General features: G+C 28.2%; 207 protein-coding genes and 1 other RNA gene (2 of these 208 only partly in view). 110 read left to right on the top strand and 98 right to left on the bottom strand.

The window, feature by feature from the left end:
• Together ACJJVY_RS04545 and ACJJVY_RS04540 are read left to right on the top strand one after the other, a co-directional pair.
• Window positions 1-509: the 3' portion of a Crp/Fnr family transcriptional regulator gene (locus tag ACJJVY_RS04545; RefSeq protein ID WP_405605626.1), read on the top strand. Its footprint begins 67 nt before the window's first position; the window shows 509 of its 576 coding nt (coding positions 68-576); its start codon lies off the left edge, out of view; it ends in the stop codon at window positions 507-509.
• 88 nt (window positions 510-597) lie between these two features.
• Complete coding sequence (locus ACJJVY_RS04540) at window positions 598-1,050, top strand: DUF1569 domain-containing protein (RefSeq protein WP_405605624.1); 453 nt, start codon at window positions 598-600, stop codon at window positions 1,048-1,050.
• Between the two features lie 19 nt (window positions 1,051-1,069).
• On the opposite strand, the gene ACJJVY_RS04535 is transcribed toward ACJJVY_RS04540, so the two are convergent.
• Entirely contained in the window at window positions 1,070-2,305 is a 1,236-nt protein-coding gene (locus tag ACJJVY_RS04535; protein ID WP_405605622.1) for a DEAD/DEAH box helicase, read from the bottom strand.
• A 156-nt stretch (window positions 2,306-2,461) separates the two neighbouring features.
• On the opposite strand from ACJJVY_RS04535, the gene ACJJVY_RS04530 reads away from it, so the two are divergent.
• Window positions 2,462-5,212, top strand: a complete 2,751-nt coding sequence (locus ACJJVY_RS04530; protein WP_405605620.1) for an outer membrane beta-barrel protein — start codon at window positions 2,462-2,464, stop codon at window positions 5,210-5,212.
• Between the two features lie 98 nt (window positions 5,213-5,310).
• Here the strand turns inward: ACJJVY_RS04530 and ACJJVY_RS04525 are convergent, their stop codons facing one another.
• The 10 genes from ACJJVY_RS04525 to ACJJVY_RS04480 form a co-directional block, all read right to left on the bottom strand.
• Window positions 5,311-5,949: an NAD(P)H-binding protein gene (locus tag ACJJVY_RS04525; protein WP_405605618.1), complete on the bottom strand. Its 639-nt coding sequence runs from the start codon at window positions 5,947-5,949 to the stop codon at window positions 5,311-5,313.
• A gap of 50 nt (window positions 5,950-5,999) precedes the next feature.
• Window positions 6,000-6,923: a septum formation inhibitor Maf gene (locus ACJJVY_RS04520; RefSeq protein ID WP_405605616.1), complete on the bottom strand. Its 924-nt coding sequence runs from the start codon at window positions 6,921-6,923 to the stop codon at window positions 6,000-6,002.
• A gap of 156 nt (window positions 6,924-7,079) precedes the next feature.
• Window positions 7,080-7,721, bottom strand: a complete 642-nt coding sequence (locus ACJJVY_RS04515; RefSeq protein WP_405605614.1) for an alpha/beta hydrolase — start codon at window positions 7,719-7,721, stop codon at window positions 7,080-7,082.
• Between the two features lie 22 nt (window positions 7,722-7,743).
• Window positions 7,744-8,070: a hypothetical protein gene (locus tag ACJJVY_RS04510; RefSeq protein ID WP_405605612.1), complete on the bottom strand. Its 327-nt coding sequence runs from the start codon at window positions 8,068-8,070 to the stop codon at window positions 7,744-7,746.
• A 7-nt stretch (window positions 8,071-8,077) separates the two neighbouring features.
• A complete protein-coding gene (locus ACJJVY_RS04505; protein WP_405605610.1) occupies window positions 8,078-9,334 on the bottom strand; it encodes a dihydroorotase in 1,257 nt (418 codons plus the stop codon).
• Window positions 9,331-11,280 (bottom strand): BatA domain-containing protein, encoded by a 1,950-nt coding sequence (locus tag ACJJVY_RS04500; RefSeq protein WP_405605608.1) that lies wholly within the window; start codon window positions 11,278-11,280, stop codon window positions 9,331-9,333. The genes ACJJVY_RS04505 and ACJJVY_RS04500 overlap by 4 nt, the downstream gene beginning before the upstream one ends.
• Window positions 11,281-11,356: 76 nt before the next feature.
• Window positions 11,357-12,121 (bottom strand): TIGR02757 family protein, encoded by a 765-nt coding sequence (locus ACJJVY_RS04495; RefSeq protein ID WP_405605606.1) that lies wholly within the window; start codon window positions 12,119-12,121, stop codon window positions 11,357-11,359.
• Window positions 12,122-12,127: 6 nt separating this feature from the next.
• On the bottom strand, window positions 12,128-12,673 hold the full coding sequence (locus tag ACJJVY_RS04490) for a CPBP family intramembrane glutamic endopeptidase (protein WP_405605604.1): 546 nt from the start codon (window positions 12,671-12,673) through the stop codon (window positions 12,128-12,130).
• Window positions 12,674-12,715: 42 nt separating this feature from the next.
• Entirely contained in the window at window positions 12,716-13,378 is a 663-nt protein-coding gene (locus ACJJVY_RS04485; protein WP_405605602.1) for an ABC transporter ATP-binding protein, read from the bottom strand.
• Window positions 13,379-13,469: 91 nt separating this feature from the next.
• Entirely contained in the window at window positions 13,470-15,893 is a 2,424-nt protein-coding gene (locus ACJJVY_RS04480) for a DUF5916 domain-containing protein (protein ID WP_405605600.1), read from the bottom strand.
• A 212-nt stretch (window positions 15,894-16,105) separates the two neighbouring features.
• Here ACJJVY_RS04480 and sucC point away from each other — a divergent pair, with 212 nt between their 5' ends.
• On the top strand, window positions 16,106-17,299 hold the full coding sequence (gene sucC, locus ACJJVY_RS04475) for an ADP-forming succinate--CoA ligase subunit beta (RefSeq protein ID WP_405605598.1): 1,194 nt from the start codon (window positions 16,106-16,108) through the stop codon (window positions 17,297-17,299).
• Between the two features lie 393 nt (window positions 17,300-17,692).
• Here sucC and ACJJVY_RS04470 read toward each other — a convergent pair whose 3' ends face one another.
• Window positions 17,693-18,403: a membrane or secreted protein gene (locus ACJJVY_RS04470; RefSeq protein ID WP_405605596.1), complete on the bottom strand. Its 711-nt coding sequence runs from the start codon at window positions 18,401-18,403 to the stop codon at window positions 17,693-17,695.
• 147 nt (window positions 18,404-18,550) lie between these two features.
• Between ACJJVY_RS04470 and ACJJVY_RS04465 the strand changes: the two genes are divergently transcribed.
• From ACJJVY_RS04465 to ACJJVY_RS04425, 9 genes are all read left to right on the top strand, one after another.
• Window positions 18,551-19,135, top strand: coding sequence for a TetR/AcrR family transcriptional regulator (locus ACJJVY_RS04465; RefSeq protein ID WP_405605594.1), 585 nt, complete (start codon window positions 18,551-18,553; stop codon window positions 19,133-19,135).
• Window positions 19,136-19,162: 27 nt separating this feature from the next.
• Complete coding sequence (locus tag ACJJVY_RS04460; RefSeq protein ID WP_405605591.1) at window positions 19,163-20,518, top strand: TolC family protein; 1,356 nt, start codon at window positions 19,163-19,165, stop codon at window positions 20,516-20,518.
• Window positions 20,519-20,525: 7 nt separating this feature from the next.
• Entirely contained in the window at window positions 20,526-21,518 is a 993-nt protein-coding gene (locus ACJJVY_RS04455; protein WP_405605589.1) for an HlyD family secretion protein, read from the top strand.
• Window positions 21,511-22,689: an ABC transporter permease gene (locus ACJJVY_RS04450; protein ID WP_405605587.1), complete on the top strand. Its 1,179-nt coding sequence runs from the start codon at window positions 21,511-21,513 to the stop codon at window positions 22,687-22,689. The genes ACJJVY_RS04455 and ACJJVY_RS04450 overlap by 8 nt, the downstream gene beginning before the upstream one ends.
• 3 nt (window positions 22,690-22,692) lie before the next feature.
• Window positions 22,693-23,901, top strand: coding sequence for an ABC transporter permease (locus ACJJVY_RS04445; RefSeq protein WP_405605585.1), 1,209 nt, complete (start codon window positions 22,693-22,695; stop codon window positions 23,899-23,901).
• Between the two features lie 132 nt (window positions 23,902-24,033).
• Window positions 24,034-24,957 carry a DUF368 domain-containing protein gene (locus ACJJVY_RS04440; RefSeq protein WP_405605583.1) on the top strand — a complete coding sequence of 308 codons (924 nt, stop codon included), beginning with the start codon at window positions 24,034-24,036 and terminating at the stop codon, window positions 24,955-24,957.
• Window positions 24,958-25,965 carry a DUF368 domain-containing protein gene (locus ACJJVY_RS04435; protein ID WP_405605581.1) on the top strand — a complete coding sequence of 336 codons (1,008 nt, stop codon included), beginning with the start codon at window positions 24,958-24,960 and terminating at the stop codon, window positions 25,963-25,965.
• Window positions 25,946-26,698, top strand: a complete 753-nt coding sequence (locus ACJJVY_RS04430) for a shikimate dehydrogenase family protein (RefSeq protein ID WP_405605579.1) — start codon at window positions 25,946-25,948, stop codon at window positions 26,696-26,698. Before ACJJVY_RS04435 ends, ACJJVY_RS04430 begins: the two co-directional genes overlap by 20 nt.
• Window positions 26,699-26,799: 101 nt before the next feature.
• Entirely contained in the window at window positions 26,800-28,686 is a 1,887-nt protein-coding gene (locus tag ACJJVY_RS04425) for a DUF349 domain-containing protein (RefSeq protein ID WP_405605577.1), read from the top strand.
• Between the two features lie 71 nt (window positions 28,687-28,757).
• Here ACJJVY_RS04425 and ACJJVY_RS04420 read toward each other — a convergent pair whose 3' ends face one another.
• A complete protein-coding gene (locus tag ACJJVY_RS04420; protein ID WP_405605575.1) occupies window positions 28,758-29,531 on the bottom strand; it encodes a zinc ribbon domain-containing protein in 774 nt (257 codons plus the stop codon).
• A gap of 2 nt (window positions 29,532-29,533) precedes the next feature.
• Window positions 29,534-30,631, bottom strand: coding sequence for a Nif3-like dinuclear metal center hexameric protein (locus ACJJVY_RS04415; RefSeq protein ID WP_405605573.1), 1,098 nt, complete (start codon window positions 30,629-30,631; stop codon window positions 29,534-29,536).
• 52 nt (window positions 30,632-30,683) lie between these two features.
• Between ACJJVY_RS04415 and lpxK the strand changes: the two genes are divergently transcribed.
• Together lpxK and ACJJVY_RS04405 are read left to right on the top strand one after the other, a co-directional pair.
• Window positions 30,684-31,715 carry a tetraacyldisaccharide 4'-kinase gene (gene lpxK / locus ACJJVY_RS04410; protein ID WP_405605571.1) on the top strand — a complete coding sequence of 344 codons (1,032 nt, stop codon included), beginning with the start codon at window positions 30,684-30,686 and terminating at the stop codon, window positions 31,713-31,715.
• Between the two features lie 142 nt (window positions 31,716-31,857).
• Complete coding sequence (locus ACJJVY_RS04405) at window positions 31,858-32,328, top strand: thioredoxin family protein (RefSeq protein WP_405605569.1); 471 nt, start codon at window positions 31,858-31,860, stop codon at window positions 32,326-32,328.
• Between the two features lie 68 nt (window positions 32,329-32,396).
• On the opposite strand, the gene ACJJVY_RS04400 is transcribed toward ACJJVY_RS04405, so the two are convergent.
• The 6 genes from ACJJVY_RS04400 to ACJJVY_RS04375 all read right to left on the bottom strand — a co-directional run bounded on the left by ACJJVY_RS04400 (window position 32,397) and on the right by ACJJVY_RS04375 (window position 40,994).
• On the bottom strand, window positions 32,397-33,494 hold the full coding sequence (locus tag ACJJVY_RS04400; RefSeq protein ID WP_405605567.1) for an OmpA family protein: 1,098 nt from the start codon (window positions 33,492-33,494) through the stop codon (window positions 32,397-32,399).
• Between the two features lie 122 nt (window positions 33,495-33,616).
• Window positions 33,617-34,516 (bottom strand): Ppx/GppA phosphatase family protein, encoded by a 900-nt coding sequence (locus ACJJVY_RS04395; protein WP_405605565.1) that lies wholly within the window; start codon window positions 34,514-34,516, stop codon window positions 33,617-33,619.
• Window positions 34,517-34,521: 5 nt separating this feature from the next.
• Window positions 34,522-35,010 (bottom strand): SixA phosphatase family protein, encoded by a 489-nt coding sequence (locus tag ACJJVY_RS04390; protein WP_405605563.1) that lies wholly within the window; start codon window positions 35,008-35,010, stop codon window positions 34,522-34,524.
• A gap of 34 nt (window positions 35,011-35,044) precedes the next feature.
• Window positions 35,045-35,692 (bottom strand): pyridoxamine 5'-phosphate oxidase, encoded by a 648-nt coding sequence (gene pdxH / locus ACJJVY_RS04385; RefSeq protein WP_405605561.1) that lies wholly within the window; start codon window positions 35,690-35,692, stop codon window positions 35,045-35,047.
• A gap of 104 nt (window positions 35,693-35,796) precedes the next feature.
• Window positions 35,797-39,369, bottom strand: coding sequence for a choice-of-anchor I family protein (locus tag ACJJVY_RS04380; RefSeq protein ID WP_405605559.1), 3,573 nt, complete (start codon window positions 39,367-39,369; stop codon window positions 35,797-35,799).
• A 191-nt stretch (window positions 39,370-39,560) separates the two neighbouring features.
• The gene (locus ACJJVY_RS04375) at window positions 39,561-40,994 is read right to left on the bottom strand and encodes a sodium:solute symporter (RefSeq protein ID WP_405605557.1); all 1,434 of its coding nucleotides are present in this window, start codon (window positions 40,992-40,994) and stop codon (window positions 39,561-39,563) included.
• Window positions 40,995-41,099: 105 nt separating this feature from the next.
• Between ACJJVY_RS04375 and recR the strand changes: the two genes are divergently transcribed.
• Window positions 41,100-41,717 (top strand): recombination mediator RecR, encoded by a 618-nt coding sequence (gene recR / locus ACJJVY_RS04370; protein WP_405605555.1) that lies wholly within the window; start codon window positions 41,100-41,102, stop codon window positions 41,715-41,717.
• A 62-nt stretch (window positions 41,718-41,779) separates the two neighbouring features.
• On the opposite strand, the gene ACJJVY_RS04365 is transcribed toward recR, so the two are convergent.
• From ACJJVY_RS04365 to ACJJVY_RS04350, 4 genes are all read right to left on the bottom strand, one after another.
• On the bottom strand, window positions 41,780-42,358 hold the full coding sequence (locus ACJJVY_RS04365) for a CopD family protein (RefSeq protein ID WP_405605553.1): 579 nt from the start codon (window positions 42,356-42,358) through the stop codon (window positions 41,780-41,782).
• Window positions 42,359-42,517: 159 nt separating this feature from the next.
• The gene (gene hemH, locus ACJJVY_RS04360) at window positions 42,518-43,534 is read right to left on the bottom strand and encodes a ferrochelatase (protein ID WP_405605551.1); all 1,017 of its coding nucleotides are present in this window, start codon (window positions 43,532-43,534) and stop codon (window positions 42,518-42,520) included.
• 61 nt (window positions 43,535-43,595) lie between these two features.
• Window positions 43,596-44,105: a TrmH family RNA methyltransferase gene (locus ACJJVY_RS04355; RefSeq protein WP_405605549.1), complete on the bottom strand. Its 510-nt coding sequence runs from the start codon at window positions 44,103-44,105 to the stop codon at window positions 43,596-43,598.
• Window positions 44,106-44,111: 6 nt separating this feature from the next.
• Window positions 44,112-44,996: a helix-turn-helix transcriptional regulator gene (locus tag ACJJVY_RS04350; RefSeq protein WP_405605547.1), complete on the bottom strand. Its 885-nt coding sequence runs from the start codon at window positions 44,994-44,996 to the stop codon at window positions 44,112-44,114.
• A 203-nt stretch (window positions 44,997-45,199) separates the two neighbouring features.
• Here ACJJVY_RS04350 and hemA point away from each other — a divergent pair, with 203 nt between their 5' ends.
• The 9 genes from hemA to ACJJVY_RS04305 all read left to right on the top strand — a co-directional run bounded on the left by hemA (window position 45,200) and on the right by ACJJVY_RS04305 (window position 55,343).
• Window positions 45,200-46,435 (top strand): glutamyl-tRNA reductase, encoded by a 1,236-nt coding sequence (gene hemA / locus ACJJVY_RS04345; RefSeq protein WP_405611584.1) that lies wholly within the window; start codon window positions 45,200-45,202, stop codon window positions 46,433-46,435.
• Between the two features lie 10 nt (window positions 46,436-46,445).
• Window positions 46,446-48,038, top strand: a complete 1,593-nt coding sequence (hemC, locus tag ACJJVY_RS04340; protein WP_405605545.1) for a hydroxymethylbilane synthase — start codon at window positions 46,446-46,448, stop codon at window positions 48,036-48,038.
• A gap of 36 nt (window positions 48,039-48,074) precedes the next feature.
• On the top strand, window positions 48,075-49,040 hold the full coding sequence (gene hemB / locus ACJJVY_RS04335) for a porphobilinogen synthase (protein ID WP_405605543.1): 966 nt from the start codon (window positions 48,075-48,077) through the stop codon (window positions 49,038-49,040).
• Between the two features lie 64 nt (window positions 49,041-49,104).
• Window positions 49,105-50,394: a glutamate-1-semialdehyde 2,1-aminomutase gene (gene hemL / locus ACJJVY_RS04330; RefSeq protein ID WP_405605541.1), complete on the top strand. Its 1,290-nt coding sequence runs from the start codon at window positions 49,105-49,107 to the stop codon at window positions 50,392-50,394.
• A gap of 3 nt (window positions 50,395-50,397) precedes the next feature.
• A complete protein-coding gene (locus ACJJVY_RS04325) occupies window positions 50,398-50,817 on the top strand; it encodes a hypothetical protein (RefSeq protein WP_405605539.1) in 420 nt (139 codons plus the stop codon).
• On the top strand, window positions 50,814-51,842 hold the full coding sequence (gene hemE / locus ACJJVY_RS04320) for a uroporphyrinogen decarboxylase (protein WP_405605537.1): 1,029 nt from the start codon (window positions 50,814-50,816) through the stop codon (window positions 51,840-51,842). Before ACJJVY_RS04325 ends, hemE begins: the two co-directional genes overlap by 4 nt.
• 102 nt (window positions 51,843-51,944) lie before the next feature.
• Complete coding sequence (locus ACJJVY_RS04315) at window positions 51,945-52,700, top strand: EI24 domain-containing protein (RefSeq protein WP_405605535.1); 756 nt, start codon at window positions 51,945-51,947, stop codon at window positions 52,698-52,700.
• Complete coding sequence (gene hemF, locus ACJJVY_RS04310) at window positions 52,681-53,583, top strand: oxygen-dependent coproporphyrinogen oxidase (protein ID WP_405605533.1); 903 nt, start codon at window positions 52,681-52,683, stop codon at window positions 53,581-53,583. Before ACJJVY_RS04315 ends, hemF begins: the two co-directional genes overlap by 20 nt.
• Before the next feature lie 125 nt (window positions 53,584-53,708).
• Window positions 53,709-55,343: a tetratricopeptide repeat protein gene (locus ACJJVY_RS04305; RefSeq protein WP_405605531.1), complete on the top strand. Its 1,635-nt coding sequence runs from the start codon at window positions 53,709-53,711 to the stop codon at window positions 55,341-55,343.
• 1,296 nt (window positions 55,344-56,639) lie between these two features.
• Here ACJJVY_RS04305 and ACJJVY_RS04300 read toward each other — a convergent pair.
• On the bottom strand, window positions 56,640-59,273 hold the full coding sequence (locus tag ACJJVY_RS04300) for a DEAD/DEAH box helicase family protein (protein ID WP_405605529.1): 2,634 nt from the start codon (window positions 59,271-59,273) through the stop codon (window positions 56,640-56,642).
• 310 nt (window positions 59,274-59,583) lie between these two features.
• Here ACJJVY_RS04300 and ACJJVY_RS04295 point away from each other — a divergent pair, with 310 nt between their 5' ends.
• Complete coding sequence (locus ACJJVY_RS04295; protein ID WP_405605527.1) at window positions 59,584-60,897, top strand: dihydrolipoamide acetyltransferase family protein; 1,314 nt, start codon at window positions 59,584-59,586, stop codon at window positions 60,895-60,897.
• Between the two features lie 96 nt (window positions 60,898-60,993).
• Window positions 60,994-61,728, top strand: coding sequence for a DUF6263 family protein (locus ACJJVY_RS04290; RefSeq protein WP_405605525.1), 735 nt, complete (start codon window positions 60,994-60,996; stop codon window positions 61,726-61,728).
• Window positions 61,729-61,826: 98 nt separating this feature from the next.
• Here the strand turns inward: ACJJVY_RS04290 and ACJJVY_RS04285 are convergent, their stop codons facing one another.
• From ACJJVY_RS04285 to ACJJVY_RS04265, 5 genes are all read right to left on the bottom strand, one after another.
• Window positions 61,827-62,675 (bottom strand): GIN domain-containing protein, encoded by an 849-nt coding sequence (locus tag ACJJVY_RS04285; RefSeq protein ID WP_405605523.1) that lies wholly within the window; start codon window positions 62,673-62,675, stop codon window positions 61,827-61,829.
• A gap of 93 nt (window positions 62,676-62,768) precedes the next feature.
• The gene (locus tag ACJJVY_RS04280; RefSeq protein WP_405605521.1) at window positions 62,769-64,391 is read right to left on the bottom strand and encodes a 2-oxo acid dehydrogenase subunit E2; all 1,623 of its coding nucleotides are present in this window, start codon (window positions 64,389-64,391) and stop codon (window positions 62,769-62,771) included.
• Between the two features lie 8 nt (window positions 64,392-64,399).
• Complete coding sequence (gene pdhA / locus ACJJVY_RS04275) at window positions 64,400-65,389, bottom strand: pyruvate dehydrogenase (acetyl-transferring) E1 component subunit alpha (protein WP_405605519.1); 990 nt, start codon at window positions 65,387-65,389, stop codon at window positions 64,400-64,402.
• A gap of 133 nt (window positions 65,390-65,522) precedes the next feature.
• On the bottom strand, window positions 65,523-66,197 hold the full coding sequence (locus ACJJVY_RS04270; protein WP_405605517.1) for a hypothetical protein: 675 nt from the start codon (window positions 66,195-66,197) through the stop codon (window positions 65,523-65,525).
• A gap of 83 nt (window positions 66,198-66,280) precedes the next feature.
• Complete coding sequence (locus ACJJVY_RS04265; RefSeq protein ID WP_405605515.1) at window positions 66,281-66,949, bottom strand: M15 family metallopeptidase; 669 nt, start codon at window positions 66,947-66,949, stop codon at window positions 66,281-66,283.
• A 51-nt stretch (window positions 66,950-67,000) separates the two neighbouring features.
• On the opposite strand from ACJJVY_RS04265, the gene ACJJVY_RS04260 reads away from it, so the two are divergent.
• On the top strand, window positions 67,001-67,408 hold the full coding sequence (locus ACJJVY_RS04260) for a DUF2721 domain-containing protein (protein WP_405605513.1): 408 nt from the start codon (window positions 67,001-67,003) through the stop codon (window positions 67,406-67,408).
• A 41-nt stretch (window positions 67,409-67,449) separates the two neighbouring features.
• Here the strand turns inward: ACJJVY_RS04260 and ACJJVY_RS04255 are convergent, their stop codons facing one another.
• The 5 genes from ACJJVY_RS04255 to htpG form a co-directional block, all read right to left on the bottom strand.
• Entirely contained in the window at window positions 67,450-68,343 is an 894-nt protein-coding gene (locus ACJJVY_RS04255; RefSeq protein WP_405605511.1) for a neutral zinc metallopeptidase, read from the bottom strand.
• Window positions 68,344-68,447: 104 nt separating this feature from the next.
• Window positions 68,448-68,957, bottom strand: a complete 510-nt coding sequence (locus ACJJVY_RS04250; RefSeq protein ID WP_405605509.1) for a DUF3124 domain-containing protein — start codon at window positions 68,955-68,957, stop codon at window positions 68,448-68,450.
• 99 nt (window positions 68,958-69,056) lie between these two features.
• Entirely contained in the window at window positions 69,057-69,398 is a 342-nt protein-coding gene (locus ACJJVY_RS04245; RefSeq protein ID WP_405605507.1) for a cupin domain-containing protein, read from the bottom strand.
• 336 nt (window positions 69,399-69,734) lie between these two features.
• Window positions 69,735-70,097, bottom strand: a complete 363-nt coding sequence (locus ACJJVY_RS04240) for a hypothetical protein (protein ID WP_405605505.1) — start codon at window positions 70,095-70,097, stop codon at window positions 69,735-69,737.
• A gap of 70 nt (window positions 70,098-70,167) precedes the next feature.
• Window positions 70,168-72,072 carry a molecular chaperone HtpG gene (gene htpG, locus ACJJVY_RS04235; RefSeq protein WP_405605503.1) on the bottom strand — a complete coding sequence of 635 codons (1,905 nt, stop codon included), beginning with the start codon at window positions 72,070-72,072 and terminating at the stop codon, window positions 70,168-70,170.
• Between the two features lie 177 nt (window positions 72,073-72,249).
• Between htpG and ACJJVY_RS04230 the strand changes: the two genes are divergently transcribed.
• The 3 genes from ACJJVY_RS04230 to ACJJVY_RS04220 all read left to right on the top strand — a co-directional run bounded on the left by ACJJVY_RS04230 (window position 72,250) and on the right by ACJJVY_RS04220 (window position 75,341).
• The gene (locus tag ACJJVY_RS04230; protein ID WP_405605501.1) at window positions 72,250-73,674 is read left to right on the top strand and encodes an aldehyde dehydrogenase family protein; all 1,425 of its coding nucleotides are present in this window, start codon (window positions 72,250-72,252) and stop codon (window positions 73,672-73,674) included.
• A gap of 140 nt (window positions 73,675-73,814) precedes the next feature.
• Window positions 73,815-74,822, top strand: coding sequence for a 3-oxoacyl-ACP synthase III family protein (locus ACJJVY_RS04225; RefSeq protein ID WP_405605499.1), 1,008 nt, complete (start codon window positions 73,815-73,817; stop codon window positions 74,820-74,822).
• Window positions 74,823-74,978: 156 nt separating this feature from the next.
• On the top strand, window positions 74,979-75,341 hold the full coding sequence (locus ACJJVY_RS04220) for a CoA-binding protein (protein WP_405605497.1): 363 nt from the start codon (window positions 74,979-74,981) through the stop codon (window positions 75,339-75,341).
• Window positions 75,342-75,515: 174 nt separating this feature from the next.
• Here the strand turns inward: ACJJVY_RS04220 and ACJJVY_RS04215 are convergent, their stop codons facing one another.
• Genes ACJJVY_RS04215 through pyrR form a run of 6 tightly spaced genes read right to left on the bottom strand, consistent with a single transcriptional unit; the run spans window position 75,516 to window position 79,360 of the window.
• On the bottom strand, window positions 75,516-76,286 hold the full coding sequence (locus ACJJVY_RS04215; RefSeq protein ID WP_405605495.1) for a LuxR C-terminal-related transcriptional regulator: 771 nt from the start codon (window positions 76,284-76,286) through the stop codon (window positions 75,516-75,518).
• 16 nt (window positions 76,287-76,302) lie between these two features.
• Window positions 76,303-77,217 carry a ribonuclease Z gene (locus ACJJVY_RS04210; RefSeq protein WP_405605493.1) on the bottom strand — a complete coding sequence of 305 codons (915 nt, stop codon included), beginning with the start codon at window positions 77,215-77,217 and terminating at the stop codon, window positions 76,303-76,305.
• 2 nt (window positions 77,218-77,219) lie between these two features.
• A complete protein-coding gene (locus ACJJVY_RS04205; RefSeq protein ID WP_405605491.1) occupies window positions 77,220-77,540 on the bottom strand; it encodes a T9SS type A sorting domain-containing protein in 321 nt (106 codons plus the stop codon).
• Window positions 77,541-77,553: 13 nt separating this feature from the next.
• Entirely contained in the window at window positions 77,554-77,886 is a 333-nt protein-coding gene (locus tag ACJJVY_RS04200; RefSeq protein ID WP_405605489.1) for a hypothetical protein, read from the bottom strand.
• Window positions 77,887-77,888: 2 nt separating this feature from the next.
• Window positions 77,889-78,818, bottom strand: a complete 930-nt coding sequence (locus ACJJVY_RS04195) for an aspartate carbamoyltransferase catalytic subunit (protein WP_405605487.1) — start codon at window positions 78,816-78,818, stop codon at window positions 77,889-77,891.
• Window positions 78,819-78,820: 2 nt separating this feature from the next.
• Window positions 78,821-79,360: a bifunctional pyr operon transcriptional regulator/uracil phosphoribosyltransferase PyrR gene (gene pyrR / locus ACJJVY_RS04190; protein WP_405605485.1), complete on the bottom strand. Its 540-nt coding sequence runs from the start codon at window positions 79,358-79,360 to the stop codon at window positions 78,821-78,823.
• Between the two features lie 193 nt (window positions 79,361-79,553).
• Between pyrR and ACJJVY_RS04185 the strand changes: the two genes are divergently transcribed.
• Complete coding sequence (locus ACJJVY_RS04185; protein ID WP_405605483.1) at window positions 79,554-80,924, top strand: tetratricopeptide repeat protein; 1,371 nt, start codon at window positions 79,554-79,556, stop codon at window positions 80,922-80,924.
• A gap of 75 nt (window positions 80,925-80,999) precedes the next feature.
• Here ACJJVY_RS04185 and ACJJVY_RS04180 read toward each other — a convergent pair whose 3' ends face one another.
• The 7 genes from ACJJVY_RS04180 to ACJJVY_RS04150 all read right to left on the bottom strand — a co-directional run bounded on the left by ACJJVY_RS04180 (window position 81,000) and on the right by ACJJVY_RS04150 (window position 93,882).
• Window positions 81,000-82,205 carry a glutamate-5-semialdehyde dehydrogenase gene (locus ACJJVY_RS04180; RefSeq protein WP_405605481.1) on the bottom strand — a complete coding sequence of 402 codons (1,206 nt, stop codon included), beginning with the start codon at window positions 82,203-82,205 and terminating at the stop codon, window positions 81,000-81,002.
• A 10-nt stretch (window positions 82,206-82,215) separates the two neighbouring features.
• A complete protein-coding gene (gene proB / locus ACJJVY_RS04175) occupies window positions 82,216-82,986 on the bottom strand; it encodes a glutamate 5-kinase (protein WP_405605479.1) in 771 nt (256 codons plus the stop codon).
• A gap of 1 nt (window position 82,987) precedes the next feature.
• Entirely contained in the window at window positions 82,988-83,794 is an 807-nt protein-coding gene (gene proC, locus ACJJVY_RS04170) for a pyrroline-5-carboxylate reductase (RefSeq protein ID WP_405605477.1), read from the bottom strand.
• Window positions 83,795-83,843: 49 nt separating this feature from the next.
• Entirely contained in the window at window positions 83,844-84,284 is a 441-nt protein-coding gene (locus tag ACJJVY_RS04165) for a GNAT family N-acetyltransferase (protein ID WP_405605475.1), read from the bottom strand.
• 265 nt (window positions 84,285-84,549) lie between these two features.
• Complete coding sequence (uvrB, locus tag ACJJVY_RS04160; RefSeq protein ID WP_405605473.1) at window positions 84,550-86,538, bottom strand: excinuclease ABC subunit UvrB; 1,989 nt, start codon at window positions 86,536-86,538, stop codon at window positions 84,550-84,552.
• Between the two features lie 30 nt (window positions 86,539-86,568).
• Window positions 86,569-89,274 (bottom strand): T9SS type B sorting domain-containing protein, encoded by a 2,706-nt coding sequence (locus tag ACJJVY_RS04155; protein WP_405605471.1) that lies wholly within the window; start codon window positions 89,272-89,274, stop codon window positions 86,569-86,571.
• A 3-nt stretch (window positions 89,275-89,277) separates the two neighbouring features.
• Entirely contained in the window at window positions 89,278-93,882 is a 4,605-nt protein-coding gene (locus ACJJVY_RS04150; RefSeq protein ID WP_405605469.1) for a T9SS type B sorting domain-containing protein, read from the bottom strand.
• A gap of 231 nt (window positions 93,883-94,113) precedes the next feature.
• Between ACJJVY_RS04150 and ACJJVY_RS04145 the strand changes: the two genes are divergently transcribed.
• The 9 genes from ACJJVY_RS04145 to ACJJVY_RS04105 all read left to right on the top strand — a co-directional run bounded on the left by ACJJVY_RS04145 (window position 94,114) and on the right by ACJJVY_RS04105 (window position 100,009).
• Window positions 94,114-94,707 carry an NUDIX domain-containing protein gene (locus ACJJVY_RS04145; RefSeq protein ID WP_405605467.1) on the top strand — a complete coding sequence of 198 codons (594 nt, stop codon included), beginning with the start codon at window positions 94,114-94,116 and terminating at the stop codon, window positions 94,705-94,707.
• Window positions 94,701-95,147, top strand: coding sequence for an RDD family protein (locus ACJJVY_RS04140; RefSeq protein WP_405605465.1), 447 nt, complete (start codon window positions 94,701-94,703; stop codon window positions 95,145-95,147). The genes ACJJVY_RS04145 and ACJJVY_RS04140 overlap by 7 nt, the downstream gene beginning before the upstream one ends.
• Window positions 95,148-95,187: 40 nt before the next feature.
• Window positions 95,188-96,879, top strand: coding sequence for a hypothetical protein (locus tag ACJJVY_RS04135; RefSeq protein WP_405605463.1), 1,692 nt, complete (start codon window positions 95,188-95,190; stop codon window positions 96,877-96,879).
• A gap of 171 nt (window positions 96,880-97,050) precedes the next feature.
• Window positions 97,051-97,416 (top strand): DoxX family protein, encoded by a 366-nt coding sequence (locus ACJJVY_RS04130; RefSeq protein ID WP_405605461.1) that lies wholly within the window; start codon window positions 97,051-97,053, stop codon window positions 97,414-97,416.
• Window positions 97,403-97,810, top strand: coding sequence for an OsmC family protein (locus ACJJVY_RS04125; protein WP_405605459.1), 408 nt, complete (start codon window positions 97,403-97,405; stop codon window positions 97,808-97,810). Before ACJJVY_RS04130 ends, ACJJVY_RS04125 begins: the two co-directional genes overlap by 14 nt.
• A gap of 53 nt (window positions 97,811-97,863) precedes the next feature.
• A complete protein-coding gene (locus ACJJVY_RS04120) occupies window positions 97,864-98,397 on the top strand; it encodes an NADPH-dependent FMN reductase (protein WP_405605457.1) in 534 nt (177 codons plus the stop codon).
• A gap of 3 nt (window positions 98,398-98,400) precedes the next feature.
• A complete protein-coding gene (locus tag ACJJVY_RS04115) occupies window positions 98,401-98,649 on the top strand; it encodes a glutaredoxin family protein (RefSeq protein ID WP_405605455.1) in 249 nt (82 codons plus the stop codon).
• A gap of 2 nt (window positions 98,650-98,651) precedes the next feature.
• The gene (locus ACJJVY_RS04110; protein ID WP_405605453.1) at window positions 98,652-99,089 is read left to right on the top strand and encodes a MarR family winged helix-turn-helix transcriptional regulator; all 438 of its coding nucleotides are present in this window, start codon (window positions 98,652-98,654) and stop codon (window positions 99,087-99,089) included.
• A gap of 50 nt (window positions 99,090-99,139) precedes the next feature.
• The gene (locus ACJJVY_RS04105) at window positions 99,140-100,009 is read left to right on the top strand and encodes a pirin family protein (RefSeq protein WP_405605451.1); all 870 of its coding nucleotides are present in this window, start codon (window positions 99,140-99,142) and stop codon (window positions 100,007-100,009) included.
• A 76-nt stretch (window positions 100,010-100,085) separates the two neighbouring features.
• Here the strand turns inward: ACJJVY_RS04105 and ACJJVY_RS04100 are convergent, their stop codons facing one another.
• Together ACJJVY_RS04100 and ACJJVY_RS04095 are read right to left on the bottom strand one after the other, a co-directional pair.
• Window positions 100,086-101,471, bottom strand: coding sequence for an NAD-dependent succinate-semialdehyde dehydrogenase (locus tag ACJJVY_RS04100; RefSeq protein ID WP_405605449.1), 1,386 nt, complete (start codon window positions 101,469-101,471; stop codon window positions 100,086-100,088).
• A gap of 10 nt (window positions 101,472-101,481) precedes the next feature.
• The gene (locus ACJJVY_RS04095; protein WP_405605447.1) at window positions 101,482-102,222 is read right to left on the bottom strand and encodes an SDR family oxidoreductase; all 741 of its coding nucleotides are present in this window, start codon (window positions 102,220-102,222) and stop codon (window positions 101,482-101,484) included.
• A gap of 206 nt (window positions 102,223-102,428) precedes the next feature.
• Between ACJJVY_RS04095 and ACJJVY_RS04090 the strand changes: the two genes are divergently transcribed.
• The 7 genes from ACJJVY_RS04090 to ACJJVY_RS04060 all read left to right on the top strand — a co-directional run bounded on the left by ACJJVY_RS04090 (window position 102,429) and on the right by ACJJVY_RS04060 (window position 111,378).
• A complete protein-coding gene (locus ACJJVY_RS04090) occupies window positions 102,429-104,453 on the top strand; it encodes an FAD-dependent oxidoreductase (protein WP_405605445.1) in 2,025 nt (674 codons plus the stop codon).
• Between the two features lie 82 nt (window positions 104,454-104,535).
• Window positions 104,536-105,099, top strand: a complete 564-nt coding sequence (locus ACJJVY_RS04085; protein ID WP_405605443.1) for a hypothetical protein — start codon at window positions 104,536-104,538, stop codon at window positions 105,097-105,099.
• Window positions 105,100-105,184: 85 nt separating this feature from the next.
• The gene (gene lpxD, locus ACJJVY_RS04080; RefSeq protein WP_405605441.1) at window positions 105,185-106,177 is read left to right on the top strand and encodes a UDP-3-O-(3-hydroxymyristoyl)glucosamine N-acyltransferase; all 993 of its coding nucleotides are present in this window, start codon (window positions 105,185-105,187) and stop codon (window positions 106,175-106,177) included.
• Window positions 106,178-106,217: 40 nt separating this feature from the next.
• Window positions 106,218-106,778, top strand: coding sequence for a hypothetical protein (locus ACJJVY_RS04075; RefSeq protein ID WP_405605439.1), 561 nt, complete (start codon window positions 106,218-106,220; stop codon window positions 106,776-106,778).
• Between the two features lie 95 nt (window positions 106,779-106,873).
• Window positions 106,874-107,056, top strand: coding sequence for a CAL67264 family membrane protein (locus ACJJVY_RS04070; RefSeq protein ID WP_405605437.1), 183 nt, complete (start codon window positions 106,874-106,876; stop codon window positions 107,054-107,056).
• Window positions 107,057-107,113: 57 nt separating this feature from the next.
• Entirely contained in the window at window positions 107,114-108,805 is a 1,692-nt protein-coding gene (gene ettA / locus ACJJVY_RS04065) for an energy-dependent translational throttle protein EttA (RefSeq protein ID WP_405605435.1), read from the top strand.
• 347 nt (window positions 108,806-109,152) lie between these two features.
• Complete coding sequence (locus tag ACJJVY_RS04060; RefSeq protein WP_405605433.1) at window positions 109,153-111,378, top strand: NADP-dependent isocitrate dehydrogenase; 2,226 nt, start codon at window positions 109,153-109,155, stop codon at window positions 111,376-111,378.
• Window positions 111,379-111,457: 79 nt separating this feature from the next.
• On the opposite strand, the gene nth is transcribed toward ACJJVY_RS04060, so the two are convergent.
• On the bottom strand, window positions 111,458-112,111 hold the full coding sequence (gene nth / locus ACJJVY_RS04055) for an endonuclease III domain-containing protein (RefSeq protein ID WP_405605431.1): 654 nt from the start codon (window positions 112,109-112,111) through the stop codon (window positions 111,458-111,460).
• Window positions 112,112-112,231: 120 nt separating this feature from the next.
• Between nth and bcp the strand changes: the two genes are divergently transcribed.
• Both bcp and ACJJVY_RS04045 read left to right on the top strand, forming a co-directional pair.
• Window positions 112,232-112,684, top strand: coding sequence for a thioredoxin-dependent thiol peroxidase (bcp, locus tag ACJJVY_RS04050; RefSeq protein ID WP_405605429.1), 453 nt, complete (start codon window positions 112,232-112,234; stop codon window positions 112,682-112,684).
• Between the two features lie 139 nt (window positions 112,685-112,823).
• A complete protein-coding gene (locus ACJJVY_RS04045) occupies window positions 112,824-115,604 on the top strand; it encodes a T9SS type A sorting domain-containing protein (RefSeq protein ID WP_405605427.1) in 2,781 nt (926 codons plus the stop codon).
• A 57-nt stretch (window positions 115,605-115,661) separates the two neighbouring features.
• On the opposite strand, the gene ACJJVY_RS04040 is transcribed toward ACJJVY_RS04045, so the two are convergent.
• Both ACJJVY_RS04040 and ACJJVY_RS04035 read right to left on the bottom strand, forming a co-directional pair.
• Complete coding sequence (locus tag ACJJVY_RS04040; protein WP_405605425.1) at window positions 115,662-118,109, bottom strand: TonB-dependent receptor; 2,448 nt, start codon at window positions 118,107-118,109, stop codon at window positions 115,662-115,664.
• A 5-nt stretch (window positions 118,110-118,114) separates the two neighbouring features.
• A complete protein-coding gene (locus ACJJVY_RS04035; RefSeq protein ID WP_405605423.1) occupies window positions 118,115-119,818 on the bottom strand; it encodes a M23 family metallopeptidase in 1,704 nt (567 codons plus the stop codon).
• 148 nt (window positions 119,819-119,966) lie between these two features.
• Between ACJJVY_RS04035 and ACJJVY_RS04030 the strand changes: the two genes are divergently transcribed.
• The 8 genes from ACJJVY_RS04030 (at window position 119,967) to ACJJVY_RS03995 (ending at window position 129,980) form a co-directional block, all read left to right on the top strand.
• Window positions 119,967-120,257 (top strand): hypothetical protein, encoded by a 291-nt coding sequence (locus ACJJVY_RS04030; protein ID WP_405605421.1) that lies wholly within the window; start codon window positions 119,967-119,969, stop codon window positions 120,255-120,257.
• A 13-nt stretch (window positions 120,258-120,270) separates the two neighbouring features.
• On the top strand, window positions 120,271-120,561 hold the full coding sequence (locus ACJJVY_RS04025; protein WP_405605419.1) for a cell division protein ZapA: 291 nt from the start codon (window positions 120,271-120,273) through the stop codon (window positions 120,559-120,561).
• Window positions 120,562-120,617: 56 nt separating this feature from the next.
• Window positions 120,618-120,726: non-coding RNA, 6S RNA (gene ssrS, locus ACJJVY_RS04020), on the top strand.
• Between the two features lie 47 nt (window positions 120,727-120,773).
• The gene (gene rny, locus ACJJVY_RS04015) at window positions 120,774-122,345 is read left to right on the top strand and encodes a ribonuclease Y (protein WP_405605417.1); all 1,572 of its coding nucleotides are present in this window, start codon (window positions 120,774-120,776) and stop codon (window positions 122,343-122,345) included.
• 228 nt (window positions 122,346-122,573) lie between these two features.
• Window positions 122,574-125,735 carry a SusC/RagA family TonB-linked outer membrane protein gene (locus ACJJVY_RS04010; RefSeq protein ID WP_405605415.1) on the top strand — a complete coding sequence of 1,054 codons (3,162 nt, stop codon included), beginning with the start codon at window positions 122,574-122,576 and terminating at the stop codon, window positions 125,733-125,735.
• Window positions 125,736-125,740: 5 nt separating this feature from the next.
• Window positions 125,741-127,213, top strand: a complete 1,473-nt coding sequence (locus ACJJVY_RS04005) for a SusD/RagB family nutrient-binding outer membrane lipoprotein (protein WP_405605413.1) — start codon at window positions 125,741-125,743, stop codon at window positions 127,211-127,213.
• A gap of 62 nt (window positions 127,214-127,275) precedes the next feature.
• Window positions 127,276-128,862: a fibronectin type III domain-containing protein gene (locus ACJJVY_RS04000; RefSeq protein WP_405605411.1), complete on the top strand. Its 1,587-nt coding sequence runs from the start codon at window positions 127,276-127,278 to the stop codon at window positions 128,860-128,862.
• Window positions 128,862-129,980: a phosphoglyceromutase gene (locus ACJJVY_RS03995; RefSeq protein WP_405605409.1), complete on the top strand. Its 1,119-nt coding sequence runs from the start codon at window positions 128,862-128,864 to the stop codon at window positions 129,978-129,980. The genes ACJJVY_RS04000 and ACJJVY_RS03995 overlap by 1 nt, the downstream gene beginning before the upstream one ends.
• A gap of 310 nt (window positions 129,981-130,290) precedes the next feature.
• Here the strand turns inward: ACJJVY_RS03995 and xerD are convergent, their stop codons facing one another.
• Window positions 130,291-131,187: a site-specific tyrosine recombinase XerD gene (gene xerD / locus ACJJVY_RS03990; protein WP_405605407.1), complete on the bottom strand. Its 897-nt coding sequence runs from the start codon at window positions 131,185-131,187 to the stop codon at window positions 130,291-130,293.
• Between the two features lie 154 nt (window positions 131,188-131,341).
• Between xerD and ACJJVY_RS03985 the strand changes: the two genes are divergently transcribed.
• The 24 genes from ACJJVY_RS03985 to ACJJVY_RS03870 all read left to right on the top strand — a co-directional run bounded on the left by ACJJVY_RS03985 (window position 131,342) and on the right by ACJJVY_RS03870 (window position 157,269).
• Window positions 131,342-131,842 carry a hypothetical protein gene (locus ACJJVY_RS03985; protein ID WP_405605406.1) on the top strand — a complete coding sequence of 167 codons (501 nt, stop codon included), beginning with the start codon at window positions 131,342-131,344 and terminating at the stop codon, window positions 131,840-131,842.
• Between the two features lie 81 nt (window positions 131,843-131,923).
• On the top strand, window positions 131,924-132,337 hold the full coding sequence (gene aroQ / locus ACJJVY_RS03980) for a type II 3-dehydroquinate dehydratase (RefSeq protein WP_405605404.1): 414 nt from the start codon (window positions 131,924-131,926) through the stop codon (window positions 132,335-132,337).
• 190 nt (window positions 132,338-132,527) lie between these two features.
• Window positions 132,528-133,400 (top strand): ABC transporter permease, encoded by an 873-nt coding sequence (locus ACJJVY_RS03975; protein WP_405605402.1) that lies wholly within the window; start codon window positions 132,528-132,530, stop codon window positions 133,398-133,400.
• Window positions 133,400-134,689 (top strand): polysaccharide ABC transporter ATP-binding protein, encoded by a 1,290-nt coding sequence (locus tag ACJJVY_RS03970; RefSeq protein WP_405605400.1) that lies wholly within the window; start codon window positions 133,400-133,402, stop codon window positions 134,687-134,689. Before ACJJVY_RS03975 ends, ACJJVY_RS03970 begins: the two co-directional genes overlap by 1 nt.
• 19 nt (window positions 134,690-134,708) lie before the next feature.
• Window positions 134,709-136,877 (top strand): polysaccharide pyruvyl transferase family protein, encoded by a 2,169-nt coding sequence (locus ACJJVY_RS03965; protein WP_405605398.1) that lies wholly within the window; start codon window positions 134,709-134,711, stop codon window positions 136,875-136,877.
• Window positions 136,878-136,882: 5 nt separating this feature from the next.
• Window positions 136,883-138,136, top strand: a complete 1,254-nt coding sequence (locus ACJJVY_RS03960) for a glycosyltransferase (protein ID WP_405605396.1) — start codon at window positions 136,883-136,885, stop codon at window positions 138,134-138,136.
• 15 nt (window positions 138,137-138,151) lie between these two features.
• Entirely contained in the window at window positions 138,152-138,943 is a 792-nt protein-coding gene (locus tag ACJJVY_RS03955) for a glycosyltransferase family 2 protein (RefSeq protein WP_405605394.1), read from the top strand.
• Between the two features lie 5 nt (window positions 138,944-138,948).
• Window positions 138,949-140,088 (top strand): glycosyltransferase family 4 protein, encoded by a 1,140-nt coding sequence (locus ACJJVY_RS03950; protein ID WP_405605392.1) that lies wholly within the window; start codon window positions 138,949-138,951, stop codon window positions 140,086-140,088.
• A gap of 20 nt (window positions 140,089-140,108) precedes the next feature.
• Window positions 140,109-141,035, top strand: a complete 927-nt coding sequence (locus ACJJVY_RS03945) for a glycosyltransferase family 2 protein (protein ID WP_405605390.1) — start codon at window positions 140,109-140,111, stop codon at window positions 141,033-141,035.
• A gap of 9 nt (window positions 141,036-141,044) precedes the next feature.
• Window positions 141,045-142,067 carry a glycosyltransferase family 2 protein gene (locus ACJJVY_RS03940; protein ID WP_405605388.1) on the top strand — a complete coding sequence of 341 codons (1,023 nt, stop codon included), beginning with the start codon at window positions 141,045-141,047 and terminating at the stop codon, window positions 142,065-142,067.
• Entirely contained in the window at window positions 142,054-143,205 is a 1,152-nt protein-coding gene (locus ACJJVY_RS03935; protein WP_405605386.1) for a glycosyltransferase family 4 protein, read from the top strand. The genes ACJJVY_RS03940 and ACJJVY_RS03935 overlap by 14 nt, the downstream gene beginning before the upstream one ends.
• Window positions 143,206-143,291: 86 nt before the next feature.
• The gene (gene neuB / locus ACJJVY_RS03930) at window positions 143,292-144,332 is read left to right on the top strand and encodes an N-acetylneuraminate synthase (RefSeq protein ID WP_405605384.1); all 1,041 of its coding nucleotides are present in this window, start codon (window positions 143,292-143,294) and stop codon (window positions 144,330-144,332) included.
• Between the two features lie 2 nt (window positions 144,333-144,334).
• Window positions 144,335-144,922, top strand: a complete 588-nt coding sequence (locus ACJJVY_RS03925; protein WP_405605382.1) for a hypothetical protein — start codon at window positions 144,335-144,337, stop codon at window positions 144,920-144,922.
• Window position 144,923: 1 nt separating this feature from the next.
• Window positions 144,924-146,054: a UDP-N-acetylglucosamine 2-epimerase gene (neuC, locus tag ACJJVY_RS03920; RefSeq protein WP_405605380.1), complete on the top strand. Its 1,131-nt coding sequence runs from the start codon at window positions 144,924-144,926 to the stop codon at window positions 146,052-146,054.
• Entirely contained in the window at window positions 146,055-146,711 is a 657-nt protein-coding gene (locus tag ACJJVY_RS03915; RefSeq protein ID WP_405605378.1) for a cytidylyltransferase domain-containing protein, read from the top strand.
• A 1-nt stretch (window position 146,712) separates the two neighbouring features.
• Window positions 146,713-148,110, top strand: a complete 1,398-nt coding sequence (locus ACJJVY_RS03910) for a hypothetical protein (RefSeq protein WP_405605376.1) — start codon at window positions 146,713-146,715, stop codon at window positions 148,108-148,110.
• Window positions 148,103-149,254, top strand: a complete 1,152-nt coding sequence (locus ACJJVY_RS03905) for a glycosyltransferase family 4 protein (protein WP_405605374.1) — start codon at window positions 148,103-148,105, stop codon at window positions 149,252-149,254. Before ACJJVY_RS03910 ends, ACJJVY_RS03905 begins: the two co-directional genes overlap by 8 nt.
• 53 nt (window positions 149,255-149,307) lie before the next feature.
• A complete protein-coding gene (locus ACJJVY_RS03900; RefSeq protein WP_405605372.1) occupies window positions 149,308-150,432 on the top strand; it encodes a glycosyltransferase in 1,125 nt (374 codons plus the stop codon).
• A complete protein-coding gene (locus ACJJVY_RS03895) occupies window positions 150,425-151,501 on the top strand; it encodes a glycosyltransferase (RefSeq protein WP_405605370.1) in 1,077 nt (358 codons plus the stop codon). The genes ACJJVY_RS03900 and ACJJVY_RS03895 overlap by 8 nt, the downstream gene beginning before the upstream one ends.
• Entirely contained in the window at window positions 151,498-152,832 is a 1,335-nt protein-coding gene (locus ACJJVY_RS03890) for an O-antigen ligase family protein (protein WP_405605368.1), read from the top strand. Before ACJJVY_RS03895 ends, ACJJVY_RS03890 begins: the two co-directional genes overlap by 4 nt.
• A complete protein-coding gene (locus tag ACJJVY_RS03885) occupies window positions 152,825-153,835 on the top strand; it encodes a glycosyltransferase family 4 protein (protein ID WP_405605366.1) in 1,011 nt (336 codons plus the stop codon). Before ACJJVY_RS03890 ends, ACJJVY_RS03885 begins: the two co-directional genes overlap by 8 nt.
• The gene (locus ACJJVY_RS03880; protein ID WP_405605364.1) at window positions 153,832-155,157 is read left to right on the top strand and encodes a hypothetical protein; all 1,326 of its coding nucleotides are present in this window, start codon (window positions 153,832-153,834) and stop codon (window positions 155,155-155,157) included. The genes ACJJVY_RS03885 and ACJJVY_RS03880 overlap by 4 nt, the downstream gene beginning before the upstream one ends.
• Window positions 155,150-155,893, top strand: a complete 744-nt coding sequence (locus ACJJVY_RS03875) for a glycosyltransferase family 2 protein (RefSeq protein WP_405605362.1) — start codon at window positions 155,150-155,152, stop codon at window positions 155,891-155,893. Before ACJJVY_RS03880 ends, ACJJVY_RS03875 begins: the two co-directional genes overlap by 8 nt.
• On the top strand, window positions 155,890-157,269 hold the full coding sequence (locus tag ACJJVY_RS03870; protein ID WP_405605360.1) for a sugar transferase: 1,380 nt from the start codon (window positions 155,890-155,892) through the stop codon (window positions 157,267-157,269). The genes ACJJVY_RS03875 and ACJJVY_RS03870 overlap by 4 nt, the downstream gene beginning before the upstream one ends.
• Here ACJJVY_RS03870 and ACJJVY_RS03865 read toward each other — a convergent pair.
• The 3 genes from ACJJVY_RS03865 to ACJJVY_RS03855 all read right to left on the bottom strand — a co-directional run bounded on the left by ACJJVY_RS03865 (window position 157,249) and on the right by ACJJVY_RS03855 (window position 160,562).
• Entirely contained in the window at window positions 157,249-158,430 is a 1,182-nt protein-coding gene (locus ACJJVY_RS03865) for a DUF4105 domain-containing protein (RefSeq protein ID WP_405605358.1), read from the bottom strand. The genes ACJJVY_RS03870 and ACJJVY_RS03865 overlap by 21 nt on opposite strands.
• Before the next feature lie 5 nt (window positions 158,431-158,435).
• A complete protein-coding gene (locus tag ACJJVY_RS03860; protein WP_405605356.1) occupies window positions 158,436-159,506 on the bottom strand; it encodes a PorV/PorQ family protein in 1,071 nt (356 codons plus the stop codon).
• Window positions 159,507-159,578: 72 nt separating this feature from the next.
• Entirely contained in the window at window positions 159,579-160,562 is a 984-nt protein-coding gene (locus ACJJVY_RS03855) for a YheT family hydrolase (RefSeq protein ID WP_405605354.1), read from the bottom strand.
• Between the two features lie 100 nt (window positions 160,563-160,662).
• Between ACJJVY_RS03855 and ACJJVY_RS03850 the strand changes: the two genes are divergently transcribed.
• On the top strand, window positions 160,663-161,376 hold the full coding sequence (locus ACJJVY_RS03850) for a CDP-alcohol phosphatidyltransferase family protein (RefSeq protein ID WP_405605352.1): 714 nt from the start codon (window positions 160,663-160,665) through the stop codon (window positions 161,374-161,376).
• 19 nt (window positions 161,377-161,395) lie between these two features.
• Entirely contained in the window at window positions 161,396-162,625 is a 1,230-nt protein-coding gene (locus ACJJVY_RS03845) for an ATP-binding protein (RefSeq protein WP_405605350.1), read from the top strand.
• Here ACJJVY_RS03845 and lptB read toward each other — a convergent pair.
• From lptB to ACJJVY_RS03825, 4 genes are all read right to left on the bottom strand, one after another.
• Window positions 162,622-163,359, bottom strand: a complete 738-nt coding sequence (lptB, locus tag ACJJVY_RS03840; protein ID WP_405605348.1) for an LPS export ABC transporter ATP-binding protein — start codon at window positions 163,357-163,359, stop codon at window positions 162,622-162,624. The genes ACJJVY_RS03845 and lptB overlap by 4 nt on opposite strands.
• A gap of 126 nt (window positions 163,360-163,485) precedes the next feature.
• A complete protein-coding gene (locus ACJJVY_RS03835; protein ID WP_405605346.1) occupies window positions 163,486-163,830 on the bottom strand; it encodes a carboxymuconolactone decarboxylase family protein in 345 nt (114 codons plus the stop codon).
• Window positions 163,814-164,632 (bottom strand): twin-arginine translocase subunit TatC, encoded by an 819-nt coding sequence (gene tatC / locus ACJJVY_RS03830; protein ID WP_405605344.1) that lies wholly within the window; start codon window positions 164,630-164,632, stop codon window positions 163,814-163,816. The genes ACJJVY_RS03835 and tatC overlap by 17 nt, the downstream gene beginning before the upstream one ends.
• Window positions 164,632-165,600, bottom strand: a complete 969-nt coding sequence (locus ACJJVY_RS03825) for an SIS domain-containing protein (RefSeq protein ID WP_405605342.1) — start codon at window positions 165,598-165,600, stop codon at window positions 164,632-164,634. The genes tatC and ACJJVY_RS03825 overlap by 1 nt, the downstream gene beginning before the upstream one ends.
• Window positions 165,601-165,740: 140 nt before the next feature.
• Between ACJJVY_RS03825 and ACJJVY_RS03820 the strand changes: the two genes are divergently transcribed.
• The gene (locus tag ACJJVY_RS03820) at window positions 165,741-167,924 is read left to right on the top strand and encodes a RecQ family ATP-dependent DNA helicase (RefSeq protein ID WP_405605340.1); all 2,184 of its coding nucleotides are present in this window, start codon (window positions 165,741-165,743) and stop codon (window positions 167,922-167,924) included.
• A gap of 76 nt (window positions 167,925-168,000) precedes the next feature.
• Here the strand turns inward: ACJJVY_RS03820 and ACJJVY_RS03815 are convergent, their stop codons facing one another.
• The 7 genes from ACJJVY_RS03815 to ACJJVY_RS03785 form a co-directional block, all read right to left on the bottom strand.
• The gene (locus tag ACJJVY_RS03815; protein ID WP_405605338.1) at window positions 168,001-168,642 is read right to left on the bottom strand and encodes a response regulator; all 642 of its coding nucleotides are present in this window, start codon (window positions 168,640-168,642) and stop codon (window positions 168,001-168,003) included.
• A 60-nt stretch (window positions 168,643-168,702) separates the two neighbouring features.
• A complete protein-coding gene (locus tag ACJJVY_RS03810) occupies window positions 168,703-170,637 on the bottom strand; it encodes a sensor histidine kinase (protein WP_405605336.1) in 1,935 nt (644 codons plus the stop codon).
• Between the two features lie 2 nt (window positions 170,638-170,639).
• Window positions 170,640-171,149 (bottom strand): hypothetical protein, encoded by a 510-nt coding sequence (locus ACJJVY_RS03805; protein WP_405605334.1) that lies wholly within the window; start codon window positions 171,147-171,149, stop codon window positions 170,640-170,642.
• Window positions 171,150-171,270: 121 nt separating this feature from the next.
• Complete coding sequence (locus tag ACJJVY_RS03800) at window positions 171,271-172,962, bottom strand: ATP-binding protein (RefSeq protein ID WP_405605332.1); 1,692 nt, start codon at window positions 172,960-172,962, stop codon at window positions 171,271-171,273.
• A 1-nt stretch (window position 172,963) separates the two neighbouring features.
• Window positions 172,964-173,428, bottom strand: a complete 465-nt coding sequence (locus ACJJVY_RS03795; protein ID WP_405605330.1) for a hypothetical protein — start codon at window positions 173,426-173,428, stop codon at window positions 172,964-172,966.
• Between the two features lie 111 nt (window positions 173,429-173,539).
• A complete protein-coding gene (locus tag ACJJVY_RS03790; RefSeq protein ID WP_405605328.1) occupies window positions 173,540-174,217 on the bottom strand; it encodes a ZIP family metal transporter in 678 nt (225 codons plus the stop codon).
• Window positions 174,214-174,939 carry a methyltransferase domain-containing protein gene (locus ACJJVY_RS03785; protein ID WP_405605326.1) on the bottom strand — a complete coding sequence of 242 codons (726 nt, stop codon included), beginning with the start codon at window positions 174,937-174,939 and terminating at the stop codon, window positions 174,214-174,216. Before ACJJVY_RS03785 ends, ACJJVY_RS03790 begins: the two co-directional genes overlap by 4 nt.
• Window positions 174,940-175,049: 110 nt before the next feature.
• Here ACJJVY_RS03785 and ACJJVY_RS03780 point away from each other — a divergent pair, with 110 nt between their 5' ends.
• From ACJJVY_RS03780 to ACJJVY_RS03770, 3 genes are all read left to right on the top strand, one after another.
• Window positions 175,050-176,237 carry a class I SAM-dependent RNA methyltransferase gene (locus ACJJVY_RS03780; RefSeq protein WP_405605323.1) on the top strand — a complete coding sequence of 396 codons (1,188 nt, stop codon included), beginning with the start codon at window positions 175,050-175,052 and terminating at the stop codon, window positions 176,235-176,237.
• A gap of 179 nt (window positions 176,238-176,416) precedes the next feature.
• Complete coding sequence (locus ACJJVY_RS03775) at window positions 176,417-176,887, top strand: nuclear transport factor 2 family protein (RefSeq protein ID WP_405605320.1); 471 nt, start codon at window positions 176,417-176,419, stop codon at window positions 176,885-176,887.
• Window positions 176,888-177,116: 229 nt separating this feature from the next.
• Entirely contained in the window at window positions 177,117-178,430 is a 1,314-nt protein-coding gene (locus ACJJVY_RS03770; protein WP_405605318.1) for a sugar MFS transporter, read from the top strand.
• A 4-nt stretch (window positions 178,431-178,434) separates the two neighbouring features.
• Here the strand turns inward: ACJJVY_RS03770 and ACJJVY_RS03765 are convergent, their stop codons facing one another.
• The 3 genes from ACJJVY_RS03765 to ACJJVY_RS03755 all read right to left on the bottom strand — a co-directional run bounded on the left by ACJJVY_RS03765 (window position 178,435) and on the right by ACJJVY_RS03755 (window position 182,501).
• Complete coding sequence (locus ACJJVY_RS03765; protein ID WP_405605315.1) at window positions 178,435-178,761, bottom strand: DMT family transporter; 327 nt, start codon at window positions 178,759-178,761, stop codon at window positions 178,435-178,437.
• Window positions 178,762-178,838: 77 nt separating this feature from the next.
• Complete coding sequence (gene yidC, locus ACJJVY_RS03760) at window positions 178,839-180,728, bottom strand: membrane protein insertase YidC (protein WP_405605313.1); 1,890 nt, start codon at window positions 180,726-180,728, stop codon at window positions 178,839-178,841.
• Window positions 180,729-180,887: 159 nt separating this feature from the next.
• Window positions 180,888-182,501: a CTP synthase gene (locus tag ACJJVY_RS03755; RefSeq protein ID WP_405605310.1), complete on the bottom strand. Its 1,614-nt coding sequence runs from the start codon at window positions 182,499-182,501 to the stop codon at window positions 180,888-180,890.
• A gap of 228 nt (window positions 182,502-182,729) precedes the next feature.
• Here ACJJVY_RS03755 and rpmH point away from each other — a divergent pair, with 228 nt between their 5' ends.
• Window positions 182,730-182,891, top strand: a complete 162-nt coding sequence (rpmH, locus tag ACJJVY_RS03750; RefSeq protein WP_026775082.1) for a 50S ribosomal protein L34 — start codon at window positions 182,730-182,732, stop codon at window positions 182,889-182,891.
• A gap of 117 nt (window positions 182,892-183,008) precedes the next feature.
• Window positions 183,009-185,864, top strand: coding sequence for a carbamoyl-phosphate synthase large subunit (carB, locus tag ACJJVY_RS03745; protein WP_405605307.1), 2,856 nt, complete (start codon window positions 183,009-183,011; stop codon window positions 185,862-185,864).
• Window positions 185,865-185,942: 78 nt separating this feature from the next.
• Here carB and ACJJVY_RS03740 read toward each other — a convergent pair whose 3' ends face one another.
• The 6 genes from ACJJVY_RS03740 to ACJJVY_RS03715 form a co-directional block, all read right to left on the bottom strand.
• Window positions 185,943-186,068 carry a hypothetical protein gene (locus tag ACJJVY_RS03740; RefSeq protein ID WP_405605305.1) on the bottom strand — a complete coding sequence of 42 codons (126 nt, stop codon included), beginning with the start codon at window positions 186,066-186,068 and terminating at the stop codon, window positions 185,943-185,945.
• Complete coding sequence (locus ACJJVY_RS03735; RefSeq protein ID WP_405605303.1) at window positions 186,065-186,229, bottom strand: hypothetical protein; 165 nt, start codon at window positions 186,227-186,229, stop codon at window positions 186,065-186,067. The genes ACJJVY_RS03740 and ACJJVY_RS03735 overlap by 4 nt, the downstream gene beginning before the upstream one ends.
• A gap of 171 nt (window positions 186,230-186,400) precedes the next feature.
• The gene (gene secA, locus ACJJVY_RS03730; protein WP_405605300.1) at window positions 186,401-189,742 is read right to left on the bottom strand and encodes a preprotein translocase subunit SecA; all 3,342 of its coding nucleotides are present in this window, start codon (window positions 189,740-189,742) and stop codon (window positions 186,401-186,403) included.
• Between the two features lie 148 nt (window positions 189,743-189,890).
• Entirely contained in the window at window positions 189,891-190,112 is a 222-nt protein-coding gene (locus ACJJVY_RS03725) for a DUF2795 domain-containing protein (protein ID WP_405605298.1), read from the bottom strand.
• Between the two features lie 170 nt (window positions 190,113-190,282).
• Complete coding sequence (locus ACJJVY_RS03720) at window positions 190,283-190,855, bottom strand: cob(I)yrinic acid a,c-diamide adenosyltransferase (protein WP_405605295.1); 573 nt, start codon at window positions 190,853-190,855, stop codon at window positions 190,283-190,285.
• A 54-nt stretch (window positions 190,856-190,909) separates the two neighbouring features.
• Entirely contained in the window at window positions 190,910-191,560 is a 651-nt protein-coding gene (locus ACJJVY_RS03715; protein ID WP_405605293.1) for an O-methyltransferase, read from the bottom strand.
• Between the two features lie 215 nt (window positions 191,561-191,775).
• On the opposite strand from ACJJVY_RS03715, the gene ACJJVY_RS03710 reads away from it, so the two are divergent.
• Together ACJJVY_RS03710 and ACJJVY_RS03705 are read left to right on the top strand one after the other, a co-directional pair.
• Window positions 191,776-192,570 (top strand): polysaccharide biosynthesis/export family protein, encoded by a 795-nt coding sequence (locus tag ACJJVY_RS03710; RefSeq protein WP_405605291.1) that lies wholly within the window; start codon window positions 191,776-191,778, stop codon window positions 192,568-192,570.
• Window positions 192,571-192,578: 8 nt separating this feature from the next.
• Window positions 192,579-195,038: a polysaccharide biosynthesis tyrosine autokinase gene (locus ACJJVY_RS03705; RefSeq protein WP_405605289.1), complete on the top strand. Its 2,460-nt coding sequence runs from the start codon at window positions 192,579-192,581 to the stop codon at window positions 195,036-195,038.
• A 62-nt stretch (window positions 195,039-195,100) separates the two neighbouring features.
• Here the strand turns inward: ACJJVY_RS03705 and ACJJVY_RS03700 are convergent, their stop codons facing one another.
• Together ACJJVY_RS03700 and fumC are read right to left on the bottom strand one after the other, a co-directional pair.
• Window positions 195,101-195,574: a nucleoside deaminase gene (locus ACJJVY_RS03700; protein WP_405611581.1), complete on the bottom strand. Its 474-nt coding sequence runs from the start codon at window positions 195,572-195,574 to the stop codon at window positions 195,101-195,103.
• 90 nt (window positions 195,575-195,664) lie between these two features.
• The gene (gene fumC, locus ACJJVY_RS03695) at window positions 195,665-197,062 is read right to left on the bottom strand and encodes a class II fumarate hydratase (RefSeq protein WP_405605287.1); all 1,398 of its coding nucleotides are present in this window, start codon (window positions 197,060-197,062) and stop codon (window positions 195,665-195,667) included.
• 157 nt (window positions 197,063-197,219) lie between these two features.
• Between fumC and ACJJVY_RS03690 the strand changes: the two genes are divergently transcribed.
• Window positions 197,220-197,393 carry a hypothetical protein gene (locus tag ACJJVY_RS03690; RefSeq protein WP_165733463.1) on the top strand — a complete coding sequence of 58 codons (174 nt, stop codon included), beginning with the start codon at window positions 197,220-197,222 and terminating at the stop codon, window positions 197,391-197,393.
• A gap of 201 nt (window positions 197,394-197,594) precedes the next feature.
• Here the strand turns inward: ACJJVY_RS03690 and ACJJVY_RS03685 are convergent, their stop codons facing one another.
• From ACJJVY_RS03685 to prfB, 3 genes are all read right to left on the bottom strand, one after another.
• Window positions 197,595-200,051: a TonB-dependent receptor domain-containing protein gene (locus ACJJVY_RS03685; protein WP_405605284.1), complete on the bottom strand. Its 2,457-nt coding sequence runs from the start codon at window positions 200,049-200,051 to the stop codon at window positions 197,595-197,597.
• Window positions 200,052-200,155: 104 nt separating this feature from the next.
• A complete protein-coding gene (gene arsC / locus ACJJVY_RS03680; protein ID WP_405605282.1) occupies window positions 200,156-200,497 on the bottom strand; it encodes an arsenate reductase (glutaredoxin) in 342 nt (113 codons plus the stop codon).
• Window positions 200,498-200,513: 16 nt separating this feature from the next.
• Entirely contained in the window at window positions 200,514-201,614 is a 1,101-nt protein-coding gene (prfB, locus tag ACJJVY_RS03675; protein WP_405605279.1) for a peptide chain release factor 2, read from the bottom strand.
• An 88-nt stretch (window positions 201,615-201,702) separates the two neighbouring features.
• On the opposite strand from prfB, the gene ACJJVY_RS03670 reads away from it, so the two are divergent.
• The 3 genes from ACJJVY_RS03670 (at window position 201,703) to ACJJVY_RS03660 (ending at window position 205,737) form a co-directional block, all read left to right on the top strand.
• Window positions 201,703-204,123 carry a zinc-dependent metalloprotease gene (locus ACJJVY_RS03670; RefSeq protein ID WP_405605276.1) on the top strand — a complete coding sequence of 807 codons (2,421 nt, stop codon included), beginning with the start codon at window positions 201,703-201,705 and terminating at the stop codon, window positions 204,121-204,123.
• A complete protein-coding gene (locus ACJJVY_RS03665) occupies window positions 204,123-204,656 on the top strand; it encodes an AAA family ATPase (protein WP_405605274.1) in 534 nt (177 codons plus the stop codon). The genes ACJJVY_RS03670 and ACJJVY_RS03665 overlap by 1 nt, the downstream gene beginning before the upstream one ends.
• A 61-nt stretch (window positions 204,657-204,717) precedes the next feature.
• Window positions 204,718-205,737 (top strand): threonine aldolase family protein, encoded by a 1,020-nt coding sequence (locus ACJJVY_RS03660; protein WP_405605272.1) that lies wholly within the window; start codon window positions 204,718-204,720, stop codon window positions 205,735-205,737.
• On the opposite strand, the gene ACJJVY_RS03655 is transcribed toward ACJJVY_RS03660, so the two are convergent.
• Genes ACJJVY_RS03655 through ACJJVY_RS03645 form a run of 3 tightly spaced genes read right to left on the bottom strand, consistent with a single transcriptional unit; the run spans window position 205,734 to window position 207,336 of the window.
• Complete coding sequence (locus ACJJVY_RS03655) at window positions 205,734-206,216, bottom strand: hypothetical protein (RefSeq protein WP_405605269.1); 483 nt, start codon at window positions 206,214-206,216, stop codon at window positions 205,734-205,736. The genes ACJJVY_RS03660 and ACJJVY_RS03655 overlap by 4 nt on opposite strands.
• Before the next feature lie 4 nt (window positions 206,217-206,220).
• A complete protein-coding gene (locus ACJJVY_RS03650) occupies window positions 206,221-206,838 on the bottom strand; it encodes a hypothetical protein (RefSeq protein WP_405605267.1) in 618 nt (205 codons plus the stop codon).
• Window positions 206,839-206,841: 3 nt separating this feature from the next.
• Window positions 206,842-207,336: an RNA polymerase sigma factor gene (locus ACJJVY_RS03645; RefSeq protein WP_405605264.1), complete on the bottom strand. Its 495-nt coding sequence runs from the start codon at window positions 207,334-207,336 to the stop codon at window positions 206,842-206,844.
• Between the two features lie 118 nt (window positions 207,337-207,454).
• Here ACJJVY_RS03645 and ACJJVY_RS03640 point away from each other — a divergent pair, with 118 nt between their 5' ends.
• The 5 genes from ACJJVY_RS03640 to ACJJVY_RS03620 are packed head-to-tail and all read left to right on the top strand — an operon-like array spanning window position 207,455 to window position 212,365.
• A complete protein-coding gene (locus ACJJVY_RS03640; RefSeq protein WP_405605262.1) occupies window positions 207,455-208,348 on the top strand; it encodes a MerR family transcriptional regulator in 894 nt (297 codons plus the stop codon).
• 59 nt (window positions 208,349-208,407) lie between these two features.
• On the top strand, window positions 208,408-209,871 hold the full coding sequence (locus ACJJVY_RS03635; protein WP_405605259.1) for a phytoene desaturase family protein: 1,464 nt from the start codon (window positions 208,408-208,410) through the stop codon (window positions 209,869-209,871).
• A 4-nt stretch (window positions 209,872-209,875) separates the two neighbouring features.
• The gene (locus ACJJVY_RS03630) at window positions 209,876-210,718 is read left to right on the top strand and encodes a phytoene/squalene synthase family protein (RefSeq protein WP_405605257.1); all 843 of its coding nucleotides are present in this window, start codon (window positions 209,876-209,878) and stop codon (window positions 210,716-210,718) included.
• A complete protein-coding gene (locus ACJJVY_RS03625; RefSeq protein WP_405605255.1) occupies window positions 210,718-211,167 on the top strand; it encodes a carotene hydroxylase in 450 nt (149 codons plus the stop codon). The genes ACJJVY_RS03630 and ACJJVY_RS03625 overlap by 1 nt, the downstream gene beginning before the upstream one ends.
• 58 nt (window positions 211,168-211,225) lie before the next feature.
• Complete coding sequence (locus tag ACJJVY_RS03620) at window positions 211,226-212,365, top strand: lycopene cyclase family protein (RefSeq protein WP_405605253.1); 1,140 nt, start codon at window positions 211,226-211,228, stop codon at window positions 212,363-212,365.
• Between the two features lie 2 nt (window positions 212,366-212,367).
• Here the strand turns inward: ACJJVY_RS03620 and ACJJVY_RS03615 are convergent, their stop codons facing one another.
• The 13 genes from ACJJVY_RS03615 to ACJJVY_RS03555 all read right to left on the bottom strand — a co-directional run bounded on the left by ACJJVY_RS03615 (window position 212,368) and on the right by ACJJVY_RS03555 (window position 225,069).
• A complete protein-coding gene (locus ACJJVY_RS03615; RefSeq protein WP_405605250.1) occupies window positions 212,368-213,096 on the bottom strand; it encodes an esterase family protein in 729 nt (242 codons plus the stop codon).
• Between the two features lie 32 nt (window positions 213,097-213,128).
• Window positions 213,129-213,746: a GDSL-type esterase/lipase family protein gene (locus ACJJVY_RS03610; protein ID WP_405605248.1), complete on the bottom strand. Its 618-nt coding sequence runs from the start codon at window positions 213,744-213,746 to the stop codon at window positions 213,129-213,131.
• Between the two features lie 78 nt (window positions 213,747-213,824).
• Window positions 213,825-215,099 carry an argininosuccinate lyase gene (gene argH, locus ACJJVY_RS03605; protein WP_405605246.1) on the bottom strand — a complete coding sequence of 425 codons (1,275 nt, stop codon included), beginning with the start codon at window positions 215,097-215,099 and terminating at the stop codon, window positions 213,825-213,827.
• Between the two features lie 90 nt (window positions 215,100-215,189).
• A complete protein-coding gene (locus ACJJVY_RS03600; RefSeq protein ID WP_405611578.1) occupies window positions 215,190-216,257 on the bottom strand; it encodes a M20 family metallo-hydrolase in 1,068 nt (355 codons plus the stop codon).
• A 2-nt stretch (window positions 216,258-216,259) separates the two neighbouring features.
• Entirely contained in the window at window positions 216,260-217,036 is a 777-nt protein-coding gene (argB, locus tag ACJJVY_RS03595; RefSeq protein ID WP_405605244.1) for an acetylglutamate kinase, read from the bottom strand.
• 96 nt (window positions 217,037-217,132) lie between these two features.
• Window positions 217,133-218,071, bottom strand: a complete 939-nt coding sequence (locus ACJJVY_RS03590) for an N-acetylornithine carbamoyltransferase (RefSeq protein ID WP_405605241.1) — start codon at window positions 218,069-218,071, stop codon at window positions 217,133-217,135.
• 51 nt (window positions 218,072-218,122) lie between these two features.
• Complete coding sequence (gene proB / locus ACJJVY_RS03585) at window positions 218,123-218,887, bottom strand: glutamate 5-kinase (protein ID WP_405605238.1); 765 nt, start codon at window positions 218,885-218,887, stop codon at window positions 218,123-218,125.
• A gap of 77 nt (window positions 218,888-218,964) precedes the next feature.
• Window positions 218,965-220,161 carry a glutamate-5-semialdehyde dehydrogenase gene (locus tag ACJJVY_RS03580; protein ID WP_405605236.1) on the bottom strand — a complete coding sequence of 399 codons (1,197 nt, stop codon included), beginning with the start codon at window positions 220,159-220,161 and terminating at the stop codon, window positions 218,965-218,967.
• Window positions 220,162-220,188: 27 nt separating this feature from the next.
• Complete coding sequence (locus ACJJVY_RS03575; protein ID WP_405605234.1) at window positions 220,189-221,325, bottom strand: aspartate aminotransferase family protein; 1,137 nt, start codon at window positions 221,323-221,325, stop codon at window positions 220,189-220,191.
• Window positions 221,326-221,329: 4 nt separating this feature from the next.
• Entirely contained in the window at window positions 221,330-222,121 is a 792-nt protein-coding gene (gene proC, locus ACJJVY_RS03570) for a pyrroline-5-carboxylate reductase (protein WP_405605232.1), read from the bottom strand.
• A 175-nt stretch (window positions 222,122-222,296) separates the two neighbouring features.
• A complete protein-coding gene (gene argC, locus ACJJVY_RS03565; RefSeq protein WP_405605230.1) occupies window positions 222,297-223,274 on the bottom strand; it encodes an N-acetyl-gamma-glutamyl-phosphate reductase in 978 nt (325 codons plus the stop codon).
• A 2-nt stretch (window positions 223,275-223,276) separates the two neighbouring features.
• A complete protein-coding gene (locus ACJJVY_RS03560; protein ID WP_405605228.1) occupies window positions 223,277-224,452 on the bottom strand; it encodes an argininosuccinate synthase in 1,176 nt (391 codons plus the stop codon).
• Entirely contained in the window at window positions 224,449-225,069 is a 621-nt protein-coding gene (locus ACJJVY_RS03555) for a GNAT family N-acetyltransferase (RefSeq protein ID WP_405605225.1), read from the bottom strand. The genes ACJJVY_RS03560 and ACJJVY_RS03555 overlap by 4 nt, the downstream gene beginning before the upstream one ends.
• Window positions 225,070-225,685: 616 nt before the next feature.
• Here ACJJVY_RS03555 and ACJJVY_RS03550 point away from each other — a divergent pair.
• The 9 genes from ACJJVY_RS03550 to ACJJVY_RS03510 form a co-directional block, all read left to right on the top strand.
• A complete protein-coding gene (locus ACJJVY_RS03550; RefSeq protein WP_405605222.1) occupies window positions 225,686-226,099 on the top strand; it encodes a DUF2141 domain-containing protein in 414 nt (137 codons plus the stop codon).
• A 30-nt stretch (window positions 226,100-226,129) separates the two neighbouring features.
• A complete protein-coding gene (locus tag ACJJVY_RS03545; protein ID WP_405605220.1) occupies window positions 226,130-227,491 on the top strand; it encodes a 2TM domain-containing protein in 1,362 nt (453 codons plus the stop codon).
• Window positions 227,491-227,799 (top strand): 2TM domain-containing protein, encoded by a 309-nt coding sequence (locus ACJJVY_RS03540; protein ID WP_405605217.1) that lies wholly within the window; start codon window positions 227,491-227,493, stop codon window positions 227,797-227,799. The genes ACJJVY_RS03545 and ACJJVY_RS03540 overlap by 1 nt, the downstream gene beginning before the upstream one ends.
• 5 nt (window positions 227,800-227,804) lie before the next feature.
• A complete protein-coding gene (locus ACJJVY_RS03535; RefSeq protein WP_405605214.1) occupies window positions 227,805-228,101 on the top strand; it encodes a 2TM domain-containing protein in 297 nt (98 codons plus the stop codon).
• A 1-nt stretch (window position 228,102) separates the two neighbouring features.
• A complete protein-coding gene (locus ACJJVY_RS03530; RefSeq protein WP_405605212.1) occupies window positions 228,103-228,387 on the top strand; it encodes a 2TM domain-containing protein in 285 nt (94 codons plus the stop codon).
• 7 nt (window positions 228,388-228,394) lie between these two features.
• Window positions 228,395-228,730: a 2TM domain-containing protein gene (locus tag ACJJVY_RS03525; protein ID WP_405605210.1), complete on the top strand. Its 336-nt coding sequence runs from the start codon at window positions 228,395-228,397 to the stop codon at window positions 228,728-228,730.
• A 4-nt stretch (window positions 228,731-228,734) separates the two neighbouring features.
• Window positions 228,735-229,052: a 2TM domain-containing protein gene (locus ACJJVY_RS03520; RefSeq protein WP_405605208.1), complete on the top strand. Its 318-nt coding sequence runs from the start codon at window positions 228,735-228,737 to the stop codon at window positions 229,050-229,052.
• 85 nt (window positions 229,053-229,137) lie between these two features.
• On the top strand, window positions 229,138-229,893 hold the full coding sequence (locus ACJJVY_RS03515; protein ID WP_405605206.1) for a LytR/AlgR family response regulator transcription factor: 756 nt from the start codon (window positions 229,138-229,140) through the stop codon (window positions 229,891-229,893).
• A 110-nt stretch (window positions 229,894-230,003) separates the two neighbouring features.
• A protein-coding gene (locus tag ACJJVY_RS03510) for a bifunctional metallophosphatase/5'-nucleotidase (protein ID WP_405605204.1) crosses the window boundary here: on the top strand, window positions 230,004-230,686 show its start. The gene runs 754 nt beyond the window's last position; only the first 683 of its 1,437 coding nucleotides appear in the window; it begins with the start codon at window positions 230,004-230,006; its stop codon lies beyond the right edge, outside the window.

The raw sequence follows: 230,686 nt of genomic DNA, 5'->3' as shown, positions 1-230,686 counted from the left end.
ACCTTGTTAAAGGATATGAAAAAATAACAATTAAAAAAGGAGATCTTCTAATAAAAAGCGGTTCTATAGTAAAAGGATATTATTTTGTGATTAGTGGTTTTCTGCGTTCTTATGTTATAGATTTTGATGGAAATGAAGTAACTACTAATTTTTATGGTAAAGATGCTTTAATCTTAGAAGGACGTTCTTTTTTTATGCAAATACCTACAAAAGAAGATGTACAAGCGGTAGAAGATTGTGTTTTATGGATAAAAAAAATAGAAACTTTTAACAAAGATTTTAATTTATATAAAGCATACAGAGATTGGGGAAGAGCACGTTTGGTAGGTGATTTTTTTAGTTTAAAAGAAAGAACTTTAAGTATGATTACCGATAAGGCGTCTTATAGATATAAAGAGTTGATTAAAAACCATCCAGAAATTATAAAGAAAGCATCTTTAAAACACATTGCTTCTTTTTTAGGAATAACAGATACTTCTTTAAGTAGAATTAGAAAAGAAATATTATAGTTATATTTCTTGTCATAAGGCAAGTTTAAGAAGATAAATGAATCGTATTTTTGACGAAAATAATTAATATTTAAAGCATTAGATTAAAATGAAAAATATTTTTGAAAAAGAAGTTACAGAAGAAGTAATAGCAAGAGTTAATAGTTTATCAGCAACATCACAACCTATTTGGGGTAAAATGTCTGTATCACAAATGCTGGCACATTGTTCGGTAACTTACGAGATGGTTTATACAGATAAACATGTAAAACCTAATGCTTTTACAAGGTGGATTTTAAAAACATTTGTTAAAAACATTGTTGTGTCAGAAAAACCATATGCTAAAAATGGTAAAACAGCTCCACAATTTATAATTACTGATGAAAGAGATTTTGAAAAAGAAAAGAAGCAATTAGTAGCTTACATTGTAAAAACGCAAGAATTAGGTGAGTCTTATTTTGATGGAAAAGAATCTCATTCTTTTGGTAAATTAACAACCCAAGAATGGAATAATTCTTTTTACAAGCATATAGATCATCACTTAACTCAATTTGGGGTTTAGTTTTATATTAGAAAAAACTTTAATACCAACGTTTTTTATTCTTTTTAGAAGCTTCAGATTTTCTTCCTTTACTATGTTTGCTAACGGTATTGGGTTGTTTCTTTTTATGTTTTGGTTTTGCAATAGGGTAAGGATGCTCTGTAATAACCTTAATTTGTTTTTCAATTAAAGTTTCAATTAACTTAATATAAGCGTTTTCATCAGGAGAACAGAAAGAAAATGCAATTCCAGATTTACCAGCTCTCCCCGTTCTACCAATTCTATGTACATACGTTTCTGGTACATTTGGTATGTCAAAATTAATAATTGCATCTACATTTGTGATGTCAATACCACGAGCAGCAACATCAGTAGCAATTAAAATATTGGCTTTTTTATCTTTAAAATCTTCAATAGCCTTATTTCTTATTGCTTGTGTTTTATCACCATGAATACTTGTTACTTTATATCCATTTTTATTTAAAGATTCTTCTAACTTATCAACACCAAATTTTGTACGTCTAAAAATAATTATTTTACCATTTATGGTATTTCTTAATAAATGCAGACATAAATCTGTTTTATTTTTCTTTGGAAGATAATACAATAACTGACCAATATTTTTAGCAGTTGTTTCTTCTGGATTTATTTCTACTTTAATCGGGTTTTTTAGAATCCTTTTTGCCAATTCATCTATCTTTTCTGGAATTGTAGCAGAAAAAAGTAATGTCTGTTTTTTCTTTGGGCAAAGCGCTTCTATTTTTTTTACATCAGCAATAAAACCCATATCTAACATTAAATCGGCTTCATCTAATACAAAAATCTCTACAGCACTTAAATCAATGTTTCCTTGTAATTGTAAATCAATTAATCTACCTGGTGTTGCAATTAAAACATCTACACCTCTTGCTAATATTTCTTTTTGTGGTTCTAAAGAAACGCCACCAAACACAGCAGTAGTAACTAAATCTGTATACTTGCTATAGTTTGTAAAGTTTTCTAAAACCTGTATAGCCAACTCTCTCGTAGGCGTAACAATTAATGATTTTATTTTTTTAGTTTTTTCTTCTTCATTTTGTTTATCCAACAAAAGTTGAATAATAGGCAATGCAAAAGCGGCTGTTTTACCAGTACCTGTTTGTGCAGAAACAATTACATTTTTTTTAGCCAAAACTAAAGGAATTGCTTTTTGTTGTACTAAAGTTGGTCTGTGAAATCTTTCTTCGGCAACTGCTTTTAAGATAGATTTATGTAAAGGTAATTCAGAAAACTGCATCTATATATTTTTATTGCAAAGGTAGTTTAAAAGACATTATAGTGTTTAATGAATTTTAGATTTAAAAATATGTTATTTAACTTTTATTTAACGTTTTTAAAATTAAACTATACAGTGCATTATCTGTCAAAAAAGTAACCTCTAAATAAAACCAAATTGAAAAAAATTCTACTATTACTTATATTATTTATTTCTACATCATTATTTTCTCAAACATTTACCGTAGAAGGTGTTCTTAAAGACCAAGACTCTATTTTATTAAATGGTGCAACTGTTTATTTACAGAGTGTAAAAGATAGTGTTCCTATAGCTTATGGTATAACAAACAATAGCGGAGAGTTCTCTTTAAGAGTAAATTCTGGTGATGATTCTAAAGTTATTTTTAACATTGCATCTTTGGGTTACGAACCTTATGTAAAAGATATTAATGTGCCATCTGGAGGTAAATTAAATATGGGATTAATCGTTCTAAAAAATCTTACAGAGCAATTAGATGTTGTTACAATTATTGCAAGAGCTCCGCCTGTTTTAATTAAAAAAGATACTGTAGAATATAATGCGGATAGTTTTAAAACACTGCCCAATGATAAAGCAGAAGATTTATTAAAAAAATTACCTGGTGTAGATATAGATATTGATGGAAATATAACCGTAAACGGAATAGAAGTAGAAGCAATAAATGTTGATGGAATGAAGTTTTTTGGTGAAAAAAGTGGTGACATTGCCTTAAAGAATTTACCAAGTAACGTAATTAGTAAAATACAGGTTACAGATTATAAAACAGATAATCAGAAATTTACAGGTGAGGAATCGGATTCTGGCACAAAAGAAATCAATTTAAAAATTAAAAAAGGGAAAAACAGAGCAAGTTTTGGTGATGTTAAATTAGGTTATGGTACTGATGATAAATACCAAGTAAATGCAAATATATTTAAACTAATTGATGGAAAACAAATAGGTCTTATTGCTGGAACTAACAATATAAATTTATCTAGAGGTTTTAATGCTTTACCAGATACAGATACAAGTAACGGTTATATTGAATCTGATTTTATTGGAGCAAATTATACAAAAGGTAAGTGGAATGAAACAAGAGTAAACGGTAATTATAGATATAGTTCTCAAAACAGAGATTTTGATCAACAAAGCCATAAAGAAACTTTTTTACCAGACTTTAATTACATTACAGATTCTGATAGTGATAGTTATACAGATTCTGAAAGCCATACAGCAGGTGCAGATTTAAAATTTATTATCAAACCTAAAAAGAATAAATCTAATAATAAAATACAGTTGTCTAACGAAACTGATTTTAAAAGTTCTAATGAGGATTCTGGTTCTGTGGTAGATAAAGAATCATATTACAGTAACGGAGATTTAGTTAGTGATTATAATTCTAAAAGTGAATCTACATCTTCTGATAGTGAGCTAAAAAATGTACTTGGAATGACTTCTGTTTTAAATAATAAAGGTGATTATTTAAGGGTAAGATTAAATACTAATTTTACAAAAGAAGAATCAGATAGCCAAAACTATTCAGAAAATACACTTGTTAATAGTAATGAAACCACTGTGCAAGATCAAATAAATATTGCAGATAGTAATAGTAGTAATATTAATTTAAATGCATTTTGGAGTAAAGAATTGTTCACTAATTTTAGATTAATGCCTAGTTATAGTGCTACTTTTTATTCTGAAAAAAATGATAAAGATATTTATGATTTTAATGAAGATACAGAAGAATATGATAGTTTTAATGATGTTTTAAGTTTAGAAAGTAAATATGTAACTACTACATTAAGACCAGCTTTAAAATTAAGATATCAATTTAAAGATATTCGTTTTGAGTTTGAAGGAGCTTATATAAATACCTCTAGAGATTATGAAGATAAACTGGTAACAGATCGTAATTTTAAAGCAGATTTTGATTATTTAACATATTCTGGTAGAATTCGTTATAGAGATGAAAACGGGTATAAAAACATTACTTTAAACTATGGTCAGAGCGTAGATTTACCATCTGTAAGTCAGTTGCAACCTGTAGAAGATCTTAGTGATATTACCCATGTAATAGTTGGTAATCCTCTTTTAGAGCCAGGAGTTACACATAATATACGTTTTCAATATCAAAATAATTTGGCTTATAATAACATCAATATTTCTGGAAATGTAAGGGCTCAGTTTGTTCAAGATAAAATTATCAATTCAACAATTACAGATGCAAATTTAAATAGATATACTACATATTCTAATATAGATGGCGATTATTCTTACACAGGTAATTTAGCAGTTTCTAAATCTTTTTTTAACAGAAAAACGAACATTAATTTAAATGCAAGTTTAAACGGAAGTTTTAGTAACAGTTTGTCTATCCAAAATGCTGTAACATTTACAGCTAAAACTACAATTATAAAGCCTTCGGTTTCTTTTAGATATTCTTATGATAATAAAATTGATGTAAGTACAGCGTATAGTTATTCTAAAAATAAGAGCGTTTATGATACAGATGCCTTTAATGATAATAACTATTTTGTACAGAATGTTAATGTAGATACCAACGTATTTTTTCTTAAAAATGCGTTTTTATCTAATAAGGTTGCTTACCGTTATAATAGTAGAGTAGGAGATGAGTTTGATGGAGATGCTGTTTTTTGGAATGCAGGTTTAGGTGTTGAGTTATGGAATAATCAAGCAACATTTTCTATCGTTGCTTATGATATGTTGGGTAAAAACAATGGCTATAGAAGATCTGTAACAGAAACTTACATTCAAGATGTTGAAAATAAAATTTTAGAACAATATTTTATGGCAACATTTGTGTATAAGTTTGGTAGTTTTGCAGGACAAAAAATGAATGTACAAGGAGGAAATAGAGGAAACGGCGGACGCTCTAGGAGAAATAGATAAAACTCATTTTCTTAATCCAATAAATATAAAAGATTCTTACTAGATAATATTTAAATTATTTAGTAAGAATTGTCTTTAAAAGATAAAAATAAGTTTATTTAGTATTCTAAGATTTCTTGTTGTTCTAGAATATGTGTTCCTGATTTTAGTTTTTTCAGAGCATTTATCATCGATTGTGCTAAAACTTCTGTAGAAATAGGTTTGTTCTTTTTAAGAATACCAAATTTATTAAAAAACTTAATTGCTTTTACAGTCCAAATTTCAGTTGTTCTTTTACTATCTTTTCTTTCTAAAATTGGTGGCTTAAAAATTATTGTATTTTCAAAATCGAGCTTTTTTATATCATCGTCTAATTGTCCTTTCATTTTTGAGTAAAAAAAAGAAGAATCAGCAGAAGCAAATGCAGAAGAGATTAAAACATAATTTTTTACTTGATTTTGTTTTGCTTCTTTAGCAAAATCATATTGATATTGATAATCAATTTTCCATTGTGCATCTTTGCTTCCTGCTGCTTTTAAGGTTGTGCCTAAGCAAGAAAACAAAACATCTCCTTTTACCAAGTTTTTCCATTGATCAGTTTTGTCAAAATCAATTACATTAACCTTTAGCTTATCGTTTGATATAGAAATATTTCTTCTAACAAAAATTTCAACTTTATCAAAATAATTGTCTTTAAGAATTAAGTCTAATAACTCTTTTCCTGTAGAGCCTGTTGCTCCAATAATTAATGCTTTCATCTTAGCTTGAGAATAATATTAATATCTTACTTTTTTATAAGGTAATCAATTTAGTTAATTAATTGTAACTCTTTTCTTTTAGCTTCATCAACAATCTTTTTTTGATTCCAATAAGGTTCTTTCAAACTTTTTTTCAACTTGGCTTCAGTTATTAATCCATCTCCATTATCTTCTGTCCAAGAAAGAATTTTATAAGGAAATTCTTTTTCTACGTCAATAGTAATCGTTCTATCGTACTTTAGGTACTCAATTTTATATTTTATAACACTTTCAGATTCTGTTTTACTAATTTTTGCTTTGGTAGCTTGTATGTCTTTATATGCAAAACGGCTATAAATTGTAGAAAAAATTAAATCGATTTCTCCAAGAGGTAATTGTCCTTTATTAATACGAATACGCGTCATCAACTCTTCCTCTAAAAGGGCAGTTGGTATCTCTTTTTCTGTATCTCCATCAGCTTCAAAGTAAGAAAATTGTTTAAATTGATAGTTCTTTTCTCTTAGATTTAACTGTGTAAAAGTGTGTCCGCACCATTCTTGAATACTCGTATTTAACTTTAAAGTATTAGGATGTCTTTGTGTATCAATAGGTGTAAAAGTAGAACTTACAATAGAATAGTCATAAATACCAGTAGTAAATTTTCTAATATTATTTAATTTCATAACAGAAACATTATCGTTTCCTGCTGCTTTAGGATTGTCTAATTTAACTTGCTTACTAAAAGAAAAAGGTTCTGTTACAAAGACTAATACAACTTCACCTTTACGGATTTCTCCATACCTAGATTGTTTTAATTCGTAACTATTTAATTCTGCTTTACCAGCATACCAATAATCATTAAATTGGTTTTTAGTATCCATAACTTCTGTTTTTGTAACAGAAATTGATTTTGTATTTTCAGGAGTTTTATCGGAGCTACAAGCAAAAAGTAGAGTAATGTATAGGAAAATAAATATTCTTAAAATTGAATTCATAATTTTTAAAATTGATTGAACAGATAAAACTTGTATATTTCTTTAGTTTTATGTCGTACCAAAAAGAGAATACTTACTATTTTATAATTAAAAATAGAAGAGAAGAATCAATATAAACTTATTCTTGAAAAATAAAAAAATAGAATATTGTCTGATTTACAAACGTTCTTCAATCCATTTTTTAAAACTGAAAAAATTCTGAGGAGCAACTCCATGACCAACAGGATATTCTGAGTATTCACTGTTAAAACCTAAGTTGTCTAAAAAAGGTTTGCTTTTTCTTGCCCATTCTATCGGTAATACTTGGTCTACAGTTCCATGAGAAGAATAATAGTTGGTTTTAATTTCTTTAGAAATAGATTCTGGTAATAATTCTGTATTAATATAACCGCTTAAAGCAATTACATTTTGTACTTTATTAGGGTAGAAAAAACTTAAAGAATAGCTTAAAATAGCTCCTTGGCTAAAACCTAATAAAAATGTTTTATCTGGATCTGTTTTGTGTTTTTCTTTTATTTCATCAATAAAAAGAGCAATTTTATCTAGAGATTCTCTAGCTTGGTCTAAGTCAGAAAATTTACCATTTATTTCATCAAAATTTATGGCAAACCAAGCATAACTTCCGTAACCTAAAGTGTAAGGAGCTTGTGCGCTAATAATTAAAAATTCATCTGGTAACTCTTCTGAAAAAGAAAATAAATCTTGTTCATTACTTCCGTATCCGTGTAATAGAATTAATAAAGGGGGATTTTCTGTTACTTTCTTAGGTTCTCTAATTAGATATTGTAAATCACTCATTTGTATGCTTTTTTAAGTTTTATTAAACGTTTTTAAACCATTCTTGAAATTGTTCCCCAACTACAGGTACTAGCTTTTTTTCTCCTTTAAAAGCACCAATTAAAGAAATAATCCATAAAACAAATATGATTACGCCTACTATGTAACCAGCTGTAGAACCTAAAAACTTATAAATAATCCATCCGTTTAAAAGTTGAAATAAATTTAAACCAATTGTCTGTCTAATATAAAAACTGGTAAAGTAATTTCTTTTATTATTATTCATAAAAAAAGCAATTATTAAACCAATTACCCATAAATGACTGATAATTGCAGCTGTTTTTCCTTCTTTAACAGTATAGTTTTCCATGGTTTTTTTATTTTAAAATAAGCTGATTGTTTGCATAAATACCATATGCTTTCCCTTTTAAATTTTTATCTAAAAAAGCGCTGTTTTTAGAAGTTGATAAAATATGTTCTTTGATAAAAACATAATTATCATTAGGGTTAAATAAAGTAATATCTACTGTATTATCTTCTTTAATCGAATAATTTTCTAAACCAAAAATAGTTTTTGGTTTACTTGTTATATTTTCTATAAAGTCTTCTAAACTTAAAACCGAATTAATTGCACCAAAAGCACTTTCTAAACCAATAGATCCGTCTTTAGCTTCGCTAAATTCTAGTTTTTTATTTTCTATATCAATAGGGTTGTGATCTGATGTAATAATGTCTATAACGCCCGATTTTATTCCTTCTTGTAAAGCAGTAATATCTGTTTTAGTTCTTAAAGGAGGATTTACTTTAAAGTTACTGTCAAAACCATGTAATTCGTCATCAGATAGCACTAAATGATGTACAGAAACGCTACAAGTTACGTTTAAACCTTTCTCTTTAGCATCTTTTATCAATGCAACAGATTTTGCAGTAGAAATTGTTGGTATGTGTAATTTTCCACCAGTATATTCTAATAAAAATAAATCTCTTGCTATTTGAATTTCTTCAGCCAAACTAGGTATTCCTTTTAAACCTAATTTAGTACTATTAATACCTTCGTTTGCAATTCCCTCTCCTGCAATTGCTTTGTTTTTTGGAAAACTAAATACCAAACCATCAAAGTTCTGTGCATACAAAAGTGCAATTTTCATCAAATTATCGTTGGCAATTGGTTTGTTATAATCAGCAAAAGCAATTGCACCAGATTGTTTCATATCATACAATTCTGCCATTTCTACTCCTTTACTATTTTGTGTTAAAGCAGCAATTGGGTATAAGTTAGTTGCAAATCCGTTTGCTTTATTTATTAAAAACTCTACAGCAGATTTGTTATCAATAACTGGGTTAGAATTTGCATTTACAGCAACAGAAGTAAAACCACTTTTAGCAGCAACTTCTAATCCTTTTTTTATAGTTTCTCTTTCTTCGTAACCTGGTTCTCCAAAAGAAACACTAGTATCAAACCAACCACAAGAAACGTGTAAATTATCTAGTTCTACAACTGTATAATTTTCTTTTGTTTCTATAGAATCTTCTATTTTATTAATGATTCCGTTGGTAATTAATATGTCTTTTTGCTGATTATTATAAGGACTTGAAGAGTCTATAATCGTTGCCGATTTTATAAGAATGGTCATTTTTTAAAGAATTTTAAAATCAAAATTTCTAAAAACAAAGATACAATTGCCAGCGCTAAAAACCATTTCCAAAGTGAATGAACTTCGTTTTTTTTGTTCATTTCTTTAAAAACATTTTTTACTGAAGTAGAAATTGTAATGTTTTTATTGATTTTTTTAAGTTCGTTTAAGTCTAAAAAGTTTAATAAACTTTCTTCTTTTGGATAATTGTAAGCTAATTTTTGTATTGTATCTGTATTTTTTAAGACGCTATAAAATCCAGATTTTAGAGGTTGATTATTTGTAGTAATGCTTACTTTATTTTGAAATTTTTGTTGCAGCGGAATAAATGAAATTTCATCATTCATAATTTTTAGAACATTGTCTTTTTTTAAGTTTGTTTCAACATCAATTTTATTTTCAGAATCTACTCTGTAAAATAATTCTGATTGTTTAAAACTCCATTTTCCGATATTGTAAAAAACAGGAACAATAAGAGGAGAGTTTGTAAAATTACTGTTCTCTTTTTGTAGTGAACCTGCTACCCAATAAACCTTATTTTTTTCGTTTTTAATTTCTGAAATAAAAGCAGAATTATTTTCGAAAGAAATAATTTTACTTGAATTTTTTAATGAAATAGAGAAGTGACTTTTTACAAACGGATATTGAAAATTTGTGATTTTTTTATAGAAAACATTTTTAAAAATTGGGTGTTCAAAATTGATATTTGTAATTTTTAAACTGTCTGTTTTTTTAGAAATAATTTTACCTAAATTCAATTTTTTTAAAAGCAAATTGTATGAACTTATTTTAGAGTTTTCATTCGGAATGATTACAACATTTCCTCCTTTATTAGAAAAGTCTATAATTTTATTTAACAAGATTTCTGGTATTTCTTCAAGCTCATTTAATACAATTAATTGCTGTTTTTCTATGTTGTTGTAGTTAATGTTTTTTACGGAGTATTCAGTAAAATTAAACTCGTTTTTAGTATAGATTTTTGATAAGAAATTAGACTTGTTTCCTATTGCTAAGATGTTTGTTTTTTTGTTGTTTTTTAGAGTGAAGTAAAAGGTGTTGTCAAAGCTAAAAGTATCGCTAAAATTGATGTCTATTTTTCCGTTAAATTTTTCTTGATTTTGGATTGTGACTTCAATTGTTTTTTCTGAATCTTTCTCGAAAGAGGAGGAGAGTTTACTAACTAATTTAGTTTGGTTGTAAATAGCTAAAGGAATGTTGTTTTTTGCTTTTCCTTGGTTTTTAATGGTAATGTTTAATGTAAAATTATCAGTGTTTTTGTTTGTGATGAAAATACTGTCTATAGAAATGTTGTTTTTTGTAGCGCTTTCTAATTTAATAACAGAAAAAGAGGGTGTTACATTTGTAAACTCACTTTTATAAGTGTTCTGAAAATCAGATATTAATATTATTCCATTTAAAGTGTTTGTTTTGTTTTTTTGTTCTGTGCTAAATTTGAGTAAAACATTAGATAAATTTATTTTTTTTGAAGTTTCTTTAATGTTTAACAACACATTTTTTAATTCAGGTTTTGTGATTTCTGAATAAAAATCTGAATTTGTTTGCAACGAATATACATCTTTTTCAGAAACATTTTCTATAATTTCTTGCGCTGCATTTTGTAGTAAATTTCCTTTTTCTCCTTTTGTATTTGCACTTAACGAATTGTCTAAATAAATAAAATTATGTTGTTTTATTTCTATGTTTTTATTACTAATATAAGGTTGTGAAAAAGCTAAAAGTATCGCTAAAAATAAAAGTAATCTTGTAGCTAAAATTAACCATTTTTTTATGTTAGAACTTTTACGAGTTTGCTGTGTTATTTTTTGTAAAAAAGCAACGTTTGTAAAAGGTGTTTTTACAAACTTTTGTAGCTGAAAAAGGTGCACTATAATCGGGATAATTAGTAGTGCTAAAAAGTATAGAATTTCAGGATTTTTAAATTGCATTTATTTTTTCGAATAATTTATAAAGCACTAATTTATCATAAATAAAAGAAACAGAAAAGAGGTTGTTAACTACTAATTAAAACTTTTCGAAAACCCCTAAACCAAACAATGCAAAATCATATTTTACAGGGTCATTTTTATCTAATTTTCTTAAATTTTTATCGAGTTCAGAAAGTGCTTTCCAATCGTTTTGTTTTCTTAAAAGAAGTTTTAATTTACGTGCAACATTGCCAGAATGTACATCTAATGGGCAAGATAGATTTGCAGGTTTATGTGTTTTCCAAAGACCAAAATCTACACCGGATTTATCATTTCTAACCATCCATCTTAAATACATATTTATCCTTTTTGCAGCCGAATTTTTTAACGGATCTGAGACGTGTTTCTGTGTTCTTTGTTGATGTGGAATTTCGAAAAAAACTTCTTTTAAATGATGAATAGCATTCTTATAATCGGTCTCTTTTTCATCAACAAGTAATACATTTTCTAACCCTTTATGATGTGTGTAAATGTGTTTTAAGGAAGTAATAAATTGCTGTAAATCGACAGAATTAAATGTTCGGTGAACAAAATTATCAAGCGATTTTAAGTCTTTTTTAGTATGATTCATTACAAAATCATGAGGAGAATTATCGAGTAAATCCATCATTTTAGATGCATTTTTAATAATCATTTTTCTGTTTCCCCAAGAAATTGTTGCTGCTAAAAAACCTGCAATTTCTATATCTTCTTTTTTAGAGAATAAATGCGGAATTTGTATCGGGTCAGATTCTATAAATTTAGGATTGTTGTACAAAATCACCTTTTCGTCTAAAAATTCTTTCAGCTCAGATTTTTTCATTTTTTGCTATTCGAAGATAAAACTCATTAAATATAAAGTGCCGTTATAAGCACCATGTAAAAATATAGACCAGATTAAACCAAATTTAATTCTAATGTATCCGAAATAAAAACCAACAAGCAATTGAGGTAAAATTAATATAGGTGATAGTAAGAGTACGTTTTTGGTAATTTGATAATTTGTAATATGTATAAAACCAAAAATTATAGAAAAAAGATAAAAACTTAATTTAAATAAAATGGGTTTCTTTAATAAAGTCATAGGTGCTCTAAATAGAAGTTCTTCTATGATGGGGCCAACTATTACGGTTATTAATATCGTTTGAAGAATACTCATGTCTTTAAACATTTCTTCTAACTTATGTGTATCAAAATCTACAAGTTGTAATTCTTCTAAAAAACCATATATAGGTGTTAAAACGATACTTGTTAAAATGGATATAATTAAGAGGTGAAAAAATATTTTAAGTCTGTAAGAAAACTTTCTATTAGTTTCTTTTTCTAAAACAGGATTCTTTAAATAAGTAATTAAATCGAAAAAAGTTTCTTTCATGTTAATTGTTATTTATTTGTTTTAGACGTTGATAAGACTAATTTATAAAGCGATAATTCCGTCTTTCATGGTTAATTTTCTGTCTGCCATATTTGCTAAATCTTCGTTGTGAGTAATAATTACAAATGTTTGCCCAAACTGATCACGAAGTTTAAAAAATAATTCGTGCAGATTTTTAGCAGATTCACTGTCTAGATTTCCACTAGGCTCATCAGCTAAAATAACAGAAGGATTATTTATTAAAGCTCTTGCTACAGCAACTCTCTGTTGTTCTCCTCCAGAAAGTTCATTAGGTTTATGGTTAATTCGATGAGATAAACCTAAAAATTCTAACAATTCTGTAGCTCTTTTTTCTGCTTCTTTTTTTGATTTTTTAGCGATAAAAGCAGGAATGCATACATTTTCTAAAGCTGTAAATTCTGGTAATAATTGATGAAACTGAAAAATAAAACCAATGTGTTTATTTCTAAAAGAAGAAAGTTCTTTATCTGCTAAGTTTTTTAAAGAAGTGTTGTTAAGCTTTAATTCGAAATTTTGTTCTTTTAAAGGTTTGTCTAAAGTACCTAAAATTTGAAGTAAAGTTGTTTTTCCTGCTCCAGAAGGACCAACAATGGCAACAATTTCTCCTTTTTTAATATGTAAATCAACTCCTTTTAAAACTTCTACATCACCATAATATTTGTGAATGTTTTTACCAATTATCATACTTAAAACTTTGTAACGAATGTATAAAAAAGAAATCAGAAAAACCGTTAAGCTTTTCTGATTTCTATTTAATTGATAAGAATGTATTTTACTAAAAAATACTTTTTAGTTTGTTATAATCTATAAAGTAAACCAATCTCATAGAAAAAGTATGATTTTGTGATTGGTCGAACAAATTATCTAGATTTTTATAAAAATTTAACTTAGAGTTATTATCCTCATTAAAAATAGAATTTCTATAAAATGCAATTAATTGACTACCTGGAGCAAATTGCCAGATATAGTTTAAATCTAGATTCCAACTATTAAAATTTAGATTGTCTCCTGTATAAGAATCGTTTTTAGCTAAATTTCCTTGGCTATTTAAGTTATAATAATCGTTATAATTTACAGCGCCCCAATAATGTCTAAAACTTAAAGATAGAGAAGATTTTGTACTAAAACTATATTTACCAGCAATAGTGTTTGTGTAATTTTTTCGATCTCTCATTCCAAAAACAATGTTATTATTAGTTTGATCTACATAACCTTGATCATCATTAAATTTATTAAAATTTAAACTATATTGTAAAGAGAATTGATTGGTAAAACGATAACGAGGAGCAACACTAAAACCATAACCTACTTTAGGGTTTTTAGAGTAACCAGTATACCAAGCATCTGCGTCTACTTGAAACTTTTTTTGTGAGTTTGTAGAAATCCACCCATTTACATTCTTTCTTTCTGGTTGTAAAAAATAAATACCGCTGGTTGTACCTTGTCTAGGTTCAAAAAAGTCTTTGTTTTCTGTTTCGTAATTTAAATTTCCACCAAAATAAAATCTTTTTCTTGTTTGTGCACTTGCGCCAAAACTAGCTTGATAACCTGTGTAAATACCAGAGTAGTGCTGAAATTCTGCATCGTTATAGAAGTAAAAATTATAACTATTAAAGTTTTTAGTTGGTTGTAAGGTTGTCCAACCAGCACTACCATAAATAGTTTGTTGGTTGTTGCTAAAAAGGATTCCTAAATCATTTGGGTTAAAGTCTTTATTCTCGAAACTATAACCTAATTCCCAGTTCCAATGCCCAGAATTGTATCCAAAGCTATTATCAAAAGTATAACCTGTATTTGGATTGTTTATATCATCGGAAATAGTACTCATTTTAACAGAACCATCAGCATTATATTTACTGTCTTTGGTTTCTATATGCCAATCTAAAGCTGTAACATTTGCATCTCTAAATTTACCATCTCTTGTTACATTAGTATTTATTAATGTTACAGTAGAGTTTTGGTTAAATTGCTGATCTAAAACCAAAATATTGTAATTTGTAAATGGACTTGTTACTTCTTTTCTGGTTTCATTGGTGCTATTATTTCTAATAGTAGCTTCTGTTTTTTCTGTAATAGCATTAAAAAAACCAATTCCTAAACCATTTTTTGTTCTACCAGAAATTTTTATTGCATTTAACATGGTCACTTTTTCTGGGTAGTCTGTAATTTCTTCATCATCACTAAGATTTTCATAAACATTAAATTGATCTATGGGAGCGTCTCCAATCCTTCTTGAATAAAACAAATTTGCTTTGTTAAAAAGTTCTGTTCCTTCTGTAAAAAATTGTCTTTGTTCTGTAAATTGTTGTTCAAACGGACCTAAGTTTAATTCTACATCATCAAAACCAACTTGACTAAAATCTGGAATTAAAGTGGCATCCAACGTAAAATTTTCTGTTAAACCGTATTTTACATCCATACCAACACTCCAATCAAATTCTGTTTTGTTTTCAAAAATATTGGTAGTTGTAGAAGCGTAAGGGTATAGGTTTAACCTTGTGGGAGGTTTAATATTTGTAAAGTCTGTAATTAAACCGTCATATTGTGTCCATCTTCCAACGGAGTTGTCAATATGCGTCCAAGTATGTTGTGCGTTTAGTTTTTCTAATCTTCTGTGAAAATTAAATCCCCAAGATTGCACAGGTCTGTTTGCAAAACGTAAAGCTCTGTACGGAATTTTCATTTCAACATTCCATCCTTTATCATCTGTAGAAACAGCGCTTTCCCAAACGGCACTCCAATCTAAATCTTCATCTCCGTTGGAAACTTTAGCATCTGCTTGGTTTCCGGTTGCTTGCACAATAAATTCAAAAGGATTTTGGCCATCATCATTAGGGTTTATGGTTACTAAAAAGAAATCTGCAATACTAAAATTATCTCTTGTAGAAAACTCTTTTGGTATTCCTTCAGGATCAGGATCATTCATTTGAGCGGAAATATAAATAGCATCATCATCGTAAATTACTTTTACGGTAGACTGATATTCGTTAGTAACAATTTTACCGTTAGAAGGTCTTAGTTCTACAAAATCGGTAATTAACTCTGCATTTTGCCAGGATTTATCATTTAAAATTCCATCAATTTTAGGAGCATTTGTAATTCTGGTAGTTTTAATTTTTTTTCTGTTTTTTTTGTCTTGAGCAGTTATTTGTTGCATTGATAAAAAGACAACAAATATTAAAAAGGCTTTTTTAAACATGTAATTTTGGTTGATTAATTATAGTGTTTTGGTTGATATAATTCTCATCATTACAAAAAAGACTTATGTAAATTTAAAATGTTACACTTTTTAAAAATTAAACTTTTTTTATTAATGTGATAAATAAAAAGCATTGATAAATTTTTAATGAAAACTATGCGAGGTTTTATATATGAATTTGTATTTTTGAATCCGTTAATAAAATTTTACAAATGAATCTACACGAATATCAAGGAAAAGAAATTTTAAACAGTTTTGGAGTTAGAATTCAACGAGGAATTGTTGCAAGTACTCCTGCTGAAGCAGTTGAGGCTGCAAAAAAGCTTACAGAAGAAACAGGTACAGGTTGGCATGTAATTAAAGCTCAAGTACACGCAGGTGGTCGTGGAAAAGGTGGTGGTGTTAAGTTGGCTAAAAACTTAGACGAAGTAAAATCAATTTCTGATGATATTTTAGGAATGATGTTAATTACTCCGCAAACATCTGCAGAAGGAAAATTGGTAAATCAAGTTTTAATTGCTGAAGATGTTTATTACCCTGGAGATTCTGAGCCAGATGAATATTATATGTCTGTTTTATTAAATAGAGCTACTGGTAAAAACATGATTATGTATTCTACAGAAGGTGGAATGGATATTGAAACTGTTGCAGAAGAAACTCCGCATTTAATTTTTACTGAAGAAGTAGATCCATTATTAGGGTTAATGCCTTTTCAAGCTCGTAAGGTTGCTTTTAACTTAGGATTATCTGGTGTTGCTTTTAAAGAAATGACAAAATTTGTTACAGCTCTTTATACTGCATACATTAAGTCTGATTCTTCTATGTTTGAAATTAACCCTGTGTTAAAAACATCTGATTCTAAAATTATGGCAGTTGATGCTAAAGTTTCTTTAGATGAAAATGCATTATATAGACATAAAGATTATGCAGCAATGCGTGATTTACGTGAAGAAAATGCAATTGAAGTAGAAGCTAAAGCTGCTGGTTTAAACTATGTTGATTTAGACGGAAATGTTGGTTGTATGGTTAACGGTGCAGGTTTAGCAATGGGAACAATGGATTTAATTAAAGAATCTGGAGGAGAGCCTGCTAACTTTTTAGATGTTGGAGGTACAGCAGATGCTGCAAGAGTAGAAACTGCTTTTGGTATTATTTTAAAAGACCCAGCAGTAAAAGCTATTTTAGTAAACATTTTTGGAGGTATTGTACGTTGTGATAGAGTTGCACAAGGTGTTGTAGATGCTTACAAAAATATGGGAGACAAAATTACTGTGCCAATTATTTGTAGATTACAAGGTACAAATGCAGTAGAAGCAAAAGAATTAATAGATAACTCTGGAATGGAAATTATTTCTGCTACAGAATTTCAAGAAGCTGCAGATAAAGTAAAAGAAGTATTAGCTTAAGCTACTACCTTTTTCTTTTAAAAATATAAAACGCCTCATTTTAATGAGGCGTTTTTTTTATTTTTTAGTTTAAGAATGATTTACAACTTATCGTGTTTATTGCATTCTATGTTACATAAATTTAGCAAATAAATACTGAATAGAAAACAGTGAAGATTTTTGTAAGTTGACTAAAAGAAAGCAATAAAATATACACGTTGTAGGTATTAGTTTTTATCTAGAAAACGTTGGAACATAATCAAAACAGTTTCCAAAAGTAAATGCTCTAGAAAACACTTTTAGGTCATTATGTTTTAACTACGTGTTTAATTTCATTATATCTAATCAATGCAATTATTTTTATAAGTTTAGTTATTGGTCTTTATTTTAAGGAGAATAATTTATAAACGTATTTTAATTTTTTCTGATGCTCCATATCTCATGTATTGGAGCTCCTTTACTAGAAAATCCAGTATGATTCCAGTTGCCATCAGTAAGCTCGTAATTAAAGTCTAAACTAAGGCCTACTTTTGTATTATCTTTAGAAAAGAATTCAATATTTTCTGTATATTTTCCATCTATTGTAGTGTAAGTTCCACCACCGGTTCCCATGAATTGTTTTGTTTCTGTATTATAAGCTATCCACTGAAATCGAGTTCCCGATAAAATTTTCATAGTCTTTCTTGGTCTGCTAGTATCTCGTAATTGCGTTTTACCATCTTTAATTCTACCAGACATTAACCAAGCTCCTTGTAGTTCACCAGGTTTGCCATTATCTATTCTATTAAGCTCTATATTTTGGGTAAGTACTTTAATTTTATTCTTGGTAATAATCACTTTAAAGCTTGTTTCAACTCCTATTAATTCAGAGTTATTTGAGTTAAACTCTAAGTTCTCAGTCATAATATCATTGTCTAATTTCCATTTACCTCCCTGAGTATGGATAAATTTACCTGTTTTAGCATTGTAAGTGGTTAATACTTGATAAGCTTCTGTAAAAATAACGACATTTTTAATTTCTTCTCCATTTTTAGAAGTTGTAAAAGTTTCCCACGCACCAATAATACTTTGTGCTTTAAAAGAAATTGTAGATAAGATGCAAATAAGAAAAATTATTTTTTTCATGACTTTTTTTATGAGTAATAATTCAACTAATTTAATAAATAAAAATTGAATTGATTTCTTTAATTGGTTGTTCTTTTTTTAATTTTTTTAAACAAATAATAAATGAATGAATATTTATTCATAAATTTGTGTTTTCAAAAAGGAAAGATGGCACGTAAAATAGATGAAGATAAAATAGCAAGAATTAAAGAGGCAACAATGCAAACAATTGTAGAAAGAGGTATAGAATCTACTACAATAGCAATGATTGCTAAAAACGCCAATGTAAGTGGCGGTTATTTGTACAGAACTTATGCTGGTAAGCAAGATTTAATAAATGAAATGTATCACGATAAAGTACATTCTCTTTATCAAGAATTAGAAACCTTATTGTCTTTAAATAAAACTAGTATAAAACCATTAATAGAAACATTTATAAAAAATAGAATTACTTATTTTTTAAATGAACCAAATGCTTCTAAGTTTTTCTATCAATTATTACATAATGAGAATTTTTTTGCATCAGAAGAAATCAAGATAAAAAGTGCAGAGTTAATGCAGAGTATTAAAAGTATTGGTGTAAAATCTGGTGAAATATCAAAAAACACAACAGTTTACCAATTACATTATCACATATTAGTATATGCTGTAGATTATATAAACTTTACAAGAAAAAATATTTTTGAAGAACAAGAAGTAACTATAAATGATGTTAAAAAGTTAACTGAAAATATTTTAAATATTTTAAAATAAATGAAAATTAATTTAAATTTTAATTAGATGAAATTAAATAAGAAAGATATAAAAATACTCTTGTTTTTATGTTTTATAACAACGTTTTCTAATGCGCAAAACATAACTTTAAAAGAAGCTTATAATTTGATGTTATCTAATAATGGAGAAGCTAAAGCTTCTAGTTTTGAGGTGAAAGCTATGGAAGAAGAACACAAAGCAACAAAAGGATTGCGTTTGCCAACGATTGGTGTTTCTGGTACCTATATGCATTTAGATAATGATATTGCAGTAGACTTAAATGAAGAAAGAAATATGGTTGGTAGTTTATTAGGAATTACAAATCCTGTGGATGTTTTAGGTGATTGGAATTTTGAATTACAAGAAAGAAATTTAGGATTTGCAACTGCAGATATATCGATGCCAATTTTTGCAGGAGGAAAAATTAATGCAGCTACAAAAGCATCAGAAATAAAGTTAGCATTAACAGAAACTAAGCATAAAATTAAAGAAGACGAATTAACTATAAATTTAATTAACTACTTTTTTAAATTAAAATTAGCAGAAGAAGCGGTTCTTTTAAGACAAGAAGTGTATGATGTTATTTTATTACACAACAACCAAGCAAATAAATTTTTTGAAAACGGAATGATTCCCGAAGTAGAAACTTTAAATGCAAAAGTGGCTTTGTCTAATGCAAAAAGAGAATTATTAGGAGCAGAAAAAGATGTTGAATTAGCAAAAACTGCTGTTAAAAACTTAATAGGTGCAAATTCTATAAAAGGTCTTAAAGGCAATTTTAATACACCAACAATTGTAAAACCTTTAGAAGAATTTAAAGAAGAAATGTTGGCAGAAAATAATCAGTTAAAAACAATTGAAAAAAATCAACAATTAGCTGGTGTAGGATTAAAAGTAGAAAAGAGTGATTATTTTCCTAAAGTAGGTTTTTCTGGAAAATATATATTGGGTACAGATAATTTGCCACTTGTAGATACAAAGTGGTTTGTTGGTCTTGGTGTTGAATGGGAGCTTTTTAACGGTTTTCAAAGAGAACATAAAGTAAAAGCATCAAAATATAAAATATCTCAGGTTCAACAATTTGAGAAACAAGCAAAGTTAAACTTAAGTACATATACAGAAAAGTTGTATAACACTATGCAAAAAGAATTAGAACAGTATGAGAGTTTAAATGCTGATGAAGAATTTGCGAAAAAATTAAAATTTATGAGAACGCGTGCTTTTGAAGAAGGTACCGGAACTTCTTTAGAAGTAGTTGATGCAACTCTTAAATTATCAGAAATTAAAATTCATAAAATAAAAGCTTTGTGTGAGTACAGTATAGCTTACGGAGAGTTAATGGTACTGACAGGTAAAACAAGATCTTTCTTAAATCAAAATTAATATAAAAATGAGAAATCCAAAATTTATAAAATCATTAATAGGTATTGTAATTATTGCAACTTTAGTACTTACAGGTATATGGTTTATAACAAAACCTAAAGTAATTATTTTACAAGGTAGAATAGAGGCAAAAGAAATTTATTTGTCTTCTAAGTTACCTACTCGTATTAATTCTTTTGAAGTAAAAGAAGGAGAAAGTGTAAAAAAAGGACAATTATTAGCAACGCTTTCTAGTCCAGAAATAATGGCTAAAGAGCAACAAGCTTTAGCTTTAAGAGAAGCTGCCAATGCTCAAAAAAATAAAGCCGAAAATGGTGCTAGAACAGAAGAAATTAGAGGTGCAAAAAGTGTTTATGAAAAAGCAACGGCAGCAGTAAATGTAATGAACAAGACTTACACTAGAATAGAAAATTTATACAAAGATGGTGTAGTTTCTGAACAAAAAAGAGATGAGGTTTTTGCAAAAAGAGAAGTTGCTTTAAAAGACCAAGAGGCAGCATTAAGTGTTTATCAAATGGCCAAGAAAGGAGCAAGAAATGAAGATATACAAGCTGCAACGGCTATGGTTAAGCAAGCAGATGGAGCTTTAGTGGAATTAGAAGGTTATAAAAATGAAAGAAATATTATTGCACCTATTGATGCAGAGGTTCTTAATTTTTTACCAGAAGAAGGAGAGTTAATTGGTGCTGGTTATCCTGTGGCACATTTAGTAGATTTAACTAATAGTTATGCAATTATAAATGTAAAAGAAACAAGCCTTTTCAATTTTAAAAAAGATAAAATTTTTATAGCTACTGTTCCTGCTTTAAATAATAAAAAGGTAGAATTTAAAATTTATTATATAGCTGCTTTGGGAGATTATGCTACGTGGAATGCAGCAAAAGCTACGGGAGATTTTGATATTAGAACTTTTGAAATTAAAGCATCTCCAGTAAATAAAGAAATAGAATTAAGACCAGGAATGAGTATTTTAATTGATTATTCTCAATTTAATGAGTAAAATGAAACCCTCTTTAAGAATTGCAAAAAGAGAGATAGCTTTGTTATTTAATACAAAGTCTTCTTTTATACTTGCAATTGTATTACCGTTTGTGTTTATATTATTCTTCAACTCACTTTTAAGTAAAGGAGTTGCAAGAGATTTGCCTGTTGCTGTGGTAGATTTAGATCAATCGGCAACTTCTAGAAATATAATTGCTCAATTAGATGCAGCACCAGAAATAGAAATTGGTTTTTTTCCTGAAAATCAGCAAAAGGGAGAAGAGTTAATTCGTTTGGGTAAAGCTTATGGAGTAATTACAATTCCTAAAAATATTGAGGCAGATTTAAAAAGTGGAAAGCAAGTAACAATCATTAATCAATATAATAGTAATTTATTATTAGCAGGAGGTTTAGAGAATAAAGCTTTTAGAAAAGTTATTGGTACAATTTCTGCAGGTATAAATATAGAAAAACAACGTAAACAAGGGGTTTCTAAGCAACAAGCTATTATAAATTATAAACCAATTATTGCAAATAATCATACGTTATCAAACCCTTATACAAATTATTCCTATTATTTAAACACAGGATTTTTAACAATGTTTTTACAATTATTTGTAATGTTAACTACTATTTATTGCTTTGGGTCAGATTTAAAATATAGTAAAGGTGATAAATTGTTAAATATTACAAAAGGTAGTTTACTCGCAATTATTTTAGGCAAAGTTTTACCTTATACATTTTGGTTTTTTCTAATTGGTATTGTTACATTATTAAGTATGTATGTCTGGCAAGATTTTCCTTTTTTTGGAAGTAAATTAACCGTTTTAGCAGGTTTACTGTTATTAATTATAGCAAACCAATGTTATGCTTTATATTTTGTTTCGGTTAGTAATAGTTTTAGAGAGGCATTAACTTTTGGATCTGGTTTTGCTGCTGTTAGTTTGTCTTTTTCTGGAGTTACATTTCCTATTTTTGGAATGCCAACTGTTTTACAATGGGTGAGTCAAATTTTTCCTTTTACACATTTTTTCGAATTATTATTAGATCAATCTCAAAGAGGATTTCCTGTATTTTATTCTTTAAAGGCTATTATTATTTTAGTTGTTTTAAGTATTGTATCAATATCTTTAAGTTGGTTTAAATTAAAAAGATTGTTTTTAAAAGGAAATTTTAATCATAATATTTAAAAGATGAAGAATTTATATAAACTATTTTATAGAGGAATAATTTCTTTTAAAAATACTTTTATTACAGAATGGAATTCAATTAAATCTGATAAAGCAGTTTCAAGTACTTTTTTGTCAGTTACGTTTATTATTTTAATTGTATATACCTATATATATTCTAATCAAGTAATAAAAGAAGTTCCTGTGGCGGTTGTAAATCAGGATGGTACAAAAATGAGTAGAGATTATATTTCTATGCTAGAATCAACCGAAGGGATAAAAACTATTACATCTTTTGTAGACTTAAAAGAAGCAAAAAAGGCTTATTACTCAAAAGAAGTACAAGGTATTGTTATTGTACCAAAAAATTTTGGAAAAAATATTAGAAGTGGTAAACAAACAACAATTACTACATTTTCTGATGCAGCTAATATGTTATTTTATAAACGTGTTTTAGGAGATGTTACTGTTGTTAATGGATATTTTAGTGCAGGTATTTATATAAAAAAAGAGTTAGCTAAAGGTGCTTCTTATGATCAGGCACAAAAGAATTATTCTCCTATAAAAACAATATCTACTAGCTTATTTAATACAACATCAGGTTATGCAACTTATTTAATACCCATGTTAACAGCTTTAATTATTCAATTAGTTTTGTTGATGGGAATAGGTCTTTTAAGTGGCTCTAGACGAGAAGTAATATCTACACATACAGAGTTTCCGAGAATACTGCATAAAGGAGGTGTAATATCTGTTTTATTAGCAAAAGCTTCTTTGTATACTTTAATCTACATGGTTATTATACCTGTTCAAGTAGGGGTAATTTATGCATTGTTTGGTATACCTGTTCGTTCTTCTTTACTTTCTATATATGTATTTATAATACCTTATGTGTTTTCTGTAGTATTTTTAGGAATATCAATCAGTTCTTTTTTTAAGAGAAGAGAAGATTCTATTGTCTTTTTGGTGTTAATATCAATTCCGTCATTAATGTTAAGTGGTTTGTCTTTTCCGGTAGAAGGATTTACTATATTTTATCACTTAATGTCAGATATAATACCATCAACACCAGGTATTTTGGGTTTTGTTAAGTTAACGCAAATGGATGCTTCATTTTTAGAAGTGATAAATCAATGGACTCATTTATGGGTATTGACTTTTATTTATTTTGTGATTGCTGCTGTATCATTAAAAATAAGAGCAAAAAAAGAATTAAAATTAAAGAAAGCTTAATTTTTTTGAATTTTATAATTAAAAAAATCCGCTTTAATAAAAATATGGTTTAAACATTTTAATATTAAAAATAACAAATCCTTTTTTCTTTAAAATTATTTTATCTTCGTTTTTTTAAATAAAAATAGAAGAATGAAAAGGACAATTAAAGACTACGTTGTTATCGGTTTAAAAGGGATGGCAATGGGAGCTGCAGATGTTGTACCAGGAGTTTCTGGTGGTACAATAGCTTTTATATCTGGTATTTACGAAGAACTATTAGGTTCTATTAGTAATATAAAGGTTGGTTTGTTTAAAACCTTAAAAGATGAAGGATTTAAATCTGCTTGGAAAGAACTAAATGGTAGTTTTTTAGCGTCTTTATTTATAGGAATTTTTATAAGTATTTTATCTTTAGCAAAAGCAATTAAATATCTTTTAGAAAACCAACCAATTTTATTGTGGTCTTTCTTTTTTGGTTTGGTGTTGGCAAGTATTATTTACATTGCAAAACAAATTACAAAATGGAATTTCATTTCTGTATTGGTATTAATATTAGGTGCTTTTTTAGCTTATTATATAACTACTTTAAATCCTTTAGTAACAGAAAATTCTTCTCCATTTTTTATTCTAATAGCAGGCGCAATTGCAATTTGTGCAATGATTTTACCAGGGATTTCTGGGTCTTTTATTTTAGTTTTATTAGGTGCTTATAAACCTGTTTTAGACGCTTTAAATAATAAAGATTTTAAAACAATTTTAGTCTTTTTAGTTGGTGCTATTGTAGGTTTATTAACTTTTTCTCGTGTATTAAAATGGTTATTTAAACACTATAAAAATTTAACTTTAGCAGGTTTAACTGGTTTTATAATTGGCTCATTAAATAAAATTTGGCCTTGGAAAGAAACCCTAACTTGGAGGACAAATTCTCACGGAATAGAAGTGCCTTTTAATCAACAAAGCGTAAGTCCTTTTTCTTTTGATGGAGATGCTCAATTAACAATGGCAATTGTATTGTCTATAGTTGGTTTTGTAATTATTTTAGGAATGGAAAAATTTGCGAATCAAAAAAAATAAATGCAATTAGAAAGAACTTTTTTACAGAAACTTAGTCTTTTTTTTAAAGGATTAGCAATGGGAGCTGCCAATAAAGTTCCAGGAGTTTCTGGAGGAACTGTTTCTTTTGTATTAGGGTTCTACGAAGAGTTAATTTATTCATTTAGAAAGGTAAATTTAAAAGCAGGTAAGCTTATTCTTAGTGGCCGCTTTAAGAGTTTTTTTGAATATACAAATGCACAGTTTTTAGTACTTGTAATGGCTGGTAGTATATTTAGCTACTTTAGTGTTTCTTTAGTATTAGATTATTTTTTACAGCATTATGAAACCTATGTTTGGAGTTGGTTCTTTGGGATGATTATTGGATCGATATACTATATCGGAAAAGATTTTGGAGAATGGAATACTAAAAATATCATTTCGTTAATTGTTGGAGCTTCTGTAGGTATTGGTATCAGTTTTTTAACACCGGCAAGAGAAAATGACAATCTTTGGTTCGTTTTTGTTTGCGGAATTATTGGTGTTTCAGGTATGACGCTTCCTGGACTTTCTGGATCATTTATCTTAATTTTGCTAGGTAATTATGTGTTACTTTTAGTAGATTCTGTAAACGTATTGTTTAATGTAATTACCAGTCTTATTTCTGGAGATTTTAAAGTTTTATCAGATCCAATTAAAGTAAGATATTTAAAAATAATTAGTGTTTTTACAGCAGGTTCTGTTTTTGGTTTAATTTCAATCAGTCATGTTTTAGGTTACGTTTTAAAACGCTGGCATCAAATTGTAAATGCAATTATTATTGGTTTTATAACAGGCTCTTTAGGGATTGTTTGGCCTTGGAAAAAAGCGATTTATGTAATAGAGGATTCAAATTTTTTAGTAGATAAAGAAGGTAATAAAAGAGTTGAAAATTATGAACGATTTATTCCTGACTTTTCTAGTTTAGATACTTGGATTGCCATTTTGTTTATATTTGTTGGTATTGGTTTAATTTTGGTAATAGATTATTATGGAAGAAAAAAAAAATAAAGTTTTTGGTCTTTTAGGTAAAGACATTTCTTATTCATTTTCTCGTGGATATTTTACAGAGAAGTTTAAAAAAATAGGACTTAAGAATTATAAGTATGTTAATTTTGATATACCTAAGATTGAAGATTTCCCTTCTATAACTAAAAATAATGAAGGTGTTAGTGGTATTAATGTTACAATCCCTTATAAAGAAGACGTAATGCGTTTTTTAGATATTATTGATGAAACAGCTAAAGAAATTGGTGCAGTAAATACAATTAAGTTTACAAAAAGAGGTAACTTAAAAGGATATAATTCTGATGTTGTTGGTTTTGAAAAATCAATATTACCGTTAATAAAAGAACATCATAAAAGAGCATTAATTTTAGGTACTGGTGGCGCTTCTAAAGCTATTGCTTATGCTTTAAAAAAGAACGATATCAAGTTTAAATTTGTTTCTAGAAATCCAAATGGAAAGAAAGAAATTTCATACCAAGATTTAACAAAAGAAGTAATGGAAAAGCATCAAATTATCATCAATTCTACACCAATTGGTACTTCTCCCAATATAGATCAATCACCTAATATCCCTTATCAATATATTACAGAAAAACATCTCTTATACGATTTAATATACAATCCAGAAGTAACGGTTTTCTTAGCTAAAGGAAGAGAAAACGGAGCTGCTATAAAAAACGGATATGAAATGTTAGAATTACAGGCAGAAGAATCTTGGAGAATCTGGAATAATTAAAAATTTACATTCTTTTTTTATTTAATGTTTTTAGACTTGTAGCTTTTGTTGGATGTCAGTATCTTTATAGATAAATAATAAGGACCTTAAACATTGTAGATATGTTAGACAAAAATGAAGAAAGCGTTGAAAACGTGAAAAAAAATGAAACAGAAGTAATTAGTACTCCAGAAATTAAAGAAACTTCTACAAATGTTATTGATGAAACAACTGAAGCAGTAAATGAAGTTGAAAAATCTGTAGCAGAAAATGCAGAAGAAGCTAATGAAGAAAGTAAAGAAGAAGATACTACTGTAGATTATTCAGTTTTGTCGTTAGATGAATTAGTAGCAGAACTTAAAAAAACATTAGCTAATAACCCTGTACAAAAAGTAAAATCTCAAGTTGATGGTATAAAAAATGCTTTTAATCAAAAATTTGGAGCATTATTAGCTGAGAAAAAAGCTGCTTTTTTAGAAGCTGGAGGTAACTCAATAGATTTTCAATTTTCTAGTCCTATAAAATCAGAATACAACAAATTACTTTCTGAGCATAAAAGGCAAAGAGATGCTTATTACGCAGATCTAGAAAAACAATTAAAATTAAATTTAGAAAAACGATTAATAGTTATAGAAAATTTAAAAAGTTTAATACAAGAAGCTGATACTGCTACTATGTATAAGATTTTTAAAGGTTTACAAGATGATTGGAGAGCAATTGGTCCTGTTTCTAAAACTCATTATAATGATACTTGGAAAACATATCATCATCATGTAGAGCGTTTTTACGATTTATTACATTTAAGTAATGATTTTAGAGATCTAGATTTTAAGCATAATTTAGAAGAGAAATTAAAAATCATAGAAAAAGCAGAAACTCTAGCAGAACATAACGATGTAAATTTTGCCTTTAAAGAGTTACAAGATTTACATAAAATCTGGAAAGAAGATATTGGTCCTGTTTCTCAAGAGATGAGAGAAGAAGTGTGGCAAAGGTTTAGTGCTGTAACTAAAAAAATTCATGATAAAAGGCATGAACATTTTAGAGAATTACGTTCTAAATTTCAAGAAATTATTGATGTTAAATTAGCTGTTGTTGCAGAAATTAATGCTTTTGACACATCTGGTAATAAAACACATAATGATTGGCAAAAAAGTATTAAAGAAATAGAAACTTTAAGACAAAAATACTTTAATGCAGGTAAGTTACCTTATGCTAAAAGTGAAGAGGTTTGGCAACAATTTAAAGGAGCAACCAAGAAATTTAATGCTGCAAAAAATGTTTTTTATAAGCATGAAAAAAGCGAGCAACAAGATAACTTAAAGAAGAAAATTGCTTTAATAGAATTAGCAGAATCTTTAAAAGAAAGTGATGATTGGGAATCGGCAACGAATACTATGAAAAAAGTACAAGCCGATTGGAAGAAAATAGGTCATGTTCCGCGTAAATTTTCTGATGATATTTGGAAACGTTTTAAAAGTGCATGTAACCATTATTTTGATAGATATCACCAACAAAAGAATTCCTTAAACAAAGAACAACAAGTTGTAGTTGATAATAAAAAAGAGTTTTTAGATTCTTTAAAAGAATTAGAAGAACCTACTAAAGAAGTTGTTTTAGAGGCGATTGATAAATGGAGAGCATTAGGTAGTTTGCCTAGAAATGCGCGTCATTTAGATGGTAAATTTAATAAACAAGTAGACCGTTTGTTAGAAGGTTTGTCTTTAGATAAAAATGAAGTAGCTATGTTAAAGTTTACAAACGTTGTAGATGGTTTACTCGCAGAAAATGATGTTAGAAAATTAGATTCTGAACAAATGTTTGTTAGAAAAAAGATTGATGAAATTGTAAGAGAAATTCAGCAATTAGAAAATAATTTAGGCTTTTTCTCTAACGCAAAAGCAGATAATCCTTTAGTTTTAAATGTTAAGAAACAAGTAAGTAAGTTTAAAGAAGATTTAGCTATCTGGAAAGAAAAACTAAGCTATATTAAAAAGTTAGATTACTAAAAGTAGATTATAAAACAAAAAAAATGCGAAACTTAAGTTTCGCATTTTTTTTGTTTTATATCTTAAAAAGATTAAGAAAATAATTTATCCATTTTTTCTTTTTCTTCTTCAGCTAAAGCACTGTCAACTAAAATACGTCCACTGTGCTCATCAATAGTAATTTTCTTTCTATTAGCAATTTCTAATTGAATCTGTGGTGGAATCGTAAAATAAGAACCTCCAGAGGCTCCACGCTCAATAGCAACTACAGCCAAACCATTTTTAACTTTATTTCTAATTCTAGAATAAGCAGAAAATAAATGAGTATCTAAAGATTCAGAAAATTCAGCAGATTTTTTAATCAATAATTCTTCTTCCTTTTCAGTTTCTTTTAAAATAGCGTCTAATTCAGCTTTTTTGTGTCCTAAATGTTGTTCTTGTTTTGCTAACTTTTCTTTTGTAGCATCAATAACTTGCATTTTTTGAGCAATCTTGGCTTTGTACTCGATAATTCTTTTTTCTGATAATTGAATTTCTAAATCTTGATATTCAATTTCTTTAGATAATGAGTCAAATTCTCTGTTATTTCTAACTTTCTTTTGTTGCTCATCATATTTTTTCATTAACGAATTAGATTCTTCAATAGCTAATTTTTTATTGTTAATGTCAGTTTCTAAATTAGCAACATCTTGGTTTAAGTTACCAATACGTGTATTTAATCCGGCAACTTCATCTTCTAAATCTTCAACTTCTAAAGGTAGTTCACCTCTCACATTTCTAATTTCGTCAATTCTAGAGTCTATTAACTGTAAATCGTATAAAGCTCTTAATTTTTCTTCAACCGAAATTTCTTTCTTTTTTGCCATGGTTATATATAATATATAGGATTTGTACTTTTTTCTGATAAAATGACTGCAAAATTACTAAATTTTTTCGTAAGATAATCAACCAAAAGATTTTTTGTAAACTGTTCACTCTCATAATGTCCAATATCTGCTAATAAAATGCTGTTTTCTGCTTTAAAAAACTCATGATATTTAAAATCGGCACTTACATAAGCATCTGCACCAGCTCTTTTTGCATTAGAAATAGCAAAACTACCCGATCCACCTAAAACAGCTACTTTTTTTATTTTTTTATTGATTAAATTAGAATGACGAACGCAGTCGGTTTTCATTGTTTTCTTTAGGTATAAAAGAAAGTCTTTTTCATCCATTTCTTCGGGGAATTCGCCAATCATTCCCATTCCAATATTTTGATGAATGTTTTCTAATGTTATAATTTCAAAAGAAACCTCTTCATAAGGATGGTTCTCTTTTAAAGCTTTTAAAATTGGTCCTTCATTTTTACTCTCAAAAATCACAGAAATTTGTGTTTCCTTCTCAGAATGATTTTTGTTTTTTTCACCTAAAGTCGGATTCGAATTATGATTACCTCTAAAAGTTCCTTCACCTAAAATATTAAAAGAGCAATTATCATAATTGCCAATATTTCCTGCACCAGCAGAAAATAATGCATTTCTTAACTCCTGGACGTTTTTTGTGTTAGGTACATAAGTAGTTAGCTTTTTAATAATTCCTTTTTTAGGAATTAAAATTTGTGTATTTTCTAGACCTAAAACCTCACACATTTTAGCAGAAACACCGTTCTTAGAATTATCTAGAGCAGTATGAGTAGCATAAATAGCAATGTCATTTTTTATTGCTTTTAAAACAACTCGTTCAACATAAGAATTTCCGTTTAGTTTTTTTAAACCACCAAAAATAATAGGATGAAAGCTTACAATTAAATTACAGTTTTTGGCAATAGCCTCATCTACAGTTTCTTCTAAAGTATCTAGAGTAACAAGTACATTGGTAACTTCTGTTTGATAATTACCTACTAATAAACCAACATTATCAAAATCTTCAGCATAATTTAAAGGAGCTAATTTTTCAATGTAATTTGTAATGTTTTTAATTGTCATTTATAAAAATATTGAAAATCAAAGTTAACAATTTTAATGTATTTTTACACGGATGAAATTAGTAAGATTTTTATTTTTTCCGTTTGCAATAATTTATGATTTGATAACCTCAATTCGTAATTTTTTCTTTGATACAGGTGTTTTTAAAGAAACTTCTTTTAAACTTCCTGTAATTGTTGTTGGAAATTTAAGTGTTGGAGGAACTGGTAAAACTCCACAGATAGAATATTTAATTAGGTTGTTAAAAGATAGTTTTAAGACAGCTGTTTTAAGTAGAGGTTACAAACGTAAAAAAGAAGGTTTTGTACTCTTAAACAATACGCATTCTGCCGAAGATGTAGGTGATGAACCTTTACAATACTTTAATAAATTTTCTAATATTGATATTGCAGTAGATGTAAATAGAGTAGAAGGCATTACTAAATTAATTACTGATAAATCTCCAGAAGTTATTCTTTTAGATGATGCATATCAACATAGAAAAGTAAAAGGGAGTTTTTATATTTTACTTACAAAATATGATGATTTATTTATAGATGATTTTTTATTACCAACAGGCAATTTAAGAGAAAGTAGGAGTGGAGTAAAAAGATCAGATATTATTTTAGTAACTAAATGTCCTGAAAATTTAGACAAAAAATCTAAAAATGATATTATTAGAAGTTTAAAAAAGTATAACAAAAAAGTTTTTTTTACGAGAATTTCTTACAATAAAACAACTTCGGGAAGTAAAAGTATTTTAGTAGATGATTTAAAATTGCATGAAGTTTTATTAATTACAGGTATCGCAAACCCTACACCATTAATTTCTTTTTTAAAAAATAAAAAGGTTGATTTTAAACATTTAAAATTTCCTGATCATCATAACTTTTCAAATAAAGAAATAGAGATAATAAAAGAGGAATATTTAAAGCTAAAATCCACAAATAAAATTATTTTAACTACAGAAAAAGATTTTGTTCGATTAGAAAGTAAAATTGATGATATTTCATTCTTAGGTATTGAAACTTTATTTTTTGATAATCAAGATATAGAATTTAATTCTATTATAAATACTCATGTAAAGCAAAACCAACCTTATTAGACGTTGGTTCCTTTTTTTGATTTTAGTTAGTAATAGCTTTTTTTAAGCTATCTAACATTTATAAGATTCCATAAGTCTAGTTAAGTTACAGTAGTGTTTTTATTTGGTACTATTTTTGATACTTTTGAATAAATTAATTTACATGAAAAAAAACATAATCAATATTATATCTTGTTTTTTCTTTGTTGGTTCATTATTGTCACAAGATGTGATTGCTAAAAATGAAACCCTACTTCCAAATTGGGAGTCAACTTATAAAGGAGCTTTAAAAAAAGCTAAAGAAGAAAATAAACCAGTTTTAATTTATTTTACAGGATCTGATTGGTGTGGACCTTGCATTGTTTTGGATGAAAAACTATTTCATTCTTCAAAGTTTAAAGAAATAGCAGATAAAGATTTAATTTTGTATGAGGCAGATATGCCAAGAAATAAGGATATACTTTCGCCTGATAAATTAGAAGTGAATAGTGATTTAATCAAAAAATTTAAAATAAGATCTTTTCCAACGTTGGTTTTTGTAAATCATAAGGGTAAGATGCTAACTTATAAAAAGGGTTTGATTTTAACGGAATATTATTATCCTTTTATACAATCTGTAATAGAAAATTATTAAGCATAAAAAAACCAAAGCAAATTTGCTTCGGTTTTTATTTTTTTAATTCTTTGTTAGAAGAATATTTTTTATTGATTAATTACTCTAAAAGTAGTTCTTCTGTTTGCTCTATGTTCTGCTTCTGTACAAGAAACTCCATCAGCACATCTATTAGTTAATTTTGTTTCTCCGTAACCATTACCAGTTAATTTACTAGCATTAACTCCTTTTGAAATTAAGTAGTTAGTTACAGCTAAAGCTCTTCTTTCAGATAAATCTTGGTTGTTAGCTTTAGTTCCTCTAGAGTCTGTATGAGATTCAATTGCAATAGCTACACCTGTTTCTAAAACTGGTAATAATCTAGCATCTATAATTTTTTTAGCTCCAGTTGTTAAAGTTGCACTTCCTAAATTCCAGTTAATTGGTAATGGAGTACTAACAGTTAATTCACATTCAACTTCTTTCCAAGTAGTTAAACCACCTTTACTTACTAAAATTTCTTTTGTAACATTTTTGTATTCTGCAGGTACAGTAACTTCTTCTTGCCAAGCATCTTTAACTAAAACTGTTTTTTCTACACTACCGTAAACAGCAGGAATTTCAATAGTTTTTGTAGTTGGTGGCGTTACCATAACTCTTTTTGTATACGTTTTTTCGAAACCAGGAACTGGAGCAGAAGTAGTTGAAGCATCTGCGTCTAATTTAGTTAAAGGTACAGTTACAAATTGAGCAGGAACCGGAACAAAACACCAATATCTACAATCGTTAGGATCACTAGACTCACAATCAGGTGCTTTTTCGCTCATTTGCCAGTTTGCAGAAGCAGCCTTAGTTTCTATAGTTTTAGAATCTTGGCTAAAAGTAGCAGCAATAACACTTAATTTGTTAGCATCTTCTTTTGCAGTATAAGAAACTTCTTTGTTTTCCCAAACAGCAGGTACAATAACTAATTGTTGTCCAGCTTCTTTTGTTAATACTCTTTCTGTAACAGTTTTATATTCTGCTGGGTGAGTAACTATTTTCTTGTATGCTGGTGCAATTTCAATAGTTACATCTTCGTTTTTCCAAACTTCAGGAGTAGTACAACGTACATAACATTTTCCTGGTTCTGGGTTTTGTGGTAAATCTTGGGCAAGTGCTACAGCTCCAAACATCAAAAGTAATCCGCTAAATAAAATTTTTTTCATAATTAATCTATTTTAAGTCTTTTTAACTAATTTTTATGACACAATATTTTTTTGTAAGTCACATGCAACTTAAAGAAAAGTTAAGAAAAAGTTAAAAAGAGAAAATTAAATTAATGTTATCATTATAACTTATTGTAAAACAGGCTTTTGATTATCCCGTCTGAAAGACCAATTTTAGGGACATATATTTTTTTTGCTCCACTCCATTTCATAGCTGATATGTAAATTTTTGTAGCAGGTATAATTACATCAGCTCTATCTTGGTTTAAGCTTAATTCAGATACTCTTTCATTAAAAGACATTTGCTTTAAAAACTGATACTGAGCATTTAAATAGATGTAAGAAATAGGTTTTCCTTCTGTTCTACCAGACATTTTAAATAACTTATTAATGTTACCACCAGAACCTATTAGAGAAATATTTTTTAAATGACTTGTATTTTTTTTAATCCATTTTTCAACATCGGCAAAAATCTCTTTGTTTTTAGATTTTTTATTGTTTAATAAACGAACCGTACCCATTTTAAAAGATTTTGAAGTAATAATTTTCCCTTCAGAGAATAAGGTAAATTCTGTACTACCACCACCAACATCTACATATAAATAAGAGTTGTTACCTTCTATTAGTTGGTTTAAATCTGTTGATGAAATTATTGCAGCTTCTTCTTTTCCTCCAATAATATCTATTTGAACTCCAGTTTTATCTGAAATTTGTTGTACAACATCTTGTCCATTTTTAGCTTCTCTCATAGCAGAAGTAGCACAAGCTTTGTATTTTTCTACATTATGAACATTCATTAATAATTTAAATGCCTCCATAGCATTTATCATTCTTGTAATGTTTTGTTCACTAATAATACCTTCTCCTACAAAAGCATCTGCACCTAAACGAATAGGAACACGAACTAAAGAAGATTTTTTAAATTGAGGATCTTTATCTTCGGAAACAATTACATTAGATATAAGAAGTCTAATTGCATTTGATCCAATATCTATTGCTCCGTATTTTTTTATTTCTAACAAATTGATTATTTATGATTTTTTGGAAAATCAATTAGAAAAGTCTTTCCTTTTTTGATATTTTTCCAATGTTTTTCTTCAAATTTAATACCAATAACACCACATGTTGGCACATGAGAAATTGGTTTATTACCAAATTTATTGACAAAAGTATTTATACCATGATCGTGGCTAAAAATGATAGCAGAATTAAAACCATCATCTAAAGCATTTACAGTTTTTACTAAATAACCATCACTAAAACTATAAAGTTGCCTTTTTATTTTTAAGTTTGATAAAGGGTATTCAAAATTTTCACAAAAAATAACAGCTGTATGCAATGCTCTATTAGCACTACTTGATACAAAAACGTCTGGCCTATCTACTTTTTTAGATAAATATTTAGACATTATGTGAGAATCTTTAATTCCACGTTTTTTTAAAGGTCTGTCAATATCTTCAATACCAGAGTATTCCCAAGAAGATTTTGCATGTCTAACAATGTATAAAGTTTTCATCTAAATTTAATTGTTGATTTGTAAATATAAAAATTTATGGAGCCAATCGTTCTATTTTCCAAGAAAAATCTTTTTCTAATGTATATCTTATTCTATCGTGCATTCTATTTGGTCTACCTTGCCAAAACTCTATAGAAATTGGTTTTACTAAATAACCGCCCCAATGTTGTGGTCTAATTATCTCTTTACCTTCAAATTTCTTCTCAAAAGAGAATAGGTTTTTATCTAATTCTTCTCTTGAAGTAACTACAGAGCTTTGATTTGATGCCCAAGCACCTAATTTACTTCCGTCTGGTCTAGATTCAAAATAACCGTCAGATAGGTTTTCTGCTAATTTTTCTGCGTTACCTTTTATAATAATTTGTTGTTCTAAAGCTGGCCAAAAGAAAGATAAACAAATGTTACTATTGGCTTCAATAGCTTTTCCTTTTTCTGAATTGTAATTTGTGTAAAAAATAAAACCTTCCCAAGTGTATTTTTTAAGTAAAACAACTCTACTTTTAGGAAAACCATCCAATCCGATAGAAGAAATTGTCATGGCATTGCTTTCATCTACCATATTAGAATTGTCTGCATTTAAAAACCATGTTTGAAATAATTCTAAAGGGTTTTCTGGGCAAACATTTTCTAAAAGTTCTTGTTTTTCGTAAGATTTTCTGTAATCACTTAGGTCTTTAGCCATGACATTTATTTAATGCTGTAAAAATACAAATGTTAATTGAATATTATTAAAGAAAAAAGACTGCTTTTCAGCAGTCTTTTTTTTATCAAAAAAATATAATGATGTTATTTAACAATAATCTTTTTAGAGATAGTATTGTTAATTTTAAAGATATAAGTTCCTTTTGATAAATTAGGAATTTTAACTGATTTTGTATCAGTCTTTTCTAATATTTTTCTTCCTTGAATATCAAACAAAATAAGATTCACTTTTTCGTTAAAGTATACTGTTTGATTTACTTTTGCAGGATTTGGATACATAGAAATTGATTCTTCAATTGTAGAAAAATCATCGTTACTTAAAACATCATTATCTAAAGAATATACACTAACTGTAGAGCTAACTTCGTTAGATAAAACAATTAAACCTGTAGCTGTTGGGCTATTATTAGCATTAATATAGATAACTCCTTCTGGGCCTAAATCTCCACCTTCATCTTCATCTAATACTCTATTGTTAATGTATTTTTCAAAAATTGGGTTTGTAGGATCTGTAATATCATACGTCATAAAACCACCAACTCTTTCTAAAGTAATAAAAGCATAAATCTTGTCGTTAATAGTAGCAACTGTTACGCCTTCTGGTTCTGGGCCTTTATTATCACTTCTATTTTTTAATGTATTATTACTATTACTTGCATTAAATAAAGAAGCATAAGTAGGGTCGTTTGCTGTAATTCTTTCAAAATCGTCTCCACTATCGTACACTAAAGCTTTTGTAGTTGCATTAAAAATACTGAAAGAACGAGCACCAAAAACATGAATCTCATCAAAGTCTCCATCACCATCAATATCTCCACTTTGGTTTGTAATAGATAATTTACCTAAATTACTGTCTAATTTTAAGAATGCTGCATTAGGAAAAACTATAGCATCTAATTCGTAATCAGAATCACCAACGCTAACTTCTTCTTCTAAAGCATCATATTCTCTTGCATCACCTTCGTTAGCAGTAACAATGTAAGTTGTTCCGTTTACGGTATAAGAAGCAATTGCATCTGGCATAAACATACCTTTTATTGGCCAATTAGCATGAAAAACAAAATCAGTATCGTTAGAAGTGTCAATTGTGTTATTTGCTAAAGAATGATCTTTTAAACCTAAAGGAAAAACACTTGTAATTGTATTAGATGTTAAATCTATTTCTGCAATTGCATTGTTTTCTTGTAAAGAAACCCAAGCAGTATTAGAATCGTCTGAATATGTAATATATTCTGGTTCTAAATCTTGAGAAACAGAAGAACCTGGACCAAAAATTCTAATTCCAGAAGATTTTAAATCATCAATATTTGCATCAAATGCATTAAAGTTAATGTTTGTTACATCTGATTGTGTAATGTTACCAAAACCAGCAGTAACATCTATTACAGAAATACTTCCTTCTGGATCAATAGAGTAATCAGAATTTGGTTGACCTTCATTAGCAACCACAACTTTTGTTCCGTCTGGAGTAAAACTTGCATTGTCTGGTAAATTACCAACAGTTACAGAAGAAATGTTCTCACCATTTTTGTCCATAAATATAACAACTCCATTGGTATCTGGTCCGTTAGAAACAGCAGCAACTACAAAATCTCCATAAGTAGCAACGCTTGTGGGTCCTTCTGTACCATAAGCAGAAAGGTCTATAGATTTAATTTCTGTAATATTATTTGGATTAGAAAAATCTAAAACATTTACTTTTTTTGCTATAGAATTTAAAACATACAAGCGATTAACATCTGATGCAAATGCAGATATTTCTGCAGAACCACTAGCATCTACCAGGTAACTTGTTAAGAAAGAAATTCCTAAATTATCTGTTGCAGTTGGTATTGTAGTATCATTATCTAAAATATAAACTCCAGCTGTTAAATCTTCGTTTAAAACTGCATTTGTAGGATTAGAAATCTCTAAAATAAACATTTCATCTGCCTCTGCTTCTGTATCATCAGTAATATTAATTGAAATATCTGTTGATGTTGAGCCAGCAGGAATTGTAGCAGTTTGGCTTGTAAAAGTAAAGTCAGAATCTACTGTAGCTGTCAATAAACTTGATACTAAACTAACATCTACTGTTACATCAGAAGTAGTTGCTTCAGAAATTTCTAAAGTTACTGTTACAGATTCATTATCTTCAGAAACATTGTAAACGGTATCTTCAAACCCTAAATTAGGAGTAACTGTTGTAATAGCTGTAAAAGAGCCAGGAGAAGCGTAAACATTTTCACCTAAAGATTCTCCAGCTAAATTTACTGAAGCTATCCAGTTGTTTCCGTCGTTTACATCTTCGTTAGGGTTTAATAATTCTAAAGAAGGTCCATCTCCATCTGCAGCTGTAGACCAACCGTTGTCTTTATCGTCATATTCAAACTCAAAAATAGTAATTGCATCAGAGTTGATAATCTTTATTAATTCACCACCATTTCCTAAAGCATTAGAAATTTCTTGTGGCATATCTAAAAAAGTTTCACCGTAAAAAGCATCCGCAGTAGTTTTATCCGTTGCTAATAAAACAATTTCTTTTGAAGCTAATGTTTGTTGCGGAAAAGTAAATATAAAATCTCCTTCATCTAAAACTTGAATTCCACCTAATTCGATTGCATCATCTGAGTTGTTGTAAATTTCTAAAAACTCTAAAGCATCAGAATCATCAGATGGCGCATTGTACATTATTTCTGTAATTATTAAACCAGAAGTAGTATTGTTGTAAAAAAGAGTTCCGCTAGTAAAAGCAGTTTCTTGTGTGTTATCTGCTAAATCTATAACGTTACTAACAGAAATAGTGTAAGCAGTTCCAACAGTAAAACCGCTATGTGTAATTGTCGCAGTTTTTGTACTATTATCATAACTAATAGTAGAAATTGTTAAGCTGTTATCTAAAACATAGTTTGATATATTTTCTGCTGAAACTTGAGTAACTTCTTCAGAAAAAATAACTTCTATTGTGTTTTGAGAAGTTGCAATTGCGTTTGATATTGATGGAGCAGTAACATCATTAGTAGAAATTACAAATGAAGTTGTGTTAAAAGGTAAGTCTGGTGCTTGATCATCTGCACTTTGATCTCCACTTCCAGATTGTAAATCGTAATTATCCATGTCATTTAAAGCAGCTAAATATCCGTTTGCATCTAAGCCAGTTTTAAGTCCTTTGTATTGAGCAATATCTGTACTAGAAGGATATGTAATTGCAGTAGAGCCATCAGTTAATCCTGTTCCTGTTAAATCTCCGTAAGCAGAAGAAGAATTTGCAACTGCAGCAATAAAAGTAGTTGGAGTTCTTGGTGCTGTACCTAAAAAGGCAAAAATAGCTTCTGCTGTTGCCGATGCTCCACCAGGTTCTCCTGTAATAGCTCCAATAGAAACAGAAGGAACGTCTGCACTAATTGTGTTAAAAGTAATAACAGTTCCTGCTGCTATTGCATTATCGCCAGAATTCCAAGAAAAATCATTTTCGTCATCTCCAAAAGAAGTTCCATTCCATTCAGAATCTGTAAAGTAAATAGTTGTGTTTGCAGGGATTTCTACAAAAGTTACCATTGCAAAATCATCATCTGCATCTGCATTAAAAGCAATAAATGCCATATCTCCTGTAGAAATTTGAGCAGATAAAATGATTGTAAATAATGTAAAATAAATTGATAGTAGTGTTTTTTTCATGAGTTTTAATAGGTTTGTTTAAAGACATGAAAAATACCATCCACTATGGTTTTTTAGATTAAATTAGAATTGTTTAAATGTTAATTAAAGGTTTTTAATTTTTTAAAAAATGATTAGATTAGGTTTTAAACTTTTTAAATGCTTAACAATTAAGAGTTGTTATCTAAACAATTGATTTGTTATTTAGTAAGTTATTTTGTTTTAAGAAAATATAAACCTGTAAAAGTTAAAAACCCGTTTAAGATTAAAACGAAAAACCCAAAATCGAAACCTAACTTTTCTTTAGAATAGAAGCTAATTAAATAGGTTAAAATAGGAGAGATTATACATAAAAAAGGAACCATTTTATCTTTTACCTTTAATTGAGTAAATAATCCAAAGGCATATAAACCTAGTAAAGGACCATAAGTATAACCTGCAAAAGTGAATATTTTGGCAATTACACTTGCATCTGCAATAAAATATTTAAAAATTAAAATGGTAGCAATTAAAACTAAAGAAAAAATAATGTGAATTTTCTTTCTAATTCTTTCTTGTTCTACAACATCTTTCTTTTTATCAATTTCTAAAATATCAATACTAAAAGAAGTCGTTAAAGAGGTTAACGCAGAATCGGCACTAGAATAAGCCGCTGCAATTAAACCTAATAAGAAAAAGAGTGCAGTTGCCAAACCTAAATTACCTTGCGTTGCAATTATAGGAAATAACTGATCTTTATGTGCGTCAATTCCGTTTTTTTGAGCATAATCTGTTAATAAAACACCTAAAGCTAAAAAGAAAAAGTTTACAAATACTAACACAATTGTAAACCAAAACATGTTTTTTTGAGCATCTTTTAAGTTTCTACAAGTTAAGTTTTTTTGCATCATATCTTGGTCTAAACCTGTCATAACAACAGCAATAAAAGCACCAGATAAAAATTGTTTCCAAAAGTAATTACCGGCATTTATATCATCAAAAAAGAAAGTTTTAGAAAGTTTACTATCTGCAACATAAGTAAATAAATTGTCTATTTCCATTTGGTTAGAAATGGTGTAAATACAAACTCCAACAGCAATTAACATAAATAAAGTTTGTAAAGTATCTGTCCAAACAATGGTTTTAATTCCGCCTTTAAAAGTGTATAACCAAATTAACAATATGGTAATAGAAACTGTTGCCCAAAAGGGAACTCCATAAGCATCAAACAAAATAGTTTGTAACACATTTGCTACTAAAAATAATCGAAAAGCAGCACCAACTACTCTAGAAAGTAAGAAAAAACTAGCACCTGTTTTGTAAGAATAATTACCAAACCTGTCTTGTAGATAAGTGTAAATTGATGTTAAATTTAACTTATAATAGAGTGGAAGCAATAACAAACCAATAACAGCATAACCAACAACGTAACCCAAAACCATCTGAAAATAACTCATGTTTTGAGTTTCAATCCAACCAGGAACGGAAATAAATGTGACACCAGAAAGCGAAGCGCCAATCATGCCAAAAGCCACTAAATACCATGGTGATGAATTGTTTGCTTTAAAGAATGTTTTGTTATTTGCAGATTTACCGGTGATGTAAGAAATTAGAATTAATACTGTAAAATAAGCGATTATTAATAATAAAATATAAAGTGGTTGCATGCAGTAATTACGAGTTAAAATTTTTGAATTACGAAGATATACTTTTTAAAAATTTTAATGGATTAATTCGTAATTCAAAATTGATAATTAGTAGTTTTGCAAACTATGGATTTTTCATCAAAACTTTTAGAAAATGCGGTAAATGAAGTTTCTCGTTTACCAGGAATTGGAAAAAGAACTGCATTGCGTTTAGTTTTACATTTATTAAAACAACCTTCGGATAATACTAAGTTTTTATCTGAGGCTCTACTGCATTTAAGAAATGATGTAAAAACTTGTAAAAAATGTCACAATATATCTGATACTGTTTTATGTGAGATTTGTAGTAACCCTAAAAGAAACGTAGAAATTGTTTGTGTTGTAGAAGATATTAGAGATGTAATGGCTATTGAAAGTACATCTCAATTTAATGGATTGTACCATGTTTTAGGTGGTAAAATATCACCGATTGAGGGGATTGGCCCTCAAAACTTACAAATAGATTCCTTAATAACTAAAGTAGAAAGCGGAGAAATTAAAGAATTAATTTTTGCACTAAGTTCTACAATGGAAGGAGATACAACTAACTTTTATATTTTTAAGCAAATAGAAAAGTTTGAAATTAAAACAAGTACCATTGCTCGTGGAATTTCTGTTGGAGATGAATTAGAATATGCAGATGAAGTTACTTTAGGACGATCTATTGTTAATAGAATTCCGTTTGAACAAAGTATAAGAAGCTGATTTAATTTTAAATATTCAGTTGCAGTTTACAATAATAAACTGCAACTAAATACTGAGAGTGTTTACTGATTGTCTTCCAAAGCTTCTTTCTCAGCTTTTTCCCAAGATTTCTTTTCTCTTATTTTTTTGTAGAGTCTAATACCTAACATTAATAGAACTCCAAAAAGGATAATTCCTATAACACCCCAAATCCAATTGATAGCACTTTGTAATGTTACTAAAAACACAATGGCAAAAAGGATTATCGTGGCAACTTCGTTCCAAATTCTAAGCTTCAAAGCAGAATATTTTATAATATCTTTTTGAAGTTGACTGTATATTCTTTGGCAAGTGTAATGATAAAAATATAAGGCCAAAACAAAAGTTAGTTTTACGTGCATCCAAGGCATTTCTAAATAATAAGGATTTTTAATTAACATCCAAACAGCAAAAAAACTAGCTAAAATTGCAGATGGCCAAGTAATTATGTACCAAAGACGCTTACTCATCAATTTGTATTGAGTTTGCAAAATCGTTTTAGCAGGTTGTGGTTTCTTTTCTGCTTCTACATGATATATAAACAAACGAATAATATAAAATAAACCTGCAAACCAGGTTACTACAAAGATAATGTGTAATGCTTTTACGTATAAAAAATCCATAATTTGTATATTTTTTAAGTTTTACTATTCGTTTGCAAATAAGCTTAACCTTGGTTGAAATGGCATCTTTTTTTATGTCAGTTCGAATAAATTTGCTCTTTTGCAAATTTGTATTGAGAACAAGTAAAAAAAGATATAATGGAAAGTAGGAAATAGCTTTTAATTATTTTTCCAATCATTAATCCATTTTACCATAACATCTACCCAATCATCATTATCATTCATACAAGGGATGTGTTTGTAATCTGTACCACCAAATTTTAAAAACTCATCTTTACCCTCCATGGCAATTTCCTCTAAAGTTTCTAAACAATCTGCAACAAAAGCAGGTGTAATAACAGCTAATTTTTTCTTTCCTTCTGATGGGAATTTCTCTAATTCAAAATCTGTATAAGGTTTTAACCAAGGATCTTTTAGTAATCTAGATTGAAAAGAGTTGCTCCAAGTACCTTCTTTTAAATTTAATTTATTTGCAATTTCTTTTGTGGTTTCAAAACATTGATGTCTGTAACAAGTATGATGTGCAACTGAGTTACGTTCGCAACAAGAACCATCTATTTTACAATGAGAGTTGGTTGGGTCTGATTTTTTTATGTGACGTTCTGGTATTCCGTGATAAGAGAATAAAATATGATCGTAATCAAAACCTTTTAAATGATTGGCAATATTATTGCTCATAGCTTCAATATAATCTGGCTCATTATAAAATGGAGGCAAAGTGTCTAATTTTATTTCTGGGTATTTTTCTGCTAAAATTTCTTCGGCTTTTGTAACTACGGTTTCATAAGAAGACATAGCGTAATGTGGGTATAAAGGGGCTAAGAATATTTCAGTAACACCTTTATCTACTAAATTTTTAATACCTTTTTCTATGGACATAGATCCATAACGCATAGCAAGTTCTACAGGAATATCTGTTTTTTTCTTAAGTTTATCTGTAAATCTTTGAGAAATTACAACTAATGGAGAACCTTCTTTCCACCAAATTTTTTTGTAAGCAGCTCCAGCTTTTTTAGGTCGAGTTTGTAAAATAATTCCATTAATAAGCAACCAACGTTTCCAATACGGAATGTCGATTACACGCTCGTCCATTAAAAATTCGCCTAAATACTTTTTTACGTCATTTGTTTCTGTAGAATCTGGTGATCCTAAATTGTTTAGTAAAACTCCTTTCATTTGTGTTGATTATAAAAGTTGAAAGTTTCAAGATTTTTAAGAATGAAACTTTAATGTTTATTTAATTTTTTATTGAAATTTGATTGGTAACTTCATACAGAGTAATTGCCAAACTATGTATTACATTCATGCTAGAATTTCTACCAAACATAGGTATTGCAATAGTTTCGTCTATTAAGTTTACGTTTTCAATTCCGTTTCTTTCACTACCCAAAAGTAGTACGATTTTCTCATGATTTTTAAAATTAAAATCTTGAATATTGATACTTTTATCAGTAATTTCTATGCCAATTATAGTATTTCCTTCGTTTTTTAATTGATGAATAAGTGCGTCAAAATCACTATAAAAATCATGGTTAATTTGGTTGATTGTGTTTCTGGCTGTATTTATTACCTTTCTGTTTTCTGTAGAAGGAGAACTTTGATGAAAATAAATTTTATCAACCCCAAAGCTTTCAGAAATACGAAAACACATTCCTATATTTTCTGGAGTTCTAATAGCATCGCAAACAATAGTTATAGGGAATTGTTGTTTTTTGTTTTCTATATCGTAATGTGTAAGTTGTTCCAATTTTTATTACTGATTTAAACTTGTAACATATTTTTTTGGCGTTGTACCAAATTTCTTTTTAAAAGCAGCTATAAAATGACTTGCTGTACTATAACCAATTTTTATACCCACTTCATTTACATTAAATTGATTGCTTTCTAATAATTTTCTAGCATGTTCCATTTTATAGTCTAACAAAAAACTATATACGGTATCGCCATAAATTTGTTTAAAACCTTCTTTTAGTTTTTTAAGATTTAAACCAATTTCGTTAGATAATTCTTGCAAACTTGGTGGTTCTGCCATTCTTGCAATAATAATTTCTTTGGCTTTTCTAATTTTTAAAACATTTTGTTCATCAACCAAAAACGGGCAATATTCTCCGTTTGTATTTTCTTCTTGTTGAAAATGTAGGCTCAATAACTCATAAACTTTACCTTTTACATATAACTCTCTGATAGAGCTATTAATAGTAGAGTTTATAATTTGATGTAAGACAATTAATACAGTTGGCTTTATTTCTGTATCATCATAATATTTTTTATTACTGTTTTCATCACTTAAAAAAGGAATGTAACCAGATTCTTTAGAGAATAAAGAATGAAATTTTTCAATAGATATTAATAAAGTAACCAATGTGGTTTTTGGTTGAATTTCTAAATTAATAGGCAACACTCTTTGCGGGTTATATAAAAGTATAGATCTGTTGTCTAAAACATCAAAAGAATAAGTACCATTATTAAATAAAAATTTAGTTTTACCACGTAAACAAAAATGAATTTGAATAAAAGTACTATTTATTTCTCTTTCAAAATTTTCAACTTCTATGCTTTCGTTCTGAAAATGAAGTACATAAAAACCCTTACCTAGGGTTATTTCTTCAAAAGTACTTTCTCCGACATTTTTAAACATATATTTTTTATTGATTGTACGTGTTTTATTTAGAACGATTCTATATTACTAGATTGTAAAGCCTTAATATTACTACAAAAATAAGGTTTTTGTATCTTTTTAGGGTAAAAAACAACTAAAAAACTGATATCGTTATTAAAAATACTTTTAGCGATACTTTTTTCTAATTGAAGTTTTTACTTTTGACGCACTTTTACAATACGATGCAAGAGGACAGGCAAGAGCACTTTTACAATATTGGGGTTAGTTATAAAAAAGCTGATGCTAAAACACGCGGAAAATTTTCTTTATCTAAAGAGAATCAAACTGCGTTGTTAGAACTTTCTAAAGAGAGAGGTTTTAGCGGAGTTTTTATTATTTCTACATGTAACAGAACCGAGATTAGCGGTTTTGCAGAACGCCCATGTCAATTAATAGAATTATTATGTGAATTTTCTGAAGGTACAATTCAAGAATTTGCTAAGGTTTCTAATGTCTATAAAGACCAAGAAGCAATACAGCAATTATTTAGAATGGGTACAGGTTTAGAAAGTCAGATTTTAGGAGATTATGAGATTGTTGGGCAGTTAAGACAATCTTTTAAACTAGCTAAATCCTTAAACACTACAAACGCCTATTTAGAGCGTTTAATAAATAGTGTTTTACAAGCTAGTAAGCGTGTAAAAAACGAAACAAGATTAAGTTCTGGTACAACTTCTGTTTCTTACGCTGCTGTGCAATATATTATTAAAAATTTACCGAATTATAATTCTAAAAACATTTTGGTTTTTGGTTTGGGTAAAATGGGAAAACATACTTGTAAAAATTTAGCAGAATATACGCAAAATAAACAAGTTTGTTTAATTAATAGAACAGAAGAGAAAGCAACAGAATTTGTTAGAGAACATGCTTCTATTAGAAAATCAGTAATAGAAAATCTTAGTGAAGAAGTAAATAAAGCGGATGTTTTAATTGTTTCTACAGGTGCTAATAAACCAACAATAACAAAAGAACATATTTCTAAAAATAAAGATTTATTAATTTTAGATTTATCGATGCCAGAAAATGTAGCAAAAGATGTTACAGAATTTAAAGGTGTTTCTATTGTAAATGTTGATGAACTTTCTAAAATTACAGACGAAACTTTAGCAATTAGACAGCAAGAAATACCTTTTGCAGAAGCTATTATAGAGACACATAAAGCAGAATTTAATGAATGGTTAAATCACAGAAGATTTACACCAGCAATTGCAGCTTTAAAAAAATCACTAGAAAATATTAAAAACGACGAAATTAATTTTCAGAAGAAAAAAATTACAGATTTTGATGAAAATCAGGCAGAAATCTTAACTTCACGTTTTATACAAAAGATAACCACACAATTTGTGAAGCATTTAAAAGATGAAGATACATCTGTTTCGCAAAGCCTTCAAGTAATTAATAAGGTTTTTCAATCTTAAACAGAACTCCATGCAGAAAATAATAAGAATAGGAACTCGCGATAGCCAATTAGCGCTTTGGCAAGCTAATAAAGTACGTAAAGAATTAACGGAATTAGGCTACGAGTCTGTTTTAGTTCCTATAAAATCTTTAGGAGATATTGTTTTAGATAAACCTTTATATGAGTTAGGTGTAACAGGTGTTTTTACTAAAAATTTAGATATTGCTATGTTAAATGGTGATATTGATATTGCTGTACACTCTTTAAAAGATGTACCAACAGTATTGCCAGAAGGTATTGTACAAGCAGCAGTTTTAAAACGTGCTAATTATACAGATTTGTTAGTTTTAAAAAGTAACGAAGAGTTTTTTGGACAACCAGGAGGCGTTATTGCAACAGGTAGTTTACGAAGAAAAGCAATGTGGTTAAACCGTTACCCAACGCATAAAGTAGAAGATTTAAGAGGAAACGTAAATACTCGTTTAGAGAAATTAGATAATAGTGAAACTTGGGATGGAGCAATTTTTGCTGCAGCAGGTTTAGAAAGATTAGGTATAAGAGATAAAGGTGCAATCCCTTTAACTTGGATGCTTCCTGCACCAGCACAAGGAGCAATTATGGTTACAGCTTTAGAGAAAGATAGCTTTGTAAAAGATGCTTGCGAGCAATTAAACCATTATGAAACACAAGTTTGTGTAGGTATAGAAAGAGCATTTTTACACGAATTAGAAGGTGGTTGTACAGCACCAATTGGTGCTTTGGCTTATGTTGATGATAAAACTGAAGAAATTAATTTTCAAGGAGTTTTATTAAAAAAAGATGGTTCTAAAAAAATTACAGTTAAAAAAACTGCAAAAATGGGTAGCCATAGATATTTGGCTAAAGATTGTGCAGATTATGTAATTAACAGAGGAGGTAAAGAATTGATGTTAGAAGACGAAGAAGTTTCTTCTGCAAAGTATTCAGTTTATTCAACTAAAAAACTTTCTGAACTTCAAAAGAAAAATTTACCATATACAATTGGTATAGAAGATAGTGATTTTATTAAAATTCGTTTTAATAGAATTGCACCAAAAGTGATGAAAAACGAAATTGAAAACGTAGTTATTACGAGTCAAAATGGAGTAGAAGCACTTTTAAATTCTTTTACAAAAGACGAAATGAATTTTAAAAATATTTATTGCGTTGGTAGAAGAACCAAAAAATTGATTGAAAACAGAATTGGTAAAGTAGCTTTTGTTGCTAAGAATGCTAAAAAATTAGCAGATTATTTAGCAAAAGAAATTGCTGTAGAAGAAGTAACTTATTTTTGTAGTGATGTAAGATTAGATGTTTTGCCTGCTTTTTTAAAGGCACACGATGTACTTGTAAATGAAGTAGAAGCTTATAAAACAATGCTAAGTCCAGAAAAGTTAGATGATTCAGTTGCTGCTGTTATTTTTTACAGTCCATCAGGAATTGAGAGTTATTTAGAAGAAAATTCTACTGATAAAGTAGCATTTTGTATTGGAGAAACTACGGCAAAAGAAGCAAGAAAACATTTTAATAAAGTAGAAGTCGCTAATTTACCAAGTGTGGATAGTGTTTTAGAATCAGTTAAAGAATATTACTCAGAAGAATAAAAGTCATTTTTCTCATAATGACATAAACTAAAATTTATGTTTCGTACAAGAAGATTAAGAAAACACGAAGGAATAAGAAGATTAGTGAGAGAAACTAAATTGTCTATTGACGATTTAATTTATCCACTTTTTATTGAAGAAGGAGAAAATATAGAAACAGAAATTGTTTCTATGCCAGGTATCAAACGTTTTTCTTTAGATACAATTTCTAAAGAATTAGATGAAGTTGTAGATTTAAAGATTCCAGCAGTTTTATTATTCGGAATTCCATCAGAAAAAGATGATGAAGGAAGAGAAACTTGGAATGATAACGGAATTATGCAACAAGCAATTCGTTTTATCAAAAAGAATTACCCAAGTTTATATGTAATTACAGATGTTTGTTTTTGCGAATATACTTCTCATGGTCATTGTGGAATTATACATGATAATGACGTTGATAATGATGCAACTTTAGTAAACATTGCTAAACAAACAATTTCTCATGCAAAAGCAGGAGTTGACATGGTTGCACCATCAGGAATGATGGATGGAACAATTGATATGATGCGTCAAGCATTAGATAATTCTGGTTTTGTAAACTTGCCAATTATGGGGTATTCTGTAAAATATTCATCGGCTTTTTATGGTCCTTTTAGAGATGCCGCAGATTCTGCACCAACTTTTGGCGATAGAAGAACATATCAAATGGATCCAGCAAATAGAGATGAAGGAATGCGAGAAGCTACTTTTGATGATCAAGAAGGAGCAGATATTTTAATGGTGAAACCAGCACTATCTTATTTAGATATCATCAGAGATTTAAAAAATAATTTTGACAGACCAATTGCATGTTATAATGTAAGTGGAGAATATGCAATGGTAAAAGCTGCTGCAGAAAAAGGTTGGATTGATGGTGAGCGTGTAATGATGGAAAGCTTACTTTCTATGAAAAGAGCAGGCGCAGATATTATTATTACGTATTTTGCAAAAGAAGCAGCGAGAGTATTATTAAAAAAATAGCCTTTCGTTTTTAGCTGTTAGCATTTTGCGAATAGCCAAAAGCCAAAAGCCAAAAGCTAAAGAAATGAAATTCAAAAAATCAGAAAAGTTATATAAAAAAGGATTAAAAAACCTTGTTGGAGCAGTAAATTCTCCAGTAAGAGCATTTTCATCAGTTGGTGGAAATCCTTTATTTATTAAAAAAGCAAAAGGAACTAAAATTATTGATGTTGATGATAATGAATATGTAGATTTAGTACTTTCTTACGGACCAATGATTTTAGGTCATAGACATAAAAAAGTACAAAAAGCAGTTACAAAAGCATTAGAAAATGGATATTCTTTTGGAGCATCAACAGAAAACGAAATTAAATTAGCCAAAATAGTTTGTGATGCTTTTCCAGGAATGGATAAAGTTCGTTTTGTAAATTCTGGCACAGAAGCTGTTTTAAGCGGAATTCGTTTAGCAAGAGCTTTTACAGGTAAAGATAAAATTATTAAATTTTCTGGTTGTTACCATGGACATCAAGATGCATTATTGGTTGCTGCAGGTTCTGGTTTGGCAACTTTAAGTTTACCAGGTTCTAAAGGAGTTCCTGAAGGCGCTGTAAAAAACACCTTAATTGCTACTTATAATGATTTAGAAAGTGTAAAAAAACACTTTGATGAAGATGATAATATTGCAGGAGTAATTATTGAGCCAGTTGGTGGTAATATGGGAGTTGTAATTCCGCAGAATGATTTCTTGGTTGAGTTAAAAGCATATTTGGAATCAAAAGGAGCTTTGTTAATTGTTGATGAAGTAATGACCGGTTTTCGTTCTAAATTTGGTGGCGCACAAGAATTATTAAGTGTAGAAGCAGATATTACATGCTTAGGTAAAGTTATTGGAGGAGGTTTTCCGGTAGGAGCTTACGGAGCAAGAGAAGAGATTATGCAAGAAGTTGCGCCTTTAGGTGGAATGTATCAAGCAGGAACGTTAAGTGGAAATCCGATTGCAATGGCAGGAGGAATTGCAACTTTAACAGAATTAAAAAGACAAAATCCGTATCAAAAATTTGAAGAAATAGGAAGTATTTTAGAAGTTATTTTATTAGAAACTGCTAAAAAATACAATGTAGATATTACAGTAAATAGATTTGGGTCTATGTTAAACCCGTTTTTTACAAAAACAAATGTTACCAATTTTGAAGAAGCACAAACTTCCGATACAGAAAAGTTTGCAGTTTTCTTTTGGGAAATGATTAAAAACGGAGTTTTCTTGCCTCCAAGTCAGTTTGAAGCTTGGTTTTTATCATCAGCATTAAAGGATAAGGATATTAAAAAAATAGCAGAAGCAGTAGATAAAGCAATGAAAAAAGTTTCTAAAATGTAAAAAATGAATTGGATAAAAATAGTAAGTATTGTTTCAATATCATTACAATTTATGTCTTTTTGGTTTGCTGCACCTGAAGTTTTAGGGAGTGAATGGTTAAAAAAAGCAGATGCTATTATTAGAAAAGGAATTAAAATAATTCCAACTTTTTTAATGTTTATTTTAGGAGCTATTATTGGAGTAATAATCGCTAAAACTATTGGGGAGTATAATTTAAAAATTATAATTCCTTTAATCTTAATTTTGATAACAGTTCTTATCTTTTCAAAAAAAATGGAAAAAGCTCTAGATGAAAAAATATCTATTCCTTTGTTAAGTAAATTAATTATTAATCAAAGTTTTAGATTTTCATTATTAAAAACTGCAGCGTTATTATTTACGTTAGGGTTTATTTTACAAATTTTTACAATTATTTATTCATGATAAAAAACGATTTATTTTTAAGAGCATTAAAAGGAGAAACTGTAGACCGTCCACCAGTTTGGATGATGCGTCAAGCAGGAAGGTATTTGCCAGAGTTTCAGGAAATCAAGAAAAAATATGATTTTTTCACACGTTGTCAAACTCCAGAATTAGCTTCAGAAATTACTGTACAACCAATCCGTAGATACGGAATGGACGCAGCCATTTTATTTTCTGATATTTTGGTAATTCCGCAAGCAATGAATATTGAAGTGGAAATGAAACCAAATTTTGGGCCATATTTACCAAATCCAATTCGTACTCAAAAAGATTTAGATTCCGTAATAATACCAGATATTCAAGACACTTTAGGTTATGTTATGGATGCTATTAAAGCAACCAAAGAAAAACTAAATGATGAGGTTCCGTTAATTGGTTTTGCAGGTTCACCTTGGACAATTTTATGTTATTGTGTACAAGGTCAAGGCTCAAAAAACTTCGATAAAGCAAAAGAATTATGCTTTACAAACCCTGTTGTTGCACATTCATTATTACAAAAAATTACAGATACTACAATTGCGTATTTAAAAGCAAAAGTAGAAGCAGGAGTTAATGCTGTTCAGGTTTTTGATTCTTGGGGAGGAATGTTATCTCCAACAGATTATCAAGAATTTTCTTGGCAATATATTCAGCAGATTATAGATGCTTTAAAAGATGAAATTCCGGTAATTGCATTTGGTAAAGGTTGTTGGTTTGCTTTAGGTGAGATGTCTAAATCTGGTGCTTCTGCATTGGGTGTAGATTGGACGTGTTCTCCAAGAAACGCACGTTATTTATCTGGCGGAAATATTACTTTACAAGGTAATTTTGACCCTACAAGATTGTTTTCTCCACCAGCAGTTATCAAAAAAATGGTACATCAAATGATTAATGAATTTGGTAAAGACAAGTTAGTTGTAAACCTTGGTCATGGTATTTTACCAAACATTCCGTTAGAAAACGCAAAAGCATTTATTGATGCTGTAAAAGAGTACAAAGCGTCATAAAATAAAAATTTGGGCGTTACCTAAAGGTCGCGCTTTACATTATATCTTTTTGCAGAAAAGCAAAAAGGATGCCATTTCAATCGCTAACGCAAGCCAACGCTAATGATTAAAAATATACTTTCGGCAATAAGAGCTTACGCAGGTGCTTTGGGTTTAATAACAAAACTAAAACTCTGGCAATACTTTGCAATTCCAATAATAATTAGCTTAATAACAGCAACAATTATTGGTTTTTCTGCTTACGGATTATCAGATAATATTGGCAATTTTTTATCAAAAATATGGATCTGGGATTGGGGAAAACAAACAGTAACAACAATAAGTTCTTTTATTGGCGGAATTTTTGTGTTAGTAATTGGCTTAATATTATATAAACATATAGTTTTAGCTTTTTCTGCGCCATTTATGAGTCCTGTTTCAGAAAAAATAGAACATCATTTAAACAGAAACTTAAAACATCAACATAGAAAAACAAGTTTTCAAGAACAATTAATAAGAGGAATTCGAATAAATATCAGAAATTTATCAAAAGAATTATTGATAACAATTCCTATTTTATTATTAAAATTTATACCCGTTGTAAATATTTTTTCTACAATTTTGTTGTTTGCAATTCAATCTTATTATGCTGGTTTTGGTAGTATGGATTATACTTTAGAAAGGCATTTTAACTATAGAGAAAGCATTAATTTTGTTGGTAAAAACAAAGGAATTGCAATAGGAAACGGAATTGTTTTTATGTTGTGTTTGTTAATACCCGTAATAGGAATAATTGTTGTTTTACCGTTATCTGTAACTGCAGCATCTGTAAAAACAGTAGGTTTATTAAATAAAGAAAATGAAAGAACAGTTTTATAAATACATAGAAAATTTACAAGATACCATTACTTCTAAATTAGAAGAGGTTGATGGATTAGCAAAATTTGAAGAAGATCTTTGGGAAAGAAAAGAAGGTGGTGGTGGTAGAACTCGTGTTATAGAAAACGGAAATGTTTTTGAAAAAGGAGGTGTGAATATTTCTGCAGTTCATGGGGAATTACCAGAAGCGCTAAGAAATCAATTTAAAGTAAAAGAGGGCAATTTTTTTGCCTGTGGATTGAGTTTGGTTTTACATCCAATAAATCCTTTTGTGCCAACTGTACATGCAAATTGGCGCTATTTTGAAATGTATGATGAAGATGGAAATATTGTTACACAATGGTTTGGTGGAGGTCAAGACTTAACTCCTTATTATTTGTTTGATGAAGATGCTATTCATTTTCATACAGTTTGTAAATCTGCCTGTGATAAGCATAATTCAACATTTTACCCAAAGTTTAAGAAAGTTTGTGATGAGTATTTCTGGAATTCACATAGAAACGAAGCTCGTGGAATTGGAGGTTTATTTTTCGATTATTTAAAAGAAACTGAAGAGTTTTCTATAGAAGATAGATACAGTTTTGTTACAGAAGTTGGTGATAGTTTTTTGGAAAGTTATGTGCCAATTGTAGAAAAAAGAAAAGAAATCCCTTTTACTAAAGAAAACAAAGATTGGCAAGAAGTTAGAAGAGGGCGTTATGTAGAGTTCAATTTAGTACATGATAGAGGAACACTTTTTGGTTTAAAAACAAACGGAAGAATAGAAAGTATATTAATGAGTTTACCACCAATTGTTCAATGGAAATACAATCATCAACCAGAAGAAGATTCGGAAGAAGAAAAACTTGTTAAAGTTCTAATGGAACCTAAAAATTGGGTTTAAAAAAGATAAAACAGTTAGTTTTGTCTTTATTATTTTATTCTGTATAGTTATTTATAGTTTTAATACTAATTTTAGTAAATTAGTATTTTATGGTATTCTTTTCCATAAGACAAAGATATTTTACAATGTTTTATAAAATTATAATACTTTTTTTATTTCTAACTTCTTTAACCATTAATGCTCAAGATTTAGATTCTGTTTTTGCAGCAAAAAAAGAAGTTGTAAATTTAATAAAAACAGATGAAGAAAAAATAGAGTTTTTATATGAGTGTGGAGAGTTCTTTTACGATATAAACATTGCTAAATCAGAATACTTTTATGCTAAGGCCTTGTCTTTAAATAAAGACAAAGATAATTTGATGAAAGGTAGAACTTTGTTTAAACTAGGTTTAATAGAAAAAAAGAAAGGAAATTTAAGTACCAGTTTAAGGTATTTAAATAACTCAAAAGATATATTTGAAAAAATAAATAATATAGAGCGTTTGGCATCTGTAACTTTTGATATTGCTTCTGTTTATAGATATAAAAAACAAGAAAAAAAGGAATTTGAGTATTATAAAAAGGCATTTAAATATATTAAAAAAGGAGATAAAAAAAACTTAGGTAAAGGTTATTTGTATCTTGGTAATTACTATACAAGGCTTAAAAAACTAGATTCATCAATTTATTTCTATGAAAAAGCATTAAATATTTTTAAAATATTAAATAGAGATGATAGAGTTTATAATGTATATAACAATTTAGCAAACACCTATTATAAACAAGGCAGATACAAAGAAATTATAGATTTAAGAAGCTTAGTTTTAAAACACGCAAAAAAGGAAAAGAATCAACTATTAATCACCGTTAATTATCATAATATTGCTGCTGCGTATATTAAAATGAGAAAATTTAATTTCGCAAAAAAATATTTAGATTCTGCAATTACAGTTGCAAAAAAAGAGAATTTAAAAATGAGAATATCTAAATCTTATAATTCACTTGCAAAAGTGAATTTTGATTTAAAAAACTATAAACAGGCGTATTTATATAATCAAGAGTATAAAATTTATTCAGACTCCATTTTTAAATCACAAATATTAAATACATTAAAAGAAACAGAACTTCAAAATAAACTTAAAATAGAAAATAAAAATTTACAAATTTTAAAGCAAGAACAAGCTTTTGAGAAAACCTTGTATCTAATTATAATTTTTGTGTTTTTATTATTAGGTATTCCTCTTGTATTCCTCTTTCATAGAAACTCAGTTAATAAAAACAAAATAATACAAGGGAATTTAGAGAAAGAGAAAATAAAAAAAGAAGTTTTATCACAAAAATTTAAAAGATCTGAAGCTGAGGTTAAAAATTTAGTTGCAGAAAATTCTATGAAATTAGAATTCTTAAAACAACTTTTAGTACAGCTAAAGAATCAAAGAAAATCTATTAAGTCAGTTGAAGTAAGAAGCTATATAAAAGATTTGTCTTTTAAGATTCAACAGCAAATTACTACAGATAGCAAATTAACACTACTCAATAAAAAAATAGATTCTATTAATGATGGTTTTGATAAAATGTTAATCAATAATTATAAAGATCTTACTAAGACAGAAAGAGAAGTTTGTGCTTTGTTAAGGTTAAATTTATCAATTAAGGAAATTGCTTCAATTAGAAATTCAAGTCCAGATGCAATAAAAGTTACTCGTTATAGGATTCGAAAAAAAATGAATGTGCCTAAAAATAAAAATTTAGAAGTTTTTATTCAAGACTTATTAATTTAATGAGTGTTTTTTTGAGACTTTAAAAGGGTTTAGGTAAATATGATGAATAAAATTAAATTTTACGTTAAGTTCTTTATTGGTTTTTAAAATATTGTTTTTTAGGATGTTAATTATTTTTTGTTACTTTTTGTTACTTTTTTAAAATAGCAATATCACTTTTTGTTACCCTTAAAATAAAAGAATTTTTATATTATAGAGTTATATTTGAATATGATATAGAAGTAAATCATCCCTCAAAATATATTATTCCCCCAGAATGTTTTAATTAACATTAATAAAAGTAGCTCTAAAAAGCTACTTTTATTATTTTATAGCTTTAGTTAATTAAATTTAGTTTTAAAAATTGTAAAGTTTTTTTTTACTAATAAATATGAAATATCTTTTTTTTAGCTCTTACATTCTTTCTTAATTTTTATTGTTTGTCCCAAGCAAATATTTACCATAATTATAAGGTTGAAGAAGATTATAATAAAATAATCTAAGATTTATCTAATTATTATATTTATTTAAATGATAAAAATGTTGATTTTAATTGTATAAAAATACTTATTCAGAGAAATTAGATCAACTAAAATCAAATGAAGAAATAACTCTGTTTTTTGAATACCTTTTAGATGAATCTTATGATAGCCATTTAATATTAAATACAACTTTTAAAAATTCTTTTAGGCTGTATTCTCCATTATTTGTTACTTTAATTAATAATAAAATTTTTATAAAAAATATCTAGACATCCCAAATAGAAAATCCACAGTTTAATATTATTGGATCAGAATTTTTAAAAATAAATGGACTTGATTTTAACAAAGTTATCAATAATTTTCCTCCTCAATGTAGTCATAAAAATACAGAAGAAGTTAGAGAATGGATAGCGAATAAAATTATTTCAGGTCGTTATAATCAATCTAGAATTTTAACACTAAAGTTAAAGAACAACAAGGATATTTCTTTAGATGTAGACAGAATTATAATTAAAAAAGAAACAAGCCTTTTATCTAGTTATGTTAAAAATAACATTAGAATTCATAATTCTTTAGGAAATAATAATTTAATTGAGGTTTTTGATAAAGAATTACCGTATTAAAAACATATTTCTAAAGAGCAATTTGGTAACAACTCTAGAATAGTACAAAGTTGGTTTAGAGGTAAGCAATATAAAAAACCAGTTATAATTTTAGTTGGTAGATGGACGGGAAGTATGGGAGAAGCTTTAACGCCTTGGTATTGTGTTAAGCAACAAAACAATAGTTATAAAGATGAAGTTTTGTTAAAAGCTACAGCTATTAAATTAAAAGCTTATTTCCAAATAACACTTTGTTTTGTCAATTTTTTATCTCTATTATGTATGTGAGCTAATCTTGCTTTTAATAATAATCGTCTACCTATTTTATTTCTAGTATAAATCAATTTTGATTTTCCTAAATTTTTTAACCATTTTTTTTGAAATAATAAAGCTTCTTTTTTGTTGTTAGAAAATACTTCTGGTATTGCAAAAAAATTAGATATATTAAATTTACTCTTATACCAATTAGTTTGTATAATTAAGTATTTAGCATTTTCAATTGGTTGTAATATTTCATTTAAAGCATTTACAAATAACTGACTTTCTAATTTGTTAGTACCACGTATATTACAAGAAATATTTCCATTACTTAATTTTTTAGTATCTATAAAAATATTATTTCTGTCTGTTATAACTAATTTTAAATCAATTAAAGTATCTAAAACAGTTAAAGACATTTTATGAATCTTTTTATATATAAAACCATAACGCATGTACAATTTTATAATTTTAAAAATTTTGTAACCAAATGTAAATGCTAAAGCAGTTAATAGAGAGTAAAGAAAAGTAATTATGTTTTTACTTAAAAAGATATCTAAATTTCTGAATAAAAAATTTGGTAAAAAATAAGATAAACCAATAATAATTTCAATAGATAAATGTTTTACAAGATCTTTATAAAAAACTGTTTTTTTAGTTTTTGGTGTCTCTTTTTCTTGATTTAATAAAATTACTTCTTGTGTAATACCTTTACCAATTGAGATTGCATTATCCCAATTATCTTTTATTTGTTTTCTGTTTTTAGCTTTTTCAAAATTATTAAGGTTGTATCTTTCAATAGATTCAGATTCTAAAATAGATGGAATTTGCAAACGATCAAATCCATTTGTGATAATTATTTTTTCAGAATATGTTATTCCTAGAAAGGCGGTAAACCTTCTTGATAAAATTTCTAAATCTTTTCCACCATTTTCTTCTGATAAATCAACACAAGCTAGGTGCCAAATAATACCAACTTTATTCGGTTTTAAGAGATTTATTCTAATAGCTCTACCACGCATTTGATTAGAAGTAACAAAAGAACCAACAACAGAAGCAAGAATTAAAGAGTTTATAGAAGGTGCATCCCAACCTTCTCCTAATAAAGATTTTGTGCCTATTAATATTTTTATAATTCCAGATTCAAATAATTCAGTAATACTAGTCACAATTTGGTTTTTAGAGTTTGATGTTTTAATAATTAAAAAATCTTTATCGGACGATAAAGGTGTTCCGTTATATAAGCTTAAAGGTTCTTTTTCTTGTAATTTAGATAAAACACTTTTATGTATAATTACTAACGTTCCTGTTAAAACCCCTATTGTATTTTTATGAGAAATAGTTTTTCTTAACTGATGAAAAATAGGAACAATTCCCAATTTATTAATGCTTTTAATTTTTGAATCCAGAGTATCTAAATACTCTTTTCTAATATAGTCTGATAAAATTACACAACGCAAATTATCTTTTAAATTGATTTGCTCTTGTTTTACTATTGTACAAATACTCTTTAGTTTACTTGGGCTAGAACTTAAAGATTTGTAGAGCGTTTTGTTACCTGTTAGATTAACTTTATTTTGGTTGTAAGCAGATATTTTACGTAATTTTTTTTCTAAAATTTGTAGATATGTCTCATTTTGATGTTCTACTTCTCTAGTATTTGTTAATAAATTTTGAAGTAGAATCTCTATCCATTGATTAGTTATTTTAGGGAATTGAATGTTTTCATTTTTATTAAAACCTAAAACACTTAATTTTTCTTGAGAAATATGTTCATCAGCTTGATTTAAAAAAATTAATATAGATGAAAAGAATTCTATATTTTGATAAATTTCATCAATAGAGTTTTCTGTATTTTTATAAAAAGGATGCTCTGTTAAAAGAAGAATAAAATTAGCATCAATTAATAGTTCATCAACAAAATTTGCTATTTTAAATCGATAATCAGCAATAAAATTTATTTCATAATCTAAAGGTTCAGATAAATAAACAAGATCTTGATGAGGGCAAAGGTTATTTTCTTTAATTAAATCAGGAACAACAATTTCATCATCTACTTCTCCACATAAACTAAAATATTTTTTAATTTCAGAGTTAGAGCTATCATAAGGAGGTGTTGCTGTTAAAGAGATTACTGTTTTATTATATTTATTTTTTAGTTCAAACAAACAACTCCACCAAGCTTTTTTAAGATGATGAGCTTCATCTAAAACTAAAACATCTATATTATTATCTTCAAAAAACTGAAAATAATCATTTTTATTTTCAAACGATTTGTAAAGTGAGTGTAGAGATTGATAAGTAGAAAAGGTAAGGGTTTTAGGTCTTTTTATGTTAAAAGAATAGTCTGTAAAATTAAAATCTTCAGTAAAATAAGATTCTAGTCTATTTTTCCATTGATTTCTAACAGTAATTGTAGGTGTTAATACAAGAGTTTTTTTATTGACTCTTCTAATCAATTCTATACCTAAAATAGTTTTACCAGAACCAGGCGGAGCAATTACATGAAAATGATTGTCTTTTATAGAGGTATCAAAATTGCTTAAAACTTTTTCTTGGTAAGGTCTCCAAGTTAACGTAAAATTTAATTTGTTTAAGTTAGAGTTCAATTGATTTTTATTCTGTTATCAAAGATAAAGTAAAATTATGCAATGTTTTTAAATATAATTTTAAGAGAGTTATATAAATAGGTGAAAAATTATAGCTCATTAATACAAATAGCTCTCAAAATTAATTTATATTATATAAATGTTATTAAAATAAGTATTTCATTCTATTTAATTTATAAATATTGTTTTTAAAAAAGATTTAATTACGAATAATGTAAATTGATTTTAATTTTAATTTATATTTTAGGAATTAATTTTATAGAGAAACCAACCATTTTCACTACTTTTGTTTTTGAAAAAAGAGATAAAAATGGCAAGATTTGAGTTGAAATTACCTAAAATGGGAGAAAGTGTTGCAGAAGCAACTATAACTTCTTGGTTAAAAGAAGTTGGAGACACCATTGAGTTAGATGAAGCTGTTGTAGAAATAGCAACAGATAAAGTAGATTCTGAAGTACCATCTGAAGTAGAAGGTACTTTAATAGAAATAGTATACCAAAAAGATGATGTTGTAGCCGTTGGAGAAACAATTGCTGTTATAGAAATAGAAGGTTCTAATGACGAACCGGTTCAGGGTATTAATACTTTTGAACAACCAGAAGTAAAAGAAGTAGAAAAAACAATTGAAAAAGCTCAAGAGATTGTTTCTACTCCAATAGAGAAAAATTCTAATTCGGGTAAATTTTATTCTCCTTTAGTTAGAAATATAGCACAAACGGAAGGTATTACTATGGATGAATTGGAAACAATAATAGGCTCAGGTAAAGACAATAGAATAACAAAAGAAGATATTCTTAGTTATCTAGAAAATAGGGGTAAAGAACCTCAAAAAGCGTTAAATCAACCTATAAAAGTTGAAGTTGCTAAAGTGCCACAAAAGACAGTAACTAAAGCAACACCTGTTTCTGTAAGTGGAGATGATGAAATTATAGAGATTAGTAGAATGGGTAAGTTAGTTTCTAAACACATGATAGATTCATTACAGACTTCAGCTCATGTGCAATCTTTTATAGAAATTGATGTTACAAATATTGTAAAATGGAGAAGCAAAGTTAAAGATGCCTTTTTAAAGAGAGAAGGAGAGAAATTAACTTTTACGCCAATTTTTATGCAAGCAATTGCAACTACTATAAAAAAGTATCCGTTAATTAATATCTCTGTAAATGGAGATAAAATTATAAAAAAGAAAAATATTAATTTGGGGATGGCAGCTGCTTTACCTGATGGTAATTTAATTGTACCAGTTATCAAAAACGCAGATCAATTAAGTTTAGTTGGCATTACTAAATCTGTTAATGATTTAGCTAATAGAGCTAGAAATAATGCTTTAAAACCAGATGAAATACAAGACGGAACATACACAGTTACTAATGTAGGTAGTTTTGGTTCAATTACTGGTACTCCAATAATAAATCAACCACAGGTAGCTATTTTAGCTTTAGGTGCAATTAGAAAGTTACCTGCTGTAATAGAAACTCCAGAAGGAGATTTTATAGGTATAAGACAAAAAATGATTGTTTCTCATTCTTATGATCATAGAGTTGTAAATGGTGCTTTAGGAGGTATGTTTATTAAAACATTAAAAGAAATTTTAGAATCTTGGGATGTAAATCAAGATTTTTAATAATATTATTAGATATAAAAAATGCTTAGAATTTTCTAAGCATTTTTTATTTTAATCCATTATATTCGTAGGATATAATAATATAAATAAAATATAATGAAAAAATTGTTAGTATTGTTTTTAGTAGTTTCTTCTACTATTACTTTTAGTCAAGAGTCTGTATTGTTAAGATTAAATTACTCCAAAGGAGATGTGTACAAAGCAAATATGACGATGAACCAAGATATGGGGGCAATTATGTCTATGGCTATGAATGTTGATATGAATATGAGTATTACCGAAGTTAATGGTGATAGTTTTACTAGTGAAATGAAATTTACTAAATTAACGATGAATATGTTGCAAGGTGGTAATGCAATGACTTTTGATTCATCTAAGAGTGAAGAAGAACTAGATCAAACAGGTAAGATGATGAAAGCTCAAATGGATCCGATGTTAAAAGCTCTTATTGTTCTTAAAGGAAATAATTTAGGCGAAATTAGTGAGGTTAGTGTTACACCAAGTGTACCTGGAGTAGAAGATATGGCAAAACAATATAGTAGCGTTGTTTACCCTAAAGAATCTGTTAAAGTTGGTAGTACTTGGACAATGAGCCAAGAACAAAAAGGAATGAAAATGAATTATACTTATACGGTAAAATCAATTTCAAAAGAAACAGTTGTATTAGATGTTGCAGGTGATGTATCAGGAATGGGAACTGGTAAGATTACTGGGGAAATGACTGTTGATGTAGAAACAGGAGTTCCTTCAAAGTCTTTAGTTGATATGAAAATGTCTGTTCAAGGTCAAGAAATGATTTCTACAGTTACTATGAATATTACAAAAAGTTAATTTATTTAGATTAATAAATAGAATATAAAAAAGCCTTGATAATTAATATTATCAAGGCTTTTTTATATTGTTACTTTTTATATAATTAGCTAGTTATATTATAATTCTTTTTTATAAAGTCTAGATATACCATCAAATTTATCTAAGATTATCTGAGCGTTCCCGTAAATACTTATTTTACTTTTATCTGATGAATAAATTTTAATTTCTTCAGAAACTTTTACGGTTATTTCACTATTATCTTTTGTTGTAGAAAAAACATTTTTTAGGTTTAAGTCTTTCGCATCTAAATTACTAGATTCTGTTATAATAGACTCTAAATAATCTGCATTTCCTTCAATATTTAACTTAGAGTTTCCTTTCATTATAACGTTTAAGCTATCGCTTTTTATTATTATTTCAGAATTACTAGATTCATTTAAAGCTAAATTTATTGTATTACTATCTATATTTAATTTTGATTTAGAACGTAATTGAATTCTTGATTTATTATTATTTGTTAGTGTAAAATTATTTGATTTTACAGATATGTCTGTCTTAGCATAATCATTTATTTTAACTAAAACATCAGGTGCTTCTAATAAATTAAAACTTTCTATTTCAGCATCATCAAATAATTCTATTTCAGTTATTGGAGTTTTGTAAAAAACGGTTATTAATAATTTTTTACTTTCTCTAATTTTCATTGAAGTAGAAATTGTAAGAGTTTTATTAATAACGTTAAACTCTATTATAGGATGTATATTTTCATCTGTTTCTATTTCTATAGAAGATTTTTCTGCTTTTTGTAGAACAACCTTAAAATCGTTTTTAACAGATATTTTGTTAAATGAATTTAACTCTGTTTCTATAGTGGTTATATTTTTGTTTCCTTTTATTTTTTCTTGACTTTGAGCTTGATTAATAATAGAAAATAAAACAAGTAGTAAAATAATTTTATTTTTCATGTTTTTATTCTTTTTAATTTATGTCTAAAAAAGAAAAACCATTTCAAAATAATTATGAAATGGCTCTCTTTACTTTTGTATTTATAAGAAAAACTACGCTAACATAGTAACAGGGTTTTCTATAAATGTTTTTAAAGTTTGTAAAAATTGAGCACCAACAGCACCATCAACAGTTCTATGGTCACAAGTTAATGTTAAGTTCATTGTATTTCCAACAACAATTTGCCCATCTTTAACAACTGGTTTTTGTACAATTGCTCCAACTGATAAAATAGCTGAATTTGGTTGATTAATAATAGAATTAAAATTCTGAATACCAAACATACCTAAGTTAGAAACTGTAAAAGTACTTCCTTGCATTTCTGCAGGAGTTAGTTTTTTATTTCTTGCTTTACCAGCTAAATCTCTTACACCAGCACCAATTTGAGTTAAGCTTAATGAGTCTGTATGTTTAATTACAGGAACTAATAAACCATCTTCTACAGCTACAGCAACACCAACATGAATATGACTATGGTAAACTGTATTTGCATCTGACCAAGAAGTATTAACTTGTGGATGCTTTTTCAAAGCCATAGCACATGCTTTAACAACCATGTCGTTAAAAGATACTTTAGTATCTGGTATAGCATTTATAGTTTTTCTAGAAGCCATTGCATTGTCCATATCTACTTCAATATTTAAACTGAAATCTGGAGCAGTAAATTTAGAATTACCTAAAGATTTAGCAATTGCTTTACGCATTTGAGAGTTTTTAACCTCTTCAGAACTTTCTACATTAGAAGTAGAACCGCTTACTAATGGAGCAGCTGCTTCAACTTTAGCTACAGGAGTAAAGTTTTCAACATCTTTTTTAATGATTCTTCCGTTTTCACCAGAACCAGTAATATCAGCTAAATTATAACCTTTGTCAGAAGCAATTTTCTTTGCTAATGGAGATGCAAAAACACGTCCATCAGAAGTGTTAGCAGTTTTAGTAGCAGGTTTTGCTTCTTCTGTTTTTTTAGCAGCAGGTTTTGTTTCTTTTTTTTCTGGGGTTGCGGGTTTTGCTTCTTCTTTAGTAGGAGCACTTGTAGTTGCTCCTCCGTTAGCAACAATTGCAGATACATCTGTTCCAGCAGGACCAATAATAGTTAGTAAACTATCTACAGGAGCAGTTTCTCCTTCTTGCACACCAATGTAAAGAATAGTTCCTTCATAGAAACATTCAAATTCCATTGTAGCTTTGTCAGTTTCAATTTCTGCAAGCATATCTCCCTCAGAAACTTCATCTCCAACTTTTTTTAACCATGTAGCAATGGTTCCGTCAGTCATTGTATCACTTAAACGAGGCATTGTAATAACTTGCACTCCTTCAGGGATTTCTGTAGACTCACTTGTGGGAGCTTCAGAAGTAGTCTCTTCTTTAACTTCTTCTTCAGCTTTTTCTGGAGCTTCTTCGGAAGATTCCCCATTTAAAAGTCCAGAAATATCTTCTCCTTCTTCACCAATAATTGCTAATAAAACATCTACAGGAGAAGTTTCTCCTTCTTGAATACCAATGTGTAATAAAGTTCCTTCGTAGAAAGACTCAAATTCCATTGTTGCTTTATCAGTTTCAATTTCGGCTAAAATATCACCTTCTTCAATTTTATCACCAACATTTTTTAACCATTTTGCCACAACACCTTCTTCCATAGTGTCGCTTAGTCTCGGCATATTTATAATTGTAGCCATATTTTATCTTAACTTATAAAAGGATAATCTTCTTGTTCATAAACCATATCATATAATTGTTGAGTTTCTGGATATGGAGAGTCTTCTGCAAATTGTTCGCACTCTTTTACCATAGCCTTAACTTCTTTATCTATAGCAGTAATCTCTTCTGCAGTAGCATACTCTTTTTCCTTAATTATATCTAAAACTTGAGTAATAGGATCTATTTTTTTGTACTCTTCAACTTCGTCTTTAGTTCTGTAATGTTGAGCATCAGACATAGAGTGCCCTCTATATCTATATGTTTTCATCTCTAAGAAAGTTGGTCCATCACCACGTCTAGCTCTTTCTAAAGCTTCATCAATAGCTTCTGCAACTTTAATAGGATTCATTGCATCTACAGGTCCACAAGGCATTTCATAACCTAAACCAAGTTTCCAAATATCTGTATGACTTGCAGTTCTTTCTACAGAAGTACCCATTGCATATCCATTGTTTTCACAAATAAAGATTACAGGTAATTTCCATAACATAGCTAAGTTAAAAGCTTCGTGTAAAGAACCTTGTCTAGCAGCACCATCACCAAAACAAGTTAAGGTAACTCCTCCTGTATTATTATATTTATCACCAAATGCAAGACCAGCTCCTAAAGGGATTTGACCTCCTACGATACCATGCCCTCCGTAGAAACGGAATTCTTTAGAAAAAATGTGCATAGAACCACCCATACCTTTAGAAGTTCCAGTAGCTTTACCGTATAATTCGGCCATAACTCGTTTAGGATCTTCTCCCATACCAATTGGTTGAACATGATTCCTGTAAGCAGTAATCATTTTATCCTTAGTTAAATCCATTGCATGCAATGCACCTGCTAAAATTGCTTCTTGTCCATTATATAAATGTAAGAAACCTCTAACTTTTTGTTGAATGTAAACAGAAGCAAGTTTGTCTTCGAACTTACGCCAAAAAAGCATGTCTTTGTACCAATCTAAATAGGTTTGTTTGGTGATTTTTTTCATTCTATTAATTATTGTTTGTTTAAAAGTTATTTATAAAGATACTAAAATAACTGTATTACAAAAATAGCTGTTTTAAATAGAATAAAAAAGTAAGGGATTAAATATTTTTAACGTTAAAAATATTAATTAGTAATTATTTATCTTTTGCTACAATTAAAGTAGCCTTGGCATCTGTAGCTAAATTCCATTCGTTAGAAGAAATTAAGTTGCCAGTATCACTATACACTTTAAAAGCAGCTGTATTTGGCCCTGAAGTTCCTTGATTTAAAGCTTTAAATGCAATTTTATTAATACCAACTTCTAAAGGAATTGTAAATTTCTGATAATTCTGTTTAAGAACTATATTAACTACAGCAGGAATATCATTTACCAAAATCGTAACTCTATCACCATCAGGATATTGGAAATCTCTACAAATAATATAGATACTTTTTGCAGAAGTTCTAATACTACCTAGATCTTGATCAATTTTTGGATAAATATATTGTCCATTTATTTTTTTGAAAGATTTTAAAAATTTTTCTTCTCTCAATTTAGCTGCACTAATAATTCCTTTGTTGTTTAAATTTTGTTCCTTTTGTTGTTGTTTTAGTTTTTCATTTTCTTTATCAAAAGCATTTTTAAAACCATCAGAACCATTTAGTTCTATAGAGTTAGGTTTTTTTACTTCTTTAGCACTACTTAAAATGGTTGTTTTAACGGTTCCTTTTTTATCGCTACTACCAGTGTTAGTGTCTAATTGAGCAGTTATTTTTAAAACTGATAAAAAAATAATAGGAATGGTAAGAAGTTTTGTTTTTACTCTCATTGATAAATTCTTTACTGAATAATAAAAGTAACAAATATAATGCCGATTTTTACGGAAGATGTTGTGGTTTTGTTAAAAATTAATTATTCTACAGGAAAATTAAAATATTTTTTAGGAAAAGGTTCTTCTTTTAATGTAAAGTGCCACCATTCATAATTATAAGGTTTAAAACCATTTTCTATCATTATTTTTCTTAAAAACAATCTATTTTGTTTTTCTTTTTTATCTATTTTGTCATAATAAGTATGAGATTTTTCGCCGAAAAAATCATAAGGACTTCCCATATTTAATTCTTTTCCTGATTTTACATTTATAATTGTTAAATCGACAGTACTCCCTCTGGTATGCCCTGATTTTGTGGCAATATAACCTTGTTCAAATAACTTGTTTTTAGGAACATCAGGATAAAATTCATTTTTCATTAATGTGTCTTTTAAATCTTTAGCCCAAAGGACAAAATGATCTACAGCTTGTTGTGGTCTGTAAGCATCGAAAATTTTAAGACTTAATCCTTTTTTTAATAAAATTTGTTGAATATTTTTTAAAGCTTCCGCTGTTTCTTTGGTTACAATAATCTTACTTTTGTAATAACCGTTAATTGGTTTTCCTATAAAATTGTGATGACTTAAATATCGTAATTCTAGTTGAATAGTTTGATCAATGTCTGATAAGTAAACAAATCCGTTTTCTAATTTTTGAGAATAAGAAAAGGAATTGAATAATATAAATAGAAGTATGATTATTTTTTTCATACATCAAAAATACATAAATTAAACTTTAATAATTAATCTTAGATTTTAATAATGGAAGAACTTTCTCTTACAACACCAACACTTTTATTTTCGGCAATTTCATTGATAATGTTAGCTTATACAAACCGTTTTTTAGCGTATGCAAGTGTAATTAGAAATTTGCATGATATTTATTTAGAAAAGAAAGATACATCTATTCTAAGACAAATTAAGAATTTAAAAATGCGTTTGCAATTAACAAGGTGGATGCAAGTATTTGGTATTTCTAGTTTGTTATTTTGTGTTGTAACAATGTTTTTAATTTATGTTAACTTTTTTACGATTGCAATTTGGGTTTTTGGTGTTGCTTTAATTTTATTAATTATTTCTTTAGGTTTGTTAATTAAAGAAATTCAGATTTCTACAGAGGCTTTGCAACATCATATAGCGGATATTGAAGAACATTTAAAAAAGAAATAATTAGACCTAAAAAAAGCTTCAGAAATATCTGAAGCTTTTTTTTATAATGAACTTGCGTTAAAAGTATCTCCTTGGTTAACATCTCCGGTATCGAATCCCTTTTTAAACCAACGCATTCTTTGTGCCGAAGTTCCGTGTGTAAAAGAATCTGGTACAACTCTTCCGCTATATTTTTCTTGTAAAATGTCATCGCCAGTTGCGTGAGCTGCATTGAGAGCTTCTTCTAAATCGCCATCTTCCATTTGCATAGAATTATTTACTTTTTGAAAATGATGAGCCCAAATACCTGCATAAAAATCGGCTTGTAATTCTAGCATTACAGAGTACTTGTTATATTCTGTTTGACTTATTTGTCCACGTAAAGATTGTACCTTTTTATTAATTCCTGTAATTGATTGTATATGATGCCCCACTTCATGAGCAATTACATAAGCTTGAGCAAAATCTCCTGGAGCATTTAATTTTCTGCCCATTTCTTCAAAAAAACTTAAATCTATATAAATTTTTTCATCACCAGGGCAATAAAAGGGGCCTGTTGCACTGGTAGCACCACCACAAGCAGAAGTTACAGAGCCGGAAAAAAGTACTAAAGAAGGCTCTCGGTAATTAGGTATTATTTGTTTCCAGACATCTTCTGTATTTGCTAAAACAGTGGCTGTAAAATCTGCCAATTCATTTTCAGATTCAGTTCCGTTATAGGTAGAAGTAGATTGAATTTGGTTGTTGCCAGTAATAAAATTTAATGGATTATTCCCTGTAAAATACATTACAGCTAAAACAATACCAACTATAATTAACCCTTTTTTAGAAGTTACTAACTTTAATAAAAGCCCAATAAGCATAGGGTTTAATCCACCACCAGAATTGCTGCCTCCAGAAGATGTTCCTCTTCTATCTTCTATATTGGTACTTTTTCTACTTCCTCTCCATTTCATTTTACGATGGTTTTAAAAACATAAACATACAGTTTATTTTTTAGTTAATAAAATTGAGGTTTAAAGAAAAATGAAAACTTAAATATTAAATATTAAAGATTATTTTACTTAATTCTTTTAGATTGTGTAGAAAAAGATAAACCTTGTTGCCCTTTGGTAGAATTCATAATTCCTTCAAACAAAGGTTCTGGGCAATCTTTTGGCGTTTTCCATTCAAAGATAAAGTTAGAACCTGTTCCGCCTTCTTTATCAACTTCATCAATAATAATTTCGGTAGTTTCTAAAGGAGCTAAAAATATGGTTTTATCAAAATAAGTACGTACAGATGTTCCTTTAGTATCAAAATATTCTGCTTTTAAAAGGTAAATTGTATCTGTATCACTTGTGTTTCTCATACTAACCATTGCGGTTAAACTATGTGTTTTATGTTCGGAAACACTGTAGATTTGAGAGTAAATAGAAAGGTAAGATTTACCGTATTCTAGAGAATCTTTTAGTTGTGTAGTTAAATGTCTTTTAGACCAAGTTTTAAAATCGGTAGAGCTTACTTCTTTGTCTTTATTACAAGCAAATATTAAAATACTGAATACAAAAAGTAGTATATATTTTTTCATTTTTGGTTTATAAAATGTAATAAATCTAAAGTTTAATTTCGTTTCAACGAATTTACTCGTTTTTATCCTTAAAATCAAAACTAAGCTAAAAATTTACTTTTATTTATCAGTTGCAATTCCGAAATAAGTCCAAGTTACATCCTCTAAAAACGGATTGTTCATAGAATGAAATTCCCCTTGTTCTATGGTAATACAATCACCAGAGACTACTATTATTTTTTTATCATTAATCACAAATTCTGCTTTGCCAGATTGTATGTAGAAAATCTCGTACATGGTATCGTGTTTATGGGTTTCTACAGCTTGCCCAGGAGTAAAAGTTGCAGAACCAAACATCATTAATTGAGGAACGATTCCTTTACCTAAAAATACTTTTTTCTTAATTGCTTCATCATGACTTGTACCAATTTTGGGTAATTGATCTGTGTGGACTAGTTTCATTAATGTTTATTTTATAATTCTAATTTACAAAAACTATTAATTTAATGGATAATGTTTTCGAAATATTGAAACTATAAATATTCTATCATTCTTTTTTATCTTGTTGTTCTATGTAATGTTGATTACTAAAAATAGATTTATCCTCTTTATTTATTGAGTTATAAAACCCAAGCATTAAGGCAGTTATAGTTAAGATTGTTTTTCTTTTAATCCAAAGTAATAAGTGTTTGAACTTTTTTGAATAGTTGTTTGTTTTATACATTTATATAATGATAAATAGTGAAACTTAGTTTTTTATCATCGATTGCTTTTCAGCATTTGCTTAAAAAAAGAGTTTTAAGCTATGTATAAATTTGATTTTAAATTACTAACAGTAATTTTCTGGAGTAAAAAAATATGTTGATTATTCTGATAAGCAATTTCTAGAAATAATTGCTTTTGAAGTTTTAAAATAAGTCTAATTTTATTTTGAAAAACATTTTTAAAATGAATGTTTTCTAAAATAAAAGCAAGAAGATATTCGTTAGAACCGTTTTGCTTTAAAACTATGTATTTAGTTTTTTTAAGACTAAGTTTTTTATTCTGAAATGATTTTGAAGACTGATAATATTCTGATGAATTACTATGAGAATAAGCAGGAGATTCTACAACTGATATTATCAGAATCAATAAAAAAACGAAAAATTGTTTCAGTTGCATATTATATTTATTTATTAAAAACAAACCTCTTTGAATCTTCAAAGAGGTTTGTATATTTTCAGCTTTTACACTACTTAATCAATTCGTAAGAACGTTTAATAAAATTGGTTAACTCTTCACCATGTAAAAGGTTTTGAGATAATTTAGCTAAATCAAAAGCTTGAGAAATTAATCCTTTTTGAGCTTCAGCGTCTTTATTATTTAAAATTTCTGAAACTAACGGACTGTTTGTGTTAACGATTAAGTTGTACATATCAGGGAAATTACCCATTCCCATCATTCCACCACCACCAGAAGCTTGCATTTCTTTCATTCTACGCATAAATTCTGGTACAGTAATTAAGAAAGGAGAAGCAGAAGAATCCATCGCTTCTAATTGTACTGTATATGTTTTTGTAGGAACAGCAGCTTCAATAATTGGCTTTAATGTTTCTTTTTCTTCATCAGATAATTTAGAAATTACGTTTTCGTCTTTCTTAATTAAATTATCAATAAAATCAGCATCTACTCTTGTAAATTTTACTTTAGCATCACCACCTTCTAATTTTTGCATTAAATGCGAAATAATTGGCGAATCTAATACTAAAACTTCGTAACCTTTTGCCGTTGCATCTTGTATGTAACTGTGTTGTGCTTCTTTGTTAGAAGTATATAAAATTACGTGATTTCCTTCTTTATCAGTCTGAGCATCTTTTGTTTTTTCGATCAATTCATCAAAAGTGAAAAAAGTATCTGCAACTGTTGGATATAAGGCAAATTTCTTTGCTTTATCGAAAAATTTATCCTCAGACAACATTCCGTATTCTATAATAACTTTAATGTCGTTCCATTTTGTTTCAAAATCTGCTCTATCCTTTTTAAATAAAGAAGATAATTTATCAGCTACTTTTTTAGTGATGTAACCAGAAATTTTCTTTACAGCACCGTCTGCTTGTAAATAAGAACGAGAAACGTTTAAAGGAATGTCAGGAGAATCTATAACCCCTTTTAACATCTGTAAAAAGTCTGGCACAATTCCCTCTACATTATCCGTTACATATACTTGGTTTTGGTACAGTTGGATTTTATCCTTTTGCATATCCATGTTTTGAGACAACTTTGGGAAAAATAAAATTCCTGTTAAGTTAAAAGGATAGTCTACATTTAAATGAATGTGGAATAAAGACTCTTCAAATTGCATTGGATACAATTCTCTATAGAAATTTGTATAATCTTCATCATTTAAATCTGCAGGAGCTTTTGTCCAAGCAGGATCTGTGTTATTGATGATATTATCAACCGTAATTTGTTTATGAGGCTCTGTAGTTTCTTTACCTTCTGCGTCTTTAGTAGTTGCTGGTGTAAATTCTGGATCGTTAATTTCTTTTGTTCCAAATTTAATTGGCACTTGGTTAAAACGATTGTATTTTGTTAATAAACCTTCTATTTTACTGTCTTCTAAAAATTCTAAAGAATCTTCTGCAACGTGTAAAATAATTTCTGTTCCTCTATCAGATTTATCATGTTCTACCAAAGTATATTCAGGAGAACCATCACAAGTCCAATGAGCAGCAGGTTCATCTTTAAAAGATTTTGTAATAATTTCTACTTTATCAGCAACCATAAAAGCAGAGTAAAAACCTAAACCAAAATGACCAATAATACCAGATTCGTTGTCTTTATATTTGTCTAAAAACTCTTCAGCTCCAGAAAATGCAATTTGATTGATGTATTTTTCAACTTCATCTGCAGTCATTCCTAAACCTTGATCTTTAATAGTAATTGTTTTACCATCTTTATCAATACTTACTTCAATTTTAGCATCACCTAATTCAGTTTTTGCTTCACCAATAGAAATAAGGTGTTTTAATTTAGAAGTTGCATCTGTTCCGTTAGAAATCAATTCACGTAAGAAGATTTCGTGATCAGAATACAAGAATTTTTTAATTAACGGAAAAATATTTTCTACCGATACATTAATGTTTCCTTTTGCCATTTTATCAAAATTTTGTTTATTTTATTATTAATGATAAACTAATAGTCAAAAAAAATACCAAACCTTTTTTTGTGACAATATGACATTTTTAATGACATAAAAACTGTATATTTATGTTAAAGTATCTATTTTAATATTGATATATAAAATTCCCCTAAAAACTTCAATCATAAAATTATGGAACTAATTAAAGATAAATTGAATTTAGATGTAATTACGTCTATTTTTAATGCACAAAAAGAAAATCAATTTACTGTTGCCAATAAATCGATAAAAGAACGTAAAAAGAAATTATTAGCTTTAAAAAAAGCGGTAGAAATAACTTATAGAAATGCTATTGTAGAAGCTTTGCATAAAGATATGCGAAAGCCAAAAGCAGAAGTAGATTTAACAGAAATATACCCAGTAACAAGTGAAATTAAACACACTTTAAGACATTTAAATTCTTGGACAGATAAAGAAAGAGTAGGCACACCTTTGGCTTTTTTTGGCTCTACTTCTTATATAAAATACGAACCAAAAGGAGTTTGTCTAATTATTTCCCCTTGGAATTTTCCTGTAAATTTAACTCTTGCGCCTTTGGTGAGCGCAATTGCAGCAGGTAATACAGTAATTTTAAAACCTTCGGAAATGACACCACATATTTCTAAGGTGATGAAAACAATGATTGCTTCAATTTTTGATGAAAATGAAGTAACGTTAATTGAAGGAGCTGTACAAACATCAACAGGTTTATTGTCTTTACCGTTTAATCATATTTTTTTTACAGGATCTCCAGCAATAGGTAAAGTTGTAATGTCTGCAGCAGCAAAACATTTAACTTCTGTTACATTAGAATTAGGAGGTAAATCACCAACAATTATAGATGAAACAGCAAACATAAAAATGGCTGCAAAACGAATTGCAGTTGGTAAGTTTGCAAATGCGGGGCAAGTTTGTATTGCGCCAGATTATATTTATGTTCATAAAAGTAAAGAACAAGAATTGTTAGAAGAGTTAAAACAAGTACTAATTAGTTTTTATAAGGATGATGCAAATCAATCAGAAAATTATACTTGTATTGTAAATGAACATCATAAAAAAAGGATTTTGAGTATTGTTAAAGATTCGGTGGAACATGGTTCAGTTGTTTTTTATGGAGGAAATATTGCAAAGAAATCGAATTCAATAGAACCCACAATTTTAACCAACGTTAAAATGAAGTCTAGAGTAATGCAAGAAGAAATTTTTGGACCAATTCTACCGGTTATCTCTTATGATAAAATTGATGAAGTTATTGATACAGTTAATGATAAAGAAAAACCGCTGGCATTATATGTTTATAGTAAAAAGAAGAAAAATGTAAATTATATTTTAAATAATACTAGAGCCGGTGGTTCTTGTATAAATAATAATGCAATTCATTTTTACAATAATAATTTACCTTTTGGAGGTTCTAATAATAGTGGAATAGGAAAATCTCATGGATTTTTTGGTTTTCAAGAATTTTCGAATGCAAGAGGGGTGTTAAAACAATTTATGCCTGGAGCTTTAGATCTATTAACTCCACCTTATACTGGTTTAAAAGAAAAAATTATTAATTTAACAATTAAGTGGTTGTGATTAATAGGTACAAATTTAAAAACTAAATTTTTAATAGGTATTTTTGTTGAATTAATAAAAAATAGATTTTGTAAGCCGATTAAATTATTACTATTTTAGCTAATACAAAACTAACCAGAAGATTAAAAAAGACTTAATATATGTACAATTCTAAAATTACTGGACTTGGTCGATATGTTCCAGAAAATGTTGTTACAAACAACGATTTAAATGAGTTTATGGAAACTTCAGATGAATGGATACAAGAGAGAACAGGGATACAAGAAAGAAGATGGATTGATCCAAAAACGGATGATACAACTGCTGTTATGGGAGCAAAGGCTGCTAGAATTGCTATTGAAAGAGCTGGTTTAACAAAAGATGATATCGATTTTATCGTTTTTGCTACGTTAAGTCCAGATATGTATTTTCCTGGGGGAGGAGTACAAGTGCAAGAAATGTTAGAGATGCCAACTATTGGAGCATTAGATGTGCGTAACCAATGTTCTGGTTTTATTTATGCAATGTCTGTGGCAGACCAGTTTATTAAAACAGGTATGTACAAAAATATTTTAGTAATCGGAGCAGAAAATCATTCAGGAGGATTGGATAAGTCTACACGAGGAAGAAATGTTTCTGTTATTTTTGGTGATGGAGCAGGAGCTGCAGTTTTATCTAGAAGTGAAGAAGAAGAAAAAGGAATTTTATCATCTCATTTACATTCAGAAGGAAAACATGCTAAAGAATTGGTTTTAGAAGGACCATCAACAGGAAAATGGGTTCCAGAAATATTAGAAAGAAATGATCCTGATGATGTTTCTTATTTCCCTTATATGAATGGTCAGTTTGTATTTAAACATGCTGTAACTCGTTTTTCTGAAGCAATTGTAGAAGGTTTGGCTGCAAACAAATTACAAAAAGAGGATATTGATATGTTAATTCCACATCAGGCAAATTTACGTATTGCACAATTTATTCAGAAAAAATTTAGATTACCGGATAGCAATGTTTTTAATAATATTCAAAAATACGGTAATACTACAGCGGCTTCAGTAATTATTGCTTTAACAGAAGCGTGGGAAGAAGGTAAAATAAAAGACAACGATTTAGTAGTTTTAGCTGCTTTTGGTAGTGGTTTTACTTGGGGTTCTGTTATTATACGTTGGTAATAAATATATTACAAATAGATAGAAAAGTCACTAAATTATGTAGTGGCTTTTTTAGTTTAAAATGAATGGTTATACGCTATGTTTTTTTATGTAATTATGTTAAAAAGAGTTAATAAATTTATATATTTGTAATAATCACCAAAATTAGTTTATTATATGAAAAAATTAACACTTGTTATTGGGGCATCTACAAATCCAAACAGATACTCTAATATTGCTATTAAAAGATTAATAGACAAACAAATTGATGTTGTTGCTTTGGGTAAAAGAAAAGGTAAAGTTTTTAATGTTATTATTGATAATGAAAAAAAAGCTTATAAAGATATTGATACAGTTACCATTTATTTAAATCCTAAAAATCAAGTTGAATATTATGATTACATAATATCTTTAAATCCAAAGAGAGTTATATTTAACCCAGAAACGGAAAATATAGAATTTATAGAGTTGTTAAAAGCAAATGGTATAGAGGTAGATATTGCTTGTACATTGGTTATGTTAAGTACAAATCAATATTAAAAAAGTAAATTGAATTAGCGAGTTTTTATTTTCCTTTTTCAAAATATTGTAAACTCTAATAAAGCTTTTTTGTTTACTAGATAATGCCAATTCAATCTACTTGTGAACAAAAATACTTTATTAAGAAATATTGCACAATACTCATTATGAGTATTTATTTTAAACATAAATATTTTAAATTAAGCTTAAATTATTTTTAAAATAATTAAGTAACTCATAAGTAGAGTTTAAGCTTAGTTTTTTAAGAATATTTCTTCTGTGAGTATCAACAGTGTGTTTACTAATATTTAATGTTTTAGATATTTCATTACTTGTTTTACTTAAAAGTAATAAGCGTATAATATCTCTCTCTCTATTGCTAATAGCATTTAAAAGCCCTTCACTAGAAATGTTTTTATAAAACAAAGTTTCATATTCATTATCACTATTTAAATACTTTGCTGTTGCAGAAATATCCATATTCAGGTCGCCAGGTAAAACTGTGTAATGAGCTAAACCTATAATTGGCTTTTCTTTTTTATCGAATTGTAAAGGAGTAGTATTTTGAATTATTGTAATATATTCTCCTGCTTGATTTTTTATTCTATAGTTCCATGTATAACTCATTTTTCTACGTTTTTGATCATCAAGTTCATTCATCGTAAAAGTCATTAAACTTTTTAAACAAGCTAACCAAGGTTGTAAATCATCTGGATGAAAAAGTGACCAAAAATAATTCATGCCGCCTTCATTTAATTTATTCTTAGGTATTCCGGTACAAGCAGTAAAGTTTTTACTGATGTATTCAAAATTTTGAGTAGCAGTATTAGTAATACAAAAAAAGGTAGAATTGTACGGATAATAGAAATCAAGTTCAATCAATTTTCTTATATGTTCTTTAATTTCTACTTCTGGGTAAGTGTTAAAGATGTCATTGTAAATAGTATTGATATCTATGGATTCCAAATTAATATAATTTTAATTATACATTAAATATTTTTCCTGGTTCGGCCAAATTAGTGTTTTCAAAAATCTCTTCAGCTTCTTTTTTAAAGATAGAAATATCTTTATATCTGCCAGAATAATGACCAATAATTAATTGTTTTACATTTGCAGCTTTTGCAATTTTTGCAGCTTCTATTGTTGTGGAGTGTTTTGTTTTTTTAGCTAAATCTTCTCTTTCAGCTAAAAAAGTAGCTTCGTGATATAGTAAATCAGTATCTTTTATAATAGGAACAATATCTGGTTTATAACAAGTATCACTACAAAAAGCAAAGCTTAAAGCTTTTTTTGGAGGTAATGTTAGTTCTGCATTAGAAACAACTTTACCTGTAGATAAAACAATATCTTTACCCGCTTTAATATTTAAATAATCAGCTTTATCAATTTCTGGATACCCGCTAATGTTTAACATATTAAGTTTTCTTGGTTTTTCTTTTTCTTTAAATAAATAACCATTTGTGTAAACCCTATGTTTTAAAGGAATTGTTCTAACAGAAACTTTATCATCTTCAAAGATAAGTTCACTTTCTTTAGAGGTTAGCTCATGAAAAATTAATTGATATTTTGCATGAGATTGAGAAGTTTTTAGTTGTAATAAGGTTACTTCTTTAATTCCTTTAGGTCCGTAAATATGTAGTTCTTTTTCTCTATTTAAAATTCCGTAAGTAGATAATAAACCAACCAAACCATAAAAATGATCTCCATGTAAATGAGAAATAAAAATATGATTTATTTTAGAGAAACCTACTTTATACTTTCTCATTTGACGCTGTGTACCTTCTCCGCAATCAATTAAAAAATGACTGTTGTTAATTTCTAAATATTGAGAGGTTGGAAATGCATTTGCTCGAGGTGTTGCAGAATGACAACCTAGAATTGTTAGTTGGATACTCATTATTATTTAATAACTAACCTTTTAGAGATTACCTTTTTCTTATCTTGAATGCTATAAATATACATGCCAGATGGTAAATCATTTTTATAAAAGGAAATATTATTTTTGCCTTTATTTGTTTTAATATTTTTTCTAAATACAGTTTTACCTAAGACATTTTTAACAGTAAAATAAATCTCAGAATTAGTAGTAGACGTAAAACTAATTTTAGTAGAATTAGTAAACGGATTTGGGCTAGCAGATAAAACATCAATAGATTTTTCTTGAGAAAAACCTATTTGTGTTATCGTTAAAAGTAAAATAAAAAGTATTTTTTTTACCATATATTTAGCGGTTTTAAAATCCTAACTCTCTTTCCATATTCTCCATATCTATAACATCTATAGCCTCTTGTAATGTAGGTGTGATGTTTAAGTTTTCAGGAAGATCGTCAATGTTAATATTGCTATTAATAACAACAAATGACGCGCCATTTCCTTTTTTTTCTTGAGCTATTTCCAAAAATAATAAAAAATTCTCGATAGAAATGTTAATATTATTAGAAATTTGAACTATTAAGTGCTCTTTGGTTCGATTTTTCTCTTCAATTAAGAAAGAATTATAGAATTCAGAAAATGAGTTTTCATCACTTGTAATAAGTGTATATGTATCTTTTTTTTCTATTTGCATTCTTACCTTTTTATCTGTTGTGCTAATAAATAGATAACAGCCATTCTAACTGCAACTCCGTTTTCTACTTGGTTTAGTATAATAGATTGATTAGAATCAGCAACATCACTTGTAATTTCTACACCACGATTTATTGGTCCTGGATGCATGATTATAATTTTTTTATCCAAATTATCTAAAATTTCTTGATTTATACCAAAAAGTTGTGTGTATTCTCTAGTAGAAGGGAAGTACTTAATATCCATTCTTTCGTGTTGCACACGTAAAACATTAGCAACATCACACCATTCTAAAGCCTTTTTAAGGTTATTTTCTACTTCTACACCTAAACTAGAAATATATTTAGGTATTAAAGTTGTTGGACCACAAACTTTTACTTCTGCCCCTTGCAATTGCAAAGCAAAAATATTTGATAAAGCAACTCTAGAGTGTAAGACATCACCTACAATTACAATTTTTTTCCCTTTTACGCTTCCTAATTTTTCTCTAATAGAATAAGAGTCTAATAAAGCCTGTGTTGGGTGTTCATGTGTACCATCACCAGCATTTATAATTTTTGCATCTACATGTTTAGATAAAAAAACACCAGCACCAACACTTGCATGTCTCATTACAACAATATCAACTTTCATAGCCAAAATGTTGTTAACGGTATCAATTAAAGTTTCTCCTTTTTTTACAGAAGATTGTCCTGCAGAAAAGTTAATAACATCAGCAGAAAGTCTTTTTTCTGCCAATTCAAAACTTAATTTTGTTCTGGTACTATTTTCAAAAAATAAATTAGCAATAGTAATATCTCTTAAAGAAGGTACTTTTTTAATAGGTCTATTTATTACTTCTTTAAAATGATCTGCAGTTTTAAAAATAAGGTCAATATCAGTTTCTTTCAGATATTTTATTCCTAATAAATGTTCTACACTTAATTTTGACATAATTACTTAGGTTCTATATAAACTGCGTCTTTTTTTTGTGTTTCTGTCCAAGTTACTAAAACTTTTTCATCATTAATAGCATCTACTTGTCTACCTCTATAATTAGGTTGTATTGGTAAATGTCTGCTAAAACGTCTGTCAATTAATACTAATAACTCTATATTTTCTGGTCTTCCGTAAGATTGCATTGCTGTTAAGGCAGCTCTAACACTTCTTCCAGAATATAAAACATCATCAATAATTACTACTTTTTTACCTTCAACTAAAAAGTCCATTTTAGTAGCAGTTGCAGCTAAAGGTTCATCTCTTCTTCTAAAATCATCTCTAAAAAAAGTAATATCTAAAAGACCTAATTGTAAGTTTTTTATCTGATATTCTTCTTTTAATAAATGAGCTAACCTATTGGCTAAAAAGCTACCTCTTGGTTGTAAACCAATTAAAACGGTATTAGAAAAATCATTGTGATTTTCGATTAACTGGCACGCTAATCGATGTAGAATTATTTCAATATCTTTTGAGTTAAGTAAGGTTTTTTTGCTCATAAGAAAGCTATCAAATTAGCTTGATAGTTATTGAAAATCAAAATTACTGCAAATAAATGTATATGCAAAATTTATAATGATTAATTACGTTTTAGATTTAATGTTAACTAAATTGTTAAAAACAAATTCATATTAATTAAATGTGTTGTAATAGATATATTACCTTTAATATACTAATTCAAATACCATAGTTATGTCTCTATTAAAATTTGAATCCATGCTTAAAACCAATGCAGTTTATTTTTTTGATTTGGTTGAGTTTGAAGAAATTATTGTACATTATTTAGATGCTGGTAAACATGCTTTAGCTAAAAAAGCAGTAAAATTAGGATTACAACAACATCCTGCATCTGTAGAATTAAAACTACTACAAGTAGAAATTTATATATTTGAAGATGAGTTAGATAAAGCGTCTGTTTTACTGAAAGTTATTGAGCGTTTAGAGCCAAATAATGATGAAGTTTTTATACAAAAAGGAACAATTTGTTCTAAAGAAGGGAAGCATAAAGAAGCTATAGAGTTATTTATAATAGCTTTAAAATTTACCGATGATAAAGTAGATGTTTGGTCTCTTTTAGGGATGGAATATTTATATTTAGATGATTTTAAAAACGCTCGTTTAACATTTATAAAGTGTGTAAATGTAGATGTAGAAGATTATCCTGCGTTATATAATGTTATTTATTGTTTTGACATGGATGAAGAACATGAAGAGGCAATAACATATTTAATCAATTATATTGAAACAAATCCTTACTGTGAAGTTGCGTGGCATCAATTAGGAAGACAGTATTATATTTTAAACAAATTTAAGGATGCACTGTCTGCATTTGATTATGCTGTTTTGATTGATGAGTCTTTTATTGGAGGTTATTTAGAAAAAGCAAAAACTTTAGAACAATTAGAACTTTATCAAGAAGCAATTGATAATTATTTAATTACATTAGAATTGGATGATGCTACAGCTTTTGTTTACATTAGAATTGGTGAATGTTATGAGAAGTTAGAACATTATAATAATGCAATTTCTTTTTATAAAAAAGCTGTGCATGAGGATCCTTTGTTAGATAAAGGTTGGATATTATTGACTAATTTATACTACATACAAGAGAATTATGAAAAGGCATCTTATTACTTGTCTAAAGCGTTAAAAATTGATGAGGATAATTTTCTGTATTGGAGAAGTTATTCTGAAATTAATTTAAAATTAAACTTTTTTGAAGAAGCTATTTCTGGGTTTGAGAAATGTTTACAATTAAATGATGATGAATTAGAAATATATATAGGTTTAGCTGATGTACTTACTTTTGTCGGTAAATTTGAACGAGCAATAAACGTTTTGGTAAATGCACAAAAGAATCATAAAAATGCAGCAGAAATAGAGTACAGGTTAGCTGGTTTATTTTTTACATTTAGTAAAGAAAAATATGCTATTGATCATTTAATTAAAGCATTAAAAATAGATTTTGAATACCATATGGTTTTACAAGATTTATTTCCAGTTTTTCATGAGAATAAAAAAGTACAAAAACTTTTAAATGATTTTAAAAAGGGAATAGAATAAGCCTTTAATATTTATAAAAAAGCCTCAATATTATTGAGGCTTTTTTTATAAGATAAACATAATTATTTAAAAGAATTAATTACGTATTTGTCCTTCTCCAATAATATAATATTTATTGGTAACTAATTTTTTTAAACCTAAAGGACCTCTGTGATGCAATTTATCTGTACTAATTGCTAATTCTGCACCAACACCTAATTGACCACCATCTGTAAAACGAGTAGAAGCATTTTTGTAAACAGCAGCACAATCTACTTGCTGCATAAAGCTCTCTGCATTTTCATTGTTTGTAGTCATTATAGTTGCAGAATGGCCTCCAGAATATTTGTTAATTATTTCTATAGCTTTTTCGACATTTTCTATAGCACCAATACAACATTTTAAAGCTAAAAATTCTTTTTTCCAGATGCTCTTATCAGAAATGATAGCTATAGCTTCATCAGATAATACATTTTTAATACTTTCATCAACCAAAATAGTTACGTTGTTTTCTTTTAAAACAGATTGTAACTCTTTTAATTTAGCCTCATAACCTTCTATATTTTTATTGATAAGAATTTTATCTATGGCATTACAAGCAGAAATTTTAGCTGTCTTAGCATTAATTATAACAGATAAAGTTTTTTTCCAATCTGTACTTTCATCAACATAGATAAAATTATTTCCTCTTCCACTAACTAAAACAGCACAGGTTGCATGTTCTTTTACAAAGTTTATTAATTGCTCTCCACCTCTTGGTACTATTAAATCGAGTTGCTCAGAAGGATTTTTAAGAAAAGATTGTGTTTCTTCTCTGTTGAGTTGCATTAACTTTATATAATCTGTACTCAAATTATTATCTTGTAAGGCTTTGTGCCAAAAATCAACTAAAATAGTATTACTATTAATAGCTTCTTTACCACCTTTTAAGAGAATTTTATTATTTGCTTTAAAAGCTAAAACAGCTGCTTCAATAGTTACGTCTGGTCTTGATTCGTAAATTATCATGATGGTTCCAAAAGGAGCCGTTTTATTAGTAACATGTAATCCGTTTGCTAAAAGGTCGTCGCTAATTATTTGATTTACTGGGTCTTCTTGTGCTTTAACTTGGTTGATGGCTTCTATCATTCCATCAATTTTTTTATTGTTTACAATTAAACGATCATACATAGCTTGATCTTCTTTTTGAAATGCTTCTAAATCTTTTTTATTAGCATTTAATAAGGATTCTCGATTTTTATCAAGAATTCTTATCATACTTTGTAATACGTTATTTTTTGTAGTTATATCTAGTAATTTCATTATTTAAAATTTAAAGTGCCACTTTTGTACCAACAGACTTTCCGTCTATAATATCAATAATGGTGTTATCTCTTTTTCCGTTTGCGATGTAAGTAGGGATATTGTTTGAAGCTGCTTCTTGTGCATAATCTAATTTAGAACCCATTCCGCCTCTTCCTTCTCCAGGTTTTTTATTATTATCTTTTATGTACCTATCTAAATCTTCATTCGGATTTACATTGGTAATTAAATTACTGTTTTCAGCTTCTGGATGTCCTGTGTAGAGTCCGTCAATATCAGTTAAAATGATTAATCTATCTGCATTTATCAACTGTGCAATTAAACTAGCTAACTCGTCATTATCAGAAAACATAGACATGGTAATGGAAACAGCATCATCTTCATTTGCAATAGGAATAACACCTTCGGCCAATAAACCTTCACAACAATTAATCATATTTTGTCTATGTACACCTGGAGTAAAATCTCTCTTTGTAGGTAAAACCTGTGCGCATTTCATACCATAATCATTAAAAAGATTATAATAGTGACGCATCATTCTTGGTTGCCCAATTGCAGAATATACTTGTCTTCTTTGGGTATTGTTTTCAATACTAGATTCTCCTAAAATTTCTTTACCTGCAATTACAGACCCAGAAGAAACTAAAATAGAGATAATTCCACGTTCGTATAATTCTGCAACTTGTTTTACCAAGCGTTTTAAAACAGGTCTAACAATTCTGTTATCTCTGTTTGTCATTACATTAGTACCTACTTTTATTACGATTCTTTCTTTATACATTTTAATTTTCTTTTCCTAATTCTACAGCCCTATTAAAAGCAGCAAAAGCAGCATCTTTTATTAATTCGTTTACATTATTGTCTTCCATAGAATCTAAAGCGGCACGTGTTGTACCTCCTTTAGAAGCTACTTTTTCCATCCAAGAATTTGGAGACAAGTTATTTTGATTAAATAATTCTATTGCACCTGTAAAAGTCTGACTTACTAAAACAGTTGAATCGTTTTTTGAGAATCCCATTTTTAATGCAGCTTCCATCATACTTTGCATAAAGTAAAATACATAAGCAGGTCCGCTACCAGAAATTCCTGTAGAAGCGTCAATTAACTTTTCACTACTTACTTCCATAGATTTTCCTGTAGTATCTAATAAACTTTCTACAGTTAATTTTTCTATTCTAGATACTTCATCGGAAGTTACGTAAGAGGTTAAACCTTTACCAATTTGAGCTGGTAAGTTTGGCATTGCCCTAACTATTTTGGTTAATCCAGAATATTTTTTGATGTTCTCTATGTTAACACCAGCCATAATAGATACAATAACTTGTCCTGGTTTTGTAAAGGGTTTTAATGCTTTAAATAGATTTTCTGCATGGTACGGTTTTACGGCAATAAAGATAATGTCTGCTTTAGGTACACAATCTTCTAATTCTTTAAAAGCATCAAAGTGAGATATCTCGTTTAATTCTTCTAATTTTTTTGTAGAATTATCTAATACCATAATGTTTTTTTTCTTTAACAATCTAGATTTAGACATTCCTTGGGCGTACGTTAGCCCCATATTTCCTGCTCCAATTACTAATATTTTCATTTTATAAAGGTTAAGTGTTACTGTTAATTATTGATTTTTATTTTGAATATTATTTGTATAATGTCATTTGAATTTTCTTTGATACAAATCCATTTTTTTTAAACAATTCAATAGCATTATTATCTTTGTTGATGTTAAGAGAGAGATTTCCGTTACAATAGTTAGCGGCTTCTTTTATTAATTTTGTTGCAATTTTCTGATCTCTATAATCTTTGTGAACAGCTAAATAAGTGATAAGGTTTTCTGATTGATACTCACTCATACCTGTTTTATTGACTACAATTGCGCCAATTATGTTGTCTTTTTCTTCTAAAAGAAAAGTATAACCACCTAAGTTAGATGTTTCTTTTGCTGCATATAAAAGTGATTTACGAATAGCACTTTTGTCTTCTTTACAACCTTCTAAATGTTCGTGTAAAAAATTTGAAATTTTATTTATATTAATATAGGACATCCTTGTAAAGGCGTCATAAGTTTTAATCATCATCATTATTTCTATTGATTTGATTTGTCTTAAACGATAAGTAATAAAAAGAAAAGCTTAAAAAGCTTTAAAAAAAGAGGTAAAACGGCAGAGCGTTTATTTACAGAAAAGAGTGAGGGGGTATGAATTTTTTAGGTTGATTTTTAAACACTAAAAAATTAAAGTTGAATATTCTAAAGTTACGCTGTTTGTGTATCCTTATTTTCATAGGGGCAAACTTACAATATAGTTAGGGCTAATACAAGTTATCTTTATTTTAATAATTTTTGATTTACAAACTTTCTTTTAAAACAGCAATTTCATCACGTAATTGAGCAGCTACTATAAAATCTAAATTTTTTGCAGCCGCTTCCATTTGTTTGCGTTTTTCTCTAACTCTTTTTTCTATTTCTTCTTTAGGTAAATATTGTAAATCTTGTTCAGCCGCTTTTTGTATTGCATTATCATAATGATAACTAGAAACAGCAGATTTAGATAATGTATCATCAATTTTTTTATTGATTTGAGTAGGAGTGATGTTGTTTTTAGTGTTGTATGCTATTTGTTTTTCTCGTCTACGTTCTGTTTCGTCAATGGTTTTTTGCATGCTCTTGGTCATTTTATCTGCATATAAAATAGCCAAACCATTTACGTTTCTTGCAGCTCTACCAACTGTTTGTGTAATGGATCTGTGCGAACGTAAAAAACCTTCTTTATCGGCATCTAAAATGGCCACTAAAGAAACTTCGGGTAAATCTAAACCTTCTCTTAAAAGGTTTACACCAATTAAAACATCAAATAAACCTTTACGCAAATCTTGCATAATTTCTACACGTTCTAAAGTGTCTACATCAGAATGAATGTAACGACAACGAATATCAACTCTTGTTAAATATTTGGTCAATTCTTCTGCCATTCTTTTGGTTAAAGTGGTTACCAAAGTACGTTCGTCTTTTTCTACTCTTAGTTGAATTTCTTCTATTAAATCATCAATTTGATTTAAACTAGGACGAATTTCGATAACGGGATCTAATAAACCTGTAGGACGAATTACCTGTTCTACAAAAACACCTTCTGTTTTTTCGAGTTCGTAATCTGCAGGTGTTGCAGAAACATAGATGGTTTGATTTTGAATTGCTTCAAACTCTTCAAACTTTAATGGACGATTGTCCATTGCCGCGGGTAAACGGAATCCATATTCTACTAAGTTTTCTTTTCTACTTCTATCGCCACCGTACATGGCATGCGTTTGCGGAATTGTTACGTGACTTTCATCAATCACCATTAAATAATCATCCGGAAAATAATCAATCAAACAGAAAGGTCTTGTTCCGGGGTTTCTTCCGTCTAGATAACGCGAATAGTTTTCGATTCCCGAACAATAACCCAATTCACGAATCATTTCTAAATCGAATTCTGTGCGTTCCTTTAAACGTTTTGCCTCTAGATGTTTGCCAATTTCATTAAAATAATCGACTTGTTTTACCATATCTTCTTGTATTTGATGAATGGCATTTTGTAATACATCAGGAGAAGTAACAAACAAATTTGCAGGATAAATAGTAAGTTCTTCGAACTTTTCTAAAACGGTATTACTTTCTAAATCGAAAGATTCGATTTCTTCAATTTCATCACCAAAAAAGTGAACTCTGTAACCATTATCTCCGTAAGACGGATAAATAGTTACTACATCTCCTTTCACCTTAAAAGTTCCGCTTTTAATTTCTACTTCGGTTCTAGAGTATAAACTTGTTACTAATTGATGTAAGAATTTTGTTCTTGCAATTTGCTGATCTACATGAATTGGTATTACATTTTTCTTAAATTCGATAGGATTACCAATACCATATAAACAAGAAACGGATGCAACAACCAGCACATCTCTACGACCAGAAAGTAGGGAAGAGGTGGTGCTTAAACGCAATCGCTCAATATCATCATTAATAGATAAATCTTTTTCGATGTAAGTTCCTGTTACAGGAATGTAAGCTTCTGGTTGGTAATAATCGTAGTAAGAAACAAAGTATTCTACGGCATTATCAGGAAAAAATTGTTTAAACTCTGAGTATAATTGTGCTGCTAATGTTTTGTTGTGTGCTAAAATTAAGGTTGGTTTTTTAACCTCTTTCACCACATTGGCAACGGTAAATGTTTTACCAGAACCTGTTACCCCTAATAATGTCTGAAATTTTTCTCCGTCATTAATACTTTGTGTAAGTTCTTTAATTGCTTGTGGTTGGTCTCCTGTAGGAGAGAATTCTGATACTAACTTAAATTCCATACTGTAAAAATACGTAATGAAATAAGAATTTTAATTTCTAATTAAGCTAAAGTTACCGTTTTCTTTAATTAAGTTATCATTTATATCAATTATTTCTGCTGTAAACCAATAATTATTAGAAGGTATAAGTTTTCCATTAGTAGTTCCGTCCCAACCAAGAGAAGAAAAATTAGTTATAGTATGTAAAACCTTTCCGTATCTATCAAAAATTATAATTTTTACAGATTTAAATTGGTTATCAGTTAATCCTTCTACAGTCCAATAATCATTTTTACCATCTCCATTAGGAGTAAAAAACTTTTTAAAACCAATTACAGTAATGTTTGTTTCTGTAGGTTGTTCGCAATTATTAATATCTCTAATATATACAGTATGTAAACCAGGATTAACTTTGGTAAAGGTATACGAAGTATTACTACCAAAGAAGTTATTATTGTCTAAAGAAAATTCATAATAACTATTTCCGTCAATAATAACTTCTATAGTATTGTTATTTTTATCTTCTGTATTTGCCACTACCGAGTAAAAAGTTGGTGGTTCTGGGTTTATAACGTTAAACTCTTTATAATTAGAGCATTTTATGCCGTTTACGGTTTTATAAACTGTAAGAGAAAATAAACCAACATTATCTAATGTAAAGTCTTTATTTGTACTAACAATATTATTGAAACTGTTTCTCCATTCAAAAGAATCGTTACTAGCATCTGCAGTTAATGTAATTGGGTTTACCATAGGGTCAAAACAAATTGTGTAACTGTCTTGTAAATTTATAATAGGTGCAGTATTTACTATAACATTAAAAGGCTCAATACCACCACAACCAGTAGGAGTATCTGCCCTAACCCAAATCGTTGTATTTTCTGAAAAAAAATTACTATCCAATTCGTTTTGATTAATTTGAGCACTATGAGAATCTGGATAAAAGCGCAAACTTATATTACTAGATAAATTTAAATTACTAATTATTTCGGCTTTTTTAAATTCTAAATTAAATTCCCCATTAATTTCACTTGAATTAATATTTGGTATTTGACAAGAAAACATACTGTTTATAGTCCCTAATTCTACAAATGCAGATTCTATAAAAAAACTTTTTATAACATAACAATTATTTTGATTATAAATTCTGATAAAAATTTCTTTTCTACCGCTACTTTCATAACTAGTAGGGGTACTTATTTCATCAATATCATTTTGAGCATTTGCTAAAGTAGTATAAAAACTCATTTTAGCTATAAGATCATTATTATCAATACTTTCTGATATGTCTGTTAAATTAAAAAAATCGATACCATCATTATCTACATCACATTGTATTATATTTTGATTATTGATTGTAAAATCATCAACAGTAAATACTTCAATTTCTTTAGACATAAATACCTCCCTCTTATTAATTGTTATCGTACAAGTTGCCGTATATAAACCTGGTGTAGTATAGATGTGGATGGGAGTAATTTCTGTTGAAGTTGTACCGTCACCAAAACTCCAACTAGCAGAGGTTATTGGTGCGTAAGTATCTACATTAAAAATAGTATTATTACCGACACAACCACTTTCAGATATAATTCTAGATCTAAAATAAGATTGGATAAAATTGGGCAAGCCAATACTAGATTTTTTATTTTCTAAAAATATTGCATTTTCTGTATAAGTTGCAATTGAGTCTTTTTTAGTTTCTGGAGGGGTAATTATACTTAGGTACTCGCCACCAATAGTTTCTGTTACAGCAGTAGTTACATATATTTTTTTGTCTTTTGCAAGTTGCATATAATTTTTAGCATTGGTAGAAGTATAGATTTCTTTTCTATTATCTATATCGTTTATATTATATTGAAATATTATGTTTTCACCTTTCTCAATGCTTTCTACATAAAAATATTCAGAATCTTGAGAAAACTCTATACCATAAGTGTTTGGTCTAGATTCTATAGATGCCATTCCTTCTCCGTGTGCAATGTTTACAAAATTAGAATTATTAATCTCACCAGTTTCATTATTAAAATCAGTTAAATTTACGTTGGTTAAATTAGATGCAAGTAAAAATTGACCATTAGGAGATGCTTTAAGGGCACCTTTATTTGTTAGAAATTCTGTTGATAGGTAAGATAATACAGGTGTTGTATTAACACCTGTATTATCTATTTTGTATGCAAAATATGTATTGAATTTTGTAGCATTTTCTGTTTCTTTACCAAAAGAAATTACCCATATACTTTTACCATCTTTAGCGTGCACAGCAGTTAATTTTTCTGATGCTAATGATGTTAAAAGAACATTTTTTTCTATGACTTCTCCTAAACCATCATTTAAACTAATGTCTATAACAGAATAATACAAACCAGAAGGAATTAACTCTCCTAGTCTTGGTGGATTATTTGAGTTTTTAAGTGTAATTAGATAATAAATATTAGCATCGTTTGGTTTAGGTATTATTATAGAGGATTGTAAAACCTCTGTGTCGCTTGCAAGTAAGTCTCCATTAACCATTTTATAATGTTCTTTATTATAAATAAAAGTACCAGAAGTGTAAAATAGTAGTTCTCCATCTTTGCTAGAAATTGTTGCGCTTCCGTAAGGGGTATATAATTGACTATCTAATAAAGGTGTTGGTTGGTTGTAATAATTAAATCTTAAAGCAGCGTCATAACCAAAATACCAATGATCTGTTTCTCTTTGGGCATTAATACTTAAGCTTATTAAAAGTAATATTAAAAGAGATTTTTTTACAGTCATAGTTTATTTTCTTATTAACGAGAAGTGTCCTTTTTTATAAATTATATTACTTGTGTTATCTATAGAAGTTAATGTAGTAGTAAACCAATAATCATCAGAAGGTAGCATTTTGCCGTTATAAGTTCCATCCCAACCATTACTATCAATTGGTATTTTAGAGATTAGTTTTCCATATCTATCAAATATATTAATATCACTAGAAATATATAAATTATTTATAAGTCCTTTAATATACCAAGTATCATTTTTGCCATCTCCATTTGGAGTAAAAAATTTAGGAAATTGAAGAACAGCAACTATTAGTTCTGAAGAACCACAACCATTTTGGTTTTCTACTAAAATGGTATAAATCCCACCTTCTACATCATCAAAAATATTACTGTCTTGAAAATTTCTAATAATAGTTCCATTTTCATTTTTTAAGGCATATTGAAATTCTTCATTTATCAAAGGATTAACAGGTATGTTTATTTGAATGCTTAAACTATTAACACTAACACCAGAAGTATCATCTATAATGGTTACATAACTTTCTTCTAAAGTTTTAAAATCAGATTTTAGAACAGTAATTGTTCGTTCTTTAGAGCAAGGGCTTCCTGTTTTACTAATTGCTATTACAGTATAATCTCCACCTTCTGTAATTTCTATTTCTTGTGTGTTTTCATTTAAAGAAACTCCGTCTTTACTCCATACGTAATCATAATCGTTTGTAGTATTTGCAACTAATGTATATGGAATGTTATTTGTGCAAATAATTATTGGGTCGTTTGGATATTCTCCATCAACAGAAAAATCTGGAATTTCATTTGTTTTTAAATAGAATTGACCAATTCCTTCACAATTATTATTGTTTATATTTTTTACCTTAAAATAAATAGTTTGATTGTAAGAGTAAGAATTATTGTTGTTGTTTCTGTGATTAGAAATATCAGGAATAGCGTTAATTGCAGCATCTCTGTCTGTTGTTGTTTCATAAAAAAAGATTTCGATATCATCTTGAATATTTGTAGGTATTGTATTTATTATTTCTTGATTTGCTGCGCTAAAATCAAAAAATGTAATTCCGTCTGTCTCAGAGTTATTTATAGAGTCATTTCCATCTTCATCTAAAAAATCATCACATTCTTCAAAAGTTTTATCATAAACTACATCGTCAGCAAAAGAAGCTATAACTGTAATTTTAGCAACAGAATAACAACTTTTGTCTGAAATAACTCTTACACCTGCTTCTGCAGAACCATTTGTTACTGGATAGTTTGTTGTGTCTGATATTAATGCTGAAGTAGTACCGTTTATAGCATCTGTTTCTGTTAAATAATACTCAAAAGTAATATTAGAATCTGTAGAAATATTAATTTCTGCTTCTGTAAGATTTACAATAGTATTTTCGTTAGGATTGTCTGTACATTGTTGTAACTCTACCAAATCATTTAGAATTTGTGGTGTTGAGTTTACAGTTAATGTAATTGCATCTGGTGTTATTAAATTACAGGAATTTCCTTGTTTTTTTAGAAACACTTTAAATTGATAAGTATCTAATGTTTTTGATGCATTTGTAATTAATAATTTAGAAGTATTTACATTGTTAAAAGTTGTACCATTTATTACTGTATTTTCTATTATATCTATAAAATTATTACCATTATCTGTAGATATTTGCCATTGAAATTCATCGGCATTTGCTTCTATTTCTAACTGATTAGTATCATTTTCGCAAAAAGTAATATCATTAAAATTAGTAATAATAATTGGAGCATCAACTATATAATTATTGTTAGGAGTTGTGTAACCATCAGAATTTTTAACTTTTCCGTTAGTATCTACATCTAAATAATTTGGTGATAATCTACCAGAACCATCATCTGTAAAACCAGCTTCGTAAACATCAAAACAATCATCACCATCAGCATCTAAATCGACAAAGTCGAATAAATTATCTCTATTTGCTTCTATTATGGATAATGCATCTGAGTTTCTAATAGGAGCTTTTAAAATACCTGAATCAGTTGAGGTTTCTAAGTCGTCTAACAATCCGTTTGTTCCAAAATTTGATGTGTCTATAATTCCATTTTTATCAGCATCTAAATCTCCATAACCAACTTCTTCAATATCGTAAATCCCATCGTTATCAGAATCAACATCTAAATAATTTGGTATTCCGTCGTTATCTGTATCTTGATTTGCGGTTATTGTATTAAAAAGGTCATCTAAACCATCTAAATTACTGTCAATATTTGTTAAAGAAACATCTTGAGCAGTAGATTCATAAAAATCAGGAATTCCATCGTTATCAGAATCTAAATCAAACATGTCTTCAATTCCATCTCCATCAGAATCTCTAGAATAACAAGTTATTTGCATGTTACCATTAAATGTTGAACTGGTTGTTATTCCTGTTGATTGATGTTTAAAATCGAATTGTGTTATTTGGTTTGCAACAAATTGAAAGGTACTAGAAGAACCTGTAGTATTTGCTTTGTATTTAAATTGTATTTCTGAAGCGGAAATGTAGGTAATACCTGCTTCGTATTCTTCCGTAGAAAGATTGTAAATTAATAACTGATCATCAGGGTCTAGTAAAGTAACGTTCTTATCTAAATCTACTTTTAAGATAAAATATTCGTTATTAACGATTGTGTGATTTAACGTTGTGTTTTGGGTGAATTTAAAATTTATTTTATCAGTAAAATTTAGCTCATATTTTAGTTTAGAATCTGTTGCAGGATTAATAGTTGATGTAAAGTTTCCGTTTGTATCTCCTGTAAATGTATTTGTAGGTTCAGAAGGTTGGTAAGTAACTACAATATTATTGTTTGTAGAATTATCGTTAAAAACAATATTAGGGCTGTTAATATCAGAAATATTTAAGTTTACATCTCCTAAAGATTCATCACAATTTAAAATTCCATCATTATCTATATCCACATCGATGTTGTCTATTATTAAATCATTATCAAAATCATCCGGACAAATACTAATTGGTATTTCTGTAGAGATAAATTCAGTATTTGTACAAACTATTTTACCAATAAGTCTATATCTACCAGGTTCTGTTTCTAAAGGTTTGTAACTACTATCTATACTTCTTTCCTCCCAAACAGAAGTAGTTTCATTATAATATTCCCATTTAATTCCACCATCAAATAATTCTGTATTTGCAGCTTGTAAAGTAACATTAGGTATACAGTTACCCAAAGTACTAACTGTAGTGTTTAAGTTTATTTCTGGTACAGAGGGAAAACCAGAATAAAAACCACCAGAACTAGCAGAACCATTTTGGTTAAAATAAGCACAATATAATTCGCCACTACTTTCTATAGAAATATTACCAGATAAACTGGTAACTTTATACGTGTCATAAGTTCCAGAATTTGTAGTATTTATGGTAAAAGGACCAGAAACACCACTGTAAGTACTAATTAAATTTCCGTTTATTTTAACTTCTGCACCGGTATTTGTTACAATAGAAACACCACCGTCAAAAGTTGTAGTTCCAATATCTTCAATATTAGGAATGTTGTCAACTTTTCCTCTGCTTTCACAGCTTAAAGGAGGTACAAAAAATAAACCTTGATTTGCTTCATTATTGTTAGCTCCTACACCTTGGTAGGCAAAAGTAGGGTTAGAGGTTTGCACATACATATTTCCGTTTGTATTGTAAACATTTCCCTCAATTAAATAATATTCCCCAGCATTAAGATTGGTTGTTGCTGTTGTATTTTCATTTATAAAAATTTCGGTATTATTTTCATTAGCAACGATCAATACATTTTCCCAATTATCAGAGCCATCACCTTTTACAAAAATATATTCAGAGCCAATTTTATCTAAACCTACAATTTGATCTATACCATAATCTCTACCATTTCCATTATGAAAACTTCCGTTTGCAGAACCAATATTAGTAACAATAGGTTTGTCTGCTTCTATTAAAGTACCAATTAAACCATCTCTATTTATAGTGTTTTCTGCAGAATTTGTAGCAACAATATAGCTTTCTCCTTCGTTTAAGGTAATAGAAATTGGTAGAGAGCCAGTGTAATTTTTTATTGAAATTCCTGTAGGTAAATCATCAAAAGAAATAACAGTATTATCTTCTGTGGCCATTACAGAAATAAAATTTAAGTAATTGTCTTGCGGATTTTCATTTGTAAACATTCCTGCTCTAAATGTTGTACCTAAAGCAGAAGCTCCCTTACTAACTAAAGCACCAGCTTGTGCGCTACTACCTGCTAAAACACGTATTGAAACATATATTACGTCACTAGCTTCAATAATATATCCTTTATTGTTGTGAATATCACTTGTGGTATTAGAGTCTACAAAAAGTTGGCTATTACCATTGCCTATATAAATCTCTTGAGGAGAGGAATTAGAAACAACACCTGTAATATCATTACTAGAACCAATTGGTGTAATTGTATAATTTACATTTTGATTGCTAGGTGTAGAAATATAAAAATATTGATTTTCTGGGTTTGCATTTCCTGTTTCAGCATAAGTCAATGGAGGTATAAAGTGTGTTTTACTTAACTGAGCTTGTGTACTTTTAACATTTACTAAAGTAATTAAGAAAATAAAAAAGATAGATAATTTATATTTTAACATAAATGCTTTTAAAAGAGGAATTAATGATAAAAGTAATAATAAAAGTAGTAAAATGTAATATTGTTATAAATTTATTAGACTTTTGTTATGAAAAAAGGTTTAATGTTAAAAAATATTTAAAAATAAATTTGTTTTTTAATCAAGAAAAAAATATCGAAATTGCTTGTTTATTTTTTAATATAAAATTGAAAAATAACAATTGATAAGCTTAAATTTAGTACTAGGTAACGAATGGAAATTAAAACAAGAATAAGTAATGTAACATCAAAAGTTGTGTCTAATATTTGGGCAAAGTTAGAACGAGTAAGTTTTGATTTTACATTCAAAAACGGAAAAACAGAAAGATTAACACATGAAGTTTATGGAAGAAATGATGGGGTTGCCGTTTTGTTATACAATCCGTTGTCTAAAAAAGTGATTTTATCAAAACAATTTAGAATACCTATTTATGTTGCTGGTGTAAAAGGAGGGTTTTCAATTGAAGTTTGTGGAGGAGCAATAGATAAAAATGAATCGCCAGAAACAACCGTAATAAGAGAAACAAAAGAAGAGGTTGGTTATCATATTAAAGAAGTTAAAAAAGTATGTACAACTTTTTTATCACCAGGTTTAATGAAAGAGCAAGTACATTTATTTGTTGCCAAATATAAAGATGAAGATAAACTTGAAAAAGGTGGAGGTTTGGCTTCTGAACATGAAGAAATAGAAGTTTTAGAACTTCCTTTTTTAGAGGCATTAAGATTAGTAGAAAATGAAGATATTATTGATGCAAGAACAATAATGTTATTACAATATGCACAAATAAATAAAATTTTAGAATGTTAGAAGAGTTTGAAAACTATTATACAAAATTAGAGAAAGCAAATATTGGTAGAAGAATATTAGCTACCATAATTGATTTTTTTATTTATTATTTTTCTGGAGTTATATTAGGTTTGTTATTTTACCCAAATAATGAGAATATTTTTAGTTATAATTTAGAAGGAATATCTGCATTAATAAGTTTTTCGATAATGTTTTTTTTATGGCCAATAAGCGAAGGTCTTTGGGGACAAACTATTGGTAAACGGTTACTAGATATAAAAGTAGTTTCTAAGAAAAATGAGCCTATAAATATGGGACAAGCATTTATTCGATTTTTGTTAGGGATTGTAGATTTTATGTTTTTGATAGGAATTATTGTTGCAGCTGTAAGTAAAGATAATCAAAGAATAGGAGACGCTGCTGCAAAGACATTTGTAATAAAAAGTAATTATAATCAATAAGTTAAGAGTATAATTTTAAAGATAATTAAGGAATAATATTATGATTAAAAATTATTGGAATAAAGGAGCAAAACAGAAAAAGAGACTTATTATACTTTTTATAATTTTAATAGTATTATTATTCTTTTTTAGAGATAATTATCAACCAGCATTATTATTTATCCGAAAGTATATATTTATTTTTTTAATATGTTTTACAGTAATTTTCTTTGGTTTTAGAGGGCTTTTAAAATCATCAAGCTTTCTTAAAAAAATATTAAGTGTATTATTAATGGTTGTGTTTTTTGGTGTAATTTATTTTATAGGATTTCCTTATAAAATGTACGATTACATGAGATTGTATAGTGTTTTTAATGATTTAAATAGGATAGAAATTGTAGAACTTCCGTTAACACAAAATGAAAGAATTCAACCTTTAAGAAATGTTTTTTCTATGGCAAATGAGTCTGTAGGAGAAACCAAAGATGTTTCGTTGCCTAAATTAGTAAGAGTAGATGGACAAAACAAATGGACCATGGCAATACAGCCAACGGAAAAATATGTTTGGCAAGGAATAAAAGACAACACAGAAGAGGTTTTTTCGGTATCTAGCACAACACCTTTTCCTCGCTTTTCATCCGAAAACAGAATTCCGGTTACGTTTTCAATTGGTGAGTCTTTAAAATTTAGTAGAAATACGTACAATGCAGTTGTGCAGCGTTTTAATCCTTGGATGTTATTTAATTATGAACCAAGCGAAACTTTTTACATGAAAAATGATAAAGGTGATTGGGTTGAGGTAGTAAGTTTAATAAAATGGAAAGGTTTCTTTTTTCCTCACCCAACTTTTGGAGGTGTAATGGTTATCGAAAATGGAGAACATGATATTAAAGATTATTTTGAGCGAATTATTATCGGTAAAGGAACTTATATTTCACCTAAAGAAATCAAAAATCATAAATATTTAACGAAACAAAATACTTTAGCTCAAAAAGTATCTCGTTTACAAGCAGAAAGTTTAAAATTTTTATCAGGATTTTATGACCCATTACCTTGGAATAAGAAGTCGGCAGTTAAGATTCCTAATTTACCAAACGATCAAAATCAACAACCATTTGTTACCGATTTTAATTTTTCAGAAACTAAAATAGACGCAGATAACGGTTTATATCATTGGTTTGGTTTAGAGCCAATTAGCGAAGAAAGAACGAGTTTGGCTTTTAGTGTTTTTATACCAGCAGATGGTACAGATGTACTTTATTTTTACGATCATGCTTCTAAAAAACAAGGTTATGCAGGCGTTTCTGCAATGCCTTTAAAAGTAAAAGAATCTAAAAAAGAATATGATTGGAACTCGAATACGCCTGTTGAGTTTAGACCTTATATTAAAAACATTGCGGGTAGAAATCGTATGTTTTTTATGGGAACAATTTCTACAATTAATGCTAATAACCCTGGGCAATTCGATGGTGCTGCAACACCAGATTTAGCTTTAGTAGACAGCGAATATAGAGATGTTGTTTGGATTAATGCTAAAAAACCAAGTACTTGGGACGAGGAAGTTTACAATCAATTAAACGAAGCTTGGAGAACAAGTGAAGGGAAAAATGTGTATTTCGAAAAAGAAAAAACAGTTTTAGAAAAGAATCAGCAAATATTAGACTCTATAAAATTAATTTCTAAACAAGAAAAAGACAACTTAGCTATAGAACGACTACAGAATAAAATAGATTCTATTAAATTTAATCAGTAATTTTCAAACTATTTCTCGCTTTCTATTCGGTTTTTTTATGTAAAAATATTATTTATTAACTCTTTTTGAATTTTTTAGTTTATAAAAAGGTTTGATTGTTTCCGTGGATTTATTTTCCTTGGTAAATATGAGATTATTTTGTACTTTTGTAAAAGAATTTAAATTCTTAAGATGAAAACAACTAAAATTATATATTACATTTCTACAGCATTATTATCAGTAATTATGCTTTTTTCTGCAGGTATGTATCTTTTTAACTATGAAACAGTTTCTGGTTTTTTTACAAATTTAGGTTATCCAACATATATTATTTATCCGCTAGCAATTGCTAAAATTTTAGGTTTAATTGCAATTTGGTTTATCAATAGTAAATCTTTAAAAGAATGGGCATATGCAGGTTTTTTCTTTGATTTTGTTTTAGCTTTTTTTGCACATTATATGGTAAAAGATGGTGGATATATGTCTGCTTTAGTAGCAATTATTCTTTTAGCAATATCATATATTACATATAAAAAAATTGCAAATGGCCAACGCTAAGAAAGCAGAAGTAGTTTTATCAAATAAAAACTATTTAGCAGAAGCAAAAACAAGAAATCATTTTTTAACATTAGATCAATCTGTAGCTGCAGGTGGTGGAGATAACGGGCCAACGCCTGTAGAATATTTATTAACAGCCATTGGTGGTTGTGTTTCGATGACGTTAAGAACCTTTGCGCAAAGAAAAGGTTGGGATGTTGGAGAAATAACAGTAAATGTTACTCAAAGAGAACAATTAACAGCAACCGGAATTAAAAAATGGTTAACAGAAGATATTTCTTTTGAAAAGGAACTTACAGAAGATCAAAAAAGAAAATTATTAATATTTGCTGGTAAATGTCCTGTTGCTAAAATAGTAAAAGGAGAAACAGAAATAATAAGTAATATTCAATAAAAATTAGTTGTCAATTTTATAAAAGTTGAAAAACTTATCAAAACATAAAAAAAATGAAAAAAATATTAGCATTTGCAGGAAGTACAAGTTCTACTTCTATCAATAAAAAATTAGCAACATTTGCTGTAGAAAATTTAGAAAATACTTCTTTTGATGTGGTAGATTTAAGAGATTTTACGCTGCCAATTTATAGTGAAGACGAAGAGAAAAAAGACTTCCCAGAAGACGCAGTAAAATTTTCTGCTTTATTAGATAATTACGATGGATTTATCTTGTCTTTAGCAGAGCATAACGGAACATATACGGCAGCTTTTAAAAATATTTTTGATTGGATTTCTAGAGTAGAAGTAAAAGTTTTTAGAGACAAACCTTTATTATTAATGGCAACATCACCAGGCGAAATGGGTGGTCAGTTTGTTTTAGCAGCAGGAGAACAACGTTTTCCTAGACAAGGGGCAAAAGAATTAGTTACTTTTTCTTTACCTAATTTCTACGATAATTTTAAAGAAAATAAGATTGTAGATAAAGAATTATTAGCATTATTAAAAGTACAAGTAAATAAGTTCGAAGCTTTATTAAATCAATAAAAAATGAAAATAGTTTTATACGGTAGAGCGGGCCATGCATATACAGTTGCATTTAAAAATTTTTTAAATTCAACGGATGTTCCTTATGTTTATAAAGATATTTCTAAAGATGTAGAAGCTAGAGAACATAGCAAAGAGTTATATGGAGGTGTTGCTAAATACCCTACTTTATTTATAGATGAACAAGTGTATTTAACACCAACAACAGAAGAATTTAATAAAATAATGCAAGATTTAAAGTTAAGAGCATAATTATGGGTGATATTTCTAAAGACATCAATTCTAAGTTTGTAAACGATAAAGTAAAAGCTTTAATCAATATAAAATATACAGCTAATTGGTTAAGTAGTAAGGAAAATGAGTTTTTTAAACCTTACGGAATTTCGCCACAACAGTTTAATATTTTAAGAATTTTACGCGGAGCAAAAGAAAGAATTAAGGTGCAAATTGTTAAAGATAGAATGATAGAAAGAGCACCAAATGCTACACGTTTAATGGATAAATTATGTGATAAAAATTTAATAGAAAGAGAACGTTGTGAACACGATAGAAGAGTGGTTTATGTTAAAATTACCACCCAAGGTTTAGAACTATTATCTACGATTGATGAAAATAAAAGTGCTCCTTTTTTAAAAAAATTATCTGATGAAGAAGCTGTTATTTTAAGTGATTTGTTAGATAAATTAAGGTAAAAAAAATTGTTTTAATATTTTCCTTGGAAAATAAATTAAAAGTAATATTTATGAAAACACTAAAATCAATACAACATAAAGTAGCAAGTCCTTTGGTAAATATGGGACCAATAAAATTGCGACAACCTTTGCCATCAAACGGAATAGAAAATGTAGATCCTTTTTTGCTATTGCATCATTATGGTCCTTACGCAATTTCAGAATTTAGTAATCCGTTTGATTTAGGTCCGCATCCTCATAGAGGTTTTGAGCCAATAACTTTAATGTTTAAAGGAGAACAATTCCATAGAGATTCTTTAGGAAATGAAATGGTAGTAAAAGCAGGTGATGTACAATGGACAACAGCTGGTCGTGGAATTATTCATGCTGAAGGTCCAACCAAAGAGTTTATAAAAAAAAGAGGTGAGTTAGAAGGAATACAGCTGTGGTTAAATTTGCCTGCAAAAGACAAAATGATAACACCAAATTATCAGTATTTAGAAGAAAAACAGATTCCTAAATTATTTTCTTTGGACAAAAAAGTACAATTAAATATTATTGCAGGACAACAGCAAGATACTTTTGGTTTGATAAAAACACAAACAGAAGTAAACGTATTTACGGCAAATGTTGATGAAAACGGAGAAATAGAAATAGAAATTCCACAGAATCACCAATCATTGATTTATTTATTAGAAGGAGAAGTTTTAGTAAATAATGAAGCTACTTTGTTAAAGGGAAAAAACCAAATGATAACTTTTAATCAAGATGGAAATTCATTTCTGTTTAAAGGGAATAAACCAAGTACTGTTTTAATTTTATCAGGAAAACCAATTGAAGAAAAAATTGCTCAATATGGACCTTATGTGATGAACTCTCAAACAGAAATTTTAGAAGCGATGAGAGATTATCAAGCAGGAAAAATGGGTTATTTATATTAGAGTTTTATTAAAATAGAAATAATAAACAAAAAAAATCGTCTTAATTAAGACGATTTTTTTATCATTTAGTTCAATATTATTTACTAAAAGTTACTGCTTTTATATTTACAAATTCTTTCATTCCAAAGCCTCCATGTTCTCTACCAAATCCGGAGTCTTTAACACCTCCAAAAGGCATTACAGGATCTGCGATTCCGAATGAGTTAATAAAAATCATACCAGTATCAAAATAATCTTGGGCTAATTTTGTGGCTTTCTCTTCATCTTTAGAAAAAATTCCACCACCTAAACCAAATCTACTATCATTTGCAATTCGCATTGCATCTTCTGTATCTTTAGCTTTTATCAAAGAAGCTACTGGGCCAAAAAGTTCATCATCATAAGCAGGTTGTCCAGGTTTTACATCGTCTAAAACGGTAACAGGGTAATAATATCCTTTACCTTCAGTTATTGTTCCTCCACATAAGATTTTAGCGCCTTTTTCTACACTTTTTATAACTTGATCATGCAAAGTTTCTCTTAAATCTTCTCTAGCCATTGGCCCCATTTCATTATTGTCATCCAAAGGGTTTCCAACTTTTACATCTTTCATAGCTTTTACAAAAGCCTCTTTAAATTTATCATAAACGGCATCTACAATTACAAAACGTTTGGCCGCAATACAAGTTTCACCATTATTGTAAATTCTACCTAATACACATTTTTCTACAGCCAATTCAATATCAGCATCCTCTAAAACAATGTAAGCATCATTACTACCTAACTCTAAAACTACTTTTTTAAGTTCGGCAGTAGCTTTTTGTCCAATATTTCTTCCGGCTTTAGAACTACCAGTTAAAGTAACACCTCTAATAGATTTATGTTTGATAATTTCATCGGATTGATCATGAGAAATTAATAATGTTTTAAATAAGTTTTTAGGCAAACTAGCTTCTATAAATATTTTCTCTAATAATAAACCTGTACCTGTTACATTGGATGCATGTTTTAAAAGAACCCCATTACCTGCCATTAAATTAACAATTGCATATCTAATAACTTGGTAAGAAGGATAGTTCCAAGGTTGGATACCGTAAATGATTCCTATTGGTGAGTAGGTAACAATTCCTTTGCCGCCTAAAGCCAATTCTTTGTTTTCATCTTTTAACTCTATAGGACCTGTTTTTGCTGTGTATTCGCAAATACCAGCACATAATTCAACTTCATCATAACTTTGCGATAATGGTTTCCCCATTTCTTTTGTCATTAATTCAGAGAGTTCATCTTTATATTCAACTATTTTTTTACCAATAGCATTAATAACTTCTGCTCTTTTTTCTAAAGTTTCATGTCTCCATTCTAAAAATGCTTTTTGGCATTTTTCTATATTAGAATTTAATTCTGAATCTGTAATATAATGGTAAGTTTCTATTTTTTCTCCTGTTGCAGGGTTAATTGTTGTTATTGTTTTATCTTTTGTCATAGTATAAGTTTTATTGTTGTTCACTCGGTAAAATGTGAATATTATTAATATTAGCTCTTTTAGGTTGATTTACTGCATAAAATATTGCATTGGCAATATCTTCTGCTTGTAAAGATGTCATTTTTTTCATGCCCTTTAATTCTTCTAAAATGTCTTCATCTGTAATTGTTTCAAATAGAGAAGTATCTACAGCACCAGGTTCTATAGAGGTTACGTTAATACCATGTTTTGCAGAAATTTCTTTTCTTAAACCTTCAGAAAACATTTGTACTGCAGCTTTTGTAGCACAATACACAGCTCCACCAGGAAAATAATTATAGGCAGCTGTTGATGAAATATTAATTATATGTCCATTTTTGTTTTCAATTAAAGTTGGTAGAACAGCTTCAACACCATTTAATACACCTTTAATATTAACATCAACCATTTTATTCCAATCACCAGTTTTAAATTTTTCTACATAAGATAGAGGCATTAAACCAGCATTATTAATTAGTATATGTACGGTACCAAATTCTTTTTTAGCTTTTTCTACAACCTTTTTAAACTCATCTATTTTTGTAACATCGGCTGTAATAACTAAAGCTGTTCCTTTTCCTTTTTCAATTTCTTTTGCTAGATCTTTTAATTTATTCTCACTTCTTGCAGTTAAAACAACCTTAGCACCTTCTTTAGCCATTTTTAAGGCTGTTGCCTTTCCAATACCACTAGATGCACCTGTTATTATAACTACTTTATCATTTACATTCATAATTTAAATTTTAAGTTCGATGCAAAATTCGATGATTTGAAAACTATATTTTGGTGCTATCGATTGACATTTTAGCTGAAATGATATTATTATAGTTAAAGAAATCTTAATAGGTTTTAACTGATTTATTGTGATGCATTTTTTTGATAAATAAAACTTATATTGCATAAGTATTATGCGTGCATAATAAATTAACTAAAAAGAATATGAAATATAAGCACATTTTTACACCTTTAGACTTAGGATTTACTATCTTAAAAAATAGAATTTTGATGGGTTCTATGCATACAGGTTTAGAAGAAGAAAAAAACGGAGTTGATAAAATTGCAGCTTATTACGCAGAGAGAGCAAAAGGAGGAGTTGGTTTAATTGTTACAGGTGGAATATCTCCAAATATACAAGGTTGGACTGCGCCATTTTCTGCAAGAATGTCTACAGAGAAACATGCTATCTATCATCAAAAAATAACAGAAGCAGTACATAAAGAAGGTGGTAAAATATGCATGCAAATTTTACATGCTGGTCGTTATGGTTATCATCCTTTTAATGTAGCACCTTCAAAAATAAAATCGCCAATTACACCATTTAAGCCTTTTAAATTAACAAAAAGAGGTATTAAAAGAACTATAAATGATTTTGTTAATTCTGCGGAATTATCTAAGATGGCGGGTTATGACGGTGTAGAAATTATGGGGTCAGAAGGATATTTAATCAATCAATTTATAGTAAAAAAAACAAATAAGAGAAATGATGATTTTGGAGGTGAATATGAAAATAGAATTCGTTTAGCTATAGAAATTATAAGACAAATTAGAGAATCTGTTGGTACTAATTTTATTATTATCTATAGATTATCCATGTTAGATTTGGTTGAAAGCGGAAGTAATTGGCAAGAAGTAGTTCAGTTAGGTAAAGAAATAGAAAACGCTGGAGCAACAATTATAAATACCGGAATTGGTTGGCATGAATCTAGAATACCTACAATTGCAACTTCGGTCCCTAGAGCTGCTTTTACTTGGGTAACAAAGAAAATGAAAGAAGAATTGTCAATTCCGTTAATAACTTCTAACAGAATAAATATGCCAGAAACAGCGGAGAAAATTTTATCAGAAGGAGATGCAGATATAATTTCTATGGCTCGCCCTTTTTTGTCTGATCCAGAATGGGTAAACAAAGCTAAAGAAGAGAAAGATGATGAAATAAACACGTGTATTGCATGTAATCAGGCTTGTCTAGATCATGTTTTTCAGCAAAAAGTTGCCAGTTGTTTGGTAAATCCTAGAGCTTGCCATGAAACAGAATTGAATTATCATCCAACAAAAAATAAAAAGAAAATTGCAGTTGTAGGTGCAGGTCCTGCAGGTTTATCTGCAGCAACAATTGCCGCACAGAGAGGTCATTTTGTTACCTTATTTGATGCGAATAATGAAATTGGAGGACAGTTTAATATTGCAAAACAAATTCCGGGTAAAGAAGAGTTTTATGAAACCTTGCGTTATTTTAAAAGACAAATAGAGATCAATCAAGTAAACTTAAAATTGAATACCAAAGTTTCTATTGAAAATTTAAAAGATTTAGATTTTGAAGAAATAATTATCGCAACTGGTATAGAACCGAGATCATTAAAAATCGATGGAATTAATCACTCAAAAGTGTTAAGTTATATTGATATTTTAAAACACAAAAAACCAGTAGGTAAACGTGTTGCAGTAATTGGTGCGGGTGGAATTGGTTTTGACGTTTCGGAATATTTAACGCATCAAGGACAAGTAACATCAACAAATATTGATGCTTGGTTAAAGGAATGGGGAATTGACAAATCTTTAGAAGCAAGAGCCGGAATAGAAAATGTAAAACCAGAATTTGAAGCATCACCTAGAGAAGTTTTTATGTTTAAAAGAAGTAAAGGTAAGTTTGGTTCAAAATTGGGTAAAACCACCGGTTGGATTCATAGAGCAAACTTAAAAAAGAAAAATGTACAGTTTATTAGTGAAGTTTCTTATTCTAAAATAGATGATATAGGGTTGCATTATATTCAGAATAATGAAACAAAAATATTGGAAGTAGACAATGTGGTTATTTGTGCGGGTCAAGTTCCGTTAAAAGAATTATACCAACCTTTATTAGATTTAAATAAAAATGTACATGTAATTGGTGGTGCAGATTTTGCAAGTGAATTAGATGCAAAAAGAGCCATAAATCAAGGAGCGAGGTTGGCAGCAGAAATCTAATTTAATAGGTAATAAGACAAAAAGAATACAAGTTTTTTATTGGATTAGCATCTAATTAATAAAACTAATTACAATTTTTATTATGAAGAATATCTTATTTATTGCTGTATTATTATTAAGTATCCATTTTTATGCGCAACCTCCAGGAGGTGGTGGAGGCAGACCATCTCAAAATGAACAAAGAAGTGAGAGTGATGAAATTAAAGAGTTTAAAGCAAGTGATGTTGCAGGGGTTTTTTATTATGATGAGAGTGAAATTATAAAAAAATTAAAAGTTAAAGATGAAGAGAAGCAAAATTTAGTAAAAAAATCACTTAGAAATTATAATGCTAAAGTAAGAGAAATTTCATTTTTAAATTCAGAGAAGTTTTCTGACTTAGATGTTGTTGTAAATGCTACAATGAGTGCCGGTAATAGAGAAGCAGGAACAAAAATTAGAGAAAAAGTAGAAGAGGTAGTTAAACCAGTTAAGGAAGAAATTCTTATATATGAAGAAGAATTAAATAAAGAAGTAGAAAATATTTTATCAGAAAAACAATTTAAAAAGTGGATGAAATATCAAAATAATAAGAAAGAAAGTTTAGAACCTAGAGATTCTCAAAATAACGAAGAAGGAGGTAGACCTAGTAGAGGTGTTAGACAATAATTTAATGTAGCAAGAGGTGTTAAATTCTTAATTATCTGAGTTTAATAATAAAAGGTTACATTTAGCAAAAATTAATAAAAGAACTATGAAATTATTCGATGTTGAAGAAATAGCATCACTCGTAAACGGTGAACTTATTGGTAATTGTAACGAAAAAATATTTGCCCCAGAACAGATAGAAAAAGCAAAAAAGGGAAACATTACTTTTATAGGGAGTCCTAAATATGTTAAGTTATGGCAAAATTCTAACGCAAGTGTTGCAATTGTTTTTGAACAAATAAAAATTTTACCAGAGGATGGTAAAGCATTTATAAAAGTAAAAAATGCAGATTTAGCAATGGCAGTGCTTTTAGAAGCTTTCGAACCAAAATCTCCTTACTTTGAAACCGATATTCATCCAACAGCAGTTATAGACAAATCGGTAAAATTAGGTAAAGGTTGCAAAATAGGAGCTAATTCTTATATAGGTAAAAATGTAGTTTTAGGAGATGGAGTTACTGTGTATGCTAATGTTTCTATTTTTGATGATACTACAATTGGAGATTTAACAACAATTTGGTCTGGTACAGTTATTAGAGAAAGAAGTGTTATAGGTAGTCATTGTATTTTTCATACAAATGTTAGTATTGGAGCAGATGGATTTGGTTATAGACCAAGTAGTGATGGTAGAGGTTTGGTTAAAATTATACATATTGGTAATGTTATTATTGGTAATGCTGTAGAAATTGGCGCAAATTCTTGCATAGATAGAGGTAAGTTTAGTTCTACTATTTTAGGAGATGGTTGTAAGATTGATAATTTGGTACAAATAGGGCATAATTCTGTATTAGGGAGATGTTGTATTATGGCAGGAAGTAGTGGTTTAGCTGGTTCTGTAACTTTAGGAGACGGAGTAATAATTGGCGGAAGTGCTTCTATTAAAGATCATGTAACTATACATTCTGGCGCAAAAGTAGGTGCTGGTTCTGGTGTTATTGCAGATGTTGCAGCAGGTAAAACAGTTGTTGGGTATCCTGCTTGTGATTCTAGAGAAAAAATGAAACAATGGGTTGCATTACGTAAACTTGCTAGAAATTAATAAATTTACTTTTCTTTAAAAATTATTAAATATAAAAGCTATGAGAAAAATAATTTTTACATTAATAATTTTGTATTCAATTTCTATAAGCTCTCAGAATTATAGTAACATAAAAAGTTTACCAAAAAATGAAATAGGTCAAGGTATTCTTCATGTCAATGCAAGTTCTATCGCTGGTATTTTTTATTACGGACAAGAAAAAGTAATTAAAAAAATAAAAATAAAAGTGAAAGATGGAAGTAAAAAAACTTTAATAATTAAAGGAATAAAAAAGTATAATGAAGCTATTAAAGAATTATCTGATTCTAATGCTAAAGAACTTTCTGATATTGATGTTATAATAAAATCTACAGCTACAATAAAAGACAATAAAGTTAAAGCTGGAGTTTTAAAAATAGCAAGTGTTTTTATAGAACCAATTAAAAATGAAGTTGATATTTTAGAAAAAAAATTAAATGATAATTTTAATACTTTCTTGTCTGAAAAAGAGTTCAAAAAATGGATGAAATATCAAAGTTATTTAAAGGAAAAAAATCAACCAAAAATTGCAGTAAAAAGAGTTTTACGGTATGAACAGCAAACAAAAGTGATAAGAAATTAAACCGTTATTTAAAACTGATTAATAAATTAAAGATTTGATGGTTTGATAAAAAGAATAATTAACGATATTTGCGTCTGAATAATTAATTTAGAAATATGGGTATGAACAAAAACACTGTCTTAGGTTGGGCAACTATGTTAATGTTAATGATGGGAGTTATTTTAATTTTATTAGGTGCTTATAAATACCAAGATGTTGCAGGTTGGGGTTTTGCCACTGTAGGTATTGGTTTCTTCTGTATTGCTTGGGTTTTTAATGCCTTAAAAGGAAGAGTATAAAGTCTACAATTTTTTCTAGTAGCAATTTTTCAAATTAAATTATAAAAATAGATTATAATGAGTGACGATAAGAAAGTTATCTTTTCGATGAATAAGGTTTCTAAAACCTATCAATCAACAGGTAAACAAGTTTTAAAAGATATTTATTTAAGTTTTTTCTACGGAGCAAAAATTGGTATTCTAGGTTTAAATGGATCTGGTAAATCAACTTTATTAAAAATTATTGCAGGTGTAGAAAAGAATTTTCAAGGAGATGTTACTTTTTCTTCAGGTTATAAAGTAGGTTATTTAGAGCAAGAACCGCAATTAGATCCAGAAAAAACAGTATTAGAAATTGTTAAAGAAGGGGTTGCAGAAACGGTTGCTATTTTAGATGAGTACAACAAAATTAATGACATGTTCGGTTTAGAAGAAGTATATTCTGATGCCGATAAGATGGATAAATTAATGGCTCAGCAAGCAGATTTACAAGATAAAATTGATGCTGCAAATGCTTGGGAATTAGATACCAAATTAGAAATTGCCATGGATGCGTTAAGAACGCCAGATTCTGATAAAAAAGTTGGAGTACTTTCTGGAGGTGAAAAAAGACGTGTTGCACTTTGTAGGTTATTATTACAAGAACCAGAAATTTTATTATTAGATGAGCCTACCAACCACTTAGATGCAGAATCTGTACATTGGTTAGAGCATCATTTAGCACAATATAAAGGAACTGTAATTGCAGTAACGCACGATAGATATTTCTTGGATAATGTGGCTGGCTGGATTTTGGAATTGGATAGAGGAGAAGGAATACCTTGGAAAGGAAACTATTCTTCTTGGTTAGACCAAAAATCGAACAGAATGGCGCAAGAAAGTAAAACAGCTTCTAAACGTCAAAAAACTTTAGAACGAGAGTTAGAATGGGTTCGTCAAGGAGCAAAAGGTCGTCAAACAAAACAAAAAGCACGTTTGAAGAACTATGACAAATTAATGAGTCAAGATCAAAAACAAGTTGATGAAAAATTAGAAATCTATATTCCTAATGGACCTCGTTTAGGAACCAATGTTATTGAAGCAACAGGAGTCTCAAAAGCTTTTGATGATAAAATTTTATATGAAGATTTAGCATTTAACCTTCCGCAAGCAGGAATTGTAGGTATTATCGGGCCGAATGGTGCTGGTAAAACCACCATTTTTAAAATGATTATGGGAGAAGAAAATCCTGATGGAGGAAGTTTTAAAGTAGGGGAAACAGCAAAAATTGCATATGTAGATCAAGCACATTCTGATATAGATCCTAATAAAACAATTTGGGAAAACTTTTCTGAAGGTCAAGATTTAGTAATGATGGGAGGAAAACAAGTAAATTCTCGTGCTTATTTAAGTCGTTTTAACTTCTCTGGTAGTGAGCAAAATAAAAAAGTTTCTACTTTATCTGGTGGAGAAAGAAATAGGTTGCATTTAGCAATGACGCTAAAAGAAGAAGGAAATGTTTTACTTCTAGATGAGCCTACTAACGATTTAGATGTAAATACATTAAGAGCTTTAGAAGAAGGTTTAGAAAACTTTGCTGGTTGTGCGGTAGTAATTAGTCACGATAGATGGTTTTTAGATAGAATTTGTACACACATCTTAGCTTTTGAAGGTGAGAGTCAAGTGTATTTCTTTGAAGGTTCTTTTTCTGATTATGAAGAAAACAAAAAGAAACGTTTAGGTGGAGATTTAATGCCAAAACGAATCAAGTATAAAAAATTGATTAGATAACTTTTTTTTTTATAAATAAATATTAAAAGCCTATTTTCATTATTGAAAATAGGTTTTTTGTTTTGTTTAAATATTGATTTCAGAAAAAATAATAAATAAATAAATTAATAGATTATTAGGTGAAATTAGAATAACAAATAGACTAAATGTTGTTTAATTTTATTATGCTTAATAAATATTCAATGAAAAGTAAACTTAATTGCTAATACAGCACAAAACCAATCTAATTAATGATGTATTAGCAGTTAAGTTTTCATCTTTAATTGTTAAATTTGTTTCGCTAAAATACGAAAAGGATTTCGTACGAAGTAATAATAAAAAATTCTACAATTATATAATATATTTTTATGAGCAAAATAGCTAAAATCGTATATACAAAGACAGATGAAGCACCTGCTTTAGCAACACGATCTTTTTTACCAATAGTAAAAGCTTTTACTAAATCTTCAAGTATTGAATTAGAAGTTAAAGATATTTCTTTAGCGGCAAGAATTTTGTCTAACCTTTCTGAATATTTAACAGAAGAACAAAAAGTAGAAGATGCTTTAGCTTTTTTAGGAGATTTAGCTAAAAAACCAGAGGCTAACATTATTAAGTTACCAAATATTAGTGCATCTGTACCACAGCTTAAAGCTGCTATTACAGAATTACAAGCATTAGGTTATAAATTACCTAATTATCCAGAAGAAGTAAAAACAGATGAAGACAAAGCCGTTTTAGCATTATATAATAAGGTAAAAGGTTCTGCTGTAAACCCTGTTTTACGTGAAGGTAACTCAGATAGAAGAGCACCAAAAGCAATTAAAAATTACGCTCGTAGAAATCCACACTCAATGGGTGCTTGGGGTTCTGACTCTAAAACTCATGTAGCAACAATGAGTGAAGGAGATTTTGCTCATAATGAAAAATCAATCACACTTTCTGATGCTACAGATGTTACTATAAAACATATAGATTCTAACGGTTCTGAAACTGTTTTAAAAGAATCTTTTCCTATTTTAGAAGGAGAAATTATTGATGCTACTATAATGAGTAAAAAAGCATTACTTTCTTTCTTAGATAAAGAATTTACAGACGCTGCAGAACAAGGTATATTACTTTCATTACATATGAAAGCTACAATGATGAAGGTTTCTGATCCAATTATTTTTGGTTTAGCAGTAAAAACATATTTTAAAGACTTATTTGAAAAACATGCAACTATTTTTGAAGAAATTGGGGTTGATGTCAATAATGGTTTTGGTAACTTGTTAAGTAATCTTGATGAGGTTTCTGCAGATAAAAAAGCAGAGATTTTAGCTGATATAGATGCTGCTTTTGCAAAAAATGCAGATTTAGCAATGGTAAATTCTGATAAAGGAATTACAAACTTACATGTACCTTCTGATGTAATTATAGATGCTTCTATGCCAGCAATGATTAGAACTTCTGGTAGAATGTGGAATGCTAAAGGAGAGTTACAAGATACAAAAGCAGTAATTCCTGATAGTTCTTATGCTGGTATTTATTCAGCAACAATTGATTTCTGTAAAAAGCATGGTGCTTTTGATCCTACAACAATGGGTACTGTACCTAATGTTGGTTTAATGGCCCAAAAGGCAGAAGAATATGGTTCTCATGATAAAACTTTTCAAATAGCTTCTGCAGGAACAGTAATCGTTGTAGATGCATTAGGAAACACACTTTTAGAACATGCTGTTGAAGAAGGTGATATTTGGAGAATGTGTCAAGCTAAAGATTTACCAATTCAAGATTGGATTAAATTAGCAGTAACAAGAGCTAGAGCTTCAGAAACTCCTGCCGTTTTTTGGTTAGATGAAAATAGAGCACATGATGCTGAAATTATTAAAAAAGTAAATAAATATTTACCAACGCACGATACAGAAGGTTTAGATATTAGAATTTTATCACCAATAGAAGCAACTGAATTTACTTGTGAAAGAATAGCAAAAGGAGAAGATACTATTTCTGTTTCTGGTAACGTTTTACGAGATTATTTAACAGATTTATTCCCAATTTTAGAAGTTGGTACTTCTGCAAAAATGCTTTCTATTGTTCCTTTAATGAATGGTGGTGGATTATTTGAAACTGGTGCTGGTGGTTCTGCTCCTAAACATGTTCAACAATTTTTAGAAGAAAATCATTTAAGATGGGATTCTTTAGGAGAGTTTTTAGCACTAGCAGTTTCATTAGAGCATTTAGGTACTACTAATAATAATTCTAAAGCTTTAATTTTAGCAGAAACATTAGATGATGCAACAGATAAGTTTTTAGTAAATGATAAATCACCATCAAGAAAAGTAGGTGAATTAGATAACAGAGGTAGTCATTTTTATTTAGCAATGTATTGGGCAGAAGGTTTAGCTAACCAAGATAAAGATGCAGATTTAAAAGCTTCTTTTACTAAAGTAGCAGCTGATTTAAAAGCAAATGAAGATAAGATTGTTGCGGAGTTAAACGAAATTCAAGGTAGAGCAAATGCTATTGGAGGTTATTACAAACCAACAGATAGTTTAGCAGATGCTGCAATGCGACCTATTAGTACTTTTAATACTATTTTAGAGTCTATCTAATTTAAAGTTATAACTATATAGTTATAAAAAGGTCGATGTTAATTAACATCGACCTTTTTATTTGTAAAATAATTAAAGACTATTTTTTTTTATAATATTCATTTAAAACGGTTTTTCTACCAATTGTTTTAGTAATAATATCTTTATCTAAATCCCAACCACGAGCAGGAGAATATTCTCTACCATACCATATAATTTGTAAATGTAAATCGTTCCATAATTCTCTAGGGAAAAGACGTTTTGCATCTTTTTCTGTTTGAGCAACACTTTTTCCGTTGCTTAAATTCCAACGATACATTAATCTTAAAATATGCGTATCAACAGGAAAAGCAGGAACTCCAAAAGCCTGACTCATAACAACACTTGCAGTTTTATGGCCAACGGCAGGTAATTCTTCCAAACCTTCAAAACTTTGCGGAACTTCTCCGTTATATTTTTCAATCAAAATTTTAGACAAACCATAGATTCCTTTGCTTTTCATTGGAGATAAACCACAAGGACGAATAATTTCTTTTATTTCTTCGACAGACATTTTTATCATATCAAAAGGATTATCTGCTTTTTCAAATAATAAAGGTGTAATTTGATTTACACGAACATCTGTACATTGTGCAGATAATAAAACAGCCACTAAAAGAGTATAAGGGTCTTTATGATCTAGAGGAATAGGGATTTCTGGATATTTTTCTTGTAACGTGTCAATTACAAACTGTACTTTTTCTTGTTTGGTCATTGTTTACTTTTAAGAGTAACAAAGATACAAGTTGAAAAGTAATTTTAAAGGTTAGTTTTAGGGTTTTATTATTAGACTTTGTAACTTGCATACTTTGTAATTTAGAAAATTAATAAGAAAATGACATCACTAAAAATAGGAGATAAAGCTCCACAATTTGAAGCAAAAGATAATGCAGGAAACACGATAAAACTTTCTGATTACGAAGGTAAAAAATTAGTATTGTTTTTTTATCCAAAAGCTAGTACACCAGGTTGTACTAATGAAGCATGTGATTTAAGAGATAATTATCAAACTTTTTTAGCAAAAGGATATGATGTTTTAGGTGTAAGTGCGGATTCAGCAAAAAGACAACAAAATTTCATCAATAAAAACGAATTACCATTTCCGCTTTTAGCTGATGAAGATAAAGCTGTAATAGAAGCTTTTAATGTTTGGGGACCAAAGAAATTTATGGGTAGAGAATATGATGGAATTCATAGAACAACTTTTATTATTGATGAAAATGGTGTAATAGAAGATATTATTGCTAAAGTAAAAACGAAAGCACACGCTGCTCAGATATTAGAATAAAATTTTAAAAATAGATTAAAGTTTTTAAAAGAGTTGATTTTTATCAGCTCTTTTTTATTGTAAAAAATACTCATATATAGGTATTGTACATCATTTTCATTTTCATTTATTTTAAACACTAATTTAACTTATATAAAAGATGAAAATAAAACTACTTCTTGTCACATCATTATTATTTTTTAATCTTAATTTATTATCTCAAACGATTTCTGTACCAGATGAAAATTTTGAACAAGCTTTAATAGATTTAGGTCTAGATACCAATGGATTAAATGGAACCATTCTTTTGTCAGAGGCGGAAGCAATAGACAGTTTAGATATTCAAGATCCTTTAAATAATACTTTATTACCAAATGTAACGGAAAAAATTAAGAGTTTAGAAGGAATAGAAGCTATGGTTAATTTAGTTTCTTTGGAAGCAGGAGTTAATGAGATTTCTTCTGTAGATTTCTCTAAGAACTCACTTTTAAATAATGTATTTTTAAATGACAATTTATTAACAAGTATTGATGTTTCTAAAAATTTAGCTTTAAAACGTTTTGGTGTTATGAGAAATCAAATTACAACTATAGATGTTTCTATGTTGGTTAATTTGGTAGATTTATTTGTACATGAAAATCTAATAACAAGTTTAGATGTTACAAATAATAAAGAATTAGAATGGTTATATACAACTAATAATCAATTATCAACAATTAATTTATCAAAAAATACAAAATTAAGAAGAATAGATATTTATGGTAATTTATTATCAGCTATAGATGTTTCTATGTTGCCAGATTTAGAAGATTTTAGAGTGGGTTATAATCAATTAACCTATTTAGATGTTTCTAAGAATAGTAAACTATTTTCTTTTAGTTCTAATGATAATAACTTAGAAGTGTTAAATGTAAAAAATGGGAATAACTCAAATTTCACCTATTTTTCTGCCAACAATAATGCTAATTTAACTTGTATTCAAGTAGATAACGTAAGTTTTTCTAACGAAAATTGGACTTTAATTGATGCATCAGTAAGCTTTAGTACAGATTGTAATATTCCTGCCACTGCTAATATTCCTGATTATAATATGAAAGCTGCTTTAGTTGCAGATACTACTATAAATACCAATGAAGACTCAGAAATACAGGTTTCTGAGGCAGAAGCCTTTACCGGAACTTTAGTTTTAGAAGCATTAGACATTGCAGATTTAACAGGAATAGAGGCTTTTAAAAACATTACGGGTTTAAATGCTAACGATAACAACTTAACAATAATAGATTTATCTAATAATACTAAACTTTCTTACTTAAGTATTGATACAAATCAATTAACAGCTTTAGATATTACTTCTCTAGTTAATTTAGAATCTCTATATGCAGGTATTAATCAGATAACAGAAATAGATGTAACAAATAATTTATCATTAAAAAAATTATGGTTAAACATAAATAACTTAAGTGCTTTAGATATTTCTAAAAATACAGAATTAGAAGAATTAGAACTAGATTGGAATTACGATTTATTATCAATAGATTTCTCAAATAATTTAAAATTATATAGAATCCATTTATGGAAAACGGCAATTTCAACTATAGATGTTACTCAACTATTAGATTTACAAAGATTGTATGTTTCTGAAACTAATTTAAAAACTATAGATATTTCTAATAACGTAAAATTATATGATTTTAGATCTACAGATAATCCAGGAATACCTACTTATGATTTTTCTAATAATACAGCATTAAATAGAATAGATTTATCAAACTCTGGTGTAAGCGATTTTGATGTTTCTAATAATATAAATTTAACACAACTGTTATTAGGACAAAACAATTTAACAACTGTAGATATTTCTAAAAACATATTATTACAAGAAGTTTATTTAAATAATAATAAACTAGAAAATATTGATATTTCTAAAAACACAAATGTTACAAAGTTATTTTTAAATGACAACGTGCTAGAAAGAGCTTATTTAAAAAACGGAAATAATACAGCAATTGTTGAGTTTGATATTACTAACAATGCAAATTTATCTTGTATTGCTGTTGATGATGTTACGTTTTCTACTAATAATTGGACAAGTATAGACGCATCTGTAAACTTTAATACAGATTGTAGTGCAGAGTGGGAGGTATATACAGAAGATGAAAATTTTGAAACAGCTTTATTAGCAGTAGCTGGTTTAGATTCTAATAAGGATGGAGTAATTACTTATGAAGAAGCTCAAGAATTTACTGGAGATTTAGATTTAAGTGGTCAAAATATTACATCTGTAATAGGATTAGAGGCTTTTACAAATGCAGCAAGTATTAATATTTCAGAAAATAGTATTACAGATATTAGTAGTCTTTTGAATGGAGAAGCCGTTATACTTTCATCAAAAAGAACAGGAGAAAAAAGATCAGTTGCTGTAGACGCAACTATTAAAGTTTTAAATGTAGCTAATAATTTGATAGAATCAGCAGATTTATCTCTTACAACAAGTATTACAGACTTTGATATATCTAATAATAAATTAACGTATTTAAACTTAAAAAATAATTCAAATGCTAGTTTAACAACTTTTAGTGCTACAGGTAATCCTGATTTAACATGTATACAAGTTGATGACGTTGCTATTGCAACGGCCAATTCAAATTGGCAAAAAGATACAATAGCAAATTACAGTACCGATTGTTCTTCTACTTTATCTAATGATAGTTTTTTGAAAGAGAATATTGTTATTTATCCTAATCCAACAACATCAAGTATTCAAATTTCATTATCAAATAGTATACAGTTACAAAGTGTAGAAATATATAATTTGATGGGAAAAAAGTTGTTACAGAGTAAAAAAGAATTGATAAATGTTACAACTTTATCTTCAGGTATTTATTTTCTAAAAATATCAACAGATAAAGGGTTGTTAACCCAAAAAATTATAAAAGAATAATTTAAAAGTGTTTTTAACTAAAAAGCGAGTTGATGAAAATCAACTCGCTTTTTTTATTTAAAACTTCATGCCTACTTTAAAGTTTAAAACTCTACCAGTCATATAATTTGGTATTCCGTATTGGATTTTAGAATATACATCTCTAACCCAAGTATTGGTAATTGAGTTCTGTATATCAAACATATTAAAAAGTTCTAAACCAGCTGATAATTCTTTAAATTTAGATAGCCAACCTGTGGTGTAATTTTTATTAGCATCCACAAAAATATAAGAAACACCCAAATCTGCACGTTTATAATCTCTTAATCGATCTTGAAATTGATATACATCTGCATAAGAAGGAGCTCCACCAGGAACACCTGTATTATAAACTAAATTTAAATATGCTTTTAAATCCGGTAAATTAGGTACGTAATCTTGAAACAAAATTCCGAATTTAATTCGCTGATCAGAAGGTCTAGCAATATAACCTTGATTGTCTATATTTTCTTCGGTTTTTAAGTATCCTAAACTCACCCAACTTTCGCTTCCTGGTACAAACTCTCCATTTAAACGAAGATCTAAACCATAAGCATAAGCAGTAGTTAAATTATCTGCTCTGTAACGTATTCTTACATTATCAATAGAATAAGCGTTAACATCTGTTAAGTTCTTGTAATAAAGTTCTGAGGTTAATTTAAATGGTCTTTCCCACATACTAAAGCTATAATCCATCCCAGATACAAAATGAATCGATTTCTGTGCTTTTACATTCACATTAATATCGCCATTAAAATCTCTTAATTCTCTGTAAGAAGGTGGTTGAGAATAAAATCCACCAGAAATTCTAAATAACATGTCTTTTTCCCAATCTGGTTTGATGGCAAATTGCGCTCTTGGACTAAAAATAAATTGATTCTTAGAAGCAACCTCATTTCCTTTTACAGACCAGTTATGTGCTCTAATACCTAAATTATACCAGATTTCATGTTCATTTAAAAACGAACGTTGGTTAAATTGTACATAACCAGAAACTCTATTAATAGCTACATTATTATCTTTTCTAATATTTTGATATGGAGTAATCGGTCCTGTAAAAGGTTCGTAAGGTTGATTATTATTAATACTATTTGGCGGTCTTATAGAAAACCCTAAAGAATCTATTATTTCCCATTCTCGAATACGATCTTTAATATCTTCTTTTTGATATTTAGCACCAAAACTCCATTGAGTTTGGTCTTTTTTAATAGTCCCTTTAACTTGTACATTGGTAATTAAGGCGTCTAAATCGTTTCTTGCATGATTTAATTGCGATCCAATTCCTTGAGAAAAATCTACTTCTCCAAAACTTTCAGAACCAATATCTGTATCAACTTCACCTAAATTATAAGAGGCAGCAATATCAAAATGTTCTTCTTCTTGTGTGTTGTATCTAGAGGCTGTTGTAGTAAGCGTAAAATTATCATTTACTTCATAATTAGCAGACAAAGCTCCAAAAAGAGTTAGATATTTGTCTTTTTCTTGTCCTGTATAAAAAACAACTAACTCTAAAGGATCTGCAACAGTACCAAAACGGGTTCTTCTTGATAAAGGTTGATAATCGTAATTATTTAATGAAAAATTACCTAAAAAATTTAAAGAGATTTTTTCTGAAAACTCATAAGAAAGATAAGTTTGTACATCCGTAAACCTTGGTTTAAAATTAGTTTCTATTTGTTTACTATTTACAAATAAACTGTTATCTCTATACCTAACACCAGTAATTGTACTTAGCTTTTTATTTAAGAAACTTCCTTCAAAAGTTAAACTAGCACCTAGTAAGCTAGCATCTATAGATGTGGCAGTTTCGTTTGGTTTTCTGTAAGCAATGTCTAAAACCGAAGATAATTTATCGCCATATTTTGCTTGAAAACCACCGGCAGAAAAATTAATATTCTGCACCATATTAGAGTTGATAAAACTTAAGCCTTCTTGCTGACCAGATCTAATTAAAAAAGGTCTGTAAACTTCTATACCATTTACATAAACTAAATTTTCATCAAAATTACCACCTCTAACATTGTATTGTGTGCTTAACTCGTTGTTATTACTAACACCTGGTAAAGTCATTAAAACATTTTCTACACCAGCATTAGGACCAATTACATTTTTAACAACATTAATGTCTATTTTTTGTAATCCTTGAGCGCTTTTTTTATTGTCTTTAATAATAATTTCGTCTAATTCTTCTGTTTTAGAGGTCATTATTATAGAATAACGTACGCCATTTCTACTATTGGCAATATATTTCTTGGTAAAAGTTCTATAAGAAATATGGCTAAAAATGATTGTTATTTCTTTTTTATAGGGAATTCTTATAGTGTAATTACCATTTTCATCGGTTGTTGTACCACTAGTATTATATTTTATAGAAACGTTCCTTATGGGTTGTTTGTTTTTATTTTTGACGGTTCCTTTTAAAATTGTCATTTTCTGAGCAAAAGCAATACAAGGAAATAAAAATAAAAAGAAGAAAGTTTTTTTCACGTAAGTTAGTTTACTTGTTTTTTAAAGAACGTTGCAGAAAGGGTATTCGTATTCCCAACATTGTCCGAGACTACAATTTTAAAGATATGTTTGCTACCAACCAATTTTTTATCATTAAAATTATAAGTTAATATTCTTTTCTTATGATTGTATTCCATCAAAATCCATTCTCCGTCTATAAAAGCACTATAATTTTTAATGCCAGAACCTACATCAGAAATTTTAACTTTTAAAGTTTTTAATTTAGAAATCCATTGTTGGTCTTTAAAGTACAATAAGTTTATTTTAGGTTTTTGATTATCTGTTTTTAAAGCGTATTTACCTAATGTTTTTGTAGTTGTATAAAAAGTACTGTCTTTTTTTCTAGTAAATTGATATCTAGGATATTTGACGTTGTCTACATTAGCAATATACATTTGCTGTTTTTCAGCATCAGAATATTTAGAAACATTAAAAGTTAATGTAAAGTTTTTATCTAAAGGAATTGTAGGATTATGCACTTTTGCAACGCCATTATTAACATCAAAATCTAAATAAAGGTTATTGTAAAAAGTATTTTTAGGAAATGCAACCGTAACATTTTCTTCACTGAATTTATGAAATTTAGAAGCAACTATTTTATAATCTGTACTGTCTTTTGGTTTAGAAAAGATAGTGTTGCTTTCTTTACCTGTAACTGAAAAAGTGATAGAACTCTTGTTATTATTATAATCTCTAGCAATAATTTCTATGTTGTAATTGAGCCCATTTTTAATATTAATGACACCGTTATTTATTAATCCTTTGTAAGTAGAAAGTTTATTTGCATCTTCTTTGTAGGTTTTTTGATACTTCTTTTTATATTTTTTATAATGGGGGTAATCTGTATATAAATTGATGTATTTACTTTCGAAAAAAGAAAAAGTTTCTACATCATGATAAAAATAACGCTTGCCATTTACTAACATCTCTAAACTAAAAATTCCGTTTTTGTTATAGGCATCGTTCAATTGGTCGTATACATAAGCACCAAAACTAATATCACCAGAAGCAGAAATTTTAGTAACGGTGTATTTGCCATTTCCTAAATTTTTTAAAGGAAGAACAAAACTTCTATTTTGATTATTTACTCTAGAATCATCATTTATAGGATACACTTTTAAAGATTGAAACCTTGGTGGTTTGGTGTCTGTAGGATTTAAGCCAAAAAATAATGGATTGATTACATTTTCAGATTCCGTATTTCTAATTTCATAATGCAAATGTGGCCCTCCAGAACCTCCTGTATCACCAGAAAAAGCAATTACTTCTCCTTTTTTTACAGGAAATTGATTTTCTTTAAAAAATAAATTTCCCGTTTCATAATTTTCTTTTTTGTATTGAATATCTTTTATATAATCTTGAATTTTATCTGCATATTTACTCAAATGACCATAAACAGTTGTAAAACCGTTGGGATGTGTAATATAAATAGCTTTTCCGTAGCCATATTGCGCCACTTTTATTCTAGAAACATAACCATCTGCAACAGCATACACTTTTAAACCTTGTACTCCTTGGGTTTTAATATCTACACCTGAGTGAAAATGATTACTTCTTAATTCACCAAAAGTTCCTGATAAAATAATGGGAATATCTAAAGGATTTCGAAAATAATCATCAGGATATTTTTTTTGTGTAAAGCTGCTGAATGTTGATAAAAATAGGGTTAATATAAGTATTTGCTTCAAAATGGTTTTTATTTTTTACAAAAGTAGTAAAAATGATTTTTTTAGTTAAAATAATGTAAACCATACCGTTAGTAAAAAAGCAATTAAATGTTGTAAAGTTTAAAACAGAATGTTAACTTTGTAGCTATAGTTTTATTCTTTAAATTAGATGAGTAATACAATCGAAGCAATTCATTTACTGGAAAATAAGTTAAAAAATTTAATTTCTAATTATGAATTTTTAAAAAAAGAAAATGAAATATTGCTTCAGAATACCACAAAATTACAACATCAATTAATAAAAAGAGAACAGTTATTTGCAGAACAGAAAAAACAGTATGATTTGCTTAAAATTGCAAAAACTATAGAGGGCAGCGGGGAAGATACAAAAGATACAAAACTCAAAATAAATACATTAATTAGAGAAATTGATAAATGTATTATTCAATTAAACGAATAGCGTTCTTTAAATAGTGGGTAAACTAAAAATTAATATTGTAATAGCAGGTAGAACTTATCCTTTAAGTGTTAATAACACAAAAGAAGAAGAGGGGATGAGGAAAGCAGCAACTGCTATTAACAAATTAATATCTATTTATGAGCAAAATTATGCAGTTAGCGATAAACAAGATGTTTTGGCTATGTGTGCATTACAATTTGCTTCTAAAGTAGAAATATCTGCATTAGAAAGAGATTCGACAGATAGAGAAGTAGTAGATAAATTAAATGAATTAACTAATTTAGTTGATTCTCATTTAGAATAAGTTCTTTAAAATATACATTAACAACACACTGCCTACGTTAGTAAATTGTTTATTAAACTCAACACGATTCAATTATGAAGGATGAGTCTTAACTACTAAAGCATGCCGCCTCGAGTGGATTCTTGAACAGTTAGTTAGTCCTATAAGTAACCATATTTGGAGTTTAAAAAACCTCACTAATGTAGGCTTTTTTTATATATTAAATTTAAATTATGAATGGAGAAATAATACTCTCAATTATTGTGGGAGTTTTAATAGGTATAGCAGTTGGATATATAATTGCTAAAACTTTAGAGAAGTCAAAAGGAAAAAAACACCTTAGTGCTACCAGAAAAGAGGCTGATACAATTTTAAAAGAAGCTAAAATTGATGCTGAATCTGTAAAAAAAGATAAAATTTTACAAGCTAAAGAAAAATTTATAGAGTTAAAATCTGAGCATGAAAAAGTAATTTTAGGAAGAGAAAAAAAGATTTCTGATGTAGAAAAACGTATTAGAGATAGAGAGTCTCAAGTAGCATCAGAAGTTGATAAAAATAAGAGATTAAACAAGTCTTTAGCTCAAAAAGAAGGCGAGTTTAATAAAAAATTAGACTTTTTAGAAAATAAAGAAGGAGAAATTGAGAAATTACACAAACGTCATGTAGATATGTTGGAGCAAATTTCTGGTTTGTCTGCAGAAGAAGCTAAAACAGAATTGGTATCATCATTAAAAGATGAAGCTAAAACTGAGGCAATGGCTTACATACAAACCTCTGTAGAAGAAGCTAAATTAACAGCAGAACAAGAGGCTAGAAAAGTTGTTTTAGGAACTATACAAAGAGTTGGAGTAGAACAAGCGGTAGAAAACTGTGTTTCTGTTTTTAATTTAGAGTCTGATGACGTTAAAGGACGAATTATAGGTAGAGAAGGACGTAATATTAGAGCTTTAGAAGCTGCAACAGGTGTAGAAATTATTGTTGATGATACTCCAGAAGCAATTATATTATCTTGTTTTGATCCTGTTCGTAGAGAAATTGCTCGTTTGTCTATGCATAAATTGGTTACTGATGGAAGAATTCACCCAGCAAGAATTGAAGAAGTAGTAAAGAAGACAGAAAATCAAATTAATCAAGAAATTATAGAAGTTGGTAAGCGAACTGTCATCGATTTAGGAATTCATGGATTGCATCCAGAATTGATTAAAACTGTGGGTAGAATGAAATACCGTTCTTCTTATGGTCAAAACTTATTGCAACACTCTAGAGAAGTAGCAAACCTTTGTGGTTTGATGGCAGCAGAAATGGGACTAAATGCAAAAGTTGCAAAACGTGCAGGATTGTTACATGATATCGGTAAAGTACCAGATACAGAAAGTGAACTACCTCATGCTTTATTAGGTATGCAGTGGGCAGAAAAATATGGAGAAAAACCAGATGTTTGTAATGCAATTGGAGCTCACCATGATGAGATTGAAATGAAGAGTTTAATTTCTCCTATTGTTCAAGTTTGTGATGCAATTTCAGGAGCAAGACCAGGAGCAAGACGTCAAGTTTTAGATTCTTATATTCAACGTTTAAAAGATTTAGAAAATATAGCTTTTGGTTTTAACGGAGTTCAAAAAGCATATGCTATTCAAGCTGGTAGAGAATTACGTGTTATGGTAGAAAGTACAAAAGTTAATGATGCTAAAGCTGCAGAGTTATCTTTTGGAATTTCTCAAAAAATACAAAATGATATGACGTATCCTGGACAAGTTAAAGTAACTGTGATTAGAGAAACTAGAGCGGTTAACGTGGCTAAATAGTTTTATTTTTATATAATAACAAAAAAAACCTTGAGTATTTACTCAAGGTTTTTTTTATGCTTTACCTTCTTAAATTAACGTTAATTTTTTGAGTATATTGATGTTTCTCATAACCAAATCATAAGCTTATTCTAAGTTTAAGCATCAATTCCCTAATATTTATTAAACGTTAATTTTACTTAATAACTTTTCTTTTGTGGTTAAATAATCAAACCAAACAAACACAAAATGAAACACAAGTTTTTAAGTAAATTTTTAATTTTAATGTTATTTTTTCTCAGTACAGCTGCTATTAGTCAGCAAGTATTATCAGGAAAAATAATAGACGAAACAGGCGCTTCTTTACCAGGAGCAAGTGTAAATTTAGTAAATGGTACTAAATGGACTACATCAGATTTTGATGGAAAGTTTAGTATAGAGTTTAAAGACGAAAAAAGTAAAATTAAGGTAGTTTACCTTGGTTATATTAGTCAAGAAATTGTAATAGGTAATAAAAATAATATTACAATAACATTGTTACCCGAAGTAAATTCTTTAAATGAAGTTATTGTAACAGCTTTAGGGATTAAAAGATCACAAAAAAAAGTAGGTTATGCAACACAACAAGTAGAAGCTTCTACAATTAAAGAAGTTGTTGCACCCAATGCTGCAGGTTTAATTACAGGTAAAGTAGCGGGTTTAACCGTAAGTAACCCAACAGGTTTATTTCAAGCTCCTTCTTTTACATTAAGAGGTAAAACACCTTTAATTGTTGTGGATGGAATTCCTGTTAGTACAGATTTTTATGATATTTCTCCTGATGATATTGTAGATATTACGGTTTTGAAAGGTACTTCTGCATCTGCTTTATATGGTTATAGAGGAGGAAACGGAGCAATACAAATTACGACTTCTAAAGGCGAGAAATCTGATGGATTAGAAATAACAGTTTCTCATAATACCATGGTTAGTGCTGGTTTTACTGTTTTTCCAGAAACTCAAACAGAATATGGAAATGGTTCTAACGGGCAGTATGAATTTTGGGACGGACAAGATGGTGGTATTTCTGATGGCGATATGATCTGGGGTCCAAAATTTGAACCTGGAGTAGAAATAGCACAATGGAATAGTCCTATAAAAGATAATGTAACTGGCGAAATTACTCCTTGGTGGGGAGATGTAAGTGGTACAAAATATGATGATAAATCTCGTTATTCTAGAGTACCAATTGCTTGGGAATATCATAATAATTTAAAAGATTTTTTAAGAACAGGTGTTATAAATACAACTTCTTTTTCTGTAACAAACTCTACAAAAAATGGTTCATACAGATTATCTGGTAATTATAAATCGCATACAGATAGAGTGCCAAATGCGAGTTTAAAAACAGGAGGTTTAACTTTTAATTCATCAACAAAATTATCAGATAAATTAACCTTAGATAGCAAATTAGCGTATAATAAAGTGTTTTCTCCAAATTACCCAAGACATGGTTACGGACCTAAAAACCACATGTATACTATTTTAATTTGGATGGGAGATGATGTTAATGGTCAAGAATTAAACGAACATAGATATATTACTGGTCAAGAAGGATACAGACAAGCAAACTTTAATTATGCTTGGTACAACAATGTATATTTTGCAGCTCATGAGTTAACTCAAAAGTATGATTCTAATGTTTTAAATGGTCAATTAAAATTAAATTATCAAATTTCAGATGATTTTAGTGTACAAGCAACAGGTTCTGCTGTAATTAAAGATCGATTTGAAGATAGAAAAAGTCCTAAATCATATTTAAATTATGGAGATCCAAGAGATGGAGATTACAAAACGTGGAATACAAATACGGTTGATGTTGATTATAATGTATTAGTAAATTATAACAAAGAAATCTCGGATAAGTTTTCTTTAAATGCAAATGTTGGTGCATCATCAGAATATCATAAATATCAACAAGAATATAACGCTACAGATGGTATTATTGTACCAGAGTTGTATAGTTTAAATAATACAAAAGGAAATGTTATTGCAAGTACCGATTTTTCTGAAAGATCTGTAAATAGTTTGTACGGAATGTTAGAATTAGATTTTGACAATAAATTATTTTTAACATTTACGGGTAGAACAGATAAACACTCAACGTTACCAACAGACAATAATTCTTTATTTTATCCTTCAGTTTCATTAAGTTCAATGGCATCCGAATGGTTTAAATTACCAGAATCTATTAACTATTTAAAAGTATTTGGTTCTTGGGCACAAGTAAAACGATCTTTAAGTGCGTATCAAATCAATTCTTATTATGACAATGCAGGTTCTTTTGATGGAAGTTCAGAATTATCATATTCTGGTAGTTTAGTGAATCCAGATATAGAAGGTTCTTTAACTACCAATGTAGAGTTAGGATTTAGTGCAGGATTTTTAAATAACAGAATTGGTTTAGATTTTGCTTATTACAATGCAATTGATGAAAATTCAATTATAGATTTACCAATTTCTTTAGGATCTGGTTTCTCATCAAGAAAAGAGAATGCACATCAATTTACAACCAACGGATTTGAAGTTTCTGTTAGAGCAACGGCTATAAAAAACGAAGAATTTAGATGGGATGTTTTAGCAAACTGGTCTAAAAAAGTACAACGTTTAACAAGATTAGATGAAGGTGCAGAGCAATACAATAGCTTAAGATTAAACGATAGAACAGATGCTTATTATGCAACAGTTTGGGAAAAATCTGCTGATGGAGATTTAATTATTGATGCCAATACAGGTTTACCTACAAGAAACCCATATCAACAAAATATTGGAAATAAAAACCCTGATTGGAGATTTGGTTTAGAAAATACATTTAAATACAAAGGCTTTTCTTTAAAAGTTGGTATAGATGGTGTTTGGGGAGGTTTAATGAGATCTTTAACTGTAGAAAAAATGTGGTGGGGTGGTAAACATCCAAACTCTACAGAGTATAGAGATTCAGAATATGCAAACGGAATTGGAACAGTTTATATTCCTGATGCCGTAAACGTAACTGGTGGTTCTGTACAAAGAGATTTAAACGGTAATATTACTTCAGATACTAGAACTTACGCAACACATTCTACGCCTGTAAGCTGGCAAACTTGGTCTCAAAACTATCCTTATAGAGCACAAGTTACTGAGAAAGAAAGTAAAAAGTTTGCCAATGTTTTTGATAGATCTTATTTAAAATTAAGAACAGTGTCTTTAAGTTACGATTTAACCAAATTAGCAAACATAAAAGGTGTAAAACAATTGAATGCAAGCTTTAACGGGTACAACTTATTTATCTTGAAAAAAGCAGATATTATTGATCCAGATTTTGGAGATGATGATAATTTACAAGATCCTTCTACAAGATATTTAGGACTTGGTTTAACTTTTAAATTTTAATAAAAATGAACAATTTTAAAAAAATATTTTTTCTGATATTGGTTGTTGCTTTTTCTTCTTGCGAAGATTTAGATATAAACGACAATCCTAACAATGTAAGTGAAACTCACCCAGACTTATTATTAACAAACATTATAACAACAGCTTTTCAGGTAGAAGGAAGAGACGGTATGTATGCTTCTAGAATGATTGTGCAGACTGACGGAGAAAATACTTCTCAGTTTTATAAATGGGACAGAGCAGGTTTTGGAGATTATAATAACTTAAGACAAGTAACTAAAATGATGGAAGAAGCAGAAAGAATTTCTGATGATTCTTACTTAGGTATTGGTTATTTTTTTAGAGCATATTATTTCTATAATTTAGCGTTAACTTTTGGTGATGTTCCTTATGCAGAAGCTTTAAAAGGAGAAACAGAAAATGTTTATCAACCAAGTTATAGCACACAAGAAGACGTTTTTGTAGGGATTTTAAATGAGTTAGAGCAAGCCAATTCTTTATTAGATGGTACAAATATTATTACAGGAGATCCTGTTTTTAATGGAGATGTTAGTAAATGGAAAAAGTTAGTAAATTCTTTTCGTTTAAAAGTTTTATTAACCCTTTCTAAAAAAGAAGGAAGCTCTTCTGTTGCTATTAAAAGTCAGTTTGCATCTATTTATAATTCAGAATCTATTATTGAAGCCTCAGAAGAAAGTGCAAGATTAGAATTTGTAGACGTTGTAGATTCTAGATATACAGAATTTAATTCTAGTAGTTATGGTTCTGGTTTATACATGGCATCTACTTTTGTAGATATGTTAAAAGAAAGAGAAGATGCAAGGTTATTTGCAATTGCTGGTCAAACTAAAAATGCAAAAGAAGCAGGTTTAGCTATTAATGATTTTTCTTCTTATGCCGGTGGTAACCCAGTATTACCTTATAATGAGGTTAATTTATTAGCTGCTGCAGGAGAAGTTTCTAAGGTAAATGATAGATATACAGCAGATCCAACAGCAGAAGCGCATAATTTGTTAAGTTATTCAGAAGTTCAATTTATTTTAGCAGAAGCTGCAGTAAAAGGATGGATTTCTGCAAATGCACAAACTTTTTATGAAAACGGAATTAAAGCTAATTTTAAGTTTTACAATACATATGCAAAAGGTTACGAAACATATTACACAGAAACTGAAGCAACTAGTTATATTTCAGGTGCTTCTGTAAATTTTGAAAATGCAACTACAGATGCAGAAAAAATAAATTTAATTATTACACAAAAGTATTTAACTTCGTTTTTACAAGGTGGATGGAGAATGTATTTTGATCATTTAAGAACTGGTTATCCATTATTTCCTTTAGGTGTTGGTACGGCTCCAACAAGATGGATTTATCCTTTAGACGAATACAATAACAATTCTGTAAATGTAACAGAAGCAATAACAAGACAATTTGGATCTTCTAATGACGGAATTAGAGAGCTAACTTGGTGGTTAAAGTAAATATAAAACACTAATTTATAAGACCGTAATTTTATTACGGTCTTATTTTAATTTATAAAAAAATGAAAAAAAATTACATTTTAAGTTTTGTTTTTCTGTTTTTAACTCAATTTTTATTGGCTCAGAAAATTGAAATTAAACCTTATTTACAAGATGCAGAACCAACATCCATCAAAATTATGTGGCAAACAGATTCTGGAGAAGAATCTATTGTGCACTGGGGTTTAAGTAAAAATAAATTAAAAAATAAAACAAAAGGAACTGCTTTTGATATCAATTTTACAGATAAAAGAGTTCATGAAGTTTCTTTATCAGAATTAAAAAGATTTACCACTTATTATTACAAAGTACAAACAGGCAAAGCAGTTTCAGAAATTTATCAATTTAAAACGCCTCCGTTTTCTGGTGTTACCAAAAAGATAAATTTAGTGGCGATGAGCGATATGCAATACGATTGGCAACATCCAACGAAGTTTAAAGAAGTTGTAGAAGAAGGAGTATTGACTTATTTTGATGAAAATTATGAAGGAGATATTTCAGATAATTTAGCAATGGTAGTTATTCCTGGAGACTTAGTAGAAAGAGGAACTAATTTTAAACAATGGGAAGAACATTTTTTTAAACAATCAGAAAAATTATTTTCTAAAGTGCCAGTGTATCCAGTTCCTGGAAATCATGAAAGAAATTCTGAATATTATTTTAAATATTTTCAATTGCCTAAAAACGGAAATCCAGAATATCCAGAACATTGGTGGTTTAAAGATTATGCAAATACCAGAATTATTGGTTTAGACTCTAATGATGGTTATAGAAATATGAAAGAGCAATTAGTTTGGTTGCAAGAGTTATTAGAAAAAACAGCTAAAAATGATGCTATTGATTTTGTTTTTGCACAATTACATCATCCTCATAAATCAGAATTATGGATTCCTGGAGAGGAAAATTTTACAGGAAAAGTAGTAAAGCTATTAGAAGAATTTACTAAAAAAGCCAATAAACCAAGTTTGCATTTCTTTGGTCATACGCACGGATATTCTAGAGGGCAATCTAAAGAACACAAACATTTGTGGGTAAATGTAGCTTCTGCTGGTGGAGCCATTGATAATTGGGGAGAATTTGAAGGAAGAGATTATGACGAATTTACAGTTACACAAGATGAATATGGTTTTGTGTTGGCAACGATAGATCCAAATAAAGAAAATCCTTCTTTTACTTTAAAAAGAATTAGTAGAGGTAATAATATTGAGTTTAGAGACAATCAATTAAGAGATAGTATTACTGTATTTAAGAAAACGATTCAACCTAATCAACCAATTTTAGCTGATTTTAGTAAAGAAAATCAACCTATTTATAAAGTAGTTTTAAAAGCAAATTCTTTTAAAAGTGATAAAAAAGATGCTTTTCATGCAGCTTCTAATTGGCAAGCATCAACAACAGAAGATTTTTCTAAAATAATATACAATTCTTGGAAACAACACGAAAATTGGTATTACAGAGAAAACAGACAAAAGGATGATGATTTATCTGATGAAATTTTAGATAGAAAATTAGAAAATAATACTACGTATTTTGTACGTGTGCGTTATAGAGATCAGTTTTTAAATTGGAGTGATTGGTCTACAGTAAAAACGTTTAAAACCGCTAAATAATGAAAGCTATAAAATTTACATCTGTAGTCTTTTTTATTTTATTAATTGCTGCTTGTTCATCAGAAAAAAAGGAAAAAGAAGCTTTAGAAAAAGATGACACTTCTAAAGTTTTTATAATTACTTTGGATGGTTTACGTTGGCAAGAATTATTTTCTGGAGCTGATTCTTTATTGGTCGAAAACAAAGAATATGTAACGAATACAAAAGGTTTAAAAGAGAAATTTTGGCGTGAATCTGCAGTTGAAAGAAGAGAAGTTTTATTCCCTTTTATTTGGGGTGAAGTTGCTGTAATGGGACAAATTCATGGTAATCGTTTACAAGCAAGTAAAATAAATTTAACCAACGGGATGCATTTTTCGTATCCTGGTTATAGTGAAATTTTAACGGGTAAAGCAGATGATAAAAACATTTTTAGTAACGATAAAATTCCAAATCCGAATACAACAATTTTAGAAATTGCAGAAAAATCAGAAGCTTATAAAGGTAAAGTTGCTGCTTTTGGTAGTTGGGATGTTTTTCCGTCTATCATTAACGAAGAAAGAAGTGGTTTGTATGTAAATGCTGGTTTTAGAAAAGCAAAAGGAGATGATTTGTCAGATAAAGAAATTTTTTTAAATGAATTACAAGATGAAACCCCAAGTCCTTGGGGAACTGTTCGTTTAGATGTTTTTACACACCATTATGCAATAGAAACTTTAAAGAAGAAGCATCCAAAATTAGTGTATATTTCTTACGGAGAAACCGATGATTTTGCACATGATGGCGAATATGATTCGTATTTAGAATCGGCAAATAGAACAGATAATTTTATTAAAAAACTTTGGTATTTTACACAACAAGATGCTTTTTATAAAGGTAAAACTACTTTTATTGTTACAACAGATCATGGTAGAGGTACAGAACCTTTGGCAACTTGGAAACATCACGGAAATAATGTAAAAGATACAGACCAAGTTTGGGTAATTGCTTTTGGCGATAAAATTGAATCAAAAGGAGAAATTACTAAAGAAGAACAATTGTATACAAACCAAATAGCAGCTTCTGTTACAAAATTATTAGATTTAGAAATTGCTACAGATTCTATAGGAAAACCTTTCTCTTTTATAAAAGAAGAGTAGTAAAAATTCAGTTTTCATAAAAAAAAGTTAGTAAGAATATTTGTTATTTCTTACTAACTTTTTTGTCTTTTATAAGTAATATTTAACGCAAACTTACCTATGTGTTTTGTTAAAGTACTAGTATTTTTGTATAACTATTCTAGTATTTATTTTAAAATAAACTAGTATAATTTTAGAAAAGTTGTAGTATTTTTTAAAAACAAGTAAATTGAACTTTTTGTTTATACTTGTGATAAGAGCAATTTAAAGTTACAAAAAATAATTAGAAGGTAGCATGTAATAATGTGTATTCCATTTTGAAGCCTGTCTTTTATTTTCTAGGATGATAAGTTTCTACAATTTCTTTTAAATAACTTCTATCTAAATGCACATATATTTCTGTCGTTGTAATACTTTCGTGTCCTAATATTTGCTGAATTACGCTTAAATCTGCACCATTTTTTAATAAATGAGTCGCAAAAGAATGGCGTAAAGTATGCGGACTTATTTTTTTATTTAAATCGATTTTAATGGCTAAATCTTTTAAAATTGTAAATATCATTTGGCGGGTTAACCCTTTTCCTCTTCTGTTTAAAAATAACGTATCACTAAATTCTTTAGCAGGTTTTAAATGAGTTCTAATTTCATTAATGTAAATAGAAATATATTTTTGTGCATTGTAATGTATGGGTACAAAACGCTCTTTATTTCCTTTTCCTGTCACTTTTATAAAACCTTCATCAAAAAATAAATCAGAAATTTTTAGAGTAATCAGTTCACTAACACGCAAACCACAACTATATAAAGTCTCTAAAATAGTTCTGTTTCTTTCTCCTTGCGGATGACTTAAATCTATAGCAAAAATGAGTGCATTTATTTCATCTTCCGATAAAGTGTCGGGCAATTTTCTTCCAATTTTTGGAGCTTCAATTAAATCTGTGGGATTAGTTTCTCTGTAATCTTCAAAAATTAAATAATCAAAAAAACTACGTAAACCAGAAATTATTCTTGCCTGACTTCTGGGGTTTACTTTTTTAGCTACCTCATAAATAAATTGTTGAATAGAAAGTTTATCAATAGAAATAGGAGAGAGGCTCATTTTATTTTCATCTAAAAATAAAGTGAGTTTTTCTAAATCTCGAGTATAACTATCAATCGTATTTTGAGATAAACCACGCTCTATTTTTAAGTAGTGCTTAAAATCTTTTATTGCATCAATCCAAATCATAAATGAATATAATTAAATCAAACAAATTAGAGACTAAAAATGGATTTAAATTGAAAAGATTAAAAATCATTTGAGTTAATTTTTACATCTATAAAGCGCATTAAGACCTTTTTGTTACTATAGTTTTGTGATCGAATTTAAAAATATAAACAGTATGAAAAAATTAGTTTTTATTGCTTTATTGGCAATTGTTAGTTTAAATGAAGTGAATGCACAAGAAGGTGTTTTAAATGGAGGTTTTAATTTAGGAATTCCAACAGGAGACGTTAGTGATTATTCTGGTTTTGCAATGGGAGCAGAGTTAAATTACATGTTTCCTGTTTATGAGGGAGTTACTGTTGGTCCTTCTGTGCAATATTCTCATTTTTTTGGAAAAGAATATGATTTAGGAGGCCTTACTATAGAAGGTTCAGATACGTCTTTCTTACCAATTTCTGGTGCCGCAAGATTTAATGTTTCAGAGGATTTTGTCTTAGGTGCAAATCTTGGTTATGCAGTTGGTTTAAATGAAGGTAACGATGGTGGGGTTTATTACAGACCATTGATTGGATATAAAATAGGAAGTTCTTCTCAGTTAAATTTATCTTACTCAGGTATTGATAACGACGGATATAATTTTTCTAATGTAAGTTTAGGTGTAATGTTTGGACTTTAGAAAAAAAATAAATTTAAATTTAAAAAAACGGAAGCATTTTGTTTCCGTTTTTTTATGTAAAAAAAATTGTAATTTAGCTATATGAAAATTATAATTATAAACGGGGCGAATTTAAATCTTTTGGGAAAGAGAGAACCAGAAATTTATGGTTCTTTAACTTTTGAAGAGTATTTTAAATCTTTAAAAGAAAAATATACTGATATAGAATTAGAATATTTTCAGTCTAATAGTGAAGGAGCTTTGATAGATAAAATTCATGAAGTAGGATTTTCTTATGATGGGATTGTAATGAATGCAGGTGCTTATACACATACTTCTGTGGCTATAGCAGATGCTATTAGTGGTGTAACTACTTCTGTTGTAGAAGTACATATTTCAAATACACATAAAAGAGAGGTTTTTAGGCATAAATCTTTTTTATCTCCCGTTTGTAAGGGGGTTATTTTAGGGTTTGGTTTAAAGAGTTATGAATTAGGTGTTAAGAGTTTTTTGTAGAGAAAAAGAGAATAACGTAACTTTCTATAAAGTTGATATTATGTATTAAAATTAAGGTTTTTTAGTATATTTGCCCATAATATAACAATACTTCCCTCTTGTAATTTTAGTAAAGTCATTATTTTAAATATAATTTATGACTTCACTCATTAAATTTAATTATATTTATTTACAACTATAAATTTAATAGATGGAAAAAAAAGATTGGCTTTTTGAAATAACTCCCAAAAATAATTTATTAGACTTAAACTTAAAAGAAGTATGGAGATATAGAGATTTATTATTCCTTTTTGTAAAAAGAGATATAGTAACAGTATATAAACAAACTGTTTTAGGACCACTTTGGTATTTAATTCAACCGTTATTTACTTCAATAATTTTTACATTAGTTTTTAATAATATTGCAGGTATTTCAACAGGGAATATACCTCCTTTTTTATTCAATTTAGCTGGTATAACAATTTGGAACTATTTTAAAGAATGTCTCATTGCTACTTCAGATACGTTTAAGAAAAATGAAGCAATATTTGGTAAAGTCTATTTTCCTAGAGTAATAATGCCAATGTCTGTTGTGATTTCTAATTTATTAAAGTTTGGTATTCAGGTCTTTATATTTGTTTGCTTTTATATTTATTATTACTATAAAGGATCTAGTATATCTCCTAATAAATACATTTTATTTTTACCATTCTTGATTATAATAATGGGTATGATTGGTTTAGGATTAGGGATGATTATTTCATCTATGGTTACTAAATATCGAGATTTAACTTTTTTAGTATCTTTTGGAGTTCAATTATTAATGTATTTATCTGCGGTAATGTATCCTTTGGATTTAATGAGAGAGAAACTTATAAGCATTAAAGAAGGTACTGATTACTCTTGGATTGTAGACATAAATCCAATAGCACATTTAATTGAATTTGGTCGATTTATTCTTTTAGATAGTGGTACTTTTTCTTTTTTTGGAATTATTTACACAATAATATTTGCAATTATTATTTTTTTTTTAGGAATATTAATCTTTAATAAAACAGAAAAAACTTTTATAGATACGATTTAATGGATAAAAAAAATAATATAATATTAAAGGTTGAAAATTTATCTAAGCAATATCGTTTAGGAACTGTTGGAACAGGAACTATTAGTCATGATTTAAATCGTTTTTTTTCAAGAATAAGAGGTAAAGAAGATCCGTATTTAAAAATTGGAGAATCTAATAATAGAGGAACAAAAGGTAATTCTGAATATGTTTGGGCGTTAAAGGATATCAATTTTGAAATAAGAAGAGGAGAAGTTCTTGGTATTATAGGTAAAAATGGTGCAGGGAAGTCTACTCTTTTAAAAATACTTTCAAAAGTTACGGGACCAACAACAGGGTCTATTAAATCTAAAGGGCGTATTGCTTCTTTATTAGAAGTAGGGACAGGTTTTCATCCAGAAATGACAGGGAAAGAAAATGTGTTTTTAAATGGGGCTATTCTAGGAATGAATAAAAAAGAGATTCAATCTAAATTAGCTGAAATTGTTTCATTTTCTGGTTGTGAACGTTACATAGATACTCCTGTAAAACGTTACTCTAGTGGTATGAAAGTGCGTTTAGCTTTTGCCGTAGCAGCACATTTAGAACCAGATATTTTAATTGTAGATGAGGTTTTAGCTGTAGGTGACGCCGAATTTCAAAAGAAAGCTATAGGTAAAATGCAGAGTATCTCTAATTCAGAAGGTAGAACAGTATTGTTTGTAAGCCATAATATGGCAGCGGTTAAAAGCTTATGTAAGAGAGGAGTTGTTTTAGATAATGGAGAGTCTGTTTTTGAGGGGTCTACAAACGATGCTATTGAGTTTTATAAAAACAATAATGGACTTAATAGTATGGGGTCTCAAGGAGTATTTGATTTTTCAAATAATAATATAGGAGATGATGATGTAAAACTTATAGAAGTTTCTTGCTCGGATTCTAAAGGTAGAATTAGGTGTAATTATTTTCATGATGAAAGTTTAACAGTGAAGATTACTTTAAAAATTTTAAAAAAAATAGAAAACTCTAGATTTGCCCTTATAGTTAAAACATTATCAGATGATATTGTATTTGTAAGTAGTTCCTTTGGGGTTACTAACACTGGTATTGATGTCGGAATTAATATTCTTACTGTAAAGATACCTAGCTTTCTTTTAAATAATTCAAATTATATAATTGCTGTTAGTGGAGCAATACCAGGTAAGAAATACTTTTTCGAGACTACTAATTGTTTAAATATAAAAGTAGAAAGTATGGAAAATAAAGGTTTTGGATTTAATGAAAAATGGCCAGGTAGTGTTCACCCTGTTTTAAATTGGACTTTAAAATAATACTAAAGTAGCTTTTTAAATGAATATTAATAGTTTAAAAAAAATTTACAGTCAGCTTAAAGAATTAGTTAAGTTAAAAAGACAAGAAAAGTTTATTTTAAATATAGATAAGAAACCAAAAGTTTTAAATCTAAACATTATTGATAGCTGTAACTCTAAATGTACGATGTGTAATATTTGGAGAAGAGATGAAGAGTTAGAAATATCTCCAGATCAATTAGCGGTAATCTTATCAGACCCATTATATTCAGAGTTAACACATGTTGGGGTAACAGGGGGAGAACCTACTCTAAGAGAAGACCTTTTAGAGGTTTATGAAAAATTAATTAAAGTATTACCCAATTTAATAGGTCTTAGTATTATAACTAATGCAATTAAAGAAGAGGATGTAAAATCTACTGTTAAAAATATAAATAATTTATGTAAGGAAAATGGAATTCATTTTTCAGCAATGGTTTCTATAGATGGAGTTAATGAGGCACATGATAAAGTAAGAGGTGTAAAAGGAAATTTTGAATCTGCTATTAGAGTATTAAAATACTTTAAAAATGAACTAAAAATCCCTGTAGCTTTTGGAGCTACTATTTCTAAAATAAATGCTTGGGATGCAGATGATCTTTTATATTATGCAGAAAAGAATGGTATTTATGGTAGGTTTAGAATAGCAGAAACAATTAATCGCTTATATAATCAGAATAGAGGAAAGGTAATACGTAATTTTGATGAAGATGAAGCTTATAATCTAGTTATATTTTTTGAAAAAATTAAATTTAGATTTGAAAAGAATGCAGATTATAAAAGAACATATAGTAGTATACAAAACTTATTGTTAGGAGGTGATCGTTTAATTGGTTGTCCTTATCATAATAATGGTATTGTTTTAGGATCTAAAGGACAGATTAATTATTGTGCACCACAAGCAGCAGATATAGGTAATGGACTTGAAGATTCTTCATTAAAGGTTTACAAAGAAAATTTTTCAAAAAAAGAAAAAATTTTTGAAGATAAATGTAGTAAATGTATACATGATTATCATGCTCCGATTACTTATAAAGAAAAGTTAGAACAAATTAAAGATTACTATTACAAAAAGATATTAACAGTTTCTAAAGCAGATTTGGCAACAAACCTATCATTCTTTTTAAAAAAAATACCCAAAGTTAATTATAACTATAGAGTCTTTATATTTGGGTGGTATGGTACTGAAACTGTAGGAGATAAAGCTATTCTTGGAGGCATATTAAATTATTATCAAGAAAAATTTAATGGGCGAATAGAATTTATTATAGGTAGTTTATATCCTTTTATAACTCATAGAACTTGTAAAGAATTAAATATTGATGCGAAAGTAGTTTCAACAAGTAATTTAGATTTATTAAGGTATTCTGCAAGTTCAGATGAAGTCGTTATGGGAGGGGGACCATTAATGGATTTAAATGAATTATACGTTCCATATATAGGTTTTAAAGTAGCTAAAAAATTTGGAAAAAAAACAACAATTTTTGGTTGTGGTATTGGCCCTCTTAAGACTCATTTGTTTTCAGAAGCGGTTAAAGAAATTTGTCAATTATCTGATGATACAAAGTTAAGAGATAGAAAAAGTATTGAAATATTTGACAACTATAATTTTGATAAACAAGCAACTTTTTTTGGAGATCCAGCTAAAGGTTTTATAAAAAAAATAGGAGATAATTTTATAGAAGAAAAAGAAAATATATTAAGTTGTTATTTAAGGGATTGGACTTTTGAATATTTTTTAGGTGAAAGAAAAGATTTTGATGAAAAAAAGATGCTTTTTGAGTTATCTATTGCTAATTTAATTAAAAAAGAAGCAGATAAATTAAATGTAGATAGAATTGAATTTCATCATATGCATAATTTTGTTGTAGGTAGCGATGACCGAGATTTTTCAAGGTATTTTGTAGACAAATATTTTATTAGTGATAATAGAGTTTTTATAAATAAAAAACTTTCTACTGTAGATAGTATTGTACAGGTAATGAAAAAATCTAAGTTAAATATTTGTATGAGATTTCATTCTGTTTTATTTGCACATACTCTTAATACTAATTTTGTTGCTATAGATTACACATTAGGAGGTAAGATACATTTGTTTTTAGAAGAAATGAATATGTTAGAGAACAAAAAAACTTTAGAGGATTTAATCGAAAATTACAGTGAAATATAAATAATTTGAAGGTACTTATAGTAAATACATATGATAACGGAGGTGCTGCTAAAGCAAGCTTAAGGCTAGCAAATGGTTTAAGAGAAAGAGGTACTGATGTTAATTTTCTTTTAAAAAGAAAAAATGATTTAACTTTAGATACACATGTTTTAGAACCAAAAAAATATATAATTTTCAAAAAATACCTTTTTAAAATCATAAGAAAACTCAAGAAATATGATTTTTTTAAATCTGATTATGATAAATTTTTAAAAGAAAGATCAAAAAATTTAGAATTATTTAGTTTTCCAAACTCATCATTTGATATTACTTCATCTCCTTTATACAAAGAAGCTGATATTATTAACTTACATTGGGTTTCAGATTTTTTAGATTTTTCAACTTTCTTTGAAAAAAATTCAAAACCTGTTGTTTGGACTTTGCATGATATGAATCCTTTTTCTGGAGGAGAACATTATGAAGAAATATATTTAGATATTAATGAAAATGGATTTCCGAAAAAAAGAATAATATCATCTAAAGAAGTTTATGTTTTTAGAAAAATTAAAAAAATTAAAAAAGAAGCTTTATTAAATGTAAAAAATTTACACATAGTATCACCGTCTATATGGTTGGCAAATAAAGCAAAAGAAAGTGATCTTTTTAAAGATAGGCCAATACATTGTATTCCTAACAGTATAGATACAAGTATATATAAACCTAAAGATATAAGAGAAGCAAAAAAGCACTTTAAGATACCTCAAGATAAAAAAATGATACTTTTTGTGGCAGATTCTGTAACTGCTAATAGAAAAGGCTTTGTTTTTTTAGAAAAGGCTATTGAAAGTATAAATAATAAAGATGTTGTTTTATGTGTGATAGGTAAAAATAAATTAAAATCTAATTTTTCTAACATTATACAATTAGGTGTTTTAAAAGATGATAACTTAATGAGTTTGGCTTATTCTGCTGCAGATGTTTTTGTAATACCTTCTTTAATGGATAATCTACCAAATACAGTTTTAGAATCAATAATGTGTGGTACACCTGTAATAGGGTTTCCTGTAGGTGGAATCCCAGATATGATTACAAATGGATTTAATGGTTTGATAACTAATGAGATTAGTGTTGAGTCATTAGTAGAGAGTATTAATCAATTCTTAGAAGGTATAGATAAATATAAAAGAAAAGATATTTATAAAGAGGCTTTCAATAAATATAACTTAAGTGTACAAGCAAAAGCATACGAAGATTTATATAAGAGTATTTTATATAAATAATATAAACGTTAAATAATGAAAATTAGTGTTTTAACTCCAAATTTTAATTCAGGAAATTATATAGAGCGTAGTATTCAAAGTGTGTTATCCCAAACATATAAAAATTGGGAACACATAATTATTGATGGCGGTTCTACTGATGATACTGTAAAAGTTTTAAAAAAATATAATCATATAAAATGGGTTTCTGAACCAGATAAAGGGCAATCAGATGCAATGAATAAAGCTTTTAAAATGTGCACAGGGGATTTTATTGTTTATTTAAATTCGGATGATTATTTTTATCCTAAAGCTTTTTTTACTTTAATTAAGGCGTTTGAAGAAAATCCTAATACAGATATAGTTGTAGGAAATTTACATGTAGAAAAAAAAGGTATAAAAGAACCAAGAACAAATGTTACAATCTCTTGGAAAGATTTATCTATACTTAAAGGAAGGTTTCCTTTAAACCCTGTTAGTTATATGTACAAAAGAAAAGTACAAGAAAAAATAGGAAATTTCCCTGTAGATGAGCATTATACTATGGATTATTGGTTTCTGTTAAGAGCTTTTTATTTCTTTAAAACTATAAAAATAGAAGAGTTTTTAGGGTGTTTTGTTTTTGTAGAAAATAATAAATCAAGTATGATAGTTGGTGAGTATGATGTACAATCACCACATGCTTTAAAGTTTTGTTTAAGATATACACCACTAAGGTTTTTTTATGTTTATGCAAACCTTTTAATTCATTATAAAAACCCTAATCCAAGTAAAGTAGTATTATATTTAACAAAAGTATATGTTGGTTTAAAAAAAATAATAAAATAATAAAATTGAAAAAGATACTTTTTATTACTCATGAGTCAAGCCGAACAGGAGCTCCTTTAGTATTACTAAACTTTCTTAAATGGTTAAAATTATTTGAATCAGATATACAAATAGATTGTTTAAGTCTAGCATCTGGAGATTTAGATAACGAATTTAAAGAGGTTTCAGACAATTTCTATCTATTTAAGAAAAAAAAAGAATCAATTTTTAATAAAGTTTTCTATAAAATTAAAGGAACAACATCCAAAAAAGAAAGTAAAAAAGGTTTAATAAATGTTTTAAAAGCACAGGGTTATGATTTAATTTTTGCAAATTCTATTTTAAGTTTAGAGATTTCATCTCAATTAAAAAAAGAATTTACTAATGTTAAACTTATTTTGCATTTACATGAATTAAATGTAAGTATAAAGTTATATAGTCCAAGTTTTTTAAAAGATAATAAATCAGTAGATTTATTTATTTGTGTTTCTTCTATTGTCCAAAAAAATATTATTAATAATTATAATGTTTCAATTGATAAGACAAGAATTATTCATCCTTTTTCAAAATTAAGAAGAATTGATTCTTTAGAAATACAAAAGAAAAATAACAAAGAAAAGTTTATTGTAGGAGCTTCTGGTAATATGAATCATAGAAAAGGGTATGATTTATTTGTTTCTGTAGCGAAAGAAGTGATGACAAGATTACCAAATTCTGATATTGAATTTCATTGGATAGGAAAAAAAGCGAATAAAAATTTACTTTTAGAATTAGAGGCTGATATTATTAAAGCAGATTTAGAAAAAGTAGTATTTTTTAAAGGTGAATTTAAAAAACCAGAAGAAGAGTTTACTCTGTTTGATATATTTTTAATGACATCAAGAGAAGATCCTTTTCCATTAGTGTGTATAGAAGTTGGTAATTTAGGAAAGCCAATAATATGTTTTAAAGGAGCTACTGGGACAGAAGAAGTATTATTAGAAAAGGGAGGAGGAAAAATTGTACCTTATATAAGTGTTACTAGTATGGCAGAAGAAGTTATTAATTATTTTAATGATCGCCAAAAAATAATAGAAGACGGTTTAATTGCTCATAAAAGTTTTAAAAATTTTACGGTAGAAGAACAATCACCTAAAATTTATAATGTTATAAAAGAATTAGTTTAAAATTAATACTCAATTTAGGTTTGAAAGAAGTTTATATTATTATTGTTACCTATAATGCAATGACTTGGTTAAAAGATTGCTTAGATAGTTGTATTAATTATAAGGTTATTGTAGTAGATAATAATTCTTCAGATGAAACGGTTAGTTATATTTTTACAAATTATCCAGAAGTAATTCTTTTGCCTCAACAAGATAATTTAGGGTTTGGTAAGGGAAATAATATAGGAATATCTTATGCAATAAAAGCAGGCTGTGATTATGTTTTTTTATTAAATCAAGATGCGTATATTGTAAACAATGCTTTAGAAAGACTTTTAGAAATACATTCTAAGAATCCAAATTATGGGGTTCTAAGTCCAATACATACTAATAAAAATGGAAATTTATTAGATAAGAAATTTTCATACTATTTACATAGTTCAAGTAATAATTCCTTTTTTTCAGATTATGTTCTGAATAATAAATTACAAGAAATTTATGATGTTCCTTTTGTAAATGCAGCAGCTTGGTTAGTTTCTAAAAAAAGCTTGTTAGAAGTAGGTGGATTTGACCCTATGTTTTTTTTATATGGAGAGGATGACAATTTATGTCAAAGAATGTTATTTCATAATTATAAGATAGGAGTGGTTTCTAAAACAGAGGTAATTCATGATAGGGAGTTTAGAAAAAAAACTTATTTAAAAGAATATTCAGAAGTATATTACAAGCAATTAGTAAATAGTTTTAAAATAAATTTTGGAGATGTTAATAAAAAAAACATAGATTTTAAAATAAGAAATAAAAAGTTATTTATTTGTAAACAAATACTTAAAAATATTTTTACTATTAGATTTAGCTCAGCCTTTGGTGAGTTAGAAAAATTTAAAATATTAAAATCATCAGAGAAAAAAATCATAAAAAGTTATAATACAAATAAGTCTAAGGGATCTCACTATTTAAAAGTATAATAGTTTATTATGAAAAATCATGACTCATTAATTTCTATAATTATACCTGTTTATAACAGAGCTAATATAATTCATGAAACTTTAGATAGTATTAAAAAACAAACATATTCTTATTGGGAATGTATTATTGTTGATGATGGTAGTACTGATAATTTAAATGAAATAATTGATAATTATATAAAAAGTGATTTTAGGTTTAAATTTGATAAAAGACCTAAAGAAAGATTAAAAGGAGGTAATGCATCTAGAAATTACGGATTTGAAATTAGTAAAGGGGAGTTTATTAATTGGTTTGATAGTGATGACATAATGCTTCCTGATTTTTTAGAAAATAAAATATCAGTTTTAAATAATAATAAAGAATTAGATTTTTGTGCTTGTTATAGTAAACTTTTTTCAGGCTCTGTGGATAATATAAAAAAAACAGAAAAACCTTTTGTTTTAAACTCTAACAATTATTTAGAAGATTATCTACTTAATGGGCTATATTTTGATACAGCATCACCACTTTGGAGACGTAGTTTTTTAAATGAAAATAATTTATTATTTGATGAATCTTTATTAAGATCTCAAGAAAGAGATTTTCATCTTCGAGTTTTATCAAAAAAACCTAAATATAACTACTTAGATGAAGCATTGTTTTTAAGTAGAGAAGGAGTTGGAAATAGTATTACAAAAAACTTTACAAAAAATTTTAAGCTTCAATTATCGAATTTTAAATTTTATGATAAAGCTTTTAGTGTAGTAAAAAAAAGAGGTATTAATACAAAAAAAATACTTTCTTATATTTTTTATAGACAGTCTGTAAATTATTATTCTTTATTTCAAGTTAATAAAGAAAATACTTTAAAGAAAGTAGTTTTTGCAATTAAATATTTTAAATACTTAATTAAATATTGTTTTTATAGTAACTTAAATATCATGTATTTTTTTAAATTATTTTTAGGGTTTTTTAGCCTTCTTTTTTTTAAAAGAGGATATAAGTATTTTTATTTTCCAGAATTTAATTTTAGAAGTTATGATGAACAATAAAGTTGAAACAATTTTAATAAGCCCAATTCCATTACCTTATGATAAAATAGGTAGTTGGACGGTTATGTATTCGAGTTATTTAAAAAACAATAATTCGTTCAATTATATTATTTGTCCAGCACCAAATGGAAAATTTAAAGTAGAGTATAGTTTTTTAAAAACTCAATCAACTTTAAATAAAATAAAAAATAAATTATTTGGACTAGATAGGTTTTCAAATTATTTTGATGCTCTAGAAAATATTATTGATAATTCTGATAAAAAATATTTGATTCATATTGTAGATAATTCGGGTCTTATAATTCCTTTAAATAATTATTTAGAAAATAATTATCATAGAAAAAATTTTTATATTCAATATGCTTACCATGGCTATGATATTATTTATGGAAAATCTAAAGGAGAAGAATTTTTTAGTTGTATAGAAGAAATGTTTTTTTTAACAAACTCGTCTTATAATGCTTTTTTAAATTATTATAATGTATTTACACCTAAAGTTAGAGTTTTACATAATGGGATAGATAGTAATAAATTTAAACTTTTAGAAAATAATAATGAAAATAATGTTAAGAAGCAGTTAAATATAGAAAATAAAACTATTTTTATATGGTGTTCACAAGATAGACCAAAGAAAGGACTTGATTTTATTTTAGAGATTTGGATAGATATTTATAATAAATACAATAACAATATTGTTCTGTTAATTATCGGAACTAAGCGTACAATAAATATACCAGGGGTAATAAACTTAGGAAGTGTTGCTAATGACTTATTACCTAAATATTATCAAATATCAGACATTTATTTATTTCCTGCTTTATGGAAAGAAGGTTTTGGGTTAGTGTTAGCAGAAGCATTAAAATGTGGTTGCTATTGTATTGCTTCTAATCAAGGAGGAATACCAGAAGTTTTACAATACGGTAGATTAGGTAGACTAATAGATGGACCAAATAAAAAAGATAATTGGATATTTGCAATTGAAGAAACAATAGAGAATTTATCGTCTTTAGGGAAAAAAAAATCTGATGAAAATATAGATTTAAACAGTCTTTATAATCTTGATGATTGGTGTAAAAATATTACTTTATATATAGAAGAAGCAAAAGAAAGTTTAAGTAATAGGTATTTATTGAGTTAAATTATAATAGAAAAAGTAAACTTTTAATCGTATTAAGTTTTTTATTTAATAAGGTTCATAAACATTTTTTAAAAAAAATATATATTTTGAAAAACACTATTGAAATTCAAGGAAGAAAAATTGGAAATGAATATCCTCCATTTGTTATAGCAGAAATAGGTATCAATCATGAAGGTTCTTTAAAAGTCGCTAAAGAAATGGTAGATGCTGCATTTAAAGCAGGTGCAGAATGTGTAAAACATCAAACTCATATTGTAGAAGATGAAATGAGTGGAGCAGCAAAAAAAGTAATTCCAGGTAATGCAAACGTTTCTATTTATGAAATAATGAAGCGTTGTGCTTTAAATGAAAAAGATGAACTTGAATTAAAAGAATATGTAGAAAGTAAAGGGATGATTTTTATTTCAACACCTTTTTCTAGAGCAGCTTCCGAAAGGTTAGAAAGAATGGGAGTTTCTGCATATAAAATAGGATCTGGAGAATGTAATAATTATCCATTATTAGAACATATAGCCTCTTTTGGTAAGCCAGTAATATTAAGTACAGGTATGAATACAATAGAAAGTGTTTCTATAGCTGTAGAAATTTTTGAAAAAGCAAAGGTTCCTTTAGCATTGTTACATACAACTAATTTATACCCAACACCAGTACATTTAGTAAGATATGGTGCTATGCAAGAATTAGCAAAAGCATTTCCTAAAAATGTTTTTGGTTTATCAGATCATACATTAACAAATCATGCTTGTTTGGGTGCTGTTGCATTAGGAGCATCAATTTTAGAACGTCATTTTACAGATCATAAACAAAGAACAGGACCTGATATTGTTTGCTCTATGGATGAAAAAGATTGTAAAGAGCTAATAAACGGAAGTAATTTAATTTGGCAAATGCGTGGAGGAACAAAAGAGCCAGCTAAAGAAGAACAAGTTACCATAGATTTTGCATTTGCTACTGTTGTAACAATAAAACCTATAAGAAAAGGAGAAATTTTTACAAAAGAAAATATTTGGGTAAAAAGACCAGGTACAGGAGAGATTTTAGCAAATAAGTTTAATGAAATTTTGGGAAAAAAAGCGAATAAAGATATTGAATCTGATACTCATTTAAATTGGAATAATATTAATTAAATATGATAGATTTTGTTGAATTTTTATTAAAAAAAGTATATAATAGCAAAAATATACCTGTAGAAATTATTAAATCAGCATTTAATAATACAGTTAAAGATATTCAATATCATTTTCCAGAATTAACGAATATAAATGTTAAAGAAAGAATACAAAATAATAGTAATGAATTAGCTGTTTTTCTATTTCGTCTAGGAAATGAAATACATTCGAATAAATTAGAAATTTTAAAACCGCAAATTCATTGGTTATTAAAAGAGTTATGTTCTTGTGAGATTTATTTTAATAATAATATTGATGTAGGCTTTTATATTGTTCATGGATCGGGAATTGTAATTGGTAGTAGAAATAAAATCGGAAAAGGATTTATAATTCATCAAGGTTGTACTATTGGACATAAAAAAAATGGTGAAGGCAATGGAAATAAAATACATAATAATGTTAAAATGTACTGTAATTCTTCAATCATAGGAGGTCTAAAGATAGAGGATAATGTAATTATTGGAGCTCACTGTTTAATAACTTCTGATATAGTATCAAATACAATAATTACAAATAAAAGGGATTTAATATCAAATAAAATTAAGTAATTTGTCATTTAAAAAAATAGTATTTCTAACAGGAACTCGTGCAGATTTTGGTAAATTAAAGTCCTTAATAAAAATTACACAAGAGAATTCAAATTTTGACGTTCAAATATTTGCAACTGGAATGCATTTGGATGAGAAATATGGTTCAACTGTAAATGAAATTTATAAAAGTGGATTCAAAAATATTCATACTTTTCAAAACCATGTTGGCGCTGAGTTTATGGATCGAACCTTAGCCAAAACTGTAACTGGATTTTCAGAATATATCGCAAATCAAAAACCAGATTTAATTGTTATTCATGGTGATCGAGTAGAAGCTTTGGCAGGAGCAATAGTGGGGAGTTTGAACAATATTTTAGTATCACATATTGAGGGAGGTGAAATTTCTGGTACCATAGACGAACTTATTCGTCATTCTGTAAGTAAATTATCTCACTTACATTTAGTTTCCAATGAAGAAGCCAAAAAGAGATTAATACAAATGGGAGAATTAGAAAGTTCTATTTATGTGATTGGTTCACCTGATTTAGATTTAATGAATCCTTCTAATTTACCAAATCTAGAAAAGGTAAAAGAATATTACGAAATTCCTTTTGATGCGTATGCTATTGTAATGTTTCATCCTGTTACTACAGATCATAAAAATATAAAAGATAGCGTTAAGGCTTTAGTAGATGCTTTATTAAAATCTGATGAGAATTATGTTGTCATCTATCCTAATAACGATTTAGGAACAGGTGAGATTTTAGAAGAATATAAACGTTTAGAAAATAATATTAGATTTAAAATTTATCCTTCTTTACGCTTTGAGTATTTTTTAAGATTATTAAAAGAAACTAAATTTATCATTGGTAATTCTAGTGCAGGTATTCGGGAAGCACCTTATTATAAAGTACCTTCAATAGATATAGGAACGAGGCAGCATAACAGAGGACAAGCAAATTCTATTATAAATGTGGCTTATAATTCTAATAAAATTTTATCAGTAATAAATAATATTCAATCTAAAAAGCAGGAAATTATTGATGTAACTGAATTTGGAGAAGGGAATAGTAATGAGCTTTTCTTACATTTGTTAATGTCAGATGTAATTTGGCAAGTAAACTGTCAAAAACAATTTCAAGATTTATAAATGAAAGTTATTGCAATTATACCAGCAAGAGGAGGTTCTAAAGGAATTCCTAGAAAAAATTTAGTTAATTATTCTGGAAAACCTTTAATGCAATGGACTATTGAAGCAGCTTTAGAATCAAAATATATTACAGATATTATTGTTTCTTCAGATGATGATGAAATTTTAAATGAAGCTCAAAAAAATAAAAACGTTTTAGCTCTAAAAAGACCTCTAGAATTAGCGCAAGATACCTCTAAAACAGAACCTGTTTTAACACATGTTTTAGAAAGTTTAAATGGAGTAAAGTATGATTATTTAATTCTTTTGCAACCAACCTCACCTTTAAGAACCTTTAAAGATATTGATACAGCTTTAAAAAAAATTTCAAATACGGAAGCTACTTCATTAATCAGTGTTTGTAAATTAGAACATCATCCTTATAAAAGTTTTAAGATAAATGAAAAAGGTTTTTTAGAAGGGATAATTAATAATAGTTTTCCTTTTTTTCCGAGACAAGAATTACCAGAAACGTATAGAGCAAATGGAGCTATATATATTGTAAAGGTAAGTGAGTTTTTAAAAGAAGGTAGGTTGTTAACTCAAAAGACAATACATTTTGAAATGTCTAAAAAACATAGTCTGGATATAGATTCAAAAAAAGATTTAAAATGTTAGTATGAGAATTATTATATTAGTTCCTGATGGTGTTGGTGTTCGTAATTATTTGTTTTCAAGTTTTACAAGTAATTTAATAAAAGAGAACAATGAAGTTTTAATTTATCATAAATTATCAGAATCGGCTATAAATGAGGTTAAAATTCATAAACCAGAAATTCATAATTTTAAAGAAATTCCAAATTTTATTGAAAATATAAAAGCTAGACTTTTAAGAGAAAGTTTAGCATATGCTAGACTTTTAAGAAATAAAAAAACTCTTAATAATAAAACAATATTAGATTTTTGGTCGCCTAATAAAAAAGGTGTAAAAAAGAAATTTTTATATATTTTAGCAGAGATATTAGGTTGTTTTTTATCTAAATCTTATAGGTTAATTAGAAAATATGATGGTTTATATGAAAAAGAAATTTTAAAGAATAAAAATAATCTATTTATAGAAGAAACTTTACTTAGTTTTAACCCTGATTTAGTTTTAAACCTTCATCAAAGATCACCTTTAACATCTCCTGTTATAGAAATTAGTAAAAAATTAAATATTAAGACATCAACAGTTATTTATTCTTGGGATAATGTTCCTAAAGCAAGACTTATTTCTAGATATAATTATTATTTTGTGTGGTCTAATTTAATGAAAAAAGAACTTAATCTACTATATCCAGAAATAAAAGAAGAGCAAGTTAAAGTAATAGGAACTCCTCAATTTGAATTCTATTCTAATGAAAATTTAATTGTAAATAAAGAAGATTTTTTTAAAAGATATAATTTAGATATTTTAAAAAAAACAATATGTTTTTCTGGAGACGATGTTTTAACATCTCCTAATGACCCTATTTACTTAGAAAATATAGCAGATGCTATAGCTACTATGCCAAAAGAAAGTCAATATCAAATTTTATTTAGACGTTGTCCTGTTGATTTATCTGGCAGATATGACAGTATAATTGATAAATATTCAAATATAATAAAGACTGCTCCACCAATATGGAGTTTTGATAAGTCTAAAGAAAACAATTTTACACTTATTTATCCCAAATTTAATGATATTAAGTTATTAGTTAATACTGTTAAATATTGTGATGTAGTTATAAATTTAGGCTCTACAATGGCACATGACTTTTCTGTTTTTGGCAAGCCAGCCATATATATAAATTATGATATACCTTCAAATAAAAGTTGGTCTGTAAAAAAAATATATAAATATCAGCATTTCAGGAGTATGAATGGGTTAAAAGCAGTTTTTTGGTTAAATAATAAAAAAGATATTTTAGATTGTATTTCAGAAAGCTTAAATAACTCATCAGAAATAATAATAGACTCTAAAAAGTGGTTAAATATTATAGCAAACCAAGATCAAATAAAAATTAATAATGTTTTAAAAGAATTGTTGAATGGATAAAAAACTTCATATTGTATTTTTAACAAATGAATATCCTAAAAAAGGATTAAATGGTGGTGGAATAGGTTCTTTCGTTCAGTTTTTAGGACATGGTTTAATTTCTAAAAACGTAAAAGTATCTGTGATAGGAATTAATAATACATATAAATATGAATATGAAAAAGATAAAGATATTGAAATATATAGATTAGCTAAATCTAAATGGAAATTCGGTAAGTTTCATCAAAATACAAAACGTATTTTATCAAAAATAAAAGAGATAGATAAATTACTTAAAGTTGATGTTGTAGAAGGTAGTGAGCTAAATTTTGCTTTTTTTCCTAAAGTTACGACTTACAAAAAAATGATTCGTTTACATGGAGGACATCATTTTTTTGCTATAGAATTAGGTAAAAAACCTGCATTATGGAGAGGTTTTCAAGAAAAGAGGTCTTTTAAAAAATCGGATTTTTTTGTGTCAGTAAGTAATTATGTTGGTAATCAAACACAAAAACATTTAAAAATAGATTTTCCATTTAGGACTATTTATAATACAGTTAATACTCAGGAGTTCAAACCGAATCCATTAGCATTAATAAAAAAAAATCAATTACTATTTGTAGGTACAATTTGTGAAAAAAAAGGTATAAAACAATTGGTTGAATCATTAACAATTATTAAAAAAGAATTTAATGATGTTCATTTAAAAATAGTTGGTAGAGATTGGATTTCTAGAAAAGGCTTATCTTATGTTTCTTATTTAAAAACAATTATTCCAGAAGATTTAAATGTTAATGTAGAGTTTGTAGGTGCTGTACCTCATAAAACTGTTGCAAATTATATTGATGAAGCACATTTATGTGTTTTTCCATCTCATATGGAAGCTATGCCAATAGCATGGTTAGAAGGATTAGCTAAAGGCAAAACTGTTGTAGCTAGTAATATTGGTCCAGGTAGAGAGTTAATTTTAGATAATGTAACAGGCGTTTTAGTAGATCCATATTCTTCTAAAGATATTGCAAGAAAAATCATTTCACTACTAAAAAATAATGATAAAGCAAAATCTATATCAATTGAAGCTAGAAAAGATATTTTAAATAGATTTTCTCCTGAAGAAATTTTAACTAAAAATATAACTTTTTATAAATCTATTATAGCTAGGTAATTTTAACTTTTTGTAAAATAATTATTATTGTCTTTATAAACCTAAAAAAAGAAATGAAATTTTGTATTATAACCCATGCAATTCATAAACAAAGTAAACAGAAAATTTTTGCTTATGAACCTTATGTTAGAGAAATGAACTTGTGGGGGAAATATATCGACGAAATCATTATTTTAGCACCTGTTTCTAAAGATAAAGTTGAAAATATAGAATCATCCTATAGTCATTCAAATATAAAAGTAGTAGAAATTCCTAACTTTAATATTACTTCAATTAAAAATTTATTAAATTCCCTTTTAGTAATTCCTAAAATATGTATGTCAATTTATAAGGTAATGAAAGAAGTAGATCATATCCATCTTCGTTGTCCTGGTAATGTTGGTTTGTTAGGGTGTTTAGTCCAGATATTATTTCCTTCTAAAAATAAAACGGCAAAATATGCAGGTAATTGGGACCCTAAAAGTATTCAGCCTGCTACCTATAGATTTCAAAAATGGTTATTAGGGAATACTTTTCTAACAAAAAAAATGAAGGTTTTGGTGTATGGAGATTGGCCTAATCAAACTAAAAACATTCTTCCTTTTTTTACTGCAAGTTACTATAAAAAAGAAATTGAAGAAATTGCTATAAAAGATTTATTAAAACAAGTTAAGTTAATTTATGTTGGAGGTTTAACTGTTAGTAAACAACCTTTGTTAAGTGTAAAAACTGCATATGAATTGATTAAAAAAGGATATAATGTTTCTTTAAATATGTATGGTGATGGAGTAATGAGAGATGATATAGAAGATTATATAAAATTACATGAATTAGAAAATAATATTTATTTGCATGGAAATGTAAATAAAGAAGGAGTAAAAAAAGCATATAAAGATTCTCATTTTCTTGTATTTGTTTCTAAATCAGAAGGTTGGCCAAAAGTAGTTGCAGAAGCAATGTTTTGGAAATGTTTACCAATTTCTTCAAATGTTTCTTGTGTTAATTATATGTTAGGTAATAATACTCGTGGTAGCGTATTAAAAGCTAATACAAAAATAGAAGAAGTTGTTAAAGAAATAGAAATTTATTTAAATGATAATAGTATGTATCAAAAAAAGGTTTTAAATGCTCAAAATTGGTCTCAGAATTATACTTTAGATAAATTTGAAATAGAAATTAAAAGTTTGATAAATGAGTAAGATCAAAGGAGTTATTCAAGTTATAGATTCTTTAAATGCAGGAGGTGCAGAAGTGTTGGCTGTAAATATTGCTAATGGATTATCAAAGGCTGGGGAGAACTCTCATATTTGTGTAACAAGAGAAGAAGGGGAGTTGAAAAATAATATAAGTAAAAAGAATAATTATTTATTTTTGAAAAAAAAAAGGACTATAGATTTTTTTGCAATTTATAGGTTTATTGTATATATAAATAAAAATAGTATAAATATAATTCATGCACATGCATCTTCTTATTTTTTTGCTTTTTGTATTAAATTATTTTATCCTAAAGTTTCTATAGTTTGGCATGATCATTATGGAAAAAGTCAAGATTTAGATTCTAGAGAATTATTTCCTTTAAATATTTGTTCCTATTTTTTTCATTCTATTGTTTCTGTAAATTCAGATTTAAAAAAATGGGCAGAAAAAAGTTTAAATTGTAAAAGGGTGGATTTTTTAAATAATTTTGCTGTATTTACTAACACAGAAAGCATTACAAATTTAAAAGGAATTTATGGTAAGAGAATAGTGCATTTAGCTGCTTTTAGAGAACAAAAAGATCATTTAAATTTATTAGAAGCTTTTAAAATTATTAATAAAAAATATCCAGAATATACATTACATTTAATTGGTAAAATTCATGAAAATAAATATTCAAAAAAAATTAGAACTTTTGTGAAAAAAGGAAACCTGACGGGAAGTGTTTTTTTTTATGATGTTTGTTTAGATATAAAAAATATTCTTAATCAATCTAATATAGGTGTGTTGTCATCTAAATCAGAGGGTTTGCCAGTATCGCTGTTGGAGTATGGTTTGGCTAATTTACCAGTATTGGTTACAGATGTTGGAGAATGTAAAAAAGTAATTAATCATAACAAGGCAATTGTTGTTGCTGAGAATAGTGATTTTTTTGCAACTCATATGATTGAATTAATTGAAAACTTAGAATTAAGAAATGAAATATCTACAATTTTAAATAAAAACATAAATGATTTTTTTTCCGAAAAAAAATTTATTAATAAAATTAAAAAGGTCTACTTAAACGAATGATAAGTACAGTTTTTAAAAATAAATTTTTATTTATTTGTATTCATATACTTTTAGGAGTTTTGGTAATTTATATACCTATTTCTAAACTTTATACCCTTATAACGATAATAGGAGGAATATTTTTAATATATAGAAATAAAAATAAAAACGAAGAAGCGTTATATTTTGCTGGATATATAGTAGGAACAGAAGTTTTTATAAGAATGTCAGGTGGACTTTTAGTCTATGAAACAGGTAAATATGGCCTGATTATTTTTACTTTATTAGGTCTTATTATGGGGCCTATAAAACATAAGTCTTCTGTTTCTATATTATTTTATGTTTTTTTATTACTACTAGGAATTATATTTACAGAAGTACCACCTGGAGAGTCAATAAGAAATGCTGTAGCTTTTAATTTGAGCGGACCAATAGCTTTAGGAGTTTTTGCTTTATACTGTTATAAAAGAACAATTAAAGTAAGTCAATTAAAAGAACTACTCTTTATAAGTTTATTACCAATTTTTTCAATTATAAGTTATCTTTATTTTAGAACACCAAATTTAGAAGAAATGGTTTTTGGAACTGCTTCTAACTTTAAAACATCAGGAGGTTTTGGCCCCAACCAAGTAGCTACTATTCTTGGCTTTGGAGCCTTTATTTTAGCTGTTTTTTTTCTTATTAAAGTGAAATTAGCCAGATTTATTATAATAGATGCTTTTTTCTTAATTTATTTTACTTATAGATGTCTACTAACTTTTTCAAGAGGAGGTTTATTTACAGCAGCAATTGCATTTATTTTATTTGCATTTTATATGTTTTTATATAAAAAAATAACCTTAGCGAAGATTACTAAATATATTTTTGTTACTTTTTTATTGTTTTTAGGAATTTGGTTATACACTTCAAATATAACTGGAGGAATGATAGCAAACAGATATGCTAATAAAAATGCTGCAGGAGTTGAAAAAGATGATATATCCGCAGGAAGGGGTGATATTATTAATACTCAATTAGAAAGTTTTTTGGAGTCACCATTTTTTGGTATTGGTGTGGGAAATGGGAGGTTTAAGAGGATGGAAAGTAATCAAAAAATTACAGCTGCATCTCATAATGAACTTGGTAGATTAATTGAAGAACATGGCTTGATGGGAATTATAGCCTTAATTATATTATTAATACTGTCTTTAGAGAATATATATATTAGTAATAATTATCAAAGAGCATTTTTAACTGCTTTTTTTATATTTTGGTTTTTAACAATTAATCATACTGCAATGAGAATCGCCTTTCCTGCATTTGCTTATAGTTTAAGCTTAATTAGAATAACAGAAAATGATAAATATGAATAGAAGAATTTTATATATTGGAAATAATTTAACAAAAAAAACAAAATACAATTCAACTATTATAGTACTATCAAATCTGTTAAAAGGTGAAGGTTATTCTGTAATTGTTTCATCAGATAAAACAAATAAGTTATTAAGGTTAATTGCAATGTGTTTTTCTTTGTTGAAAAATAGGAACAAAATAGATTATGTTTTAATAGATACTTTTAGTACAATAAATTTTTATTACGCACTTATTATTTCACAATTATCAAGAATTTTTAAGTTAAAATATATTTCCATTTTACATGGAGGTAATTTGCCGAAAAGATTATCTAAGAATAAGTTTTTTAGTGATTTAATTTTTAATAATTCTTATAAAAATATAGCACCTTCTAATTACTTGAAATCATCTTTTGAAGATAAAGGTTACAAAACAATATTTATTCCAAACGTAGTCGAAATAGAAGACTATAAGTTTAAGTTAAGAAAATCTATAGGACCTAAGCTTTTTTGGGTAAGAGCTTTCAAAGAAATATATAACCCTACGTTAGCTATAAAAGTTTTAGATATACTAAAAAAAGAATATCCAGAAGCTAAGCTATGTATGGTAGGTCCTTTTGTAGATGATAGTTATCAAAATTGTTTACAATTAGTATCTAAGTTAAAATTAGAAGATTCTGTAGAGTTTACAAATGTTCTTTTAAAAGAGGATTGGCATAAAAAATCTGAAAATTTTGATATTTTTATAAACACAACAAATTTTGACAATACACCAGTAAGTGTTATGGAGGCAATGGCCTTAGGTTTACCTTTGGTAAGTACCAATGTAGGAGGGATGCCATATTTAATAGACAATGAGATTGATGGTTTATTAGTAGAGAAAGATGATGCTTTAAAAATGACTAGTAAAATTTTAGATGTTTTAAAAGGGGATTATCCTAAAATGTCAGAAAAAGCAAGAGAAAAAGTAGAAACTTTTGCATGGGAGTTTGTGAAAAATAAATGGTTTAAAATATTAAAATGATTTATAATAAAATTTTAGAAAAAATAATCCTTCCATTAGGAGATGTAATCTTAAATACTAGTTATATAAAACGTCTTAAATATTGGAGGAGTATTGATGAATTATCTTTTAAAGAAATTAAAAAAGTACAGGAAAGCAGCCTAAAAAGAGTATTAAAATTAGCTAGTGAAAAATCATCATTTTATGAGAATGTTAAATTAGAAGGATCTAACCCTTATTTATGGTTAGAGAATTTTCCTATTCTTACAAAAGAAATATTAAATGAGAATATTGATAACCTTTTAACAGAAAAAAAAAATAATCTTATTAAATTTTCAACAAGTGGATCTTCAGGTTATAGGACAGATATTTATATGAATAAAGAAGACTTGTCTTCTTTTAGAGCTGGTAATACTAGATGGTGGGAATGGTGTGGATATAAAATAGGTTCAAATTTATTACAAACAGGAATGACACTAAATAGAAAGGTTATAAAAGGTGTTAAAGATATCTTGTTTAATACAGTATATATAAATGCTTTTTCATTATCGGAAAACGAAATGCGAAAAGCTTTAAATAAAGTTAAGAATAAAAAATTTTACTTATTAGGTTATGCTTCGTCATTAAATGTTCTTGCAGAGTTTACTTTAAAAGAAAATATTAAAGTTGAATTTAAAGGGGTTATAAGTTTAGGAGATAAATTATTTGATCATTACAAAAAAAATATAAAGAAAGCTTTTAACGCAAAAATAATTGAAACATATGGAACTTCAGAAGGATTACTTATAGCATGCCAGTATGACTTAGAATATTTATATATTAATTCAGCACAAGTATATTTAGAAATATTAGACGAAAATAATCGTCCAGTTTTAGATGGAGAAATTGGATACGTTGTGATTACAAGATTAGATAATTCTGGTATGCCTTTAATTAGATATAAAATAGGTGATTTAGCAATTAAACTACCCAAAGAAGAATACCCAACAGATAGAAAATTAAATTATCCTCTATTAAAAAAAGTAATAGGAAGAGATACTGATGTTGTAGTTTTACCAGATAACAGAAAATTAATAGTCCATTCATTTACAGGTATTTTTGAATATTTTGAAGAAATTAAACAATTTAAAGTTATACAGTATAATAACTTAGGCATTATTATTGAATATATTAAAGGTGATAATTTTCAGGTAGAAGTTCTTAATAGAATATTAAAAAAACTTCAAAATATAATAATTGACCTTAACTTCAAAATTGAATTTAAAGAAGTTTTTGAGATAAAGGCAACTAAATCTGGTAAGCCACAAATTATAGAATCTCATATAAAAAATACTGATGAATAAACTAGTATCAATTATTACGCCTAACTACAATTCAGAAAAATTTATTTCACAGACTATTAATAGTGTTTTAAATCAGACTTATAAAAATTGGGAAATGATTATTGTGGATGATGTCTCTAATGATGATAGTGTCGAGATTATTGAGTCCTATATTTTAAAAAATAATAGAATTAAACTTTTTAAATTATCAAAAAACTCAGGAGCAGCAATAGCAAGAAACAAAGCAATTTCTTTAGCTAAAGGAAATTTTATTGCCTTTTTAGATAGTGATGATTTATGGTTACCTAAAAAATTAGAGCAACAATTAAAATTTATGATTTCTAATAATTATAACATTAGTTATACTTCTTATGAAATTATAAATGAAAATGGAATTTCAAAAAATAAAATAATACATTGTAAAGAAAAGTTAGATTATAAAAGGATGTTATATTCTAACGAAATAGGTTGTTTAACAGCGATGTATAATTCTGATGTTTTAGGAAAGGTTTTTATGCCAGAAATTAGAAAAAGACAAGATTATGGTTTGTGGTTAAAACTTCTGAAAACCGAAAGTTATGCATTTGGTTTACCAAAAGTCTTAGCTAAATATAGAGATCAAAGTCAATCTATGTCTAATAATAAAGTAGAAATGCTTAAATGGAATTGGAATTTATATAAGAATGTTGAAAAAAAATCTTACTTTCGATCTTTTTATTACACATTGTTCAATGTTATTAATAAATTACTGAAATGAATTCAAAATCACATTATGATATATCAGAAAGGAGAATATTATTAAGGGTTTTTGATATCCTATTTATAATTTTCTCTTTAGTTTTTGCTTCTAAGTTTTTAAGTTTTACATATATTAATTTCTTAGACTTTCGTATTTTTAAATGGCTATTTTTATTAGCTTGTTACTATTTGTTATTTGGAGAAATTTTTCAATTATATGATTTAAATGTATCTAATAATAGATACAAAGTATTAAGAAGTTTAAGCTTAACAGCTGTTATTACTACTATTTTTTACATTTTTACACCTTTTATAGCACCTTCTTTACCAGAGAATAGGTTGCAAATAGTCTATTTTTTGTTAATTCTTTTTTTACCTGTTTTTATATGGAGATTAATGTACATGTCGTTATTGTATTCTCCTAAATTTTTTAAAAGTGTTGTGTTTATAGGGCAATCAGATTTTATAGCAAGTCTAATAAAAGAAGTTAAGAAAGATAATATTCATAATTTAAGAGGTTATATCACTGATAAAAAAATAGAAAAAATTGATGGATTTCATGACATTTCTAAGGAAAAACTAAATTCTATAATTTCTAAACAGCATATAACAGAAGTAGTGGTTTCTTTAAAAGGTTTGTCACCAGAAATTATCTCAAAAATAAATAATGAATTAATTCAATTATTTGAAAAAGGAATAAATATTGTTAGTTATGAGACTTTTTATGAAAATTTAATAGAAAGAATTCCACCTGGTTATTTAAGTAGCAGTTTTTATAAATATATTAATTTTAATAAAAATAATAGTAATCGATTTTATCTTTTAGGTTTAAGAATAGCTGATATTTTGTTAGGTGTAATAGGTCTTATTGTTTTTACAAGTTTTATTCCTTTTTTGTTAATTGGTAATTTTTTGGGTAATAGAGGTAAGCTGTTTTATACCCAAAAAAGAGTTGGACAATATGGTGAAGTTTTTAAGATTTATAAGTTAAGATCTATGGTTACCGATGCTGAATCTAATGGAGCTGTTTGGGCAAAAAAGAATGATAGTAGAATTACTACTTTTGGTAAATTTTTAAGAAAAACAAGGTTAGATGAACTTCCTCAGTTTTATAATATTTTAAAAGGAGATATGAGTATTATTGGACCAAGACCAGAAAGACCAGAATTTGTAAAAGATTTAACTGAAAAAATTCCTTTTTATTCCATTAGAAATGTAGTTAGGCCAGGATTAACGGGATGGGCACAAGTTAATTACCCTTATGCCAATACAATTGAGGAGCAAGAGATTAAATTACGTTACGATTTATATTATATTAAGGAAAGAAGTACTTTTTTAGATTTTCAAATTTTAATAAAAACAATTACTACTGTTTTATTTTTTAAAGGTCAATAATTTTCTAGATAGATAAAAATACCTTATTAATAAAAGTATTAAAATTGGTATTATAACTAATGGAAATTGCTGAATCTTAAAAATCCATAAGAAAGGAATTGCAACAATAAGTATCGATAAAGACAATAAATATTTTTGTAACCATATTGATTGTTTTGTTTTTAGTAATACAAAAGAAGCTATTAAATTAGGTGCAAATGCCCATAAGATATTAAAGTTATTAGGCGCAGTAGAATGACTTGAAAATATCCAAAGGAAAAGTAAAATTACACCAATAATACCTGTTGTAAAAAATATAATAAAATCTAAAGATTTAGTTCTTTTATTTTTTTTGATATCTCTAAAAGTAATAAGAAAGACTAGAAGTGCGAAAAAAGTGAATACTAATAAAGGATTTAAAATTGAGATTTCGAGATTTTTTTCTTCAAATTTTAAAAGATTTTTTTCTTGCTTTATTAATTTATTTGGTTGATTTTTTATAAATAAGTCAGCATTTTTAAAAGAAGAATATACGTAGTCTGGTAAGAACATATATTGTTCATAAGTAGCAGATTTGTCTAAAATCGTTCCTGCTATTAGGTTTAAGCCAAAACTCCCCCAAGTATTCCAATGAATCTCTTTGTTAGTTAATTGTCTTAGGGTTTGATTTTCAACTGAATTATCATAATTAAAAGAAACTTTATTACCCAAAATCAATTCCGTAATATCTCTTAATTTGGTGGCACAATTATCAAAATAAGGATCGTATCTATATTCACTATTTTGAGGTAATGCATTGTTTTCTAAAAATTTGAAAAAATTTTGTTTTTCTTGTTTGTTTAAATTTAAAACTTGTTCTTTTAACCAACGTTTATCTCTTCTATAGCTTGTAATAAAATATTTAAAATCATAACGAGCTAAACTATAAACCATGTTTCCTTTTGCAAAATTGGTGTAAAAATTAGGTTGATTAAAATCGAACATACCATAGTTGTAAATTAAATCAAAATTTAAAACAGGATCTTTAATTCTTATTGCAGAATGACCAAAAGCTTCATATAATTCTTCTCCAGGTCCTGCAGTAATAATACTCACTTCTGCATATTTAGAGAGTTGTAATTGTGCTTTTAGTGGAAAATAAATAGAAATAATAAAAAATAATAAGAAGATTTTTTTTTTCATAAAACTTAAGGTCTAAAAAAACGATAATCTATCGTGATAGAAAAAATATTAGAATATAAAGCATTACCAATACTACCAATATTAGTTAAGGCATAATCTATTTTAATGCCATTATACTTAAAACCAACACCAAAATTGGGTTGCATAGAAAGTGATTGAGAATCATCAAACTCAGTGATATATTGAAAATTACCAATACCAGCTCTTAAATATACAATTTGGTCATAATCTAATTGAAATCCCATAGCAGGATCTATACTTATAGCTTCAGAAGAAAAAATATCATTTGTTTCTGTAAAACGTACATTGGCATTTACTTCTGTAAGCAAATTAAAAAAGCGACTAATATCCCAATATTTGGCAACACCTAATTGTAATTTCGGTTTTGTAATTTCGGTTGTTTCTGGTAAGTCTTCATTTTGTCCAGGTATGGCGTCTTTAATTTTATTAAACTCATCTTCATTAATTGCCCAACTATTAAAAGTTGTCGTAATATCTCTAGCCATTAATCCAAAGTGCCAAGAATTACGTTCAAATTGTATTCCGGCATCAAAACCAAATCCCCAAGAAGAAGCAAAATCACCAATAATTCTTCTTACAATTTTTGCATTTACTCCAAATTTAACATCTTTAAATATTAAGTTTCTAGCATAAGCAAAATTAAAAGCATAATCTACAGAAGAAAAAAGCTGAATTCTATTAAAATCTATATTTCCTTCGTTATCAATTAATTCTGTAGTGTTTAAAATATCATCTACTCCAAAACGAATTAAAGAAAAAGCAACAGTACTTTCTCTATCAATAGGTATGGCAAAACTAGCATGATTGTAATTAGCGATACCAGCAAAATAAGAAGCATGCATTAAAGAACCTTGATAATCTTTTATACCAACCAATCCAGCAGGATTCCAATAAATAGAATTTACATCATTTGTTGTGGCAACAACACTTTTACTCATACCTAAACCAGCTGCATCAACACCTATTGATAGAAACTCGTTAGAGTAACTTCTAAAAGCTTGTGCAGTTAAAAGTAGTGGCGTAAATAAAAAAAGAAATAATAGTTTGTGTTTCAAATTGATGAAAAATTATCAGTAACAAATATCTAAAAACATACTAAAATAACAGTAGTTTTTTTAAGTTATTGTTTACAATATTAGATTCTGTATGTTTTCCATTATAAATTTTTCAATTCTATCTTCTAACCAACTATTTTTAGAATTATCAAAAGAAGAGATAAAACCACAATGACCGCCATAATTTGTAACTTCTAAAAAGAAGCTGTTAGAGCTATTAGCTTCATCAAAAGGATAACATTTTTTTGATAAAAAAGTATCGTCTTTAGAATTTATTAATAAAGTAGGGATTTTAATTTTAGATAAATGAGGTTTAGAACTCGCTTTTGCCCAATAATCTTCTGGATTTTTAAATCCAAAAACAGGAGCAGTGTACACACTTTCTAAATGTTTAAAACGTGTTGCTTTAGAGATTTTCTCTTTGTCTATATATAGTTCTGGGAATTTTTCTGATTTTTCTAAAATTTTGGTTTTCATACTTTTTAGAAATCGATTTAAATATATTTTGTTTTTAAATTTTTCTAACTCTAATTCGCCAGTAGCAATGTCTATAGGAACAGAAATTGCAATTCCGACTTTAATTTTGGGTGATATCTTTTCAGCTTGTTCTCCAATATATTTTAAAATTAAATTACCACCTAAACTAAAGCCTAAAATAACTATACTGTCGTAATTATAATTTTTTAAAAGGTGATTTATTACAAAATCTACATCTTCTGTCTTTCCACTATGATAAGTTCCTAAAAGTAGATTATCATCACCAGAACAGCCTCTTAAATTAAAGCAAACAGCATCTAATCCTTTTTTATTTAAATGATTAGTGGTTGATATTATGTAGTTAGATTTAGAACTTCCTTCTAAACCATGAATCAATAATACCAAAATTTTAGAACCAACTAAAGAAAAATCTAGATCTATAAAATCGTTATCCCAAGTAGTAATTCTTTTTCTTGAATAATTGTTAGATTCTTTTGTGAAAACAGACCTATAAATAGTGTTTAAATGTGCATTTTTAAAAGGAAAAGAAGGAGAAAAATCAGATATTAATACTGGCATATAAAAGTGTAATTATAGCAAATGTCTTAAAAAAAAGTTGATAAACCTCTTCTTGAATGTATGATTTCTTATTTTAGCTTTTTAAATTAATTATTAAAAAATGACATTAAAAAAACACATTCCTAATTTAATAACACTTGGCAATCTTTTCTGTGGTACAGTTGCAACTATTTTTGCTGTTGAAAGTAATTTTGTTGGTGCCGGTATATTTGTTGTTTTAGGAATTGTATTCGATTTTTTTGATGGATTTGCAGCAAGATTATTAAATGTTTCTGGAGAACTAGGGAAACAATTAGATTCTTTGGCAGACATGGTTACAAGTGGGGTAGTACCCGGAATTGTAATGATGAAATTAATTCAATTGAATATATTTAATACTCCACATTCTTTTTTTCAAGATTCTATATTAGGTATTTCACTTTTGGGCTTAATTCTAACTTTAGGTGCTTGTTATAGACTTGCTAAATTTAATATTGATACAAGACAGTCTGATTCCTTTATAGGTTTACCAACACCTGCAATGAGTTTATTTGTAATTTCATTACCTCTAATACAAGAATATTCTACAATAGAATTTGCGCAAAACTTAATTACAAATAATTATTTTTTAATAGTAATTACAATATTATTAACTTATTTAATGAATGCAGAATTACCATTATTTTCTTTAAAATTTAAAGATTATTCTTTAAAAAAGAATATTGTTGTTTACCTTTTTCTTTTAGCATCATTAATTTTAATTTTGTTATTTAATTTTCTTTCTGTCCCAATTATTATTATATTGTACATTCTTATATCGCTAATTAAAAAATAATTATTTAAAACTTAATTTTATGGAAGCCCCTCAGATTCCCGAAAACGAAGATAAAAGGTTAGAAGTTTTAAAAAGTTATAGCATTTTAGATTCTTTACCAGAAGAAGAATATGACGCAATTACAAAAATAGCTTCTAGTATATGTAATACTTCTATAGCACTTGTTTCTATAGTAGATGAAGATAGACAATGGTTTAAATCTACTTATGGTATAGATGCTACAGAAACACCAAGAGAAGTCTCTTTTTGTGCTCATAGTATTTTAAATCCAAATGAATTGTTTGTTATTAATGATGCGAGAAAAGATAAGCGCTTTTCTGATAACCCTTTAACTGTAAATGCACCTAATGTAATTTTTTATGCAGGTGCTCCTTTAAATTCTTCAGAAGGTTTCCCTTTAGGAACTTTATGTGTTATTGATAGTAAACCTCATGAATTAAGTGAAAATCAAAGAGAATCTCTTTTATTGCTATCGAAACAAGTAGTAGCTCTCTTAGAACTTAGAAAAAAAAATAAACAGTTAGAATTATCTAACCAAAAAGTAACTAAGTTAAACGAACAATTAAATAATTTTGCTAGTCGATTAACTCATGATTTAAAATCGCCAATAAACGGTATTAGTTTTTTATTGGATGTTTTAAAGCAAGATTATATTTCTATTTTTGAAAATACAGAAGCCGAAGAATACCTTACTTTAATTTCCGATAGAATTGTTTATGTTGATAATTTAATTAATGAAATTTTAAACTATTCTAAAGTAACGAGTGAAAATATTATTTATGAAAATGTAAAATTAAAAGATCTTTTAGATAAGATTGTTAAAAATATAGATTTCGAGAATAAAATATTTTTAAACACTAGTAATTTAAATATAGAAGTGTACAGTTCTAGTATAGGATTGGTGCAAGTTTTTCAGAACTTAATTTCTAATTCTAGAAAATTTTATGATGAAGATAGATCAGAAATTACAATAAAATATACAGAAGATTTAGACTTTTATTATTTTACATATGAAGATAATGGACCTGGTATAGAAGAAAAATACTGGAAAAAAGTATTTGATATGTTTGAAACATTAGATTCTAAAAATAATAATAGTACAGGAGTAGGATTAGCAACTGTAAAATCTATAATAAACAGACTTGGTGGTAAAATAGAGTTAAAGAAAAGAGATAATGATGAAAAAGGCGTTTGTTTCTATTTTTATATTTCTAAAAAAGAAAATATTCTTTTAACTAAAAAAGACTAAGAAAACTTTCTTTTTTTTAATTCAAAGTCTTTACCAAGATATACTTTTCTTACCATTTCATCTGCAGCTAACTCTTCTGGCGTTCCGCTTTTTAAAATACTACCTTGGTACATTAAATAAGTTTTATCTGTAATTGCTAAGGTTGCTTGTACGTCATGATCAGTAATTAAAATACCAATATTTCTATCTTTTAAATGAGCAACAATATTTTGTATATCTTCTACTGCAATTGGGTCTACACCTGCAAAAGGTTCATCTAATAATATAAATTTAGGGTCAGAAGCTAAACAACGTGCAATTTCTGTTCTTCTTCTTTCTCCACCAGATAATAAATCTCCTCTGTTTTTACGAACATGACCAATATTAAATTCTTCAATTAAAGACTCTAATTTTATTTTTTGTTCTTTTTTTGATAAACCTGTAAATTGTAAAACAGACATAATATTATCTTCTACAGAAAGTTTTCTAAAAACAGAAGCTTCTTGTGCTAAATAACCAATCCCTTTTTGTGCACGTTTGTACATGGCATCTTCGGTAATTTCTTGATCATTTAAAAATATTTTACCAAAATTAGGTTTAATCATTCCCACAATCATATAGAAAGAAGTTGTTTTACCGGCCCCATTAGGCCCTAAAAGTCCAATAATTTCACCTTGCTGAACTTCTAAAGAAATTCCTGTAACAACTTTTCTACTTCCGTAGATTTTTTCTATATTTTCTGCTTTTAAAATCATATTTTAAAATATGGTGTAATTGTTTAATTGTTGAAAGGTGTAATTGTAAGTTGTGTAAAAGTAATAAATTATGTTTTTTTAAATCTTAAGAGATTCATAACATTCTTTTTTTACTACTAAAAACAGTTAGTTATTTTCTAACGCTTCCCAATATTCTACAGCTCTTCTTAAGTGAGGTATAACAATTGTACCACCAACTAAAGTAGCAATAGACATAGTTTCCATCATTTCTTCTTTAGTAACTCCACTTTTCATTGCGGCTTCTAAATGGTATTGTACACAATCATCACACCTTAAAACAGCAGAAGCAACCAAACCTAAAAGCTCTTTTGTTTTAATTGGTAAATGACCTTCTTTAAAGGTATTAGTGTCTAAATTAAAAATTCTTTTTATAACTTTATTATCAGAATTTAAAATTTTACCGTTCATTTCTTCTCGGTAGTCGTTAAATTCTTTAACTTTTTTGTGCATCTTTTTGTTGTTTTTTGATTACAATCTTAGAAACTTTAATACTGATTTCATATAATATAAGAATAGGAATTGCTACAATAACTTGGCTAGCAATATCTGGTGGTGTTATAATAGCTGCCAAAATTAATACAACTACTAAAGCGTGTTTTCTATATTTCTTTAAAAACTCTGGTGTAACTAAACCTATTTTAGTTAAAAAATAAATTAAAACAGGTAATTCAAATAAAATTGAAATTCCTAATAACATATTGGTAACAAGACCTATATGAGAGTCCATTGTAAAGTTATTCTGAATTAAATCTGTAATTTGATAATTATATAAGAAATGAATAGAAATAGGGGCAATTACATAAAAGCTAAAAGCAATTCCGATAAAAAAAAGTAAGGAAGCAATAAATATAAAACCTTTAGATTTATTAGCTTCTTTTTTTGTTAAACCAGGCGCTATAAATCGCCATGCTTCCCATAAAATATAAGGAAAAGATAAAATGATACCTAAAATTAACGAAGACCAAATAGCGTTCATTAATTGCTGTGTAGGTTTTAAACTAATTAAATTATCTTTAAAACTAACATTACAAAAATCACTATCTACACCTATAAAAGTAAAAAAATCACAAAATAGTTGATAAGTTATAAAATCTGGTTTTCTATGTGCTAATAAAAAACTCTCATATACTTGTTTTTGAAATACGAAAAGCACAATTGCAATAATAAAAATTGCAGTTACACTTCTTACAAGGTGCCATCTTAATTCTTCTAAATGACCTAAAAAGGACATTTCTTTTTGTTGTTCTGCCATTAGAAAATTCCTTCTTTAATTAAATCATGTATATGTATTACACCAATATAATTGTTGTTGTTATCAATAACTAACATTTGGCTTATACTATTGTTCTCCATTATATGTAGGGCATCTATAGCCATTGCATCTTCTAAAATAGTTTTTGGAGTTTTACCCATTATATCTTTTGCTGTAAATTTAGAAATCTCTGTAGTTTTAGAAAGCATTCTTCTAATATCTCCATCGGTAATAATACCTGTTAAGTTATTGCTATTTAAAACAGCAGTAACTCCTAATCTTTTTTCAGAAATTTCTACAATTACTTTAGCAATGCTATCTGTTTCTTCTACTTTAGGGATTTCGTTATTTTTTACTAAATCAGCAACTCTTAAATATAAACGTTTACCTAATGTGCCTCCTGGATGATATTTAGCAAAGTCTTTACTTGTAAAACCTCTTAGGTTTAATAAACAAACAGCTAATGCATCACCTAAAACCAATTGAGCAGTTGTACTTGTTGTTGGAGCTAAATTATTGGGACAAGCTTCTTTTTCTACATATGCATTTAAAGTAAAGTCTGCATGTTCACCTAAAAAAGAGTCTATATTGCCAGTAATAGCAATAATTTTATTTCCATAATTTTTAATTAACGGAACTAAAACTTTAATCTCTGGTGTATTTCCGCTTTTAGATAAACAGATAACAACATCATCTTTCTGCACATTTCCTAAATCTCCATGTATAGCATCTGCAGCATGCATAAAGATTGCAGGGGTTCCTGTAGAATTTAAAGTTGCTACAATTTTAGTAGCAATATTTGCACTTTTACCAATACCTGTTACAACAACTCTTCCATTAGAATTTAAAATAAATTTAACGGCATCTTCAAAATTTACATCAATTAAATTCGCTAAATTAGCAATAGCATTGCTTTCTATTAATATAGTTTCTTTAGCTGCTTTAATAATTGTATTTGTATTATTCAATAGTTTCGTATTTTATTGATAAAAAAAAAAGTTATATCTTTAGATTAAGAAATGGGCAAATTTACTATAAAAAACAGTTAGTGCAAATATTAATAGTATGTTTGTGTGTTGATTTTAAGGTTAAATAAATATTTACATAAATGGATTTATATAGTCCTCTAAAAAAATTCTTTGGTTTTAACAAATTTAAAGGATTACAAGAGCAAGTAATTAAAAGTATTGTAGAGAATAATAATACTTTTGTAATAATGCCAACAGGTGGTGGTAAATCACTTTGTTACCAATTACCCGCTTTAATGGCAGAAGGTACAGCAATAGTAGTTTCTCCATTAATTGCTTTAATGAAAAACCAAGTTGATGCAATTAGAGGTATTTCTGAAAACAATGGGGTCGCTCACGTTTTAAATTCATCTTTAAATAAAACAGAAGTTGCACAGGTTAAAGAAGATATTACAAACGGCATTACAAAACTTTTATATGTAGCACCAGAATCTTTAATAAAAGAAGAATACGTAACTTTTTTAAGAACCCAAAAGATTTCTTTTGTTGCTATTGATGAAGCACATTGTATTTCTGAATGGGGACATGATTTTAGACCAGAATACAGAAATTTAAAACATATAATTAAAGCGATAGATAATGTACCAGTTATCTGTTTAACAGCAACAGCTACAGAAAAAGTACAAGAAGATATCTTAAAAACTTTAGGTATTACAGATGCAAATAGATTTAAAGCTTCTTTTAATAGAGCTAATTTGTTTTATGAAGTAAGGCCTAAAACTAAAGAAGTAGAAAAAGATATTATCCGATTTGTAAAGCAAAGAGAAGGAAAATCTGGAATAATTTATTGTTTAAGTCGTAAAAAGGTAGAAGAAATTGCTCAGATTTTACAAGTAAACGGTATTAAAGCAGTGCCTTATCATGCAGGTTTAGATGCAAAAACTCGTGTTAAGCATCAAGACATGTTTTTAATGGAAGATTGTGATGTAGTTGTAGCTACTATTGCTTTTGGTATGGGAATTGATAAACCAGATGTTCGTTTTGTAATTCATCATGATATTCCTAAAAGTTTAGAAAGCTATTATCAAGAAACAGGTAGAGCAGGTAGAGATGATGGAGAAGGATATTGTTTAGCTTTTTATGCATACAAAGACATAGAAAAGTTAGAGAAGTTTATGGCAAGTAAGCCAGTTGCAGAACAAGAAATTGGTCATGCACTTTTACAAGAAGTTGTTGGTTATGCAGAAACTTCTATGAATAGGCGTAAATATTTATTACATTATTTTGGTGAAGAATTTGATGTTGAGAATGGAGAAGGGGCAGACATGGATGATAACTCTAGAAACCCGAAGAAAAAACACGAAGCTAAAGAAGATGTAGTAACTTTATTAGAGGTTGTAAAAAAATCTTTACAAAAATATAAAGCCAAAGAAATAGTTAATACATTAATTGGTAAGGAAAATGCTCTTTTAACATCTCATAAAACACATTTACAACCATTTTTTGGTAGCGGTAAAGATAAATCTCCGCTTTATTGGATGGCTTTAATAAGGCAAATTTTAGTTATTAACTTAATCAGAAAAGAAATAGAGCAATACGGAGTTATTAAGTTAACAGAACAAGGAGAAAAGTTTATAAAAAAACCGACTTCTTTTATGATGACAGAAGATCATACATATAATGAAGAAAATGATAATGCAATTATTACAAATTCTAAATCTTCTGGTGCTGTAATAGATGATAAATTAATAAAATTATTAAAAGATTTACGTAAAAGAGTTGCTACTAAACAAGGAGTTCCTCCTTTTGCAGTTTTTCAAGATCCATCTTTAGATGACATGGCTTTAAAATATCCAATTACATTACCAGAACTTTCTACAGTACATGGGGTTGGTGAAGGTAAAGCAAGAAAATTTGGTAAAGATTTTGTAAAGTTAATTGCAACATATGTAGAAGAAAATGATATTTTAAGACCAGATGACTTAATTGTAAAAAGCACAGGTACAAATTCTGGATTAAAACTTTTTATTATACAAAATACGGATAAAAAATTACCTTTAGAGGATATTGCAAAGTCAAAAGGGCTTGAAATGAGTGAGTTGATAAAAGCAATGGAAGGAATTATTTTTTCTGGTACAAAGCTAAATATTGATTATGCTGTAGATGATTTATTAGACGAAGATCAACAAGAAGAAATTCATGATTATTTTATGGAAGCAGACACAGATAATATACAAGAAGCTTTAGATGAATTTGATGGAGATTATGATGATGAAGAATTGCGTTTAATGCGTATTAAATTTATTAATGAAGTTGCAAATTAATTTCTAGTTATAATTAAAAAATAAAAGAGGTTGAATATATTGATATTCAACCTCTTTTATTTTTTTAAAACGATATTTAAAACTGATATTTCATATCAATAGCATATTTCATTAACTCATTGGCAGAAGATAAATTAAGTTTTTTTATCATATTTTTTCTGTGTGTATCTACAGTTGTTTTTGCTATAAATAATATTTCGGAAATATCTTTTGATGTTTTTCCGTTTGCAATTAAACCTAAAATTTCGATTTCTCTTTTAGACAAAATTACGTTATCCGATTTTCCGATTGTAACATTATCATCAATATAATTATTCATAAAATTAAAAGCAACATTAGGGTCAAAGAAAGTTTCTCCTTTAGTAACAGATGTAATAGCTTTTGATAACATTTTAATACCAGAATTTTTTAAAATATAACCAGTTGCACCAGCATCAATCATTTGTTTTATGGCATCTGGCTGATCAAACATTGTCATGGCTAAAACATTTATGTTTGGGTTGTTTTGTTTAATAATTTTTGTAGCTTCAATACCATCCATTTTTGGCATTCTTATATCTGTAATAACCAATTTTGGCTGTTTTAAAGCAACTACTTTTACAAGTTCTTCTCCATTGTTTACAGAGTCAATTATTTTAATATTATCATCAAATTCAAAAAAAGATTTTACGCCATCTATTAACATTTGATGATCTTCAGCCATTATAATTGTAATCATAGTTTCTTTTTTATAAAAATAGTACTTTTTATTAAAGTAAAAATACCTATAACTAAGTATTTATGAAACAGGAATATCTATAATTATAGAGCTTCCTTTACCTAGAGTAGAATCAATTTCAAAGGTTCCGTTTAAGTGTTCTATTCTAGTTTTTATAGAACTGATGCCCATTCCGTTATTTAAATTTACTTTTTTAATATTAAAACCTTTTCCATCATCCTCTATAATTATGTTCAGGTTTTTATCATACAAAGAAATATTTATAGTTGCATTTTTAGCATCTGCGTGTTTAATTATATTGGTAACCAATTCTTGTATAATTCTAAAAAGTGTAATTTCTAAAGTATTTTCTAAGCGTTTGTCTAGACCAAAATGTATAACCTCAATTTGAATTTTATCTGCTGATGAAATCTTTTCAGCCATCACTTGTATAGCTAATAACAAACCTTGATTTGCAATAACACCTGCATTTTTTGCATGTGCAATCCTACGTACTTTTAAATAAGCTTCATCAATTAAATTTTCTGTTTTATTAAAAAGTTCTTTTTGATCTATTTTCTTTTTTTCTCTGTTAATTTTTAAGTTTTCGAAATGTAGTTTTAAAGTAGCTAAAACAGAACCTAAATTGTCGTGTAAATCTTCTGCAATACGTTTGCGTTCCTTTTCTTGACCATCTACCATGGCATTTATGGTAGTAATTTCTTGTTCTTTTAAAAGTGTTAGGTTTTTTATTGTTTCTAATTCTTTTTCTTGTTCTGCAAGTTTTCTTTTTCTTTTGGAGTTTTTTAGTGATAAAGTTGCAATAATACTTATTAAAATAAGTGAAGAAAGAGTGACAATTAAAAAGCTTAAATTTTGTTTTCTTTTAGTATCTAGTTCAAAAATTTGCTTCTCTTTTTCTACTGTTTTATTCTTAATTTCTAAGGAAGAAATGAGATTGTTTTGATTTTTAAAATTTAAGGAAATACTATTTTGAAACCCTAATTTCATAGCTATAAACGCCGAATCTTTTTTGTTTAAACCATAATACATTTCGCTTATATATAAATTATAGACAAATTTATTTCTTAAAGGCGTTATTTTACTTTCAAAAGTTTTACTTTGATTTAAATAATTAATTGCTTCTAAGAATTGTTTTTTTTCAGCTAACTTTCTGGCCAATTCTTTTAAATTTTCGTACTTGTATTTATTAAAAAAAATATCCTTTTTGTTTTCTAATAATTTAAGTTCGTATTTTAAATTGGTTAAGGATAGTTCTATATCATTATAAGAGAGTATAAGTGCTTTTAGATGATAATATTCTATATTTATACTGTTATTTTTATCGAAAAGAATAATTAAACTTTCTAATTTTTTAAAACAGTCAAGACTTATTTTAGTTCTTTTATCAATTTTTGATTTAAAATCTGTTTTTAACAATCCTATTTCATTTAAATAAATTTTGTACTCGTAATATTTAAAAAGGTATACCTTGTTATTTTTACTTAATTTAAATAGTTGATCTAAATATTTTTCTACATTATCATCGTTATTTATAATACCATTTTTAAATATATTCAATATTAAAATTAAAAACTCTCTTTCTAAAAAATCGGTATTTAATTTTTTGGAAAGTTCTAATCCTTTATATGCATAATCAAAGGCTTTTAATCTATCATTTTTGTAAGATATTTCATTTTCAGAAAGAATTAATAAATCTAATAATAACTCAAGATTTTCTTCCCTATTTTTTATAACAATATTTTTTAAAATACCATCTGCGTTGTGTTGTTTAAAACCATTACACTTTTTAATTTCGAAATAAATTCTAATTTTATTATTTAAACTAGTATTTTCTATCTTGACTATTACTTCAGAGGCTTTATTGATTTTTAACTGTTGAATATCTTCAAAAAAACTAGATAATAGATCTCTATCATTAATACTATTCCTTGTTTTTTGAGTACTTAAAGAAATATTTAATAATATAAAAAGGTAAAATAAATTAAAATACAAACTTATATTAATTTATTATTTCCAACAATACATAATTTTGCGCTTGCAGATGTTATTGATTCAGAGTTTTTAATTTCTTCTTTTATTTGAGCAATATAAGTATCTGCTTCTATCGTTTCTATCTCATATGGCGTTTTATATGAGGTTGTAAAATTAGGAAGCTCATATTCAGAAACTAATAAAGATGATAATTCTGTCTCTTTTGCGCTTACTCTCTGACAAATTAAATATTGTCCCTTTTTTAATTTTGTTTCTATACAATCTGTACCTTTTTGGGTAGATGTATATATTTTAATATGTATACAACCACTGGTTTCGTCAACTTTAACGATTTTCTTAATTTTAATTTTTACGGGTCCTTTATAATTTACAATTGAAAATACGATTTTGTATTTATCATTTTCAATGTTTGTAAATGATGCATAAACGCAATAAAAGGTGCCTAGTTCAAATGAAGCTAATACTAATTGTTTTTCTGTTGAATCCAATTCAATTGATGTTCTAAAATCCATTCTTTAAGTTTTTATTTGGTTAGTTATTTTCCGAATGTCAAAAATATTTGTAGCAATCTATTTACCTATAAATAAGTAATTATAGGTAGTTAAATATAGTTAAAAATTATAACTTAAAAACTTAATTTACAGGAATGTCTAAAATAATAGAGCTTCCTTTTCCTAAAGTAGAATCTACTTTAAAATTACCATTTAAATGCGTTACTCTGGTTTTTATAGAACTAATACCCATTCCATTATTTAAATTTACTTTATTAATATCAAAACCTTTTCCATCGTCTTCAATAATTATGTTCAGGTTTTTATCGTACAAAGAAATATTTATAGTTGCATTTTTAGCTTCTGCATGTTTTATAATATTAGTTACCAATTCTTGAATAATTCTAAAGACACTAATTTCTAAACTATTATCTAAGCGTTTATTTAATCCAAAATCAACTACATCAATCTGTATTTTATCTGCAGATGATATTTTTTCTGCCATCATTTGTACAGCAGTTAATAAACCTTCGTTTGCAATAACTCCTGCATTTTTTGCATGTGCAATACTGCGCACTTTTAAATAGGCTTCGTCAATTAATTTTTCAGTTTTATCAAAAAGTACTTTTTGGTCAATTTTTTTCTTTTCATTATTAATTTTAAGATTATCAAAATGGAGTTTTAAAGTTGCTAAAACGCTTCCTAAATTATCATGTAAATCTTCTGCAATTTGCTTGCGTTCTTTTTCTTGACCATTAACCATGGCATTAATAGTGCTAATTTCTTGCTCTTTTATAAGCGTTATGTTTTTTTGAGTTTCTAATTCTTTTTGTTGTTCTGCTACTTTTCTTTTTTTGGTTGAGTTTTTAAAGAGTAAAATAGAGATAATACTTCCTAAGAAGATAATAACTAAAGATGCGATTAATTGATTTTGTTGTTTTTCTTTATCAATTTCTAATTGAAGATTTAATTTCTCTTTTTTTTCTGTTTCGTATTTTATATTTAAATCTGAAATTGCAATATTTTGTGCCGTATTGTTTAAACTATCTCTAGCAATATTATATTTTTCGTAATATTCGTAAGCATTTTTGTGTTTGCCATATAATTTATAAGTATTGGCAAGATTTCTGTAAATTATTTTATTATATTTTAATTTGTAATGTTCAATTTCTATAGCTTCAGCTTTTTTTAAGTATTCAATAGCTTTATTGTATTTTTTTTGGTTTTTTAAAAAAATCGAATAGTTTATATATGTTCCGGCTAATACATCATTATTCATAAATTTTTTTAATTCTAATGCTTTATTGTAATACCGTGTTGCAGTATCTGGATACTTTTTAGTATGTAAATACGCTAAATTAGAATAAATGCTTACTTTATATTTTGATAATTTTTTATTCTTGGTCAGCTCTAAACCTTTTAAATAATAACCTTTAGAAAGGTTAACAGAATCAGCATTCCAAAAATATTGAGCATATCTATTTGCTGCTTTTAATAAATTTAGAGAATCTTTTTTTTCTAAAGCATAATTATAATATTCATCAAGATAAGGTTTAGAGTTATCTTCTAAATTATTTTGAGAAGTAATGAGTTCAAATAATTCTAAATTACATTTTGCAATACTATCTTTTAAATCTAAATTTTTATATAAATCTAGCGATTTTATAAAATTACTATACGATTTAAAATGTTTATTCTTATAATCAAATTCTTTTCCTTTTTTAAAATAAAAATAGGCAGAATCTAATTTAGTATTTTGACCATAAGAAAAACTACAAATTAAAAAGATGATAATTTGTAGTTTTTTAAATTTAAAATATAGATGAATTAGCATTTTATGGTCCAGTAATAATTACGCCACCTCCTTCAGTTTCATCAGGATTAAAACGTGATTCCTTATTTTCTTTAGCATATAAACCAGGATAACTTCCTTTATCATTATATATAAAAACATGTAATTTCTCACAAGAACTTAAATCAAAGTTATTAGAAATTGTTTCTAAGTTTTCTTCTTTAATTTCTAATGTGACAATTTCATTTTTTTCCTTATCTCTTATTCTAGCTCCTTCAGAATTTGAAATATGGATTACTAAAATTTGACCGAAAAAAAGATTATAAAAATGTACTCCTTCAATATTTATTTTTTTATCAATGGGAAAACATACATTTAAAGTGTTTTTATTAGTAAAATAACTATCAAATTTTTCTATATCTAAATTTTTTTCATATTTTATTTGTTCACTATATTTAATTCCTCTGTAGCTAGGTTTCGGTGGGTTCGTAAAATTAAGGTTTTTCATGATATTTTACTTTCTAGTTGGTTATTAATTATCCAAATATCCAAAATTTATATAAGTTTTCATATACCTATATATAGGTATATTAATATCATTAAGAATAAGTAAAAAATATTATAAAGTAAAGATAGTAAGTAAAATACCAAAAAGAATGGCAATAAATTTTTGTAAATTAAATTTATGATTTTCAGAACCCTCAAAAAGAATAATTGTAGAAATGTGTAAGAAAACACCAATTATTAATGCGGTTATTTCTGTTTCATAGATAGTAAAAAAAGGAATTTTATCACCTAATAACAATCCTAAAGGACTCATTAATGCAAAAACGGATAAAAAAAGAAAAGTAGTTTTTTTAGAATATTTTGTATTAATTAAAAATGTTGTTAACACAACAGCAATTGGCATTTTATGCACAATAATTGCCCAAAGTAAGTTACTGTCAGAATTATGGATGGGTAAACCTTCCGAAAATGCATGTAAACATAAACTTATAAAAAGTAATGTTGGAAATTTTTTTTCATCAGAATGAATATGAATATGACCATGTTCTGCTCCTTTAGAAAAAGATTCTAACACAGACTGAATGATAAGCCCTATTAATATGAAAATACCAACTTTTTTGTAAGCTGTAGTTTCGGTATACACTTCTGGTAATAAATGTAAAATAGTTACAGATAATAAATAAGCACCACTAAAAGCTAACAATAAACGTACAACTTTTTGTGATGGTTTTAAAATAAAAACTAATATAGAACCAATAAAAACAGATGCTATTAAAAGAAGGTAACTCATTTTGCAACCAAAATTAATCTATTAGAAGTCTCAATATTAAAGTTGGTTAAATTATAATCGCCAAAAACATTTGTAATTGCAAAACCAGCTTCATTAAAATAGGCTTTCATTTTATCAAGGTCTAAATATTTTACTCTTTCTGTAAAAGAATGATTTTTACCATCTGCATAAAAAGAAATATTTTTTAAAATAAATCCATCGGTAATTTCTCTTGTAATATAAAAGGTAATATCGTCTACCACTTTGGTTTCTTTGGCAACTAAATTAGCCTTAACAAAAGCGGCATTTAAAAAGTCGAAAACAAAAACACCATCTTTTTTTAGTCCGTTTTTAATGTTTTTAAGAATTAGAATATCTTCTTTATCTTCATCAAAATAACCAAAACTTGTAAACAAATTAAAAACAGTATTGTAGGTGTTTTTAAAAGGTTTACGCATATCGTGTACTTTAAATTTTAAAGTGTCGTTTTCAAATTTTTGTGCAGTTTTAATACTGTTTTCAGCCAAATCACCTCCGGTAACTTTATATCCTAAAGAATTTAAAAAAACAGAATGTCGCCCTTTGCCACAAGGTAAATCTAAAATATGGGTGGTTTTTGGTAAATTTAAAAAAGCAGTTATGTTTTTCATAAATAACTGTGCTTCTTCATCATTTCTATCTTTGTATAAAATATGATAATAAGGGGTGTTAAACCAATCTGTAAACCAATCTTTTGTTTTCATAAGTACTTTGAGTCTGTAAAAGTAACTAAATCTTACGTTTCTTAAAATGAATTTCGTAATTAGTATAAAACCTATTTTTTAATAGTATTTTTGCAGTCAATTTTACAAGTATGGAAAGAGATTTTAAAATGACGGCAACAACCCTTTTTGGTTTAGAAGGTGTTTTGGCAGAAGAGTTAAAGAAATTAGGAGCGCAAGATATAAAAGAAGGTATTAGAAGTGTTTCTTTTAGAGGCGATACAGGTTTTATGTACAAAGCAAATATTGCTTTAAGAACTGCGGTAAGGATTTTAAAACCGATTAAAGTTTGTAAAATTTACGATGAAGAGGATTTATATGAGGCGATTCAAAAAATAAAATGGGAAAACTTTTTAGACGCAGAAGGTACTTTTGCCATAGGAGCGGTTGTAAATTCTAAGAATTTCACATCAAACTCTCATTATATCTCTTTAAAATCGAAGGATGCAATTGCAGATTATTTTCGTCATAAATACCATAAAAGACCTAATGTAGATTTAAAATATCCAGATGTTAAAATTCACGTTCACATTCATAAAGAATGGTTAACAGTTTCTTTGGATTCTTCGGGCGATTCTTTGCACAAACGTGGTTATAGAACAGCAACAAATATTGCCCCTATTAACGAAGTTTTAGCAGCAGGTATGGTTTTATTATCTGGTTATACAGGCGATGAAAATTTTATAGACCCAATGTGTGGTTCTGGTACAATTTTAATAGAAGCCGCAATGATTGCCAATAATATTCCTGCAAACATCAACAGAAAATTATTTGCTTTCGAAAATTGGAAAGATTATGATGAAGATTTGTATTTTACAATTCAAGAAGCATTGTTAAAGAAAATTCGATCTTCTCATTTTAAAATAATGGGTTTCGATAAAGCACCATCTGCCGTACAAAAAGCAAAAGATAATATAGAAAATGCCAATTTAGATGAATTTATTGGCGTGCATCATGTAAATTTTTTCAATTCAACCAAAGAAGTTTTTGGTAACACCACTATTTTATTCAATCCGCCTTACGGAGAGCGTTTAAATATAGATACAGAAGAGTTTTACAAAAAAATTGGCGATACGCTTAAACACAATTATCCAGGTTCTACGGCTTGGTTAATTACATCAGATACAGATGCTTTAAAGTGTGTAGGTTTACGTACTTCTAAAAGAATTGCACTTAAAAATGGAGACTTAAATTGTAAGTTTGTAAAATACGATTTGTATGAAGGAACACGTAAGTTTAAAGAAAATAAAGAAACAACAGATTTAGATTCTGAAGATTAACTTTTTTTAGAAGCTATTTCCTGCTTTTCGTTGTATCTTTTTGTGAAAAACAAAAAGGACGTCACTACAATCAGGGCTAAACTTATTTGCTAGCAAAAGTACAATATTAAATTTATTGTAAAATTTATGATAATATTTTATAAAATTAACTAAATTGCAAGGTTAAAAATTAGAATATTATGACTAATTGCGAATTAGTAAAAAAATTTTATACGGCATTTTCTAATGGTAAAGCATCAGAGATGGTAGAATGTTATCATAAAGAAATAGTATTTAAAGACCCTGTTTTCGGAACATTAAAAGGAGAAAAAGCTATTAACATGTGGCAAATGTTGTTGTCTAACAGAAGTGAAACAACAGAAATATTTTTTAAAAGTGTAAAAGCAAATGAAGAAGAAGGTTCTGCTGTTTGGATTGCAAAATACACTTATGGAGAAAAGAAACGTGAAGTAACTAATGTTGTAAATGCTAGTTTTAAATTTAAAGACGGTAAAATTATAGAGCATACAGATTTTTTTAATATATGGTCTTGGTCTAGACAAGCTTTGGGTTTCACAGGACTTTTATTAGGTTGGACTGCTTTTATGAAAAATAAAATTCAAAAGACTACAAATCAAAAATTATCAGAATTTATGTCTAAAGATAATTAAGCATAAATCAGTAATTAATATTTACTTTCATTCATTAAGTATTTAAACTTCAGTTATTATTTTTCGTAATTTTAATATTTGTATAAAACCATAATCTTATACTTTTTTTTATCACTTTAGTAATAGTATTGTACTTTAATTTTATTATTGTAGATTTAGGCCTTTTTTGAAAAACAATTTCATAAATAAAGGATTACAATTAATTAAATTATTTTAGTAAAACAATATTATGTCTAAAAACAAGTCTTACAAAAGTGCATTTATATTTTTAACCACCTTATTTTTTCTTTGGGGGTTTATAACCGTTTTAGTAGATAGTTTAGTACCTAGATTAAAAGATGTTTTTGAAATGTCTTATGCAAAAACAGTTTTAGTTCAATTTGCTTTTTTTGTTGCTTTTTTTGTGTTTTCATTACCATCTGGTTTTATTTTATCTAAAATTGGTTACAAAAAAGGAATTGTTTTAGGTTTATTAACAATGGCTTTAGGTTGTTTGTTATTTTACCCTGCAGCATCTTTTAGATCATTTCCTGTATTTTTGATTGGTTACTTTACGCTTGCTGGCGGAATTACAGTTTTACAAGTAGCAGCAAACCCTTATGTAGCATTACTTGGTAGTGAAGAAGGGGCAAGTAGTCGTTTAAATTTATCGCAAGCATTTAATGCTTTGGGTACAACTATTGCACCTGTTGTAGGTGCATTATTTCTGTTAAGCGATTCTGTAAAAACATCAGAAGAAATTGCGATGTTAAGTGAGATAGAGAAAAAAACGTATTATATATCAGAAGCATCTACAGTACAAACCCCATTTTTATTTATAGCAATTTCAATTGCGGTTTTAGCTTTTATTTTTGCATTTATAAAGTTACCATCTGTAATGCAAGAAAGCCCAAAAGGAGGATATTTTACATTATTAAAAAATAAATTAATGTTAATGGGAGCATTAGGTATTTTTGTTTATGTAGGAGCAGAAGTAACTATTGGTAGCTTTTTAGTAAATTATTTTTCTGATATGAAATTGGCTCCAATTATTTTAGAAAGTAAAATGATGATGAACATTGCCAATACAATTGCAAGCACTTTTAACAAAACCTTTTCTGGTTCAGACCCTAAATCTTTATTAGGTATTTTTGTCATTTTTTATTGGGGAGGAGCAATGGTAGGTCGTTTTATTGGCGCTTATTTAACTAAGGTTTTAGCACCAGCAAAAGTGTTAAGTATTTTTGCTTTTTTAGCTATTTCTATGATTTTAATATCAATTAACACAACAGGTTTAGTTTCTATGTGGTCTATTTTGTCTGTTGGTTTATTTAATTCTATTATGTTTCCTACAATCTTTTCTTTAAGTTTAGAGGGTTTAGGAGATTTAAAAGCGCAAGCCTCTGGTCTATTATGTATGGCAATAGTTGGTGGTGCTGTTATTCCGTTTATTTTTGGAAGTTTAATTGATGGTTTTGGATTTAAAATAGCATTTATTTTAGCCATTTTATGTTATGGATATATTTTGTTTTTTGGACGTTTTAAAACAAAAAATAAGGTTTAATGTTTTAGTGAGAAACAATTTTTAAGCCAATTATTGATGCAATTAAAGTTGTTATAAAAAATAATCGCCAGTAAGTTGCTGGTTCTTTAAAAACAAATATTCCAACTAATACAGTTCCTACGGCTCCAATACCTGTCCATACTGCGTATGCTGTACCGATTGGTAGTTCTTGAGTTGCTTTTACTAAAAGAAGCATACTAATACTTAAACAAGTTAAAAAGCCAACATACCAATAAGTTGCTGTTATTGCTGTAGTTTCTTTGGCCTTTCCTAAACATGCTGCAAAAGCAACCTCAAAGAGACCAGCTATTATTAAAAGAATCCAATTCATTTTTAATTGTATTTTAAATTTCATAAAAAAACCGAAACTATAATTAAGTTTCGGTTTTTTTATATTTAAAGAGTTATTTATTTTCTCTTTTTTTGCTTTTGTTGCACAGCTTGTTGTTCTTGAGCTTGTTTCATAGCATCGTCTATACGCTGTCTAAACTTACTTTTTTTCTTTTCTGGTTTCTTTTTGTTCTCTTCAATTTTAGCATGAATTTTATCTTCATCAATAACAAAATTCTTAATAACTAGCATAATTGCAATTGTAAGTAAGTTAGAAATAAAGTAGTATAAACTTAAAGAACTTGCATAGTTATTAAAGAAGAACAACATCATAATAGGAGAGAAGTAAATCATGTACTTCATCATTTTTCCCATATCAGGCATACCTTCTTGTGTTGGTGCTTGCATGTTTGCTTGCTGACTTTGGTTCATTTTCATGTAAAAGAAAATGGCAACAGAAGCCAATATTGGAAATAAACTTACGTGATCTCCATAAAAAGGAATGCTAAAAGGTAGTTTAAAAACAGTATCATAAGAAGATAAATCATTTGCCCATAAAAAGCTTTCTTGTCTTAAAGCTAAGTTTGTAGGGAAAAATTTAAATAGCGCAAAGAAAACAGGCATTTGTAATAATGCAGGTATACAACCAGATAACATACTAACTCCGGCTTTACGTTGTATTGCCATTGTTTCTTGCTGACGTTTCATTGCGTTTTCTTTACCAGGATATTTTTCATTAAGAGCAGTTAATTCTGGTCTAATCACCTTCATTTTTGCACTTGATAAATAAGACTTATAAACTAGTGGAGACATTATTATTCTAACCACAATTGTCATTAAAATTATAATTAATCCGTAGTTAGATAAAAATCCTTGTAAGAAATTAAATACAGGGTAGAATACAGTTCTGTTTAAGAAACCAAAAATTCCCCAACCTAAATCTGCTGTTTGGTCTAAATCAGTATCATCATAAGTTTTTAATAAATTATAATTACTTGGTCCGTAAAACCATTTCATATTATAATTTAATTCTCCAGAAGTTAATGCCAAAGGAGTTTGTAACTCGTAACGTTTAGTAAAAACAGTATCAATTTCTTCATTTTTTACTAAATCAGTAGAAGTTATAGTTGCATTATTAAAAGGAGTTTCAGATAGTAAGTTTGATGTAAAGAAATGCTGTTTGTAAGCAACCCATTTTAAATCATTTAAAACTTCACTTTTATTAGGGCTTAAATCCTCAACGTCATCTTCTGCTTTGTAATAAAGCTTAGAATACATTGTGTTTTCTGTTTTTAAACTTTTTTCATGTCTATAACCATCTAAAGCCCAATTTAAGTTTATAGGATTAGAAGAGTTAATAACACCACTTAAACCTTGAGAACGTATAGCAAAATCTACCATATATTCATTAGGTTTTATCTCGTATCTATACTCTAAAAATCTACTTTCAGAAACTTTTAATTTCATAGAAACAACAGTATTGTTTCCGTTTTTAGAAATTGTAGGAGCAAAAAACAAATCTCTAGTATTTAAAATTCTGTTATCTGTTGTACCAAAATTAATATTAAAAGAAGCATTTTTATCTTTTATTAGGTATAAAGGTAAAGAATCATGAGTTTTATAATTTTTAACTTGTGCTTCTGTAATTTGTCCTCCTCTATTATTAATGGTTAGTTTAACAACTTCATTTTCTAAAACAGAAGTTCCTTCAGAACCATTAATAGCACTTTGAGCAAAAGCACCTAGTTTAGTTTTTGCAGCAATTTGCTTTAGAGAATCATTCTCATAAATAGGGTTTTCTGTTAAAATATTTTGATTTGAAGTAGAATCAGTCTTAATTACTTGCTCTGTATTCGTAGAATCATCAACAGTTTCATCTGGTTTTTGAGTATTTATCCAGTATAATAAAATACCTCCTAATAAAACCATTCCTATAAAAGAATTGACATCGAATTTTTTTTGTTCCATATGTTATTTAAAAATGTCATTTTGTCATTATATCAAAAGAATTTTTCTGATAAAAAGGCGACAAATGTTGTTAAAAAGCAGTTTTGTTATCTTTTTAACTGCTTTATATTTTATACATTATATAATTCAAATAGTATTCCACTTTTTACTAAAATAATTTTAGTTTTTAGACTGTTTTAGAGCTGCCTTAATAAAATCTACAAATAAAGGATGCGGATTTAAAACAGTACTTTTATATTCTGGGTGATATTGTACCCCAACAAACCAAGGATGACTTGGAATTTCTACCACTTCTACCAAATCTGTTTTTGGATTCGTACCAGTAGCGATCATTCCTGCATTTTCAACTTGTTCTAAATAATCGTTATTAAACTCAAAACGATGTCTGTGACGCTCACTAATCATTTTAGATTTATATGCATTAAATATTTTAGATTCTTCTTTTAATTGACAATCCCAAGCACCTAAACGCATTGTACCACCTTTTTCAGTAACGTTTTCTTGACTTTCCATCAAATTAATAACTGGGTGTTTTGTGCTTTTATTCATTTCTGTAGAACTAGCATTTTCTAGATTTAAAACATTTCTAGCAAATTCTATAACGGCCATTTGCATACCAAGACAAATTCCGAAGAAAGGAATGTTGTTTTCTCTTGCATATCTTACAGCTCTTATTTTTCCTTCAATACCTCTATCACCAAAACCAGGTGCAACCAAAATACCATTAACTCCTTTTAGTTTTTTCTCAGCATTCTTAGGTGTTAAGCTTTCTGAATGTACCCAACGAACTTTTACCTTTGTTTCATTAGAAGAACCTGCATGTATAAAAGCTTCTGTTATAGATTTATAAGAATCTTGTAATTCTATATATTTACCTATTAAAGCAATTTCTACTTCATGTTTAGGATTTTTATGTTTTCTAACAAACTCATTCCAAACCTTTAATTCTGGTTGTTTTTCTGTAGATAAATTAAATTTTTTAAGAACAACTTCATCTAATCCTTCTTCTAACATCAAGTTAGGCACATCGTAAATAGTTTCTGCATCTATAGATTGTATAACGTCTTCTTGTTTTACATTACAGAATAGAGCAAGTTTACGCTTTATGTCTTCAGAAATTTCATGCTCTGTTCTACAAACTAAAATATCTGGGCTTACTCCACTTTGCATTAAACTTTTTACAGAATGCTGTGTAGGTTTTGTTTTTAATTCTCCAGCAGCAGCCAAATAAGGAACTAAAGTTAAATGAATAACAATTGCATTTTCTTCTCCTTTTTCCCACAACATTTGTCTAACAGACTCTACGTAAGGTAAAGACTCTATATCACCAACAGTTCCACCAATTTCTGTAATTACTATATCATAATCACCAGTTTCACCTAAAATTTGGATTCTATGTTTAATTTCATCTGTAATATGAGGAATAACTTGTACAGTTTTTCCTAAAAACTCACCTTTACGCTCTTTATTTATTACAGATTGATAAATTCTACCTGTAGTAACATTATTAGCTTGACTTGTTGGTATGTTTAAAAAACGCTCGTAATGCCCAAGATCTAAGTCTGTTTCTGCACCATCATCGGTTACATAACATTCTCCATGTTCATATGGGTTTAAAGTTCCTGGGTCTATATTAATATATGGGTCTAGTTTTTGTATTGTTACAGAAAAGCCTCTCTGTTGTAGTAACTTAGCTAAAGAAGCAGCAATAATTCCTTTTCCAAGAGATGATGTTACGCCTCCCGTTACAAAAACATACTTTGTATTATTCATGGTATTCTTAGGTTTGCGCAAAAGTACTAACTCTAAAATTTGTGTCAAATAAAAAAGGGTAAAAGATTTCTAAAATCATGTATTTTTATAGCTGTAAAAAATATTTTAATTTTTTTTCAAATACTATTTGCCATAAATAAAAACAGTTGTATATTTGCACACGCTTTTAATAAGGTGTAAACTGTTGAGCAATAAAAAAATAATACAAGACTTTTAAAAATACATATAATGCCAAAAAGAACTTACCAACCGTCAAAGAGAAAGAGAAGAAACAAACATGGTTTCATGGAGAGAATGGCTTCTGCTAATGGTAGAAAAGTGTTAGCTCGTAGAAGAGCAAAAGGAAGAAAGAAGATTTCTGTTTCATCTGAAACTAGACATAAAAAATAAATGATTAACATTTGTTAATATATTGTTAGTATAAGGTGTTGCTTTTGTTTAGTAACACCTTTTTTTATACCCAAAAGCTAACTATTTTTGTAAAACTAAATAACACAACAACTTACAATGCCAAAAAGAAAAGACCTAAAATCAGTATTAATTATCGGATCTGGACCTATTGTTATTGGTCAAGCTTGTGAATTTGATTATTCAGGCTCACAATCTTTACGTTCTTTAAGAGAAGATGGTATAGAGACTATCTTAATAAACTCTAACCCAGCAACAATTATGACAGACCCATCTATGGCTGATCATATTTATTTGTTGCCATTAACAACAAAATCAATCATTCAGATTTTAAAAGAACATCCACAAATTGATGCAGTTTTACCAACAATGGGAGGACAAACTGCTTTAAACTTGTGTATAGAAGCTGATGATAAAGGAATTTGGAAAGATTTTGATGTACAATTAATAGGTGTAGATATTGATGCTATTAATATAACAGAAGATAGAGAGCAGTTTAGAGAATTAATGTTAAAGATTGATGTGCCAATGGCGCCTCAAGCAACAGCAACTTCATTCTTAAAAGGAAAAGAAATCGCTCAAGAATTTGGTTTTCCATTAGTAATCCGTTCTTCTTATACATTAGGTGGGGCAGGGGCTTCAATTGTATATGAGAAAAAAGATTTTGATGAATTATTAAGTCGCGGCTTAGAAGCATCACCAATACACGAGGTGATGATTGATAAAGCGATGATGGGATGGAAAGAATACGAATTAGAGTTATTACGTGATAAAAACGATAATGTTGTAATTATTTGTTCTATCGAAAATATGGATCCGATGGGGATTCATACCGGAGATTCTATAACAGTTGCACCAGCAATGACGCTTTCTGATAAAACATATCAGAAAATGCGTGATATGGCAATTAAAATGATGCGTTCTATTGGTGATTTTGAAGGTGGATGTAATGTACAATTTGCAGTTTCTCCAGATGAAAAAGAAGACATTATTGCTATAGAAATTAATCCACGAGTTTCTCGTTCATCTGCTTTAGCATCTAAAGCAACAGGATATCCTATTGCAAAAGTGGCTACTAAATTAGCTATTGGTTATTCTCTAGATGAATTAGAAAACGGAATTACAAAATCTACATCAGCTTTATTTGAGCCAACATTAGATTATGTAATTGTAAAAATACCACGTTGGAATTTTGATAAATTTGAAGGTTCAGACAGAACTTTAGGTTTACAAATGAAAGCGGTTGGAGAAGTAATGGGAATTGGAAGATCTTTTCAAGAAGCATTACACAAAGCAACGCAATCTTTAGAGATTAAAAGAAATGGTTTAGGTGCAGATGGTAAAGGTTACACCGATTATAACCAAATTATTGATAAATTAACCAATGCAAGTTGGGATCGTGTTTTTGCTATTTATGATGCAATTGCAATGGGAATTCCATTAACTCAAATTTATGATATCACGAAAATTGACATGTGGTATTTAAAACAATACGAAGAGTTGTTTCAATTACAGAAAGAAATTTCTACCTATAAAATTGATACAATTCAAAGAGATTTATTGTTAGAGGCAAAGCAAAAAGGATACGGAGATAGACAAATAGCACATATGTTGGGCTGTTTAGAAAGTGAAGTTTATACAAAAAGGGAAGAATTAAAAGTACAACGTGTTTTTAAATTAGTAGATACTTGTGCTGCAGAATTTAAAGCAAAAACGCCTTATTACTACTCAACTTTTGAAAATGAAATTGAAACTGCAGAAGGAGAGATTGTAATAGCAAACGAAAGTGTTGTAACTGATAAAAAGAAAATTATTGTTTTAGGTTCTGGGCCAAACAGAATTGGACAAGGAATTGAGTTTGACTACTGTTGTGTCCATGGAGTTTTAGCAGCTGCAGAGTGTGGTTACGAAACGATTATGATAAACTGTAATCCAGAAACGGTTTCTACAGATTTTGATACGGCAGACAAATTATACTTTGAACCTGTTTTTTGGGAACATATTTATGATATTATTCGTCATGAAAAACCAGAAGGTGTTATTGTACAATTAGGAGGTCAAACTGCTTTAAAGTTAGCTGAAAAGTTAACTAAGTACGGAATTAAAATTATTGGAACTTCATTTGAAGCATTAGATTTAGCAGAAGATAGAGGGAGTTTTTCTGAGTTATTGAAGAAGAATAACATTCCTTACCCAGAATTTGGAATTGCAGAAACTGCAGATGAAGCTTTGGATTTAGCAGATCAATTAGATTTTCCTATTTTGGTAAGACCTTCTTATGTATTAGGAGGACAAGGAATGAAAATTGTTATCAATAAAGAAGAATTGGTAAAACATGTTGTAGATTTATTAGGAAGAATGCCTAATAATAAATTGTTGTTAGATCATTATTTAGATGGAGCGATAGAGGCAGAGGCTGATGCTATATGTGATGCTGATGGAAATGTATACATAATTGGAATCATGGAGCATATAGAACCTTGTGGAATTCACTCAGGAGATTCTAACGCTACTTTACCTGCCTTTAATTTAGGTGAATTTGTTTTACAGCAAATTAAAGATCATACACATACTATTGCGAGAGAATTAAAAACAGTTGGTTTAATAAATGTTCAGTTTGCAATTAAAGATGATATAGTTTATATCATTGAAGCAAACCCAAGAGCATCTAGAACAGTACCTTTTATAGCTAAAGCATACAAAGAACCGTATGTAAATTATGCTACAAAAGTTATGTTAGGAGAGAAGAAGGTTACAGATTTTGATTTTAATCCACAGTTAGATGGTTTTGCAATTAAACAACCTGTATTTTCTTTCAACAAGTTCCCGAATGTGAATAAGAAACTTGGGCCAGAAATGAAATCTACTGGAGAAAGTATCTTATTTATAGATAGCTTAAAAGATGATGAATTTTATAACTTATATTCAAGACGTAAAATGTATTTGAATAAATAATACTCTATTTAACCTTGATAAATAAAAAAGCATCCAAATTGGATGCTTTTTTATTTATAAGAATGCTTTTAATTAAGGTTATATTTTAATTGTAATTTTAGACAATGTAAATTGATATTCTCCTTGTATTTCTGTAATTTCTACTTGATATTTACTATTAATTTTAGAAATTTCTTTATTATATTTTTTCTGATGGAATATCATTTTAAGTTGCTAGAACCATATTTTTCTTCTAATTGGTTCAATTCTGTTTTAGCATTAAATGATAGTTTGTTTATTTTCTGTGTGGTAACATGGTATAAACTATCTGTTTTTGTTTTAATTAAATACTCTAAAGTATGATACTCTTTCTTAAATTTAACCATTTTTTTTGATTGAGAATAACCAAAAGAAGAAACTACTAAAAAGCAGATAATTAAGAATAATTGTTTTATATTTTCATATTAAGCAATTTAAATTTTATCTAAAATACAAAAATCTGTTTAGAAAGTATCTAAACAGATTTTTTACTTTTTTTAAGAAAAGAAGTTTTTATGTTAGTTACTAACTATAACCCATTCTCCTTTTTCAATTAAAGGAATTGCTTGCTTAAATTTCACTTGTTTTTCTTCACCACTCATTACGTTCTTGATTGTTACACGTTCGTTTCTTCCAATTTTTGGTTGATCGCGAACAATTGTTTCAACAGGTTCAGATTTTGGTTGACGAGAATTTTCAATAGCTTGCTCTGTAGAGTTTTGTACGTCTTCTTTACTTGTATTTAAACGTTCTCTTTTTTGTTGTTGTGCTTCAGATATTTGTGCTCTGTCTTGTACTGGTAATTCTCCTTTAAACAAGAAAGATAATACTTCTTTATTTATTTCATCAACTGTTATTTTAAACAACTCAAAAGCTTCAAACTTATAGATTAACAAAGGGTCTTTCTGTTCATAAGATGCATTTTGTACAGATTGTTTTAAATCATCCATTTTACGTAAATGATCTTTCCAATTCTCATCAATAATTGCTAGAGTGATATTTTTTTCAAAATCTGTGATTAAACTTTTACCTTCACTTTCGTAGGCATCTTTTAAATTGGTAACAACTTGTAAAGATTTAATTCCGTCTGTAAAAGGTACTACAATTCTTTCGTATCTATCACCTTCATTTTCGTATACCTCTTTAATAACAGGATAAGCTAAAACGGCATTTCTCTCAATTCTGTTTTTATAATGTTCTGCTACAAAATCATACAACTTATCGGTTAACTCTTTTTCTGTTAATTTATTAAAATCTTCTTCAGAAATAGGAGAAGTCATTGAAGAGAAACGGATCAATTCAAATTCAAAATTTTGAAAGTCTTTAGAAGCTTTATTTGCCATTATGATAGACTCGCAAGTATCATAAATCATATTTGCAATGTCTACTTTTAAGCGTTTACCATCTAAAGCATGACGTCTTCTTTTGTATACAAACTCACGTTGAGAGTTCATAATATCATCATATTCTAATAAACGCTTACGAATACCAAAATTATTTTCTTCAACTTTCTTTTGAGCTCTTTCGATAGATTTGGTAATCATAGAATGTTGAATTACTTCACCTTCTTTTAATCCCATTTTATCCATCATTTTAGCAATTCTATCAGAACCAAATAAACGCATTAAATTGTCATCTAAAGCTACATAAAATTGAGTTGATCCAACATCACCTTGTCTACCAGCACGACCTCTTAACTGTCTATCTACACGTCTAGAATCATGGCGTTCTGTACCAACAATTGCTAAACCACCGGCTTTTTTAACTTCGTTAGATAATTTAATATCTGTACCACGACCCGCCATGTTTGTTGCAATCGTTACAACACCGGGTTTACCAGCTTCTGCAACTACATCTGCTTCACGCTTGTGTAATTTTGCATTTAATATATTGTGAGGAATTTTACGCATTTGTAACATTCTACCTAATAATTCTGATATTTCTACAGAAGTTGTTCCTACTAAAACAGGACGATTTTGTGCAACTAATTTTACAATATCTTCTATGACAGCATTGTATTTTTCTCTAGCTGTTTTATAAACTAAATCTTCTTTATCGTCTCTTTGAATTGGTTTGTTTGTAGGTATTTCTACAACATCTAATTTGTAAATTTCCCATAATTCACCAGCTTCTGTAATCGCAGTTCCTGTCATACCAGAAAGTTTACGATACATTCTAAAGTAGTTTTGCAATGTTACTGTAGCAAAAGTCTGAGTAGCGTCTTCAATTTTACAATTTTCTTTTGCTTCAATTGCTTGGTGTAATCCATCAGAATAACGACGACCGTCCATAATACGACCCGTTTGTTCATCAACAATCATTACTTTATTTTCCATAACAACATACTCAACATCTTTTTCAAAAACAGTGTATGCTTTTAATAGTTGATTCATTGTATGAATACGTTCGCTCTTTATGCTAAAGTCTTTGTATAATTCTTCTTTTTTAGAAGTTTTTTCTTCTACAGTTGCATCGGATTTATCTATTTCTCCAATTTTTACACCAATATCTGGTAAAACGAAGAAAGTATCGTTTTGTGTTTTTTCTGATAAATGAGCAATCCCTTTATCGGTTAAATCGATTTGATTGTTTTTTTCTTCAACAACAAACCATAAATCTTCATCTACTTCTGGCATCAACTTATTGTTGTCTGCCATATAATAGTTTTCAGTTTTCTGTAAAATTTGTTTGATACCTTCTTGAGATAAGAATTTAATTAAGGCTTTGTTCTTTGGTAAACCTCTATAAACTCTTAGTAATAAAAAGCTTCCTTCTTTTTCATTACCTTCTGTAATTAATTTTTTAGCTTCGGCTAAAACACCAACCAAATGCTTCTTTTGTAAAGAAACAATATCTGCAACTAAAGGTTTAAGTTCTGTGAACTCATGTCTGTCTCCTTGTGCTACTGGCCCAGAAATAATTAAAGGAGTTCTTGCATCATCAATTAAAACAGAATCAACTTCATCAATAATCGCATAATTTGGAGCTCTTTGTACTAAATCGTCTTTAGAGCTTGCCATATTATCACGTAAATAATCGAAACCAAATTCGTTGTTTGTACCGTAAGTAATATCTGCGTTGTATGCTTTTCTTCGAGCATCAGAGTTTGGTTGATGATAATCTATACAGTCGGTAGAAAGTCCGTGGAACTCAAAAATTGGTCCCATCCAAGCTTTATCACGTTTTGCTAAATAGTCGTTTACTGTAACAACATGTACACCATTTCCTGTTAGAGCATTTAAGTATACGGGTAAGGTAGACACTAATGTTTTACCTTCTCCAGTCATCATTTCTGCTACTTTACCTTGATGTAAAACAGATCCACCAATTAACTGAACATCATAATGAATCATGTCCCAAGTAACAGGTTTACCTGCAGCATCCCAAGAATTAGCCCAATAAGCTTTGTCTTCTTCTAAAGTAACATTATCTCTTTCTGCAGATATTTCTCTATCAAAAGGAGTTGCTGTAACTTCTATTTCATCATTTTTAACAAAACGTTTGGCAGTTTCTTTTACAACAGCAAAAGCTTCTGGCATTATTTCTAATAAAGTATCTTCAGATATTTTGTAAGCTTCGTCCTTTAAAGCATCAATTTCTGTATAAATATCTTCTTGACGATTTATATCTGCATTTTTTGCTTCTTCTTCTAAAGCAGTAATTTTATCGTTAAATTCTTTTGTAGCAGATTTAATTTTGTCTTTGAATTCTATTGTTTTAGCTCTTAATTCATCATGAGTAAGTTTAGACAATACTTGCTCAAATTTTTTAGCATCTTCTACTACAGGTTGTAAACCTTTTAAATCTTTTTGTTGCTTGTCGCCTACAAAAAGTTTAATTACTGAATTTAAAATATTCATTTATATATGTGTTTTTCAGTTATTTATATAACTGCGTTAATTCAATTGAAAATTAAATTTTATCGACTAGTGTAAAATACTTTCTTAAATTTAAGACAAAAACAAAAAAAAAGCCTCCTTAGAGACTTTATATTTTTATGCTGTTTTTTTAGTATTCATCCTCATTCCAAAGATAATCATCTTCTTCTGGATAATCAGGCCAAATTTCAACAATTGAGTCATATGCATCACCTTCATCTTCTATATCCTGTAAGTTTTCTACAACTTCTAAAGGAGCTCCAGTTCTAATAGCATAATCAATCAATTCGTCTTTACTTGCTGGCCAAGGTGCGTCTGCTAAATATGATGCTAATTCTAATGTCCAATACATTTCTTAATGTTTAATTTTGTGCAAAAATAATTTTTTTACTGAATTATACAAGTCTTTTTTAAGAAATTTACTGTTAAGTAAATTTTAAATTTTAAAACAGACTATAAATTACTGATTTTTAGGCCAAATTAAAATTTAATTTTTATTTAAATCGATAAAAAAAGAACGTGTTATTTTTTTTGAGGAATCCATTTAATTTCCTCAACTGATAAGTCTTTAGACAACTTTCGTGCCAACACAAAAAGGTAGTCAGAAAGTCGGTTTAAATATATTATAATGTTATCGTTTATTGTTTCTTGATCTTGTAACTCAACAGATATGCGTTCTGCACGTCTACAAATGCATCTTGCAATATGACAGAATGACACTGTTTGATGACCTCCAGGAAGAATAAAATGAGTCATTTGCTCAAGGTCTTGATTCATTTTATCAATTTCTTCTTCTAAAAAAATAATAGATTCATCATCAATTTTAGGAATATTTAACCTTTCTTTTCCATTTTTTAAAGTTTCTTTTTCAATTGGTGTAGCCAACATTGCTCCTAATGTAAATAATTCGTTCTGAATTTTTAATAGAGAATTTTTAATAGAATTATTTATATTTTGATCTTTAATTAAACCGATATAGGAGTTTAATTCGTCCACTGTTCCATAACTTTCTATGCGTAAGTTGTATTTTTTTACTCTTGTTCCTCCAAATAGAGATGTTAAGCCAGTATCACCGGTTTTTGTGTAAATTTTCATGTAAAAGAGATATAGTATTTAGCAAAGTTACAAAGTTTAAGATTTTATAAATTATTAAACTCTAATTTTAAAATGTTCTTTTGCTTGTTCTTTTCTGAAAAAAACAATTCCGAAATGAAAAACATCTATTGTAACAGTAACTCTAGAATGTTTTTTTATTTCTGCCCATGCCTCTTTCATTTCTGTACTCCAATAAATATCATCAAAAATCCAAACGGAATCATTTTTTACTGTTTCTAAGCAAGTTTTAAAATAATGTAAGGTTGATTTTTTAGTATGGTTACCATCAAAATAGATGAAGTCAAATTGATTATTTTTTACAACATCAGGAAGTGTTGTTTTAAAATCACCACTAATAACATTTATATTACTAAATTTATTTTTATTAAATAAATCGTTCGCTATTTTACTAGTTTCTGTGCAACCTTCTAATGTTTTTATAGAAGCATTTTTGTTAGCAATTTTAATAGCAGAAGTTCCTAACCCCACAGAAGTACCAATTTCTAGAATATAAGTAGGTTTAAAGTAACCTACAATATTAATTAAAAGTTGTGCTTTTCTATTTGAGATACCTGCTATTTTGGTAATTTTAGATATTTTTCTTTCATTTGATTTAAAAATTTTAGAACCTGAGCCAAAATCTGTGACTTTTATAACTTTTTTATTGTCTAATAATTGTTTCTTCGTTTTTTTGAATGAATACAATAGGTTTTTGTTTGTTTTTTTGTAAAAACATTTAGTTATTAAATGGTATACAAAAGGAGAGTGAACTCCATGTTGATTTGATGATTTCAAAAGAAACTTTAAGTAAGTTATTGTAATATGTATCATATTATAAAAAAAAACGAAAGTAAAATATTATTATAAAATATCACTTTTAAAAAAGTATATTTGTCACTATTTCGAAGATTACTTTAAAAATGAAAAAATACTTTTTATTATTCTTGGCTATGTTTTTAGCCTTTTCCTGTGTGCCAAGTAAAGATTTAATTTATTTACAAGGAAAACCAATTGAAAAAAAAGAAATTAAAAGAATAAATGACATTCCTTATAAATTACAAGTTGATGATATATTAAATATTGATATTAAATCAGATGATATGGAACTTGTTTATATTTTTCAAAAAGAAACCAATATTGCATCTCAATCAATTTCTGGTCAGAGTTTTGAGTCGGGTTCTAGTTATTTGTTAGATTATAGTATTGATAGTTACGGAAACATCAGGATGCCCACTTTAGGTGAAATTAACGTTTTAGGTTATACTGTTTTAGAAGTAAGAAAAAAAATAGAAAACGAGATTAAGAAATATATAAAGACAGATAAAAGTATATTTGTTTCAGTTAAATTATCAGGTATTAAGTATACTATCATAGGAGAAATAGCAAATCCAGGGCCAAAAATTATTGCTCAAAATAAGGTTTCTATTATTGATGCAATAGCTAATTCAGGAGATATTACAATAGTGGGTAATAGAAAAAATGTAGAAATTATTAGGAATTCAGTTAACGGAACAGAAAAGTATTATATTGATTTAACCGATATAAATGCTTTCAATTCAGAAGTATTTTATATTAAACCTAATGATATCATAAATGTTGTTCCTTTAAAACAAAAATCATGGGGAACAGGTACAACAGGACTTCAAACTGTAACAACAATAATATCAGTCTTTACATTATTAACTTCTACTTTTGTTTTAGCTAGGAATTTATAATTACTTATATGGAAAACGAAATAAAAGATAACTTTGATATTGGTCATAATACATTTGATATAAAGGGTTATATATATAAGGTTATTTCTCATTGGAAACTTTTTTTTGTAACTATAGTAATAGCTTTGGTCATAGCTAATTTTATGAATGGATACAAACAAAAGAGATATAGCTTAGAGACAGTAATTTCTGTTAAAAAAGAGAGTAATCCATTATTTTCAACTGGTACAAACATTGCTTTTAATTGGGGAGGTTCTAGTAACGAAGTTGAGACTATAAAAGTTATTTTAGGCTCTAGGTCTCATAATGAAAAAGTGGTGAAAAAATTGAATTTTTTCATTAATTATTTAAAGGAAGGAAGGTATAGAAAAGAAGATGTATATGGATATACACCATTTGTGGTAAACCTTAAAACTGATAAACCACAGTTATATGGTAAACTTTTAAAAATTGAAATTACTGATCAAAATAAATATAATTTATCATTTAACTTTAATGAATCTGGTATGGATGATTTAATAGTTTATGATAGTAATATTAAAAGTCAATTTAAGTCTAATGAATTAAGTTTTTCTAAAGAATATATAGTTGATGAAGATGTTGATACCCCTTTTTTAAATTTTTCAATAAATAAAATTAAGAAGTTTACTAAAGGAGAAGTCTTTTATATAAGTTTTGGTAGTTTTGACGGAACTGTAGCTTCATACAGAAATGTAAGCGTCCAGGATTTAGTTGATGGAGCATCTCTTATAAAATTATCTTTAAAAGGTTCTAATAAAAAAAGAATTGAAACTTATTTAAATACAACTGTAAAAGTTTTAGAAATTGATAAGCAAGAGCAGAAAATTTTATATGCAAGAAGGACTAAAAGCTATATTGATGACTTGTTTATAAAAGAACAAGATAGTCTTGCTAGAATAGAACAGGAATTAGGTGTTTATAAAGAGAGTAATAATATTTTTGATTTATCTGCAGAAGGAGCAAGAATTTATGAGGAAACTTTAGAGTTAGAAAAAGAGAAAAAAGAAATTATACAATATAATGATTATTTAGATAATTTAAAAACATACATTTTATCACATAATCAGTATTCAGAAGGAATACCTATTCCTGCATTAATAACTATTCAAGATCAAAAAATAGCTTCTGAAATTACAGTTCTTATTGAAAAATCTACATTAAGAGAAAGTTTAAAAAGAACGGTTACTGAAAATTACCCTGGTTTAATTAAATTAAATTCAGAAATTTCTATTGCAGAGAATAATCTATATGAAAACATTTCAAATTTAAAAACAATAAATAACAGTAAACTTAAAAAAATTAATAATAATTTATCTAAATCTAATAATCAGTTAAAAAAGTTTCCAAAAAAAGAACAAGGACTTATAAAATTTCAAAGAAATTATGAAATTTCAGAAGCTAATTATAATTATCTCAAGCAAAAAAGTTATGAAGCAGGTACAGCAATAGCAGCAAATGTATCAGATGTAAAAATAATAGATGAGGCTAAGGATTTAGGACAATCTCCAAACTATCCAATACCTGAGTTTAACTATTTGGTAGCTTTAATGATGGGTATAATTATTCCTTTATTTTATATAATTATTAGAGAAATTTTAGATAATAAAATTCATACAACTGATGATATTCAAAATAATTATGCTATACCTGTTTTAGGTGTTGTTGGCAGAAATGAAGGTGAAAATAATTTAGCTGTTTTCGAAAGGCCAAAATCTTCTGTAGCAGAATCCTTCAGAGCTTTAAGGTCCAATATTCAATTTTTATTTAAAAATGCTCAATCAGACGACTCGAAGACTTTAGTGTTAACATCTTCTGTTAGTGGAGAAGGAAAAACGATGATTTCAATTAATATGGCAACAGTATTTGCTATGAGTGGTAAAAAGACAGTACTTTTAGGTTTAGATTTAAGAAAACCAAAGATTTATGATGATTTTGACTTTACTAATGAAATAGGAGTTGTAAACCATTTAATTAATCAAAAAACTTTAGATGAAATTATTTTACCAACTAAAGTACCAAATTTAGATTTAATCTTATCAGGCCCTATACCTCCAAATCCATCAGAATTATTATTAAATGATATTGCTGATAAAATGATTAAAGATTTACAAAAAAAATATGATTATATAGTTATTGATACTCCTCCTGTAGGTTTAGTTTCTGATGCATTAGAATTATTTAAATATGCTGATGCTATTATGTATGTTATTCGCCAAGGATATTCTGAAAAAGGTATGATGAGAATGATTGATAATAAATATAGAAATAGAGAGGTTGCTAATATTAGTTATGTTTTAAATGATTTTTCACTTAAAAATAAATATGGTTACGGTTATGGCTACGGTTATGGCTACGGCTACGGTTATGGAAAATACAGTAATGGTTATCATGAAAATGAGAAAAAGAAAAATGTCTTTTCTAAAATTACATCCATATTTAAACGTTAAATAAAGGTGTCAATTTAATATTGACACCTTTACTACTCTTATTTGGTATCTTATATATATATTTAATATTCTGTTTTATCTTGCTTTTCTGACCATTTATTAAATGGTTCTAAGGCAATTTCTCTACCTATTTGTTCAAAAGAAATACTTCTTTTTTCATATGGCAATGGAATTTCTTTGTAGATAAACTCATCATCAAAACCAATATTAGCAGCGTCATGCTGATTACTTCCATAAAAGACTTTATCTGGCCTTGCCCAATAAATGGCGCCTAAACACATAGGGCAAGGCTCGCAAGATGTATAAATAATACAGCCATCTAGTTGAAAAGAACGAATATTTTTACAAGCATCTCTAATAGCAGTTACTTCTGCATGTGCCGTTGGATCATTTGTAGAAGTTACTTTATTGTTTCCTCTACCAATTATTTTTCCATCTTTTACAACGATACATCCAAAAGGTCCCCCCTCGTTATTATTCATTCCTTTTAAAGCTGCTTTTACAGCTTCATTCATAAACTCTTCGTGTGTATTCATCATCATTTTCTAATTTTATGATTATTTATTTTAGCCAAAAAAAAGCTGCATATATTATGCAGCTTTTAAGAGATGGTAAAATTAATATTTTTATTTTAAACTACCAGTCATTTCTTCTGGTTTTACCCATTCATCATATTGTTCTGGAGTAACATAACCTAAACGTACCGCTTCTTCTTTTAGAGTAGTTCCGTTTTGATGTGCAGTGTTTGCAATTTCCGCAGCTTTGTAATAACCTATTTTAGTATTTAAAGCTGTAACTAACATTAAAGAATTATTAACTAATTCTGTAATTCTTGAGTGATTTGGCTCAATACCAGCAGCACAATGCTCATCAAAAGATTTACAAACATCACCTATTAGTTGAGCAGATTGTAAAACGTTTGCAGCCATAACTGGTTTAAAAACATTCAACTCATAATGACCTTGAGCGCCACCAACAGTTACAGCAACATCGTTACCCATAACTTGTGCACAAACCATTGTCATGGCTTCACATTGAGTTGGATTAACTTTACCAGGCATAATAGAAGAACCAGGTTCGTTTGCAGGAATAATAATTTCTCCAATACCAGATCTTGGTCCAGAAGCCATTAAACGAATATCATTTGCAATTTTATTTAAAGACACTGCAATTTGTTTTAAAGCGCCATGAGTTTCTACTAAAGCATCATGTGCAGCTAAAGCTTCAAATTTATTTTCAGCTGTTACAAATGGTAATTTTGTAAATTCTGCAATATATTTAGCAACTAAAACATCGTAACCAGAAGGTGTGTTTAAACCTGTACCAACAGCAGTCCCTCCCAAAGCTAATTGAGATAAATGTTCTAAAGTATTATTTAAAGCTTTTAAACCGAAGTTTAGCTGAGCTACATAACCAGAGAATTCTTGACCTAAAGTAAGTGGAGTAGCATCCATTAAATGTGTACGTCCAATTTTAACAACATCTTTAAATAATTCTGATTTTGCTTTTAAAGTATCTCTTAATTGTGTGATACCTGGAATTGTAGTTTCTACAATTTTTTTATAAGCAGCAATATGCATTCCAGTAGGAAAAGTATCGTTTGATGATTGCGATTTATTTACATCATCATTTGGCTGAATCGTTTTTTCACCTTCTCCGATTACTTTACCAGCAATTTCGTGCGCCCTGTTTGCAATTACTTCATTAACATTCATGTTAGATTGAGTACCAGAACCTGTTTGCCAGATTACTAAAGGAAATTGATCGTCTAATTTTCCTTCTAAAATTTCATCACAAACTTGTGCAATTAAATCTCTTTTTCCTGAAGCTAAAACACCTAATTCTGTATTTGTATATGCAGCGGCTTTTTTGAGATAAGCAAAACCGTAAACAATTTCTAATGGCATAGACGCAGAAGCACCAATTTTAAAGTTGTTTCTAGAACGTTCTGTTTGTGCTCCCCAATATTTATCTGCAGGAACTTCTACGTTACCCATAGTATCTTTTTCTATTCGATATTTCATAATTAGTGTGTAAATTTTAGATAAACAAATTTACAAAAAACAATTATTACTCTTGGTTGATAATTGTCATTTTTAGTTTATAAAAAAATATTATTTTGATGCTTAATTATTAAAAATAAATATTATTTTTGCTATTATAATTTTTCAAAATATACAAATGTTAGATTTTTCAGAATTTTCAGGATTAGTTTTATTCATGTTTATTTTTACAGCTGGTTTTTGGTTGTTAATATTCTTATTAACATTTGTAGTTCCTTACTGGATAGGTGGAACTATTTGGGAAAATATGAAGTTAAAAAAAGAAGCTAAAAAAGCTGCAGAGGGTAAGTAGTTTTTTTTGAAACATATTTTATAAAAAAACTCGCTCAATTAAATTGAGCGAGTTTTTTATTTTTATAAGAAACTACTATTATTTCTTTTGATAAAGGACTTGTTAATTAAAAAAAAAGGCTTATCAACTAATTAGTTGATAAGCCTTTTTTTTTTGATGAATACTTTTTAAGTAATCATCAGAAAAATTTATTTCTCAGGTTTAGAAATCTCCATCTCCTTCATTTTCTTCTCTCTCTTCTGGATCTCCTTTTTTCTCCATTTTCTTTTGTTGATTGAATCTGTAAGTAAAAGTTAAAGAAATTTGACGCATTCTTCTTTGAAACGTTTGATTTGAAATATTTGTAGGATCTTCTCTACTTGGTGAGTAAGCAGAAACTTGGTATTTTCTAGAGTTAAAAAGGTCACTTACATTAAGTACAAGTGTTCCTTTGTCTTTTAAGATGTCTTTACTAAAAGCAAGGTTTGCAGATAAAATTCCTTCTGTATCATTTTGAGCGTCATTTTTAGGACCTCTATAAAATATTCTTGTTTGAGATTGAATATCCCAAGGTAATGTGATTTTTGCATCGAAACGTGTAAACCAAGAATCACTTTTTGTATCAAAGTCTTGTGTAACAGTTGTTATTTCTCCTGTTGTAAGATCTGTTAAATTGTAAGAGTAGTCCCCTTCTGTTTCAAATTGAAAGAAGTTAAAACTACCAGATAATTTTATTTTTTGTGTAGCATTATAGTTTGCTGTAAATTCAAATCCGGCTCTATCTTCTGATGCTAAATTAATAGGTTGTCTTACTAAAACATTGGTAATTTCATCATTAATAATTCTTGTTTCTTGTCTATTAACTCTTTCTATATTGTTAATAGAGTGTTGATAATAAATAGATGAATTTAAAGTGAATTTCCCCCATTTGTTTAAATATCCTAAATCGAAAGAATTTGTATAAGTTGGATCCAAGTCTACATTACCTTTAGAAAAAATAACTTCACTTTCTCTACTTTCAAAAGGGTTTAAATATCTAGATCTAGGTCTTCTTAATCTTCTACTGTATCCTAAAGTAAAACTTTGATCTTCGTTTAATTCGTATCCGAAATTTAAAGTAGGAAATAGATCTGTATATTTCTTATCGTAGTTTTCGTTTGTGTTAAGTAATTTAATGTCAATATTTGTAATTTCTGCACGCAAACCTAATAAATAAGAAAACTTATTAATTTTACTCCCAAATTGTGTATAAAATGCATTTACATTTTGATTGAACTCTAAGTTATTAGAAGGATTATATTCAGGATCTAAGTTAGGTGCTATTACAATATAATCTGATGTTAATTCTTGAAAACTACCGCGATAACCAGCTTCAAATTGAGAGTTTTCTCCAAGAGGTAAAACATAATCTGCCTGAACAAGATCATCATAAGAAATTTCATCAGTTGTATTTGTCTCTGGATTTGTATCTGTAATAATTGCAGATTCAAATTCTTCACTTTTACTGTGTTGTAGATCTACAGATAATTTATGTCCTTTATCATTAAAGTTATTTACGTAATTTAAAGAGAATTGTAGAGTTTGGTCTTCTTCGTCTTCATCCTGTATACGAGTAGAATTGTATAAATTAATTCCATTAGGATCAAAAGAACTTATATTATTAATAGAAACGTTGTCTCCGTCAGAATCTCTAGCAAAAATGGTTCCAGTAATAGAACTATTATCATTAATAAAATATTCTAAACCAAGACTACCATTAAGACCTTTTTGATATCTATTGTTATCTCTATTTTCAATTCTAACACTATCTATGCTTCCGTCTGTTAAATAAGTAATATCAGAATCGTATACACCAGGGCTACCTGTATCTCTGTAACCTAGGTTAGAAAAAAGATTTATTTTATTTGTACGAAGATTTAAATTAACACCTGCTTGATAATTTCTTGGGTCTCCAACAGTTGCGTTAACAGAACCATTAAAACCGTTAGCTTTACCTTTTCTTAAAATAATATTTAAAATTCCGGCAGTTCCTTCAGAATCATATCTTGCAGAAGGAGAAGTAATAACTTCAACTCTTTCAATAGCATCAGAAGGTAATTGTCTTAATGCATCTGCACCACTTAAACCAACTAAGGCAGAAGGTTTTCCATCAATTAAAATTCTAACATTTTCGCTACCTCTTAAACTTACAGCTCCTTCTGCATCTACATCCACAGAAGGTACATTATCCAAAACATCAGAAGCAGAACCACCTTTTACAGTCATGTCTTTACCAACATTGTAGATTTTTTTATCTAAACGAATATCTACAGTAGATTTTTCTGCAATCAATACAACTTCATCTAAGCTACTCGCATCTTCTGCTAGTTTTATAATACCTAAATCTTTGTTAGTTGTAATTGATTGTACAGGAAATTTTTGAGTTTTAAAAGAGATAAACTCAAAACTTATTTCATAATTCCCTTTGGCAGTATTTACTTTAAAAGATCCGTCCATATCTGTAATGCCACCAGATACAGCTTGTGTTTTGGTGTTTTTAACAACTACAGTTGCGTATTCTAAAGGTTGATTTGTATTAGCATCAATTACTTTACCTGTAATGGAAATTTGATCTCCTGTTTGAGCTAATAAATAGGTTGATGTTAATAAGAAAAATAATAGTAGTGTAATTTTTTTCATTTGTGTCTTTTGGCTGATTATCTCATATTAAGACAGCAAAGTTCATATTAAGTTTAATCTTTATTAGTTAAATAAAAGTTAAAGAAAATTTAAAAAAGTTAAAACTAAATTATAGAATCAATATTTTCGGTAGGTCTGCCAATTACTGCTTTGTTATTATTGATAATAATTGGACGTTCGATTAGTTTAGGATTTTCTATCATAGCAGTAACAATTTCAGAATCAGAAAGCTCTTTGCCTTTATAATTTTCTTTCCATATTTTTTCATTTTTTCTAACCAACTGAATAGGTGTAGAACCCAATTTTTTTATGATTTCTGATAAATCTTTTTCAGTCGGAATTACATCTAAATATTTTACAATTTCAAATTCTTTTCCTGTATTTTCTAAAAATGCTACACCTTGTCTAGATTTAGAACAGCGTGGATTATGGTATATCTTTATCATTATTGTAAAGTTTTGATTATTGATTACTAGATTTTTGCCCATTTAACATTAAATAAGCTTTTAGAAATGGATTTATATTTCCGTCCATAACTGCATCTACATTTCCGGTTTCGTGAGCAGTTCTTACGTCTTTTACTAACTTATAAGGATGCATTACATAATTTCTTATTTGACTTCCCCATTCGTTTTTCATTTTATTAGCCTCAATATCATTTCTTGCAGCTTGTTGTTTTTGCAACTCAATTTCATATAATTGAGATTTAAGCATTTGTAAAGCAGTTGCTCTATTATCATGTTGTGAACGAGAATTAGAACATTGAATTTGAATTCCCGATGGTTTGTGGTGTAATTGAACTTTTGTTTCTACTTTATTTACATTTTGTCCACCAGCACCACTAGAACGTGCTGTTGTAATTTCTATATCTGCCGGATTTATTTCAATTTCAATAGAATCATCTGCAACAGGATAAACGTAAACAGAAGCAAAACTTGTATGACGTTTTGCATTAGAATCAAATGGAGAAATTCTTACCAATCTATGTACACCATTTTCACCTTTTAACCAACCAAAAGCATAATCTCCATCAACTTCTACGGTAACCGTTTTTATTCCAGCAGCATCTCCAGCTTGGTAGTTTAATGTTTTTAGTTTAAAACCTTGTTTCTCTGCCCACATTGTATACATTCTAAACAACATTTCTGCCCAATCGCAACTTTCTGTCCCTCCAGCACCAGCGGTAATTTGTATTACTGCAGAAAGAGAGTCACCTTCTTCCGAAAGCATGTTTTTAAACTCAATATCTTCTAAAAAAGTACTTACTTTTTCAAACTGCTCTCCAATTTCATTTTCTTCAACTTCACCTTCTTTATAAAACTCATATAAAACATTAATATCCTCATTTAAAGAAATTGCTTTATTGTAATCTTCAACCCACTTTTTCTTAAAACGTAATTCCTTCATGATAACTTCTGCAGCTTTTGGATCATTCCAAAAATCTGGATTTGCCGTTTTTTCTTCTTCATTGGCAATTTCAATCAGTTTTTTATCAATCTCTAAGTAAGATTTTAGTTTTTCAATTCTTGTAGAAATATCTTTAAGTTGGTCTTGTGTAATCATAGACTTGCAAAAATAAATGAAATTTTAAGATTTCTAGTTTTAAAACCTAATAGTTATTTTATAGATTTATGCAAAATATATTTAATTCATGAAAAAAATACTACTTGTCTTACTTTTTTTAACCATTTCTATTAATGGTTTTTCACAGTTTTTTACAGAAAAAACTAGTAACAAATTACAAAAAGGAATTACCAAATACGAGGGGTATTTTACTTTTTATTATGATGATAATTCTGATAAATTATTTCTTCAGATTGATAATTTAGATTCAGAGTTTCTTTATGTGCGTTCACTTTCAGAAGGTATTGGTTCTAACGATATTGGTTTAGATAGAGGTCAATTAGGTGGAGGAGTTGTAGTTCATTTAAAAAAAGCGGGTAATAAACTGTTATTGGTTCAGCCAAATTTAGATTACAGAGCAATTACCGATAATAAAGAAGAAAAACAATCTGTAAAAGAAGCTTTTGCTAAATCGGTTTTACACGGATTTAAAATTAAAGAAACTAAAAACGGAATCTATTTAGTAGATGCCACAGATTTCTTTATGAGAGATGCACACGGAGTGGCAGCAAAATTGGCAAGAAGTAAACAAGGTAGTTTCTCTTTAGATAAAAGTAAATCGGCTTTTAATTTAGACAGAACAAAAGCATTTCCTAAAAATGTTGAGTTCGATGTTTTGTTAACTTTTAAAGGAACAGCAAAAGGTTCTTATATAAGAAGTGTAACGCCAAATTCTGGTTTGATAACGGTTCATCAACATCATTCTTTTGTAGAATTGCCAGATAATAATTACAAACCAAGAAAGTTCGATCCTCGTTCTGGTGGATATCCAATGTCTTATTTAGATTATGCAACACCGGTAAATCAATCGATAAAAAAACAATTTATTCGTCGTCATCGATTAGAAAAGAAAAATCCTGATGCGGCAATATCAGAAGCTAAAGAACCAATTATTTATTATTTAGATAGAGGTACTCCAGAGCCTGTACGTTCTGCTTTATTAGAAGGTGGAAGTTGGTGGAACCAAGCTTTTGAAGCGATCGGATACAAAGATGCTTTTCAAATGAAAATGTTGCCAGAGGGCGCAGATCCATTAGATGTTCGTTATAATATGGTGCAATGGGTGCATCGTTCTACAAGAGGTTGGAGTTATGGTTCTAGCATTTCTGATCCAAGAACTGGCGAAATTATTAAAGGACACGTAAGTCTAGGTAGTTTAAGAATTCGTCAAGATTTCTTAATTGCCCAAGCATTACAAGCGCCTTATACAAACAATAATACAGAAGATGATTTTGCATTACAAATGGCAGTTGCAAGAATCAGACAATTATCTGCGCATGAAATTGGGCATACCTTAGGATTTGCTCACAATTTTGCAGCAAGTACAAATGGCAGAGCTTCTGTAATGGATTATCCACATCCAAAATTTACATTAAAGAATGGTAAAATAGATTTTTCGAATGCTTACGACAATAAAATAGGGGATTGGGATAAAGTAATTGTGTCTTATTTTTATCAAGATTTTAAATCTGATGAAGAAAATCAACTAAATAAAATTATTGAGGATGCTACTGCAAAAGGATTCAAATATTTATCAGATTCTGATGCAAGGTCTCAAGGTAGCGCAAGTGCTTCTGCACACTTGTGGGATAATGGAGGTAATATTTACGATGAATTATACAACTTACTTAAGATAAGAAAAATGGCAATTGCTAACTTTTCTACAGACAATATAAAAACAAATCAACCGTATTCTGTTTTAGAAGATGTGTTTGTGCCGTTATACTTTTTCCACAGATTTCAAACCGAAGCAACTGTTAAATTAATTGGTGGTTTAGAGTATAGTTACGCTGTAAAAGGTGGTAAAGAAACAGTGGTAAAACAAGTTTCTGGTGTTACCGAAAAGAAAGCATTACAAGCTATTTTAAAAACAATTGCAGTAGATGAAATTGCTATACCAAAAGAAAAGTTATCGTTGTTTCCGCCAAGAGCAATGGGGTATAACAGAACTAGAGAATCTTTTAAAAGTGATTTAGGTGTAGAATTTGATGCTTTTGGAGCCGTAGAAACAGCAAGTGAAATGACATTGAATCTTTTATTACATCCGCAGCGAGCATCAAGATTAGTGGCGCACAAAAGTTTACAGAAAAATCAACTTGGTTTAGACGAATTGATTGATGAGTTGGTAGCAAAAACAATCAAGAAATCACATAAAGATACCTATTATCAAGAATTGCAAAATGTAATTAATACAAAGGTTTTAGAAGGATTATTTTATTTAGCCTCTTATGAAAATCAATACAAACAAGTAAATGCTATTGTTTTGTTTAAATTAGATGAAATCAAATCGATTATGGAAAGTAAAAAATCTTCTGGAGTTCAGAAAATTTATGAGGCTTCTCTAATCAAAATGATTGATGGCTTTGTTAAAAATCCAACGAAATTTAAAAAATCAGCGGCACCAACAATTCCAGATGGGTCTCCAATAGGAAGCGATTATCAATATTAATGATTAAAAAAATAATTATAACAGGTACAACTTGCACAGGAAAAACAACTTTAGGTAAGAAATTATCTAAAGAATTTTCCTTAAAACAAATCGATTTAGATGATATTCACTTTTTGCCTAATTGGGTAGAAAAAGAGAAAACTCTTTTTGTAAAAGAAGTAAATGAAGAGTTGAATAAGTATCAAGAATGGATTGTATCTGGGAGTTATCAATCACTATTAAAAGACACGCTTTGGCAAGAAGCTAATGTAATTATTTGGTTAGATTATCCTTTAAACTTAATTCTTAGAAGATATTTTATAAGGACTTACAAAAGAATTTTTTTAAAACAAAAATGTTGCGGAGAAAATTATGAGACATTAAGTAAAACTTTTTCAAAAGAAAGTTTATTTCTATGGATTTTTAAAACTTATTGGAAAAGAAAAAAAAGAATGCATCACTGGAAAGAAAACTTATTTCCTCATAAAAAATGGATTGTTTTAAATAATCCAAGAGGTGAAAAAACATTAAAAAGTTTATTGTACTTAGAGTAAAATTTCTCGGAATTACTAAAATTAATAAACGAGTTTTTATAGTTAAACATAAAAAAAATAAATGATTATAGATTTAATATCAGATACAGGAACAAAACCAACACCCAATATGTTAGAAGCAATGATGCAAGCAAAAGTTGGTGATGATGTTTTTAAAATGGATCCTACTGTAAATGCGTTAGAAGAAAAAGCGGCAAAAATGTTTGGTATGGAAGATGCTCTTTTTTTTCCATCCGGAACAATGGCAAACCAAACTGCCATAAAATTGCATACACAACCAGGAGATTTAATTATTGCAGATAAATATGCACATATATATAATTATGAGAGTGGTGGAGTTGCGTTTAATTCTGGAGTTACTTGTAAGTTAATAGATGGAAATAGAGGGATGTTTACTGCAAAACAAATAGAAGAATTTGCTGCTGTAAAACCACAAATCTATTTACCTCTTACCAAAATGATTTGTGTAGAAAACACAACAAATAAAGGAGGTGGAGCTTGTTGGGATTTTTCTGAATTAGAAGAAATTAAACAAGTTGCGCAAAAAAACAATTTAGCTTATCATTTAGATGGTGCAAGATTGTTTAATGCAATGGTTGCAAAAAATGAAACACCAAAACAATATGGAGAGCTTTTTGATACTATTTCTATTTGTTTGTCTAAAGGTTTAGGAGCTCCTATTGGTTCTCTTTTATTAGGTTCTAAAAAAGATATAGCTTACGCATTAAGGCTTAGAAAATTACTAGGTGGTGGTATGAGGCAAGTTGGTTTTTTAGCTGCAGCAGGTATTTATGCTTTAGATAACCATGTAGAAAGGTTGGCAGAAGATCATAAAAGAGCAAAAGAAATTGCGGCTGTTTTAGAAACTTGTAGTTATATTACTAAAATTGAACCTGTAGAAACTAATATCCTTATTTTTTATGTAGATGATAAAATTGGCGCAGATAATTTTATTGATAAAATGGCAGCAAAAAATATTCTTTTAACACCTATGGGTGAAGGTAAAATAAGGATTGTTACGCATTTGGATTATACAGATGAAATGCATCAATTTTTATTAAAAGAATTGAAAGAGTTTTAGAAGTAGAACCTAACTATTGGAGAAAATGCTGATGCATAAATGTTGCTATTATCATACAAAATATCATATCTAAAACCTACAGCAAAATTTCCTGTATTATATGCAGCACCTAAATATAGTGCAGGAAAACTAGTATTTAAACTACCAAAACTATCGGTTTGTTTGGCAAAAGATTGTTCAAACTCCCCAGAAAGCTGAATGTCTACTTTAGGTATTTGATATAAAGAAATAAGACTAACACCGTAAACATTGGTTTTGAAATTATCAATTTTACTATAAACATAGTTTAAGCCAGTTCCCAAAGAAAAGCCATTATCAAAGTCATAAATAGCACTAGGAGAAATACCAATATTAGTTTGAGAACCAAAATTCATAGAAAAACTACCTCCAAATCTTACATTATCCCAAAACTCATTTTTTTGTTGAGAAAACATAGTTAAGGTTAAAAATGTAAATAAAAGAAAACTAAACTTTTTCATGATATTAAGAATTTAGATCCTCTAATTTAGCTAATTCTTTATGATTTTTATTTAATTTTCTTAATAAAATACCATAAAGTAATTGGTAAAATAAGAATAAAATACCTAAAAATACTAAGGTAACAACTACAGTTAGTAGAATAATTAAGAGTATTTGTTTGGTATTTAAATCCTCGAAATTTAGGTTTATTTCTGCAACCATAACAATAAACATCATTAAAGCCATATAGCCTAAATTAAACAATACATAGTTACGAACTGTTTTTCTAGTTCTCAAAATCTTTTTCATCAACTTCTTAGTTGAATCAACAGTAGAAATATTTTTATAGTTGATGTAAAACATCGCTAAAAAATAAAACAAAATAATGTATGCTAAAATCTGAGAATAGGTAACAAAACTCATTAATCCAAGTTTATCATATTCTGCGTAAGCTGTTTCCATATCTACAAAAAAGTACATAGAATTTAAGACCACAAATTCTATAATACCAATAATAAAAATCCATTTTACTATTGATGATGATCTAGATTTTGCCATTTTGTAAATTTCTACAGCAGAAAATTTACTAGTCTCTTCTGGTTGATTGTCCCAGGCTTTTTTATAATTATCTAATAAATCCATAAGTTATGGGTTTAAAATATTTTTTAATTTTTCTTTTGCTCTATTCATTTTTACCCTTGCATTAACAGAAGATATTCCTAAAGTTTCAGAAATTTCTTTATAAGGTTTATCTTCTAAATACAAGAAAATAAGCGCTTTGTCAATATCATTCAATTTATGTATTGCCTTATACAAAGCCTTTAATTGAATTTCTTCTGTGTCGTCATAATCCGTCGCTTTAATTTTATAAGCAAAATCACTAATATCTTGTGTTTTAACCGTTCTTGTAGATTTTCTATACAACGATATTGCTGTATTTAAAGCTACTCTATACATCCAAGTACTAAATTTAGCATCACCTCTAAACTTTGGGTAATTTTTCCAAAGTTGAATGGTAATTTCTTGAAACAAATCATTATGATCACTTTGGTTTGTAGTATAAACTCTACAAATTTTATGTGCTATATTCTGGTTTGTTTCAAAGTCTGATAAAAATTTAGTCTCTAAATCTCTTTGCACTTGTTAGTTTGGTTGGTTACTTATTAGTAGGATAAAAGTATGAATTGTTACATTTTTTATGAAAAATATTTAATTATCTATTTTTTTTATAACTTTGTTGAATAAAATTTAGAATAAATTGAACAATATTAAGCAAAATTTTACCATCAAAGACTTAGAGAATATTTCTGGTATAAAAGCACATACCATTCGTATTTGGGAGAAGAGGTATAATTTATTAGCACCAAAAAGAACAGAAACAAATATCCGTTTGTATTCTAATGATAATTTGCAGAAATTATTAAATATTGTTTTATTGAATAATAATAATTTTAAAATTTCTAAGATTGCTAAAATGACTGATGAGGAGTTGCTTTTACAATCTAGAGAAATGGCTTTTGAGACAGCAACAAATGACGAGGCAATAAATTCTTTTAAACTATCTATGTTTCAGTTTGATAAGATTTTATTTAATAATACTTACAACAAGCTTTTACACAAAAAAACATTTAGAGAAATTTTTAAAGACGTTTTTATTCCATTTTTAAATCATATTGGTTTATTGTGGCAAACAGACACACTATTACCAGCTCATGAGCATTTTATTTCTAATTTGATTGCTCAAAAAATACAGACAAATACAGAAAAATTAGAATATAATATTGTTACTTCCAATAAAAGTTATGTTTTATTTTTACCAGAAAATGAAATACACGAGTTAGGTTTATTATATTTAAATTACGAATTAGTTTTAAGAGGGCATCACACTATTTATTTGGGACAAAGTTTACCATTGAATAATTTAGATTATTTCTTTAAAAACAAAAGAGATATTTGTTTTATAACTTCTATGACGGTAATGCCTTATGATGATAAAGTTGAAGAATATTTTAAAGAAATAGATGTTATTTTAGAAAGTACAAATCATCAATTAATTGCATTAGGACGCAAAACAAAAATAGTAAATAAAGATAGTTTTAAATCAAAAATATCACTTTATAACTCAGTTTCAGACTTGTTAAAAGATCTATAATATTTTTTATTTTAATGTTTTGTTTATTTTTTTTATATATTTGTTAAACAAAATTAAAAATGAGTAAAAATATACACATAATTGGTTCTGGTTTTTCTGCTTTGTCAGCATCTTGTTATTTAGCAAAATCAGGTTATAACGTTACTGTTTTAGAAAAGAATGATACTTTAGGAGGGAGAGCAAGACAATTTAAAAAAGACGGATTTACATTTGATATCGGACCTTCTTGGTATTGGATGCCAGATGTTTTTGAACGTTTTTTTGCAGATTTTGATAAGAAACCATCTGATTATTATATTTTAGATAAATTAAATCCGGGTTACGAAGTTTATTTTGGTAAAAAAGATTCGTTAAAAATTTCGAGCCAATTAGAAGAAATTTATCAACTTTTTGAAAAAACAGAAAAAGGAAGTGCAAAACACTTAAAAGCATTTTTAGATTCTGCAAAAGCCAATTACGATACTGCAATTAAAGATTTGGTATATCAACCAGGGGTTTCTCCTTTAGAATTGGTAAACACAACAACTATTGCAAGAGTTTCTCAGTTTTTTTCTACAATTAAAAGTCAGGTTCGTAAAAAAATAAAGAATACAAAATTAATTAAGATTTTAGAGTTTCCAGTTTTGTTTCTAGGTGCAAAACCAAGTAACACACCAGCTTTTTATAATTTTATGAATTATGCAGATTTTGGTTTGGGCACTTGGCACCCAAGAGGTGGAATGTACTCAGTTATTGAAGGAATGATTTCTTTGGCAGAAAGTTTAGGTGTAAAATTTGAAACCAATGCCAATGTAGAAAAAATTATAACTGATGATACTAAAAACGTAATAGCATTAAAAGTAAACGGAAAAGAAATTAAATCGAATTTAGTTTTAAGTGGTGCAGATTATCATCATACAGAAACTTTATTAAATGATGAGGTAAAACAATATTCAGAAAAATATTGGGACAAGAAAACATTTGCTCCATCTTCATTATTATTTTATGTTGGTTTTGATAAGAAAATAGAGAATGTAAGTCATCATACTTTATTTTTTGATTCAGATTTTGATTTACATGCAAAAGAAATTTACGATAATCCAAAATGGCCAACAGATCCTTTATTCTATGCCAATTTTACATCAATTACAGATAAAACCTCTGCGCCAGAAGGTAAAGAAGCTGGTTTTTTCTTGATTCCTTTAGCACCAGGAATTGAAGATACACAAGCATTAAGAGAGGCTTATTTTCATAAAATTTTAGATAGATTTGAGGAATTAACAAACCAAGAAGTAAAAAAATACGTATTATTTAGTAAGTCGTTTTGTGTAAACGATTTTAAGAGTGAATACAACTCTTATAAAGGAAATGCATACGGAATGGCAAATACGCTTTTACAAACCGCATTTTTAAGACCAAAGATAAAAAGTAGTAAAGTAAAAAATTTGTATTTTACAGGACAGTTAACAGTTCCAGGGCCAGGTGTTCCCCCAGCCTTAATCTCTGGAAAGTTAGCTTCTGAGTTAATCATTAAAAATCAATAATAGTATGAAAGAATTATTTGACAGCGTTTCTAATGATTGTAGCAAATTAGTTACAAAAAAATACAGTACCTCTTTTTCTTTGGCGGTAAATATGTTATCACCAAAAATTAGAAAAGATATTTACAATATTTATGGTTTTGTTCGTTTTGCTGATGAAATTGTAGATACTTTTCATGATTTTGATAAAGAAAAATTAATGGCTAATTTTGAAAGTGATTATTATCTTTCTAAAGAATTAGGGATTAGTTTAAATCCTATTTTAAATTCTTTTCAGCAAACGGTAAATAAGTATCAAATTCCTGATGAAATGATACAAGCTTTCTTAAAAAGTATGAAAGCAGATTTGTACAAAGCAGAATATCAAACTAAAGAAGAATACGACGCATATATTTATGGTTCTGCAGATGTTGTTGGTTTAATGTGCTTAAAGGTTTTTGTTGATGGTGATGAAAAAATGTATAACGAACTAAAAGATGCTGCCATGCGTTTAGGTTCTGCTTTTCAGAAAGTAAATTTTTTAAGAGATTTAAAAGATGATTTTGAAGTCTTAAATCGTTCTTATTTTCCGAATATTAATTTAGGAGAATTAAATGCTGCTTCTAAGCAATTAATTATTGATGAAATTGAAGAAGATTTTAATTATGCTTATACAAACGGAATTCTTAAATTGCCAGTAGAAGCTAAGTTTGGCGTTTATATGGCTTATAGATATTACAGAAGATTGCTTAAAAAATTAAAAAATGTTCCCTCAGAAAAAATTATGGATACAAGAATCCGTATTTCTGATCCTATGAAAATTAATTTGTTAGCAAGAAGTTACGTAAAATATAAATTAAACATTATTTAATGATTTACGCGTTAATTACTTTGGGTGTTTTTCTTTTAATGGAATGTGTAACTTGGTTAACACACAAATTTGTGATGCACGGTTTTGGATGGTATTTGCATGCAGATCATCACCAACCAAAATATCAAGGAATTTTCGAAAAAAATGATGCTTATTTTATAGTTTTTGCAGTGCCAAGTATTTTACTTTTTTATTTTGGTACTTACACAGAATACACTTTTTTATTTTTTATAGGTTTAGGTATTTTGTTTTATGGAATTGCCTATTTTATGATTCATGATGTGTTAATTCATCAACGTTTTAAATGGTTTAAACATACTAATAATCGTTATTTAAAAGGATTAAGAAAAGGTCATAAAATGCATCACAAACATTTAGGTAAAGAAGAAGGAGAATGTTTTGGTATGTTATTTGTGCCTTTAAAATACTTTAAAAAACCAAAAATTTAGCTTTTCTTAAGACTTATAAATTAACATCATTAAAGTAGCTGAACTGAATACAATTATTATGGATTATTACGATTATATAATTGTTGGAGGAGGCGCTTCTGGTTTAATGATGGCTTACAGAATGTCAAAAGATACTTTTTTTGATGACAAAAAAATCTTAATTTTAGATAAAGAAAAGAACTGCACAAATGATAAAACTTGGTGCTATTGGGATTTTAAAACTGATGAATGGCAAGATGTTTTAACAACTTCTTGGAATAAAGTATTATTTAATAGTGATATTTATAAAGGTGAAGAAAACATAAAACCTTATGAGTATAAAATGATTCGCTCTAAAGATTTTTATCTAAAAATCTGGAATCAAATAAGACAAAAAGCAAACATTAGTTTTCAAAAAGGAAATGTGCTCAATATTCAACAACGAATTGATTGTGCAGAAGTTGTTACTAGTGAAAAAGTATTCAAAGCAAAAACTGTCATCAATAGTGTTCTTTTAGATGCTGATTATAAGAAAAATCTTAAATATCCTGTTTTACAACAACATTTTGTAGGCTTTTTTATAAAAACAGAGAAGGATTATTTTGATGATTCAGTTGCTACTTTTATGGATTTTACGGTTGCTCAAAAAGGAAATACACGTTTTATGTATGTTTTGCCAGTCAGTAAAAACGAAGCTTTGTTTGAATATACATTGTTTTCAAAAAACTTATTGACTTACAATGAGTATACATCAGAAATAGAAAAATATTTAAGAGATAATAATATTATCAACTATAAAATTGTAGAAAAAGAACAAGGTTCCATTCCGATGACGTCTTATCCATTTTGGAAAAAGAATTCAAAAAATATTATTCATATCGGTACAGCAGGAGGTTGGACGAAGGCAAGCACTGGTTATACTTTTAAAAATACGACTAAGAAAACTATAAAATTAATCGATCATTTAAAACAGCATAAACCTTTACCAAAATTTCAGAAAAGAGATAAGTTTTGGTTTTATGATTTGTTATTATTAGATATTTTAAACGAAAAAAATCATTTAGGATCTTTTCTTTTCTCTAATATGTTTAAACGTTCTTCAACAAAAAAAATATTGAAATTTTTAGATGAAGAAACTTCTATTTTTGAAGACTTACAGGTAATTTTAAAAATGCCTCCAAAAAATTTTATTATTGCTCTTTTTAAAAGAATCTTTTAATTTTATAAATAAATTTTAACCATCTCTCTCCAATATCTTGCTTTGTGTGCTTCTCCTTCCCATTCAAATAATTGATGAGAAATTCCTTTTTCGTTTAAAATAGTACAAAGTTTGTAGTTGCTTTCTAAAAAAGGATCCGTTTTACCAATCGTTAAAATAATATCCATTTTTTCAATTTGCTGAATTAAATGAGAATCCTCAATATTTTTTAAAAATTGATTAGGCATATTAAAATAGACAAAATCATTGTGGAAACCACTTAGTAAGTCTTTAAAATATCCTTTAGATTTGGTTAAATCGTAGCGACCACTCATTCCTACAACTTTACAAAATAAATGCGGATGACGCATAGCTACATTTACTGCATGATAAGCGCCTAAACTACAACCTGCAGAAATTACATTTTTGTTTGTATTAATTGAATTGGCAAGCGGTAAAACTTCTTCTAAAACATACTTCTCATATTGTATATGTCGATGAATTCGATAATCTGGATGTACAAAACTATTGTAAAAAGATTCTAAATCTACACTATCTACACAAAAAATTTGTAAGTCTCCATTGGTGATTTTTTCTTCTAAAGATTGAATGATTCTCCAGTTTTCATAATCATAAAAACGCCCCATTCTTGGAGGAAAAAATAAAACTTTTGCACCAGAATCACCAAAAATGAGTAATTCCATGTCTTTTTCAAGATTAGGACTATACCATTTATGATATTCTCTTTTCATTGGGGTTTTTGTTGTAAATATAATCCCTTTCTCTATATTTTAACGAGTGTTTTCTTAGGAAATATTACAGAATTTGATTTTAAGGTATTTATTATCAACTCGTAACCCAATTGATTAAAGTGTAATCTGTCTTCTTCAAAATAAATAGCATCAGGATTTCCGTTTTCATCCAAAAATTTATCATAAATATTTATAAAATAAAGATGATCATCTTTGGCAGCTAATTCTTCTATTTTGGTATTTGTATAGCGAATGCTATTTATTAAATGCAAACGAGCAATACTTGGTTTAATCGAAATAACGCTACACTTTATATTACCATATTTAGCTCTAATTCTTGCAATTAAATTTTCTAAATATAAGATTACTTCTTCAGGATGTCTACCATCACCTAAATCATTATCACCAGCATAAATTACAATAGATTCTATATTATCTAAGTTTTTAAAAACACGATCAAAATACCAAGTACAAGCAGCTAAAGTAGAGCCACCAAAACCTAAGTTTATAGGATTGTAATCTTTAAAAACGGTTGTTAATTCATTCCATAAAGTAAATGTAGAACTCCCGTAAAAAACCATTTTGGGTTTATAATCTAACTTTTCAATTTCATTTTCTAAGCGCACTATATCGTCAAGATACCAAAACATGTATTATTTTATTTTAAAAAAATTAATGCGCAAAGATAAAATTTTATTTTTAATGCGCATTTTTGAGTGAAATTAGGCTTATTTTGGAAACTTTTCCTTAATTTTTTCTAGTGATAAATTATGGATACTTCCTACGTGAGAATGTTGTTTTCCTAAATCTGGTTTGTAAGTACCTGCTTGAACTTGACCACCAATTTTTTGATAAGCTTCTCTAAAACTCATTCCTTCAACTACTAAATTATTAATGCTATCAACCGTAAATAAGTATTGATATTTTTCATCATTTAAGTCAATATCTTTTACAATTACTTGCTGAATTGAATAATTAAAAATGTCTAAAATATCTTTTACATCTTCAAAAGCTGCAATAATATTTTCTTTTAATAATTGAAAATCTCTGTGATAACCGGTTGGTAAATTATTGGTAATCATGACCATTTCTGTATGTAAAGCCTGAATTTTATTACATTTTCCACGGATTAACTCAAAAACATCAGGATTTTTCTTGTGAGGCATAATGCTACTTCCGGTTGTTAATTCATCAGGAAAAGAAATAAATCCAAAATTCTGACTCATATACAAACAAACATCCATTGCAAAACGAGACATGGTGTTACACAATCCACCTAAAGCAGAAGCAATAGAACGTTCACTTTTACCACGACTTAATTGTGCAGCAACAACATTATATTTCATTGTTGCAAAGTCTAATTCTTTGGTTGTTAGTTCTCTATCAATAGGAAAAGAAGAACCGTAACCAGCAGCAGAACCTAAAGGGTTTTGATCTACTACTTTAGAAACCGCGTTTAAAACATACACATCATCAATTAACAATTCTGCATAGGCAGAAAACCACAATCCAAATGAAGACGGCATCGCTACTTGTAAGTGTGTATAACCTGGTAATAAACTTTCTTTGTGTGTTTCTGCTAAACCTAAAAGTGTATCAAAAAGTGTCTTTGTTTTATCATTTATAATTGCTAAGTTTTCTTTATAATACAATTGTAAAGCCACTAAAACTTGGTCGTTTCTAGAACGTGCAGTATGAATTTTCTTACCAACTTCGCCTAGTTTATTGGTCAATTCCCATTCAATTTTAGAATGTACATCTTCAAAAGATTCTTCAATAACAAATGTTCCGTTGTCAATATCAGCAGCCAATTCTTCTAGACCTCTTTTTAAATCTTTTAATTCATCAGCAGTAATAATACCAATAGATTCTAGCATTATTGCGTGTGCTAAAGAAGCTTGTACGTCATATTTTGCAATATGAATGTCAATTTCTCTATCGTTACCCACTGTAAAGTTTTCTATTTGTTTGTCTATTGAAAATCCTTTATCCCAAAGTTTCATAATTTCTATATTTTGATGTCAGGTTGAGCGCAGTCGAAACCTAAGTTTTTTTTATAATTAACCTCTTAATTACTTTCGAGGAGATCTTTTTTAAACAATTACACGATTCAATAATTCAATATAAATTTGTATTCCTTCTTCAATTTCTGCCAAATATATAAATTCATTTGCAGAATGAGAACGTGTGCTGTCTCCTGGTCCTAATTTTAAAGATTGACAAGTTAAGCAAGCTTGATCTGAAAGGGTAGGAGAACCATAAGTTTCTCTTCCCATGGCAATTCCTGCTTTTACTAAATCGTGATCTATAGAAATAGAAGAAGAGTTTAGCTTTAAGCCTCTTGGAGTAATTTTTGTACAAGGTGATTTTTCTTGTAAAATATCAGCAATTTCTTGATTAGAATAAGCATCATTTACACGAACATCAATGACCAAATCTACATGAGCCGGAACAACATTGTGCTGAGAACCAGCGGAAATTTGTGTAACGGTCATTTTTACATCACCCAAAGCTATAGAAGGTCTTTCAAATTTAAAATCTTTAAACCATTGTAAAACGTCAATTGTATTGTAAATCGAATTGTTATTATTTGGATGCGCAGCATGACTTGGAGTTCCTGCTACAACAGCATCAAAAACTACCAAACCTTTTTCTGCAACCGCTAAATTCATTAAAGTTGGTTCACCAACAATGGCAACATCAATATGCGGAATGATTGATAACATGCTATTTAAACCATCTGGGCCAGAGTTTTCTTCTTCTGCAGAAGCTACAATTACCAAATTGTATTTTAAATTTTCTTGTGCGTAAAAATTGGTAAAAGTGGCTATTAAAGAAACCAAACAACCACCAGCATCATTAGAACCTAAACCATATAATTTTCCGTCTTCTACAATCGCTTTTAAAGGATCATTTGTATAAGCCGAATTGGGTTTTACCGTATCGTGATGTGAGTTTAACAACATGGTTGGTTTGCTTTCATCAAAATATTTATTGGTAGCCCAAATATTATTTTTTGTTCTTTTAAACGGAATTTTAAATTCTACAAACCAAGCTTCAATTAAAGCGGCAGTTTGTTCTTCTTCCGTAGAAAAAGATTGAGTTTCTATCAAACTTTTTAAAAGTGATATTGCTTTTTCTGTTAATTTTTCAATAGTCATCATTATAATGTAATTGTTGTAAAATTATCGTTTTCTTTAGTTAACATTGACGTGTTTCCGATATGTACTTTTTGTACACCGTTATTTAAAGCATCAAAACAATTGTCTAATTTAGGAATCATTCCATCGGTAATTATTTTAGCATCTAATAATTCTTTATAAGAATTTGTATCGATGTTTTTGACAACAGAATTTTTATCATTAAAATCTCTTAAAACACCATTTAGTTCAAAACAATAATAGATGGATGTTTCGTAAATTTCACTCATTCCAACGGCAATTGTACTTGCAATTGTATCTGCATTTGTATTTAACAATTGTCCATTTCCATCATGTGTAATGGCACAAAAAATAGGCGTAAAGTCTGCTTTAATTAATTTTTCAATAGAATTTGAAGCAACTTTTTTCACATCACCCACAAAACCAAAATCCACCTCTTTTACAGGTCTTTTTTCTGATTTTATACTATTGATATCTGCACCAGTTAAACCGATAGCATCAATATTTAAAGCTTGTAATTTAGCCACCACATTTTTATTGACCAAACCACCATAAACCATGGTAATTATTTCTAAAGTTTCTGCATCTGTAATGCGTCTACCATTTACCATTTTAGATTCAATTCCGAGTTTAGAAGCAATATGAGTTGCTCTTTTTCCACCACCATGAACTAAAATTTTGTTTCCTTCTAAATTAGAAAACAGTTTTAAGAAAGCATTTAAAGAAGTTTCATCTTCAATAATATTTCCTCCAATTTTTATGATTGATAGTTTTTCCATAAGTGCTGAACTTGTTTCAGTATCTTTTTTTATTGTTGTCTCATAGAGCGAGATCGAGAGGTTAATGAGTTCTCGACTGCGCTCGAACTGACAATTTTACAATTTATTTAATATTTTTTTTAACACTAATTGAGCAGCATATGTTCTGTTATTTGCTTGTTCAATTACTAAAGAGTTGTTAGAATCTAAAACAGCATCTTCTACAATTAAGTTTCTTCTTACTGGCAAACAATGTAAAAATTTAGCCTCTTTTAATTTCTCTTTTGTAATCATCCAACTTGGATCTGTGTTTAAGACTTTTCCGTAATCATCATAAGAACTCCAGTTTTTTGTGTACACAAAATCAGCATCTTTAAAAGCTTCTTCTTGATTGTGATAAATAGGCGTATCTTTTGTAATATCTGGATTTAAATTATAACCTTCTGGATTTGCAATAACAAACTCAACGTCCATTTTTTGCATCGCTTGTGCAAAACTATTGGCAACTGCATGCGGTAATGCTTTAATATGTGGTGCCCAACTTAAGACCACTTTTGGTCTCTTTTTTGTAGCATTTTCTGTAATGGTAATTGCATCTGTTAAAGCTTGTAAAGGATGTCCTGTTGCACTTTCCATATTTACAATTGGCACAGAAGCATATTGCATAAATGTGTTTAAAACTTGCTCAGATTCGTCTTTTTCTTTATCAGTTAATGTAGGGAAAGCTCTTACCGCAATTACATCGCAATATTGAGAAATTACAGCAGCTGCTTCTTTAATATGTTCAGCCGTATTTCCGTCCATAATGGTTCCGTCTCCAAACTCAATTCCCCAAGCATCACCCGTAACATTCATAACAATAGGATCCATACCTAAGTTTAAAGCCGCTTTTTGAGTACTTAAACGCGTACGTAAACTAGAATTAAAGAATAACAATCCTAAGGTTTTGTTTTTTCCTAAATCTTTATTTTTTAAAGGATTTCTTTTTACTTCTTTGGCTTCTAAAATCCAAGTATCAATGTTTTCTATGTCGTTAATTGATGTGTAATTCTTCATTTATTGTACTTTTTTTAAATGCCGAAATAAATTCAGCAACACCTTTTAAGGTTATTTTATTTTTGTAAATGGCACTTTATTTTCAAAAGCATTGGTTATAAAATTATCTTCTAAACCGTTTACAATCCATGTTTCTATATTTGTTTTTTTAGCAAGTTCTGCGGCTTCAATTTTAGAAGCCATTCCGCCAGTTCCGTGAGACGATTTAGAACTTACTACTTGCCTTTTTAAATCATCAAGATTAATAACTTCTTCAATGGTTTTTGGATTGTTATTTTTGATAGATTCCTTGGTGTAAATTCCATTTGTATTTGTGGCAATAATCAGTAAATCTACTTTTAATAAAGAAGCTGTTAAAGCAGCTAATTTATCATTATCACCAAATTTAATTTCATCTGTAGCAACAGTGTCATTTTCATTAATGATAGGAATGTAATTATAGTTAACCAATACATTAATGGTATTTACAATATTTATTTTGCTTTCTTGTTTTTCAAAATCAGAATAGGAGAGAAGGCATTGAGAACTTAATAAGCCATATTCTCTAAAAATTTCTTGATAAATTCTTATTAAATGTGGCTGACCAATAGAAGCCAAAGCTTGTTTTACAAAAACGTCTTCTTGTTTACTTTCTAACTTTACAAATTGTTTGGCAACGGCAATTGCACCAGAACTAACAATAATAAACTCGCAAGTATCTTTTAATTTTGCAATTTGATTGGCAAGATCTTCAATCTTTCCTCTAGAAATATTATCAGTTTCTTTGGTTAAGGTGTTAGAACCAATTTTTAGTAATATGCGTTTCTTTTTTTGCATTGAAATCTATTCCGAATTTATAATTTAGACTTACAAGTTTTTATTTCAACTTTATAAACTTTTTACTTTCCAACTAATTAATTTCTAATTTGTCCATTACCATGAACATACCATTTATTTGTAACCAAATGTTGTAAACCAATTGGTCCGCGTTGGTGTAATTTGTCTGTACTAATGGCTAATTCTCCACCTAAACCTAATTGACCTCCATCTGTAAAACGAGTTGAAGCATTATGATAAACGGCAGCTGTATCTACGTTTTCCATAAATAATTTAGCTTCTTCATTATTTTTTGTGATGATTGCAGCAGAGTGTCCACCACCATACGTATTAATCATTGCAATTGCAGCTTCATTTGATGCAATTTCTCCGATTACAATTTTATAATCTAAAAACTCTTCGTACCAAACTTCGTTGGATGCGATTTGTTCTAAGTGATGATTTTTAGCCACAATTTCATCGCCTAAAACCTGAATTTTAGCTTCATTTAACTTTGTAATTAATTTTTTGATGAATGTTTCTTTATCAACAAGATTTGTATCAACTAAAACTTTATCAACAGCATTACATGCAGAAATTTTAGATTTTCCGTTGATGATAATATCGATAGCAATATCTAAATCTGCTTCTTTAGAAACGTACACAAAGTTGTTTCCACGTCCGCTAATAATAACCGGACAAGTTGCGTGTTGTTTTACAAAAGCAATTAAACGTTCTCCACCTCTTGGCACAATTAAATCGACTTTTTGGGTTGGTTTTTCTAAAAATGCTTGTGTTTCTGTTCTGTTAAACTGTAAATATTCTACCCAATCTGTAGAAGCATTGTGCTTTTTTAATGCCTGATGCCATAATTCGACAATTTTTAAATTAGAATTTAAAGACTCTTTACCACCTTTTAAAAGAATTTTATTACCCGATTTAAAAGCGATTCCTGCAGCTTCAACAGTTACATCTGGTCTAGATTCGTAAATAATTAAAACGGTACCAAAAGATGCTGTTTTATTATAAACTTGCATTCCGTTGTCATGTTTAAAACTAAAACGTTCTACACCCACAGGATCTGCTTGCGAAGCCAAATGTTTGGCAGCTTTTATCATTTCATTAACTTTTGCATTATCCGCTTTTAAGCGATCGAACATAGAAATATCATCACCTTTATACGCTTCTAAATCTTTTTTATTGATGTTAATAATAGCTTCTCTATTTTCATCCAAAAGAGTTGCCATTGTTCGTAGAACTGCATTTCTAGTTTCTATAGATAATAAAGTGTTCATCTTTTTATATTCTGTGTTTAGTTGGATTTATTCTTCTTCTTCTAAAGCATCAACTAAAGCTTCAAAAAATTGATTGATATGATCTTTTCTAACGGTTAAAGGAGGTAAAATTCTCAACAATTTTTTATTCATTGCACCACCAGTAAAAATATGATAATCGTAAATTAATTTCTTACGTAAATCTCCAACCTCAAAATCAAATTCTAAACCTAGCATTAAACCTTTCCCTTTTATATTTTTAATTTGCGGAATTGTTTTTGCAATTTTTATAAAATAGCAAGAAATTTCATTAACATTTTCTAATAGGTTTTGCTCTTCAATAACATCTAAAACAGCTAAACCACCAGCACAAGCTAAATGATTACCACCAAAAGTTGTACCTAACATGCCGAATTTAGCTTCTATACTCGGGTGAATTAAAATTCCTCCCATTGGAAAACCATTAGCCATTCCTTTAGCAATAGAAATAATATCTGGAGTTACATTATAATATTGATAAGCAAAAAACTTACCAGAACGACCATAACCACACTGAATTTCATCAGCAATAAACATGGTGTTATTCGCTTTACAAAGTGCATCCACTTCTTCATAAAACTCAGCATTTGCTTGGTCTAAACCACCAACACCTTGTATAAACTCTACAATAACAGCACAAACGTCACCTTTTTCTAATTCCGTTTTTACAGCTTTAATATCATTTAAATCTAAAATTGTAACCTTTTGTTGTGCATTTATAGGTGCAATAATATTTTTATTATCTGTGGCAGCAACAGCAGCAGAAGTTCTACCATGAAAACCATTTGTAAAAGCAATTACTCTAGATTTTTCTGTTTTAAAAGAAGCCAATTTTAATGCATTTTCGTTTGCTTCTGCACCAGAATTACATAAAAATAATTGGTAGTCTTTACAACCAGAAACTGCTTCTAATTTTGCAGCTAATTTTGCTTGTAATGGGTTTTGAATAGCATTTGAATAAAAACCTAATCGAGAAACTTGTTTAGAAATTGCCTCAACGTATTTAGGATGTCCATGACCGATAGAAATTACTCCATGACCACCGTATAAATCTAAATAGGTAGTTTTATTTTCGTCGTAGACATAAATTCCTTTTGCCTTAATTGGTGTAACATCATATAAGGGATAAACGTTAAATAGTGGCATTTTTTTAGTTTTTTATTTGGTTAATTTTATCAAATGATTTGTTAATTCCTTTTATTAAAGAAGAACTTAAACCTTGGTGTTCCATTTCGTTTAAACCTTCTATAGTACAACCTCCAGGGGTTGTAACTCGGTCTATTTCTGCTTCTGGGTGATTACCAGATTCTTTTAATAAAGTAGCTGCACCGAAACAAGTTTGCATAGCTAATTCATGCGCTTCATCAGCCTCAAAACCTAACTGAATTGCACCCTGTGTTGTGGCACGTATCAATCGCATCCAAAAAGCGATTCCGCTTGCGCAAATTACAGTAGCCGCTTGTAATTGTTCTTCTGGTATTTCTAAAGAAAGGCCTAAGCTATTAAAGATTGTTTTAGCTACATCAACTTTTTCTTTCCCTTTAGTATTTGGAGAAAGACACGTCATAGATTGACCAACGGAAGCTGCAGTGTTTGGCATAGAGCGAATAATATACGTATTATTACCAACAACAGCCTCTATTTTAGCAATAGAAAATCCAGTAATTACAGAAATTAAAATATGATTTTTTGTTAATAATGGTTTTATGCTTTTTAAAATTCCTTCAAAATGCCTTGGTTGAACCGCAAAAATTAAAACATCAGCATTTTTAACAACTTCTTCATTATTAGAGGTTAGAATTACTTCACTGAAGTCGCTAAAACCTTTAATAGAATTTGTATTTCGTTTTGTTAAATACAAAGAACTTACCACCTTATTTTTTAGTAATCCTTTCGCTACCGATTGTCCTAAACTTCCTGCTCCAATAATTGCTGCTTTCATAATTTTCTGTTTTTTTGGCGTTACCTAAAGGTCTCGCTTTACATTATATCTTTTTTGTTTTGTTCTCGATACAAATTTGTTCATTCTTCACAAATTCACTCGAACTGACATCAAAAAAGGTTAAAGCTACATAAGTAGCTGAACGGTTGAAACTGCTAACGCGAGTCTGTTACTACTAAAAGTAATTAGCTTTTAAATTTAAACCTAAAGTTTCTTCAAATCCGTACATTAAATTTAGGTTCTGAATTGCTGCTCCAGAAGCACCTTTTAATAAATTATCAATAGTACTTGTAATTAATAATTTGTTACCGTGTTTTTCTAATTGTACTAAACATTTGTTGGTATTTACCACTTGTTTCATAAAAATACTTTCATCAGAAACAATTGTAAAAGCAGCATCTTTATAATATTCTTTATAGATTGCTTTTGCTTCTTCAAGAGAACCATCAAACTTTGTATATGTAGTTGCAAAAATTCCTCTAGAAAAATCACCTCTATTTGGCATAAAATTAATTTCTGAATTAAAATTAGTTTGTAATTGATTTACAGTCTGATTAATTTCTCCTAAATGTTGATGATTAAAAGCTTTGTAATGAGAAAAGTTATTATCTCTCCAAGTAAAATGTGTTGTTGCAGATAAAGTAGTACCGGCACCAGTTGCACCCGTAACTGCATTTATATGAACATCATCTTTTAATAAACCATTTGCTGCTAAAGGTAAAATTGCCAATTGCAAAGCAGTTGCAAAACAACCAGGATTTGCAATATATTTAGCCGATTTTATTGCCTCTTTTTGTAATTCTGGTAAACCATATACAAATTCTTTTCCTTCAAAGTTTTTATCAGCAAGTAACCTAAAATCGTTACTTAAATCGATGATTTTTGTGTTATCAGAAAAAGTGTTTTTTTGTAAAAAAGCCGTTGAATTTCCATGTCCTAAACATAAAAATAAAACATCAACATCAGCATTAATTTCACTAGTAAAATGAATGTCTGTAGAACCAATTAAATCTTGATGTACTTTATATAATTTGTTACCAGCATTAGAAGTACTGTATACAAAATCGATATTTGTTTCTGGGTGATTTAATAATAATCTAATTAATTCTCCTGCTGTATAACCTGCACCACCAATAATTCCTACTTCTAACATAGTTATTTGTTTACTTGTCTATAAATTTTGTTTTGATTACCTATAATTTTAATAAAACCTTTCGCGTCATCTGCTGTCCAAGCTTTATTTTCTTCACCATAAGTACTAAAAGCACTAGACATTAAATCATGATCAGAAATAATTCCGTCTAAAGAAAAATGATAAGGTTTTAAAGAAACCACAACATTACCAGAAACCATCTTTTGAGAACTTTGTAAAAAAGCTTCCGTATCTCTCATTACAGGATCTAAATATTGCCCTTCGTGTAAATGCATTCCGTAGAAACTAGACAAATATTCTTTGTGTTGTAATTGCCATTTTGTTAACGTATGTTTTTCTAATAAATGATGTGCTTTTACCGTAATTAAAGCAGCAGCAGCTTCAAAACCAACTCTTCCTTTTGTACCAACAATGGTATCACCAACATGAATATCTCTACCAATTGCAAATTTAGAAGCAATAGTGTTTAAGTTTTCGATGTTTACTTCTGGCGCATTTTCTTGTCCGTTTAAAGCAACAAACTCACCATTTTTAAAAGTTAGTGTTACTTTTTCTTCACCTTCTTTTTCTAATTGAGAAGGATATGCTTCACTAGGTAAAGGTAATTCTGATTTTAAAGTTTCAACTCCACCAACACTAGTTCCCCAAAGACCTTTGTTTACAGAATATTTAGATTTTTCCCAATTCATATCAATCCCTTCAGATTTAAGGTAATCAATCTCTTCTTGTCTTGCTAATTTTTGATCTCTAATTGGTGTAATAATTTTAATATTTGGTGCCAATGTTTGAAAAATCATATCAAAACGAACTTGATCATTTCCTGCGCCAGTACTACCATGTGCAATATATTCTGCATCTATACTTTTAGCATATTCTATAATTTCTATGGCTTGTATAATTCTTTCTGCACTTACAGAAAGCGGATATGTAGCATTTTTTAAAACGTTACCAAAAATTAAATATTTAACTACTTTGTTATAAAAAGTAGCAACAGCATCGATATTTTTATACGTGGTAACACCCATTTTATAAGCGTTACTTTCTATGTTTTTTATTTCTTCGGATGTAAATCCGCCTGTGTTTACACTTACAGCATGTACATCGTATTCTTTAGATAAACTTACTGCACAATAAGATGTGTCTAATCCTCCGCTATACGCAATTACTAATTTTTTCATTTTTTATTATCTTTTTTTAGAAACAAATTCTGTTTAATATCTTTTAATTTTTTAAATACACTTTCTTTAACTTCAGGAGAAGCTTCTTTATTATTGTTTTTTGGGTCGAACAACATACCTGTACACAAACACATTTTTCTTTCTGTTCTGGTTAAAACATCATAATTTCTACATGTTTTACAACCATCCCAAAAAGATTGATCATCTGTAAGTTCAGAAAAAGTAACAGGTTTGTAACCTAAATCACTATTTAGTTTCATAACCGCTAAACCAGTTGTAATACTAAATACTTTAGCATCTGGAAATTTAGTTCTAGAGTGTTTAAAGATAACTTCTTTAATTTGTTTAGCAAGACCAATGTTTCTATAATCAGGATGTACAATTAAGCCAGAATTGGCAACAAATTTTCCGTGTCCCCATTGTTCTATGTAACAAAACCCTGCAAATTTGCCATTATCTAAAGCAATTACGGCGTTACCATTTTCTATTTTAGTGGCAACATATTCAGGTTTACGTTTGGCAATACCTGTACCTCTTACTTGAGCAGCATCTTCAATAGTTTTACAGATAATATCTGCATAAACTGTATGTGAATTGTTTGCAATTACAATTTCCATTGCATTGTGTTTTTATTTTTTATAAAGTTGTTGTTTGTTTTTTTGAAGCTAGAATTGGACTCACCTAAATTCTTTAAATTATAACATACCCCAAAGGGCGACGTGTAAAAGAACGTCGTATAATTCTATTGTTATTTGTAGAAATAACTAAGTTGTGTTGTAAAGAGTTTTTGGTAAGATTCACGATAAAAAAATAAATGGTTAAATACTATAATTAATGAGCGGGTTGCTAATAATATATTAGCGACGAATGTTGCGAAAGCGCAAACCGGGAGCTATTGTAGTACATAATTTATTTCTTCTTGCAGTAATCATGCAGCTAAAGTATATATTTTTTAAAACTTATTGTTAAAAACACATCTCTTTTTTATGAGTTTTATCAAATTTAAACAAAATGGGATTTTGCGTTAAAAATAAATCAACATAAATGGCTAATATCCAATTTTTTGATAAATTATAAAGCAGGTTATTTCTAAGAAATAAATAGAAAATAGAATAATTTTATACTTAAACTACAATTCATCCTAAAAAAAATACAACTCGGTATTCTTTAATTTAAAAAACTAGACTTGTGTTGCATATTTGTACCATAATTAACCAATAAAAAATAAATATTATGAAATTTTTACTAGCAATTATTACAGGAGCAATGTTATTTATTACAAATAGTGTAACAGCTCAAAACAAAACAATTACAGCAACAGTTGTTAATGCAACTTCAGATGAAGGTAAAATAAGTTTTGCATTATATGATAAAGAAAATTTTAGACAAATACCATTACAAGCCTCAGTATCAAAAATTGTAGAAGGAAAAAGTGTAGTAGTTTTTGAAAACGTAGAAGCAGGAGAATACGCTGTTATTTGTTATCATGATAAAAACAATAATGATAAAATGGATTTTCAATCTAACGGAATGCCTTTAGAAGATTACGGAACTTCTAATAATGTTATGAATTTTGGACCACCAAACTATAGAGATGCAAAATTTACTATTACTGATAAAAATGTATCTTTAGAAATTAGATTTTAAATAACATAAATACTCTATCAATCTTAGAAAATGGCAACATCAAACCCAACAATTTTTACAAAATTTAAAAAAGATATTATTATTTGCTTTAAGCTTACTGTAATAATGACTGTAGTATTTGTCATCATAAATCAGCAGTTTAGTTTAAAAGGAATTGGGTTGGTTTTTTTAATTTCTGCGATGTATTCTTTTACTCTAGGTTTAGGTAATGGATTGATTAACGAGTTTTTAAACACAAAATGGGATTGGGTTAAAGAAACTAACGAAAGAGTTTGGGCGGGTATAATTACCACTGTTATTTATACCATTGTAGGTGTTTTAATTATACACTACATTCAATATATTGTAATTTTTGGTTACAATTATCAAGACTTTTTTAAAGGATATTTAGTTTGGGTACATTTATTTGCAATTATTTTTTCTCTAGGTGTTGCAGCGGTTTTTCATGCCAGAGGTTTTATGATTAATTGGAAATCTGCAATGACTCAAGAAAGTACACAACAACAAATTGTAGCAAAAACAGAAACTGCAAAATTTGAGTCTTTAAAAAATCAATTAGATCCACATTTTTTATTTAATAGTTTAAATGTTTTAACAAGTTTAATTGGCGAAAATCCTGCGCAAGCAGAAAAGTTTACTACTAGATTATCCAAAGTATACAGATATGTTTTAGAACAAAGAAATAAAGATTTAGTACCAATTTTAGAGGAATTGCAATTTGCAAAAACATATATGCAATTGTTAGAAATGCGTTTTGAAGACGCTGTAAAATTTAATATTCCGGATACAGTAACTAATCAAGAGTTAAAAATTGTACCACTTTCTCTACAATTACTATTAGAAAATGCGGTAAAACACAACGTGGTTTCATCATCTAAACCATTAGTAATTAGTATTTACGAAAAAGATGATTATTTAATTATAGAAAACAACATCAATCCTAAAGAAGCAATTGGTAAAAGTACCAAAGTGGGTTTGCAAAATATTGCCGACAGGTATGGATTAATCACTTCTAAAGGAGTGAAAATAGAAAATAATAACAAAACTTTTAAGGTGAGCTTGCCTCTCTTATTTAAATTAAACGACATTATGTACACAGACAATTTAGAAAATAGCAAATATGTAAAAGCAGTAGAAAAAGTAGAAAAATTAAAAGAATTTTATCAAAATTTAGCTTCTTACTGTATCGTAATTCCTTTTTTAATATTTATTAATTTAAGATTTTCTCCAGGATTTCACTGGTTTTGGTTTCCTATTTTTGGATGGGGAATGGGCTTAGTTTTTCACTTTTTAGAAGTAAATAACTACAATATTTTCTTAGGAAAAAATTGGGAAGAAAGAAAAATTAAAGAAATGATGGATGAGGAAAATCAACAACAAAAATACAGATAATGAAAACGCAATACACAGAAGAACAAAGATATATTTTAACCAAAAAGAAGGTTGAGAAAATAAGTAAGTTTTATAAACATTTAGTAGTTTATGTTGTGGTAAATACGTTTTTAAGTGCCATTTTTATTGTTGGAGATATTAATGAAGGTGATACTTTTACTGAAGCATTTTTTAATTATCATAATTATAAAATTTGGTTTTTTTGGGGAATAGGAGTTGTTTTTCAGGCTTTAAATGTTTTTGGATTGAATATCTTTTTTAATAAAGATTGGGAGCAAAAGAAGATTAATGAATACTTAAAAAAATAATTACTATGAAAACTAATTTATTAAATAGCGAAAGTTACATAAAAGCTAAAAAAAGAACGACAGATATTAAATCATTTTATACTCATGTTATTGTTTACCTATTTTTAATACCTGTAATGACATTTATAAACTTAAAATTTACACCAGAAGTTCAATGGTTTTGGTTTGTTATTGCTATTGCGGTTATAAGTTTACTGTCTCATTGGTTTATTATTTTTGGATTGAAACAATTAGGTTTCAGTAAAAAATGGGAACAAAAGAAGATTAATGAATATATGAAAAAACAAAATTACAAAAGTTAAAATGGAAACAAATTTTACGCAAGAACAAAGATTAGTAATCGCTAAAAAAAGAGTAAAAAAGATAAAAGGATTTTATACACATTTAGCTATTTACTGTATAATTATACCCACTATTATTTTTGTTAATTTAAGATATGAGCCACATTTTCATTGGTTTTGGTTTTCTCTTTGCGGATGGGGAACTGGTCTTTTCTTTCATTGGTTATCTGTCTTTGGATTAAACTTAATAGGTTTAGGGAAAAATTGGGAAGAAAAGAAAATTAAAGAATTAATGAACGAAAAATAATACGATTATGGAAAGAGATTTTAAAGAAGAACAAAATTATATTAAAGCCAAAAAAAGAGTAAAAAAAATAAAAGGCTTTTATATTCATTTGATAGTATATGTTTTGGTAAATATTTTTTTGAGCGGAATTATTATATTTGGATTATCTCATAGTGGAGATAGTATAGATGAAATTCTTTCTAATTTTGGTGTGTATTCTACTTGGCTTTTTTGGGGAATTGGTATGTTTTTTCATTGGCTAGGTGTTTTCGGGTTTAATTCTATCGGTTTTGGTTCTGATTGGGAAGAAAAGAAAATTAAAGAAATGATGGAGAAAGACGAAACAACTAATCGTAAATTTTAATAAGATGGAAAACCTTGATGAAAAAAGATTGATAAAAGCAAAACAAAGAGTTGCAGAAATTAAACAGTTTTACAAACATGTAATTACATATATTATAGTAAATTTATTTTTAACTTTTGTTTGGACATTTTCTTTTAAAATTTTCGGAAACCTTGTGTTTAGTAACCAATATGATGTAGATGGGTTTAAACACATTCCGTTTTGGTTAGTTTGGGGTATTTTCTTAATTTTTGATGCTTTAAGAACTTTTGGTTTTGTAAGTGTTTTTAGTAAAAACTGGGAAGAGAAAAAGATTAAAGAATTTATGCAAGAAAAGAATTAATTATAGTTCTAAAATTAGATAGTTAATTTAAAGTTGTTTCTTAAAAAAGTAACCAAGAGTAATCTTAAAAATTATTTTAAAAAAAATGAATGTATTAATTATAGAGGATGAAAAACCAGCAGCAAGAAGGTTAAACAGAATGTTAGCTGCAATTGATATAGAAGTAATGCAAATGTTACATTCTGTAGAAGAGTCTTTAAATTGGTTACAAAACAATCAACATCCCGATTTAATATTCTTAGATATTCAATTATCAGACGGATTATCTTTTGAAATTTTTGAAGAAATTGAAGTAAAATCTGCTATCATTTTTACAACAGCTTATGATGAATATGCTTTAAAAGCATTTAAATTAAATAGCATCGATTATTTATTAAAACCTTTAGATGAAGATGAGTTAAAAGTTGCAGTAGATAAGTTTAAAGAAAATCAGCCAAAACAAACAGATGTTCAGGTAAATATTGATGATATTAGAAAATTATTGATAAACCCGGTAGATAGAAAATTTAAAAAAAGATTGTCTATAAAAGTTGGGCAGCACATCAAAATTATTCCTATTGATGAGATCGAATGTTTTTATAGCGAAAACAAATCAACGTATATTCACACACAAGAAAATAGAAATTATTTGTTAGATAATTCTTTAGAAACTTGGCAAGAACAATTAAATCCAGAACATTTTTTTAGAGTTAACAGAACGTTTATTGTGCATATTAATGCCATTAAAGACATTATTGCTTATTCTAATTCTCGTTTAAAATTGGTTTTAAATACTTACAACGCAACCGAAATTATAGTAAGTAGAGAACGTGTAAAAGACTTTAAAAATTGGATTGATTAACTTCGTTTTTAGCATTAATTTCAACTTTTTATAATAACTTAGCGAATTAATTTTAGACAATAGTTGTGTTTAATTTAGCTTGATGTTGTTGTTCTTTAATAAATTAATACATGAAAAATAGATTCATTTTCTTAATAACAATAGTTTTTTTAATTGCCGGATGTTCTAAAAATGAAGAGACTCCAATTATTAAATCTGAAGAAAAAAAATTAACCATTTTTTTTATTAATGATCAACATGGACAATTAGATAATTTCTCTAAAATTAAACATATTGTAGATTTAGAAAAGGAAAATACTAATGTTATTACCGTTTGTAGTGGTGATATTTTTTCTGGAAACCCAGTAGTAGATAATCATCCACAAAAAGGTTTTCCAATGATTGATGTAATGAATCGTGCAGGATTTGATCTTTCTGTACTTGGAAATCATGAATTTGATTACGGAGAATTGATATTAACAGATAGAATGGATCAAGCCAATTTTGAGTGGGTTTGTGCTAATGTAGATATGTCAAACTCTGGTGTTCCGGATCCTTTCGAATATCAAACAATAAGTGTAGAAGATATAAAAGTTACTTTTTTAGGTTTGGTAGAAACCAATGGAAGTAATACAGAAACCATTCCGTCTACACATCCTTGGAGAGTTAAAAACCTTGCTTTTGAACGACCAGAAAATGTAATAGAGCAATACAAAGATATTAAAACGCAAGAAAATTCAGATTTATATATTGCCTTAACGCATCTTGGCTTTAACGGAGGAAGTAGTTCTTTGGGTGATACACAAATTGCGGA

This window comes from Polaribacter sp. Asnod1-A03 (assembly GCF_045063585.1).
GTDB lineage: Bacteria > Bacteroidota > Bacteroidia > Flavobacteriales > Flavobacteriaceae > Polaribacter.
Note: the sequence above shows the minus strand (reverse complement) of the source record. Positions and strands in the feature narration are given on the sequence as shown.

Bases quoted from the DNA above. Each gene is read 5' to 3' on its own strand.
- ACJJVY_RS04390 (WP_405605563.1), bottom strand. From the start codon at position 35,010: ATGAAAACTTTATACATTGTTAGACATGCAAAATCTTCTTGGGAATAC.
- ACJJVY_RS04365 (WP_405605553.1), bottom strand. From the start codon at position 42,358: ATGGATTTTTTATACGTAAAAGCATTACACATTATCTTTGTAGTAACC.
- hemC (WP_405605545.1), top strand. From the start codon at position 46,446: ATGCAGAAAATAATAAGAATAGGAACTCGCGATAGCCAATTAGCGCTT.
- ACJJVY_RS04270 (WP_405605517.1), bottom strand. From the start codon at position 66,197: ATGAGAGTAAAAACAAAACTTCTTACCATTCCTATTATTTTTTTATCA.
- ACJJVY_RS04290 (WP_405605525.1), top strand. From the start codon at position 60,994: ATGAAAAAATTGTTAGTATTGTTTTTAGTAGTTTCTTCTACTATTACT.
- ACJJVY_RS03900 (WP_405605372.1), top strand. From the start codon at position 149,308: ATGAAATTTTGTATTATAACCCATGCAATTCATAAACAAAGTAAACAG.
- sucC (WP_405605598.1), top strand. From the start codon at position 16,106: ATGAATCTACACGAATATCAAGGAAAAGAAATTTTAAACAGTTTTGGA.
- ACJJVY_RS03575 (WP_405605234.1), bottom strand. From the start codon at position 221,325: ATGCCACTATTTAACGTTTATCCCTTATATGATGTTACACCAATTAAG.
- ACJJVY_RS03885 (WP_405605366.1), top strand. From the start codon at position 152,825: ATGAATAGAAGAATTTTATATATTGGAAATAATTTAACAAAAAAAACA.
- ACJJVY_RS03805 (WP_405605334.1), bottom strand. From the start codon at position 171,149: ATGGATTTTAGAACATCAATTGAATTGGATTCAACAGAAAAACAATTA.
- carB (WP_405605307.1), top strand. From the start codon at position 183,009: ATGCCAAAAAGAAAAGACCTAAAATCAGTATTAATTATCGGATCTGGA.
- proC (WP_405605477.1), bottom strand. From the start codon at position 83,794: ATGAAAATATTAGTAATTGGAGCAGGAAATATGGGGCTAACGTACGCC.
- ACJJVY_RS04520 (WP_405605616.1), bottom strand. From the start codon at position 6,923: ATGAATTCAATTTTAAGAATATTTATTTTCCTATACATTACTCTACTT.
- ACJJVY_RS04480 (WP_405605600.1), bottom strand. From the start codon at position 15,893: ATGTTTAAAAAAGCCTTTTTAATATTTGTTGTCTTTTTATCAATGCAA.
- ACJJVY_RS04515 (WP_405605614.1), bottom strand. From the start codon at position 7,721: ATGAGTGATTTACAATATCTAATTAGAGAACCTAAGAAAGTAACAGAA.
- ACJJVY_RS04010 (WP_405605415.1), top strand. From the start codon at position 122,574: ATGAAACACAAGTTTTTAAGTAAATTTTTAATTTTAATGTTATTTTTT.
- ACJJVY_RS04465 (WP_405605594.1), top strand. From the start codon at position 18,551: ATGGCACGTAAAATAGATGAAGATAAAATAGCAAGAATTAAAGAGGCA.
- ACJJVY_RS03795 (WP_405605330.1), bottom strand. From the start codon at position 173,428: ATGAAAAACCTTAATTTTACGAACCCACCGAAACCTAGCTACAGAGGA.
- ACJJVY_RS03915 (WP_405605378.1), top strand. From the start codon at position 146,055: ATGAAAGTTATTGCAATTATACCAGCAAGAGGAGGTTCTAAAGGAATT.
- ACJJVY_RS04420 (WP_405605575.1), bottom strand. From the start codon at position 29,531: ATGGCAAAAAAGAAAGAAATTTCGGTTGAAGAAAAATTAAGAGCTTTA.
- ACJJVY_RS03775 (WP_405605320.1), top strand. From the start codon at position 176,417: ATGACTAATTGCGAATTAGTAAAAAAATTTTATACGGCATTTTCTAAT.
- secA (WP_405605300.1), bottom strand. From the start codon at position 189,742: ATGAATATTTTAAATTCAGTAATTAAACTTTTTGTAGGCGACAAGCAA.
- ACJJVY_RS04525 (WP_405605618.1), bottom strand. From the start codon at position 5,949: ATGAAAGCATTAATTATTGGAGCAACAGGCTCTACAGGAAAAGAGTTA.
- ACJJVY_RS03965 (WP_405605398.1), top strand. From the start codon at position 134,709: ATGAATATTAATAGTTTAAAAAAAATTTACAGTCAGCTTAAAGAATTA.
- ACJJVY_RS03720 (WP_405605295.1), bottom strand. From the start codon at position 190,855: ATGAAAATTTACACAAAAACCGGTGATACTGGCTTAACATCTCTATTT.
- rpmH (WP_026775082.1), top strand. From the start codon at position 182,730: ATGCCAAAAAGAACTTACCAACCGTCAAAGAGAAAGAGAAGAAACAAA.
- ACJJVY_RS03970 (WP_405605400.1), top strand. From the start codon at position 133,400: ATGGATAAAAAAAATAATATAATATTAAAGGTTGAAAATTTATCTAAG.
- ACJJVY_RS04260 (WP_405605513.1), top strand. From the start codon at position 67,001: ATGGAAGAACTTTCTCTTACAACACCAACACTTTTATTTTCGGCAATT.
- ACJJVY_RS03955 (WP_405605394.1), top strand. From the start codon at position 138,152: ATGAAAATTAGTGTTTTAACTCCAAATTTTAATTCAGGAAATTATATA.
- ACJJVY_RS04100 (WP_405605449.1), bottom strand. From the start codon at position 101,471: ATGACAAAAGATAAAACAATAACAACAATTAACCCTGCAACAGGAGAA.
- ACJJVY_RS03940 (WP_405605388.1), top strand. From the start codon at position 141,045: ATGAAAAATCATGACTCATTAATTTCTATAATTATACCTGTTTATAAC.
- ACJJVY_RS04225 (WP_405605499.1), top strand. From the start codon at position 73,815: ATGTACAATTCTAAAATTACTGGACTTGGTCGATATGTTCCAGAAAAT.
- ACJJVY_RS03880 (WP_405605364.1), top strand. From the start codon at position 153,832: ATGATTTATAATAAAATTTTAGAAAAAATAATCCTTCCATTAGGAGAT.
- proB (WP_405605238.1), bottom strand. From the start codon at position 218,887: ATGCAAAAAAAGAAACGCATATTACTAAAAATTGGTTCTAACACCTTA.
- ACJJVY_RS03665 (WP_405605274.1), top strand. From the start codon at position 204,123: ATGATTAAAAAAATAATTATAACAGGTACAACTTGCACAGGAAAAACA.
- ACJJVY_RS04200 (WP_405605489.1), bottom strand. From the start codon at position 77,886: ATGCAAATAGAAAAAAAAGATACATATACACTTATTACAAGTGATGAA.
- arsC (WP_405605282.1), bottom strand. From the start codon at position 200,497: ATGATAAAGATATACCATAATCCACGCTGTTCTAAATCTAGACAAGGT.
- ACJJVY_RS03875 (WP_405605362.1), top strand. From the start codon at position 155,150: ATGAATAAACTAGTATCAATTATTACGCCTAACTACAATTCAGAAAAA.
- ACJJVY_RS03705 (WP_405605289.1), top strand. From the start codon at position 192,579: ATGGAAAACGAAATAAAAGATAACTTTGATATTGGTCATAATACATTT.
- ACJJVY_RS04380 (WP_405605559.1), bottom strand. From the start codon at position 39,369: ATGAAAAAAACACTACTATCAATTTATTTTACATTATTTACAATCATT.
- ACJJVY_RS03895 (WP_405605370.1), top strand. From the start codon at position 150,425: ATGAGTAAGATCAAAGGAGTTATTCAAGTTATAGATTCTTTAAATGCA.
- xerD (WP_405605407.1), bottom strand. From the start codon at position 131,187: ATGATTTGGATTGATGCAATAAAAGATTTTAAGCACTACTTAAAAATA.
- hemB (WP_405605543.1), top strand. From the start codon at position 48,075: ATGTTTCGTACAAGAAGATTAAGAAAACACGAAGGAATAAGAAGATTA.
- ACJJVY_RS04305 (WP_405605531.1), top strand. From the start codon at position 53,709: ATGTTTTATAAAATTATAATACTTTTTTTATTTCTAACTTCTTTAACC.
- ACJJVY_RS04165 (WP_405605475.1), bottom strand. From the start codon at position 84,284: ATGATGATGATTAAAACTTATGACGCCTTTACAAGGATGTCCTATATT.
- ACJJVY_RS03520 (WP_405605208.1), top strand. From the start codon at position 228,735: ATGGAAAACCTTGATGAAAAAAGATTGATAAAAGCAAAACAAAGAGTT.
- ACJJVY_RS04185 (WP_405605483.1), top strand. From the start codon at position 79,554: ATGTCTCTATTAAAATTTGAATCCATGCTTAAAACCAATGCAGTTTAT.
- ACJJVY_RS03580 (WP_405605236.1), bottom strand. From the start codon at position 220,161: ATGAACACTTTATTATCTATAGAAACTAGAAATGCAGTTCTACGAACA.
- ACJJVY_RS03555 (WP_405605225.1), bottom strand. From the start codon at position 225,069: ATGGAAATTGTAATTGCAAACAATTCACATACAGTTTATGCAGATATT.
- ACJJVY_RS04470 (WP_405605596.1), bottom strand. From the start codon at position 18,403: ATGAAAAAAATAATTTTTCTTATTTGCATCTTATCTACAATTTCTTTT.
- ACJJVY_RS03620 (WP_405605253.1), top strand. From the start codon at position 211,226: ATGGATTATTACGATTATATAATTGTTGGAGGAGGCGCTTCTGGTTTA.
- ACJJVY_RS04205 (WP_405605491.1), bottom strand. From the start codon at position 77,540: ATGGTAAAAAAAATACTTTTTATTTTACTTTTAACGATAACACAAATA.
- hemF (WP_405605533.1), top strand. From the start codon at position 52,681: ATGAAAGAACAGTTTTATAAATACATAGAAAATTTACAAGATACCATT.
- ACJJVY_RS04230 (WP_405605501.1), top strand. From the start codon at position 72,250: ATGGAACTAATTAAAGATAAATTGAATTTAGATGTAATTACGTCTATT.
- ACJJVY_RS03855 (WP_405605354.1), bottom strand. From the start codon at position 160,562: ATGCCAGTATTAATATCTGATTTTTCTCCTTCTTTTCCTTTTAAAAAT.
- ACJJVY_RS03700 (WP_405611581.1), bottom strand. From the start codon at position 195,574: ATGAATACACACGAAGAGTTTATGAATGAAGCTGTAAAAGCAGCTTTA.
- proC (WP_405605232.1), bottom strand. From the start codon at position 222,121: ATGAAAGCAGCAATTATTGGAGCAGGAAGTTTAGGACAATCGGTAGCG.
- prfB (WP_405605279.1), bottom strand. From the start codon at position 201,614: ATGATTACACAAGACCAACTTAAAGATATTTCTACAAGAATTGAAAAA.
- ACJJVY_RS04030 (WP_405605421.1), top strand. From the start codon at position 119,967: ATGAGTAATACAATCGAAGCAATTCATTTACTGGAAAATAAGTTAAAA.
- ACJJVY_RS04540 (WP_405605624.1), top strand. From the start codon at position 598: ATGAAAAATATTTTTGAAAAAGAAGTTACAGAAGAAGTAATAGCAAGA.
- ACJJVY_RS03600 (WP_405611578.1), bottom strand. From the start codon at position 216,257: ATGACTATTGAAAAATTAACAGAAAAAGCAATATCACTTTTAAAAAGT.
- ACJJVY_RS03725 (WP_405605298.1), bottom strand. From the start codon at position 190,112: ATGTATTGGACATTAGAATTAGCATCATATTTAGCAGACGCACCTTGG.
- ACJJVY_RS03820 (WP_405605340.1), top strand. From the start codon at position 165,741: ATGGATTTATATAGTCCTCTAAAAAAATTCTTTGGTTTTAACAAATTT.
- ACJJVY_RS04450 (WP_405605587.1), top strand. From the start codon at position 21,511: ATGAGTAAAATGAAACCCTCTTTAAGAATTGCAAAAAGAGAGATAGCT.
- ACJJVY_RS03590 (WP_405605241.1), bottom strand. From the start codon at position 218,071: ATGAAGAATTACACATCAATTAACGACATAGAAAACATTGATACTTGG.
- ACJJVY_RS04245 (WP_405605507.1), bottom strand. From the start codon at position 69,398: ATGAAACTAGTCCACACAGATCAATTACCCAAAATTGGTACAAGTCAT.
- ACJJVY_RS04325 (WP_405605539.1), top strand. From the start codon at position 50,398: ATGAATTGGATAAAAATAGTAAGTATTGTTTCAATATCATTACAATTT.
- ACJJVY_RS04090 (WP_405605445.1), top strand. From the start codon at position 102,429: ATGAAATATAAGCACATTTTTACACCTTTAGACTTAGGATTTACTATC.
- ACJJVY_RS03615 (WP_405605250.1), bottom strand. From the start codon at position 213,096: ATGAAAAGAGAATATCATAAATGGTATAGTCCTAATCTTGAAAAAGAC.
- ACJJVY_RS04125 (WP_405605459.1), top strand. From the start codon at position 97,403: ATGGCCAACGCTAAGAAAGCAGAAGTAGTTTTATCAAATAAAAACTAT.
- ACJJVY_RS03845 (WP_405605350.1), top strand. From the start codon at position 161,396: ATGGAAGCCCCTCAGATTCCCGAAAACGAAGATAAAAGGTTAGAAGTT.
- ACJJVY_RS03690 (WP_165733463.1), top strand. From the start codon at position 197,220: ATGTTAGATTTTTCAGAATTTTCAGGATTAGTTTTATTCATGTTTATT.
- ACJJVY_RS03865 (WP_405605358.1), bottom strand. From the start codon at position 158,430: ATGAAAAAAAAAATCTTCTTATTATTTTTTATTATTTCTATTTATTTT.
- argH (WP_405605246.1), bottom strand. From the start codon at position 215,099: ATGAAACTTTGGGATAAAGGATTTTCAATAGACAAACAAATAGAAAAC.
- pyrR (WP_405605485.1), bottom strand. From the start codon at position 79,360: ATGAGCAAAAAAACCTTACTTAACTCAAAAGATATTGAAATAATTCTA.
- proB (WP_405605479.1), bottom strand. From the start codon at position 82,986: ATGTATAAAGAAAGAATCGTAATAAAAGTAGGTACTAATGTAATGACA.
- ACJJVY_RS03625 (WP_405605255.1), top strand. From the start codon at position 210,718: ATGATTTACGCGTTAATTACTTTGGGTGTTTTTCTTTTAATGGAATGT.
- ACJJVY_RS04400 (WP_405605567.1), bottom strand. From the start codon at position 33,494: ATGAAAAAAATTTTATTTAGCGGATTACTTTTGATGTTTGGAGCTGTA.
- ACJJVY_RS03735 (WP_405605303.1), bottom strand. From the start codon at position 186,229: ATGGTTAAATTTAAGAAAGAGTATCATACTTTAGAGTATTTAATTAAA.
- ACJJVY_RS04085 (WP_405605443.1), top strand. From the start codon at position 104,536: ATGAAGAATATCTTATTTATTGCTGTATTATTATTAAGTATCCATTTT.
- fumC (WP_405605287.1), bottom strand. From the start codon at position 197,062: ATGAAATATCGAATAGAAAAAGATACTATGGGTAACGTAGAAGTTCCT.
- ACJJVY_RS03800 (WP_405605332.1), bottom strand. From the start codon at position 172,962: ATGCTAATTCATCTATATTTTAAATTTAAAAAACTACAAATTATCATC.
- ACJJVY_RS04210 (WP_405605493.1), bottom strand. From the start codon at position 77,217: ATGAGTATCCAACTAACAATTCTAGGTTGTCATTCTGCAACACCTCGA.
- pdhA (WP_405605519.1), bottom strand. From the start codon at position 65,389: ATGAAAAAAATCACCAAACAAACCTATTTAGATTGGTACAAAGACATG.
- argC (WP_405605230.1), bottom strand. From the start codon at position 223,274: ATGTTAGAAGTAGGAATTATTGGTGGTGCAGGTTATACAGCAGGAGAA.
- ACJJVY_RS03610 (WP_405605248.1), bottom strand. From the start codon at position 213,746: ATGTTTTGGTATCTTGACGATATAGTGCGCTTAGAAAATGAAATTGAA.
- ACJJVY_RS04265 (WP_405605515.1), bottom strand. From the start codon at position 66,949: ATGAAAAAAATAATCATACTTCTATTTATATTATTCAATTCCTTTTCT.
- ACJJVY_RS04135 (WP_405605463.1), top strand. From the start codon at position 95,188: ATGATTAAAAATTATTGGAATAAAGGAGCAAAACAGAAAAAGAGACTT.
- ACJJVY_RS03660 (WP_405605272.1), top strand. From the start codon at position 204,718: ATGATTATAGATTTAATATCAGATACAGGAACAAAACCAACACCCAAT.
- ACJJVY_RS04005 (WP_405605413.1), top strand. From the start codon at position 125,741: ATGAACAATTTTAAAAAAATATTTTTTCTGATATTGGTTGTTGCTTTT.
- ACJJVY_RS03515 (WP_405605206.1), top strand. From the start codon at position 229,138: ATGAATGTATTAATTATAGAGGATGAAAAACCAGCAGCAAGAAGGTTA.
- ettA (WP_405605435.1), top strand. From the start codon at position 107,114: ATGAGTGACGATAAGAAAGTTATCTTTTCGATGAATAAGGTTTCTAAA.
- ACJJVY_RS04240 (WP_405605505.1), bottom strand. From the start codon at position 70,097: ATGCAACTGAAACAATTTTTCGTTTTTTTATTGATTCTGATAATATCA.
- ACJJVY_RS04445 (WP_405605585.1), top strand. From the start codon at position 22,693: ATGAAGAATTTATATAAACTATTTTATAGAGGAATAATTTCTTTTAAA.
- ACJJVY_RS04285 (WP_405605523.1), bottom strand. From the start codon at position 62,675: ATGAAAAATAAAATTATTTTACTACTTGTTTTATTTTCTATTATTAAT.
- ACJJVY_RS03870 (WP_405605360.1), top strand. From the start codon at position 155,890: ATGAATTCAAAATCACATTATGATATATCAGAAAGGAGAATATTATTA.
- ACJJVY_RS04415 (WP_405605573.1), bottom strand. From the start codon at position 30,631: ATGACAATTAAAAACATTACAAATTACATTGAAAAATTAGCTCCTTTA.
- ACJJVY_RS04295 (WP_405605527.1), top strand. From the start codon at position 59,584: ATGGCAAGATTTGAGTTGAAATTACCTAAAATGGGAGAAAGTGTTGCA.
- uvrB (WP_405605473.1), bottom strand. From the start codon at position 86,538: ATGGAATTTAAGTTAGTATCAGAATTCTCTCCTACAGGAGACCAACCA.
- htpG (WP_405605503.1), bottom strand. From the start codon at position 72,072: ATGGCAAAAGGAAACATTAATGTATCGGTAGAAAATATTTTTCCGTTA.
- ACJJVY_RS04140 (WP_405605465.1), top strand. From the start codon at position 94,701: ATGTTAGAAGAGTTTGAAAACTATTATACAAAATTAGAGAAAGCAAAT.
- ACJJVY_RS03540 (WP_405605217.1), top strand. From the start codon at position 227,491: ATGAAAACGCAATACACAGAAGAACAAAGATATATTTTAACCAAAAAG.
- ACJJVY_RS04195 (WP_405605487.1), bottom strand. From the start codon at position 78,818: ATGTCAAAATTAAGTGTAGAACATTTATTAGGAATAAAATATCTGAAA.
- ACJJVY_RS03935 (WP_405605386.1), top strand. From the start codon at position 142,054: ATGATGAACAATAAAGTTGAAACAATTTTAATAAGCCCAATTCCATTA.
- ACJJVY_RS03650 (WP_405605267.1), bottom strand. From the start codon at position 206,838: ATGGATTTATTAGATAATTATAAAAAAGCCTGGGACAATCAACCAGAA.
- ACJJVY_RS04455 (WP_405605589.1), top strand. From the start codon at position 20,526: ATGAGAAATCCAAAATTTATAAAATCATTAATAGGTATTGTAATTATT.
- ACJJVY_RS04490 (WP_405605604.1), bottom strand. From the start codon at position 12,673: ATGAAAGAAACTTTTTTCGATTTAATTACTTATTTAAAGAATCCTGTT.
- ACJJVY_RS03670 (WP_405605276.1), top strand. From the start codon at position 201,703: ATGAAAAAAATACTACTTGTCTTACTTTTTTTAACCATTTCTATTAAT.
- ACJJVY_RS03910 (WP_405605376.1), top strand. From the start codon at position 146,713: ATGAGAATTATTATATTAGTTCCTGATGGTGTTGGTGTTCGTAATTAT.
- rny (WP_405605417.1), top strand. From the start codon at position 120,774: ATGAATGGAGAAATAATACTCTCAATTATTGTGGGAGTTTTAATAGGT.
- ACJJVY_RS04315 (WP_405605535.1), top strand. From the start codon at position 51,945: ATGATTAAAAATATACTTTCGGCAATAAGAGCTTACGCAGGTGCTTTG.
- ACJJVY_RS04485 (WP_405605602.1), bottom strand. From the start codon at position 13,378: ATGATAATTGGTAAAAACATTCACAAATATTATGGTGATGTAGAAGTT.
- ACJJVY_RS04505 (WP_405605610.1), bottom strand. From the start codon at position 9,334: ATGACCATTCTTATAAAATCGGCAACGATTATAGACTCTTCAAGTCCT.
- ACJJVY_RS04110 (WP_405605453.1), top strand. From the start codon at position 98,652: ATGGGTGATATTTCTAAAGACATCAATTCTAAGTTTGTAAACGATAAA.
- ACJJVY_RS03545 (WP_405605220.1), top strand. From the start codon at position 226,130: ATGGCAACATCAAACCCAACAATTTTTACAAAATTTAAAAAAGATATT.
- ACJJVY_RS03790 (WP_405605328.1), bottom strand. From the start codon at position 174,217: ATGAGTTACCTTCTTTTAATAGCATCTGTTTTTATTGGTTCTATATTA.
- ACJJVY_RS04435 (WP_405605581.1), top strand. From the start codon at position 24,958: ATGCAATTAGAAAGAACTTTTTTACAGAAACTTAGTCTTTTTTTTAAA.
- ACJJVY_RS03815 (WP_405605338.1), bottom strand. From the start codon at position 168,642: ATGATTACAATTATAATGGCTGAAGATCATCAAATGTTAATAGATGGC.
- ACJJVY_RS03905 (WP_405605374.1), top strand. From the start codon at position 148,103: ATGGATAAAAAACTTCATATTGTATTTTTAACAAATGAATATCCTAAA.
- ACJJVY_RS03560 (WP_405605228.1), bottom strand. From the start codon at position 224,452: ATGAAAAAATTAGTAATTGCGTATAGCGGAGGATTAGACACATCTTAT.
- ACJJVY_RS04405 (WP_405605569.1), top strand. From the start codon at position 31,858: ATGAAAAAAAACATAATCAATATTATATCTTGTTTTTTCTTTGTTGGT.
- yidC (WP_405605313.1), bottom strand. From the start codon at position 180,728: ATGGAACAAAAAAAATTCGATGTCAATTCTTTTATAGGAATGGTTTTA.
- ACJJVY_RS04155 (WP_405605471.1), bottom strand. From the start codon at position 89,274: ATGACTGTAAAAAAATCTCTTTTAATATTACTTTTAATAAGCTTAAGT.
- ACJJVY_RS03780 (WP_405605323.1), top strand. From the start codon at position 175,050: ATGGAAAGAGATTTTAAAATGACGGCAACAACCCTTTTTGGTTTAGAA.
- ACJJVY_RS03535 (WP_405605214.1), top strand. From the start codon at position 227,805: ATGAAAACTAATTTATTAAATAGCGAAAGTTACATAAAAGCTAAAAAA.
- ACJJVY_RS03890 (WP_405605368.1), top strand. From the start codon at position 151,498: ATGATAAGTACAGTTTTTAAAAATAAATTTTTATTTATTTGTATTCAT.
- ACJJVY_RS04350 (WP_405605547.1), bottom strand. From the start codon at position 44,996: ATGTTTAAAAATGTCGGAGAAAGTACTTTTGAAGAAATAACCCTAGGT.
- argB (WP_405605244.1), bottom strand. From the start codon at position 217,036: ATGGAAAAACTATCAATCATAAAAATTGGAGGAAATATTATTGAAGAT.
- recR (WP_405605555.1), top strand. From the start codon at position 41,100: ATGGATTTTTCATCAAAACTTTTAGAAAATGCGGTAAATGAAGTTTCT.
- ACJJVY_RS03530 (WP_405605212.1), top strand. From the start codon at position 228,103: ATGGAAACAAATTTTACGCAAGAACAAAGATTAGTAATCGCTAAAAAA.
- hemH (WP_405605551.1), bottom strand. From the start codon at position 43,534: ATGAAAGGAGTTTTACTAAACAATTTAGGATCACCAGATTCTACAGAA.
- ACJJVY_RS03995 (WP_405605409.1), top strand. From the start codon at position 128,862: ATGAAAGCTATAAAATTTACATCTGTAGTCTTTTTTATTTTATTAATT.
- ACJJVY_RS03925 (WP_405605382.1), top strand. From the start codon at position 144,335: ATGATAGATTTTGTTGAATTTTTATTAAAAAAAGTATATAATAGCAAA.
- ACJJVY_RS04495 (WP_405605606.1), bottom strand. From the start codon at position 12,121: ATGAAAAAATCTGAGCTGAAAGAATTTTTAGACGAAAAGGTGATTTTG.
- lpxK (WP_405605571.1), top strand. From the start codon at position 30,684: ATGAAATTAGTAAGATTTTTATTTTTTCCGTTTGCAATAATTTATGAT.
- ACJJVY_RS03635 (WP_405605259.1), top strand. From the start codon at position 208,408: ATGAGTAAAAATATACACATAATTGGTTCTGGTTTTTCTGCTTTGTCA.
- ACJJVY_RS04440 (WP_405605583.1), top strand. From the start codon at position 24,034: ATGAAAAGGACAATTAAAGACTACGTTGTTATCGGTTTAAAAGGGATG.
- ACJJVY_RS04095 (WP_405605447.1), bottom strand. From the start codon at position 102,222: ATGAATGTAAATGATAAAGTAGTTATAATAACAGGTGCATCTAGTGGT.
- hemE (WP_405605537.1), top strand. From the start codon at position 50,814: ATGATAAAAAACGATTTATTTTTAAGAGCATTAAAAGGAGAAACTGTA.
- ACJJVY_RS04460 (WP_405605591.1), top strand. From the start codon at position 19,163: ATGAAATTAAATAAGAAAGATATAAAAATACTCTTGTTTTTATGTTTT.
- nth (WP_405605431.1), bottom strand. From the start codon at position 112,111: ATGACCAAACAAGAAAAAGTACAGTTTGTAATTGACACGTTACAAGAA.
- bcp (WP_405605429.1), top strand. From the start codon at position 112,232: ATGACATCACTAAAAATAGGAGATAAAGCTCCACAATTTGAAGCAAAA.
- ACJJVY_RS04180 (WP_405605481.1), bottom strand. From the start codon at position 82,205: ATGAAATTACTAGATATAACTACAAAAAATAACGTATTACAAAGTATG.
- ACJJVY_RS04075 (WP_405605439.1), top strand. From the start codon at position 106,218: ATGAGAAAAATAATTTTTACATTAATAATTTTGTATTCAATTTCTATA.
- ACJJVY_RS03655 (WP_405605269.1), bottom strand. From the start codon at position 206,216: ATGAAAAAGTTTAGTTTTCTTTTATTTACATTTTTAACCTTAACTATG.
- lpxD (WP_405605441.1), top strand. From the start codon at position 105,185: ATGAAATTATTCGATGTTGAAGAAATAGCATCACTCGTAAACGGTGAA.
- ACJJVY_RS03770 (WP_405605318.1), top strand. From the start codon at position 177,117: ATGTCTAAAAACAAGTCTTACAAAAGTGCATTTATATTTTTAACCACC.
- ACJJVY_RS04430 (WP_405605579.1), top strand. From the start codon at position 25,946: ATGGAAGAAAAAAAAAATAAAGTTTTTGGTCTTTTAGGTAAAGACATT.
- ACJJVY_RS04535 (WP_405605622.1), bottom strand. From the start codon at position 2,305: ATGCAGTTTTCTGAATTACCTTTACATAAATCTATCTTAAAAGCAGTT.
- ACJJVY_RS03985 (WP_405605406.1), top strand. From the start codon at position 131,342: ATGAAAAAATTAGTTTTTATTGCTTTATTGGCAATTGTTAGTTTAAAT.
- ACJJVY_RS03630 (WP_405605257.1), top strand. From the start codon at position 209,876: ATGAAAGAATTATTTGACAGCGTTTCTAATGATTGTAGCAAATTAGTT.
- hemA (WP_405611584.1), top strand. From the start codon at position 45,200: ATGCAAGAGGACAGGCAAGAGCACTTTTACAATATTGGGGTTAGTTAT.
- ACJJVY_RS04150 (WP_405605469.1), bottom strand. From the start codon at position 93,882: ATGTTAAAATATAAATTATCTATCTTTTTTATTTTCTTAATTACTTTA.
- ACJJVY_RS04510 (WP_405605612.1), bottom strand. From the start codon at position 8,070: ATGGAAAACTATACTGTTAAAGAAGGAAAAACAGCTGCAATTATCAGT.
- ACJJVY_RS04045 (WP_405605427.1), top strand. From the start codon at position 112,824: ATGAAAATAAAACTACTTCTTGTCACATCATTATTATTTTTTAATCTT.
- ACJJVY_RS04375 (WP_405605557.1), bottom strand. From the start codon at position 40,994: ATGCAACCACTTTATATTTTATTATTAATAATCGCTTATTTTACAGTA.
- ACJJVY_RS03765 (WP_405605315.1), bottom strand. From the start codon at position 178,761: ATGAATTGGATTCTTTTAATAATAGCTGGTCTCTTTGAGGTTGCTTTT.
- ACJJVY_RS04500 (WP_405605608.1), bottom strand. From the start codon at position 11,280: ATGCAATTTAAAAATCCTGAAATTCTATACTTTTTAGCACTACTAATT.
- ACJJVY_RS03755 (WP_405605310.1), bottom strand. From the start codon at position 182,501: ATGAATAATACAAAGTATGTTTTTGTAACGGGAGGCGTAACATCATCT.
- ACJJVY_RS04105 (WP_405605451.1), top strand. From the start codon at position 99,140: ATGAAAACACTAAAATCAATACAACATAAAGTAGCAAGTCCTTTGGTA.
- ACJJVY_RS03850 (WP_405605352.1), top strand. From the start codon at position 160,663: ATGACATTAAAAAAACACATTCCTAATTTAATAACACTTGGCAATCTT.
- ACJJVY_RS04120 (WP_405605457.1), top strand. From the start codon at position 97,864: ATGAAAAAAATATTAGCATTTGCAGGAAGTACAAGTTCTACTTCTATC.
- tatC (WP_405605344.1), bottom strand. From the start codon at position 164,632: ATGGCAGAACAACAAAAAGAAATGTCCTTTTTAGGTCATTTAGAAGAA.
- ACJJVY_RS04280 (WP_405605521.1), bottom strand. From the start codon at position 64,391: ATGGCTACAATTATAAATATGCCGAGACTAAGCGACACTATGGAAGAA.
- ACJJVY_RS03740 (WP_405605305.1), bottom strand. From the start codon at position 186,068: ATGATATTCCATCAGAAAAAATATAATAAAGAAATTTCTAAAATTAAT.
- ACJJVY_RS04115 (WP_405605455.1), top strand. From the start codon at position 98,401: ATGAAAATAGTTTTATACGGTAGAGCGGGCCATGCATATACAGTTGCA.
- ACJJVY_RS03710 (WP_405605291.1), top strand. From the start codon at position 191,776: ATGAAAAAATACTTTTTATTATTCTTGGCTATGTTTTTAGCCTTTTCC.
- ACJJVY_RS04000 (WP_405605411.1), top strand. From the start codon at position 127,276: ATGAAAAAAAATTACATTTTAAGTTTTGTTTTTCTGTTTTTAACTCAA.
- lptB (WP_405605348.1), bottom strand. From the start codon at position 163,359: ATGATTTTAAAAGCAGAAAATATAGAAAAAATCTACGGAAGTAGAAAA.
- ACJJVY_RS04060 (WP_405605433.1), top strand. From the start codon at position 109,153: ATGAGCAAAATAGCTAAAATCGTATATACAAAGACAGATGAAGCACCT.
- ACJJVY_RS04070 (WP_405605437.1), top strand. From the start codon at position 106,874: ATGGGTATGAACAAAAACACTGTCTTAGGTTGGGCAACTATGTTAATG.
- ACJJVY_RS04220 (WP_405605497.1), top strand. From the start codon at position 74,979: ATGAAAAAATTAACACTTGTTATTGGGGCATCTACAAATCCAAACAGA.
- ACJJVY_RS04145 (WP_405605467.1), top strand. From the start codon at position 94,114: ATGGAAATTAAAACAAGAATAAGTAATGTAACATCAAAAGTTGTGTCT.
- ACJJVY_RS03550 (WP_405605222.1), top strand. From the start codon at position 225,686: ATGAAATTTTTACTAGCAATTATTACAGGAGCAATGTTATTTATTACA.
- hemL (WP_405605541.1), top strand. From the start codon at position 49,105: ATGAAATTCAAAAAATCAGAAAAGTTATATAAAAAAGGATTAAAAAAC.
- ACJJVY_RS04425 (WP_405605577.1), top strand. From the start codon at position 26,800: ATGTTAGACAAAAATGAAGAAAGCGTTGAAAACGTGAAAAAAAATGAA.
- ACJJVY_RS03525 (WP_405605210.1), top strand. From the start codon at position 228,395: ATGGAAAGAGATTTTAAAGAAGAACAAAATTATATTAAAGCCAAAAAA.
- ACJJVY_RS03785 (WP_405605326.1), bottom strand. From the start codon at position 174,939: ATGAAAACAAAAGATTGGTTTACAGATTGGTTTAACACCCCTTATTAT.
- ACJJVY_RS04255 (WP_405605511.1), bottom strand. From the start codon at position 68,343: ATGAAATGGAGAGGAAGTAGAAAAAGTACCAATATAGAAGATAGAAGA.
- ACJJVY_RS03685 (WP_405605284.1), bottom strand. From the start codon at position 200,051: ATGAAAAAAATTACACTACTATTATTTTTCTTATTAACATCAACCTAT.
- pdxH (WP_405605561.1), bottom strand. From the start codon at position 35,692: ATGGCTAAAGACCTAAGTGATTACAGAAAATCTTACGAAAAACAAGAA.
- ACJJVY_RS04130 (WP_405605461.1), top strand. From the start codon at position 97,051: ATGAAAACAACTAAAATTATATATTACATTTCTACAGCATTATTATCA.
- aroQ (WP_405605404.1), top strand. From the start codon at position 131,924: ATGAAAATTATAATTATAAACGGGGCGAATTTAAATCTTTTGGGAAAG.
- ACJJVY_RS03975 (WP_405605402.1), top strand. From the start codon at position 132,528: ATGGAAAAAAAAGATTGGCTTTTTGAAATAACTCCCAAAAATAATTTA.
- ACJJVY_RS04250 (WP_405605509.1), bottom strand. From the start codon at position 68,957: ATGAAAAAATATATACTACTTTTTGTATTCAGTATTTTAATATTTGCT.
- ACJJVY_RS03835 (WP_405605346.1), bottom strand. From the start codon at position 163,830: ATGCACAAAAAAGTTAAAGAATTTAACGACTACCGAGAAGAAATGAAC.